The organism is Rhizobium deserti (assembly GCF_004358025.1).
Classification (GTDB): domain Bacteria; phylum Pseudomonadota; class Alphaproteobacteria; order Rhizobiales; family Rhizobiaceae; genus Neorhizobium; species Neorhizobium deserti.
Genome location: NZ_SMTL01000001.1, coordinates 110,824 through 337,814, shown reverse-complemented (window position 1 = coordinate 337,814; position 226,991 = coordinate 110,824). Strand labels below are relative to the sequence as shown.

Genomic DNA, 226,991 nt, shown 5'->3' with positions numbered 1-226,991 from the left:
CGAATGGCTGAACAAGATCGGCATGGACGTCGAAGAAGCGATCAACCTGGAGCCGGGGCAGGACGGTGCTCTCACCGTAACAATCTGGCTTGCCCGCGACCGCCGCCTGTTGATCGCTAATCCCGGAACGGCTGAAGCCGTGGCCATAGCTTAGGAGTTCCAAAATGGAAGCGAAGACAGCAGCGCCACAGCCATTCGCTCTTTCGCTGGAGTTTTTCCCGCCCAAATCGGACGAGATGGAAGCCCAGCTTTGGGAGGCGGTCGAGCAGCTTTCCCCATGGCAGCCTGACTTCGTTTCGGTCACCTACGGCGCGGGCGGCTCCACCCAGGAGCCGACACTTGCCGCCGTTCGGCGCATGATCGGCGATGCCCGTCTCGCGACGGCTGCACACCTCACCTGCGTCGACGCTTCCAAGCAGGAGGTGAAGGCGGTGGTGGAAGAGTATCGCGCAGCCGGCGTACGCCGCATCGTCGCCTTGCGAGGCGATCCGACCACAGGCCTCGGCACCGCCTATCTTCCTCATCCTGAGGGTTTTTCAGACACGGCTGATCTGGTGCGGACGCTCGTTGCCTATGGTGATTTCGATGTATCGGTTTCGGCCTATCCGGAAAAGCATCCGGAGAGCCCCGATATCGCGGCAGATATTAATACGCTGAAGCGCAAGGCCGATGCCGGCGCAACCCGGGCGCTGACACAGCTCTTCTTCGACAACGACATTTTCGAACGTTATCTGGAAAAGGTCCGGGCGGCAGGAATTGCCATCCCCATTGTACCGGGCATCATGCCGATCCAGAACTTGACCCAGATGAAGCGCTTCGCGCGCCGCTGCGGCGCCTCCGTACCCGCATTTCTGGATGACCGCTTCGAGGGGCTGGACGACAAGCCGGAGGAGCGCGCCAAAGTGGCGGCCGATGTCGCGGCCGAACAGATCGAGGACCTGATGCGTCGCGGGCTGGACGAGTTTCACATCTATACGATGAACCGCGCGCCGCTCGTATCGGCCGTGCTCGAGCAGCTCGGCCGCTGCCGGAGGCAGGCCGCAAGCGTTGGGGCCGCGGCCTGACAATTGTTGAAAAGCGCATGTTCCACTGGAACATGCGCTTTTGGCAGCGGGCAAAGTGTCAGGCGATCACAGATGTGGATGTGAATGAGGAAAGGCTACAGTCTCAGATGAAAAGCATCGAGACGACGAAAAGAAACGCTGCACCGACTATCAGGACATTAAGAGGATAAATGCGTCCCATGTCTGCCTCCTTGCGTTAACGGCCGGAGTTTATGTCGGTTTCATGTCAAAATGGAAGCGGAATTTGTGCTGCGCTGCCTTATCGCTTCGCTCCAGTTTGTGGGGCCTCGGCCTAAGCGCCTGACAATCTGTGATTTCATGGCAAGTCAGCCAGAGATAAAGGTTGGGAAGCTCCCGAACCGTAGGCAGTCTTCACGCTCCGTGATTTCGGGCTTGGTCAGGTGGAGCGGCCGGCGGGCTGCCTGCGCAGATGAAGTACCCTTCCGTCAAGAAGAAGCAATCCGACGGCGATCACCAGCATGCCGCCCATGTCGGTCCAATCCAGCCGTTCGCCGAGAAAAGTTGCGCCGAGCAGGATCGCGCTTGGCGGAATGAGCAGGGTGACAAGCGAAGCATTGGTCGCCCCTGCCAGGGCGAGGATCCTGAAAAACAGAAGATAGCCGAGTGCCGTGGAAAGCAGCGCCAGCGCCAAGATAGCTGCAATAGCATAGGCGGACGGCATGGGCAGGTGCCAAGGCTGGTCGGCAAGCAGGCATGTCGGAGCCATGATCAGCGTCGAGGCGGTCAACTGGCCCGTGGCTGTGACGGGGGCGGGAATGCTGCGGAAGCGTTTTCCATAGGTGCCGGCAAAGCCGTAGGAAACGGCTGCAATCAGCGGCAGCAACAGAGCCCAGACAGGCGCCGAGGCGGCATTGACTATGCTTGGGCCGATGAGAAGCGCCGTTCCGACAAAACCTGCCAGGCAACCGAGTATTTTTGCAGATGTCAGCTTTTCGTCCGCTGTCCACCTGTTGGCGATCAGCACGGTCCAGATGGGAGTGGTGGCGTTGAGGATGGACGCCAGTCCCGCTCCGATCTGCGTCTGGCCGAAAAAGATCAACGTGTGCGGCAATGCGTTGTTGAGCAGGCCGAGAACCAGGAATGGCCGCCACTGTGCCAGGAGCGTCGCATAAAGGTCGAAGCGGCCAAAAAGATACACATGCAGGGCAAGCGCGGCCAGGCCGAGGCGCAGGAAGACCAGGGTGAATGGCGGCACTTCCAGCACGGCGACCCGGGCAAAGAAGAATGAGCCGCCCCACAGCAGCCCCAGGAGCATCAGCAGGACCCAGGCTAGAGCGCTGGGTTTCGATGTCGCTGCAGTCGTCATCAGCCTGTCCCTTCAATCCGAAGTGGACGGCATAGCGGGCGGCGAGGTGACTCGCCACCCGTTTCTAGCGGGCGCGTGGCTTTGATCGACGAGTGGAAGATCAGAGGGCGCCAAGAAGCGCTTGCGTCGGCCAGCCGTCGGCCGGAAGGCCAAGCCGCTTCTGTTCTTTCTGGACGGCGACGCGCGTACCCGAGCCCAATATGCCGTCAACTTTGCCGATGTCGTGGCCGAGCGCCTGCAGCTTGGTCTGAAGGGCCTTCATGCGTGCATCATCCAGGCCCGGCTCAGGATTACCCTTCTGATAAGGCGGGGCTCCGGAAAGACGGGTGGCGAAATAGGCGGCCGAGGTCGTGTAGATGAAGGACTGGTTCCATTCTAGATAAATCTTGAAGTTCGGATAGGTCAGAAAGGCCGGACCCTTGCGGCCCTGCGGAAGCACGAGAGCAGCCGGCAGGTTGCCGAAGCCCGTATTGCCGTCGCGCGGCGCGACGCCCAGCGCGAACCACTCGCTGGCCGGGATCTCATTGCCGAGACCGCTCTTTTCGAAGGGAAGGCTTTCCGGCAGGCTGACTTCCTGGATCCAAGGCTGACCGGCCGCAAATCCCATACTCTGGATGAACTTTGCAGCCGTCAAGATCGCGTCAGGTGCGCTAGTCTTGACGTTGATATGAGCGTCGCCATCCCCATCCGCACCATGGGCGATAATGTCTTCAGGCAGCATTTGCACCTGCCCGATTTCGCCGGCCCAGGCGCCCGTATTGGTCGCCGGGTCGAGATCGCCATGCTGAACCATTTCGATCAGCGCGATCAGTTGCGGGCGGAAGAGCTCTGGCCGACGGCAGTCATGCGACAAGGTGACGAGCGCGTTGCGGGTGTTGAAATCGCCTTGGACGGCTCCGAAATCGGTTTCCATTGCCCAGAAGGCGGTGATGATGCCGGGTGCCACGCCAAATTCCTTCTGCGCGCGGTCGAAGACGTCTGCATACTGCTTCAGCTTCTGGCGGCCGATATCGAGGCGAGCCTGGCTGACCGTGCGCTGTGAGAACTCAAGAAAGGTTTGCCTGAAGACGCCCTGGGCGCGGTCGCGGGACAGCACTTTTGGATCGATCTGGGCGCCTTCCAGCGCTTGGTCCGCGGCGCTCTGCGGCGCGCCGGCAGCAACGGCTTCCGCTTTTACCCCTTCGAGGAAAGCCGCCAGATCGCCACCGCAGGCCGGTTTCGGCGCGGCAGACTGAGATGGTACGGAAGAAGGGGCTGGTGCGGGAGATTGAGCCAGTGCTGCCGAGGACAGGGCAGTCGCGAAAATGCAGCCATAGGCAAGGCGTTGAAGACGGGTTCGGTACATCGGCGTTCCTAGCATCATTAAGGGCAGCCTGTCTGATGGGCAATGAAAAGACCGAAACACAGGCAGGAGCCAAGCTAGGCAGCTTGTAACGCAAGGTTTTGAACAATGCCAGTCGGCTATTGCGCCATCTCTGCAAGCGGCTGCTCTGCATAAGCGAGCGTCTCCGCCGGGCCGGCCGCGATCGGCTCACTGGCGACCGTGACGGTCGACGGCTTGCTGACGCTTGCCACGTAGCTGTTCCAGTTCTTGGCGGTACCGGCAAAAACGTTAATATCTGTCTCGCCTTTCAGACCGGGCACCACGCCGGTCGCCGTATACTGCCAGAAGGCCCAGCGGCGCCCTTCATAAATCTTGCTCGGATGAGCCGCAACTGACCTGACCCAGAAGGGATAGTCGTTGAAGGCGCCAACCAGATTGTCCTTATGAAAGTCGACGGATGTATAGATGATCGGCCGCTTGCCGTAATAGGCTTCGATGCGGTCCATGAAGCGCTGCATCGAGGCGCGTACAGTCTGCGGGTCGGGCCGCGTCTTGCAGGTCTTTGATGCGTGGTTCCATTCGACGTCGAGGACCGGCGGCAGCTTCATCGACGCTTTCGGGACATTGGCGATGAACCAGTCGGCCTGGTCGTCCGCGGTCGAGCAGAAATAATAGAAATGGTAGGGCGCATAGGGAATGCCAACGGCTGCTGCATCCCTCCAGTTCTTCTCGAATGTCGGGTCGATGCGGTCCTTGCCTTCGGTCGCCTTCAGGAAAACGAATGACACGCCTGATTTCTTCACGGTCGGCCAGTCGATGGCGGTGCCGTTCCATTTCGACAGGTCGATGCCGTGGACGTCGTGGCGGGCGGGGTGGTTCTTGCCGAAGTCCTGCGGGTCATTGTCCTTGAACTTCGGCCGAGCGACCGAAGACGTCTCGATCAGGTCGTAGCTCGTCGAGGTGCAGCCGGTGGCCAGAACCGCAGTCGCAAGAAGAGCCAGAAAGAGCCGACGCATGAAGGACCCGTGAGATGGCGACAAAAGGAGCCTTTTCCCCGCGCCCACAGCGCAAGAGAGGCATGAACCTCTTTTTCACCATAACTGCGTAAAAAAACAGTTAGAGCAAGCTCAAAATAAAAGCCAGCGGGGCTTCAGCCCTGGCTCATCCGCCGGCGTATGACAATGTGCCAGGCATACCCCCCACCAATTTCGTGGAAGATCATGTCTGCGTCCGCCGAACCAAGCCTGCTGTGGAGAGCGTCGTGGAGCTCGGCACGCGGCGTGACGTGGAACCGCGCAAGCCACGCCTTCAGCAGCCTTGCGAACCACCGCGGTAGACCCGCCTGCTGCCCAAAATCAACGATGTGCAAAGAGCCGCCGGGTGAGAGGGAACTGAGTGCGGCATCCAGAGCCTTCTCCCAGTCGGGGATCATCGACAAAGCATAGGAGATCAGGATGCGATCGAAGCCTTGAAGGCCGAAGTCCTGCGGCCTGAAATTCGTCGCATCGGCGACCTGAAAGACGGGTCTGCCCACCGTTCCGCGGAAATTGGCGCGGGCGCTTTCGAGCATCTCGGCGGATATGTCCAATCCGTAGAGCTGCGCCTGCGGAAAGAGCCGGTGGGCCAACAGCATATTTCGGCCTGTACCGCAGCCGATCTCCAGGAGCGATTGCCCGGGCTCCAGAGCCAGCCCCGCAATGGTCGTATCGCGGCCGAACAGATAATATTTGCGCGTGGCGTCGTATATGTGACGCTGGTAGCGATACATCCGATCCATGCTGGCTGCATGACTGGCGGGCTGCGCCGGCGCCACCTTCATGGCCATCACGCGGTCTTCGTGTAAATGTGAAAGCCGCCGTAGATGGCGGAGCGGTCCTGCAGTGTCAAGGCGCGCGACCGCTCCTCCAGATATGTCCACTGGTCAAGGAGCGCAGGGGAAAGTCTTCCCGTAAGCACGCTCTTTTCAGCGGCGGTGCGGAAGATGACCCGGGCGCCGACGGATGCCGTTCTGGTGATCTCGGTCCAAAGGCCATTAAGCTGCTCGTCCGTCATCCAGTCCTGCGCGTCGAGAAGAACGTAGCGGTCGACGGAGGCGGCAGACTTTTGCGCCAGCAGTTCGGTGAAGCTCGCGTGGTGCACGGTGACGCGTTCGGTATTGGCGCGGATGGACTTGTAGTTCTCGGCTCGCAGATAGGTGGGCAGATTCCCCTCCTGCGGGCTGGGATAACGGCGGGCAAAGGCCTGCCAGGCAAAATAATTCTCCCGCAGCGGGAAGTGGCAAGCCAGTTTCTCGAGCCGCTGGCGCAGCACGGGCGCGATCGACCCATCCGCGGCAAGGCTTGCGAGTTCGTCATATTGCTGCGGAGGGATGCCGAGGCCGAAAAGCGAGCTCTTGCGGGCGGTGATCCAGCGGATCAAGGGCTTATCGAACAAAGGTGCGACATGGCTTTCGAAAAACTGGCGTTGTTCGCGAAGCGATTTGGCCTTGGCCATTTCGGTCAGGTCGATGCCATGCAGGCGAGCGATCAGGTGCCCGGCACCGATAAAGCGACCAAGCAGGCCGGTCTTGTAGATGTTGCGATCGAATGCCTCAATCCGCCGACGACCTGACAGCGAGCGCCTTTCCCAATAGCCGCGGGTGCGCTGGTCGAGGTGCGGCGCGATAAACATGTCGAAGCTTTTGCTGTTGGAGCGTGCGTCGGCCGTCCCGAAATGCCGTACCACATCGGCATGGCTCGGCAGATGGCGGAAGGCCGCGAGTTTCAGCCGGTTCAGCGCGACATGATGCGGGTTGAGGTCGACGACGTCTATCTTCTTTGGCGAGCGCGACAGATAAGCCAGCATGTTGCAGCCGCCGGAGGCGATGGTCACGATCGAGTGGCCCTCAGCGAGTTCCATGGCCGACATGTCAACGTCGGGATCTTCCCAAATTTGCGGATAAACGAGGCCGGAGAAAAGCAGGCCGAAAAGCCGTTCTGAGATTCCCTGCCGCGAAAGAGCTTTATGCTGCAGAAGCGCTTGCCTCAGCTTCTGATTTTTTCCGAAACCGGCTTCCTGTGCAATATCGGCCATCGTCGAATCCCGCCTGTTCTTGCGTTTCGCCGCACTTAAACCCGTCATGCAACAGGGAGATGACGAGAGCGGTTGATGCTTTTGTGAAGCTTTGACGTGTCACAAGAAAAGGCTTTCTTGGCGACGACAAACCTGATTGCATGCCGGCCGCTACAGGAGAGGCGGATGGCACGGATCGTGAAAGTTTTAAAGTTCATCGGTGGGGGCTTGCTGATATTGGTCGCGGCTATCGGTATGTGGCTCTGGCTTTATCCACCCGCCCTGTTGCGGATCGGAAGCGGCTATACGGCGAAAATCGTCTGTTCCAACGTCTTTATCGCTAAGCGCGATGCCGAAGAGGTCCTGACGGTCGATGTCCAGGCTCCTGGCAATCCGCTGCTGCGTCTCATGAGCGTTTCTGTCGATTATCAGCAGCACCGCGTTCGGGCGGCATTGCTGGGCATTTTTGCTGGTAATGAGGCAGTCTACCGGAACGGACTTGGATGCACCGTGGCACCTGTCGCGGGGCATTTGGTGCCAGCGGTCCGGGGGGTCGACAGCTTACCTGTTGCGGACGCGTCTCTCTCGTGGCCGCAGGGGCAACAAGTGGAGTCGGATCAAGCCGTTATGGCCATTCTTTCCGACGAGGCTGCAATTGGGCCAGGAATGCGAGCCGTTGTGGTCGTCAAGGCGGGGCGGATCGTCGCCGAAGCCTACGGCCCCGCTTTTTCGAAGGACACGCCGCTGCTTGGATGGTCGATGACGAAGACGGTCAACGCCGCGATCATCGGCACCCTGATACGCAACAACAAGCTGTCGCTCGCGGACAACGATCTGCTGCCGGAATGGCACGGTGACGGTCGCAGGGATATCCGACTGACCGATCTTTTGGCGATGGAGAGCGGCCTTGCCTTCAACGAGAACTATGGCACGGTCGCGGATGTGACCCGCATGCTTTATCTTGAGCCTGACATGGCATATTTCACCGCGGCCAAGAAGGAAGAGGCTGCGCCGGGTTCCCGGTTCAATTATTCCTCGGGAACGCCCATTCTGCTGGCGCGCATCTGGATGGACCGTCTTGGTGACGCGCAGCACGCGCTTGATTACCCGCACAAAGCCCTGTTCATCCCGCTTGGCATGCGAAGCGCGGTGATGGAAGTGGATGCGGCCGGCACTTTTGTTGCCGGTTCCTACATGTACGCAACGGCGCGCGACTGGGCGCGATTTGGGCTTTTGCTTGCCAGGGATGGCATGTGGAACGGTGAGCGCCTTTTGCCGGAAGGTTTTGTTCGCGCTATGCACGAGCCTAATAGCCATTCTGCAGGCCGCTATTCCAGGATGCAGACATGGCTGCCGCAACGAGGAGAGGCGGGCATGCCTGCCGACACCTTCTTCATGCGGGGGCACGACGGCCAGACGATCGCCATCATGCCGTCGCTTGATCTTGTCGTGGTGCGGCTTGGGCTGACGCCCTCCTCAGGCGGCTACAATCCGACGTCGCTGATTGCTGCGGTAGCGAAGGCAACGGATGCGGATAAGTGATTACTTCTCAAGGACGTCGAGCATATCCTTGCGCTTGGCGTCATAGTAATAGCCGCGCGCATAAAGCTTGATCGCGTTGTCGTTCTTGTTGTCGGCAACGAGCCAGGCGCCGCGCAGATATTTGATGGCATATTTCAGGTTTGTTTCCGCGTCGAGCAAGCCTTCCGGCTTTCCCTCATAGCCCATGGATTTCGCGGTGGCATACTTGATTTGCATCAGCCCCCAATAGCCATTCTTGTGATAGGCTTTCGGATCGTATTTGCTTTCCCGGTGGACGACGCGGTGCACGAGGGATTCTGGCACGCCGTAAAGCCCAGCATAGCGCTTGATGAGCTTGCTGAGCTCGGGAGGAGCGGCCGAGGCTGTTGCCGGCACGGGTTCGCCTGGCGCCGGCGGAAAGTCCATCTTCTTGTCGAGGGCCGAGATCGCAGCGACGGCTTTCGGCTGGGCTGCATAGGCCAGCACGCTGGTATCAGGACGCGGGATCGGCACGACGGCCTGCAGAGCCGTCATATCCGGGGTCGGTTGCTTTTCGTCCAGCGCAATGGCCTGCGCAGCGGCCGGCGAAACCTGACCGGCGGCCACAGCGTGCGCGATCGGGGGAGACACGAGCCGGCCGGACTTCTGGGCCGATGCCGGTACGATCCTCGCCGAAACGGCGGGCTGTGCAATGGCAGCCGGCTGAGGCGGCAAAAGCGGTTGAGCATAGGCCTGTACCGGCGCCTGGACGGTTGCGGCAATGATTTGAGGCTTGAAAGGAACGATCTGCGCCATGACGGGTGATGCCATAGCCGCTGTCTGCACTGTTGCGGTTTCCGCCGCCGGCGGCAGGGCCACTGGAAGCCTCACCGTCTTTGTCAGTTCCACCGTCGGCTGTGCGGCTGTTCCAGCGGCTGCAGTGACCGGACCGGCACCTGCAGTCGCGACCGGTGCCGCGGTCTGGTTGGACGCCATCTTGGGATTGCGTTCAACGCTTGAGCATCCAGCGAGGGCCGAAGACATCGCAAATGCCACAACCGCTCTCCGGCCCATGGTTCGCATTACCGCCATTGCGTCGCTTTCATGAAAAATGGTTACCCCAGCCCGCCCAATGTCACCGAAAGTGCATTTTCATTAACGTATAAGGCAGCGTCAGACAAGACGCCATAGTTCATGCCGCAATCCGGCGGTAACCAGCGGTCACTGCGCGGCGCGCGATGTATACGGTTCTAGACTTGCCCGAGGCTGAACCGGCAGCCACGCGGCCGGGTTTGCGGCCACGCATGAAGCGCGGCGACAGGGCGTGAACCGTCCCGCCGATCAGCGCGCAAACGACAAAGATTTCTCCAGCGAGAACGGCCTGCGGCAGCAACGGCGCGGCAGGATCAACGAACTCAATCAACATCACCGCAAGTGCCAGAATGTAGCGCGGCGCGAACATCGTCCTCGTCAGGAGATGATGGAAAATACGCATGCCCTTGCGTTCGGGAAGATTATCATTGTCGGCGATCAGGCCGCCTGCTCGGCGATCCTGTAGCGACCAGATCACATAGATCATCAGATAAGCCATGCCGACCCAGGCCAGTGCGCCGTAGATGCTCGGCAGGTAAACGACGACCAGGGCAACCGGCAGCATGGCGATCAGCAGGCATGTCAGCAGTCCCAGGGCCAGCGCCGGAACGGTTGCCAATGCGGTACGGCGCCCGCGCTGGAGGGAGAATGTGCCGACCTGCTGAGCGGGCGGGTTGGGAAGGAGGACGAAGGCAATCGCGGTCGCGGCAAAAGCGAGCCAAAGGTTCATCGTCATCCATCTTCCTCCCGAACGTATTCACACGCCCGCTCTATGCCGTTCTACGCAGCCTCGAAAGGCTGACCGATGACGTCCATGACCTCACGGAACCATTTTGCCGTCATATCGAAATGTTTTCCACCCTTGATTCGGGGAAATTCGATCGTTCGAAGCTTGCCGTTCTGATCCTCGTCATGGCCGGTGACGCCGGACACTTTGTTGAGGGCGCTTTCCACGGCGAGGTCGACCATGCTTTGGATAAGCCGCAGATCATCGCCGTTGGCGGCTGCGGATCGTGCAAAATAGCCGGACTTCTGAACCATGGAGCGGTCGGCACCCAGGAGAGCTGCAAACTGCTTCTGGAACCAGTTACCGACATTGATGGTGTCGATCTTGACGTGACCGAAAGCGTCGCGCTTGATCGTTTCACCGGCGGCTTCCCGCTCGGCCACGATCGCATCCAGGCAGGCGCCTTCCGAAACAAAAAGCGTCACCGAGCCCCGCTCATTCATCACCTTCTTCAGGCGCGCCGATTCCTTGTCCAGATCGAAGGCCATTTCCGGCAGGTAAAGGCCGTCGATACCCTTGAGAGCGGCGTTCATCATCATGCCCTCGATGTATTCGTGTGCGTTTGCCTTCTGGATGTAAGCCCGGGCCGTGGCGGCGGTCAGCCAGCCGCAATGGCGTCCCATGACCTCATGGACGACAAGCGTGCGCGGTGCAGCAGTCTGTTCATTGGAAACGTTGTCGAAAAATTGGGCACCGACTTCTGCGGCCGTCCAGGCACCGAGCGATTGGCGGATAGGCACCACATCGTTGTCGACGGTCTTGGGCAGGCCGACTACGGTCAGATCATAGCCATTGGCGCCGAGATAAGCGGCCAGATCGGCGGCAGTGGTATTGGTGTCATCACCACCGATCGTATGCAGAATGGTGATTCCGTCGGCGGCAAGGCGTTCAGCCGCAACCCGCAAAGGATTGTCGCCTTCCTTGACCAGGCCACGTTTAACGCAGTCTGCGGCATTGGTGAGCTTTACGCGGCTATTGCCGATCGGCGAGCCACCAAAGCGATGCAGGAGATGGGCCTTTTCGCGCATCTGCGGCGTGATCGTGATTCGATCTTCCAGAAGCACGCCCTGATAGCCGGATCGATAAGCGATGATCTCCGCCTCGGGAGCGATGTCCGTGTAGCGCTCGATCAATCCGCCAACTGCAGACGACAGGCAGGGCGCCAAGCCCCCCGCAGTCAGCATTGCTACTTTCTGTTTTGGCATGGATCCTCCTTGACGCGCATCTTCGCGTGGAACTCAAACTGGGAAATGGATGCGACACCAGGAGCACGCTGTAAAGTGAATTTCTGAAGAAGAATCCGAGTCTTTTGGGCAGCCAGCGGGAATTTGCGGAGAGGCTCGATCTGAGCATTGACGCGGAAAAGTTCGGCGGCTGACGAGAATTAGGCCGATCCACGCATGTGACAACCTAGTGCGCCTTCCTGGCCGCCCAGTCACGAGGAGTGTCCTGACGGCCCTATCTTCGGGAAACGAGGGGCATTTCCTATTATCGCCTTCTTCTGATTGTTCGGTAAACATGAACAGAGTTTAATCCGCTGCGGGCCGTCGCTGCCTTGCAAAAAGGCGGATAATCTGGTCAGTTGCGGCATGATATTCGATTTTGCATGCCTCCAACTTTCCTCTCTCTGGGAGCGCCTGCTCGGCGCCATCGGCGACACGACCGAAAGCTTGCTCGGACGGGTCGTGGAAGCGATCCGTACTACTTTCGAGGGCGACCCAGAAACAAGGCGCCAAGTATCCTTTTCCGTTGCCATTATCGCCTTGTCAGCCAAGATGGCCAAAGCGGACGGCATCGTCAGTGAGGCGGAAGTCAAGGCATTCCAGCAGATCTTCGATTTCCCGGACGAAGAAGCGCGCAATGTCGCGCGGCTTTATAACTTGGCGCGGCAGGATGTGGCGGGCTTCGAAGCCTATGCTTCCAAGCTGGCGGGTTTATGCAGTTCGGGTGTGAGCCAAAACTGCCCGATGCTGGAAAACGTCGTGGACGGGCTCTTTCACATCGCCAAGGCCGATGGGCTGGTGCACGAGAAGGAATTGTCTTTCCTGGCCCGCATCGCGGAGATCTTCCGCATCGACGAACAGCACTTCCGCCGCATTATGGCGCGTCATGTTCACCTGGACGGTCGCGATCCTTATCTGGTCCTCGGCGTTTCGCCCCAAGATGATTTCGCCAAGATCCGCAAACATTACAGGCTTCTGATCTCCGAGCATCATCCGGACCGGTTGATAGCCCGCGGCGTTCCTGCTGCCCTCCATGCCGCGGCCAATGAGCGGATGGCGGCCCTCAATGCGGCCTATGCGGCAATTGCCAAAGAACGCCGCGCCGCATGATCTTTTTCGACGCCGATTACTCCGGCGCTTCGGTACAGCCGTCCCCCAACCACGGTGAAAGGGTAGGCGGCCGTCGGCCGGATATGATCATTCTGCATTATACGGGCATGCCCAGTGCGGAGCAGGCCCTTTCCTGGCTGTGCAACGAGCAGAGCCAGGTTTCCAGTCATTATTTCGTCCATGAGGATGGCAGGGTTTACCAGCTCGTGCCGGAGGACCGCAGGGCGTGGCATGCGGGCAAGAGCTGCTGGGCAGGCGAAGAGGATATTAATTCCTGTTCGATCGGCATTGAGATCGCCAATGCCGGCCATCCTGGCGGGCTTCCCCCATTTTCTAATGCGCAAATCGCCGCTGTCGTCGAATTGTGTCGTGAATGCGGCGAAAGGTGGAATGTTGCACCAGAAAGAGTGCTCGGGCATTCGGATGTGGCGCCAATCCGCAAGGTTGACCCGGGGGAAAATTTTCCCTGGCATAAGTTGTATATTGACCGGATCGGTCATTGGACCGATCCGACGGAAATCAGCGGTGGTCGCTTTTTCCAGTTGGGGGAAAGCGGTCAGCCGATAGAGGCCCTGCAGTCCATGCTGTCTCTTTATGGCTATCAGATTGATATTACCGGAATATTTTGTGAGAGAACAAAAGGCGTCGTGGAGGCTTTCCAGCGCCACTTCCGTCCTTCGCTCGTGGACGGGATCGCCGATTTCTCGACAATCGACACGCTTCATCGCCTGCTAAAGGCGCTTCCCCGATATAACCAGCGTTAACACTTCGAGAGCCGTTTGGTTCCGAGGAAGCAGCGCTTTTCTTGTGTTGCCACATCATCTCCTCATTAACTGGGTCTAAAGAGGATGGTTAACGCAGCGCCATGTAGGACGGGGTTGCAGAGATAAACGATCAGGTTTCGTAAAGATTTGCGCCGTCAATCCGGCGACGCGAAGTGAGGACGTCTGCGTATCGATGTCCGCGATCCTGTTGGTCCGGAGACAGACTAAATCCATGAAGAATCTGGCAGTTGCTGCCGCGATGAGCCTTGCCATGCTCGTCGCGGGAACCGAACTCGTGCGCGCTGAAGACGGCGGGGAAGTCACCACTTACACCAAGCCCTTGATCACGCCATGGGAGAGCCGCGAAACCGGCTTTGCCGCACCGACGGCAGAAGATCGCCGTCTCGTCCGCAAGCTCCATTACATGTCGCTGATCGCGAAATATGCGGATGAGTATGCTGTTCCTTTGGAGCTTGCGCAGGCGGTGATGCAGATCGAAAGCAATTATCGACCGACGGTGAAGGGCTCCGCAGGCGAAATAGGTCTGATGCAGATCAAACCGGCAACAGCCCGGCTGATGGGTTATGAAGGTCCGGATTATGGGCTTTATGATCCGGAGACCAATATTCGCTTCGGCATGAAATACCTGGCAGGCGCACACGAGCGCGGCGGCGGCAAGATTTGCGGCACGATCCTGAAATACAATGCCGGCCATGCGGCCAAGAAAATGAATCCTGTTTCGCAACGCTATTGCAACCGCGTGCAGGCGGTGCTGGAAACAATACAGCCTCCTGTTGCTGCGCCCGATACGGCGGAAATCTCGGTGGCGTTCGATCCCTATGGTTCGGCCTATATCGTCGCCAGCGCCATGGTATTTTGATTCCGCAGACCGACGGAACTGTCTTAAAGATAGAGCAGTTCGGTTAGCGGATCGGGAATAAGGTATGGCAGGTCGGTTCAAGTATATCGTCGTTGGCAGAGGCATGATGGGCGCAGCGGCTGCCCGCCATCTGTCGCAGTGGACCGACGGGGTCGCGTTGATCGGTCCCGGTGAGCCGGCGGATTACAGGCGCCATGAGGGCGTCTTCGCCAGCCATTACGACGAGGCACGAATCACCAGGACAATCGATCCCGATCCGGTCTGGGCGCGGCTCGCCCATCGTTCTATTGCCCGATACGGCGACATCGCCGCCGAAAGCGGCGTGGACTTCTATCACGAGGCGGGCTGCCTGATTGTCGGGCCGAAGCGGGGCGTCGGTCCTTCCTATGTGGGCGACGTACTCGATGCCGCGGGTCGGCAAGGTGTTTCGACCGAGACGGTAAGCGATCCGGAACTGGCGACGCGTTTCCCTTTCTTCTCCTTTCCTTCGGCCAGTGAAGGCGTTTGGGAGCCGGTCAAGGCCGGCCACATCAACCCGCGGCGCCTGGTGCAGGCGCAAACGCTGCTGGCAGAGCGCCAGGGCGCGACCTTGATATCCGAGACCGTTGCGTCGGTTCGCCAGCACGGTGACCGTGTCACGGTCCAGACTGCCGAAGGCAATACCTATTCCGGTGACCGGGTGTTGATCGCCGCCGGCGGTTTCTCCATCAATGAGGACTTGTTGGGGGCTCGGCTTGATCTGAGGGTTTTCGCACGCACGGTCGCCTTTTTCGAAATAGACGAAGCAAGCCTTGTAAGCATGGGGCAGGTGCCGTCGCTCATCTGGAAATGGAACGAGGAGCACGATGGCATCTATCTCCTGCCGCCGGTGCGGTACCCGGACGGCAAGATCTATATCAAGATCGGCGGTGATCCGGATGATCTGCCGCTGCCGACGGAGCCAGAGATCCGCGCCTGGTTCCGCTCCGGCGGCCGCGAAAGCACCCGAGCTCACCTTGACAACATCATGGCGCAACTGATGCCGGATCTCGATCTGTCCCGCTCCTCCATGGCGCCCTGCGTCACATCCTTTACGCCGACTGGCTATCCCGCCATCGCCATGACAAAGGCTGATCGAATCGGTGTTCTCACTGGAGGATGCGGTGCCGCCGCGAAAAGTTCGGATGAAATCGGCCGGCTCGGGGCCGAACTGATCTTCCATGGGCGTGTCATCGATGAGGCTTATCGCGCCGCAACTGATTTCCGTGCCAATTACCTCTGACCTATGGCTTTCAATTTGGATGTCGGTTATGGACCGCCTGCCAGTTGGCCGGGCAGCCGCGCTTCACCAATGCCGAAAGGCGGTGAGGTGAGGAAAGTCCGGGCTCCACGGAAACACGGTGCCGGATAACGTCCGGCGGGGGCGACCCCAGGGAAAGTGCCACAGAAAGGAAACCGCCCCGCTTTCTGATCCGCTCGTGCGCCGAGCGGCTGAGATAGCGGGGTAAGGGTGAAAGGGTGGGGTAAGAGCCCACCGCGCTTCTGGTAACAGCGGCGGCAAGGTAAACCCCACCGGGAGCAAGACCGAATAGGGATGACGCGAATCCTGGCGAAAGCCGGGATCACAGCCTGTTTCTGGGCCAGTCATCCGGGTGGGTTGCGTGAGGCGATGTGCAAACATCGTCCCAGATGAATGGCTGCCACGTTCCGCTGCTTGCATCGGAGCCATACAGAACCCGGCTTACAGGCCAACTGGCAATTTCTCCCATAGATTGTGTTCCTCGCTATGAGGCAGGTGAGAAGCGTGTGCCTTGCTGCTAAAGTGACAGATGCGCATATATAAGGTTTCACGAAAAGGTATGTTGTCTCGGTAGCTTACCGGGTGACCTCGGTCCGTTTACGACCGCCTGCGGAGGCAGTGCCTCCACCGATGACGGTAACTCTTTGTTAAACTTAACAGCTTATAAATAAGTCCTGTTTGGGATTGGCTAGCGGGGCTTCTCCCATTGACGCCCATTTGGTCCCATGATATCCCAAAATCGCACTGCACAAGGGCGAAGTTTCGCCCGCCAATCCCAGAATTTCGGTCCTGCGGCCGGGCGGTTCACCGTTCAACCGGATGGCGAAGCTGTGTTTGGGGTGGTGCTGTTGGGCGGGAAATTTTCCGTCTTCAACCTTAATGGAGCGGATGTTTGGCGTGATGAGCCGCTTCCTGTCGAATGCGACGAACAAGGTGGATGCGAAGGGGCGGGTTTCCGTCCCGGCGAGCTTCCGTTCGGCGCTTTCGGAGCGAGGGGTCCAGGAGCTTTATTGCCTCCAGGATTTCATCTATCCGGCGATCAGCGTCGGCGGCCCGGATCTGCTCGATCGATACGAGAAGCAGATTTCCTCCGTCGATCCTTTTTCTCCGGAAGCAAACAGGATGTCGCTGCTGGTTCATGGCGGCGGCGTTTTCATGAGGCTCGACGCGGAGGGCCGGCTGATGGTCACGGATTTCATCCGCGACTTCACGGGAATCAGTTCGGAAGTCACCTTCGTGGGACGCTCGGATCATTTTCAGCTTTGGCGGCCGCAGGCGTTTCACGAGGCGCAGGCGGCAGCGAGAGAGGGGCGCTTGGGTTTGCGTCCCGCCTAAGACAGGGGAACGGGATGGTGACGAATCCAGGCGAGGCGACGACCGAGCCCGAAGGCGGACCGGTTCGTCACATCCCGGTTCTCTTGGCGGAGGTGCTTGAGGCGCTTGTGCCCGAGCCGGGCAAGGTTATTCTGGACGGCACTTTCGGAGCCGGTGGTTATACGACCGCCATCCTCGATGCAGGAGCGGATGTCGTGGCGCTCGACCGTGACCCCACCGCCATTGCCTCAGGGCAGGCGCTCGTAGCGCAGTATTCCGGCCGCCTCTCGCTTGTCCGGTCGCAGTTCTCCAAGCTCGCCGATCATGCGCCGGAAGGCGGGCTGGACGGTGTCGTGCTCGACATCGGCGTTTCCTCCATGCAGATCGACGAGGCGGAACGGGGCTTTTCGTTCCAGAAGAACGGGCCGCTCGATATGCGCATGTCGAAGCACGGAGTATCTGCTGCCGATGTCGTTAATCATGCCAAGGTCAGCGATCTCACCCGGATTTTCGGGTTTCTCGGCGAAGAAAAGCAGCCGGGCCGCATCGCCCGCGCCATCGAGAAACGCCGAGCATCCGAAGCCTTCGCCACCACGCGCGAGCTAGCCAACCTGATCGAGACGGTCAATCCGCGCAAGGCCAAGGACAAGATCCATCCCGCTACGCGTGTCTTCCAAGCGTTGCGCATTTTCGTCAATGACGAGCTTGGCGAGCTTGCGCAGGCGCTGTTTGCCGCCGAGCGGGCTTTGAAGCCAGGCGGCCGGCTGGTCGTAGTCACCTTCCATTCCCTTGAAGACCGCATCGTTAAGCAGTTCTTCGCCGATCGATCCGGCAAGGCTTCGGGCTCGCGCCACCTTCCTATGGTCGAGGCCAAGGCTGCGATTTTCCAGCCGATCGGCAGATCGATGATCAGCGCCAGCGAGGCTGAGGCGGAAATCAACCCGCGCGCTCGCTCGGCCAAGCTTCGCGCAGGCATAAGAAGCGATGCTCCGCCAAGATCGGCAGACATGTCGATCTTCGACCTTCCGGATCTCGCCAGCCTTGCCAAGATGGGAGCCTAACCATGCTCAGAAGCTTCGATCTGGTTTTGATCGGTATCATGACGGCAACGGCCGTGGTGACCTATACGATCAAACACAAGGCGGACGAAAAGCTTGCCGAAGTTCGACGTTTGGAGACGGAGATCAAGCTGGAGAAGGATACAATCGATCTGTTGAAGGCCGACTGGGCGCTTCTCACGCAGCCCAACCGACTGCATCGGCTGATCAATGTCTATAATGCGGAACTTGCATTGGCTGCAACGGAACCCACGCAGCTCGCCATGCCCAAGGAACTTCCGATGCCGAAGGCGCAGCTTCCGCAGCCTGAAACGACGATCGAAGACATCATCGCTGGCAAGAATAGTGAGGTCATGGCGGCTCTCAAGGGCGTCGAGGCGGCTAAGGCCAAACAGCCCGTGAAAAAGCCAGTGTCTTCTGCCCGCCGCTCTTCCGTCGATGTTATTCCTACCGGATCGGTGAAACGCTGATGTCCTTCCTGTCGCGCGTCATGGTTTTGAAGAGCCGAGCTCATTTCTCCGCCGGCGGACGAGGTCTCTCGAGCGAGCAGACCGCATCTTTCGAAGGGACCCGCAAGCGCAAGTCGGCGCAGGCGAAGAACCGCGTCGGTCTTTTGATTGCCGGCTTCACCGTCTTCTACTGCGTCATCGGCGGTCGCCTAACCCAATACGGCATAGCGCAGCCCGAAGTCACTTCCAGCATACTGCCGGCCGATCGTCTGCTTGCGTCGCGTCCCGATATCGTTGACCGTAATGGCGAGATCTTGGCGACCGACATCCGCACCGTCTCCTTGTTCGCCGAGCCGCACAAGATCGTCGATCCGGATGAAGTAATCGAGAAGCTGTCGACGGTTCTCAACGACCTGGACGTCAAGTCGACATATTCGAAACTCAAGTCCAATTCCCATTTCCAATGGCTGCGCCGCCAGCTTACCCCGAAGCAGCAGAGCCAGATCCTCGCTCTCGGCATTCCCGGCATCGGCTTTCGTCCTGAAAAGCGCCGCTTTTATCCCGGCGGGGCGACGGCGGCCCACATTGTCGGCTATGTCAATATCGACAACCGGGGCGTCTCCGGCATGGAGCGTTATATCGATAGTCAGGGACTGGCGGATCTGGCCTCTGTCGGCATGACTTCGGATCAGCCGCTCGAGCCTGTCAAACTGTCGATCGATCTGCGGGTGCAGGCAATCGTGCGCGACGTGGTGGCGAGCTCCATCGGCAAATATCACTCCATCGGCGCTGGTGCAGTCGTCATCGACGTCCATACCGGGGAAATTCTCGGCATGGCCTCGGCACCTGATTTCGATCCTAACGATCCGAATGCCAATGGCCCCGAGGGTTGGATGAACCGCATGACGAACAGCACGTTCGAAATGGGATCCACCTTCAAGTCCTTTACGCTGGCCATGGGTCTGGATCATAAGAAGATATCGCTCAACGACATGGTTGATGCGCGGTTCCCGATCCGCATCGGCGGCTTCACGATCAAGGATTTCCACGGCAAGGGCCGGTTCCTCAGCATTCCGGAAGTTTTCCAGTTTTCCTCCAATATCGGCACCGCCAAGGTTGCTGATGCGGTCGGCATTGCTGATCACAAGGCATTCCTCACCAAACTTGGCCTTCTCAGCCGCATGAATACTGAACTTCCAGAAGTCGCTATGCCCAGCCAGCCGCGCGAGTGGAAGAAGATCAATTCGGTCACCATCTCCTTCGGACATGGCGTGTCTACCACGCCGCTTCAAACGGCGGTTGCCGGTGCGGCACTGGTGAATGGGGGTGTGCTGCATCCGCCGACATTCCTGCCGCGCACAGAGGAGCAGGCAGCAGAAATAGCCACGCAGGTGATGAACCCTTCGACAAGCAAGGATATGCGTTATCTGTTCGAATGGAACGGTGCCAAGGGTTCTGGCCGTAACGCGCGTGTCGATGGCTTTGATGTCGGCGGCAAGACCGGCACGGCAGACAAGGTGGTCAACGGCCGCTATGCTCACGACAAGAACTTTAACGCTTTCCTAGCTGCCTTTCCAATGAGCGATCCTCGTTATGTGGTTCTGAGCTTCTCGGATGAGCCGAAGACGGACAAGGGCAATGGCGCAGCGCTCGCAGCGACCTCTGCTGCCCCCATGGTCAAGGAAATCATCAGCCGAGCCGCGCCCATTCTCGGTGTAAAGCCGAAATTCGGCAATGACGGCTCTGCCCTGCTTGTGTCTTATTGAGCGACGAGAAGCGGGCGGGACGATTCGTGAGATCCGCTCGGAAATGGGATGACAAGTGATGAAACTGCGAGATCTGGCCGGACATGATTTTCCGGAGTTGGCCGAACTGATGCAAGGTACGGCCGGTGACCTCGAAGTGACAGGGATTTCCTCAGATAGCCGAAAGATCCGTCCGGGAATGCTGTTTGCCGCTTTGGCAGGCTCGAAGGCCGATGGTTCAAGCTTCGTCGGCGATGCGGCTGCGCGTGGTGCGATTGCTGCGATCGCCGCTCATCCGGCGGATGCAGGTATACCGGTGCTCGTCGTTGCCAATCCGCGCCGGCTGCTGGCGTTGGCTGCCGCCCGCTTCTATGGCGCACAGCCACAGACTATGGTGGCCGTGACGGGGACGGCGGGCAAGACTTCCGTGGCATCTTTTACGCGTCAGATCTGGGCCCATGCTGGTTATGCTGCCGCGCAGATCGGCACGACCGGCGTCATTTCGCCCAGCCGCAATGATTACGGCTCCCTGACGACCCCGGATCCGGTCGACCTGCAAAAACTGCTGGCGGAACTGGCCGGCGAAGGTGTCACCCATGCCGCCATGGAAGCGTCGAGCCACGGTCTCGACCAGAGCCGGCTGGACGGCGTGAAATTATCCGCCGCCGCCTTCACCAATCTGGGCCGCGACCACATGGACTACCATCCGACGGTCGAAGATTACATGGCTGCCAAGATGCGCCTGTTCGACACGCTGATGCCGAAGGGGGCGCCGGCGATCATCTTTTCCGACGACGAGTGGGCCGGCGAGGCCATTGGCGCGGCTTCCGCAGCCGGTCTCGATGTGCGCACGGTAGGACGCAAAGGCGATTACCTCTGCTTGAAGCGGGTCGAGCATTTTCGGCATAAGCAGATGGCGGAAGTGCATGTCGGGCAGGAAATATTCGAGGTCGATATTCCGCTAGCCGGTGATTTCCAGATTGCCAATGCACTAGTTGCCGCGGGGCTTGCCATGTCAACCGGAGTTGCCGCTTCCTTGGCCATGGCGGCACTCGAAAATCTGGTCGGCGCTAGCGGAAGGCTGGAACTGGTCGGCCAGACAAAGGCCGGCGCGCTCGCCTATGTCGACTATGCCCACAAACCCGATGCGCTTGAGAAGGTGCTGGCCTCCGTTCGTCCTTTTACGACGGGTCGCGTGATCGTCGCATTCGGATGCGGCGGCGACCGCGATAAGGGAAAGCGGCCGATCATGGGCGACGTGGCGACTCGGCTGGCGGATGTGGTCATTGTCACAGATGACAATCCGCGCTCCGAGGTGCCGGACGTGATCAGGTCAGAAATTCTCGCCGCCGCGCCTGGGGCCCTGGAGATCGGCGATCGTGCCGAAGCCATTCGCAAAGCGGTCTCGATGCTTCAGGCAGGCGATACACTGATCGTGGCCGGCAAGGGGCATGAAGAGGGTCAGACGGTGGGCTCGACGGTCCTGCCGTTCTCCGATCATGTGGAATTGCGCAAGGCACTTGAGGAGTTGCAGTCGTGAGCTGGTTATGGACTTCCCAGACTATGGCGGCCGTCATGGATGGACGGCCGATTGGCATGCTTCCCGAAGGCGTCAGTGGAATTTCCATAGACAGCCGTTCGGTCAAGCAGGGGGAAGTCTTCTTCGCCATCAAGGGTGATCGCGTCGACGGCCATGATTTTGCGAGCCTCGCGATCGCCAATGGTGCGTCCTTGCTCGTGGTCAGCGAAGGCAAGTTGCCGGCACTCGGCCGGCTCACCGTGCCGATGATTGTTGTCGAGGATGTGCTCGCAGCGCTGGGCAAGCTGGCCGTCGCTGCGCGCGAACGCAGCCAAGCACGAATCATCGCGATTACCGGCTCAGTCGGCAAGACGACGACCAAGGAAATGCTGCGACATGTGCTGGCGCCATCGGGCAGGGTTCATGCGGCGGTAGCCTCCTTCAACAACCATTGGGGCGTGCCCCTGACTCTGGCCCGCATGCCGGCCGAAACGACGTTTGGCGTCTTCGAAATCGGCATGAACCATGCCGGGGAAATTCGGCCGTTGGTGCAGATGGTTCGTCCGCATGTGGCGATCATCACGACGATTGCCGCAGCGCATCTGGGGCATTTCAACAATCTGGAAGAAATTGCAGCCGCCAAAGCGGAGATCTTCGAAGGCCTGGAGCCGGGTGGAACCGCGATCCTCAATCGCGACAACAAGCAGTTCGCGTTCCTTGAAGAGCAGGCGCAGGCAACGGGCGTTTCGCAGATCCTCACCTTCGGGCAGCACGCCAAGGCCGATTTCCGGCTGGCCGATTTCGAAGGCAATGCGGAAACGTCGACCATTTGGGCGGTGCTCAACGGCGACACGACCGAAGTGCATATCGGTGCACCCGGCCGGCATGTGGCTGAAAACGCCATGGCAGTCCTTGGCGCTGCCCTTCTGGTCGGAGCCGATATGGCGCAGGCCGGGGCGGCTCTTGCCGAACTGAGGGCGGTCAAGGGGCGCGGCGAACGGCATCGGCTCGGGATCGGCGAGGGTCATCTGACGCTGATTGACGAAAGCTATAACGCCAATCCGGCCTCGATGCGGGCGGCGATCGCGCTTCTGGCCGCAACCACGCCGGAACTGACAGGGCGCCGGATTGCAGTCCTGGGTGACATGCTGGAAATGGGCGAGTTTTCACAGCAGGTGCACGAGGAACTGGCCGGGCCTCTACTGGCCGCCGGCATAGAGCATGTCTGGCTTGCGGGACAGGAAATGGCAGCGCTTCGGGATGCGCTTCCTGACAGCGTCAATGTGGAATATCGCGAAACGACGGCAGAGCTTCTGGATCATGCTGTCAGCTCCGTCATCCCAGGCGATGTGTTGATGGTAAAGTCGTCACTTGGTCTGGGCTTCGGCAAGATCGTCGCTGCGCTTATTGACAACTATCCGCCATTTGCCGACACGGATCGCCAACTTTGAATCCTATGCGGCTTGAGAAAGGGCTTTCATGCTGATCTGGCTTGTCGAACTGGCGGATGAACTGCAGTTTTTCAACCTGTTCCGGTACATTACCTTCCGGACTGGCGCCGCCCTCTTTACGTCAGCCCTGATCGTCTTCCTGTTTGGGCCGAAGATCATCGATTCGCTGCGCGTGCGCCAGGGCAAGGGCCAGCCGATCCGCGCCGACGGCCCTCAGACCCATTTCAAGAAGGCTGGAACCCCGACCATGGGTGGCCTGATGATCCTCGCTGGGATCGTTGGCGGCTCCCTGCTTTGGGCCGACCTTTCCAATATCTACGTGGTGGCGACGCTGCTGGTGACGCTCGGCTTCGGCGCCATCGGCTTTTATGACGACTACCTGAAGGTGACCAAGCAGACGGACAAGGGCTTTTCCGGCAAGGCTCGTCTCGGCATAGAATTTGTTATAGCCGGCATCGCCGTGTTCTTCATGATGCGGCTGGCCATGGTGTCGGAGCCGTCGGCCAATCAACATCTGGCCACCTCAATTGCCTTTCCATTCGCCAAGGATTTCCTGATCAATATCGGCTATTTCTTCATCCTGTTCGGCGGCTTCGTGATTGTCGGCGCCGGCAATGCCGTCAACCTGACGGACGGTCTCGACGGGCTTGCCATCGTTCCAGTGATGATTGCCGCCGCATCCTTCGGCGTGATCGCCTATCTCGTCGGCAATGCAGTGTTTGCGGGCTATCTGCAGATCAATTTTGTGCCCGGCACCGGCGAACTCGCGGTGATCATGGGCGCAGTGATCGGCGCCGGTCTCGGATTCCTGTGGTTCAACGCCCCGCCGGCAGCAATCTTTATGGGCGACACCGGTTCGCTGGCCTTGGGAGGATTGATCGGCTCGGTTGCCGTCGCCACCAAGCACGAGATCGTCATGGCCATCATTGGTGGTCTGTTCGTGATGGAAACCATGTCGGTCATCATTCAGGTCGGCTTTTTCAAGATGACCGGCCGCCGCGTCTTCCTGATGGCGCCGATCCATCATCATTTCGAAAAGCTCGGCTGGACCGAAAGTCAGGTCGTGATCCGGTTCTGGATCATAGCCGTTGGCCTCGCCATGCTCGGCCTGTCGACGCTCAAGCTCCGGTAGGCGGCGATGATACCGGTCACCACTTTCAAAGAATGCCAGGTCGCTCTCTTCGGCCTCGGCGGATCAGGACTTGCAACTGCCAAAGCGCTTGTTGCCGGTGGTGCGCGGGTGACCGCTTGGGATGATAATCCCGACAGCGTCGCCAAGGCAAAGGCTGCGGGCATTCCAACGGCAGACCTGAAAACCGTCGACTGGTCGGCGCAGGCAGCCTTCATTCTCTCTCCGGGAGTGCCGCTCACGCATCCGAAGCCACATTGGACAGTGGAACTTGCGCGTGCCGCTGGCGTGGAAATCATCGGTGACGTGGAGCTGTTCGTGCGCGAGCGCCGCGTGCATGCGCCCGATTGCCCCTTCATTGCCATCACGGGGACAAACGGCAAATCCACGACCACCGCCTTGATTGCCCACATCTTGAGATCGAGCGGCCGCGACATGCAGCTCGGTGGCAATATCGGTACGGCGGTCTTGACCTTGGAGCCGCCTAAGGCCGAACGCTACTTTGTGGTGGAATGCTCTTCCTACCAGATCGATCTGGCTCCGACGCTCAACCCGACAGCCGGCATCTTGCTTAACCTGACTCCGGATCACCTAGATCGCCACGGGACGATGCAGCATTATGCGGAGATCAAGGAAAGACTGGTGGCTGGAGCCAAGACCGCCATCATCGGCGTGGACGACAGCCACAGCGCCTTGATCGCCGACCGGGTGGAACGCGCCGGCGTCAAGGTTCGCCGCATATCCAACCGGTCCGTTGTTGCAGACGGTCTTTACGCTGACGCTTCCCGGATATTCGAGGCGCAAAGTGGGGCATCGTCCTCACTGGTCGATCTCGACGGCATTCAAACGCTGAAGGGGAGCCATAACGCTCAGAATGCCGCCGCCGCGATTGCTGCTTGCCTTGCCGTCGGAGTTTCGCAGGAGGAGATCCGCGTAGGGCTGCGCTCGTTTCCCGGTCTCAAGCATCGCATGCAGCCGGTCGGGCGCAGGGATCAGGTGGTCTTCGTCAATGACTCCAAGGCCACTAATGCGGATGCCGCTGCACCTGCATTGTCCAGCTATGAGCGGATCTATTGGATCGCCGGTGGTCTTCCCAAAGAAGGCGGCATCGCAAGCCTCGCACCACTCTTCCCGCGTATTGTGAAAGCCTATCTGATCGGAGAGGCGGCGCCGGCATTTGCGGCAACGCTCGGCCAGGCCTCGAAATATGAGATTTCGGGTTCGCTTGAAAAGGCGGTTGCACATGCTGCTGCCGATGCCGCGGGCGATCCTGCGCCGTCTGTGGTCATGCTCTCGCCGGCCTGTGCAAGTTTCGATCAGTTCAAGAATTTCGAAGTCCGTGGAGATGCCTTCGTGGATTTCGTTGCCGCACTGGATGGCGTCACGATGTTGATCGGGACCGGAAAAGGAAACTGAAGATGGTAAGCCGCGCAGACCGTGGGCCGCTCGCAGACTGGTTCTGGACGATCGACCGCTTCTTTCTCGCTGCCTTCGTTCTGCTGATGGGCATCGGATTTATGCTGTCGTTTGCCGCGTCTCCTGCGGTCGCGCAGCGCATCGGCCTGTCGGACTTCCACTTCGTCGAGCGCCACGCGGTCTTCCTGATACCGTCGATCATTGTGATGATCGGTCTATCCTTTCTCAGCCCGCGTCAGGTGCGCCGCACGGCCATCATGCTTTTGGCTATCGCACTCGGGCTAATGGTGCTGGCGCTGTTCTTCGGCGTTGAAGTCAAGGGCGCGCGCCGCTGGATCGGCGTTGGTGCCTTGTCCATCCAGCCGTCCGAATTCATGAAGCCTGCCTTCGTTGTTGTGTGTGCCTGGCTGTTTGCCGAGCATGCCCGGCAACCGGAGATTCCGGGCAATCTGTTCGCCATCATCCTTTTCGGCATTGTTGCAGCGCTGCTTGTTGCACAGCCTGACCTTGGGCAAACCATCCTGACGAGCGTCGTCTGGGGGGGCATGTTCTTCATGGCCGGCATGCCTTGGCTCTGGATCGTGCTTCTCGGCGGCGTCGGCGCCGGAGGGCTGCTAGCCGCCTATTACATGCTGCCGCACGTGACTGCGCGTTTTGATAAGTTCCTGACCGGCGAAGGGGACCGCTTCCAGGTCGAGACGGCCCATGAGGCAATCGTACGGGGGGGCTGGTTCGGCCAGGGGCCGGGCGAGGGAATGGTCAAGCGCATCCTTCCCGACAGCCATACGGACTTCATTTTTTCGGTAGCGGCCGAGGAATTCGGCATCGTCTTCTGCATGGCGCTGGTGCTGCTTTTTGCCTTCATCGTACTGCGCGGCCTCAACCACGCCTTTAAGGAACGTAACGACTTCAACCGTTTCGCCGTCGCAGGACTGGTGCTGCAGATCGGCATGCAGTCGATGATCAATATCGGTGTCAATCTGGAGTTGATGCCGGCGAAAGGCATGACGCTCCCATTGATATCCTATGGCGGATCGTCAATGATCGCCATTTGCGTCACGGCGGGCTTCATCCTGGCGCTGACGCGTCACCGGCCGGAAAAACGGGCACAGGAGCGCAGCCTCTTTCGCGTGACCGCCGGCATCCCGGCGGAGTAGGACATGACCAAAGGCATTATTCTGCTTGCCGCCGGCGGGACAGGCGGTCATTTGTTTCCGGCCGAGGCGCTGGGGCACGAGTTGAAACGGCGTGGCTATTCGGTGCATCTGGTCACTGACAGCCGCGCCGAACGTTTTGCGGGCAAGTTCCCGGCCGATGACATCCATGTCGTACCGTCTGCGACGCTCGGTTCGAAAAACCCGCTCGCGCTCATTCGTACCGGGTGGAAGCTGTGGACGGGACTGCGCGCCGCGCGCCGTCTCATCGCTCGCCTGAGACCGATCGCCGTCGTCGGCTTTGGGGGGTATCCAACAGTGCCGCCGCTCATGGCCTCGACCGCCATGGGCGTGCCTTCCATGATCCACGAACAGAATGCCGTCATGGGCCGCGCCAACAAGGCACTGGCCAAGCGGGTGCAGGCGATCGCTGGCGGCTTTTTGCCGGAGACGGAAGGACCGTTTGCAGCAAAAACCGTGACCACCGGCAATCCCGTGCGGCCGGCCGTCCTGGAAGCTGCGAATGTCGCCTATGCGCCGTCGCGCGGCAGTGATCCTTTCCGGCTCGTCGTGTTCGGCGGCAGCCAGGGCGCGCAATTCTTTTCATCGGCTGTTCCGACGGCACTCAGCTTGCTTGATGCAAGCGAGCGGGAACGTCTCGTGGTCACGCAACAGGCCAGGCCGGAAGACCAGGGGCGGGTGAACTCCTGCTTTGCCAAGCTCAAATCACCGGTGGATGTTTCGCCCTTCTTTGCCGATATGGCCGAGCGGCTTGCCATGGCGCATCTGATCATCTGCCGTTCCGGCGCATCGACGGTGTCGGAGATCGCGGTCATCGGCAGACCGTCCATTCTCGTGCCTTATCCATACGCGCTCGACCACGACCAGGCGGCCAATGCGGCAGCCCTGGTTGCGACGGGCGGAGCTCAGGTCGTGCCGCAATCGGAACTGTCACCCGATCGACTGTCGTCCATGATTTCGGCGGCCATGAAGGAGCCGGAGCGACTGGAGAAAATGGCCATTGCAGCCAAGCAGGCCGGTCACCCAAATGCGGCCATCGCGCTGGCGGACCTGGTCGAAGCCGTGGCTCAACGTCAATCACCAGCAGCGTTTAAGGGAGTAAAGGCATGAAGATGCCGAAGGCCATCGGGCTTGTTCATTTCATCGGCATCGGTGGGATCGGCATGAGCGGCATTGCCGAAGTGCTGCACAATCTCGGTCACAGCGTTCAGGGCTCGGATCAATCCGACAGCGCCAATGTTCAGCGTCTGCGCGACAAGGGCATCCCGGTCTTCGTGGGCCATGGGCCGGACAATCTCGGTGATGCCGAAGTCGTCGTGGTCTCGACGGCCATCAAGAAGACCAATCCGGAACTGATCGCCGCGCGTGAAAAATCGCTGCCGGTCGTACGCCGCGCCGAAATGCTCGCCGAGTTGATGCGTTTCCGAAATGCCATCGCCATCGGCGGCACGCATGGCAAGACGACCACGACTTCGATGGTCGCAGCGCTTCTGGAAGCCGGCAATCTCGATCCGACCGTCATTAATGGCGGTATCATCAATGCCTATGGCACCAATGCCCGCATGGGCGCAGGTGAATGGATGGTGGTCGAGGCCGACGAATCGGACGGCACTTTCCTCAAGCTTCCGGCGGATGTCGCGGTCGTCACCAATATCGATCCGGAGCATCTTGATCACTACGGCAATTTCGACGCGGTACGTGCAGCTTTCCGCCAGTTCGTCGAAAACGTTCCTTTCTATGGCTTCGGCGTGCTTTGCATCGACCATCCGGAAGTGCAGGCGCTGGTCGGTCGCATCGAGGACCGCAAGATCGTCACCTATGGCGCCAATCCTCAGGCCGATGCCCGGTTTTCCAACATCCGAATGGAAGGCACGAAATCGATCTTCGACGTGGAGATCCGTCGGCGCCGGACCGGCCGCGTGTTCACCTTCAAGGACCTGACGTTGCCGATGCCGGGCCGTCACAATATTTCCAATGCGACCGCGGCGATTGCCGTTGCGAACCGGCTTGGCATTGCAGAAGAAGACATCCGCAAAGGCCTCGCGGCCTTTGGTGGGGTCAAGCGTCGCTTCACCTTGACCGGTACCTGGAACGGCGTGTCGATCTTCGATGACTATGGGCACCATCCGGTCGAGATCAGCGCCGTGCTGAGGGCTGCGCGCGAGGCGTGCCAGGGCCGCATCATCGCGGTGCATCAGCCGCATCGCTACAGCCGTCTATCGAGCCTGTTCGAGGACTTCGCAAACTGCTTCAACGATGCCGACAGCCTCATCCTTGCGCCGGTCTACGCCGCCGGCGAGGAGCCAATAGAAGGAATCGACTCGGAAGCACTCGTTTCTCGCATCAAGTCCGGCGGCCACCGCGATGCACGCTATATCGCTTCGCCGTCCGAACTGGCTCCGATCATTTCCGGCATTGCGAAGCCGGGTGATTTCGTGGTTCTTCTAGGAGCTGGGAACATTACCCAGTGGGCAGCTATATTGCCAAAGGAACTTGAGAGCATTTCAGGACAGTGAGAATGAAACAGGTGAACGGGGAAAAGCTGCTGGCGTCACTCGGTGACGGCGTCAAGGAATTGCGCGGACGTTTGACCCCAGATGCGCCGATGGACCGGGTCACCTGGTTTCAGGCGGGTGGTCTCGCCGAACTGATGTTCCAGCCACATGACGTCGACGACCTGGTCACATTCCTGAAGCTCCTGCCACAAGACGTGCCGCTGACGGTCGTCGGTGTCGGCTCCAACCTGCTCGTGCGCGATGGCGGCATTCCCGGTGTGGTGCTGCGCCTTTCCGCCAAGGGTTTCGGCTCCGTTGATCTGGCGGGGGAAAACCTCATCCGTGCAGGCGCCATCTGCCCCGACAAGCACATTGCCGCCATGGCTATGGACAACGGCATAGGCGGCTTCGCCTTCTACTACGGGATTCCGGGATCGATCGGCGGTGCGCTGCGCATGAATGCCGGAGCCAACGGTGGCGAGACCGCTGAGCGGGTTGTGGAAATCCATGCGGTTGACCGCAAGGGCAACAAGCACATCCTCTCCAAGGCCGACATGGGCTACAGCTATCGGCATTCCTCCGTACCGCCGGATCTCATTTTCACGCATGCGGTCTTCGAAGGATATGCGGAGGACAGGGCCAAGATCCGTGCCGACATGGATGCGGTCCGCCAGCACCGTGAGACGGTGCAGCCGGTGAAGGAAAAGACCGGTGGCTCCACCTTCAAAAACCCCGAAGGACATTCGGCCTGGAAGGTGATCGACGAGGCCGGATGCCGTGGGTTGATGAACGGTGGCGCGCAGATGTCTGCGCTGCATTGCAACTTCATGATCAACATTGGTCACGCCTCCGGCTACGATCTTGAATATCTAGGAGAGACAGTCCGCCAGCGTGTCTTCGAGCACTCCGGGATCAAGCTGGAATGGGAAATCAAGCGTCTGGGCATCTTTATGCCCGGCCGCGAGGTCAGACCCTTCCAGGGTGTGACGAGCGATTAGCCATGGAGGACGCCGAGTTTCTTGAAAAGGAAGAACGGCGTCTGGTTCTGGTCGGAAACGAGCGGCGCAAGCTCCTGGCCGGAGCGCTGGACCGTCTTTCGACTGCCTTCGTTGCTGTAGGCGTGCTCGGGCAAATCCTGTCTCTCGGCCCGGCATCCGCCAACATAAGTGCGTTGATGACGATGATGGGTTAGATTTCCGGCGCCATCACACTACATTGGACGGCACGCCGCGTTCTTGGAGGACTAAAGGTATGACCTCGCAGGAATTCTTTTGGTACGTATTTCCGTGGGTCGTTTCCGCAATCGGTGGAGGTTGGCTCGTCTACGATTACTACAAGAACCCGCATCGCCGTTGACGGAAAAATCCGATGATGTCAATGGAAAGCCCGCGAGACCAATGGCTTCGCGGGCTTTCTTGTTATTCCGATTTCATCTGATCCGGATCAGACTTCGTTTTTCCGCGACAGCAGGATGCAGGCAAGGGTGATCAAGGCGGCGACGCCGAGATAATAGCCCACATAGGTCATGCCGTAGTTGGCCTGCAGCCATGTGGCGATATAAGGGGCCAACGAGGCGCCGAAAATCCCGGCCAAGTTGAAGGTGATCGACGAGCCGGTATAGCGGACCGCGGTCGGGAAGGGCGCGGCAAGTGCCGTGCCGATCAGTCCGTAGGTCATGCCCATCAGCATCATGGCTAAGACAACGAACAGGAAGATCGTGCCTTCGCCATTGGTCATCAGTGCCGGCAGGAAAAACGAGAATATACCGATCAGCACCGTCGTCAAAATAAGCATCTCGCGGCGGCCGAAGCGCTCGGCGAGCTTGCCGATCACCGGAATGAAGATACCGAACACGACGGAGCCGAGGAGCTGCACCTCCAGCGCATCCAGGAACGGCATCTGCAGCACCTTGATGTTGTAGGAGAGCAGGTAGGCAGAACCGATGTAAAACAGCACGAAGGTCGCCAGGGCAACGAATGTGCCAAGGGCGAGGCTGCGCTTGTGATGGCGGAAGAGTTCGGCAACCGGTACGGCGACCCGTTCGTGGCTGTCGATCGTCTTTTGGAAAGCCGGCGTCTCGCTGATCGACAGACGAACCCAGAGGCCTACAGCAATCAGGATGATCGAGGCGAGGAACGGGACGCGCCAGCCCCAGCTGAGCAGCGCTTCCTGGCTGATGAAATGCAGCAGGATCCAGAAGACGCCCGACGACAGGAAAAGGCCGAGCGGCGCGCCCAATTGTGGGAACATGCCGTACCAGCTGCGCTTTCCAGGCGGTGCGTTTTCGGTTGCGAGCAGGACGGCACCGCCCCATTCGCCGCCCAATCCAAAACCTTGGCCGAAACGGCACAGCGCCAGAAGGAGCGGTGCGAGAACGCCGATGGAACTGTAAGACGGCAGGAGCCCAATGACGACGGTGGAAATGCCCATTGTCAGCAGAGCAGCGACTAGGGTCGTCTTGCGGCCGACGCGATCGCCAAAATGACCGAAGACGACGGCGCCCAGCGGCCGCGCAAAAAATGCGATCGAGAAGGTCGCAAAGGAAGCCAGAAGTGCGGTGGTCGGATCGTTGTTCGGGAAGAACAGGGTCGGGAAGACCAGGACCGCAGCAGTGGCATAAACATAAAAGTCGAAGAACTCGATCGTCGTGCCGACCACGCTGGCCGTCAGAACGCGTGCAGGGGAATTCAATGCACCGGGCGCTAACGGCTCAGCAGATGGCGACGCGGAGGGGGTCGCGTTACTCATGCTGATTCCAATTCATGATGTTTGACAAGGCTCTCAAGAAGGGCCTGGTTGGCCATATCGCAATTTTCGGGCGACTAAAACTCTAAAACCGCAACAAAACTGATAATTTCTGCGGTTGGCGCTAACAGAATTACGCCGGGATTGAAGGCTGCATTCGCTTGAGCATCGATGGTCTCCACTGCGGACGAACCAGCGCGTTAACTTTTCCTACAAACGAATTGCTGATGTTTCTCAGTAACTTGGGACTTCCGATTAAGGAAAGTAAACGTTTTGTTAACCATTTCGGTGCACTAATGCTCGGGTAATCGACGAGCAGCGGAATCATCGGTTGCAACAAGCTTGGCGCAAGCGCCGGAACGTAACCTGAAGCCCTTTTTGTGGGAGTGGTTGATGAGAAACAAGCATGTGGCTGTTTTGATGGGGGGATTTTCCTCCGAGCGGCCCGTTAGCCTGTCTTCGGGCAATGCTTGCGCCGACGCCCTGGAAGCCGAAGGCTACCAGGTGTCGCGGGTCGATGTCGGTCGTGATGTCGCCGCTGTTCTCTCCCAGTTGAACCCGGATGTCGCTTTCAACGCTCTGCACGGGCCTTTCGGCGAAGATGGCACGATCCAGGGTATTCTCGAATATCTCGAAATTCCCTATACCCATTCGGGCGTTCTCGCGTCCGCTTTGGCGATGGACAAGCATCAGGCCAAGCATGTCGCTCATGCTGCCGGCGTGCCGGTGGCTGAGGCGAGGGCGCTTCATCGCATGGAGATCGGCAGCGAGCATCCAATTGCTCCGCCTTATGTCGTTAAGCCTGTCCGCGAAGGCTCCTCCTTCGGGGTTGTCATTGTTCGTGAGGATCAGTCTCATCCGCCGCAGGTCATCGGTTCCTCCGACTGGCGCTATGGCGACCGGGTGCTGGTGGAGCGCTACATTTATGGCCGTGAGCTGACGTGCGGCGTCATGGGCGATGTCGCGCTGGGTGTGACCGAAGTTCTGCCGACCGGCAATGCCTTCTATGATTATGATGCGAAATACGCAGCTGGCGGCTCCAAGCATGTCATTCCTGCGCAAATTTCACCGAATATTTACCAAAAAGTCCAAACATTCGCGCTGAAGGCGCATCAGGCGATGGGCTGCCGGGGCGTCAGTCGCTCGGACTTCCGTTACGACGATCGGTTTTCTGAAGACGGTGAAATTATCTGGCTGGAGATCAATACTCAGCCAGGGATGACCCCCACATCGCTGGTGCCCGAAATGGCTGCGCATGCCGGTCACGGTTTTGGCGAGCTTGTCCGTTGGATGGTGGAGGATGCTTCGTGTTCGCGTTGATAGGCAAAAAGGCGGGTGACCCGCGCAGCCGTTCGCATGTCGCTTACCTCGGCGCTGAAGATCGCCGGGTTCTGCCGCGGCCGTTGCGGCGGATGGTCAGATTCGGCGTCAGCCTGGCAACCGGCCGCATCCACATCCCCGGACATACGGGAACCTTTGCGACCTTTGGCTTTCTTTCTGCGGTAGGTCTCTATGGCATGTCTCTTGGCGGTCACGCTCAGGACGTTGCGCAGGCGACGACGGCTGCTGTCGGTTTCGCCATTGAGGATGTTCGGGTGTCGGGCAATGGCGAGACGTCCGAGATCGACATCTTGCAACTGCTGGGTCTCGACGGCACAACCTCGCTGGTGGCGCTTGATGTCGACGCCGCTCGCCGTAAGCTGTCCGGTCTCCCCTGGGTTCAGTATGCCGAAGTGCGCAAGGTCTATCCGCGCACCATCGAGGTCATGCTCAAGGAGCGAGAAGCCTTCGGCGTATGGCAGCACGGGTCGGAACTGTCGCTGATCGAGCGCAATGGCAGCATTATCGCGCCGCTGCGTGACAGCAAGTTTGCGTCGCTGCCGCTGTTCGTCGGTCGTGATGCCGAGACCGCGGCGGCTTCCTTCGTTGACCAGATGGCCGCCTGGCCGGACATCCGGTCGCGGATCCGCGCTTATGTGCGGGTCGCCGGACGCCGCTGGGATGTGCATCTCGACAACGGCGTCGTGCTCAAGCTGCCGGAAGCCAACATTGGCAACGCGCTCGCCGTCATGGCGCGGTTGGAAAAGGAGCAGGGCATCCTGGAGCGGGATATCGCCGCCGTCGACCTGCGTCTCGAGGATCGAACGACGGTGGAACTCACCACCGGTGCTTCCGAGCGCCGCAAGGATGCGCTCGAGGCGCGGACCAAGGCATTGAAGAAGGCGGGGGAGCAGTCGTGAGCGTTTTCGGTTCCTCTCATTCTGGGTCACCTCGCATGAAGCCGCTGTCCTCCAAGCGAAGCCACGTCGTATCCGTTCTTGATATCGGCTCGACCAAGGTCGTCTGCATGATCGCCCGGCTGACGCCGCGCCAGGAAAGCCAGGTTCTGCCGGGCCGCACCCACAATGTGGAGATCATCGGCATCGGCCATCAGCGGTCGCGCGGTGTCAAGTCAGGCGTCGTCGCCGATCTGGATGCAGCCGAAAGCGTCGTGCGTCTGGCTGTCGACGCTGCCGAACGCATGGCCGGCCTGACGGTCGACAGTCTGATCGTCAATGTTTCTGCCGGCCGCGTCGCCAGCGACGTCTACACCGGCACGATCGATCTCGGTGGCCAGGAAGTTGAAGCGGCGGATCTTAAGAAAGTTCTTTTTGCCGCCACCCAGCAGTCGCTGCGGCAGGACCGAGCGATTCTTCATTCACTGCCCACCGGCTTTTCGCTGGATGGCGAACGCGGCATTCGCGATCCGCTCGGCATGTTCGGCGATTTGCTCGGTGTCGACATGCATGTGGTGACGGCCGAACGCGTAACGCTGAAGAACCTGGAGCTGTGCATCAACCGCGCGCATCTGTCGGTCGAGGGCATGGTTGCGACGCCCTATGCCAGCGGCCTGGCTGCTCTTGTGGACGACGAGGTCGAACTCGGCTGCGCCGCGATCGACATGGGCGGCGGCACGACGACGATTTCGGTTTTCGCGGAAGGCCGGCTGGTCCACACCGACGCCATCAGCCTCGGCGGCCATCACGTGACGACGGACTTGGCCCGCGGGCTTTCCACCCGCATCGAGGATGCCGAGCGCATGAAGGTCGTGCATGGATCGGCGCTGGCGAACGGCGCCGACGAGCGCGACATGATCTCCGTTCCTCCCATCGGCGAAGACGATCGCGATCAGCCGACACAGGTTCCGCGGTCACTGGTGACGCGCATCGTGCGCGCCCGTATCGAAGAAACGCTCGAGCTCATCCGCGACCGAATTCAGAAGTCCGGCTTCAGCCCGATCGTCGGCAAGCGCGTCGTCCTGACCGGTGGCGCCAGCCAGCTGACCGGGCTTTCCGAAACGGCGCGTCGGGTGCTCGCTCGCAATGTCCGGATTGGTCGGCCCATGGGGATTTCCGGTCTTCCCGCGGCGGCCAAAGGTCCGGCCTTTTCGACGGCTGTCGGCCTGATGATCTATCCGCAGGTGGCAGAACTGGAAACGCACGCTTCGCAGGGCGGGCTGATTGGTTCGCTCGGTAACAGTAATGGCCGGCTGGCCCGTGTGGGGCAGTGGCTGAAAGAGAGTTTTTGATCGGGCGGCCACAAGCGCTTCGGATCGAAGAGTTGAAATGGATTGGCCAGCTCGGCAATGCGGCCATAGAAAGAAGGAACAGGTACAATGACCATCAAGCTGCAAAAGCCTGATATTACCGAGCTGAAGCCTCGGATTACCGTGTTTGGCGTCGGCGGCGGCGGTGGCAACGCTGTCAACAACATGATCACGGCTGGGCTGGAAGGCGTCGATTTCGTTGTCGCCAATACCGATGCCCAGGCGCTGACCATGACCAAGGCCGAGCGTATCATCCAGATGGGCGTGCAGGTCACAGAAGGTCTCGGCGCCGGCTCGCAGCCGGAAGTCGGTCGTGCAGCCGCTGAAGAGTGCCTCGATGAAATCATCGACCATCTGCAGGGCACGCATATGTGCTTCGTCACCGCCGGCATGGGTGGCGGTACGGGCACCGGCGCTGCTCCGGTTGTCGCCCAGGCTGCCCGCTCCAAGGGCATCCTGACGGTTGGCGTCGTTACCAAGCCGTTCCACTTCGAGGGTCAGCGCCGCATGCGCCTTGCCGAAATGGGCATTGCGGAACTGCAGAAGTCGGTCGATACGCTGATCGTCATCCCGAACCAGAACCTCTTCCGCATTGCCAATGACAAGACGACGTTCGCGGACGCCTTCGCCATGGCCGACCAGGTTCTTTATTCGGGTGTTGCCTGCATTACCGACCTGATGGTCAAGGAAGGTCTGATCAACCTCGACTTCGCCGACGTTCGCTCGGTGATGCGCGAGATGGGGCGCGCCATGATGGGCACTGGCGAAGCCTCCGGCGCAGGTCGCGCCATGCAGGCAGCCGAAGCCGCGATCGCCAACCCGCTGCTCGACGAAACTTCCATGAAGGGCGCACAGGGCCTGCTGATCTCCATCACCGGCGGTCGCGACCTGACGCTGTTCGAAGTCGACGAAGCGGCAACCCGCATCCGCGAGGAAGTCGATCCGGAAGCCAACATCATTCTTGGCGCTACCTTCGACGAATCGCTTGAAGGCATTATCCGCGTTTCCGTGGTCGCAACCGGCATCGACCGCGTCGCCGCAGATGTCGATCTGCGCGCCGCCGAAATGCGGGCTGCCCAGAAGCCGATTATCCGTTCTTCCGCGGCCGTTGCTTCGGCTCCGGCCGCAGTTCAGCCTGCCCCAATGATGCAGGCACCCGTCATGCAGGCACCAGTCATGCAGGCACCCCGCGCGGTGGATCCGATCGCCGAAACCATCCGTCAGGCGGAAGCCGAAATGGAACGCGAATTGGCGATTGCCGAGCCGCAGCATTCGGTCGCGGCACCGCAGCCGGTCATGCCGCAGCCGGAAGAAACCTTCCGTCCGCAGAGCCGTCTGTTTGCTGCCTCCGCTCCGGTTGAGCCGCAGGCCGCACGTCCGGCTCCGGCACCGCAGCCTGCTCCTGCACACCACATGCAGCAGGCCCAGCCAGCTCCGGTCATGAGCCAGCCGGCACCACGGATGGCCCAGCCGATCTATCGTGAGGCGGCTGCTCCGTCGGTTTCGCCAGTCATGGAACCGGTCCGCATGCCGAAGGTGGAGGATTTTCCGCCGGTCGTGAAGGCTGAAATGGATCACCGCAGCCAGCCTGTACAGCATGTGCAGGAAGAACGTGGCCCAATGGGACTTCTGAAGCGGATCACCAACTCGCTTGGTCGCCGCGACGAAGACGACATTGCTCAGCCGGAAGCCGCGGCCCCCGCTCCGGCGCAGCGCCGTCCACTTTCGGCCGAAGCCAGCATGTACGCGCCGCGTCGTGGCAACCTCGATGATCACGGGCGTGCCGTACCTCAGACCGCTCATCACGAGGACGATCAGCTGGAAATCCCGGCCTTCCTGCGCCGCCAGTCCAACTGAGTTACAGACCGTCACTAATTGTGAATGTGGCCCGGATCTCCATATCCGGGCCTCGTTCGTTTAGAACGGGAAACGGCGCAGCAATGCTGCAAAGACTGATTTGAAAAATTACCATTGTCTTCAATGGTTTAGGGCGCTCTCTACAGGCTGGGTGAAAACTGGAATGCGCAAGCAGTTTCTTTATCCCAAGAGGCGTAACAATTCGAAACGAACAGTGATTTGGAATGTCTCAGGTCGCTGCGTATGTAGATGATGATGAATGTCGCTAGCCGATTCAAGCAGTGGCGGCGGGACATTCAATAGATTATCGGATCCTCTCTTGTAAGGCGTCCGGCGAAGAAAAGGCATTAGGAATGACTGTCGGATTGCTCGGTTTCCAGACCACAATTGCTGCTCCCGTTACCTTGCGGGGCATAGGCGTTCATTCCGGCGCTCCTGTCGGCATCACCTTCCAGCCGGCGGAAGCGGGAACGGGAATCGTTTTCACCCGGAGCTTTGCAGACGGATCCAGCGTCGAATACAAGGCCATTTCCTCGCAAGTCGGTAATACGGATCTCTGCACGGTTCTCGGCACATCGGCGACCCGTTCGATCGCCACGATCGAGCACGTCATGGCGGCGCTTTACGCGCTCGGCATCGATAATATCATGGTCGAAGTCGATGGCGGCGAAATGCCGATCATGGACGGCAGCTCCTATCCGTTCATCGAGGCAATCGAGCAGGTTGGCATCGTTAATCTGGGTATCAAGCGCCGCTATATCCGTGTGATCAAGCCGGTGCGGATCGACAATGGCGCGTCCTGGTCTGAATTCCGTCCCTATGACGGCACCCGTTTCGAAGTCGAGATCGACTTTTCCTCGCCGCTGATCGGCCGCCAGAGCTGGAAGGGCGATCTGACTGCAGAGACGTTCAAAAGCGAACTTTCGCGCGCCCGTACTTTCGGCTTCATGCGCGATGTCGAGCGTCTGTGGGCCGCCGGATATGCGCTCGGATCCTCGCTCGAGAATTCCGTTGTGATTTCCGACGATGATGCGGTCGTCAATGTGGAAGGGCTTCGCTTCACAGATGAGTTCGTGCGCCACAAGACGCTCGATGCGGTTGGCGATCTGGCTTTGGCTGGTGCACAATTCATCGGATGCTACCGTTCCTATCGCGGCGGCCACAAGATGAACGCCAATGCGCTTAAGGCGCTCCTCAACGATCCGACCGCCTATGAACTGGTCGAGGCGCCGTCTTCCAGGGCGTCGCGCGTCCGGGCAGGCGAGTTCGTGCCCGTCAGCATGACGGAGCGAGCACCTTGGTCCGCATGAGATTTTTAACTCCGGTCCACCTGGCCGCTTCCCCGGAAGCGGCCTTTTCTTTTTCATCCTGTCGTGTCAGCGGCGTGCCGCGCCACAAAAATGCATTAATGCGCCATCATTGCGTTGCTCTGCCTTTGCTTTTATGGCTAGAACGGCCTGCTTGCGCGGGCGAGATTACGCGGGACGATCGGGAACTGTTGAATGACTTATCTATGGTCCAATGTAATGCGTAAGGCGGCAAGGATCGCGCTCGTCTCGTCTATACTGGCAGGCGCCGGTCTGGGCATGACGGCGTGCCAGTCGGACCCGGACATTGATATCACCAAGCTGGGTGTGGAAAGCGAATCCTCGGAGGCGCTCTACAATCAGGGCCTGGCGAATATCAAGGCCGGCAATCTGAACGAAGCAAGCCGCAAGTTCGACGCTATCGACCGCCAGAACCCGTTCACCGAATGGAGCCGCAAGGCCCTCGTGATGAGCACGTTCACCAAATATCGCCAGGGCAAGAACGACGAAGCCATCACCACGGGCAATCGTTACCTGAGCCAGTATCCGCGGTCCGACGATTCGGCCTATGTCCAGTATCTCGTCGGGCTCTGCTATTCCCGGCAGATCGCCGACGTGACGCAGGACCAGCGGCCGGCCAACCGGACGATCGAAGCGATGAGCAAGGTCGTCAAGGACTATCCCGACTCGGAATATGTCGAGGATGCGCAGGCCAAGATCCGGTTCGCCCGCGACCAGCTCGCCGGCAAGGAAATGCAGATCGGCCGCTATTACCTCGAGCGCAAGGAATATCTGGCCGCCATCCAGCGCTTCCGCAATGTTGTTGAACAGTTCTCGACCACCAACCAGGTTGAAGAGGCGCTGGCGCGACTGACCGAAACCTATTACGCCATGGGCATTGTGGAAGAAGCCCAGACGGCTGCGGCCGTCCTCGGCCGGAACTACCCCGACAGCCAATGGTATTCCGACTCTTACAAGCTGCTGCAGCGCGGCGGCGTTGAGCCGCGCGAGAACAAGGGCTCGTGGATTTCCCGCGCCGCGGCAAAGCTTGCCGGGGCCTAAGGACCGGCGTTCGAGGTAACATGCTGATCCAGTTGTCGATCCGCGATATCGTCTTGATCGAGCGGCTGGATCTTAACTTCGAGTCCGGCTTGTCTGTTCTGACCGGCGAGACGGGTGCCGGGAAATCCATCCTGCTCGACAGTCTTTCGCTGGCGCTCGGCGGTCGCGGTGACGGTGGCCTTGTGCGGCACGGCGAGGACAAGGGCCAGGTGACGGCCGTCTTCGATGTGCCCTCAACGCATACTGCCCGCAAACTACTGCGCGAAAACGGCATAGACGACGAAGGCGACTTGATTTTCCGCCGTGTTCAATCGGCAGACGGCCGCACGCGCGCCTCCATCAACGATCAGCCAGTCAGCGTCCAGCTGATGCGCCAGACGGGTCAGACGCTGGTGGAGATCCACGGTCAGCATGATGACCGGGCGCTGATTGACACCGATGCCCATCGCACTCTGCTGGACGCCTTCACCGGTATCAGCGAGGAAGCGCAGCAGCTTGCCGGGATTTACCGCTCATGGCGTGATTCCGAGCGCGCCTTTAAGGTGCATCGCGCCAAGGTCGAGGCGGCGGCGCGCGAGGCCGATTATATCCGCGCCTCTGTCGATGAGTTGGAAGCCCTTTCTCCGCGCGACGGCGAAGAGGATGAACTTGCCGAGCACCGCTCGCGCATGCAGAAGTCGGAGCGCATTGCCGGCGACATTTCCGAAGCCTCGGAATTCCTTAATGGCAACGGGTCTCCGGTGCCGCTGATCGCTTCCATGGTGCGGCGGCTGGAACGCAAGAGCCATGAGGCGCCCGGCCTTCTTGAGGAAACGGTGGAACTGCTCGACCAGGCGCTCAATCATCTTTCGAACGCGCAGATGGAAGTCGAGGCGGCACTCCGCCGTACCGAGTTCGATCCTCGCGAACTGGAGCGGGTCGAGGAGCGCCTCTTCGCGCTTCGCGCTGCTGGCCGCAAATATTCAGTGCCGGTTGCCGATCTGCCGGCGCTGGCGGAAAAAATGGTGGCGGATCTCGCCGATCTCGATGCCGGCGAGGAGAAGCTCGGTGAACTCGAGAAGCTGACCGTTGCGGCCAAAGCGGACTATGATCGCGCGGCCGTTGCTTTGTCGGAGAAGCGCCGTAATGGTGCAGACGCTCTTGCCGATGCTGTCATGGCCGAACTGCCGGCCCTTAAGCTGGAACGCGCGCGTTTCATGGTAGATGTGGCAAGCGATGGGGAACAGGCGACAGCGGATGGTATCGATACGGTCGAGTTCCACGTCCAGACCAATCCCGGCACTCGGCCCGGTCCGATCATGAAGGTGGCCTCCGGCGGTGAACTGTCACGTTTTCTGCTGGCGCTCAAGGTGGCGCTCGCCGATCGCGGCTCCGCCCCGACGCTGGTCTTTGACGAAATCGATACCGGGGTCGGCGGTGCGGTCGCCGATGCGATCGGCCAGCGGCTGAAGCGGCTATCGGCCAAGGTACAGGTCCTGTCGGTGACCCATGCGCCACAGGTGGCGGCACGAGCGGCGACGCATCTGTTGATTTCCAAGGGGCCCGCCGGCGAGGGGTCCGACAAGATCGCCACACGCGTGGCGACGATGGAGCCGGAGCACCGTACTGAAGAGATTGCTCGCATGCTGGCTGGCGCGTCCGTGACCGACGAGGCGAGGGCGGCTGCTAAGCGGCTGCTGGCCGGCAACGGCTGATCTGGTCTCTTTTCATCTGCGGATTTTGCTCTAAAAACATGTCCTCGAATGCCGAGGAGTTTCCGCATGCCTGCCGAACAGATACCCGTCGAATCTTTGACTGAAGAACAGGCCGCAGCGGAATTAGCTTTTCTTTCGAGCGAGATCGCACGCAATGACGAGCTCTACCACGGCCATGATGCTCCGGAAATTTCGGATGCGGATTATGATGCGCTGAAGCGCCGCAACGATGCGATCGAGAAGCGCTTTCCGCAGCTGATCCGCGCTGATTCGCCCTCGGTTAAGGTGGGCGCGGCACCACTTGCGACCTTTGCGCCGATCACCCATTCGCGGCCGATGCTGTCGCTCGACAACACCTTTTCTGACGAGGATGTCCTGGATTTTGTAAACTCGGTGTATCGCTTTCTTGGCCAGCTTCCTGACGACTCGATCGCCTTTACCGCTGAACCGAAGATCGACGGGCTCTCCATGTCGATCCGCTACGAGAACGGCCGTCTGGTCAATGCCGCGACGAGAGGCGATGGCACGACCGGGGAAAACGTCACGGAAAACATCAGGACCATCAAGGACATTCCGGCGCGCCTTCCCGCAGGCGTGCCTGATGTCGTGGAAGTTCGCGGCGAAGTCTATATGACCAAAAGCGACTTCCTGGCCCTCAACGAGAAGATGGCGGCAGAGGGCAAGCAGACCTATGTCAATCCGCGCAATACGGCGGCGGGATCACTGCGCCAGCTCGATGCCAAGGTGACGGCCAGCCGCAACCTGAAATTCTTCGCCTACGCCTGGGGCGAGATGTCGGACATGCCGGCCGACACGCAGATGGGGATGGTCGAACAGTTCAAGACCTGGGGCTTTCCCGTCAATCCGCTGATGAAGCGGCTCTCCTCGGTCGAAGAGATCATCGGCCACTACAACGAGATCGGCCTGGAGCGCCCCGACCTCGACTACGAGATCGACGGCGTCGTCTACAAGGTCGACCGTCTCGACCTGCAAGCGCGGCTCGGCTTCCGTTCCCGTTCGCCGCGATGGGCGACGGCCCATAAATTCCCCGCTGAACAAGCTTTTACCCATGTCGAGAAGATCGACATCCAGGTCGGGCGCACCGGGGCGCTGACGCCGGTCGCACGGCTCACCCCGGTAACGGTCGGCGGCGTCGTCGTCACCAATGCGACGCTACACAACGAGGACTATATCAAGGGCATTGGCAATTCCGGTGAGCGGATCCGCGAGGATGACCACGATATCCGCATCGGCGATACGGTGATCGTCCAGCGAGCCGGCGACGTCATCCCGCAAGTTCTCGACGTGGTGATGGAAAAGCGTCCGGCCGACACGGTGCCTTACGAGTTTCCCAAGAAGTGCCCGGTCTGCGGCAGCCATGCGGTGCGGGAAAGGCATGAGAAGACGGGCAAACTCGATTCCGTCACCCGCTGCACCGGCGGTTTTGTCTGCCGCGCGCAGGCGATCGAACATCTGAAACACTTCGTTTCTCGCAATGCCTTCGATATCGAAGGTCTTGGCGCCAAGCAGATCGACTTCTTCTTCGAGGCCGAGGATCTCGCGCTGCAGATCAGGACGGCACCCGACATCTTTACGCTGAAGAAGCGTCAGGAGACGTCGGCGCTGACCAAGCTTGAAAACATCGAGGGATTTGGCAAGGTCAGCGTCAGGAAGCTGTTCGATGCTATCGACGAACGCCGCAATATTGCGCTGCATCGGCTGATTTACGCGCTCGGTATACGGCATGTGGGCGAGACGACTGCCAAGCTGCTCGCCCGGCACTACGGCACCTATGACGCCTTCGAGAGCGCCATGAAGGAGGCTTCCGGTTTCTCAGGTGATGCCTGGGCCGATCTCAACAATATCGAAGGCATTGGCGAGGTCGTTGCGCGTGCTATGGTCGAATTCTTCAAGGAGCCACGCAATGTCGCGGTGATCGATCGCCTGCTCGCAGAGGTTTCGCCGCAGGAAGCGGAGCAGGTAGCTGCCAGCAACAGCCCCGTCGCCGGCAAGACTGTCGTCTTCACAGGCAGCCTAGAAAAATTCACCCGTGACGAGGCGAAGGAGCGCGCTGAAGGGCTAGGAGCCAAGGTGGCTGGTTCGGTTTCCAAGAAGACCGATTATGTCGTGGCAGGTCCCGGTGCCGGCTCCAAGCTCGACAAGGCGACGGAGCTCGGCGTTCAGGTTATGACGGAGGATGAATGGCTGTCCTTCATTGGCGCCTGAAGGGTCACGCCTTGAGCCGAGCCATGGTATAGGCGTCAACATATTTCCCGTCGCGGAAGGCGAACTGTCTGAGATGGCCTTCCGTGACGAAGCCATTCTTCTCATAAAGGCGGATGGCGCTCGTGTTGTCGACGAAGACAGTCAGCTCGACGCGGCGCAGGCCGAGCCAGTTGTCCGCGACGTCCAGAGCAGCCCGCATCAGCGCCGAGCCGACACCTTTGCCGGTATAGTCATCGTGTACCGCCATTCCGAGCGAGGCGACGTGCCGACGGCGTCCGAGCATGGGGCCCAGGAAAAGACTGCCGATGATCTGGCCGTCGTATTCTGCAAGGATTTCCTTGCCGCCGGGGCCGAGAGTCTCCAGGCGCTGTCTGGTTTCGGCGGACGTCTGGAAAGGAAGGCGCAGCGTCCCGTAGCGGCAGCCCGGCAGATTGACGAGAGCCGTCAAGCCGTCGGCATCTGCGGGTGTGGCCGAGCGAATGATCAAGCCTTGCAGCTTTCCGGCTCGGGGTGGCTTTTCCTTTATCTCATCCTCAGAATTCATTTGGCTCTCCTGGTCTTGTTGCCGAGGCAGAGCGAAACCGAGCCCCGCCATCTTCGGCAGGGTTGGCGGACGGATGACCGGCTAGCGCGCCAAACCCGCCACGCGCCCTGCAGGGCGAGTGGTCATGGATACGGTAAGGTGGGCGCAAAGACGGATCATCCCGCGATGCTCTCAGACAGGCAGCAATCCGTCAAGAGTGGATGACCCCTTGCAGGTTTTGATGCAGGTTTTGCCGAATCACAGCGCCGACTGTAGATACCACCGGATGAGCACGGGACAGAGCATGTGAAAACCATCGCCATCGATTTCGAAACCGCCAATGAGAGCCGTGGCAGCGCCTGTTCGGTCGGGCTCGCCTGGATCGAAGATGGCGAGGTCGTGCGCGTCGAGGAAAGACTGATCCGCCCCAAGGACATGCGCTTTTCCTCCTTCAACATCGCCATTCACGGGATCAGGCCCGAACAGGTGGAGGATGCGGGCGAATTTCCGGAAGTGATGGACGAGTTCACCGATGACTTCCGTGACGCGACGATGATCGCCCATAACGCCGCCTTCGACTTCAGCGTCTGGCGCTCCTGCCTCGATCTTTACCGGCTCGGTTATCCGGAGCTTTCCTATCTCTGCAGCGTCAAGATGGCGCAGAAGGTCTGGCCGCATCTTGGCTCCCACAAGCTCAATGTGCTGGCGGCGCATATGGGGCTTCGGTTTGCTCACCACAATGCGGCCGAAGATGCAGCCGTCTGTGCCCGGGCGGCTATTGCCATCGCCGGTTCGTTGTCCGTGCAGCACGTTCGCGATATTCCGGCGATGATCGGCATGAAGGTCGGCCGACTCTATTCAGGCGGCTATCATCCCTGCACTTGCGGCTGAAGTAGTCGGTTTACTTCAGGTGCTTGTAACCGCGCACGCGCGTCTTATCTCTGATCACGGATCGTTGAACGGAGCCTGAACTCATGAAGCGCCTGACCTGCCTTGCCACCGCCGCTGCCCTGTCTCTTGGTTTACTTGCAGGCCCCGCTTCGTCCGAGGTCGTTGGTGAGGTGGGGGTCGACTGGATCGGCAATGACATCATCGTCGAAGCCCTGGCGGATCCGGAAGTGAAGGGCGTCACCTGCCACGTGACCTATTTCGAGCGCGGGGTGATCGACCGGCTGAAGAACGGCAACTGGTTTGAGGATCCTTCGAACAATTCCATCGCCTGCCGGCAGACCGGCCCGATAGAGGTCGGTAATATTGAACTGTCCAAGGAGGGCGACGAGGTCTTTCGCGAGGGCATGTCGCTGATCTTCAAACAGCTGGTCGTCAACCGCATCTACGACCGCAAGAACGATACCCTGATCTACCTGGTCCACACCCGGCAGGTAAGCGACGGCTCGGCAAAGATGGCGATCTCCTCAATTCCGCTCTACAATCAGAACGTCGTCTGGACGAAGGGCAAGCCGCAGCCTTGAGCGGTTGATGTGCAGGCCGGGCAATGTCGCCAGAGCGCGACATGATTGCGCAAGGCTGGAGGTACCGGGCCTTTGTGGAGGCCCGGCGCGGCCTCAATCAGCGTACATAGATCGTGGTTTCGCGAGTGCGCGCCTTGTCGATCGCCATGACATTCTTCAGTTCGACATCATGGCGAAGCAGAACCTTCCGAAGGCTAGGATCCTTGCGGATCTCTTTCTGGGCCTGCTGCTTGGTCGCGTTGTCGGGGCTGATCTTTTCGCCGAACATGCCCATGTCGGCGTGGCCGTTCATGTAAACGACCTCGACATGGTCGTAAGAGCGGGTGGAGCTGCCGGCGTCACGAGCAATGGCGCCGCCAAAGGCAATGGCGGACATAAGGGCAGCTGCTGCAAAGAGCTTCTTCATGATCATTCTCCTATCTTCTGCAACCAGCCGAAGAGTCGAAGCGGTTCGGTTGGAATTTACGACAGGAAACGCCTGAAATCCTGGGCCCGTTCCGGCCAGGATTAAAAGTGAGACATGATTACAAAGGTTTAATCTTCCACAACACCGGCGTGTTGTGGAAGATTAAGAAGCAATCAACAGGATGGTTCAAGCGGCTTCGCGCGCCAGCTCGTCGGCGATGACCGTGTCGAGATTGAGGAAGCAGACCATGGTCTTTTCCAGTGCCACGATGCCGCGGCAGAAGGCGCGCTGCTCTTCCGGAATGATTTCCGGGGCGGGCTGCAGGTCTTCCGAACGAATGGTCATCATGTCCGAAACCTGCTCGACGAGCAGGCCGACGAGCTTTCCGGCTATATCGGTAACGATGATGGCGGAGCGCTCCGATGGCTCGGTCATCTTCATGCCGAGACGGCAGGCCATGTCGATGACCGGTATCACCGCGCCGCGCAGGTTGATCAGTCCGAGGACGTAAGGGGGCGTATGAGGCATGGGTGTAACGGGCGCCCAGCCGCGGATTTCGCGGATCGCCATGATGTCGATGCAGAATTCCTGATCGCCGAGATGGAAAGAGACGATTTCGAGATAGGCGCCGGACTGCTTGATGGCATTGCTCATGGGACAACTCTTCCAATTTACCTAAGGAACCCGCGTCTATACGGTGGTTTGATTCCTGATATTTTAGGCAGTATGCTTGCAAAGAAGTGAAAATCGGGTGAACGCGATGCAGATTTGGCGCGGTCACAGAGCTTGCTTGTGGAAATACTGCCTGCTTTAGGTTTCGCATCAGGCAAAGCTGGAAAGCTGAGGTGCCGTCATGGAACATAATGCTGAAAGGCTTAGCCTACCCGCCCTGCTTCTTGGCGGAATGGCGCTTTTCGCCGTCGTGGCGGCAGGTTTCTACGGCTGGCTGCAGCATGGCTCCGCCATTCTGCTTGCGGCGGGAGAAACGGCTCTTTCCTGGTGCTTCTGAGCTGAGGCATTTCAGCGCGCGTGGCTTGGCAAACGCAGTGTTGAGTTGCGCAAGCTGTCGGCGCAGCCTATCGGTCGGACTGACGCATCTGCTCCCTCGAATGCCTGAAGAGATCTAAATGAAAAGCTTTCGCATTGTCTTGTGGGGCGCCGTGCTGGTGCTCGCCGGCATCCTTGTTGGGTTGGCGCTCGAGGTCACCCAGTCGAAGCAGCAACTGGCCGAAGCGCCTTTCGGGGTCCCTTTCCAGCTGGTTGCGCAGAACGGCCAACCGATTACGGAAAAAGCTCTTCAGGACAAGCCGACGGCGCTGTTCTTCGGCTTCACCCATTGTCCAGAAGTCTGCCCGACGACCCTGTTCGAGCTGAACGGCTGGATGCATAAGGTGGACCCTGACGGCACAAAGCTCAATGGCTTCTTTGTCAGCGTCGATCCGGAGCGCGATACGCCAGAACTGCTGGGCCAATATGTCGCCAATGTCACCGACCGGGTAAAAGGCATCTCCGGTCCGCCCGAAAAAGTCCTTGAGATGATCAAGGGCTTCAAGGTTTATGCCAAGAAAGTGCCTGTCGACGAAAAAAACCCCGGCGGCGATTACACGATGGATCATACCGCCTCGGTCTTCCTCCTCGACAATGGCGGACGTTTCGCCGGCACCATCGCCTATGGCGAAAATCCCGAGGTTGCGATCAAGAAGCTGGAAAACCTGATCAAGGGTTGACGGCTTTCGAGGTTGAAGCGGCTGGCCATTCTGTGGCAATCCTCTGGCCAATCCGTTCAACAATCGAAAGACCGGCTCCTTGAGCGAAATCCGCCTTTACGTCACGTCCACCGAAAAGGGTGCGGCCCAGATCCTCGATATCCTCAGCGAGGTTTTCGGGGAGGAGGATTTTGCCATCGCCACGACTGAAGTGGACGAGAAGAAGGATATTTGGGAAGCCTCGGTTTATCTCATGAGGGCTGAGGAAGACGAGGTGCGGCAACGAATCGCCGATGGCCTGCAGTATTCTTTTGCCGACCTCGATATCAAAAGCGAAGTCATTCCCGACGTGGATTGGATCGCGAAATCGTTGGAAGGCCTGAAGCCGGTACGGGCAGGGCGGTTCCTCGTGCATGGCTCGCATGATCGCGACAAGGTCAAGATCAACGACATCGCCATCGAGATCGATGCAGGCCAGGCGTTCGGCACCGGTCATCATGGAACCACGGCCGGATGTCTGGAAGTGATCGACCAAGTTGTCCGCGCCCGCGCACCGCGCAATGCGCTGGACCTCGGGACCGGCAGCGGCGTGCTGGCCATCGCCGTCCGCAAGCTGCGCAATATTCCCGTGCTCGCTACCGATATCGATCCCGTCGCAGTCAAAGTGGCGAAGGAAAATGTACGACGCAATGGCATTGCCAGCGGCATCCGGCTCGAAACGGCGCCAGGCTTTCATTCGCCGGCGTTCCGACATGAAGGACCTTTTGATCTGATCATTGCCAATATTCTAGCGCGGCCGCTGATCAAGATGGCGCCGCAGCTTGCCCATCATCTGGCTCCAGGCGGTTCGGTCATCCTTTCGGGCATTCTGGCCGCCCAGCGTTGGAAGGTCATCGCCGCTTATAGCGGCGTCCGGCTGCGGCATGTGCGCACGATCTGGCGTAATGGCTGGGTGACAATCCACCTGATGCACGGCTAAGCACGCTGCAGTGCAGCATTGAGGCCGGCTCATGTCGCGGAACCAGAGCGGCAACAAAAAAGGCGGCTTGCGCCGCCTTCCATCATCCATCCAAGCCGCTTGAGCAATAACCCAAGACGGTGACGTCAATCAGAAGATGTACTGGCTTGCGCCCTTGCGGCGAAGCTCCTCGCGGCTCGTGCCCAAGTTCTTCAACGTGGTGTCGTCGAGGCTAAGCATAGCACCGTTCACGTAACGCGAAACCTGGCGCTCGCGGGCTTCGATCATGCGGTTGAAGGCGTTCCGGAAAAAGGTATTGGCCATGACGTTGTCCTCTTGAAGACAGGCCTTGTTCGGCGCCCATCGATGGTTGCAATATAAGGCTTTTCTTGCATTTCAGGGAGGGGCTCTGCATCAGGGGTGTCATGCGCGCTGTGCATAGGTAGCTCATTCGCCCGGCAGCGTTACCTCGCAACTGCACAATAACACATCAGAGTCGGGATGGACTGGCGTCACCCGTGGCAAATGATCTAGCATGAGCAGCCAAGTTTGAATCACCAGCCGGATATTACAGCCATGTTCCAGTCCTTCGAAACCAAGTCGGCTCCGCAATCCGGTCGTGAGCGCGTGCAGGCATTGCGCGCAAAGCTCGATGCGCTCGGCGTTGACGGCTTCCTGGTGCCACGAGCGGACGAATATCAGGGCGAGTACGTGCCTCTCTCGGCGGAGCGGCTGTCCTGGCTCACGGGTTTCACGGGTTCTGCCGGGATGGGCCTCATTACACAGCGTGAAGCCGTCATCTTCGTGGACGGCCGTTACGTGACGCAGCTGGCGGAACAGGTGGATGGGCAGGTCTTTACCGGCGGCGATCTGGTCAATGAGCCGCCACATGTCTGGCTGCCGCGCCACGGCGCGAAAGGTTTGCGGCTTGGCATTGATCCATGGCTGCATGCGGGTGCCGAGGTTCGCCGTCTGCAGAAGGCGCTGGACGAATTAGGCGGCTCGCTGGTCATGCTGGGCGCCAATCCGCTGGAGGAGATCTGGACCGACCGCCCAGCCGAGCCGGTCGAGGCGATATCGGTCCACAAACACGAGCACGCCGGCCAGCCGGCGGCGGAAAAGATTGCCGAAATAGCCGCAACGGTAAGAAATAAGGGAGCCGCAGTCGTGCTCATCACCGATCCATCCTCTGTGGCATGGATCTTCAACATCCGCGGCAATGACGTTCCGCACACGCCGCATCCGCTGTCGCGTGCCATTGTTTCAGCTGCCGGCAAGGCGGAGATATTCCTCGACCGGAGGAAGCTCGGCGGCGAACAGACTGCGTATCTCCAGGAACTTGCGATGATTAGAGAGCCCTCCACCTTGATGGAGCGGCTGGCGGACCTGGCGAGCGGTGGAGCCAAGGTGATGATCGATCCCGATCTTACTCCCCTAGCGCTTGCCGTCGCTATCGAAAAGGCCGGCGGTATTACCGTGGAGGCCGGCGATCCGGCAAAGTTGCCGCGCGCCTGCAAGAACCCGGCCGAGCTTCAAGGGTCGGCCCAGGCGCATCTCCAGGACGGTGCCGCCGTGGTCGAATTCCTGTGCTGGCTGGATGAGCAGGCGCCGGGTTCGATTACCGAGATCGATGCCGTGAAGGCGTTGGAAGCGGTGCGCGCCCGCGTCGGCCAAAGCATGCAGAACCCGCTAAAGGACATTTCCTTCGATACGATTTCCGGCGCAGGCGAACATGCGGCCATCATGCATTATCGGGTGACCAACGAGTCGAACCGCGCCATTGCGGCGGGCGAGCTGTTCCTGATCGATTCCGGTGCTCAATATATCAACGGCACGACGGATATCACACGCACGGTCGCCGTCGGAGCCGTTCCGGAAGACCGCAAACGCTTCTTTACGCTCGTGCTGAAAGGCATGATTGCGATTTCCACAGCGCGCTTCCCCAAGGGGACCCGCGGCTGCGATCTCGATCCCTTGGCGCGCATTGCGCTGTGGAAAGCGGGAGGCGATTTCGCACATGGCACCGGACATGGCGTGGGTTCCTATCTCTCGGTTCATGAAGGGCCGCAGCGGATCGCCCGTCTGGCGACGCAGGAGCTCTTGCCGGGCATGATCCTGTCCAACGAGCCGGGCTACTACCGCCCGGGCTCCTATGGCATCCGCATCGAGAACCTCGTCCATGTCAAGGCTGCCGAGGACATCGAGGGAGGCGATCAGCCGATGTTGTCGTTTGGGACGCTCACTTGGTGCCCGATCGACCGCCGCCTTGTTCTCAGCGAGCTTCTGACCGCGGAAGAGCTGGCTTGGCTCAATGCCTATCACGGCGAGGTGCGCGAAAAGCTTTTGCCGCTGATCGACAAAGCTCCGGTGCGCGAGTGGCTGGTTCGGGCGACGGAAGCGATCGGCTGATCAAAAGCCCAGGAGGTGGCGGCATATCAATGCCGTCGCCCAGCCGGCTGCCAGCATGAGCAGGCCCGGATAGCGCAGGCTGACGACGAGCGCGACCATCATGGAGATTTTCACGTCCCAGCCGCCGTTAAAAAAGGCAGGCGCCACAAGCGTGGTCAGGACTGCGGCCGGCACGGCGTTGAGCGCCTGCTCCATACGGGGCGGAACCGTTTTCATGTGGGTGATCATCACGTAACCGCCAATGCGTGTTACGAAAGTGGCGACTGCGGCGGCGAGGATCAGCAGAAGCATGTCCATGGAAAGCTGGTCTTGCATCTCAGCTCTCCGGTTCGCTGGCCGGCGTTAGGCCCGCATCTGGTTGCTGGAGTGGCATGACGGCGGCAACGACGATCCCGGCAATGGCGCCGATGCTGACATGCCAAGGCGAGCCGACAAGATGGTAGGCGAGCACTGCGCTGATCGCGCTTGCGGCCACGACGGGATAGAAGCCGACCTTGCGGCGAAAGCCGATGACGAGGCCGAGGAAGTAGATCGGTAGCAGGACATCAATCGCGAGCACCTGTGGGTCGCCCATCATTCGCCCGAAGAAGGCGCCGACGATGCTGAAGAAGACCCATGAGACATAAATGGCCAGGCCGAAGGCCATGTACCATTGGAAGCTGACGCCCTGGCCGCTTTCGCCGCGCTTGACGCTTTCGGCAAATTGCGGGTCGGTGAGCAGGAAGAAGGTCAGGAACTTCTGCACCGGCGTGAAGTGGCCGATAAAGCGCGTGAGCGCAGCCGAGTAGAGCACGTGGCGGAAGTTGACGGCGAGCACCGAAAGCACGACCAGCCAGGGCGCCACATGATGGCCGAAGAGCTCGATACCGACCAGCTGGCTCGCGCCTGCATAAACGGTGGCGCTCATCAATGCGGCTTCGGCAACAGACAGGCCATTATCCGAAGCAACCGCTCCGAACAGAACTGCGAAGGGCGCCGACGAGATGGCGATGATCAGGCCGCCCTTGAGGCCCTGCGAGATTTCGGTGCTGGTCATGCGGCATTTTCCTTTTGTCGTCGGCTTTAGAGCCACACATCAAAAGGCACAATCGAATTGGGCTGATGCAAGGATTGATTTAACTGAACTATCGGCGCCCGCTCGTCTGTGGGCTGATCAGTCGGCCAGAATGGCGCTGCTTGAAACAACGTCTATCCCTTTGGCTTGCATTTCCGCCAGAGCCTGCTTGACGCCTTCCGGGTCGATGCCGCGGCTGGCATCCTTGATCAACCGCACCCTGATGCCCGGCAGCATGTCGACTGCATCAAGCGCCGAAAATTTAACGCAGTAGTCGGTCGCGAGACCACAAATATCGAGCTCGGTAACCTGTTGAGCTGTCAAATAGCCTGCCAGTCCGGTTAACGCCGCCTGATCATTGTCGCGGAAGGCAGAATAGCTGTCGACGGCGGGATTCTCGCCCTTCTGCTGCACATAATCTATCGCGTCCGTGTTCAGGTCGGGATGGAATTCAGCATCCGCCGTTTCCTGCACGCAATGATCCGGCCACATGACTTGTGGTCGTCCGGAGAGCTCGCCCATCTCGAACGGCTTTGAGCCCGGATGCTGCGAGGCAAAGCTGCCGTGGTTGGCTGGATGCCAATCCTGCGATGCGACGATCACGTCATAGCCGCCTTCTTCAATGAGGCGGTTCGCTACGGGTACGATCTCGTCGCCATGGGGAACGGCCAGATTGCCGCCGGGGCAAAAACCGTTCTGGATGTCGACTAGCAGAAGGGCCTTCATCGCTCTCTCCTTTATGTCTCGCTGGAGAGGATGCCCAAGCTGGCCGTCCGGATCAAGCGCATTAACGGCCCTTCGACAAGCGAGGCAGGGGAGGACTGTGGGGGATCGGTCCTCAGCAGGCGTGGAGCAGGTTTCACATCGGCGGACCGGCTGAGCATCGATCTTTATTAGCTTCGGCTCGAATAAGTGATTCGCACCACGCCGCGCGCCGGGCCTGCTGGCTGCGTGGTGGAGTCGCTTTTAGCGTGCGGCTTTAACATTCGGAGCCACAATGCGCTGGCGGCGCACTGATATGTTAGTTAGCCGGCTATCTAATAAGGCGACGCAGCTTAGAATAAGATGCTGCAAATCAGCCTCACCTGACTCAAATGACGTATTAAAATTCCGTGTAGGGTTGAATAGTCGGGGATTTGTCGCTAAACAGCAACAGTCGGCGGGTTGACGTGCCTTAATCGCTACGCAGCAGGAACATCCTGCTGCCGCATTTCGGCTAAAGTTCCGACGGCATGCGCTTTTATGTGCACCACCGAAACGAAATCGGGGCGACGTAAAGACATTGGTTACCATAATCGTTCAATCTCATCAGCAGTCGAATGGCGGCAAAGAGCGGGCTTCATCTGCTTGCGACGTCCGCCTTGGTCTTGCGGGCAAGGCTGCAAAAGCTGGCTTTGCCGGTGTGAGTAACGGTTCGGGTAACGAGTGATGGCGCGTTCTTTGGAAGTTTCAGCCGCTGGCAAAAATACACGCAAGGCGCCGGTTCGTCGGAAGAAGTCGCGCTCGGTGCTCTTCAATGTCACCGTCGGGATCGGCCTGACCGCCGCAACCCTGATGGGTGCCTCCTTGCTGACCGTGGCGACGGCTGTAAAGTCCGCGTCGGACGTGAAGTTCGAAACCTCGCTTGTCACGGCGCCCGGTCTTGTTGCCGCTCCCGTCGTGGCTATGGCTGACCGCCATCTCGATGTGTCAAAATTCTCCCGCCTTCCCGGCAGTGCGTCCGCCAATCCCAAGGCTGGCCGGCTTGTCGGTGCCGAAGTCGCCGCACTGGCTGCGCGCCGTCCGGCGAGCGACAGCCTGCGCGACACGATGCATGTCGCCATGGCCAAGGCTGCCCGCCATTTTGAGCATGAACTGCAGTTTACTTCGCTTGAAAATATCCGCCCGGACGCCGCTGCGATCAAGGCCGTCCTCGGGCCAGCCATGGCGAGCCTCGTCGTAGTCGCTCCGCGCGGCGAAATGCCGGATCTGCTCCAGGATGTGGCGCCGGCCAACAGCGTGGCGGAACTGAAGGATATGAAGCCGGTTGAAATGGCCGCGCTCGAACAAACTGCACTGGAAGATGATACGGCAACGGAAGACGAACCGGCTGTTGCCATCGTCGAAGAGCCTGCCGCCGCCATTCAGGATTATTCCTTGCCGAAGGCTGGGCCGCTTCCGGTCATCCGCCCATCTGCCGGCACGGACGAAAAGCCCGCCAAGCCGAATGCGCTTGCTGCAATCGCCGCTGTGGCACCGCAGAAGCCAGGCAAGCCGATCGATGACGAGAAGCCGACCGTTCTCGCCTTCGCCAAGCCTGACAATCCGATGCGCCAGGAGCCTATGCGCCCCGTGCCTGCGCCGAACTGGCCGGGCCTTGGCACCAAGGTCGCGATCTACGACATCACCAACGGTGTCGTGCATATGCCGAACGGTACAAAGCTCGAGGCCCATTCGGGCATCGGCAAGATGCGCGACAACCCGTCTTTTACCCATGTCACCATGCGCGGTCCGACGCCTCCGGGCACCTATAAACTGTCGATGCGCGAATCGCTGTTTCATGGCGTTGCGGCCATTCGCCTGACGCCGATCGACGGCAAGGCGCCGCAGGGGCGTACTGGCCTTCTTGCGCATAGCTATCTGCTCCGCGTTCGGGGTGATAGCCATGGTTGCGTCGCCTTTGCGGAATATGACCGGTTCCTGAAGGCATTCCAGCGCGGCGAGATCACCCACATGGTGATTGTGCCGAAGTATGACGGCAAGCGTCCCGGCCGCGGCACCAATGGTGGCTTCTTGGCCAAACTGTTCGGGGACAAGGACGCCTGAGGCTCAGGGAGCCCACGCCACTGACATCTCTAAAGGTAAAAAGGCTGGCCCGGTTGCCAGCCTTTTCTCTTATCCGAGCACGTCGCGCGCTACACGGCTGAAGATCCTGGCGCCAATCGGAATCAGTTCATCCGGAAAATCGTAATTCGGATTATGAAGTGCCGGCAGGTTTTCGCCTGCGCCAATAAAGTACATTGCCGATTTTGACACGCTGCCAAACCGACCAAAATCCTCCGAGGCCCGCAGGGCCTCACCTGCCTCATGGGTAATGGCCTCGGCGTCCATGGCGTCGCGCAAAAGGGTGACGGCCTCCGGATGATTTTCGCAATGGCTGAAGACATCGTGATATTCCAGCGCGACCGACAGGCCAGATTCGCCGGCCACCCGCTGCACCATCGCTTCCGCAGCGTCCACTAAAGCCTGCATCTGCGCATCGGTCATGGTGCGCAGCGTCACCCATAGCTCCCCGGAGCCCGGTGCAATGCCGAAGGCCGGCTCGCCGATCACTGCATGCGTCACCGTCGCGAGGACCAGATCATCCGTGCCGATGCTGCCCCGGCTCAAGGCAGTCAGCGACGGCATCAGCATGGCGATCGCAGGCACGGGGCTGATGCCGGTTTCGGGCATGGAGGCATGGGCGGTGCGGCCGGTGAAGGTGATCTTCAAGCCGCGCGAGGCACAGTTGGCGGTTCCCGGCTTCAGCCAGACATGGCCGAGCGGCAGGCCCGGAAAATTGTGCAGCGAAAAGCTGTAGTCTGGGATGATCTCGTTGAACCGCCGGTCTGTAAGCACGGCCGCCGCACCGGCGCCGGTTTCTTCCGCAGGCTGGAAGAGTAGCACGACGCGGCCGCGGCTCGGCCGCTGCCGTCCGAACTGGCGCCCCAGCGCCGCGAGCGTGGCCATATGGCCTTCATGGCCGCACATATGGCTCTTGCCGGGGATCGTGGAACGATAATCCGGCGTGCCAGTCTCTTCGATCGGCAGGGCGTCGAGCTCGGATCGGAAGAGCAGGGTAGGGCCAGGCTTGCCGCTGTCATAGACAACGGCGACGCCGGTGCCGCCCAGTCCCTCGATGATGGCATCAGGCTCGGTCGCGGACATGAACCGCGCGACTTCCTTGGCGGTTTCGACCTCCTCGCCGGACACTTCCGGCATGGAATGCAGATGGCGCCGGAAAGCTGTGAGCTCGATGATGTCGTGATTGGTGAGATGCATCCAAAATCCCCCGCGTCTGAAACCCAAAACTAGCGCCAGGGTCGAAGCTCTGCAAGCAGGCGCGGGGTAGGAGACGATCAGACGGTGGGTCCGGCGAGCTCCAAGCGTTTCCGATGCACGAGGCCCGGAATTCCACCGCTCATCCTTTGGGCTGGTCTTGAACAGCGTCGGTGCGCAGCAGGTGCCACATGGAAATGCGTCGCTCGCTATTGAGAATTTCCGGCAACGCGGCATGCCATTCCTGCCGATAGGGGCGAGCCACCTGCACGGCGACCACCTCATCGTGATCCTGCCAGCTCTCATGCAGCATGAACCGGTTTTCGTTCTGCATGTCACAGTTCAAGGTCGCGCTGATGAACGTCGTTTCACCACGCATCGCATCGAGAACGTTGCTGAGCAGCGACAGAAACCGGTCCCGCTTTTCCGGCCGAACATCAAACTCGATCAGGTAGGTGACGCTCATCATCGCTCCCCTTCATACTTGCATATGAGAAACAGCCGGTGCTTGTGGTCCGCCGGTGGACCGAACGGCAGAGGATATGCCCTATCGCTACCTCTACCTCTACTCAAACCCGCTCCACGAACCCGTCCAGTACCCGTTTCTGGCCTGCCCGGTCGAACTCGATGGTCAGCTTATTGCCCTCGATCGAGGCAATATTGCCATTGCCGAACTTGATGTGGAAGACGCGGTCGCCGACCGAAAATTGTGACGGCGTTTCACTCGTTGATCTGGCCACCAACTCGCCTTCGATGGTTCTGCCGCGCGGGCCGCTTTCGCCATAGCCGATCCGCTCCACCGCATGGCCGGAGCGCGTGCCCCAATTGTCGCGGGTGGCGTCAGTCTTGTTGGCCTGGGCGCGTTTCCAGCCTGGTGTCGAATAGGTATTGGAGAAGGGATCAGCCTTGTCGAATCGAGACTGGCCGTAACCGCCCCTTCCGCCATAGCCGCCGTAATTGCTGTCGGACGCGGCGACGTCCACATGGGCGGCCGGCAATTCGTCCAGGAAGCGCGACGGCATGGTGGATTGCCAGAGCCCATGGATGCGGCGATTAGACACGAACCAGATATGGCATCGATGTTTGGCGCGGGTGAGCCCCACATAGGCGAGGCGACGTTCCTCTTCGAGGCCTGAACGGCCGCCTTCGTCGAGCGCCCTTTGGTGCGGAAACAGGCCTTCCTCCCAGCCGGGAAGAAAGACGGTGTCGAATTCCAGCCCCTTGGCGGAATGCAGCGTCATGATCGACACGGCGTCGAGATTCTCGTTCTTGTCGGCATCCATGACCAACGAAACGTGCTCAAGGAAGCCGCGCATGCTCTCGAATGCTTCCATGGAACGGACCAGTTCCTTGAGGTTGTCCAGCCGCCCGGGACCTTCCGCCGATTTATCGGCCTTCCACATGTCCGTGTAGCCGCTTTCTTCGAGGATCTGCTCGGCAAGCTCCATATGCGACGTGGTTTCAAGCTTTTGCTGCCAGTTCCTGAAACTTTGAATCACGTCGAACAGGGCCTTGCGCGCCTTCGGCTTCAACTCGTCTGTTTCGATGATGTCGGAGGCGGCGGCGAGCATGGGAATGTCGCGGGCACGTGCGTAGTCGTGGAGGTAGCGGACGGTCGTGTCGCCGAGACCGCGCTTGGGCGTATTGACGATCCGTTCGAAGGCCAGGTCGTCGGATGGCTGACAGACGAGCCGGAAATAGGCCATGGCATCGCGGATCTCGAGCCGCTCGTAGAAGCGCGGGCCGCCGATGACGCGGTAATTCAGGCCCAGCGTCACAAAGCGGTCTTCGAACTCGCGCATCTGGAAGGAGGCGCGCACCAGGATCGCCATGTCGTTGAGCGCGTGCTTTCGGCCGTCGGAACCGCCGCGCTGCAGCCGCTCGATTTCCTCGCCGACGGCGCGGGCTTCCTCTTCCGAATCCCAGGCCGCATGTACCTGCACCTTTTCGTCGTCCGGATCGACGCGGTCAGTAAACAGGGTCTTGCCGAGCCGGCCCTCGTTATGGGCAATGAGGTGGCCGGCGGCGCCGAGAATATGTTCGGTGGAGCGGTAATTGCGCTCCAGCTTGATCACCTTGGCGCCGAGGAAATCCTTTTCGAAGCGCAGGATATTGTCTACTTCGGCGCCGCGCCAGCCATAGATGGACTGGTCGTCGTCGCCGACGCAGCAGACGTTCTGGGGGATGTCCTTCGGCCGCTGGGCCAGGAGCCGCAGCCACATATATTGGGCGGTATTGGTGTCCTGGTATTCGTCCACCAGAATATACCGGAACTTGGCGTGATATTCCTTCAGGAGGTCCGGGTTCTTGCGGAAGATGGCGATCGGGTGCAGCAGCAGGTCACCGAAATCGCAGGCGTTCAGTGTTCTGAGCCGCGCCTGGTAGGCGGCATAGAGTTCGCGGCCGCGGCCATTGGCAAAAGCCCGGGCATCGCCTTCGGCAATATCGGGAGGCGTCAGGCCCTTGTTCTTCCAGCCATCAATCATGCCGGCGAACTGCTTTGCCGGCCAGCGCTTGTCGTCCAGTCCTTCGGCCTGGATCAGCTGCTTGATCAGCCGCACCACGTCATCGGTGTCGAGAATTGTGAAGTCGGAGCGCAGGCCCGCCAGTTCCGCATGGCGGCGCAAGAGTTTAACGCCGACCGAGTGGAAGGTCCCCATCCACGGCATGCCTTCCACGGCGCCGCCGACCAGCACGCCGACACGCTCCTTCATCTCGCGGGCCGCCTTGTTGGTGAAGGTGACGGCGAGGATCTGGCTTGGATAAGCGCGGCCGGTGGCCAAAATATGGGCGATGCGGGTGGTCAAAACGCGGGTTTTGCCGGTGCCGGCGCCTGCCAGCACGAGAACCGGACCGTCCAGCGTTTCGACCGCCTCGCGTTGCTCGGGGTTGAGGCCGGACAGGTAATCGACGACGGTGCGGTTCTGGTCGCGGGCCGCCATGGCGCGCGCGGCGATGCCGAGACCGCCGCCGGACGCCGGCGCAGCAGCCGGGGCAGGGGCCTTGCGGGGCGCGGGTTCGTCAGGGCTGCCGTCGTCGTCAAAGAACGGAATGTCGTCGAAGCTGTTCGTCATGCGGCCAATGTAGTGATTCGGACTCGAAAGGCCAGAACATGTTCTGCTTTCATTCCTAATCTGCCGGAGAGCGGCGGCCAAATTGTGGATGGCAGCGACAATCGACAACATGATTTCAGCACGCCGAGGCGCTGACAATGACGTGATATTACAAAACAGTAAGGTGGCTGCTCTCCTATTGATTGCAGCGCATTAAGAAGGGATACTTGCGCCGCCGCCGCAGGCATGTCGGCACCCAAACTTTCTTGGAGAACCCGGTGCGGATCTGGAAGCAGCTCTTGTTGTGTGTCGTGGCTCTATTCGGGGCCCTCTGTCTTTGGGTCTTCATGGTTCCTTCGGCTGGCGTTACGCTGATTGGCATGGGCGTGCCGGCGAAGGCTGTGGAACTGGTCAGCGGTGCTCCTGCAAAGACGGCTGGCGAGGCCGGCACCGGTCCCGCACGTGGCGGTAGCGAAGGGCAGCAGGCTGGCGCCGTAGACGGACGATCGGGGCAGGGCGAGCGACGCAATCAGAACGGCGCATCCGGTTCAGGCCGGGCGACGCTGGTCGCTGTCGAACCGGTGGCTGTAGGCACCGTTAATGATCGCTTGTCGGCGATCGGCAGTGGCGAGGCAATTCAGTCGGTCGTGGTCATGCCGCAGGCCACCGGCACAGTCGCGGAAATCCTCGTCAGCTCGGGGCAAAGAGTTACCAAAGGGCAGGTGCTGGCCCGGCTTGACGATGACGAGCAGGTGATCGAGCGCGACAAAGCGCAGGTTTCCTTGAAAAGCGCGGTGGAGAAATCGGCTTCCTACAAAAACCTGCAGTCAGTTGCGCGCCTAGATGTCCTGGATGCGCAGATCGCCGAGCAGTCCGCCAGGCTTGCCGTGTCTACCGCTAACCTCAACCTGAAGCGCCGCAACATCGTGGCCCCGATCGACGGCATAGCCGGCATTGTCGCGGTCAATGTGGGAGACAATGTCACCACCCAGACCAGTATCGTTACTCTTGACGATCGCTCATCAATTCTGGTCGACTTTTGGGCACCCGAGCGGTTCGCGACGGCCATCACGCCGGGCCTAGCGGTGGAAGCAACTTCGATTGCACGTCCAGGTCAGGTGTTCAAGGGGGCTGTGCAGGCGATCGACAACCGGATCGATGCCGCCAGCCGGACCATGCGCATCCGCGCCAAGGTGGAAAATACCGGCGACGAGTTGCGTGCAGGCATGTCCTTTGCCGTTTCTGTGCGCTTTGCCGGGGAAAGCTATCCGTCTGTTGATCCGCTCGCCGTCCAATGGGATGCGGAAGGATCTTATGTCTGGCAGATCAAGGATAATAAATCAGTGAAGACACGGGTGCGGATCATCCAGCGCAACCCCGATGCGGTACTCGTCGATGCATCCTTGAAGCAGGGCGACAATGTCGCCATCGAAGGCTTGCAGAGAGTTCGTGAAGGAGGGGCCGTGCGCCTGGCTGGATCTCAGAACGCGCCGGAGGTTGCTGCCCAATGAAGAAGGATAATCCTCTCCTCGGCCACACGACCGGCCACGCCCATAGCAAGGCCGGGCAAAGCTTCACGGCGCTGTTCGTACGTCGGCCCATTCTCGCGGCCGTCCTCAATACGCTGTTGGTGGTTGCCGGCATGGCCGCCTTTCTCGGTATTGAGGTTCGCGAACTCCCTGATGTCGATCAGCCGGTGGTTACCGTGCGCACCGTCTACGATGGCGCCTCGCCGCAGACCATGGACCAGGAAGTTACCCAGGTGATCGAAGGTGCGGTCGCGCGCGTCAGCGGGCTGAAGGCGCTTTCCTCCAGCTCGCAATTCGGCGCCAGCCGCGTCACCATGGAATTTACCGACACGGTCGACCTGTCGGAAGCGGCCAATGACGTGCGCGACGCAATCGGACGCATCGTCAGCCAGCTGCCGGACGAGGCGGACGAACCGCAGATCGTCAAGGCGGATGCGGATTCCGATGCCATCATGCGGCTTGCCGTCACCTCGACGACGCTGACCATGGACGACCTGACGCAGCTCGTGAACAATCAGATCGTCGACCGGCTGGCGGCCGTCGAAGGCGTTGCCGATGTTCAGCTTTACGGTGATCAGGAGAAGATTTTCCGTGTCGACGTCAATCAGGCGGCACTAGCCAGCCGCGGCATGACGGTAGCCGATGTTTCCAACGCGCTGGAAAGTGCCGCACTCGATGTGCCGGCAGGTTCGCTGGAAAGCACCCGGCAGGACATCGTGGTGCGCGCGACAGCCAGCCTGACCACGCCGCGCGATTTCGAAAACGTGCTGATCGGCCAAAACGTCCGGCTGCGCGACGTCGCCAGCGTGACGCTGGGGCCAGACAATGGCAATACGACCCTGCGCTCCAACGGCGTCCAGGGCGTCGGGCTCGGCATTATCCGCCAGGCGCAGTCGAACACGCTCAATATCTCGGCCGGCGTCAAGCAGGCCGTGGCGGAAATGCAATCGACGCTGCCGGAAGGCACTCGCGTTGCCGTTACCAGCGATGACGCCGTCTTCATCCAGGGCGCGCTGCACGAAGTGGAACTGGCGCTGATCTTGTCGGCCGCCATTGTCGTCGTGGTCATCTATCTCTTTCTTCGCGACTGGCGCGCCACGATCATCCCGGCCGTCACCATGCCGGTTGCCCTGATCGGAACGCTGGTGGCGGTTTATATGGCCGGCTTTTCCATCAATATCCTGACCTTGCTCGCCATCGTGTTGGCGACTGGACTTGTCGTCGACGATGCCATCGTCGTGCTCGAAAACATCGTGCGGCGCAGGACCGAGGGCATGGGGCCGCGCGCTGCGGCGGTTCTCGGCACGCAGGAAGTCTTCTTCGCGGTCCTGGCGACCACCGCCACGCTTGCGGCCGTCTTCATCCCGCTATCCTTCCTGCCGGGCCAGATCGGCGGCCTATTTCGCGAGTTCGGCTTCGTGCTCGCCTTCTCCGTCGGCCTGTCTTCGGTCACCGCGCTCACGCTCTGTCCCATGCTTGCCTCGCGCATGCTGACCAAGCCGATCGTCGAAAAGCATGGTATCCTCGGCGCGATCGGCGATGGCTTTGCAAGCCTATACGCCACCTGCCTGCGTGCCTGCCTCAATGCGCCGCTGATCGTCATCCTCGTTTCGGTCGGGTTTTCGTTTGCCGCTTACCAGGTCTTCGGCCTGGTCAAGAGCGAGTTGACGCCGCGCGAGGACCGGTCTTCGATCATGCTGCGCCTCAGCGCCCCGCAAGGCGTCAGCCTCGACTACACCCAGGACCAGATGCGGCGCGTGGAAGAGAACCTGCAGCCGCTGCGTGACAAGGGCGAAATCCGCAACATATTCTCGATCTCGGGCTTCGGCAGCAATATCAACAGCGGCTTCATGGTCCTAACGCTTGCCCCCTGGGACGAGCGTTCCCGCACCCAGGACCAGATCGTCGCCGACGTCAACCAGGCGGTCATGCGGGTGCCGGCCTTGCGCGGCTTTGCGCAGCAGGGCAATAGCCTGAAGATCCGCGGCGCCGGCAACGGCTTGCAGATGGCGCTGGTCGGCAACAGCAATGAGGAACTGACGGAAACGGCGCTCAAGGTCCTTACTGCCATGGAGCAGAGCCGCAATTTCGATACGCCGCGCCTGTCGAACGAACCGACCCAGGCGCAGCTTTCCGTTGCCATTGACCGCGAACGCGCTTCCGATCTCGGCATCGACATTACCGGCTTGTCTGCCGCGATGCAGTCCCTGCTCGAAGGTCGCTCCGTGGTAGATGTCTTCGTCAACGGCGAGGCGCTGTCTGTGAAGTTGACCTCGACAACGCGGCCGCTCGATGATCCGACTGATCTTGAAAACATCTTCCTGAAGACCGGTGACGGCAAAATCGTGCCCATGTCGACCATCGCCACCTTGAAGGAAAGCGCCGTCGCGCCGCAGCTTTCGCGCGAGCAGCAGCTTGCCTCCGTTGCCTTCCAGGCGAACCTGCCGGAAGGGGTGGCGCTGGGCGAAGCGGTCGCCGAAGTCGAGGCGATTGCAAAGCCGCTCATGCCACCAGGTGTAAGGCTAATCCCGCTGGCTGAAGCCAAGACGCTCGGTGAAAACTCAAATGCCATGCTGATGACCTTCGGATTTGCCATCGCCATCATCTTTCTGGTACTGGCGGCGCAGTTCGAAGGGGTCCTGTCCTCGATCATCATTATGTCCACTGTGCCACTGGGGCTCGCCTGCGCCGCCATCGCGCTCGTGGTCACCGGTTCCAGCCTCAATGTTTACAGCCAGATTGGGCTGGTGCTTCTGGTCGGGGTCATGGCCAAGAACGGCATCCTGATCGTCGAATTCGCCAACCAGCTTCGCGATCGGGGCGACGACGTCCGCCACGCGATCGAGACCGCCTGCCGGATGCGCCTGCGGCCGGTGATGATGACGATGATCGCAACCGTGGTCGGCGGCGTGCCGCTGGTGCTTGCCCATGGTGCGGGCGCGGAAGCGCGCGTGGCGCTCGGCTGGGTCATCGTCGGCGGGCTCGGCTTTGCCACGCTCGTGACGCTGTTCATCACCCCTGTCGCCTATCTCCTGATTGCCCGCTTCACCAAACCCCATGCCCATGAGGAAGAGCGCTTCCATCAAGAACTGGCCCATGCCTCCGGCACTAATGTCGAGGAAGACATGGAGAGGCCGCTACTGGCCGCGGAATAGGCGGAGACGGACGCTCACTCCTGAAGCAAAGTGATAGGTGAGAAAAATTCATGGACAAAGACCGCCTCGTTGATATCTACGGCGACTATATCGCTTGCCTCAACCGGCAGGAGTGGTCCAGGCTTGGGGAGTTCGTCAGCGACGACGCCGTTCACAACGGTCGGCAGTTAGGCATGTCCGGCTATCGTCAGATGCTGGAAAAGGACTTCGACGATATTCCGGATCTTTATTCGATGTCCGGATGGTGGTTTGCGATCCGCCCTTTATCGCCAGCCGCATATCGTTCGACTGCAGCCCGAGGGGCGAGTTTCTCAGCCTGCCGGTTAGCTCTCAGCTAGTGAAGTTTAGTCAGTTGACGTGAAGCTGTGCTTCGCTCACGGCCTGTTCGAAATGCTGCCGTGCTTCCTCGGGCGAGCGCCTGCCATCCAAGGCGGCGCGGCACACGCTGCGCGCTTTGACAAAATGCATGCCGCGCATATCCGGCCAACGATCGGTCAGAAGCACCAATGCCTCCGACGGGCTGTTGATCACTTCCATCCCGCGCGGGCCGAAGGCGACGCGCACTGGTTCCTGCCAATTTGGTTGTGGCATGTCTTCCTCCCTGAATACCAACCCTACCCAACGCCGAAGCCGCAGAACGGTTCCAGCGCCGCAAGAAAAGCACGCTCTTGGCGATAAGCCAATATGGAAAAAGCCGCCCAGCTTAAGGGGCGGCTTTCTCAACCTATAAGGTCAATGCTTAATCGATGACCTGCACGACAGTGTGGGTACGGGGATCGACGATAACGCGCTGCTGGTTGACAACCGCATAGGCGTAGGATGGCGATTCAGGCACCGGCGTCAGCACGACCTGCTGCGGAATCGGTTGGCCGACGACCACACGTTCCTGCACTACCACTGACTGCTGGACAGGCTGCTGTCGAACATAAGTGACGACCCGTTCCGGCGGTGGATCAATGGCAGTTCCGGCTGCGGCGCCAATGATGCCGCCCACGGCCGCACCAACCGGGCCTCCGACCACGGCTCCGGTGACTGCCCCGCCAACGGCACCGTTCACAGTGCTCTGCTGCGCAATGGCTCCGGTCGCCAGAAGCGCAACAGCGGTAGAGACGAAGATGAACTTTTTCATAGCCACTTCCTTTCGGTTTGAGTGGCCAGACAACGGAGAGGTCTAGTTTTCGTTCCAGCGAACTACAAATAGTTGAGATTGTAGATCTGCCTGCGTGTTCTGAGGCTTTTGGCAATATGGGTCAGCAGCCAAGGTCTGATTTTTAAAGGTGGAATATAGTGCTTGCTATTCTTGTTTCTATCAAAGATCAGATGAAGACCGGGAAACATCGATGAGGAGAGTAGCTTCGATTAAACGAGCATAGCTGCAACGGCATTCTCACCCATCCAGTGGTGGCCATGGGAAATATGGAGCCGGCGCCGTCTACCGGCAATCGACGCGTCATCAAGTTGGAGCGTATTTTCATAGGTCGCCACCTACCAAGTGGATTCAACCAGTCTTGGCGGCTTGCGGCACTCGCGAGACTGCATAGGTTGGAGCTTATTTGATTTACCAGCCACTCCGATGGCCGTCCCTTACCAAATGCCTGGCGTTAGTGCTGCTTCTTTTTGCGAAGCGCCCAGTATCCGACAGCCCCGCATAGCAGAACCAGAATAGCGGCCATGGCTACGAGGGGCAGGTTCATCGTTATCATTATTCGGCTCACGATCCTGAAACGGGAGATGGGTCGCCGGGCGTGAACTCGAAAAACCAGACCGCGGCAAGTACAAGGGCGATGACAAAGATCGTGCCGACGAACTTCAGCATGTTGGAGCTCGCTTTGCGATCCGTCTTATGAACTTCCGGTTCCTTCATCATGATCTGGAAACCGGGGATTTCAGAAGAAGTTCCGCCGCGTCTTGTAATGTGATCTGGCAAACCGCCCAAATGCCATCGGTCCCCAGGATCCTGCTGACATGCATTCCGACACGCTCCGGAACCTTAATGACGAACAACCGTTCATTCATCTCAGGTTCATGTTCGAGATGGAGTTGGAACATGTTTTTAAGTTCGTCGCATGCTGGCACTTCCTTCGAATTCGGTCGAGACCAAGGCACATCGTTTGGCAAACCTGCTATCGAGGCTGAACTGACCTACCTGTCCGGCCTGGACAGCAGCGACATCCAGGTTGAAGAGAGCGGACACTTCATCGTGCTTGAAGGCACGGTTCGTTCAAGCGCCGATCTTGCGCGCGTTACGCGTGTCGCCATGGAGATTGTCGGCAGGGACAAGGTGATCTGCCAACTGGCTGTTGTGCCAAGCACCAAGGCGCCTGGGCTTCTGCTGGCTTGAAATTACGGGCTTGTTTGATTTGGGTAGGTTCACCTTTCAGGTCATCCCTGCTCCGGGCTCGGAAGAGACCTTGGATATTGCTTAGCGCCTGAGACGGAGCTGATCCCATAGGACCTACCAGAAAATATCGGCGCATAGGCATCGCTCCAGGGGCAAGGTAGGGATCGCCGCAGTCCTTGTTCCGATGGAGCTCTGAGCGGCCTTCTGGCAAAGGGGCAAGCCGACCGTCAGCTTGGAATGCATACTCAACCACTCCGACTTCCAATAAGCTATCGCAGCCGGTTCACAAGTATCCGCATGCCTGCGGTCCTCAAGATGACGGGCACGCTGTCTCGCATGTCTTGACCGCCCGCTGTCGCCAACAGCGTCGGAAGCGGGATGGAAACTTTAGCTATGAGATCGTGTTCAGCGGGTGCGAACGACCCTTCACAACAGCCATTTCGGATGAATGGCTCCCCGGGCCGGATTCGAACCGGCGACCTGTCGATTAACAGTCGAATGCTCTACCGCTGAGCTACCAGGGAACAGACCGCTTGGGTCGCGGTGTGTGCGGCGGGTAATACAAACGCTTTGTCGGTTTGCCAAGCGCTTTTTGCAAAAAAAATGAACTTCCTTGTTTTATCCTCTTCTGTTTCCCATTTCGCCTGTCCAAGAAACCCGATCACTGGAGAGATTGAGCATTGGCGAAGCAGGAAAAGCAGAAATCCAAAAGGTTTGGCATTGATCCGGAAAGCGGACGGCTCGCGATTGCCGGCTGGCCGATGCCTATGCCTCGGTCCCGCGCCGGCCGCATCGGTGTCGGCTCGGCCTTGGTGCTTGGCGGGGTGTTTGGCTTTCTACCGATTCTGGGCTTCTGGATGGTGCCACTGGGCTTCGTGGTTCTGTCTCACGATCTCCCATTCGTCCGCCGTCAGCGCCGCCGCATCGGCTTGTGGTGGGCCCGCCGCCGGCGCAAGTCGTAAATCTCAAGTTGGCGCTAGCTGAAGAAGGAGGCGGCGCTTTGTCCGGCGCTGAACGCCAAGTAGGCGAGAGCTGCAAAATAGGCGATCGTGGCGAGGTTGAAGGCATAGCCGGCAGCAACGACCAGTCCATCCCGCTGGATCATTCCAGTGGAGAGCAGCAGGATCGCAATACCCGGCAATGTATTGGAAAAGGGGACGAAGCCGAGCGGGAACATCAACAGGACGCCCGCCAGAGCGATCGCCATCCCGTTCAATCTATTGGCGAATGCGCTTGATGTCAGACCAGTCATTCGCGGCTTGAGCAACCGATCAAGACGCGAAACGATCTGAACGCCACGCTCAAGCGCCGGAACAAGCTTGCCGGTATCCAACTGGCGATCAAGTATCTTTTTCGGCAGCCATGGCATTCGGTTGAGCATGATCGCCAGGCTGATCAGGATGATTGCCGCGCCGAACACGGTGCTGATCCCCGGAATAGACACGGGGATCAGGAAGGGCAGGGAGGCCACGGCGCAAATCAACAGCAGGCCCTGCTCGCCGACGCCATCCATTAGATCCCGCAAACTCACCGTCTGCTTTCCTCTGATGCCGTCGATGAGCTTCTTCAGCGTTTCGCTAAGCGAAGCGGCTGTGTCCTGAAATTGTGCACGTCCTTGCAAAGGTTCGCTCCATACCGCCAAACTGGGGGATGGATAGCAGCAACGGCCGCCTTAGCAAAGCCGCATCGCGACATGCTTCCTCTGCTTTTAGAGCCGCGCAGTCTACTGTCGCCGACGCCCCAAGCTTATTTGATCAGCCAGTGATCACAAGCGCCGCAAGCCAGCACAACCGCAAGAGTGGCGAGCACAGATGCGTCGACAACGCTGATAAACGTCAAATATTGCATGCTGGTCTCCTCCTACCGCATGTGTGTGACCTGGTGCTCCCACACCCGATGACGATGTTAATTTATCAAAGTTCCTGCAACTGCACCAGATAGGACCGTCCGACTCTGGCGCCTTATATCGCGAATCACTAAGCTACCTTCGGGGATTAAAGACGAGGGCATTATGGCTTTGAGACTGATAGAAGGTGGGCGCGTCGATGCGGCTTCCACCGCCGCGGATCATTACCTGCCAGGCAGGTTGAGTAACTGCATTCCGGACAAGTCGGACGTGAGGCGAGAGGCGGAGCGACGGCTGCAGGTGGTAGGCTATCCGAAATGGCACGACCGGCAGGCGGCGACCGGAATTTCCATGCCGCGCGAGATCAAGTATCTCGCCATGCAGATCGGCTATGTTGCAGAGGCGCTTTCGGCTCTGTCGACCATCCCGCTGGATTTTAGGTCGGATATTTATTGGCCAGCGTCCGAAGCGGCCGCCTGGGGACCTGCAATCAGAAGAGGGCCATGAACAAATGCCCGACATAAAGGATGCTTAGGAGCGACGCGACGGTCGCAAACGCCAGAACGGCGTCAGAAACGCTGAGCTTCATAGCGATTATCGCCGTCATGGCGATCCTTCTCATAAGGATAGTGACGGCAACATCGCCGTCGCCCCCGTTTTAAGAAGCAGGCCTTACCAAAAGGCTGATGTGATCGGTTAATTTTTCGTTTTGCAAACTAAGCGAGATCCAGGTCTGGATCTGGTCGTCTCACCTGGCCTAGACGCGATAGTTAGCCCGGTATCCTGGCTTCAATGCTAGCCAGTACAAACGTCTCGCAAACTCTCAAGATTGGCTGACGCTGCAGGAATGCTGCGCAGCACCTAAGCGCCTTGGACTAGCAAGTGCCGTCGCAGTCAGGCCAGCGTGACGTGAGATAGTCAAGTGCTTGCATTGGACTGGTCGCTCGACTTGGTCTGTGCTGAACGATCAGAAAGGAAAAGATATGTCCGAAGACAAGGTGGAGGCAGCCCTCGTGGAGGAGATCAAGCGTCAAGCCAACGAGCGACCGTCCGACCTTAAGCTCGAGCGGCGGGAAAGCCGCATCTTCATCGAAGGAGAGATTGACCTTGCGGCTCTGGCCATGGCTGTGGCCGTCTCGATCGCAGGCGGCCCATAACAAGCGGCGAAACTCTTGTGCCGAAGCTGTATTGGAGGTGTTACTGAAGGAGAGAATGGAGGCCTCGCCCGGAATCGAACCGGGGTGCAAGGATTTGCAGTCCTCTGCGTAACCACTCCGCCACGAGGCCGTCCGTACGCAATAAGAGCGAGTGGTGTCGGGGCGTTTAGAACGAATCGAATAAGCGTGCAAGCGGGTCCGGCTGGTTTGGCGCATTTTTCTGTTCAGCTGGCGAGGACTGCTCAACTTCAAAGGATGTGTTCCGGTCTCCGAAGCAAAATCCCGCGCTTATGGTTAATTTTTGCGTGTCCCCCCGAACCCTGAGGAACAGAAACACGGGCCCGACGCTTTAGCGTTCATACGGAGGGACACCATGATCAGCAAATTCATCATCGCATTGCGCAAGCGCGAAACCGGTCACGACGCCACCGGTACATTTGCAGATGGCGCTTTCCCGCTGACTATTCAGGATCAAGCGGCATTCCAGAGGGGCAGCAATCTGCGCAACTCCTATGGCCGGGACTATAATGCCGGCCGCAATATGGAAAAAGTGCCCGCTGTCTTCGCATAACCTGCCTGTCGATCTAGCCGGACTCTTGGTTTTTTGTGCCCAGGCGTTGCCAAGTCTTGAAAGCCTGCTGCGGGCGCAGTAACACGGCTCTACAAGAACGGCTTACCGGCCAGCGATTTGAGGCGTGAGATGATAGATTTCGAAGCAGCTCGTAGGAAGATGGTCGAGAACCAGATCCGAACCACGGATGTGACTGCACATTCCGTGCTGCAGGCCTTTCTAAGTGTCCCGCGCGAAATGTTTGTGCCGGAGAAAGCAAAGGTTCTGGCTTATACGGATGCCGCTATCGAACTGCCTTCCGGAAGGTTTGTCATGGAAGCGTCGCCGCTGGCAAAGCTCCTGCAACTCGCCGGCATAGGCAAGAGCGACAGCGTTTTGGAGATCGGTGCGGGGACGGGCTATGTTTCAGCGCTGCTGTCGGCCCTGGCAGGATCGGTCGTAGCATTGGAAGCCGACGAGGCACTGCAGGCACAGGCTGCCACCAATCTGTCCGCGCTCGGCTGCGAAAATGTCACTGTTGTGAAGGGGGAACTGGAGGCCGGCTGCGAGGCCCATGCTCCCTATGATCTGATTTTTTTCAACGGTTCCGTAGAGGAGGTGCCGAGCGCGCTCATCGACCAGTTGCGCGATGGCGGCCGGCTCGTGGTCGTCGTTGGCTACGGGAATGCCGCACAGGCACAACTGATCGTTTGTGAACAGGGCCTTGTTTCGCAGAGTTCCCACTTCAACACATCTGTGAAGCCGCTTCCCGGCTTTCGCAAGGCCAAGGAATTCGTGTTCTAGAGCCAGGACAGCGAGAGCAGAAAAAGGAGCCGGGCGGCTCCTTTTTTCTTTGCGGGTGTGACATCCGGGATTCACCTCTTCAACAAATCTGTGTATCGGTTAAACCATTGGAGCGCTTGTCATTGTGTCCCGGCTCCAGCTTCTTACACTGGCCTCGATTCGGGTTGCGCTTGTCGCGGCCGATCAGATGCCGGAAACAGCGGGGATGAAAATGGCTCAGTCCAGTGTAGCGCGTGAACCCTCCATGGAGGAAATCCTAGCCTCAATCCGGCGGATCATTGAAAGCAATGAACCAAACGGCGAGGCTTCGCTTTCGGCATCGCTGCCTCCGGTCTATGACGATGAGGAACTGGATGATGTCGAAGACGGGAGCTTTGTTCCCGACGTCGCGGCCAATGATCCGGGCCTTCCCTTGCGGACGGGGCAGCCCGTGAATTATTCGCTAGATCCTGTCTCGTCCGCCCCAGCCGGTGAGCGGGCGCTTTCGCTCGCAGATGTCGCTGCACGCGTCCGCGCCGCTTCCGCTCGTCAGCAGGAAATCCCGACCCTGCGTCCCACTGCCTTTTCCCCGTCTGCGGCTCCGTCTCCAGGCCAGCCGGAACTCGTGCCGCCACCGGTTGCAGCGCAGACCTTCACTCCGCATGTGGCTCCGACTCCGGCACCATCCATATTGCCGATGCCGGAACTGCGGCCGAGCCTTGCTCCGGTGACCTCCGCTGTCCCAATCCAGCCGCTCCAGCGCGAACATGCCGTGTTCGCTCCCACCGCCGACACGCGCCCTGCTATCGAGCCTGGACCGGAGCGGGTCCTTGCGGAGCCTCAGCCGGCACCCGCCGCGATTGCCGAGCCCGCCAGCCTGCCCGCCAAGATCGAAGAGGCCGCGACGCTTTTGTCAGCCGAGGCAGGCGCCCAGGTGGCGCAGTCATTCAATGAGCTCGCAGCCGTCTTCAACGGCCTGGAGCATCGGGCAGTTGAGGAAATGGCGCAGGAGATGTTGCGTCCCATGCTGCAGGAATGGCTGGATGACAATCTGCCGACGCTGGTCGAACGCCTGGTGCGCGAAGAGATCGAACGCGTCGCACGCGGTCCGCGCCGCTAATCGCTTTCAGTTATGCATCACAAAGCCGCTCCGGTAACCGGGCGGCTTTTTTATTGACTTGGAACACCCCATCCTATTTACACGCCCCATCCTCAGAGACGCAGAAACAGGCCAGGAAATGCTCGAAAAGACCTATGATTCCGCAGCCGTCGAACCGAAGATCGCGCAGGCCTGGGACGAGGCAGACGCATTCCGCGCAGGCGCAAACGCCAAGCCTGGCGCCAAAAGCTTTACCATCGTCATTCCCCCGCCGAACGTCACCGGTTCGCTGCATATGGGGCACGCGCTGAACAATACGCTGCAGGACATCATGATCCGCTTCGAGCGCATGCGCGGCAAGGACGTGCTGTGGCAGCCGGGCATGGACCATGCGGGGATCGCCACGCAGATGGTGGTCGAGCGCCAATTGATGGAGCGTCAGCTTCCCGGCCGCCGCGAGATGGGCCGTGAAGCCTTCATCGACAGAGTCTGGGAGTGGAAGGAAGAATCCGGCGGATTGATTTTCAATCAGCTGAAGCGTCTTGGCGCTTCCTGCGACTGGTCGCGCGAGCGGTTCACCATGGACGAGGGCCTGTCAAAGGCGGTGCTCGAGGTTTTCGTCACACTCTACAAGGAAGGCCTGATCTATCGCGGTAAGCGGTTGGTCAACTGGGATCCAAAGTTCGAGACGGCGATTTCGGATCTCGAGGTCGAGTCCAAGGACGTCGACGGCCACATGTGGCACTTCAAATATCCGCTGGCGGGCGGCGAGACCTATACCTATGTCGAGAAGGATGCCGACGGCAACGTCACCCTTCAGGAGGAGCGTAACTATATCTCGATCGCCACGACCCGGCCCGAGACCATGCTTGGCGACGGTGCCGTCGCCGTTCATCCGTCCGATGAACGCTATCAAGCGATCGTCGGTAAGCTTTGCGAAATTCCGGTCGGACCGAAGGAGCATCGCCGCCTGATCCCGATTATTGCCGACGAATATCCGGACAAGGATTTCGGTTCCGGCGCAGTCAAGATCACCGGGGCGCACGACTTCAACGACTACCAGGTTGCCAAGCGCAACAATATCCCGCTGTATCGCCTGATGGATACAACGGCCTCTATGCGGGAGGACGGCGAAGCCTATGCCGTCTGTGCCGCGAAAGCGCTGGAGATCGTTCGGTCCGGCGAGGTGCCGAGCGAATCGGACGTCGATGAGATCAACCTTGTCCCGGAGGAATATCGCGGCCTTGACCGTCTTGTTGCCCGCAAGAAGATCGTCGAGGCGATCAATGCAGAAGGTCTCAGCGTCACCGTCAAGGACGCGGAAGGCAACGACATTCCGTATGTCGAGAACAAGAAGATCACGCAGCCGTTCGGCGACCGTTCCGGCGTCGTCATCGAGCCGATGCTGACCGACCAGTGGTTCGCCGACGCCAAGACGTTGGCCGAGCCGGCGATCGCCTCGGTCCGCGAAGGCCGCACCAACTTCGTTCCGAAGAACTGGGACAAGACTTATTTCGATTGGATGGAAAACATCGAGCCGTGGTGCATTTCGCGCCAGCTCTGGTGGGGCCACCAGATCCCCGCCTGGTATGGCCCCGATGGCCAGTGCTTCGTCGAAAAGACTGAGGAAGAGGCGCTCGACGCCGCCGTTCAGCATTACCTCGCGCATGAAGGTCCGTGGAAGGCCTGGGTGCAGGAAAAGCTTGAAAACATGCGGCCGGGCGAGATCCTCACTCGTGACGAGGACGTCCTCGACACCTGGTTCTCGTCGGCGCTCTGGCCCTTTTCGACTCTCGGCTGGCCCGACAGCACCGCCGAGCTTGCGAGATATTATCCGACCAGCGTGCTGGTCACTGGATTCGACATCATCTTCTTCTGGGTCGCCCGGATGATGATGATGGGCCTGCACTTCATGAAGGATGAGGACGGCAATCCCGTCGAACCGTTCAAGACCGTCTATGTCCACGCGTTGGTGCGCGACAAGAACGGGCAGAAGATGTCGAAGTCGAAGGGCAACGTCATCGATCCGCTCGACCTGATCGACGAATACGGTGCCGATGCGCTGCGCTTCACGCTGGCGATCATGGCAGCGCAGGGACGCGACGTGAAGCTCGACCCGGCGCGTATCGCCGGCTACCGGAACTTCGGCACCAAGCTGTGGAACGCCACACGCTTTGCGGAAATGAACGGCGTCAAGCTGGACCCGCTATTTGCGCCGTCCACAGCCAAGCTTACGGTCAACCGCTGGATCCTCACGGAACTGTCGGCGACGATCCAAGACGTGACGGAAGCGATCGAGACGCAGCGCTTTAACGAAGCTGCCGCATCTCTTTACCGCTTCGTTTGGAATCAGGTCTGCGATTGGTATCTGGAACTGCTGAAGCCGATCTTTGCCGGTGATGAAGAGGCCGAGAAGGCGGAAGCCCAGGCCTGCGTCGCCTATGTCCTGAATGAAACCTATAAGCTCCTGCATCCCTTCATGCCGTTCATGACGGAAGAATTGTGGGCACATACGGGCATCCGAGGCAAACTTCTGTGCCATGCAGACTGGCCGGCACCCTCGTTCGCTGACGCTGAGGCTGCGGCCGAAATCAACTGGCTTGTGGATCTGGTGACCGGCTTGCGCTCGGCAAGGGCTGAAATGAACGTGCCGCCCTCGGCTGTTGCGCCACTGGTCATGGTTGGAGCGAATGAACTGAGCCAGCAGCGCATGGGCCGTCACGACGCAGCGATTCGAAGGCTCGCCCGGGTGGAGAACATTGAGCGCGCGGATGTGGCGCCGAAGGGTGCCGCCCAGATCATCATCGGCGAGGCGACCGCCTGCCTGCCGCTGGGCAATCTCATCGATCTGACGGCAGAAAAGGCCCGTATCGAGAAGGCTGTCGGCAAGACGGCCGCAGAGATGGATCGGATTGGCAAGAAGCTCGCCAATGAGCGGTTTGTCGCCAATGCCGACCCAGAGATTGTTGCGGCCGAACGCGAGCGGTTTGCCGAACTTGAGGTCCAGATGGCGAGCCTGAAGACGGCTATGCTGCGGGTCTCCGAAGCAGGCTGAATCCTTAGCGTTAAACGGAAAAAGCCGCGGGTCCAGCCGCGGCTTTTCTGTGTTGTCAGGAGGTTCCATTTGTGCACCTGCTCAAGGTGAGAAAGCCGCAATGTGGCCATCTTGCCACAACTTGCCGCTGCGGCAATATAAAATTCCAAAGATTGGCGCACAAGTTACCCCTAGTAGCATATTTTCGCGCTCAGACTGCCTAAACGGCCACTTGCTCACCTGATTACGTAAACTTTGAAGCTTTGTGCACCGCAAGGCTCGCAACAGCCGAAAGTTGTTATTCCGTGTGAAACATCTAGTGTGATTTACACTGCTTACCGGGGAGTGGGAGATAATATGGTAAGAACAAAATTAATCAGCGCTGCACTAGGCTTAACCGGGAGCTCGTTGCTATGTTCAACAGCACTGGCAGGAGGCATCGAGCGCGGCGGCTACAATATCGACCTGCTTTTCGATCCGTCGCGTGCAGCGGTGGAATCAACGGCAACTTTTGTGATGCCGCATCGCAAGTTGAAGAATGTGCAGGACACATCGCCTGGGGATGGTCCGCTTAACGCCTTCGGCTATTCTTCATCTGCAGATGAAACCGAGAACTATTGGTCGCCCCGCATCGGAATCAAGGGTGGCTACGAAAATGCCGACTGCATGTTCGACTACTCCCAGCCCTACGGCGCGCACACCAATCCAGGTGCAGACTGGGCCGGCGCTAATCAAAATATCGAAACCAAGATCAATAGTGACAATTACGCTTTGACTTGCTCCTACAGGTTCGATGCCGGCCCTGGTCAACTCCGTTTGATCGGCGGCGCGAACTACTTGGAGATGGACGGTTTCAAGGAGCGTTTGGTGGTAGCGCCGGAGCTATTCGGACTTCCGCCTTTGGCGCCGCTTGGTCTTACCGGCACCGGGGTTGGGCGGCTTGATCTAGAAGGCGACGGTTGGGGATGGCGTGCTGGTGTAGCATATGAAATCCCAGAATATGCTATGCGGGCAAGTCTCGTGTATTACAGCGAGGTAAAGCTCGACAACGTGACGGGCACTGTTGACCTTACCAATCTGCCGCCAGCGCTTGGTGTAATACCAGGACCTGGCGGAACTCCGCTAGTGCCAGGTGCTGGGACGCTTATACCAGTGTCCGGCTCGACCGCCATGCCGGATGCTCTAGAGCTGAAATTACAGTCTGGCATTGCACCTGAATGGCTTGCGTTTGGCTCGGTAAAATGGACCGACTGGAGCCAATTGGGAAGGATACCCTTCTACAGCAGCTCTGGCCGCGAAGTGACGTCGCTTGACCTGGGATATCGCGACGGATGGACCGTCAGCGCAGGTGTCGGCCACAAATTCAGCGAGCAATGGAGTGCGGCCACCAGTATTACCTGGGATCGTGGCACCTCACAGGAATACGGGTCAAACAGCGATACCTGGACGCTTAGCGCCGGGGTGTCCTATTCGCCTAACAAGAATGTCGAAGTTCGTTTCGGCGGCGTAATCGGCATTTTGACCGGCGGTGACTCCAGCGCTCAGGTGTTAGATGGCGTGACGATCGGTGACGAAGCTACATATGAATACGATGACGACCTCGTCGCGGCGCTATCGACATCGCTTAAGGTCAAGTTCTAAGCCTACAAGAACATCTATAAAAGGCCCGGTTTCTGCCGGGCTTTTTTGTGCCTGATGAACTATTGCTCATTTGCTCCTGCTACGGCTCGTGACGATTTCGCAACACATTTCTAAGACAATCATCGCAAGCTTGGAAGAGAGATGCTTTGTCCATTTCCCGCCACAAACAGGGCGCAGCGATAGATGAAGAAAAGGCGCGGACCGCGGGGGCGGGGCGCGTAATTTGGAGTACCATGGGCGGGTTTTTCAAGAAAAAGTGGGGCTTTCCATGCGCGGGAGAACGGCTACGGATGCCGTTGGTGCCCGGTATGCGCGCCACGGTGGCAAGTCCTAGTCTTGCCGAAATGGGCATCTACAGTTTCATCAGTCGACCGCTGGATGAAGCCTTCGGACAGGTCCGAAGACTTCATCAGATCGGCCAGAGAGCTCGGGCTGCGGTGAACAACCGTATGGCATCGCGGCAGAGTGAAAGAAACTGAACCATGCCGAAGTTTGACATGTTGTCCATGAGAGTATTGCTTCTTGGCGTGTCGCTGGCGTCGGTCCTTGCTGGACCGGTTGCCGCTTTCGATATCAAGTCGGGCGTTACGAAGGAATCGGGGCCTTTCGATCTCTTCAAGTTCGGCTTCAAAGCCTATAAAAACGGCCAGAAGGAAGATGCGGTCGAGGCCTATCGCTACGCGGCTGAAAAGGGCCATACGGGTTCACGCTGGGCGCTCGCCAACATGTATGCCTATGGCGATGGTGTCGCCAAGAACGATCTCGAGGCGTTTAAGATCTATAACGAAATAGCCTCTCAAGGCGTGGAGCCCGGATCCGAAGACACGGGCTTTTTCGTCAACGCCTTGCTGTCGCTTGCCAATTACTATCGGCGTGGCATTCCCGACACCGCCGTCAAGCCTGATCTTGCCCAGGCGCGCCAGCTCTATTTTCAGGTCGCATCGACTTTTGGCGTGGCGGAAGCGCAGTTCCAGCTGGCCAAGATGATCCTGGCGGGCGAGGGCGGTACGGCCAATCTGCAGCAGGCCAAGAAATGGCTGAACCAGGCTCGCAAGAACGGCCATGCCGGAGCGATGGCGGTATTCGGCAATGTTCTTTTCGATGAGGGGCAGACGGTCCGCGGCTTGGCATTCCTGACGGCCGCACTCGACAAGTGCAGCGCCAAGGACTGCATCTGGATGCAGCAGCTTCAGGAGCAGGCATTCTCTGTCGCAGGTGAAGAAGACCGGCGCGGCGCGATTGCTCTGTCGCACGAATTTGCAAGAGGTGTCGAATAAGGCTCCGGCTCAGCCGAAGTCGAATATGCCTGCCACGGGCACGTGATCTGAAGGCTTCTCCCATGCGCGGACATGCTTTTCGATTACCGTGGCCTTGAGCCTGTCGGCGGCTTCCGGCGAAAGCAGAAGGTGGTCGATGCGGATGCCGTTGTTCTTTTGCCAGGCGCCGGCCTGATAATCCCAGAATGAATAAAGCTTCGTGGCGTCGGTGGTGGCGCGAACCGCGTCGACCAGACCGAGGTTTTCGAGCTTTCGGAAGGCCGCGCGCGTCTGCGGCAGGAACAGCGCATCCGTCGTCCACACGGCCGGATCAAAGCAATCATGCGGCTCCGGAATAACGTTGTAGTCTCCGGCCAGGATAAGCGGCTCCTCGAGCAGAAGGCAGTTCTGTGCATGCCGGCGCAGGCGCTCCAGCCAGGCGAGCTTGTAGGGATATTTAACCGGATCGTTCGCAGGATTGCCATTCGGCAGGTAGATCGAAGCGACCCGAACAACGCCGCCGGGGATCGAAAATACGCCTTCGATATAACGGGACTGCTCGTCCACCTGGCCATCAGGACCTTCGCCGCCCGGCAGCCCGCGCAGGATTTCGTCCGGCCTTATCTTCGAGAGGAGAGCGACGCCATTGAAGCCCTTTTGACCATGCGTCTCGACATGATAGCCCAGCGCTTCGATCTCCAGGCGCGGAAACCCTTCGTCGACGGACTTGATCTCCTGGAGGCAGGCGATGTCCGGCGACGAATCGGAAAGCCACTGGCGCAGGCTGTCAATGCGCGCCTTCACGCCGTTGATGTTCCAGGTGGCAATCTTCATGGCAATGTCCTTCGCGCTGTCCGTTTCTCTTTTAGCGAAAGCAGAAGGCTTGGGAAGTGCTTGGACGCTGCTAGATCGAGAAGCTGGTGCCGCAGCCGCAACTGGCGACAGCGTTCGGGTTCTTGATCTGAAACGACTGGCCGAGCAGGTTATCGACGAAATCGATTTCCGAACCGGCCATGTAGACCAGCGAAAGACTGTCGATCAGAACCTTGGCCTCGCCATTGGCGACCACCACGTCGTCCTCCTGCGCCGCCTCGGCAAGATCGAATTTATACGAAAAACCTGAACAGCCGCCGCCTTCAACAGTCACCCGCAAAGCCTGTTTGCCCGCTTCATGAGCGACAATTTCTGCGATCCGCTTTGCCGCGGCATCCGAGAGCGTTACATCTGCATTCATGATCCATCTCCTGCCGGGTTCAAGGCCCGGTGAGTTCCGGGCACGCCCCGGAGATAAGTGTCACCGGCGTTGCGCACGGCGTCACTATAGGTATGAAGGCTTAAACGGCGCGTCAATGGGCGCCATGCGCGGGACGAAGAAACAGGTGAGTGCATGACGATCGATACGGGGGCGCTGGGATTTGGCAGCGGCGAGCGCGCGATATATGCGTCCAACCCTTGGGCGTCGCGGGGCAGGCTTTTTCCCGAGGCCGGCAGTCTGACGAGATCCGAGTTTCAGCGCGACCGCGACCGCATCGTTCATACGACCGCTTTTCGGCGGCTGAAGCACAAGACGCAGGTCTTCATCAGCCCGGATGGCGACCATTATCGAACCCGCCTGACGCATACGATTGAGGTGGCACAAGTTGCCCGCGCGCTTGCGCGCGCCTTGAAGCTTGACGAGGATCTGGCCGAAGGGGTGGCTCTCGTTCACGACTTCGGCCATACGCCGTTCGGCCATACGGGTGAGGATGCGCTGGATGACATGCTGCAGCCCTATGGCGGCTTTGATCACAATGCCCAGTCGCTGCGTATCGTCACCAAGCTCGAGCGGCGTTATGCCGACTTTGACGGCCTGAACCTGACCTGGGAAAGCCTCGAAGGGCTCGTCAAGCACAATGGACCGCTGCTCACCGTAACCGGCGAAGGCGCGCATGGACCGGTGCCCCAGCCGATCCGCGACTATTGCCAGCTGCATGATCTGGAACTGAGCAGTTATGCCAGCCTCGAAGCGCAGGTCGCAGCTATTTCCGACGACATCGCCTATAATACTCACGACATCGACGACGGTTTGCGTTCCGGTCTGCTGACATTCGAAATGCTGGAAGACGTGCCGTTTCTGGCGGGGCTCATGCATGAGGTTAAACAGCGTTATCCGCATCTTGAGCCGAGCCGCTTCGCTCATGAAATCATGCGCAGGCAGATTACTCACATGGTTGAGGACGTCATAGGCATCGCGCAAGTCAACCTCGCAACACTGAATCCGCAAAGCGCCTCCGATATTCGTGCTGCGGACCATGTCATTGCGACCTTTTCTCCGGAAATGGCCGCTACGGACCGCCAGATCAAGAAGCTGCTGTTTTCGCGAATCTATCGCCATCCCGACATTATGCGGATCCGTGCCGGCGCAGCGCAGATCGTATCTGACCTCTTCTCTGCCTATATGAACGACCCATCCTTGATGCGCAGCCATTACTGGGTCAACCACATTTCCGGCCTGGAGGATGGTGCCAAGGCCCGTCACGTTGCAGATTATCTGGCAGGCATGACGGATACCTACGCCATTCGTGCGCATGCCGAGTTGTTTGACCAGACTCCTGAATTGCGCTAGGCACCGGCCCATTACCAACGGCTTTTCAAGGGCCCGCGCAGGCATCTGAGCGGGTGAGTGATATGAACCTCTTTACCGACTTCGAAAACAGAATAAAGAACGCGCTCGAAACCATTGATCTGGTGAAAGAAAAGCGAAGCGAAGTCGATTTTGACCGTTTGACTGTCGAGCCGCCTCGAGATCAAAGCCACGGCGATGTGGCAACCAATGCTGCGATGGTATTGGCAAAGCCGCTCGGTACCAGTCCGCGGGCTTTAGCCGATGTAATTGCGGGTGCTTTGAAAAGCGATCCGGATATCACGGAGGTCTCGGTTGCCGGGCCGGGCTTCATCAATATCCGTCTGTCGAAAGGCTACTGGCAGCGGCTCCTCTCGGCCATGCTCCAGCAGGGAACGGGCTATGGCCGGTCGCAGGTCGGTGCCGGCCGCAAGGCAAACGTTGAATATGTGTCGGCCAATCCGACTGGTCCCATGCATGTGGGTCATTGCCGCGGTGCCGTGGTGGGTGATGCGCTTGCCAACCTGATGGGTTTCGCCGGCTACGAGGTCACCAAGGAATATTACATCAACGATGCGGGAAGCCAGATCGATGTGCTGGCCCGTTCGGTCTTCCTACGCTACCGCGAAGCGCTCGGAGAGGATGTCGGGGCCATTCCTTCCGGCCTTTACCCGGGTGATTACCTCGTTCCGGTGGGGCAAGCGCTGGCGGAGGAATATGGCACGCGGCTGCACAACATGCCGGACGAAGACTGGATGCCGATCGTCAAGGAGAAGGCCATCGACGCGATGATGGCAATGATCCGAGAGGATCTCGAGGCGCTTAATGTGCATCACGACGTCTTCTTCTCGGAGCGGACGCTGCATGTGAATGGCGCGCAGCGAATCCGCACCGCCATCAATGACCTGACTTTCAAGGGCCATGTCTATCGCGGCACGCTGCCTCCTCCGAAGGGACAGCTGCCGGAAGATTGGGAAGATCGCGAGCAGACGCTGTTCCGCTCCACCGAAGTCGGCGATGACATCGACCGTCCGCTGATCAAATCGGATGGCAGTTATACCTATTTTGCTGCCGACGTCGCCTATTTCAAGGACAAGTACGATCGCGGCTATGACGAGATGATCTATGTGCTCGGCGCCGACCACGGAGGCTATGTGAAGCGGCTGGAAGCGCTTGCCCGAGCCGTCTCCGAAGGTAAGGTCAAGCTCACGGTTCTTCTATGCCAGCTGGTCAAGCTTTACCGGAACGGCGAGCCGGTCAAGATGTCGAAGCGCTCGGGCGACTTCATCACACTGCGCGAAGTGGTGGACGAGGTGGGCTCCGATTCCGTCCGCTTCATGATGCTTTACCGCAAGAGCTCCGAGCCTTTGGACTTCGATTTTGCTAAGGTCACCGAGCAGTCGAAGGACAATCCGGTCTTCTATGTGCAATATGCCCATGCCCGGTGCATGTCGGTATTTCGGCAGGCGCGTGAAGCCTTCCCGGACATGGATACTGATTCGCTCGATCTTGCCGGAGCGGCAAGCCTGATCGAAGACCCGGCGGAGCTGCAATTGGTCGGCAAGCTTGCAGAATTCCCCAGAATCATCGAGGCTGCAGCACTGGCGCAGGAGCCGCATAGATTGGCTTTTTATATTTATGATTTGGCCAGTTTCTTCCACGCGCACTGGAATAAAGGCAAGGAACAACCGGAATTACGTTTTATTAACGATAAAAACCGAGAATTGAGCGTTGCCAGACTTGGGCTGGTGCGTGCCGTCGCCTCTGTATTGCAGTCCGGACTAGCTATCACGGGCACGGCCGCGCCAGAAGAAATGCGCTGAATCGCCACCATTTCCCCACATTGCGCTGGCAGACGCGTTGTAACGTAGGTGGGTGGACAAAGTAATGGCAGATCACAATCTTGCGCGTAGCCGGAACGATGCTCCGGGGCTCTTTGCCGACGATGATCCGCTGGCAGAGCTCGCCCGGATTGTCGGATACGATGAGCGGCTTGTTCCGACGCCGGAAAATCCGGTGCCTCAGGTTGCATCGCAAGGTCGCCGGGAGCCCGCCTTCAATCTCGAAGACGAGCTCCTACTCGAATTCGAACAGTATGATGCGCCGCGTCTGGAAGCTGCTAACGACACGGCTGTTCATACTCAGCAGCCTGCCGATTATGCTGAACTGCATGTGGACGTGCTCGAGCCGGTAGAACCGGAAGAATCCGCGTTTGTTCCAGAAGTTACCGGCGATCCGTCTGCAGCGATGCAGCCTCTCGCTGCCCAGCAGGACGTTTCGGAGCCCGTCGCTTACCATGATGAGCATGCTCATCTTCTGGAGCTGCAGAACTCCTTTGAGTCTGAGCCGGAAGCGGCGAGGGTGGAGCCGAGCTTCGACGCGGCCGACTACGGCAGCCTAATCGAGGACCTCCCAGCCCTCGAAAGAGTTGCGCCATCCTATGCGCCGGTGCTGTCTGAGGCGCCGGACCGCGCGGCAATCGAGCAGCAGGCTTATGCCTTTGACCTGGCATCCGAACTGGAGACGTCCATCGGCGCGGCTTCGGTTCCCGTCGTCGAGGCGCCTGCCAAGCCTGAATCGAAGCGGAAGGACGCTTATGTCCCCGGCTTCCGGATGCCGCTCGCCAATTTCAACCCGACCTCCGGCTTTGGTCCGGGTTCGCGTCCCGGCGCCGAGCGCGAAGTGGTGGAAGTCCCCAATGTAACGTCGCATGAAGTTCCGGCCTGGGATCTTGTCCTGCCGAAGCTTGAAGCGGGGCAGCCTGTGCTTGCCGCCGTCCCTGTTGCGAATGCCACTATCGCTGATGTCCCGGCGTCGCCGGGTGCTATCCAGCAGCCCGTTATTGCTGGCGTCGCTGCGAATGTAGTCACTGCAGTTTCGGAGCCTGTTTCTGCACAAGAGCCGGTGGTAGCCGATGCTCAATCGCCGGCTGCAGAGGCAGCGGAAGAGTTCGAGCTGGATCCGTTTGCCGACGAGGAGTTTGAGCTTGCGCTCGATGATCTCGAACTGGATCTGGCCGATGTCGTGGTCGAGGAGAACAGCAGGCGCTCGGCCGCTCAGCTCGTCATGGCTGCCCCTGCCGAGTCTCAGCCGATCTACACTCCGGCAACCGAGCAGGTTGTCGTGGCCGAACCGGTCTTTAATTTCGAAGAGGAGGTTGCGACCTCCGAACCGGAAGCCGACTTGCCGTTCGACCCTGCCTTGATTACGGAAGCTGAAGAGCGTCCCGAAGTTATTGCTGAACTCGACGTTCCGTCGCTTCCTGTGGAAGAGCCCGAGCACGAGCCTGCTTATCGCGCTGAATACGATATCGATATTGATGCCGAATTGGCGACGCTGCTGGCTTCGCCGGCGGCTTCTGCGCCAGCGGCCGCCCCGGAACCGCCAGTTGCTGCCGCAGCGCCAAAGGCATCCGAAGCGCCTGCCGAGCAGCGTTCGATCTATGCTGATCTCGACGAATTCGAGCGGGCCCTGGAAGAGGATTTCCGCCGCAGTCTTGCAACGCCTCTTGCGCTGGCTGAACGTTATCCAGACGGCAATGCCTATGCGCTCAGCGGTGGCGACGGCGAGCGTCGTGGCGCCTCGCGTATCTGGATCCTGCCGCTGGCCTTCGCAGGCGTTCTGGCCGTGGCTGGAGCCGGCGCTTATGCATGGCTCGGCGATGGCGTATCCGGAATGGTTGCGAGCGGCGAGCCGGTCATCATCACCGCCGACAAGGAGCCGATCAAGGTCGCTCCGGCAAATCCAGGCGGCAAGACGGTGCCGAACCAGGACAAGGCGGTTTATGACCGTGTTGCGGGAGCTGCGCCTGAAACACCCAAGCAGCAGACCCTGATTTCAAGCAATGAAGAGCCGGTCGACGTCGTGCAGAAGACCTTGATGCCGGATACGCTTCCCCTCGAAGGCGAGAACGACATCGAACCTACCGATGTCGGCGAAACCGAAGATCCGCGGCTTCTTCCGCAGGAGCAGCCACAACAGGCCTCCGCCCAGGATCCCGTCACTGTCACGCCGCGCAAGGTCAAGACGATGATCGTGCGCCCCGACGGCAAGCTGGTTGAGCAGGAAGTTACGGCTCCGGCACCCGCTGTTGCGGCAATCCAGAGCGAGAAGATGCCGGCGGCACCGGCAAAGTCACCGGAAATGGCCTCCATGCCGCGCGATCCGATCGCGGCTCCGGCAATGCAGCCGGCTGCTGCGCCTGCGCGGACACAGGCCTCTGGCATCGTACCGGTCTCCGCACCGATCACCCCGGCTTCCGAACCCGTCGCTGCCGTGAAAGCCCAAAGCCCAGCCGCGACGCCGGCATTGGCTCAGCCTGTTGCCACCGCGACGCCGGCAGCGAAGGCTCCGGTTCCGGCCATGCGTCCGGCGCAGCAGCCGGTCAATGTCGTTGCAGCGGTAACGGATCAGGGCAATGTACGTGCACCGAGCGCCGCCCCGCCTCCGGTTCCAGCGGCGACCGCAGCCAATCAGGTGGCTTCGCTCGGCGATGGTGGTTACGTCATCCAGATCGCGTCGCTGCCGTCTCAGGCTGAGGCGCAGAAATCCTACCAGAGCCTTTCGACGAAGTTCGGCAACGTCATCGCCGGCCGTGGCGTCGATATCAAGCAGGCGGAGATTGCCGGTAAGGGTACATTCTATCGCGTTCGCATCCCGGCGGGAAGCAAGCCGGAAGCTGTGGCCCTTTGCGAGCGCTACCGCTCTGCCGGCGGAACCTGCCTCGTCGCCAAATAAACCACTGTATTCCACGATGAGAGAAACGGGGCGTTCATCGCCCCGTTTTTTGTTTTGAGGCAATGGACTAGGATCAAGCCATGAGCGAATCAAAAGCAATGATCCTCGGCGCCATGGGCGCCGAACTCACCCCGGATGAAATGGCCCTTTATCGGGATGAGAGACCTTGGGGCTTCATCCTGTTTGCGCGCAACTGTTTGGAGCCAAACCAGATCACCGATCTTGTGGCATCAATGCGCGACAGCGTCGGTAGGCCGAACGCACCTGTCCTGATCGATCAGGAAGGCGGACGCGTTCAGCGCATCCGCCCGCCGATGATCGAGCGCTATCCTTCTGGGGCGGTGCTGGGAGATCTTTATCGTCAGGATAAGGAGATAGGCTTACGAGCGGCTTGGTTGATGTCGCGTCTGCATGCTTTCGATCTGATGAAATTTGGCATCAATGTCGATTGCCTGCCGGTCCTGGATGTGCCGGTCGAAGGCTCGAGCAATGTGATCGGCGATCGGGCTTACGGGTATGATGCGCAAACGGTGGCGGATATGGGCAAGGCGGCGTCCGAGGGACTGAAGGCCGGCGGCATGCTGCCCGTGATGAAGCATATGCCGGGGCATGGCCGGGGCATGGCCGATTCACATCACGAACTGCCGGTGGTGAACGCCAGCTTGACCGAACTCGAGGCGCATGATTTCCTGCCTTTCGTCGCCATGAAGGACGAGCTCATGGCGATGAGCGCTCACATCGTCTTCACGGCTGTCGATCCGGACGAACCCGCGACCACCTCGGCCAAGGTCATCGAGCAAGTAATCCGGAGCCACATCGGCTTCGACGGCCTGCTGCTCTCCGATGACACCTCCATGAATGCCCTCAAGGGCACGATAGGGGAACGGGCAGCGCGAATTGTCCGTGGCGGTTGCGATATCATCTTGCATTGCAACGGCATCATGAATGAAATGAAGGCTGTGGTGCAGGAAGCAATCCCATTATCCGGAAAGGCGCTGCGCCGGACGCAGGCCGTAGAGGCGGCTTTGGGTGCCGGCGACGGCGCGGACGAAGACGTGCTTCGTGCAGAGTTTCACAGACTGCTGGCAACTTCCTGAACGGGGCGGACAAGAACGAGGTTCGGATGGCCGGGACGACTTCGCAGAATGCCATTCCGATGGATAAGCTTTGGCAGGATGCTGCCGAGCGCGCGGCCGATGATCCGGCTCTGATGATCGACGTTGCCGGCTTTGAAGGTCCTCTCGATCTGCTGCTTCATCTCGCCCGCAGCCAAAAGGTCGATCTTTCGCGTATTTCGGTTCTGGCCCTTGCGGAGCAGTATCTGCGCTTCGTCGAGAGTGCCCGGCAGGTCCGCATTGAACTGGCCGCGGACTACCTCGTCATGGCAGCATGGCTGGCCTTCCTCAAATCGAAGCTGCTGATCCCCCAGCCAATAAAGGGCGATGACGGTCCAAGCGGCGAGGAAATGGCGGCAACGCTTGCCTTTCGCTTGAAGCGTCTGGAGGCCATGCGGGATGCAGCTACGCGGCTGGTCAACCGCAACAGGCTCGGCCGCGACATCTTTGCACGCGGGGCGCCGGAACATATCCCGCACCGCGTCGAATCAAAATATGACGCGACACTTTATGATATTCTGTCAGCCTATGCCAATCTGCGCCAGCGCACGGCCATCACGCATGTGACCATCGAGCGGCGCAAAGTCTGGTCGCTGGTGGATGCGCGAGAACTGCTGACCCGCATGCTGGGCGAAATGGGTGACTGGACGGCGCTGCAGTACTATCTGTTGCCATATCTTCCACCGGAGGATCGTGTCACGGCGACAGCCAGTGCTTTTGCGGCCTCTCTGGAATTGGTGCGCGAAGGCAAGCTGGAAATGCGCCAGGACGGCGCCTATCAGCCGATCTATCTGCGCAAAGGGCAAGGCACTTCGCGTGAAGCCGACGGCAGTTCCCGATCCGGAGGACAGGAGTGACGTCCGTCACCGAGGATGATCTTGCGGTTGCCGCCGAAGATGATCCGGCCTCGATTCCGCTGTCCATGACGGAGGTCGAGCGGATTGCCGAAGCACTGGTGTTTGCCTCAGCCGAGCCGGTCTCCGAAGCATTTCTGGCCGAGCGTTTGCCCCGCGGCGTCGATGTTAGCAGCGTCATGGCACGTCTTGTGGACTTGTACGCACTACGCGGTGTCAACCTGATCCGGACAGCTGATCGCTGGGCCTTCCGTACGGCAGCCGATCTGGCCTTCGTTATACATACTGACGAAAACGAGGTCAGGAAGCTTTCCCGCGCAGCTCTGGAAGTGCTTGCCATCATTGCCTATCACCAGCCGGTGACGCGTGCGGAAATCGAAGAAATTCGCGGCGTGCAGACTTCAAGAGGTACGCTGGATGTTCTGATGGAGGCGGGCTGGGTGCGTTTTCGCGGCCGCCGGCGTTCTCCCGGAAGACCCGTCACGCTTGGGACAACGACTGATTTCCTCGATCACTTCGGACTTGAGGAATTGCGCGATCTTCCTGGCCTCGAAGAGCTCAAGGGGGCAGGGCTCCTGTCTGGCCGGATACCGCCCGGCTTCAACATTCCCATGCCGCTCAGCGACGAGGATCTGGCGCAAGACGAGGATCCGATCACGCAACTCGATCTGGAAGAACTCGGCTTGTTGACGCCTGGAGGAGGCGAAGAGGAATAGCAATCATCAGCCTTGATCACGTCTTCGGTTGGGGCTGCCATTCCTTATTATACCTCCAGTGGAACCAGCTCCTACGTCCTTGTTTTTATGTCCGGTCAGTTACGATGGGCGTTTGTCATCAAGCTTTTGTGCAGGACATTTTGGTGTTTGAAAAAGCACCATAAAGAGCTTACATCGAGGATAAGGTTCTAATGGAGTTGGGCTATGGGTTCTTTTAGTGTGTGGCATTGGCTTATCGTCCTCGTGATCGTGCTCGTCCTATTTGGTCGCGGCAAGATCCCTGAACTGATGGGCGACGTCGCCAAGGGCATCAAGAGCTTCAAGAAGGGCATGTCCGACGACGACGCTCCTGAAACCGACGGTACTACTGCCACGACCACGGCAAAGACGGTTGACCACAAGCCGGACGAGGTCAAGGAAAGCAGCCGGTTGTAATTCGGCTGCGGGTTCCAGGAGCCTCATTGAATGTTCGATATCGGTTGGACCGAACTGCTTGTCATCGCCATCGTCTTGATCGTCGTGGTTGGTCCGAAGGACCTGCCGCCGATGCTCAGGGCGTTTGGAAAGATGACGTCTAATCTGCGAAAGATGGCGGGCGAATTCCGTTCGCAGTTCGACGAGGCTCTTCGCGAATCTGAGCTGGACGACGTGCGGCGGACGATTTCGGATGCGCAGCGCCTGAACCCGACCAACGCCCTGCGCGAAGCGATCAACCCGCTTCGCCAGATGGGCCAGGAAATCCGCAACGACCTGCAGAAATCAACCCAAGCGCCGTCCGCTCCCGAGATGACCAAGACCGACATCGAGGCACAGCAGGCTATCGAAGGGGCGGATGACCATCAGGCGCGCCCCGAAACGGCTGATATTTTTCCTTCCACAGCGAGCCCGCTGCCGGCGTCCCCGGTCGTGCCGGTAACGGCGCCGGCCCAGTCGCAGCCCGTCTCCGTTGAGCGCCAGGCATCTGCGCCTGTGGTGGAAAAGCCGAAGGCCGTTCGCAAGGCTCCTGCTAGGGCAAAACCGCCGGCCGAGGCTGCTGCGGCCGGCGAAACCGTTGCCAAGCGCCGGCGCAGCCCCGCCGTAAAATCCATGCCTGACGCGACAAATGGCGAGCTTGCGGCCCCGGCAATGCCGGCCCGCAAACCTGCGCCGAAAAAGACACAGACCCCGAGAGATGACGCATGAGCGGTGAAATCGAAGACAAGCCGCAGCCGCTCATCGAGCATTTGATGGAGCTGCGCACCCGGCTCATCTGGTCGATCGGCGCGTTTTTCCTGGCCTTCGTCATCTGCTTCTTCTTTGCCAAGCAGCTCTTCAATTTCCTGGTCGTTCCTTACAAATGGGCCGTGCTCTGGGCGCATCTGGATCTCGCCAAGTCTGAGCTGATCTATACGGCGCCGCAGGAATTCTTCTTCACCCAGGTCAAGGTGGCGATGTTCGGAGCGCTCGTCGTCGCCTTTCCGGTGATCGCGTCGCAGCTCTACAAGTTCGTCGCTCCCGGCCTTTACAAGAACGAGCGCGCCGCCTTCCTGCCGTTCCTGGTCGCGTCGCCGATCCTCTTCCTGTTGGGTGCAGCACTCGTCTACTTCTTCTTCACGCCCATGGTCATGTGGTTCTTCCTTGCCATGCAGCAGGCGCCAACCGAAGGCGAGGTGGGCATTTCGCTTCTGCCGCGCGTTTCGGAATATCTCAGCCTGATCATGACATTGGTCCTGTCGTTCGGCCTGGTCTTCCAGCTTCCGGTTGTTACCACGCTGCTTGCCCGCGTCGGATTACTCACCAGCGACTGGCTGAGGGAAAAGCGCAAATTCGCCATCGTCCTCGCTTTCGTCGTTGCTGCGGTGCTGACGCCGCCCGATCCCATGTCCCAGATCGGTCTTGCGCTGCCGACCATCCTTCTCTACGAGATTTCCATCTACGCCGCGCGACTCGTCGAGCGCAAACGTGCCGACGACGCTCTCGATGAGCAGGCCTCGTCGGATATTGCGGATGCGGATAAAGCTTAGGCTTTTCCTGTCCTTGCGCGAGTTTGCGGCGTTCCGCTTCAAAGGCTAGGAACGATGCTCGATATCAAGTGGATCCGTGAAAACGAAGCAGCTTTCGACGCGGCGCTGGCAAAGCGTGGCGCCGAACCAATGGCGGCAACGCTATTGGCATTGGACGACACGCGCCGTGCCGTGATCCAGAAGCTTCAGGACATGCAATCGCGCCGCAATTCCGCATCCAAGGAAATTGGCGCCGCAATGGCCCAAAAGAATCCCGAGCTGGCGGAAAAGCTCAAGGCCGAAATGGCGGAACTCAAGGAGACGATGCCGGCGACCGAGCAGCAAGAGCGCGAAGCCGTGGCCGCGCTCGACGATGCGCTGTCGCGCCTTCCCAACATCCCGCTCGACGATGTGCCGGTTGGTAAGGATGAGCACGACAATGTGGTTAAGCGCACGGTGGGCGAAAAGCCACGCTGGAATCACTCTGCCAGGGAGCATTTCGAGATCGGCGAAGCGCTCGGCTATATGGATTTCGAGCGCGCCTCGAAGCTTTCGGGTGCTCGCTTCACTGTCCTGACCGGCCCGCTTGCCAGGCTGGAACGGGCACTCGGCCAGTTCATGATCGACATGCATACGGGTGAGCACGGCTATACGGAAGTCTCGTCACCTTTAATGGTGCGCGACGAGGCCATGTATGGGACGGGGCAACTGCCGAAGTTCGCCGAAGACCTCTTCCGCACAACGGACGGCCGCTGGCTTATTCCCACCGCCGAGGTGACCCTTACCAATCTAGTATCGGCCGAGACGCTGGAGCAGGAAAAGCTGCCGCTGCGCTTCACCGCGCTGACGCCGTCCTTCCGTTCGGAAGCTGGTTCTGCCGGCCGCGATACCCGCGGCATGCTACGCCAGCACCAGTTCTGGAAATGCGAATTGGTCTCTATCACCGATCAGGAAAGCTCCATCGCCGAGCACGAACGCATGACCGAGTGTGCGGAAAACGTCCTGAAGCGGCTGGGTCTGCACTTCCGCACCATGACGTTGTGCACCGGCGACATGGGCTTCGGTGCCCGCAAAACCTACGATATCGAGGTATGGCTTCCAGGTCAGGACGCCTATCGGGAGATTTCCTCCTGCTCGGTCTGCGGCGACTTCCAGGGGCGTCGGATGAATGCCCGCTACCGCGTCAAAGACGAGAAGGCCCTTAAATTCGTCCACACGCTCAACGGGTCCGGCGTCGCAGTCGGGCGCTGCCTGATCGCGGTCATGGAAAACTACCTGAACGAGGATGGATCGATCAGTATTCCGGACGCGCTTCTTCCTTATATGGGCGGGTTGACGAAGCTTGAGCGAGCCGCTTGATGCGGATCCTGCTGACCAATGACGACGGAATCCACGCCGAGGGCCTAGCGGTCCTGGAGCGGATTGCCCGGCAGCTTTCCGATGATGTCTGGATCGTCGCTCCGGAAACCGATCAGAGCGGGCTTGCCCACTCGCTGACATTGTCCGAGCCGCTTCGGCTTCGCCAGCTTGGGGACAAGCGCTTCGCCTTGCGCGGCACACCGACCGACTGCATCATCATGGGCGTCAGCGAGGTTTTGCGCGGCAAGCCAGATCTGGTTCTGTCGGGCGTCAACGACGGTGCCAACATGGCCGACGACGTCACCTATTCGGGAACAGTGGCAGGCGCCATAGAAGGTACGCTTCAGGGCATCCGTTCCTTTGCCCTCAGCCAGGCCGTTCGGCGTGACAACGGCCGCGTCGCGCCTTGGGAAGTGGCCGAAACCTATGCCGCCAATCTGATCCGGAAGCTGAGCGATGTGGAGCTTCCGCCTGGGACCTTCCTCAACCTGAACTTCCCCAATTGTGAACCGCAGGACGTGCAAGGCGTGGAAGTCACCTCTCAGGGCAAGCTGGACTTCGGGCTTGAAATCGATGCACGAGAAGATGGTCGCGGCCGGCCCTATTACTGGCTGCGGTTCTCGGACCGGAAAAGTCAGTTCAAGGAAGGCACGGACATCCAGGCCCTCAAGGAGAACAAGATCTCCGTGACGCCGCTCAAGCTCGACATGACGGATTACTCGGTTCAAGATCGCATCGCGTCTGCCTTAGACTTGGGAGTGTCCGGTTGAAATCAGGCATGGTCGAGAAAGAGGGATTTGCCGCGCTTGTGCTGCGCCTTCGCTCAGAAGGGATTTCCGATCTCGATCTGCTGACGGCGGTCGAGCAGACGCCGCGATCGCAATTCGTGCCAGCTTCCCTGTCGGACGATGCCTATTCCAGCCGAACCGTGCCGATCGACTGCGGCGCCTTCATGGAAGGGGCTGACCTAAGTGTGCGGCTGCTACACCGGCTTCAAGTGAAGCCTGGGCATCGAGTGCTCGAGATCGGCACTGGCAGCGGGTTCACGGCCGCGGTGATGGGTAGGATTGCGGAGCGCGTCCTAACCGTCGAGCGCTACCGAACGCTGGTTGTCGCGGCGCAGGCCCGCATGGAGGCGCTCGGTCTGCGCAATGTCGTCGTCCGGCAGGCCGACGGCAGCAATGGCATGCCGGGTGACGGGACTTTCGACAGGATCTTCGTCACGACCGCCTTCGTTTCGCTGCCGCGCTTTTATGCCGAGCAGTTGACCCATGGCGGCTCCATGGTCGCACCCTTGATGACCGAAGGCGACACCTGCATGATGACGCGCCTGACCAAGACGGGCAGCCGGTTTGAGCGTGAAGATCTCTTCCCCGTGCCCTTCCTGCCGATCATTCCGCAGGTCGCTTCGGCCCTCTAGATGGTTCCTAGCCTGGGAAGCAGCTTTGCAGGTCATGGTTATCAATCTCTCAAAAAACTGATCGTCGCGGCCTCTCCTTAACCCTGCAGTAAGACTAACGCGCTTTAATGACTCCAACGATGGTTGCGTCATTTGTAGGTCGAGTCATGCGGATCAAGAGTTCTCCGAAGTTCGGAACATCAGTAGTTAAGTTCGCTGTTGCGGCCTTGTTGGCCAGTGTGGCGACAGGCTGCAGTTCGGATGCAAGCCGCTTCTCAGGTTTGTTTTCAAAAACGGACAACATGACCACTGCGTCTATCCCGCAGCGTCAGGTGAACGGAGCTTACGGGCAGGCTCCCACGCCTCGGGGAGATCTCAATTCTGCACAGGGTCTGCCCCCGGTTGCGCAGGGCGACTATGGCACGCGCTCTTCGGCGGTCAATCAGCCTTATCCTGGCAATTCCGGCTATAGCTCGCCGGTCCGCGCCGCGGTTGCTCCGGTTTCGGTTCAGCGCTCGGAGCTTTCCTCTCCGACGGCCTCGACGGCTCCGGTTGCCGCATCGCGCAGCATGCCCGTTGTCGAAGACGAGCCGATGAACCGCAAGCAGGCCATGGCGCAGCCCTTCCCGGGACGTTCGCCCGCCAGCCAGTCGTTGACTGTTCCGTCTGCCCAGTCCAAGGCTGACAGCGTCGTGACCGGCACGATTAAGCCGATGTCCGGCTGGTCGACGGTCAACGCGCCCAAGGTCACCATCCGACCCGGTGAGACTGCCGCGACGCTTTCGAAGCGCTATGGCGTGCCTGAAAAGGAAATACTGAAGGCCAATGGTGGCACTTTGTCGCCCGGCCAGTCGGTCATCATCCCGACCTTCGGTCCGGCCCGCAATTCCGCGAAGACCGCAGCCAGCGATATCGACCTGCAGAACAATGCACCTGCGCCGGCTCGCGAGCCCGAACAGAAAATTGCCGTCCTGCCGACGGCCAACCGTGACAAGGCGCTCGGCGAACCGGCCAGGCTCACGCCTCCCGGCGGCAAGCCTCTGGGTGGCAGCTATGTGGTCAAGCCTGGCGACAGCCTCGCAAAGATCGCTAAGGCGACCGGTACCCCGATCGATCAGCTGAAGGCAGCCAACGGCCTAACATCTGAGGGCGTTCGCGTCGGCCAGACCCTCAAGGTTGTATCGGATGCAGCATCAGCTGATCCGGTTAAGACGGCATCCATTCCGGAAAAGCCCGCCGCAGCGCCGAAACCCGTCGCTGCAGCCGCTCCGGTCGCCGCGCTCGCATCTGCCGCTCCGGTAACTGCGTCTGCTCCGGCAGCGGCCAAGCCGGCCGCCGAAACCGCTTCGCTCACCGATGTCGAGAAGAAGTCCGATGTTTCCGCCGCGGCTCCGCAATCGACTGGCATCGGCAAATATCGCTGGCCGGTCAGTGGCGCGGTGATTGCCGGCTACGGCGCGAATGTCGACGGTAATCGCAATGACGGCATCGATATCTCGGTTCCGGAAGGCACGCCGATCAAGGCAGCCGAAAATGGCGTGGTCATCTATGCCGGCAACGGGCTGAAGCAGCTCGGCAATACGGTTCTGGTGCGTCACGACGACGGCAAGGTCACCGTCTACGGCCACGCCGGCAATATCAGCGTTGCCCGCGGCCAGAAGGTTACACGCGGCCAGACGGTCGCCTCGTCCGGCATGAGTGGCGACGCCAAGCGCCCGCAGGTGCACTTCGAGGTCCGCAAGGACGCTACGCCGGTCAACCCGATCACTTTCCTTGAATAATGTAGTGCGTTTCAAGGGGGACGACGAAAAAGCCCGGCATTGCCGGGCTTTTTTGCATCTATGTCCTAGGTAAGCGGATGAAGATATTATTCGCGGTTGAGCGGTTTTCTCAGCCGACCCGCCAGATCCTGGATATACTGCCAAGCAACGCGTCCGGACCGCCCGCCGCGGGTTGTTGCCCATTCCAGAGCTTCATGGTGCAGCCTTTGACGAGCCAGATCGAGCTGAAAATGATCCGCATAGCCGTCGATCATCGTCAGATAATCGTGCTGGTTACATTTATGGAAGCCCAGCCAGAGGCCGAACCGATCCGATAAGGAAACCTTCTCCTCGACCGCTTCGGAAGGATTGATCGCTGTCGACTGCTCGTTTTCCATCATATGGCGCGGCAGAAGGTGACGGCGGTTGGATGTGGCATAGAAGAGGACGTTGTCGGGTCGCCCTTCGATACCGCCGTCGAGCGCCGCCTTCAGAGACTTGTAGGCGGTGTCGTCATGATCAAAGGAAAGGTCGTCACAAAAGACGATGATCCTCTGGCCCGATGACTTAAGTATATCGAGTAGGCCCGGCAGCGAGGCGATATCCTCGCGATGCACTTCAACAAGCTTCAAAGGCGTGCCGCTAGAGGCACGGACATCCGCATGTACGGCCTTGACCAGTGATGATTTCCCCATGCCGCGGGCACCCCATAGAAGCACATTGTTCGCAGCAAATCCTTCGGCGAAGCGCAGCGTGTTCTCGTGCAGTATATCGCGCACATGATCGACGCCGCGGATCAGCGTGAGTGCGACACGATTGGGTCGCGGCACGGGTTGCAGACGCTGGTTGGCCGGCACCCAAACAAAACAATCCGCAGCTTCCCAATCATTGACGGCCGGTGGCGGGCCGGCTAGCCGTTCCAGCGCAGTGGCAAGCCGGCGAATCTCTGTCAGAATCAGGGTGTTGATGTCTTCGCTCATGATCTTCTCCGCTCTGTTCGGGCGCTTGGGCTGAGGTAACATGGCAACCGGTGTACCAAAAGCCGCAGAGCCGTGGATTTGGTACGGCATCTGGCCGCTTTCTGTTGCATTCGCGCCCATCGCAACTATATTCCGGCGGCTTATCACGGGGGCCGCCGTCTCCGGTAATCTTAGGAGTTCTTGATGTTCATTACCGACGCATTCGCCCAGGCAGGCGCCGCCGCCCCGGCAGGATCCGGGACCGATTCCATCCTGCAGATGGTGATGCTTTTCGCCCCCCTGATGGTGGTCTGGTATTTCTTCCTGATCCGCCCACAGCGCGCCCAGGCGAAAAAGCGGCAGGACACCCTGTCGAATATCCGCCGCGGTGACCAAGTTGTGTTGGGTGGCGGTCTCGTTGGCAAGGTGACCAAGGTTATCGACGACAACGAGGTCGAAGTCGAGATTGCCGATGGGGTCAAAGTTCGTGCAATGCGCACCTATATCGCGGAAGTGCGGGTAAAGGGTGAGCCGGTGAAGGCCGAAGCGGCATCCTGATCGTCGCGGCCCGCTTCTGCGGGTCTTCTGTTATTTCGAAACTTACGGCCGAGCCGGCGAAGGGAAGTGACGATCATGGCAAAAGGGATCGAGATCCGCGAAGCCCATTTTCCTGGTCGCGCCCCCCTCGATGCTTATGGCAATGGCGGCTTTCGCTTTGCAGACATGTCCCATCGCGGTTCCCTTCTATGCCTCCCTTCAGGCATTCACGGTTGGGACATCGAGGAGGGGCAGGCGCTTACGGTTGCCACCTTCATGAAAGTCTTGGAGGAAGCCCAGCAGATCGAAGTGCTGCTGGTGGGGACAGGGTTGAACCTGCGCCCCATCCCGGCAGATGTCAGGGCTGCTCTCAAGGCCAGAGGCATAGCTTCCGACCCAATGGGAACGGGTGCCGCGGTGCGGACCTATAATATCATGCTGGCGGAATCGCGTGCCGTAGCAGCTGCTCTTATTGCGGTGTGACCATGGCAGAGGCCAATGCCACGCAGCAGGTTTGCCTCGAAACCCTGCGCGAAACGGATCGCGACCGTTATCTCGCCTGCCTTCTGTCTCCCGAAAACAAGCGCGGTGCGCTCGCCGCTCTCTACGCCTTCAACGCGGAAATTGCGCGGGTGAGGGACGTGGTGCGCGAACCCTTGCCCGGAGAAATCCGGCTGCAATGGTGGCGTGATCTTTTGGAGGGAGGAGCTCAAGGCGACCCCGGTGGCAATCCGGTTGCGGCCGGCCTTCTCGCTGCCATCGATGCGCATCATCTGCCGCACAAGACGCTGCTCGACATGATCGATGCCCGCATATTCGATCTTTATGACGACGTGCTGGAGGATCGCCATGCTTTGGAAGGCTATGCAGGTGAAACCGCGTCGGCCCTCATCCAGCTCGCAAGCCTCATCCTGTCGCCCAATGACGCGCCCCGTTCGGCGGAGGCGGCGGGGCATGCGGGCGTGGCGCAGGCGATAGCCGGGTCTATCCTCTTGCTGCCCATCCACCAACGCCGCGGGCAGCTCTATATCCCTCTCGATATTCTTGCAGCCACGGGGCTCGACCGCATTGCCTTTTTGTCGGGCGAAGACAAGCCTCGCATCGCTGCGGCAGTCGAGGCCTTCGCCGGCCTTGGAATGGAGCATCTGGCAAAGGCGCGCGGCGCCGGTCCCGTGCCGCCTGCCGTTTTTCCAGCCTTCCTGCCGCTCGCCTCGACCGAAGCCGTACTCAAACGCGCCAAGCGCATGGGTGCGGATACGCTAAGCCAAGGGATCAACAATGCCCAGTGGCGACGGCAGCTGCGGATGCTCCAGGCCGTAATGCGCAAGCGCTTCTAGCACTACATTCGCGCAAGCCTCGGCTGCTAGGCCTGCCGTGACCACAGCCCATGCCATTACAGGAGAAGCGGTGTGAGCCCTTACATTACCTGGTGCATTTTCATAGCCTTGATCCTGGCGCTTGCCTATTACTCCACGCGCGTGGCGCGGGCGAGCGATGAGGACGGGCTGCGCGATACTGGTATGGCCATCCTGCAATTCGGCCGCGCCTTTCCCGACGAAGCCATACGAAACCTTCACGTGACGGCCGACGGCAATGTGATCTTCGTTCGCCTGCATGACAACAAGGCCGGCTTCATGCGCAACAACAGCAATCACTTCGCCTGCTATCTCATCCGGCCCGGTCGGGTGCGGATCACGCCGCTGGCCAGCGCAAAGGGCTTCGACGCCGAATTCCTCGACGCTCCGAGCCAAAACGGCAGTTTTGTTTTCGCGAGCGAGAAAGAGGCCGCGGAGGTCTCCCTGTGGCTACTGGACAATTACGTCAGCGTGGCTGATCACACGACTTCGCAAATGGGCTCCATCAGCCGCGACCAAGCCAGTGAGAACAATCCTTGAGGGCACGAGCGGCAAGCAATTGCCGTTTCATGATCGTCTTGTCCTTACCCCGAAAACGCTTCATCCCTTCCGGCCTCACAATCGATCCGGGCTCGAGTTCCGGAAACAGTCCGAAATTGACGTTCATCGGCTGAAACGAGCGTTTTCCCGGTTCATCATTCGATACCAGATGGCCGCCGGTAATGTGGCTGAGAAGCGCGCCGAAGGCGGTGGTGGCAGGAGGCGCAACCGTGGGCTCGCCCCTTCGCTCCGCTGCCGCGAAACGGCCGGCGAGCAGGCCAATCGCAGCACTTTCCACATAGCCTTCGCATCCGGTGATCTGCCCGGCAAACCGGAGGCCTGGGCGGCTCTTCAGGGTCAGCGTCTTGTCAAGAAGAACGGGCGACTGGATATAGGTGTTGCGGTGCAATCCGCCGAGACGGGCGAACTCGGCATTCTGAAGGCCCGGTATCATCCGGAAGATCTCCGCCTGCGCGCCGTATTTCAGTTTCGTCTGAAAGCCGACCATGTTGTAAAGGGTGCCAAGGGCGTTGTCCTGCCGCAACTGCACCACGGCGTAAGCCTTGACGGTGGGAGCGTGGGCATTGGTCAGCCCCATCGGCTTCATCGGGCCGTGCCGCAGGGTTTCCCGTCCGCGCTCCGCCATGACTTCGATCGGCAGGCACCCGTCGAAATAGGGCGTGCCTTCCCACTCCTTAAAGCCGACCGTATCACCCTCAATCAAAGCGTCCACGAAAGCGTTATACTGCTGCTCATCCAGAGGGCAGTTGATATAGTCCTTACCCGTACCGCCCGGGCCGACCTTGTCATAGCGCGACTGGTACCAGCAGATATCCATGTCGATGGAGTCCCGGTGGACGATCGGCGCTATGGCATCGAAAAAGGCAAGATGCTCCTCACCGGTTTCCGCTTGGATGGCTTGCGCCAGGGCGGGAGACGTCAGGGGACCCGTTGCGACGACCGCAAGGTCCCACTCCTTCGGGGGAAGTCCCTGGACTTCCTCGCGAACTACCTCAATCAGCGGATGGCGCTCTATCGATTCGGTAACTGCCTGGGCAAAGCCCTCGCGGTCGACGGCGAGCGCGCCGCCAGCCGGAACCTGATTGCGATCGGCGCAGGCCATGATCAGCGAATTTGCGAGCCGCATCTCCGCATGGATGACGCCAACGGCATTGGCTGTCGCATCATCCGACCGGAAGGAATTGGAACAAACGAGCTCCGCCAGGCTATCGGTCTGGTGCGCGTCGGTGCCACGCACGCCACGCATCTCGTGGAGGATGACAGGGATGCCAGCCTGCGCGATCTGCCAAGCAGCTTCAGAGCCGGCCAGACCGCCGCCGACGATGTGAATGGGGGAAAAGAAGTTATTGTTCATGGGCGGCGTCCATATCACGGGGATGGCAGGACCGGAAACAAAAAGGCACCTCAGAGGGTGCCTTTGATCGTTCCTGCCGCCGCGCAGGATAGTCGTATGTTAATCCGCTGCAGCGGCTTCATGCCGCGCGCATCCGCCTTCGAAGGAGCGAATTAGCGGAAGGAGCGTGCGGCGATGTGACGGATGTCGTAGCGGGTCAAACCGATGTCGCTGAGGGCTTGGTTGGAAAGATTGCCAAGCTCATTCATCGTACGGCGGTAGCTGATCCAGTTCTTCGCGATGCGGATCGGGTTCATGGTCGTTTCCTCGAGATCTTGTCCTGGTGATCTTGTGTCACCAGCGATGGCGCTCCTATACATCCGCACAACAAGCATGTGCAGTGCAAAAAATGTGCGACTGCCATGCAAATGTGCAATGAGTTGGCGATTTTTTCGCCTGAGCCTTTAAAAGGGGCACCTGAACAGCGCTCAAAATCTGCCACGACCACAAACGAAAAACGCCTCCCGAGGGAGGCGTTTTTCGTCGTTGATATCAATGAAATTTTAGAAGCCGACCGCAGTCCGGGCAACGCGACGGATGTCGGCGCGGCCGATACCGAGGTCGCTGAGTTCGCGGTCGGTCATGCGGCCGAGCTCGGTAACGGTTTCGCGGTATTTGCGCCAGCTGCTGAGTTTCTTTGCAATGTTCATAACGGATCCCCTTCAAAGCCTGACCAGTGCCGCTTGGCTCCGGTCTAAATCTACTAATCGTTTTAAATGCTGCAGTGCGCTCTGAAAAGCGTGCTTTCGGTATGCCACCTATGCATTCGGCGCATCGCAAGCTTCTTGAGCAGCCTTGGCAAAGAGCATGTGGCTGAAAATTAAGCATCTAGGGGAGCCGTAATACGACAACGCCCACCGGAGGGAGGAGGTCCGGTGGGCGTCGTTTGATGCGACTGGCGATAGGGAGGAGGAGGACGCCAGTCCATCGGATCGCGCCGGGAGGAGGAGGGCGCTGTCCGAATGTCGTTCGCTAAGCCCGGAGAATGAGCCGGCCTTGACACCGCTGTGCTGCCAAACCCGCAACTGAGCGGGCCGGTTCTAAGCTATGCCGCCGCTTAAATTGTGCGGCGCAACAAAAATGCCTATTATGCGGCTGCTGCATGGCTACGTAGGTGCTGTACTTCATTCTAAACATTAGAATTAAATAAAACGTAAAGTGCCCAGTCCCGGCCGTTGCGGATCCGTGGGAACGCCGCTTTGTAGGGCTTATGGGCGCATGCCAAAAAAGCGTCATTTTCCCTTTGCGCCCGCTGAAACGGGTGATATAGAGACGCGCGCTCCGGAAGGCCCCCATGCGGGGATTTTCGAGCGGTTTGGGCGCGGGTATGGTGAAATTGGTAGACACGCCAGATTTAGGTTCTGGTGCCGCAAGGCGTGGGAGTTCAAGTCTCTCTACCCGCACCAGAGCCGCCGGGGGTGCTTGTTGCACCGGGTTCCTGGCAGGTTGATGCGCTCCAAGCCGCGGCTGGTCACTTTGAAGTTCCGGTGGTGTGCTCATTGAAACGAACGGCTGTCTGGGCACCGCCGCCACGATAGAAGGTATTAAAATGCAAGTTACCGAAACGCTCGCTGAAGGGCTGAAGCGCGAAATCAAAGTCGTCATTCCGAAGCAGGACATGGAGGCGCAGCTTAACGTTCGCCTCGCCGATGCAAAGGACAAGGTCCGCATCAACGGTTTCCGTCCTGGTAAAGTGCCGGTCGCCCATCTGAAGAAGATGTACGGCAAGTCCATCATGGCCGAACTCGTCAACGAGATCGTTCGTGAGCGTCCGACGCAAATCCTTTCCGAGCGCGGTGAAAAATCCGCAACTCAGCCTTCTGTCGGCATGACCGAGGACGAGGCCGAAGCCGAAAAGATCCTGAACGCACAGGCCGACTTCGAATTCACGCTGTCCTACGAAGTCATCCCGCCGATCGAACTGAAGTCGACCGATGGCCTCTCTGTGACCCGCGAAGTCGTTGAAGTGTCGGAAGACGAAGTCAACGAGCAGATCCTCAAGATCGCTGAAAGCGCGCGCAGCTTCGAAACCAAGGCTGGCGAAGCCGCTGACGGCGATCGCGTCACCATGAACTATCTCGGCAAGGTGGATGGCGAAGCCTTTGATGGCGGTGCAGCCGAGGATGCCGAACTTGTTATCGGTTCCGGCCGTTTCATTCCTGGCTTCGAAGACCAGTTGGTCGGCGTCAAGGCCGGCGATGAAAAGACGATTACCGTTACGTTCCCGAGCGAATATCCGGCTGCAAACCTGGCTGGCAAGGACGCGACCTTCGACATCACCGTCAAGGAAGTTGCCGCTCCGGCTTCGGTTGAGATCAATGACGAACTTGCTTCGAAGCTCGGCATCGAATCGGCAGATCGCCTGCGCGAAATCGTTCGGGGTCAGATCGAAAGCCAGTATGGCAATGTGACCCGCCAGAAGGTGAAGAGGCAGATCCTCGATCAGCTCGACGAGATGTACAAGTTCGACACGCCGCAGGGCCTGGTCGACGCCGAGTTCGAGAACATCTGGCGTCAGATCAACACGGACCTGCAGCAGTCGGGCAAGACTTTCGAAGACGAAGAAACCACCGAGGAAGAAGCTCGCGCGGAATACCGCAAGCTTGCCGAGCGTCGCGTTCGTCTGGGCCTGGTTCTTTCCGAGATCGGCGAAAAGGCCGGTGTCGAAGTAACCGAAGAAGAAATGCAGCGTGCGCTTTATGCCCAGTTGCAGCAGTTCCCGGGCCAGCAGAAGGAGATCCTCGATTTCTTCCGCAACACGCCTGGTGCATCGGCCTCGCTGCGCGCCCCGATATTCGAAGAAAAGGTCGTCGACCAGCTGCTTTCCGAGATCAATGTCACGGACAAGACCGTGACCAAGGAAGAGCTGATGGCGGAAGAGGAAGGCAATTCCGACAGCGCTACCAAGCCTGCCAAGAAGTCTGCTTCGAAGAAGAAGGCTGCCAAGGCCGAAACGGCGTCTGCCGAAGGCGCCGAAACGGCGGACGAGGCTGAAGAAGCCGCTGCTCCTAAGAAGAAGGCCGCTTCGAAGAAGAAGGCTGCTGAAGACAGCGCCGAATAAGCTTCGTAAAGACAAGTTAGAAAGCCGGATCGGCAACGATCCGGCTTTTTTGTTGTGATGAACCCACCGAAGTCCTGCGCCCATGATCCGTATCGAAAACATCAGCAAGTCGAACAGCCATCGCATCCTTTATATCGAGGCCTCTGCGGCCTTGAACCGTGGCGAGAAAGTCGGCCTTGTCGGCCCGAACGGTGCCGGCAAGACGACGCTCTTCCGGATGATTACCGGTGCGGACATACCGGACGAAGGGCAGGTCGCCGTCGAGAAGAATGTCTCCATCGGCTATTTCAACCAGGATGTCGGTGAGATGTCCGGGCGCAGTGCAGTGACGGAGGTCATGGATGGCGCAGGCCCGGTGAGCACGATTGCGGCAGAGCTGCGAGAGCTGGAAGCGGCCATGGTCGATCCGGACCGGATGGATGAGATGGACGCGATCATTGAGCGCTACGGCGAAGTCCAAGCCCGTTACGAAGAACTGGATGGCTACGGCCTCGAGGCGCGTGCTCGAGAAGTTCTCGCGGGCCTCAGCTTTAGCCAGGAGATGATGGACGGCGATGTCGGAAAACTTTCCGGCGGCTGGAAGATGCGCGTTGCGCTTGCCCGCATTCTCCTCATGCGTCCCGATGTCATGCTGCTCGACGAGCCCTCGAACCATCTGGATCTCGAAAGTCTGATCTGGCTGGAATCCTTCCTTAAGGGTTATGACGGCGCATTGCTGATGACCTCGCATGACCGGGAGTTCATGAACCGCATCGTTACCAAGATCATCGAGATCGACGCCGGCTCGCTCAACTCTTATTCGGGCGATTACGGCTTCTACGAGGAGCAGCGCGCGCTCAACGAAAGGCACCAGCAGTCCCAGTTCGAGCGCCAGCAGGCGATGCTCGCCAAGGAAATCAAATTCATCGAGCGTTTCAAGGCCCGCGCCAGCCACGCCTCGCAGGTGCAGAGCCGCGTCAAGAAACTCGACAAGATCGAGCGTGTCGAGCCGCCGAAGCGCCGCCAGACCGTGGCCTTCGAATTCCAGCCGCCACCGCGTTCGGGCGAAGACGTCGTCAATCTCAAGGGCGTGCACAAAAGCTACGGCAGCCGGACGATCTATGAAGACCTGGATTTCATGATCCGCCGCAAAGAACGCTGGTGCATCATGGGCATCAACGGCGCCGGCAAATCGACGCTTCTCAAACTGATCGCCGGCTCGACCGAGCCGGACCAGGGCCGCGTCGCACTTGGTGCCAGCGTCAAGATGGGCTATTTCGCGCAGCACGCCATGGATGTGCTGGATGGCGATCTGACCGTGTTCGAATGGCTGGAAGCGGAATTTCCGCGGGCGGGGCAGGGCTCTTTACGAGCGCTGGCCGGCTGTTTTGGTTTCTCCGGCGACGATATCGAGAAGAAATGCCGGGTTCTTTCAGGCGGCGAGAAGGCGCGGCTGGTGATGGCCGCCATGCTGTTCGATCCGCCAAATTTCCTCGTCCTCGACGAGCCGACCAACCATCTGGATCTCGACACCAAGGAAATGCTGATCAAGGCGCTGTCGGAATACGAAGGCACGATGCTGTTCGTCAGCCATGACCGGCATTTTCTCGCCGAGCTGTCGAACCGGGTGCTGGAGCTGACGCCGGAAGGCATTCATCGGTATGACGGCGGCTATCTAGAATATGTGGCGCGCACCGGCTACGAGGCACCTGGACTAGGTGCCTGACGAAGCCGGGGAAGAAAGCGAACGTTATCCGTATTGCAACTGATGGCCACGAGCGAGAACAGCCGGCTCATGGCCGGCTGTCAGAATTCATTCTGAGGACGATGTTTCAGCGGCAGACGCGGATCGACTCGATGTGCGAGCCGCCATCATAGGCATTGGCCACACGGCGGTCTTCAAACCAGCAGCGCGGCGGCGGCGGTGGTTCCTCTATGTAGCGAGGGCCGCTATTGGCAATGGCGCCTCCGATCAGCCCGCCGATCACGCCGGCTGCAAGTCCGCCTGCAATCACCGAGCCGTTGTCATGGTGGTGGTGCCGATCACGCGGCGGACCGCGGCGATCCCAACGCGGCGGTCCATCGCGATACTGGGCGAAAGCTTCGTTCACTGGCGCCATTGCCGCGGTCATGCCGGCGACAACAGCCAAGGCGGTAAGAGTAACTTTTCTCATGGCAGGGTTTCCGTAAGGAGGTGCCGATCATCAAAGAAGGACACCGATTCAAGTTCTGCCACAGAATGCCACCCATAGGCTTAATAGATATTGAACAGTCCCGCGGCGAAAGCGTCTTCCTGCCTGTCGCCACGGCTCCAGCTCAGCCAGCTCTCTGCAGTCCTGCCGCTGCCGCATCGTCTTTCTCTGCGGCTTGCAGGTAGGCGTCGCGCAAAGCCAGCCTGCCGAAATACTGCTCGAATGCGGGCCGCTTTTCGATCGAGCCAAACTGCAGCCCCCAACCGATCTGTGATCCGACATAGACATCGGCGGCCGTGAAATTGTCGCCGGCGATGTAGGAGTTGCTGCGCAACGCGAATTCCAGCGTGTCCATGACATCGGCGAATGTGCCATAACCGATCATCCGCTCCCGTCCTTCCGGCACCTCGAATCCGAGGGCCCGATTGCTGACCGCCGCCTCCAGTGGGCCGGCTGCGAAAAACATCCAGCGATAATAATCGGCGCGCTGGGCAGCTGCAGGCGCCAATCCGGCGGCAGGAAAGGCATCGGCAAGGTAAGCGCATATCGCGGCACATTCCGTGACCGTATTGCGCCCGTGAACTAGGGCCGGCACTTTGGCCATCGGGTTGACGGCCTTATAGGCACTGTCTTTCATCGTGGTACCGAAACCGAGGATTTCAGCGCGATAGGAAATGCCGACCTCTTCCAGCATCCAGCGGGCGATGCGGCCGCGCGACATTGGATTTGTGTAGAGAAAAAGCTCGTCCATCATATTGCCTCCTTGGCGTTCGCTTTATGTTCTAGGGCGGCCGTATGACAAGATCAAGACGCTAGATCTCGCCGCTCTTAAAGCGGCTTCCGGTATTGAATGAAACCGGCATTGACGGCAACTCGGTCATACAATCCTCTGGCTGCCGTGTTGCTTTCATGCGTCAACCAGTAGAGGCGACTGGCATTTCTCCCCCGCGCCAGAAGCGCAACAGCTTCGATCAGGGCCTCGCCCGTGCCCTTGCCGCGCTGACTGCCGTCCACATAAAGATCCTGCAGATAGCAGGTCCAGTCGGGAAGCCAACAGGAGCGGTGGAAGATCGCGTGCACGATGCCGACCAGCCCGTCGTTCTCGTCGAAAGCGCCGAGCGCGTGCATAGGCTCGGCGTCATCGAGAAACCGGTTCCAGGTCAGCTCGTAGATCTCGCCCGGTAGTTCAGTGTCATAGAAGCGCAGATAGGCTTCCCACAGGGGCGTCCAGGCGGCGCGATCGGATTGCTCGAGCGGGCGAATAGTGGTGGGCATGGCGACAGTCCTCCCAAACGAAAACGGCGGAAATTGCTCTCCGCCGTTTCATCCTTAACCGATTTTGCAGCTCAGGCAGCCATCGCCTTTTGAAGATTCTCGTCGATCTTGTCGAGGAAGGCAGTGGTCGACAGCCACGGCTGGTCCGGGCCGATCAGCAGGGCCAGGTCCTTGGTCATGAAGCCAGCTTCGACGGTATCGACGCAGACGGTTTCGAGCGTCGCGGCGAACTTTGCCAGTTCGGCATTGTCGTCCAGCTTGGCGCGGTGTGCGAGGCCACGGGTCCAGGCGAAGATCGAGGCGATCGAGTTCGTCGACGTTTCCTGGCCGTTCTGGTGCTGGCGGTAGTGACGTGTCACCGTACCGTGCGCGGCTTCCGCTTCGACCGTGCGACCGTCCGGCGACAGCAGGACCGAGGTCATCAGGCCGAGCGAACCGAAGCCCTGGGCAACCGTATCCGACTGCACGTCGCCGTCGTAGTTCTTGCACGCCCAGACGTAACCGCCGGACCACTTGAGAGCCGACGCGACCATGTCGTCGATCAGGCGGTGTTCATAGGTGATGCCGATCTCGTCGAACTGCGCCTTGAACTCAGTCTGATAGACTTCCTCAAAAATATCCTTGAAGCGGCCGTCATAGGCCTTGAGGATGGTGTTCTTGGTCGACAGGTAGACCGGCCATTTGCGCATCAGGCCGTACATCATCGAGGCACGGGCGAATTCGCGGATCGATTCATCAAGATTGTACATGGCCATCGCGACACCGGCGCCGGGCGCGTCGAACACGTCCTTCTCGATGACCTGGCCATCTTCACCGACGAACTTGATCGTCAGCTTGCCCTTGCCCGGGAATTTGAAGTCGGTCGCCTTGTACTGGTCGCCGAAGGCATGGCGGCCAACAACGATCGGCTTGGTCCAGCCCGGAACCAGCCTCGGCACGTTCTTGCAGATGATCGGCTCGCGGAAGATGACGCCGCCGAGGATGTTGCGGATCGTGCCGTTAGGGCTCTTCCACATCTGCTTCAGGCCGAATTCTTCGACGCGACCCTCGTCGGGCGTGATGGTTGCGCATTTGATGCCGACGCCGTGCTTCTTGATCGCATGTGCCGCGTCGACCGTAACCTGGTCGTTGGTCGCATCGCGATTCTCGACCGAAAGGTCATAATATTCGATATCCAGATCGAGATAGGGAAGGATCAGCTTGTCCTTGATCAACTGCCAGATGATACGGGTCATCTCGTCGCCGTCGAGATCGACAACCGGGTTTGCTACCTTGATCTTTTGCATGGAATTCCTCTTGGACGTGACGGGGTTTTCGGCCCCGACGGGTGGATGCCAGTGGGTGCGCTATAGCATCGCGCGGGCTGAACGCAAAGGCATTCGAGCCGCCGTAGGTGGCTTTTCAGGCGAGAAATCCCACGCCTTTGAACCGAGTGCTTGAATGCCCTTGCCAAACCACAAAGCGGGATTAATGTCCGGCCAAATCGCTCCAACATCCGGATTATCGCCATGCGGACCTTGCCGCTCGCTCTTGCTTTCTCCCTTCTTTCCAGCTTTGCCCTGGCGGCTGATCCCATGGATCCCGTCAAGGAGGTGATGAAGATTACCCAGGACAACTGGAACACGGTCGATAGCGACTGGAAATACATTTTTGATCCAGATCCGCTCGCACGGCTGTTCAGCAAGAAGTTCCAGACGGCCTATGCGGAAGCAGCCAAACATCCAGCCTATGAGACGGAAAATAATCAGCCGGGCGATCCTTTCGGCTATGATGTCATCACCAGCTCCCAGGATGGCTGCCCGCTGCAGGAGGTCGCGACCAAGACGGCGCCGGGTGCCAACGGCATCACCGACGTCACTGTCACCTTCAAGCAATGGACCTGTGTCGATGACGCCGAAGTCAAGAACAGTGTTTCGGAAGTGCATTTCGACGTGATCGACGAGAGCGGCAAGCCGGTGATCGACGACATCCATCGGGTGGGAGAAGGGGAGCGTGATTCGCTGCTGGAGGAAATGCAGTCCATCGCCAAGGGCGAGTAGCGTCGCGGTGAAGCCGACACCCTTGCCCATCTGTGCTTTGCCCGGTATTGCCGGCGCAAACATCATCGGAAGTACAAATGTCAGGCACCAATAGTGAGCGTGAGTTGATTGCCGAGGGCCCGGCGGTTATCCTGGTGGAGCCACAGCTGGGCGAGAATATCGGCATGGTAGCGCGAGCCATGGCCAATTTTGGCCTCGCCGAGCTGCGCCTCGTCAACCCGCGCGACGGCTGGCCAAGCGAGAAGGCGCGGTCGGCGGCGTCCAAGGCAGATCACGTCATCGACGCAACCAAGGTTTACGAGACCCTGGAGGAGGCGATCAACGATCTCAACTTCGTCTACGCGACCACGGCACGCGAACGTTACGGTTTCAAGCCTGTCCGCTCTCCGGTGACGGCTGCGGAGACATTGCGCAAGAAATTTGTTGAAGGCGCCAAGACGGGCATCCTCTTTGGGCGCGAACGCTGGGGCCTGACCAATGAGGAAGTGGCGCTCGCCGACGAAATCGTCACTTTTCCGGTCAATCCTGCCTTCGCCTCGCTCAATATCGCGCAGGCGGTGCTGCTCATGTCTTATGAGTGGATGAAGTCGGGCATGGCGGATCTGGGGCAGACCCCCTTCGATGCCGTGCAGCAGCGGCCTTCGACGAAGGAGCAGGTCCTTGGCCTATTCGAGCATGTGGAGGAAGCGCTCGACGCGCGTGGCTACTTCCATCCACCCGAGAAAAAGCCAAAAATGGTCGATAACCTTCGGGCGGTCTTGTCGCGGCGCAGTTTTTCCGAGCAGGAGATCAGCGTTTTTCGAGGCATCATCAGATCGTTGGACAAGTTCCCGCGGCGTTGGCCTCCGAAGGCGAAAACCGCCGAAGCAGGGGGCGTCGAGGAGCATGACGGGGACGAATGAGTTGAAGCCTGTGCTGATGTTCGATTCGGGCATCGGCGGGCTGACCGTTTTGCGCGAGGCGCGCGTTCTGATGCCGGAGCGCGGCTTCATCTATGTCGCCGATGATGCCGGCTTTCCTTATGGCGATTGGGAAGAGGCAGCACTTCGAGACCGCATCATCACGTTATTCGCCGACCTGCTTGATCGGTACGATCCGGAAGTCTGCGTCATATCATGCAATACTGCCTTCACCCTCGTCGGCGCAGACCTTCGGGCGGCGTTCCCTGACATGACTTTCGTTGGAACCGTGCCGGCCATCAAGCCGGCCGCCGAGCGCACCCGTTCCGGCCTCGTCTCGGTTCTGGCGACGCCGGGGACAGTAAAACGCGCTTATACGCGCGATCTCATTCAATCCTTTGCCAGCCAATGCCATGTTCAACTGGTCGGCTCCCCGAACCTCGCACGCATGGCGGAAGCCTATATTCGCGGGGAACCGCTCCCCGATGAAGCGGTTCTTGCCGAAATCGCCCCGTGTTTCACCGAGCAGGACGACCGAAAGACGGACATCGTCGTGCTAGCCTGCACCCATTACCCTTTCATGGCCAATGTATTCCGTCGGCTCGCGCCCTGGCCAGTCGACTGGCTGGATCCCGCCGAGGCAATCGCCCGGCAGGCTCGACGCAAGGTGCCGATGGTAGACGGAGCGAGGCATCCGGAGGAATACGACTTCGCTGTCTTCACATCCGGCACCCCTGATTTTGCCACGGCCCGCCTCATGCAAGGGTTTGGTCTACGCGCCAGCTGATATTGTTGCATTTCTGCATCGTCAGCACTCGATGCGCTGCAATTCGCGATTGTGCTCTTGTCGAGCCTTGAAGGCTGTGGCAGCTTACCGCCATCCGCAACTCGAACAGGAGGCGTATGATGATTTCGATATCCTTGCTCATGCGCCTGAATGGCGGATCGAGCCCGATGCATTATGGGCTTCGAACCTGGATGCCGCGTATCGCCGGCTAATTGGCCCTTAGGGCTACGAATCCGCCTTTTCTACCTTCCATTTGATCTGACGTCACCGGCTCCGACCCAGCACTTGCTGGCGTTTTCTCCGTTGCCGCTGCACGTCTCTCGACCTTAAAAGGACCTGGCTGTCGATAGCGCCGGGGCAGTACCATCATGTCTAAAGAGCAAGCATTAGTTGCAGCAGACCTGTCTGAAATCGTCGATGACCTGCACGGCAAGTTTGGAGCCAGGCGGATCATCTGGAATGTGATCGTCGCCGCATGGCGCAGCCGGTGGAGCCACAATAGCACATCTGGCCTGAGCAATCGCATGCGCCGGGATATCGGGCTGCAGGAGGAAGATGACGAGCGTCTGGCGCTCGCCTTTTTCCACTGGTGGAACCTCCGCCCTTAACAAATATAAGAGGAGTCCCGGCGAGTATCGCTGGGACTTCGTCGGCCCGGGTCAGTCTCTTATCGCCGCCGCGAAGAATTGAGTTGAGCACTGCATGTCCTGCCTGAGGCGTAAGGAAGGGATCAGGGATCAGCTCACTCCATGAACGGCAGCAGAAGCGCACCGCGGCCTGATTGCAAAGCCTGTGCATTTCCGATCTTGCCGGGCGAAACGGATCCGGTTCTCTGCTATGGATCGAGAGTCGCGGACTTCAGGTCACCGCGAAGAGACAGCATACGAGGTAAGTGCATTGCAAGTCGGCATCGATATGGGAATTGTGTCCGGCGGCGATCCGGCCAAGCTCGATATCGAGGAGCTTTTGGCTACCCGCCTGTTGGTGCAAGGGAACTCGGGCTCCGGGAAGTCCCATCTCCTGCGCCGACTGCTGGAGCAGTCCGCCCCTTGGGTACAGCAGGTAATCATCGATCCGGAAGGCGACTTCGTGACGCTGTCCGACAAGTTTGGTCATGTGGTGGTCGATGGTGAACGCACGGAAGCCGAGCTGGCCGGCATTGCCAACCGTATTCGCCAGCACCGCGTTTCCTGTGTGCTGACGCTGGAGGGCCTGGACCTCGAAGAGCAGATGCGCGCTGCGGCTGCCTTCCTCAACGGCATGTTCGATGCCGACCGTGAGCATTGGTATCCGGTCCTCGTTGTGGTCGACGAGGCACAGATGTTTGCCCCCTCGGTTGCCGGGGACGTGTCCGAAGACGCGAGAAAAGCGTCGCTCGGGGCCATGACCAATTTAATGTGCCGCGGCCGCAAGCGTGGATTGGCCGGAGTGATCGCCACGCAGCGCCTCGCAAAGCTTGCCAAGAACGTTGCGGCGGAAGCCTCGAACTTCCTGATGGGCCGTACTTTCCTCGACATCGACATGGCGCGTGCCGCCGATCTTCTTGGCATGGACAGGCGCCAGGCGGAGATGTTCCGCGATCTGAAGCGCGGGAATTTCGTTGCTCTCGGTCCAGCCCTGTCGCGTCGGCCACTGCCGATCGTCATCGGTGCGGTCGAGACATCGGCCCGCTCCTCAAGCCCGAAGCTGATGCCTTTGCCGGACGCGCCGCAGGACGTCGAAGACCTGATCTTCACGCCGGATCCGGAAGAGTTTGTTCGGCCGATGGTGCGCAGGGCGCCGCCGGCGCCGCGCCCAACGACGGATATTCTCGCCGAACTTTCGCGCTCCATGCCGGCCGCAGCTGCCGCCCCCCAAGAAACACGGGTTCCGCAGCCGGAACTGTCGCCGGAAGAGCGCGATGAGCGCTTGAATGCTGTTCTGTCGGAAATTCTGGACGATCCGCAGTCGGCATACAGAACCGACTCGGTGCTCTATCAAGACTTTCTGGTGCGTGCCCGCATGCGCCGTCTGCCCGGACCGCCACTGTCTCTCTCGGAATTCAGGCGGCGCACGGCGATCAGCCGCTCCGGAGTGGATGCGGAGACCGCATCAGGTGAGGCCTGGGCTACAGCTCTTTCGCTCTCGGTCAGGGTCTCGGACGATCTCCAGGGCGTATTCCTCCTGATTGCGAAGGCTGCGATCGGCGGCGAGCCTTGCCCATCCGATGCCCGCATTGCCCGGGCCTATGGCACGCATTCGGCTCGGCGCGCGCGCCGTCTGCTGGGCTATTTCGAGGAGCAGGGGCTGATCGTCGTCCGCACGGATTTTAGCGGAAAACGCATCGTTGCTTTTCCCGACCTGCAGGCCGAGACCGCGCCCGGCATTGCCGATGCTCCAGACCTGGGCGAGGCGCGGGCAGCGGCTGAATAAGCCGTCAGTGGATGTGGAAATGCGCTTCCACGGCGGCGGCGATGAAGGCGCAACGGGCCTCGACCGCATCTGACCGCCCGTGCAGGACGTCGTCGCAGATCTTCTCGGCTTTCCAGTACTGGCTTCCGTGATATATGGGCCAGGACCGGGCGAGCACGGTCTTGGCTTCGCGTATCGTCTTGACGGTCTGAACCAGGCCGGTATCGGGATTCTCGATCCTGACAGGGTTATTCCAGGTCTTGTGATTCATGATAATTACCTCCCATCCCTAGAAGATGGAGCAGGCGTGGCGGAGGTCAAAAAAGCCTGCGAATGGGCTTGATGAAAGGTTAAAGCCGCAAAACGGTTGACTTCTTCACGACATCCGCCTAAAGACCGCGCCAACGCCAAGCCGCAAGACTGGGTGTTTCACCGACATGTCCCGTGGTTTCTCCGGACGCTTTCGTGAGAAGCCTGTCAGAGTTCTTAAATCAGAGCTCAAAGGAGGGCGTGTTTCCTTGATCCGGTTTGGCAACAGACCGGTGTAACTTCCTGAAAGGAAATACGATGAGCAAGCGCGAATCGTCCAAGTACAAGATCGATCGCCGTATGGGCGAAAACATTTGGGGCCGCCCGAAGTCGCCGGTTAACCGCCGCGAATATGGCCCGGGCCAGCATGGCCAGCGCCGCAAGGGCAAGCTTTCGGACTTCGGCGTGCAGCTGCGCGCCAAGCAGAAGCTCAAGGGCTATTACGGCGATCTTCGCGAAAAGCAGTTCCGCGCCATCTACGACGAAGCCAACCGCCGCAAGGGCGATACTTCGGAGAACCTGATCGGTCTGCTGGAATCGCGCCTCGACGCGATCGTGTACCGCGCCAAGTTCGTTCCGACGCCTTTTGCTGCCCGTCAGTTCGTGAACCACGGCCACGTGACCGTCAATGGCGTCAAGGTCAACATCGGTTCCTACCGTTGCAAGGCTGGCGACGTCATCGAGGTCCGACAGAAGTCGAAGCAGATGGTGACACTCCTGGAATCCATCTCGCTCGCTGAGCGCGACGTTCCGGATTATATCGAGGTCGATCACAACAAGATGGTTGCGACCTTCGCTCGCGTGCCGACCCTGTCCGACGTGCCTTATGCCGTCATCATGGAACCGCAGCTGGTCGTCGAATTTTATTCGCGCTGATTGCTTGCCCCTCGGGCAGGTTCGTCAAAGGAAAAAGCCGCGTCATCGACGCGGCTTTTTTTATGGCATTCCTTGGCTTCTTCGCGAGCTCAGGACGAGGTGAACAACCAGCGCGCCGAGCCAGACCATCAACGCGACTGCGCCGAACGGCAGGGTGAGCAGGCTGAACCACCCGAGTACGGTCAGGAAATACAGCATCTCGCCGTAGTCGCTGCCGCCGATCTGGCACGGATGAACACTGCCTTCGTCGATCTGACAGCCGGCCAATTCGGCAACCGTCCCGGCACCGAGCACCGAGACAAGCGGGGAGACCGACAGAAGAAGGATAACGGCGAGGGCGACGCCGTAGGTCAAGGCTAGGCTGCGAGATCTTGTCGTCATTTCAACTCTTGCGGTCGGCTGCCTATTTCGCAGCTGCTTTCTTCTCGGATTTGACGCTCTCTTCGACCGTGGTCGACGTGCCGGTATCGGTGAGCTGCACGGTATCGGTTGCGATGTCTTTTGGTCTTTCGCCCATGCGGTTCCAGGCATCCAGGCCGGCAATCTTGTAGGCTTCGGCCAAGGTGGGGTAATTGAAGGTGTTTTCGACGAAATACTCGACGGTCCCCTTGAGGTTCAAGACCGCCTGCCCGATGTGAACGAGCTCGGTAGCGCCTTCGCCGACGATATGGACGCCCAGCAGGCGGCGTGTCTTCAGCGAGAAGATCAGCTTCAGCAGACCGCTTTCCAGGCCCATGATATGCCCGCGCGATGTTTCGCGGAAACGGGCAATCCCGCATTCATACGGAATGCCGCGCTCCTTCATCTCTTCCTCGGTGAGGCCGCAGGTAGAGATCTCCGGAACGGCATAGATGCCGTAGGGGAAGTATTTCTGCGGCTCCATGCCGATTGCGCCGACGGCCACGCGGGCCGCAATGCGCCCCTGTTCCATCGAGGTTGATGCTAGGCTCGGGAAACCGACCACGTCACCGGCTGCAAATATGTGCGGCACGGATGTCTGGAAGGTTTCCGGATTGACCTTGAGGCGGCCGCGGCTGTCAGCTTCCAGTCCTGCGGCAGCAAGATTGAGCGTATCCGTCGCGCCGATGCGGCCCGCCGCAAACAGAACCATGTCGGTGATGATCTTGCGCCCGGTATCCACCGTAACCGAGACCTTGCCGTCGGGCAGGCGCTCGACCTTCTCCGCCTTTTGGCCGAGCAGCAGCTTCATGTTGCGGTCGCGCAGCTGGTAGATGAAGTCTTCGACGATTTCCTTGTCGATGAAGTCCAGCATGGTCGATTTCGGATCGATGACCGTTACCGCTGTGTCGAGGGCGCTGAATATGGTCGCATACTCGATGCCGATGACGCCGGCGCCGATCACCACCATGGAGCGCGGTAACTGTTCAATCTCCAGCAGTTCGTCGCTGTCGAGAACCGTCTTGCCGTCGAAAGGCATGTAATCGGGCCGGAAAGGACGGGTGCCGACAGCAAGCAGGATGCTCTTGCCGACGACGTGGATCGTCTCGTTGTCGTCCCTCATGACCTGCATCGTATCGGGCGACACGAAGCTTGCCTTGCCACGCATGTGCTGGACGCGGTTGCGTGCGAACTGATGTTCGAGCACTTCGACCTCGTGATCAAGGGTGATCAGCAGGCGACGGCGCAGGTCCTCGGCGCTGATCTCCTGCTTCACACGGTAGGCCTTGCCGTAGAAGCCTCGCTCCCGCCAACCGGAGAGATTAAGTGCCGTTTCCCGCATCGTCTTGGAGGGGATGGTTCCGGTGTGAACGGAGACGCCGCCGACCCGGCGGCCCTGCTCGATGACGAGCACCTTCTTGTCCAGCTTGGCCGCTTGAATGGCTGCGCGCCGACCTGCCGGTCCGCTGCCGACGACGATGAGGTCGTACTCGTTCATGAGAATGCTCCGCTTCGAATCGAAAGCCATTAGGGAGGATGGCTGCTTCGCGCTTGTTCTATCAAACTATTCTAAATGTTTGATTGCGGTGGAGGCAATGCGCCTGCCGATGCCTAACTTTTGGGCTTCAAGTTAAAATGCTTAAAAAACATCTTGACGGCGTCGCGTAAATGTCATCCAACTGCACCAATCGTTAATTGGTGCAGCAAATGGTGCAGGACGTGGACATCGGCGCCAATGATAACTCGACCTACGCGCTGGCAAAGCTGCGTGAGCTCGTTGCGACAGGCCAGATTGGTTCCGACGGCCGGCTTCCGACCGAGCGCACCCTCGCGGAAACCCTGGATGTCGGTCGCCGCGCCGTTCGCCGGGCTCTCGAAGTGCTTGAGGCGGAAGGTCTGATCTGGCGTCGCCAGGGATCCGGGACTTTTATCGGCGAGAGGCCCGACCGTTGGCATGAGCATGTTGGCGATCTTGTGGCCGGTACCGACTTCATGGAGCTCATGGAGGTGCGGCTGCGCATCGAGCCCCAGCTGGCGCAACTGGCGGCGATGCGCGCCAAGCCGCGCGACATCGAGAAGATGCGCGATCTGGCGGCGAAGATTGGCGAAAGCACCGATGCCGATTCCAAGGAACTCTGGGACGGGGCCTTGCACCGGCAGATAGCTCAGGCGGCGGGTAACCAGCTTTTCCTTTCGATTTTCGACGTGGTCAATCGCGTACGTCAGGACAATGCCTGGCAGGCAATTCGCGAGCGCGCACGGGCAAGCGACCGCCGCCAGGGTACCATCCACATCCAGCATGCCGAGATCATCGACGCTATCGCCGCACGCGACCCGGTTCGGGCGGGCGAGGCCATGCGGGAACATCTGCTCGGCATTCAGGAGATCCTGATCCGGGCCACGTCCATGGGCCACGAGGATTTGGCAGCCAGTCCCAATGAGGGCGAGGCCCGACTGAAACAAGCAACAGCATGAGAAGCCGGCGCCAAGCCGGCCTTGCCACAGGAACCGAGACAAAGAGAGGAATGACTTCCATGACCCGACTTTCCAGACTGACCACGGCGCTGCTCTCAAGCGCGCTATTTGCCTTTCCGGCGCTTTCTGCTGAACTCCGCATCGGCCTCAACGACGATGCCGACGTTCTTGATCCAGCCCAGTCCCGTACCTTTGTCGGCCGCATCGTCTACACCGCCATGTGTGACAAGTTGGTCGATATTTCGCAGGACATGAAGATCGTGCCGCAACTCGCGACCGAATGGAACTGGTCCGAAGGCGGCAAGGTGCTGACCATGAAGCTGCGCCAGGGCGTCAAGTTCCACGACGAGACGCCGTTCAACGCGGAGGCGGTTGTCTATACAATTCAGCGCAATCTGACTTTGCCGGAATCGCGCCGCAAGAGCGAGCTTTCCTCCGTCGAGAAGGTGGAGGCCGTCGGCGATTACGAGGTGAAGTTCACGCTGAAATCGCCGGACGTGACGCTGCTGGCGCAACTGTCCGACCGCGCTGGCGTCATTGTTTCGCCGAAGGCCGCCAAGGAGCTCGGCGCCAATTTTGGCAGCCATCCGGTTTGCGCCGGTCCCTTCAAGTTCGTCGAGCGCATCCAACAGGATCGCATCGTACTGGAGAAGTTCGCCGACTACTGGGACAAGGACAAGATCCTGGTCGACAAGGTGACCTATCTTCCGATTCCCGACACGACCGTCAAGCTCGCCAACCTTCGCTCCGGTGACCTGGACATTGCTGAACGCATTTCTGCATCCGATGCGGAATCGGTCAAGAACGATCCCAATCTGACCTATGCCGACATTATCGGCCCGGGTTACATGGCCATGTATGTCAATCTTGCCAATGGTCCGCGTGCAGACAATCCGCTCGGCAAGGACAAGCGCCTGCGCCAGGCCTTCTCGCTGGCGATCGATCGTGAAGCCATTAGCCAGATCGTCTTCGAAGGCACTGCGATGGCCGGAAACCAGCCGTTCCCGCCCTCGAGCCCCTGGTTCGACAAGGATGTCCCTGTTCCAGCCCGCGACATCGAAAAAGCCAAGAAGCTGATGAAGGAAGCCGGCTACGAGAGCCTGGACATTGAACTTCAGCATGCCAACAGCACGACCCAGACGCAGATGATGCAGGTCATCCAGTCCATGGTGGCGGAAGCAGGCTTTAACGTCACTCTGAAGTCGACGGAATTTGCCACCCTGCTGTCCGAGCAGACGGCCGGCAACTACCAGCTCAGCCGCTCCGATTGGTCCGGCCGCATCGACCCGGATGGGAATATCCACCAGTTCGTCACCTGCAAGGGCGGCATCAACGACGTCAAGTATTGCAATCCGGAAGTGGACAAGCTGCTTAACGAGGCTCGGACCTCCACGGACGACGCCGTTCGCAAGCAGAAATATGACGATGCGGCGGTCATGCTGAACGAGGACATGCCGATCATCTATCTTGGCCACCAGCCATACGCCTATGCGATCTCGAAGAAGGTCGGCGGATTTACACCGTCGCCAGACGGCATGATCCGCCTTCTCGGCGTATCGAAGAAGTAGGCCAAACGTCCCTCGACCGCACGGGAGTCAGTCCCGTGCGGTTGTCTTGAAATCCAGAGGGCGATGTCATGCCTGTCTACATCGGCAAGCGACTGCTGGTCGCAATCCCGACGCTGCTGATCATATCGATCTTCGTGTTCTCGCTGCAGAAGCTGCTTCCCGGCGATCCGATCCTGGCCATGGCCGGTGAGGAGCGCGATCCGGCGACGCTGGAATTCCTGCGCCAGAAATATCATCTGAACGATCCCATCGTGACGCAGTATTTCTCCTGGCTCGGCGGCATTCTGACCGGCGACTTCGGCATTTCGCTCCGCACCAACCAGCCGGTTCTGGAACTGATCGGCCAGAAGCTGCCCGTGACGATCCAGCTCGCCGTCATGGCCATGTTCTTTGCCATAGTGATCGGCATTCCGATCGGCATCCTTGCGGCGGTCAAGAAAAATACCTGGATCGACTATCTCGCCAATATCGTCGCCCTGACTGGCCTCTCGATTCCGAATTTCTGGCTTGGCATCATGCTCATCCTGCTGGTCTCCGTGCAGCTCGGCTGGCTTCCAGCGTCAGGCTACGAATCCATATTCGTCGATCCGGTACGCTCCCTGCAGACTATGGTTATGCCCGCCTTTGTTCTCGGCAATGCGCTGGCGGCAACGCTGATGCGCCACACTCGTTCTGCGATGGTTGGAGTAATGAGCTCCGATTATATCCGCACGGCACGAGCTAAGGGGCTTTCGCCGCGCCAGATCGTCCTCAGCCACAGCTTCCGCAACGCGCTTCTGCCAGTCGTGACCTTGCTTGCGCTCCTGTTCGGTGAACTCCTGGCCGGTGCCGTCTTGACGGAGCAGATCTTCACCATCCCGGGCTTCGGAAAGATGACCGTGGATGCGGTCTTCAACCGGGACTATGCCGTCGTGCAAGGGATTGTTCTTTGCACCGCCGTCGGCTTCATCCTGATGAACCTGCTCGCCGACATCGCTTATGTGCTCCTCAATCCTCGCCTGAGGGCAACACTATGACCATTGTTGAACACGTCGCTCCCATTCCCGCCAAACGGGCGGAAAACCGTGCCTGGCGCAAGATGAAGCGGAACAGGAGCGCCCTGGCGGGCCTCTGCATCGTGCTCTTCTTCGCGTTTCTGGCAGTTGCCGCGCCGCTTCTGCCCATTCCTGATCCAATCGCCACCAGCTGGTCCGCGATCCGCAAGGCCCCGTCCGCCGCCCATTGGCTCGGAACCGACGATCTTGGGCGCGATATCCTGTCCCGCATGATCTGGGGCGCCCAGGCTTCGCTGATGGCAGGCGTCTTTTCTGTCGCCATAGCGATCGTTATTGGCGTCCCCTTCGGCCTTCTCGCCGGCTATTTCGGCGGCTGGGTCGATATGGTCATTTCGCGCGTTACCGAAGCGCTGCTGGCCATGCCCTTCCTGATCATGGCCATTGCGCTGGCAGCCTTTCTCGGCCCGAGCCTGACCAATGCGATGATTGCCATCGGCCTATCGGCCATGCCGCTTTTCGTCAGGCTCACGCGCGGCCAGGTACTGGCCGTCAAAACGGAGGATTACGTCGAGGGTGCACGCTCCGTCGGCCTCAATCACCTCGAAATTATGGTCCGCTACATCCTGCCGAATGTTCTGGCGCCGATCATCGTCCAGGCGACGCTGACGGTCGCCACCGCCATCATCGCCGAGGCAAGCCTTTCCTTCCTCGGCCTTGGTCAGCAGCCGCCGGCCCCCTCCTGGGGCTCCATGCTCAATGTAGCCAAGAATTTTCTCAGCCAGGCGCCTTGGATGGCGATGTGGCCGGGGATCGCGATCTTCCTCGTCGTCATCGGCTTCAATCTCCTCGGCGACGGGTTGCGTGACGCGCTCGATCCCCGAGAAGTCTAAGTTTATCAAGGAATTTGTGACATGACTGATTTCACCACGCGCCCCGAAATCCTTGGTAATTTCGGCGTCGTCACCTCCACCCATTGGATAGCTTCCGCCGTCGGCATGGCCATTCTGGAGAAGGGCGGCAACGCCTTCGACGCGGCGGTCGCAACAGGATTTGTGTTGCAGATCGTCGAGCCGCATCTTTGTGGACCGGGCGGAGACATGCCGGCCGTCTTCTATTCAAAGAACAAGGACAAGGTCGAAGTCATCTGCGCCCAGGGAGCGGCGCCGGCCGGTGCGACTATCGATCATTACACGGCTGAAGGCCTGAAGCTGATCCCTGGCGACGGCCTCCTCTCCACCGTCATTCCGGGCGCCTTCGACGGCTGGATGCTGATGTTGCGTGACTATGGTACGATGAGCGTGCGCGAGGTCCTGGAGCCGGCTATCTATTATGCCGAGCACGGTCATCCTGTGCTGGCGCGCGTTTCTGCGACGATCAAGGGGCTTGCCGGCTTCTTCGAAAAGGAATGGCCGACCTCCTACGACACCTGGCTGCCGGGTGGTGTTGCTCCGGAGGCGGAGGGAAATTTCAAGAACCTGGTTCTCGCCGAGACCTGGAAGCGGATCATTTCCGAATCGGAGGCAAAGACCGGCCGGGAGAACCAGGTCGAGGCGGCCCGAGACGCCTTTTATCGCGGCTTCGTGGCAGAGGCGATCGATACCTATCTGAAGACGGCCGAAGTCATGGATGCGAGTGGCCTCAAGCACAAGGGCGTGCTGACTGCGGACGACATGGCCAACTGGAGCGCAACAGTCGAAGTGCCGCAGACCTATGACTATCACGATTGGACGGTTGCCAAGACACCCGCCTGGGGGCAGGGGCCGGTTCTGCTGCAATCCCTGGCGCTGCTGAAAGGCTTCGATCTTGCCTCCATGGATCCGGCCGGACCGGATTTCGTGCATACGGTCGTGGAAGCCATGAAGCTCGCCTTTGCCGATCGGGAAGTCTATTACGGCGATCCGGAATTCGGGCAGATCCCGACGGAATACCTCCTTTCCGACGGTTATAATGACGAACGTCGCAAGCTGATCGGGCCGCAAGCCTCCATGGAGCTGCGGCCGGGAATTGTGCCGGGCTATGAGCGCCAGGTGGACGCGACCATGGCCATGCTGGCCGAGATGAGCGGCAAGGGCACGGTTTACGAGCCGACCATGTCGCACCTGACCGAAAAGCGCGGCGACACGGTTCATATCGATGTCATCGACCGCTGGGGCAATATGGTGTCGACGACGCCGTCGGGCGGCTGGCTGCAGTCGTCGCCGATCGTGCCGGGCCTGGGCTTCGCCTTGAACTCGCGTGCCCAGATGTTCTGGCTGAAGGAAGGACTGCCGACGTCGCTGGCGCCGGGGAAGCGCCCGCGCACCACGCTGACCCCGTCGCTTGCCTTGCATCAGGGACGCCCGACGCTGGCGTTCGGGACGCCCGGCGGCGACCAGCAGGATCAATGGCAGCTACCCTTCTTCCTGCGCTATGTACACCACAAGCAAAATCTGCAGGCGGCGATCGACATGCCGCTTTTCCACACCTCGCATTTTCCCGGCTCCTTTTATCCGCGCACCAGTTCGCCTGGCGAAATCATGGTCGAAAGCAATATCGGCGCGGACGTTCTGGAAGACCTGCGTCGCCGGGGCCATAAGGTCACCGTTGCCGATCCCTGGAGCGTCGGCAGGCTGACGGCCGCTCGTCGAGATGCGGACGGGCTGCTGCGTGCGGCGGCAACGCCGCGGCTGATGCAGGCCTATGCCGTGGGGCGATGACGATGGCGCAAAACCAGATTCTTTCGGTCCGGAACCTCACCACGTCCTTCCTCGTCGACGGCGAGTGGAAAAGCGTCGTAAGAAACGTCTCCTTCGATGTCGGTCCGGGAGAGACTGTCGCGATCGTTGGCGAGAGCGGTTCTGGCAAGAGCGTGACATCGCTCTCGGTTATGCGGCTGCTGGCGCCCGACTTCAGCCGCATCGAAGGCAGCGTCATGCTGGCGGGCAGGGATCTGCTTTCCATTTCCGAGAAGGAGATGCGTGGCGTACGAGGCAATGACGTCTCGATGATCTTCCAGGAGCCGATGACCTCGCTGAACCCGATCTTCACCATCGGCCGGCAGATCTCCGAAGTGCTCACCCGCCACAAGGGGATGTCGAACAGGCAAGCGCGTGCCGAAACGGTCAAGCTTCTGGAGAAGGTCCGCATCCCAAATGCGACTGCGCGCTTCGACGACTACCCGCACCAGTTTTCCGGCGGCATGCGCCAGCGCGTCATGATCGCCATGGCGCTGGCATCGAAGCCGAAGCTGCTGATCGCCGACGAGCCGACCACGGCACTCGATGTCACCATCCAGGGACAGATCCTGGACCTCATCAAGGTCTTGCAGGAAGAGGAGGGAATGTCCGTCCTCTTCATCACCCACGACATGGGCGTCGTAGCCGAGATCGCCGACCGCACCATTGTTATGTACCGTGGCGAGCAAGTCGAGAGCGGACCGACGGAAGAGATCTTCCACCGCGGCAAGCATCCGTATACGCGGGCGCTCCTGTCGGCGGTGCCGAAGCTCGGCTCCATGCAAGATCGTCACTGGCCGACACGTTTTCCCGTAGTGGATATCACCAATGGCGAGGCTGCCGAACCTGTGGAGGTGGCCAATACCGTCGACACCCGCAAAACGCCAGTTCTGTCCGTCAAGAACCTCGTCACCCGCTTCGGCGTTCATTCCGGGCTTCTCGCCCGCAAGACGGGCGCCGTGCACGCGGTCGAGAATGTTTCCTTCGAGCTCTTCCAGGGAGAAACGCTGTCATTGGTCGGTGAATCCGGCTGCGGCAAGTCGACGACGGGCAGGTCGATCATGCGGCTCATCGAGCCGACAAGCGGCGAAGTGGCACTGGACGGCTATGACGTTCTGCGGCTGGACCAGTTTGGTCTGCGCAACATGCGCAAGACCATCCAGATGATCTTCCAGGATCCCTTCTCTTCGCTCAACCCGCGCATGACAGTGGGAGCAGCGGTTTCCGAGCCCTTCATCAAGCATAGGCTCGGCACTGCCAAGCAGGCGAGGGAAAAAACGGCCGATCTATTGCGCAAGGTGGGACTGTCGCCCGACATGGCGGGCCGCTACCCTCACGAATTCTCCGGCGGTCAGCGCCAGCGAATTGCCATTGCCCGAGCGCTGTCGCTCGATCCCAAGGTGATCGTCGCCGACGAGAGCGTGTCGGCGCTCGACGTCTCCATCAAGGCGCAGGTCTGCAATCTCCTGCTCGACCTGCAGCAGAGCCTCAACCTGGCCTTTCTGTTTATTTCCCACGACATGGCGGTGGTGGAGCGGGTCAGCCATCGGGTGGCGGTGATGTATCTGGGCGAAATCGTCGAGATCGGCCCGCGCGCAGCAGTTTTTGACAACCCTCAGCATCCTTACACGAAAAAGCTCATGGCGGCGGTACCTGTGCCTGATCCAGCTCGCCGCGGGATCCGGCGGGGCATCTCCAACGACGAACTGAAAAGTCCTGTGCGCCCACTCGGTTATCAGCCGCCGCAGCGTCAATACCGGGAGGTATCGGCCGGCCATCTCGTGCAGGTGGAGTGATGGCTAGATCAACCTGAGCCCCTTCAGGCTGGCATGCCCGTCCTTGCCGATGATGATGTGGTCGTGAACCGCAATGCCGAGCGGCTTTGCCGTGTCGATGATCGTCTTGGTCATGTCGATATCCGCCCGCGATGGGGTGGGGTCGCCGCTCGGATGGTTGTGCACGAGGATGATCGCTGTCGCAGACAGTTCGAGAGCCCGCCGCACCACCTCTCGAGGGTAGACCGGTGTATGATCGACGGTGCCGCGCCCCTGCACCTCGTCTGCGATCAGGGCGTTGCGCTTGTCGAGAAAGAGGATGCGGAACTGTTCCCGCGATTCGTACGCCATGGCCGCGTGGCAATAGTCGATGACGGAGGACCAGGAGGACAGCACCTGTTTGCCGCGCAGTTCGCTCTTCAACATCCGGTGGCCCACTGTTGCCACCAGCTTCAGGTCGAGGGCTACGGCCTCACCGACGCCCTTCACCTCCTGCAGCAATCCGACCGAGGCGCCGAAAACGCCCGCGAGATTGCCGAACCGGTCGATCAACGCCTTGGCGATCGGCTTGGTGTCACGTCGCGGGATCAGCCGAAAAAGCAGCAGCTCGAGGATCTCGTAGTCGGCAAGTGCAGTGTCTCCTTGCTCCCGATAGCGCGCCCTCAGCCGTTCGCGATGTCCATAGTAATGCGCGGAGGCATCATCCTTTTCCATTGCCTTCTTGATCGCCTTCGGCTTCGAAAGCTGCTCGGCAAAAAAGCCGCGTTCGTCCTCCATGAAGGACGGCTGGTCACTTCGGGCGATCGGCGTCGGCGGAGCTGGACGCTTGGCCATGTTACCTCGAAAGCGGCGGCAGGCCCGGTCGGTCGAGCCCCGCGGGCGAAAGGGTGAAGATCTCGCAGCCTGTTGCCGTGACACCGACTGCATGCTCGTATTGTGCGGACAGAGACCGGTCGCGGGTAACGGCGGTCCAGCCATCGGAAAGCACCTTCACATGCGGCTTTCCGAGGTTGATCATTGGCTCGATCGTGAAGATCATTCCTTCCTTCATTTCCGGGCCTTCGTCGGCGCGACCGTAATGCAGGATGTTCGGCGAGTCGTGAAACAGCCGGCCGACGCCATGGCCGCAAAAATCTCGTACCACCGTGCAGCGCTCGGATTCCGCATAAGCCTGTATCGCCTCGCCGATCGCACCTGTCCGGGCGCCTGGACGCACGGCAGCAATACCGCGCAGGAGGCATTCATAGGTGACTTCCAGCAGCCGCTCGGCGGATCTTTTGAGCTGCCCGACCGGGTACATGCGGCTCGAATCGCCATGCCAGCCGTCGAGGATATAGGTGACGTCGATATTGACGATGTCGCCGTCCCGCAATGGCTTGTCGTCCGGCATGCCGTGGCAGACAACGTGATTGATCGAGGTGCAGACCGAGAATTTATAGCCGCGATAGTTCAAGGTGGCGGGCAGGGCGCCATGGTCCATGCCAAACTCGAAAACGAAGCGATCGAGCGCGCTTGTTGTGACGCCCGGCTTGACGATCGCCGCCAGTTCATCGAGGCAGCGTGCGGTAAGCAGGCAGGCTTTGCGCATGCCGGCAAAGTCTTCCGCCGTGTTGTAGAGGCGGATGGACCCCGTATTTTTAGGAGGGGCTGAGACCGCCTCAATATAATTTATCATAATCTCCCTCTCACAACTATTCCGTTCATAAAGCAGCGGAGCCCGGTTCGTCCATCTCTACAAGCCCGCAAGCGGCGATTTCCTCGGCCGAGACACGACAGCGAAGCGCATAGGTTTCGACGCCACGCGCTTTGGCCCGGTCAAAGGCCTGCGCATAAATGGGATCCAGATCGCGGCAGATCGAGAAGCGTTCGCAATCGTGGCGCTGGATCAGATAGATCATCACCGCCCGGTGACCGCCTTCAGCCATATCGCCTAGTTCTTCGAGATGCTTAGCGCCGCGTTTCGTCACCGTGTCCGGAAATTCAGCACGTCCGCTAACGCGACTGAAGTGAACGTTCTTTACTTCTACATAGGCATCCGGAAAGCCCTCGCCCGAGAGCAGGAAATCAATTCGGGAATTGCGTCCGTACCGCTGCTCACGCCGGATCGTCCGGTATCGGCTGAGGTTTGGAAAAAGGCCTGCTCGGATCGCTTCTTCGGCAAGCCGGTTCGGAAGCCCGGTATTGATGCCGATCACTTCACCTTCCACCTCCACCATCTCGAACATATGCCGGTATTTGCGGGTTGGGCTGTCGTGCAGCGACACCCAGATCTTGGAGCCGGGAGCAGTCAGGCCGCGCATGGAGCCGGTGTTCGGGCATGAGCCGGTAATCGTTGATCCGTCCTGCAAGACGGCGTCAAACAGGAAGCGCTTGTATCGCTGGAGGAGTGTGGCGGGAACGAGCGGCGGGTCAAAGCGCATGAAGACAGAGCTCAGACGCGCTGCAGCACATAGCTGCCCGGCGCATCGGCAATCGCGTTGAGCGCCGAGCCGCCGGGTTTTCGGGCAGCGACCCGTTCATCCTGCTTGGCCTCGACCCATTGATGCCAGTGCGGCCACCAGGAGCCCTTGGCTTCCGTCGCCTCGGCTGCCCAGTCATCAAAAGAAGCACCCGGCTTCTTCCCGGTCCAGTACTGGTACTTCTGCTTGTCCGGCGGGTTGACCACGCCGGCGATATGGCCCGAACCTGACATCACGAAATCCACCTGTCCGCCGAACAGCGAGGATCCGAGGAAAACGGATTTGGCCGGCGCGATATGGTCCTCGCGAGTGGCGAGATTATAAACCGGTATCGTGATATCTTTGAGAGATATAACCTTGCCGCCAAGCTCCATTTCACCCTTGCTCAGATTGTTGCTGAGGTAGCAGTTGCGCAGGTAGTAAGCGTGGTTGGCCGCCGCCATGCGCGTCGAGTCAGAGTTCCAGTACAGCAGATCGAAGGGTAGGGGCTGCTGGCCCTTGAGATAATTGCTCACCACATAAGGCCAGATCAGCTCGGAAGCGCGCAGCATGTTGAAGGCGCTCGCCATCCTTGAGCCATGCAGATAGCCGGTCGCGTTCATCTCCTTCTCGATGGCGTCGATCTGCTCCTCGTCGACAAACACCTTCAGGTCGCCAGCATGGGTGAAATCCACCTGGGTTGTCAGGAAGCTCGCCGAAACGATCCGGTCGTCGTTCGTCTGCGCATGATAGGCAAGGACTGCTGCCAGTAGCGTTCCGCCGACGCAATAACCTACAGCGTTGACTTGACGTTCTCCCGTGGCCTTCTGGATCGTGTCGAGCGCATAATCAACTCCCTCGCGCATATACGCTTCCCAGTCTTTTTCCGCATGCCGTGCATCCGGATTGACCCAGGAGATTACAAAGACTGAGTGCCCCTGATCGACGCACCACTTGATGAAGCTCTTTTCCGGATTGAGGTCGAGGATATAGAACTTATTGATCCATGGCGGGACGATCAGCAGCGGACGCTTCAATACGGTTTCGGTCGCAGGCTCGTATTGCAGCACCTCGCATAGGTCGTTCTGGGCGACGACCTTGCCGGGGGTCAGCGCCATATTGCGGCCGATCGCGAATTTGCTGGCATCCGTGTGGCGAAGTCGAAGCTCGCCGCCGCCCGCGGCAATGTCCTCCGCCAGCATTTTCATCCCTGCCACCAGGTTGGCGCCGCTGGTGGCAACCGTCTCGCGGTACACTTCGGGATTGGTCAGTGCAAAATTGGCCGGAGAAAGGGCTGCACTGATCTGCTTGACGTAGAAGGCAGCCTTGTGGCGCGTCTGATCGTCCAGCCCATCGGCTTCCGTGACCAATTTGTCTGCCCATGAACTGGTGACGGAATAGGTCTGCCGCAAAAAGGCGAAGAAAGGGTTCTTGGTCCAGTCTTCGTCTGAGAAACGTTTGTCTCTCGGGAACGTCTCCGGCTCCGGTTCTGGCGGCTGGCCCGAAACCTGATGAAGCGTTCTCGTCCAGATCCCGATATAGCTTGAAAAGAGCAGGGACTGCGCTTCCAAGGTCCGATGGGGATCAGAAACCCAGTATTCCACCACCTTGGACATGGTCGCAACCATGTCTGTGACGGGATTTGCAGCCGACTCGCTGATCTCGCCGCGTTCGCGAGGCTCCAGCCATTCGGATGCAGCCTTGCCGAGATTTTCCACCGCCCGTGCCAGGTTCATCGCAAGCGCCTGCGGATCCCTGACAAGATAGGGATCGACAGATTTGGGATCGAAGCCTGGAATCTCCCGGCCGCTCGTGTCCTTATCCCCGGTCTTCTCCGCCACGCGCCGGCTCCCTGCTGGTTGTCGGTTGTTTTCGTTTGTACATTGTGCCTGAAAGCGAATACAAGTGCCAGCAATTGGCATGTCACGTGGACATTGCCGGTGTTTGTAAATGGGTCACGGAAATGGAAAAACTGAGGCATCGGCTTGTTTGGCTGCCGCTTTTCATCGGCATGGGAGCATTGCCTGCCCTGACCGGCTGCAACAGCAAAAGCTTTGCGCTTGACGATGGCATCCCGAATACGGCGCCTCCGGCTGTCATCAGCCAGTCGCGGACCGCGCCGCCTCCGGGCCCGATCGTACAGCGCAAGACCGGCAACTATCCGACCTTCGATCGTACGCTCACGGCCGCCAACGAGCAGATCGAGGACGCGGACTACCAGAAGAGCGAGCCGCGGCTTGCCGCTCTTGCCCGTGCCCGCCGGACCGGCTCGATTTCCGAGGCCGAATATAATCGGCGCGTGACGGAATATCGCAAGCTAGCGGCCAACCACGGCAAGGACGCGCTCACCGACATCGCCAATTGAGCGGCGAAATTGCCCTTGCCTTTCGTAATATTTGGCCCCAAAGCACAAATCGCTTAAGATGCGCCACGAAGCAGTGCGATCCGGCCTGCTTTGCATCTATTTCGGGGAAAGCCATGGAAGAATTTCATAAAGTTCGGCGTCTGCCGCCCTACGTTTTCGAACAGGTCAACCGTTTGAAGGCAAGCGCGCGAGCGGGCGGCGCGGACATTATCGATCTTGGCATGGGCAATCCGGATCTCCCGACGCCGCAAGGCATTGTTGATAAGCTTTGCGAAGTCGTTCAGGACCCACGTACCCACCGTTATTCATCGTCCAAGGGTATTCCCGGGCTTCGCCGCGCTCAGGCTGCCTATTACGCACGCCGGTTTGGCGTAAAGCTCAACCCTGAGACCCAGGTCGTCGCGACGCTCGGGTCGAAGGAAGGCTTCGCCAATATGGCGCAGGCGATCACTGCACCGGGCGATGTCATCCTTTGCCCTAATCCCACCTATCCCATCCACGCCTTTGGCTTCCTGATGGCGGGCGGCGTTATCCGCTCGATGTCGGTCGAGCCGGATGAAAGCTTCTTTCCGCCGCTTGAGCGGGCGGTGAAGCATTCTATCCCGAAGCCGCTGGCGCTGATCATCAATTACCCGTCCAATCCGACGGCGCATGTCGCCAGCCTGGATTTTTACCGCGACGTCATCGCCTTCGCCAAGAAGCATGACCTGATCGTCCTGTCTGACCTCGCATACTCGGAGATTTATTTCGACGAGAACGCCCCACCGCCATCGGTCTTGCAGGTTCCAGGCGCGATGGACGTGGCGGTTGAATTCACGTCCATGTCGAAGACCTTCTCCATGCCCGGCTGGCGCATGGGCTTTGCGGTCGGCAACGAACGTCTGATTTCGGCACTGACGCGCGTCAAGTCCTACTTGGATTACGGCGCTTTCACTCCTATCCAGGTTGCTGCCACGCACGCGCTGAATGGCGATGGTTCAGACATTGCCGAAGTCCGCAATGTCTACAAGCGCCGCCGCGATGTGATGGTGGATACGTTCGGGAAGGCAGGGTTTGAAGTGCCGCCGCCGCCGGCCACTATGTTTGCTTGGGCGAAGATCCCGGAAAAATTCCGTCATCTCGGCTCGCTGGAATTTTCCAAGCTGCTTGTTGAAAAGGCCGATGTTGCCGTCGCTCCGGGGATCGGCTTCGGAGAACAGGGCGACGATTACGTCCGCCTCGCGCTGGTGGAAAACGAGCACCGCATCCGTCAGGCTGCCCGCAATATTAAAAAGTTTCTATCGACGGCGGATGACACCATGCACAATGTCATCTCGTTGAATACCCGCCGCTGATCAACCCGCCTTTTCGGCGGCCCGGGCGGCCGCCACCTCAACATACCAGGAAGTATAAGCATGGCAGACGCCCTCAAAGTTGGTATTGCGGGTCTTGGCACTGTGGGTGCCTCTCTCGTCCGGATCATCCAGAGCCGAGCGGACGAGCTCGCAACGACCTGCGGCCGTGCGATCGAGATCACTGCCGTCACGGCGCGTGACAAGAGCCGCGACCGCGGTTTGGATCTAAGTGGCATCTCATGGATCGATACGCCGGAAGCGCTCGCTTCCGAAGCAGATATCGATGTCTTTGTTGAGCTGATGGGCGGTGCGGAGGGCGCTGCTGCCAGATCGGTACGCACCGCGCTCGAAAGGGGTCTCCATGTGGTGACAGCCAACAAGGCTCTTTTGGCGGCGTCGGGCGTGGAACTCGCCAAGATTGCTGAAGAGAGGGGTGCGCTGCTCAACTTCGAGGCGGCGGTGGCTGGTGGCATCCCAGTCATCAAGGCTCTGCGGGAATCGCTTACCGGCAATACGGTTTCGCGCGTCTATGGCATCATGAACGGCACCTGCAATTACATCCTGACGCGGATGGAAAAGGAGGGGCTGTCGTTCGCCGACTGCCTAAAGGAGGCGCAGCGCTTGGGCTATGCCGAAGCCGATCCCGCCTTCGACATCGAGGGCAATGATACGGCCCACAAACTGGCGATCCTGACGACGCTCGCCTTCGGCACGCAGATCGCGCCGGACGAGATCTATCTGGAAGGCATTTCCAACATTTCCATCGAGGATATCCATGCGGCGGCCGACCTTGGCTACCGCATCAAGCTTTTGGGCGTCGCCCAAAGAACGGAAACGGGAATTGAGCAGCGCGTTCACCCGACCATGGTGCCGCGCGATTCTGTTATTGCGCAGGTGGATGGCGTCACCAATGCCGTGGCCGTCGAATCCGACATCCTCGGGGAGTTGCTGATGGTCGGTCCGGGTGCCGGCGGAAATGCCACTGCCTCGGCCGTTCTCGGCGACATTGCCGACATCGCTAAAAGCCAGCTGGGCACGCAGCGCGTGCCGGTGCTCGGAACGCCGGCCGTTGCTCTTGCTCCCTATAAGCGGGCGCAAATGCAAAGCCACGAAGGCGGCTACTTCATCCGCCTCACTGTGGCCGACCGCACCGGCGTCTTCGCCAGTATTGCCACCTGCATGGCAGAGAACGGCATTTCGCTGGAATCCATCGTGCAGCGTGGCAAGCCCGATGGCGCAGAGTCATCGAAGACGATCATCCTCGTCACCCATGCCACCATGGAGGATTCCGTTCGCAAGGCTGTTGATGCCATCAAGGCGGAAAGCTATCTGGCAGGCGAGCCGCAGGTCATCCGCATCGAACGCCCGCAGACTTTCTGAAGCTGACGCTTCGCGCCGACAGGCCTGATGGGCCATGGCGGAACGTCACGTCGAAGCCGGTCGAAGGCCATTCCTGTTTCTGCGTCGATGCGCTAGAAATGAGGGATGAACACCAGACTTACGCCTGCAATTCCCTTGACGACGTCACCTGTCGATCCGGTTCCGCGCGCCTTCCTGAACGTCGAACGATCAGCATCCGGACAGCGTTGGGTATCAAGGCTCGACCAGGCGGCGCAGAACCGTGCGCTGGCGATCACGCAGATCCATAGCATTCCCGAACTCGTTGCCCGCGTGCTTGCCGGCCGCGGCGTCGCCTTGGACGATGCGCCTGCCTTCCTCGATCCGACCATCCGCTCGTCCATGCCGGAGCCCTTCACATTGACAGATTGCGAGAAGGCTTCGCAAAGGCTGGCCAACGCGATCGATCGGCGCGAAAGGGTGGCGATCTTCGGCGACTACGACGTCGACGGCGCCTCCGCCTCGGCGCTTCTTTATCGTTTTCTGCACCATTTTGGCATCGATGCGGAAATCTATATTCCGGATCGTATCTTTGAAGGCTATGGGCCAAACCCTAATGCCATACGGCAGTTGATTGGCAAGGGTGCCCAGTTGATCGTCACCGTCGACTGCGGTTCCACTAGCCATGAAGCGCTGGCGGCGGCCCGCGACGAAGGCTGCGATGTCGTGGTCATCGATCATCACCAACTGGGCCATGAACTGCCGCCATGCCTGGCTCTCGTCAACCCGAACCGGGAGGACGACCTTTCGGGGCAGGGGCATCTCTGCGCCGCAGGCGTCGTCTTTATGGTGCTGGTGGCGACGGCCCGGCTCTTGCGCGAACGCGGCGACCCGCGATCACGAACGCTCGATCTGCTAGCCTGGCTCGACATCGTGGCATTGGCGACTGTCTGTGATGTGGTCCCGCTCAAGGGCCTTAATCGCGCCTACGTGGTCAAGGGCTTGTTGGCCGCCCGCCATATGGGCAATGTCGGGCTGGCAGCTCTGTTCAGAAAAGCCGGCCTCGGCGGCCCGGTCACGCCCTATCATCTTGGCTTCTTGGTTGGGCCGAGAATCAATGCCGGCGGACGCATCGGCGATGCGGCACTTGGCAGCCGGCTGTTGACGCTGGAGGATGCGGTGGAAGCCGAGGAAGTCGCAGGACAGCTGGACGATCTCAATCGCGAACGGCAGGCGATGGAGGCCGCTATGCTGGCGGAGGCGGAGGCGGAGGTGCTTGCGGAATACGGCGACGGAGAGGGAGCCTGCGTGCTGGTGACCGCGCGTGACAGCTGGCATCCGGGGATCGTCGGTCTGATTGCTGCCCGCCTGAAGGAGAAGTTCAAGCGTCCGGCCTTCGCCATTGCATTCGATGCTTCCGGCAAGGGCTCCGGCTCGGGCCGCTCGATCAACGGCTTCGACATGGGCCGCATGGTACGTGCCGCCGTAGATGCGGGCCTGCTGGTCAAGGGCGGTGGTCACGCCATGGCAGCAGGCCTGACCGTCGAACGTGGTAATCTTGGGCGCCTACGAGCCTTTTTCGAGGAGCAAGCCGGCCAAGGCGTTCCCTCACTGGTTGCCAATCACGTCATGAAGATCGATGGGGCGCTTGCCGCCTCCGGCGCGACCGTTGCCCTTTTCGACGAGCTCGAGCAGGCAGGCCCCTATGGCTCAGGCCACCCGCAGCCGATCTTTGCAATTCCGTCGCATCGCCTGAAAGATGCTCGGTTGGTCGGCGCGGCGCATGTCAAGGTGACGCTGGAGGCGCTCGATGGGTCACGACTTGAAGGCATAGCTTTCCGGGCGGCAGAAACGCCGCTTGGCAATCTGCTTCTCAATTCTCGCGGCGCGCAGATCCACGCGGCCGGTTGCTTGAGCGCCGACCAGTGGCAGGGCAACCGACGTATTCAGCTGCGCATACTGGATGCTGCGCTTTCGCCGTGAGGTGACGGAAATGGGTGGGAAGTGGCACGCCCTAGGGGAGTCGAACCCCTCTTACCAGAATGAAAATCTGGTGTCCTAACCGATAGACGAAGGGCGCGTACGCTTCGTGGCGCTCTTATAGAGAGGGCGTCGAATTGCTGCAAGTGCAATAAGAAGTTTTTTCGCTCCAATAATGCGGGGAAAAAACTGCGCCAAGCTCGATAATAAGTCGAGAATATTGTAAACGATAACAGGAAGTTGGGGAAGGGAAGTGGCACGCCCTAGGGGAGTCGAACCCCTCTTACCAGAATGAAAATCTGGTGTCCTAACCGATAGACGAAGGGCGCGTACGCTTCGTGGCGCCCTTATAATAACGGTGCATGATCGCCGCAAGCGCAAAAATGCACTTTTTGACAGAAAGACGACAAGAAAATCATCCGTGCAGCGGCTGCTGATGACACCGGATTGAACATATGAAACAACATGTTGAGGAAGAGAAGTGGCACGCCCTAGGGGAGTCGAACCCCTCTTACCAGAATGAAAATCTGGTGTCCTAACCGATAGACGAAGGGCGCGTACGCTTCGTGGCGACCTTATAATAAGGCAATTTCCTTCCCGCAAGCGCGGAATCAAGATTTCTACAAAATAATGACAGCGGCCGTTTGCTGACATTCTCATAGAAACTCTGGCGATATCAGCAGCTTACGTTGGTCCCTTGCGCGCTGGTGCCGCAAGCGGACGGCGGCAGCGGCTGACGTGGCGTGAAGACGCTGCCGGTGGCCGGGCTGATGCTCGCGCCAGACGGACTCGCACCGGCGCCGGAAGGGGCTGGCGCTGGCGTTGCGGAAGAAAAGATACTGACGCTGCCGGCGCGTACGCCGGTCGGCTGGGTCGCCAACCCGGCAATCGAAGGCGGCTGTTGCGGAGCAGGCGGAAAGCCGGCGGGTGCGCCATCGGGACCGGGTTGCTGGCCAGCTGGTGCCCGTGCCTGACTGTCTGACTGCTTCGTGGACACTATCGGATCGACGTAGCGATTGGAAGCTGTCGTGCCGCCTTTGGCCGTCGCCGGAGCTTCGCTACCAGCGGGCTCTGCAGCCTGCGTTGCCTCCGGTTCTGCCTCGGCCGTTGTCTTGGCGGTCATGCAACTAGTCAGCATGAGCATCGACAGGCAGGCGGCGCCCAGGCGGACCGTCAGCATGCGGAAGGAGAAAACCGATACGAGCACGTCATGTCCCTGGCTTAGCGTCGCCGCTCTCGATGCGCGAATCGACTGCCGCAGCATCTCGTGGAAGCGGGGACACGGCAAGAGGAGTTGCGGCGGCAAGGTCACCGCCGCGTCTTGTTTACCAACTGCCGATATTCGGCATGGAAGCCCAGGGCTCTGAAACCGGAAGGTTCTCGCCTTTTTGCAGGAGTTCGATGGAAATCCCATCCGGCGAACGCACAAAGGCCATCCGGCCCTCGCGCGGCGGCCGGTTGATGGTGATGCCGTTGTCCTGCAAATGCTTGCAGAAGTCGTAGATATGATCGACTTCATAGGCGAGGTGGCCGAAGTTGCGGCCACCGGAATAATCTTCCGTGTCCCAGTTATAGGTCAGTTCCACGCAGGGGGCGAGATGCTCCTTGGCATGCGCCAGATCATCGCCAGCAGCCAGGAAAACCAGCGTGAAGCGGCCCTGCTCGTTGTCGATCCTGCGGATCTCCTGGAGGCCGAAAACGGTCGTGTAGAAATGAAGCGAGGCGTCGAGGTCCTTCACTCGAACCATAGTATGAAGAAAGCGCATTTGAGAGGCTCCATGATATCCGGCTGAACTCGGTGCGGATATGGCGCAGGCGCCAGCCTGGAGCAAGCCACCCCCATTAGAAAGCTCGTTATAAGCAAGACGGGGACTTGCGCTGGACGGTTACCGCAATGTTAATCTATCCTCTCAAGAATCAGTTAACCGTCATGTCGTAACGCGTAATCGAGGGGCCGATAAGATATGGCAGACAGGATGTCATCGAAGGGCATTGCCAGTTTCGAGGAACTCCCGGGAGATCCGGTCGAGTTGATCGAAATCACGGGGGTCGTGAAGTGGTTTGACGTCGCCAAAGGCTTCGGCTTCATCGTTCCGGACAATGGAATGCAGGACGTTCTCCTGCACGTGACCTGCCTGCGCCGCGATGGCTACCAGACCATCCTTGAAGGCACTCGCATCGTCGCGATGATCCAGAAGCGGGACCGCGGCTACCAAGCCTTCCGCATTCTTTCCATGGATCAGTCGACAGCGGTGCATCCGTCCGACATGCCGCCGGTCCGCACCCATGTTCAGGTGACCCCGACGAGCGGGCTGGAGCGGGCACTGGTGAAATGGTTCAACCGCACCAAGGGTTTTGGCTTCCTGACTCGCGGCGAGGGGACCGAGGATATTTTCGTCCACATGGAAACGCTGCGCCGCTTCGGATTGACCGAACTGCGGCCCGGCCAAGTGGTACTGGTCCGCTTCGGACCGGGTGACAAGGGGCTAATGGCCGCCGAAATCCATCCCGATAACCCCAGTCCAGGCAATCGAGCCCATTGATGCGCAATTCACTTCCGAACCTTATCAAAGGCGCCCTTGCGGCGCTTTTTCTGTTATTGGCCGGTGCGGCCTCAGGCCAGCAGGTGACGTTTTCGCAGCAGGAGCTTCTGATCAAGAGCTCCGAAAAGACCCACAGGTTCACGGTGGAACTGGCGCTCAATGACAAGCAGCGCGCCCAGGGGCTGATGTTCCGCAAGGAGATGGCCCCTGACCACGGCATGCTGTTCGATTTCGACGAGGTGCGCCCGGTAGCCATGTGGATGGAAAATACCATTCTACCGCTGGATATGCTGTTTATCCAGAAGGACGGCACGATCTCGCACATCCACGCCGATGCCGTTCCTTACTCTCGCGACGTGATCGATTCGCGAGGTCCGGTCGCCTTCGTGCTGGAGCTCAATGCCGGACGCGCAAGGGCGCTCGGCATCAAGATTGGCGACAAGGTCGTCAGCAAGCAGATTGGCAATGCCGGCTGATCCGTTGTGCTTTTTCAGCGTCTTGAATAATTGCATTTTGCAGTTGCGGGGCTGCATTTAACCGTGTATCTCGCAATCACGTGAGTAACGGAGTGTAGCGCAGTCTGGTAGCGCATCTGGTTTGGGACCAGAGGGTCGGGAGTTCGAATCTCTCCACTCCGACCACGCTTTCAGCGGTGGCTCGCTCGCCAGGGTGATGGGGTGCTTCAGGCAATGGCTGCTAAGATCTTTCGTCCAGCAAAATCCGCGATGCAATCCGGCAAGGCAAAAACCCATCTCTGGGTGCTGGAATTCGATCAGGAAGAGTCGCGGCGTATCGATCCAATCCTTGGTTACACATCCTCTCGGGACATGAAGCAGCAGGTTCGCCTGACATTCGAGACGCAGGAACAGGCGGAAGCCTACGCCAAGCGGGAAGGCGTGGAATACCGCGTTGTGCCGCCGAAGGAAGTGGCACGCCAGGTGGTTTCTTACACGGACAATTTCCGCTTCAACCGCATCCAGCCCTGGACGCATTGAGTGAGCCTCGCGATGTGGCTTACATCATCGGGATTGGCCCCTTAGCTCAGCTGGATAGAGCACCTGCCTTCTAAGCAGGTTGTCGCAGGTTCGATTCCTGCAGGGGTCGCCATTCATCTATGCAGCGCCAGATACCTCTGGACTATCTCAAGAATTCCTGGACTCTGCGCCCTATACGTCTGGACTCCTCAGCATCTTCAGCGAACTGCCTCTGGCTTCAGTTGGCTCTGGTGTGGTTTTTGTATTTGCGGGCTCATTCCGCCGCAGGGCAGGCACCGCATAGTAATTATTGGGCTGCCATTGTATAGCCAAGCGCCAGTTTCAGCAGTGTCGACGGGAATGCCTTATTCCGTTTCAATCGATGTCACGTCGGGGATGACGGATCGGCTAACGCCGTGATCGCCTAAAAACAGGATGCAGAGTGGGCGACATACAGATGGCTCGCGTGGATGTACTCCGATAAGTAGCCGGTCTGCACTCATAAATAGGCGCGCTAATTGGTCTTAGTCATTATTGCAATACTATTGGCGTCCGTTCCTGTTTCTGCGCAGGACTGTAAGAAGAAATGCTGCCGCGGCTAGGAACTTCCTTGTTCGGTGGAAACAGCCTGCAGGAGAGCCTGTAAGCTTCTTCCATTTCAGGATTAGCCAGGGGACCTAGAAGCGGCATCGCTGGGCTTGTGAATCATGTGAGCCGCCCCCCTGTGGGGCGGCTTTTTCGTTCTCACCAAACAACACCACCATGACCGCGATGCGCAACAGCGCCGCGGCATGAGCTTCCACGTCTAAATCCAGCATCACCGGAGAACACCATGAACACGACCGTGCAGCTTCTGCGGCGGAGGCACCGCCATAATTTCAACGGCTTCAAGGGCGCTGCCAAGCGCATCGAGGATATCGATCTGCCGCGGCTAGGTGCTCAGATCGGCGTGGGTGAGGACGAGCTTCACGCCTTCACGGAGGCGGAGAATCGAGGGTCAGGCTTCGACATCCAAGGCCGGCCGCGCATCCTCTTCGAGCGCCACAAATTCTATAAGTACTGCCCCGAAGGGAAGCGTGCTGCCGCGGTTAAGGCTGGTCTCGCCAATCCCAAAGCTGGTGGCTACGGCAACGAGAGCGAACAGTACGGCAAGTTGGCCAACGCCATAGCGATGGACGAGAATGCGGCGCTACTGTCCTGCTCCTGGGGCCTAGCGCAGGTCATGGGCTTCAACCACGAGCTTACCGGCCATCCGACTGTCGAGGCGATGATCCTTGCCTTCAAGGATGATGAGGAAGCTCACCTGCAGGCAGCGGTCACCTTTATCAAGGAGTCAGGCCTTGCTGACGAGTTGCGGCGCCATGACTGGAAGGGTTTCGCCAAGGGCTACAATGGCACCGGCTATGCCGTGAATAAGTACGACCAGAAGCTCGCCGCTGCTTACGCCAAGTGGGCGAAGATCAAGGACACGCCATTTGAGGCTGCGGCCGCGCCGGTCGTGCCGGTCGCGCCGCCTCAGTCTGCGCCGACCGATGACAAGCTGATCGAGAAGGTGCAGCAGCTTCTCCGCAACAAAGGTTATCCAGAAGTCGGCAATGTCGACAACAAGCCAGGCAGCCGCACCCGGAACGCCATCCTCGCCTTCGAGGCTGATAATGGGATGCCGCTATCTGGCGCCGTGTCTGATGCCCTGCTCGTGGCGCTGATCAAGGCTCTGATCCGGCAGAATGCACCAGCGCGCGAGAACGCCACTGCCAAAGACCTGAAGGACGCGCCGAGCGTCAGATGGGCGACATGCTGAAGAAGCTCGGCGCTGGCGTGTTGGCTGCCAGCAGCCTTGGCAGCTTGGCTGAAGGTGCAGGCGACCTCAACCAGGTCGTCAGCGGTGTGAACAAGCTGAAGGCTGTTACGGACGTTCTGCTGTCAGTCTCGCCCTGGATCCTCGGTGCTGTCGCTGGCTCAGTGGCGATCTACTTCGGATCGAACTTCATCAAGGAGCAGGTGCAGGCAGTTCGTGATGGGAGGTCTTTTCCGGGGAACACTACCGATAGCCGGCACGTCTAAAGGAAAAGGGCCCGCCACTGCATCTGGCGAGCCCTTCCGTCAATCATCACGCTTAGGGGGCGTTTAGAATGCTCCAAGATTAGGCTTTATGATTAACGCCAAGTAAGTGTAATGCCACCGCCATCAAAGGCTTCGAATATCTTCTTTCGCGCGACGACTAGACATTCGAAGGTTGGGGCATTATCACAGCTGGCGTATGTAGTGTAGTTTTGTTGGAAATTGATCGGCTTAGAGATCGATTTCTTATTCAATCGGGCGTTTAAGCTGAATACGCCAGCCTCAAAATCCAATGTGATTGAATAGGCGGTTTATGCAATTGAAGTGAGTGCTTGCCGTTCTGTTCACATACAATTATGAGCGCATAATTGAGAAAAGTGGTTTATCTTCATGTCGGGACACATAAAACCGGCACCACATCAATTCAGTATTACTGCGCAAACAAGAAATTCTATTTAGGTGACAATGGTCTTAAGTTTATTGAAGTTGAGCTGACAGACCCAAAGACAGGCAATATAGAAAGTAATCCTAACAGTTTTTTGCTGGCGCATTACTTTCTTCGCGATGACCTCGTGACGGTTATGCGTTCGGTCGCGATTGATATCGAGACGTTTGAATCAAAGTGCTTCGAAACCGCGAAATCGGTCCAAGAGATCATTGAAAACACTCCCCACCGCCGATTGTTGATTAGTTCCGAGGCATTTTGTTTCGCGAGGACCGATGCTGAAAGGTCTGCTATTTCCGGTTTTTTTGAAAGATTGGATTGCGAAGTACGTCCGATCATCGTGCTTCGCTCACAAGCTCAGTGGAGAGAAAGCTTCAAAGCGGAATTGGCAAAAACAAAATATTCTATCCGAAATAGCGGTCTACCCGACTGTAACCGAGTCGACTCGGACTGGTATTTTGACCGCAAAGCGGTCGTCTCCTTTTGGTCGAGCTTCGGCTCTCCCATTGTTTTGAACTACGAAGAGGCGATGGTCTCGTATGGCTCAATCATTCCGTCGCTGCTCAAGGCGGTCGGGATAGAGGTGGCACCTGACAGTGAGTCTTATTTTCTCAACCGGCGGCAAACAGGGCGCTGAATCTAGGGCAAGTCCTCTGAACTAGGAACTGGAGGGGATTCCCATTTGGTTGAAATAATGATTCCCTGCCTGCGGTTGATTTGGCGGGAAGATAGGATGGCGCGAGCGCTGGGTGGTGATCTTCGCAGTCAGGTTTTGGCGGCGTTTGAGGGCGGTATGTCTGCACCGCAAAGGCGTGCGCGGATCTGCGTGCCGCTACTGCTCACTGACATCGCACGCGTCGTCGAACCTAATTATCTTTATTAAGTGAATATATCGATTTTTCCCATTTCTCGTACACGGTATCGTAAAGCCAAAGATCGAGACTCAGCCGCCTTTTAAGGGCCCGTTTCACAAGTGGATCTTTAATATCGATAGTCCGTACTGCTGCTGCCTTGTTTATCAGCTGATCAGGCGTCAAAAGAGGTATACCTAGTTCGCGAGACAGCATATTTATAAAGCCTGGAAGATCGTCATTGATGCCAATCGCAGCGAAATATTCGACCGCCTGAAGTGCCTGGTCACGCATGCCCAGATGAAGCGGGCGGTCACTCCCGATCCCTTCAAACCCATCCACAAAATAACGGGCTTGATTATTGTCAAAGTAGCGCAACCCGATCGCATCAAGATCTGTAAGAAACCGGTCGAGCTCTTCGGGATCGGAAAGATTGGTAGATCCGATTGTTTTAATGACGTGCTGGGTTGGCTCTTTGAACATATCGCGTTCTTCAAAAAACTGCGGCAGATTATAGTGATCCAGCCAGAGGATGTGCGATGCAAGTTGCTTAATTGGATCACGTATCAGTGTGAAGCGTCTCGGCGACCAGCCCCTCTGCTGCTCGACCTCAAGCCATCTGCTTAGGATAATGTGACCGGAGCGTAACGACACTGGTGCAGTAGTTGCTAGTCGCCCTGGCTCCTCGCAATGATCTAGAAAGCGGTTTCCTAATGCGGTACGCAAAGTTTCATTGACATAAGAACCTGCTGTCTTTGACACGTGCATAAAAAAGAATGCGTTGGATGGTAGATCCGATCGAAGGTTATCATTGTTGTCAGACATTTGAGCCGTGGCACCCGTGAGCTTTAGCTTGTGACTTATGGTGAAGCGCGTTTGCCAATACTTCGGAATATTTAAGTTAAAGGTCAACAGCGACGGCTTGGCTTTCGGTTTAGGACCTCGAATACATCCTCCGCCATGTCAGTGCACCTTCTGTCCGGCTATCTGCAACAAGGACTTGAGAACTCTTGCCAGGTCCGGTGGCTTGCCCCAATCCGTGTCTTGCGCGCAATGAGGGCAAGGCATGGCTGCAGCCCACACCTGCAGGCATGCATTCCCAACCCAGCTTGTTCGGGTGATCCTCGCAAAGCCACTTCGTGTCCCGGCAAGACCAGCAAGCCACAACCATAGCCACACCTTCTGTGCAGAATTTAATCAGAAGGAGTAATGGTAATCCTTACTCATATTCGCGACAACTTCGCGAACGCATTTTTTCCGCGGTGGAGCGAGTGGTGGGCGGCTAATTTGCTGATGGTCCTTGGCTTCGTTCTAACAAGCAATCCCGACTTGATGGCGAGCAGCAAGTCGAACGCCTACCAGCTGATGCTGATGATTTTCACGCAAGAGACCTGGTCGGCGGTGATGAAGGTCTTCGCCTTCTGCAGGCTTCTGGTCCTGCTGATCAACGGCGCCTGGCGCCGGAGCCCGCACCTACGGGCAACAGGAGCCTTCCTGAGTTGCTTCTTTTGGGTGCAGATCACCCTGTCTGTCGCTCACCGCCGGCTTTCTGTTTATATTCGCGGCCGGCGTTGTCGTCCTCGACTTCGTAAACTTCATCCGCGCCCTGAGAGACGCGCGGATCGTCGACTTTACCCATGCCATTGCGAGGAAGACTGAAGATGGACAAGTCTGAAATTCTGACGAACCTCGGCATCCTCGTTGCAGGGATCTTCGCGGGGTTGATCGCCTACTTCGGGAAGAAGCCACCTGCGCCTCCTCACCACCCGGACACCATTGTTGCTGGTGTCGGCATGGAGCCAGGCAACCGTCTTCAGATGAACCAGCTCATTGCCGAGACGAAGCGCTGCGCCGACAGCCTGGCTGTGCTTGCTGATCGAAAGCAGGCCTCGACGGAGGCGAAGCTCGATCTTGTGCTGCAGGAGCTGGCTGAGGCGGAAGAGGGGGACCTGGAGGCTAAAGCACGAAGGGCGCCACGAAGCCCACAACAGCGAAAGCCACGAACAGGAGGATGAGCGCAAGCAGCGCCCAGTTAGGCAGTAGGTCGCTTGGCCATGCAACAAAGTTCGGTTCTTACAGTTGTTATGGCTGATCCCTGGTGATGGAGATGTCAATGCCAACGACTGGACTATTGAGCTGCATTAAGCATCGTCGTAAATCTGGGGCTGCTCCTATAGTCGATCTACAACATTCTTCCTACGAGGAATGCTATGCAGCCTTGCTGGTCGATGCCGGTTTGCTAACCGATGAAGAGCGGACTAGTTACCTGTTGAGCGCGTTACTTGAGAAGCCTATTGCGCAGCATCCGCGACATTAAGGACCTCGTAGGCAAGCGAGATATCGTTTGCCTCGCTGCCTCTGCTGGGTGCAGCATGTTTCTCGGTCCTGTCGGTATTGCGGTTCCATCGCATCACACGTATCAGGTCGTTAGAACATAGAAATGTTAACTGACAGCTGAGGCGGTGCGGCATGCTCAAAACCATCAGGCGCTTGATCCTGATGCTGTTCTTTGGTCCGACTAAGGCCACAAGTCCTCCACCACTTAACGACGACCAACACTTTCAGCTTCAACAGTTCCAGATGGGGTTGATGTCGGAAGCTGATTGGCATGACCTCCTCGATCACGATCCAGTATTGTCAGCGCACTTCCGCTTCAATCATCCTGTCGTGGCAAGTCGTACCTAACGGCCTACACATCAGTTGCCTGGCTCCGCCGTCAGCTCATCAACAAGCGCCTTCGCGCGGTCGAGACACACGGTGTAGCCCTCCGCAACGGTCGCAACTGGTCGATGAGCGCCGAAGTCCATAACCGCATTGCCGCCAGGCGGCGTGATCACAGCGCAATGGTCGAGTAGACTGTAGATGGCTATCCGGTAGCCTTTAAACTCTTCGACATGGTTCGGCATCACCAGAAGACCCAAAGCCATGCCTGAAGAGCACCCAGCGATACGAGAGCGACGAGAGCCATGAAGATCGCAAGATGAATGCCGGTGGATATCATGCGACTCAATCTGTGCTGGAGATGCGACACGCTATCACGAGCGGTGCCCTCGGCAAGAAGACGTGTTCGGCTGGGCAGCACCGATGTCTTCTGGTGATCAGAGAGCATTTCTTGCAAAAGCATCGAGCAGCGATGTAAGCCTCACGCATCACTAAACTTAAGGATCTTGGCCCGCTTTCACTGAGTCGTCTTCGGGCGCCGCCTTGCAGCGAACGTAAAGCTCTATCTCGATAAGCGCGCCATGAGCACGCGCTGCGGCCTTTACGTCGTTCAGGCTAATAGATCGGTGTGGATCCTCCGCCAGCAGATCATTAACCAGCCAGTTGAACATATCGTCGCCTTTAATCAACATCCTCTCACCGGCCGAGCCTCTCGCCATAGGCCGCGTTTTTTGTCACCCATAGGTAAGTCTCATTTTCTGCTTGTCCCATAGATCCTCGACGACCTTAGCCGCTTCCGCCACTGTCGTCTCCCAGCCGGTGTTGGGCTGGTAAACTTTCCCCTTTTGGGTACTGGATCGCCCATCTCCATTTCCCCGCCTTCAGTGTCTGCTGGTCGAGGTAGATCCGGCCGATGTTCGTCTCGCCATCCCAGCCTATGAAGTCCTCGTGCAGCTTCCCGCCTAAGCCGGTCTCTTTGCCCGATATGCGCTGCCAGCGGTATTTCTTCTGCCAATCCATTCGACATGGGAATCCTTATATCCGGGCAGGGGTCAAGCGGTGAGGCGCGCAGTTAAATTTGCCAAGCAAATCAATCAGTACAAATTCGCCCTCACCTAGGCGCATATTCGTTGTTTTTATTGATTAATCCGCCACATATCGCAACCCTGCAGGGGTCGCCATTTCACCGGCCGCTATACCTTACCTTGCGAGAAAGCCGCCAAATATCACATTTGCAGGATATGCATATTGGCCGCGGTCAACGAAGCCGTAGCGGTATAGGCAGGCCCTCAACGCCGCATTGTAGCGCAGACTGTGATTGTTCAGGTCGCCATGGGGCGGGGTGGCGGATTCCGGTATGCAGGTCCTCAACGCCGAGTGATAGCGGGCTTCAATAACGGGATCTCCTGCGATGCGCAGCCCGCTATAGGTCTGATAGTTGGATGGCGATTCGGCGGCAGAAATGCAGGCGAGGCTAAGAGCCATTCCGACTACGACTTTTGCTTTCATGTCACACTCCATTTCGCTTGATTACGGTCGGCGGAAAACGGGGGCCTGAAGCCTTTGTTCCCGCAAAAGGCGATCTTCATGCCCCTGACCCCGCTGTTACTCGCCGATCACAGCTCCGCTCCAATAGCGGCTTTCGTCGGCGCCAACCAAACCGACCGCATTCCAGCCCCATTGCCGATTCCAAACGGCCGCATTCCCTGGCGATGCTGCTGTTCAGTTGTCTTGCGTCCCACCAGGGAAGGTCAACCGCGTCGAGCGGTCAGGGTTTGCAAAGCGTTTACAATGCATTGAAGTTGTTCTGCCGAGTGGTTCGGCCCGACGTTACGCGTTCGTTCAAATCCTTGGACGGGGATTATAGTGACAAGACTACTAAGGGCCGTTTCGGCCTCCTTCATTGCGATAGCCTGCGCCTCACAAAGCTGCGCTGAAGACAGGCCGCTGATCTGGCAGCCCAGCAAGGTTTCCGACACCAGCTATTCAGTCAAATTGGGCTTGAAACTGCCGATGAAACTTGAACCGGAGGCTGGTTTCGACCTCGGTGTGGATGCGTCCAAGGACGGCGCCGTGGTCGATGCTCCGCTAAAGTTCTGGGGTAGCTTGAAGGCCCAGTCCATCCAGCGGCCGGCCTATGAAATGAACCGCGACATCGGCCTTGATGTCGACGGCGTTGCTGGCAGCGCCGCCATCACCATGAACTACTACGAAAAGCACATTGCGACGTCGGCGATCGATGTGGAGCGTCAAAGCAGTTATTCCGTGCGCTATGACAGCGGGACGCAGCAATGGACGGGGATCGATGTCGCGCAGTCGGTAAAGGTATCACGCTCCGCCACTGGCACGGCCGTGGTTGTCAGAGCGACGGGAACCGATAACTTCAAGAAGGCCGAGGCCGGTCTCGCACTGGAGCAGAAGTTTGGCGACCATATAACTTTGAGCGGCTCTTTGGACAGGGCATCCAGTTCGTCTGATCCGATTAGCAGCATCAATGCCAGCTATGCCGTCAAATGGTGATGGCAGAAGGAGACGGCGCCGAGGCGCCGCCGTCGGCGCTGACGAACTAGTGTAGGATCTGGCTAAGGAAGAGCCTGGTCCGCTCGTGCTGCGGATTGTCGAAGAACTCGGCTGGCGAATTCTGCTCGACGATCTGACCCTGGTCCATGAAGATCACGCGGTTAGCAACCTGGCGGGCAAAGCCCATTTCGTGGGTGACGCACAGCATGGTCATGCCTTCTTCGGCCAGGCTCACCATTGTGTCGAGCACTTCTTTGACCATTTCCGGATCGAGCGCCGATGTCGGCTCGTCAAACAGCATGATCTTCGGCTTCATGCAGAGCGAGCGGGCGATCGCCACACGTTGCTGCTGGCCGCCCGACAACTGACCAGGATATTTATGGGCCTGTTCCGGGATCTTGACGCGCTTGAGGTAGTGCATAGCCACTTCCTCGGCCTCCTTCTTAGGCATCTTACGCACCCAGATCGGCGCCAGCGTACAGTTTTCCAGAATCGTCAGATGCGGAAAAAGATTGAAGTGCTGGAACACCATGCCAACCTCGCGGCGCACCTCATCAATCTTCTTCAGGTCGTTCGTGAGCTCGATATCGTCGACGAAAATGCTGCCGGATTGGTGCTCCTCGAGCCGGTTGATGCAGCGAATCATTGTTGATTTACCCGAGCCTGAAGGGCCAGCAATAACGATACGTTCGCCCTTCATCACTTTGAGGTTGATGTCGCGCAGCACGTGGAAGTCGCCATACCACTTGTTCATGCCGATGATCTCGACGGCGACGTCGGTGGAGGAGACGGTCAGTTTCTTGGGTTGGGCGTCAGCCATGAGTTTCCCTTTTTATCGTTTGTGGCCGGTATCAAGATGCCGTTCCATGAACGCGGAATAGCGCGACATGCTAAAGCAGAAAATCCAGTAGATGAGGCCTGCGAAAACCAGACCGGTCAACGGCGTCATCGGAGTGATCCAGGTTGTATCGGTGAAGTTGAGGCGGATGATGTTCAACAGATCGAACATGCCGATAATGGCAACCAGCGACGTGTCTTTGAACAAGCCGATGAAGGTGTTCACGATGCCCGGGATCACAAGCTTGATCGCCTGCGGCAGGATGATCAGTCGGGTCTTTTGCCAGTAGCTGAGGCCAAGAGAATCGGCGCCTTCGCCTTGTCCCTTGGGGATCGCCTGGAGACCGCCGCGGATGACTTCTGCCATGTAGGCGGAGGCGAAAAGCGACACACCCACCACGGCGCGCAGAAAGTTGTCGATGCTCCAGCCGGTCGGCAGGAACAAGGGCAACATGACGTTGGCCATGAAGAGAACCATGACCAGGGGCACGCCGCGAATGATCTCGATGAAGAGGATGCAGAAGGTTCTCAGCACCGGCATGGGTGAGCGTCTGCCCAGGGCCAGCAAAATGCCGACGGGGAAGGAGACGGCTATGCCGACGAAAGACAGGATCAGCGTCACCATCATGCCGCCCCACAGCGGTGTTTCGACCCGATCGAGGCCAAGCACGTTGCCGTGCAAGAGGAAGAAGGACACGACCGGATAAACGAGGAACAACAAGACGGCGTTGAGCGCCTTGTAGGGCAGTTTCGGCATGAGTAGGGGGACGAGCAGGACGATCAGCATGATGCCGACCAAGATCACACGCCAGCGCTCCTCAAGCGGATAGCGGCCGAACATGAACTGCTGGAAGCGGTCGCCGACGAAGGCCCAGCAGGCGCCTTTCCAGCCATCCGGACGGATGCCGCCCTGGACGACGGTGGCACAGACAGAGCGGTCGGCACCGAACCAGCTGGCCTGCACGAAGAGCCAATTGATGATGCCGGGAAGCGCGAGCGCCAGCAGCGCGAGCGCTAAAATGGTGAGAACCACATCCTTCGGCGTTGCTAGAAGATTGGTGCGAAGCCATCCGCCGATCGTCTTGGTGCTGATCGGTGGCGGTTCCGGCGCGATCATGTCGCGGCGAACATAGGAGAGATCTTTGGTCGACATTCTTATCTCTCCACCAAGGCCATCTTGGCATTGAACCAGTTCATGAACAGCGAGGTAGCGATGCTGATGCTCAAATAGATGGTAAGCATGATCGTGATCATTTCGATCGCCTGGCCGGTCTGATTAAGCGAGGTACTGCCCGTAGAGAAAAGTTCGGGAAAGCCTATGGCAACGCCGAGCGAAGAATTTTTAGTCAGGTTCAGATACTGGCTCGTCAGCGGCGGAATAATGATGCGGAAGGCCTGCGGGACGACCACGAGTCGAGTAATCTTCGACGGCTGAACGCCGAGTGCGGCTGCGGCTTCCGTCTGGCCTTTGCCAACGCCTCTGATGCCGGCCCGGATGATCTCCGCGATAAAGGCCGCGGTATAAAGCGACAGGGCTAGATAGAGGGCGACGAATTCGGGGCGAATGTTGGCGCCGCCGGACAGGTTGAAGCGGCCCTCAACCGGAAAATCGAAGGTCAACGGAGCACCGATGGCGAAAAAGAATAAAAGGGGTACGCCAATGATGATGGCAGCCGAGATCCAACCGTTCGGCAATTGCTGGCCGGTTGCCATCTGGCGTGTCATCGACCATTTGCGGAAGACGACCGCGATGACGATGGCCACTATGATTGCGATGGGCAGCATCCATGCGCCAGCGCCCCAGATCGTCGCGGGAAAGGTCAGGCCACGGTTGCTGAGAAAAGTCGAGAACGGCAGGTTGATCGCATCGCGTGGTTGCGGCAGAACGGCCAGCACCCCAGAATACCAGAAGAAGATGACCAGCAGCGGCGGGATGTTGCGGAAAATCTCGACGTAAACAGTACAGAGCTTGGCGATCAGCCAGTTCTTCGATAGGCGCCCGATGCCGATGATGAAGCCGACGATCGTGGCGGTGAAGATACCGGTGACGGCAACCATCAACGTGTTGAGAAAGCCTACGACGATGGCGCGGCCATAGGTCGAGTCGCTGGTATACGAAATGAGCGACTGGCCAATATCGAAGCCGGACCGGCCTGCCAGAAAGCCGAAGCCGGTCGCCGTGTTGCTGCGTGCAAGATTGCTGCTGACATTGTGGGCAATCCACAGGCCGGCGACCAGGATGATGACCACAGTGAGCACCTGGTAAAATATGCTGCGAACCTTCGGGTCGTAGATGAGTGACGCGGATGCCTGTTTGGTGGCAGGCGCATTTATGGCGTGGTCCGTCATGCTGTGCCAATCCCCTGTGCCCGGTGATAGGTCTCTTATTGTTTTTGGTTTTATCGGTTGGAGACAGTTCGCAGGGTGAGCGCCACCCTGCGAACTTCAGTCTATGCGATCAGCGGATCGGCGGTGCGAACTGCAGGCCGCCCTTGCTCCACAAGGCGTTCAGGCCGCGAGCAATCTTCAAAGGGCTGCCTGTGCCGATGTTGCGCTCGAAGACGTCGCCGTAATTGCCAACGCCCTTGACGATATTATAGGCCCATTCATTGGTGAGGCCGAGGTCTGTACCGATCTTGGTATCCTTCTCCACGCCGAGAAAGCGACGGACGTCAGGGTTGGTCGAATTCTTCATTTCGTCGACATTGGCCTGCGTGATGCCGAACTCTTCAGCCTGAACCAGAGCGTAGCCGGCCCAGGTGACGATGTCGAACCACTTGTCATCGCCTTGGCGGACGGCTGGGCCGAGCGGCTCCTTGGAAATGATTTCCGGCAGGATCACATGCTCGTCGGGATTCGAGAGTGCCAAACGCGTTGCGTAAAGGCCCGACTGGTCGGTCGTGTAGACGTCACAACGGCCGGCTTGATAGGCAGCGTTGACCTCTTCGAGCTTTTCGAAAACAACTGGATTGTATTGCAGATTGTTGGACTTGAAGTAGTCGGCGAGGTTGAGTTCGGTCGTGGTGCCGGACTGGACGCAGACAGCTGCACCGGAGAGCTCCAGCGCGGACTTCACGTTCAGGCTCTTCGGAACCATGAAGCCCTGGCCGTCGTAATAGTTGACGTAGCGGAAGTTGAAGCCCAGTGCAGTGTCGCGGCTGATGGTCCATGTGGTGTTACGCGCAAGAACGTCGACTTCGCCAGACTGGAGCGCGGTAAAGCGGCTCTGGGCAGTCGTCGGCGTAAACTTTACCTTGGTGGCATCGCCGAAAACGGCTGCAGCAATGGCCTTGCAGTAATCGACGTCAAAACCCTTCCATGCGCCGGAAGCGTCCGGCTGAGCAAAGCCGGCCAGGCCGGTGTTGACCCCGCACTGAACGAAGCCCTTCGCCTTGACGTCATCGAGCGTGGCAGCGGATGCGGCCGAGGCAAAGCCCAGCACCGCCGCGCCAATTGCAGCTGACAGATACGTCTTTTTCATTTTCCCAACCTTTTTCTATGGTTATCTGTGTTCGGTGACGCGGGCCGTTCCCCTGTTTTCGAATACGGCCGGCGGCCCGCTGGCCTCCCGGTGCGGGTGCCTATATCTCATTCACAAAAGCGGGCAGGGTCAAGTCTCGCTCGCCCAAATTGCGTTCAAACTGCGGTAAATTCGTTGGCGCCGCACATCAAGTACGCAAATGCTTATCAAGTATGCAGTTCGTGATCATTTTTGCGGCGAGCGTGTGGTCCATGCAGAGGTGTGACCCATAAGCTTAGGTAGGCTTGACCGGAATTGTTGCAGGCGGCAAAACTTCCGCAGTTCTCCAAGCGAAAGTATTTTCCCGAATGAAGAAGAACGACTTCCTGCGAGACGCCGGCAACAATACGCGGCTCGCCCACATAGGCAGTGAGCCGAGTGCCTACCACGGTTTCGTCAATCCGCCCGTTGTGCACGGATCGACCGTACTTTTTCCGGATATGGCGACGATGGAAGGGCGCAGCCAGAAATACACCTATGGCACACGCGCTACGCCGACGACGGATGCACTTTGCGATGCGCTCAATGAACTGGAAGGCGCTGTCGGTACGATCCTGGTGCCGTCGGGACTGGCGGCCATATCGGTTCCGTTTCTTGCCTATCTGTCAGCCGGTGATCATGCCTTGATCGTGGATTCTGTTTACACACCGTGCCGGAACTTCTGCGACACGATGCTGAAACGCCTTGGCGTCGAGGTGGAATATTACGATCCGGCACCCGGTGCCGGGATCGAGACCTTGATCAAGCCGAATACAAAGCTGGTTCACACCGAGGCGCCTGGTTCCAATACATTTGAAATGCAAGACATCAGGGCCATTGCCGAAGTGGCGCACAGACATGGTTGCGTCGTCACCATGGACAATACCTGGGCGACGCCGCTCTACTTCCGACCGCTAGATTTCGGAGTAGACGTGTCCATTCACGCCACGACGAAATATCCGTCAGGCCATTCGGACATCGTTATGGGATCGGTTTCGGCCAATGCGCAATACTGGCCGCAACTCGAGGAGGCTCGCATTCTGATGGGGATTTGCGGTGCGCCGGATGATTCCTACCAGATACTGCGCGGCTTGCGGACCATGGGAATCCGGCTGGAGCATCACCAGAAGAGCGCCTTGTCGATTGCGCAGTGGCTCGAAGGCCGCGGAGAAGTTGCCCGCGTCCTGCATCCGGCCTTGCCGAGCTTTCCTGGCCACGAGATATGGAAGCGGGACTTCAAGGGAGCAAGCGGCGTCTTTTCCTTCGTGCTGAAGACGGACGCCGCCAACGCAAGACGGAAATCGCATGCCTTCCTGGATGCGCTGACTTATTTCGGGCTGGGCTATTCCTGGGGCGGCTATGAAAGCCTGGCGGTCCTGGTCAGCCTCTCGGACCGTACGATATGCAAAGCGCCGTCCGACGGCGTGGTCATCCGCCTGCAGATCGGGCTTGAAGATGTGGTCGATCTTCAGGCAGACCTGGAGCGCGGCTTTGCTGCGGCAGCCGCTGCCTGAACGTCAAATAGGATGATAGCCGTAGAGCCAGTCCAGATCCGCCGCAAGAGATTGCGGCGGCCGCATAGATAGGACCAAGTCCCGGCCAAGCCGGACCGGTCCACGGGCATGATAGGCGAAGCGGTTAAAAGCCCCGCGTGCCCTGACTCTAGCGATCCGCACTTTTCGCTCCGTTTCAAAACTTGAAAGAGCCTCAGCGAGGGGCAGGGGGCCGGCAACCTTTGCGGCCAGAACAAATGCGTCTTCGATCGCCATTGCGGCGCCCTGGGCCGCAAACGGCATCATGGCATGTGCTGCATCGCCAATCAGAACGGTGTTGCCGCCGCTTTGCCAGCGGCCGGAGTCGAGCGAGTAAAGAGGCCAGAAGGTGGGCTGCTCGGCGCCTTCCAATACACTGACGATGCGGCGGTCCCATCGATGGAAGCGCTCGAGGAGCGCGTGTCGCTGCACTTGGCTGGCCTTTGCATCCCATGTTTCACCTGGGCTCACGCCTGAGGCTATGGCAACCACATTGATGCTGCCGACGTCGTTCAGGGGATAGGCGACCAGATGGGTTGAAGGGCCTAGAAAGGCCGTCACCTGCCCTGGCGAAAGCCAGGAGGGTGCTGCAGATTGCGGAAGCGTGAAACGCCACGCTACATTGCCGGAAAAATGCGGCGTCGGTGCGCTTGCAATGCAGGCACGCATGTTGGACCAGACACCGTCGGCTCCGACCACCAAGCCATAGGCAAGGCCGGATGCCGCATAGGCATTGCCGCGGACGGGAGAGCCGAGATGCAGGCGGCAAAGAGGATTTTGCTCGACAGCCGCAACCAGTACTTTCTGCAGCGTCGCGCGGTGCAGGACGCCGTAGGGAGCCCCCCAACGTTCACGCGCAAAATGCCCAGAAGGCACAGAGGCGATCAGTTTAAGAGTTGTCCCGGATGTCAGCGCGATCTGGTCCGGTTCCGTCCAAACCGCTTCAAGCGCCGGCAGGACGCCGAGTGCCGAAAGGATGCGCGAGGCGTTCGGCGAAATCTGAAGCCCTGCTCCCACCTCCAGAAGCGTCGACGCTTCCTCGAAGATATCGCTGGCGATGCCATGCCGGGCAAAGGATAGCGCGGCAGTCAAGCCGGCTATGCCGGCGCCGATAATCGCCACCTTTTCCAATGTCATCAGCAGATGCCGATCAAGCCGCCTTGATGTGGAAAACGCAGCCTGCGGGATCCGTCTGATCGGCCGCCAATGACGGGTTATAGCTGTAGAGGGTCGAGCAATAGGAGCAGACCTTTTCCACATCGTCGCCCATGTCGATGAAGATATGCGGATGATCGAAGGGCACGGAAGCGCCGGTGCACATGAATTCTTTCACGCCGATCTGGATCGCCCGATATCCGCCGTCGTTCTGGAAGTGAGGAATGCTGTGGCCAGCCATGATGATCTCCATGCTTGATAATGCGGCGGCTCAAGCCCCCCGCCCGATTTGCGGCGGACATTATCGCCCTGTGTTCGGATTGTGTAGTGGGAAAGCGTTTGTGCCGACCGATTCCGGCGTGGCGAGGGTTCAATCGCGCTGACTGATCGCCTATGTTCAGCCGCAAAAAAAGGATGCCAGTCATGAATCTCAACGCACCAGCCTTTTCCTCTTTTTCACATGACGGTCTGGATCTTGCGTATTTCGACGAGGGCAATCCGTCGGGTGATCCCGTTCTGCTGATCCATGGCTTCGCTTCCAGCGCCACTGTCAACTGGGTGCATCCTGGATGGCTGAAAACGCTGGGCGATGCGGGCTACCGGGTCATCGCCATGGACAATCGCGGCCACGGCGCCAGCGACAAGCCCCGTGATGCAGAAGCGTACCGGCCGTGGGTCATGGCGGAGGATTCCATTGCCCTTCTCGATCATCTTCGCATCCCCGAAGCTCACCTCTTTGGCTATTCCATGGGCGCACGGATCTCAGTTTTCGCAGCCCTTGCCCATCCTGATCGGGTCCGCTCCCTGGTGCTTGGTGGCCTCGGCATTGGCATGACCGACGGGGTCGGCGATTGGGATCCGATTGCCGACGCGCTTCTGGCGCCTGCTCTTGATGACGTCACCCACCAGCGCGGGCGGATGTTCCGCGCCTTTGCAGATCAAACCAAGAGTGACAGGCAGGCGCTGGCAGCCTGCATCCGCGGTTCGCGCGACCTTGTGGCGAGAGCAGACATGGCACGCATCCTCGCGCCGACCCTGATCGGCGTCGGTACGACCGATGACATCGCAGGCTCGGCCCAGGAACTGGCCGATCTCATGCCGCATGCACGCGCACTCGACATTCCTGGCCGGGATCACATGCTGGCTGTCGGCGACCGCGTCTTCAAGAAGGCGGTGCTGGAATTCTTGGCCGAGTTGTCCACGAGCCAGCAGGTTCTCTGATCCTAATGATCAACGCAATGCGATTTTGAGGCAGTTGGTTTTGGGGAAAACATATTCTATATATGATGGCTTGAACGGCATGCTTGAGCGCAGGCAAGGAGACGGCGATGGCCGCAAGAACTGAATTTCGCCAGCACGAAATGGTCCCCACGGTCGATCCGATATGGGACACGCTCCGGCAGGAGGCGCATGCCGCTGCGGAACACGATCCGCTGCTTGCCGCGTTTCTTTTCTCGACCATCCTAAACCACCGATCGCTTGAAGAAAGCGTGATTCACCGAATTTGCGAGCGTCTCGATCACGCGGATCTCCAGGCGGTGCTTCTGCGTCAGACGTTCCTGGAAATGCTCGCTGACTGGCCGGAATGGGGCACCATTCTGCGCGTTGATATACAGGCTTTCTATGATCGCGACCCTGCATGTCTGCGCTTCCTCGAGCCGGTTCTCTATTTCAAGGGCTTCCACGCTATCCAGACGCACCGACTTGCGCATTGGCTCTGGAACAACGGGCGGCGCGATTTCGCACTTTATCTCCAAAGCCGAGCTTCGAGCGTGTTCCAAACGGATATCAATCCGGCGGCGCGCATCGGCAAGGGGATCTTCCTTGACCACGCCACCGGTCTTGTGGTCGGCGAAACGGCGATGATTGGCGACAATGTGTCCATCCTGCACGGCGTAACACTCGGCGGCACCGGCAAGGAGGGGGCTGATCGGCATCCCAAGATCGGCAATGGTGTGTTGATCGGCGCCGGCGCCAAGATCCTCGGCAATATCGAGATCGGTTCCTGCTCGCGCGTGGCAGCCGGTTCTGTTGTTTTGAAGGCCGTTCCCCCGAAGTCGACAGTAGCCGGTGTTCCGGCGAAAGTGGTTGGCTCTGCCGGCTGCTCCGAACCGGCTCGCCTGATGGACCAGTTGCTGACTGGCCAGGACTGACGATGGATTGCGAGAGGGCAAACGCGTCTGAGCGGAGGGGTCGCGGCTTTACTTTCGCCTTTGTCCCGTGGCAAAAGCGCCGAACCGCGAACCGCTGACGGAGAAGAGTGTGAAACCGGACGAAATCAAGAAGATCGACGCTTATTTCAAGCGCCTTTTGAACCCGCAGATCATCGTCAAGGCGCGTCCCCGCAAGGACGATTCTGCCGAAGTCTATCTCGGCGAAGAGTTTCTCGGGGTGGTTTACGTCGACGACGAGGACGGCGAGCGCTCGTATAACTTCTCGATGGCGATTCTAGAGGTCGATCTCTAAGCAGATATGCAGTCGAAAAAGGCGGGCCTGCGGGCCCGCTTTGATTCCAGGCTACGGTTGGCAACCGTGTCGCCGGCCTTGACTTTCAGGCAGGGAATAGCCTTCTATAAGCATATACGAATACTTGTGCTTGGCGCGGCGTTATTGAGCGACTGTCAGAAGTGCGCGTCATAGCCATTCCGCCGGCCGTTAGAATGTCCCGATTGCAGCTCAAGTTGGTCGGGCGCTGATTCTTTTCGTAGCCGCGCGTGTGCCGTCAGCAACTTCCCGCGTTCGACCCACGCGCGAAAAAGCTGATTTTAAGCAGCGCACAGCGTGTGTTTAGCGGAATAGTGATTGCGTGACGGCGAAGGGGGCTTAAAATCGTTTTCTGATGAACTAAGTTATGTTGACTGAAGTTCGGCAAAGCGGACACGAAGCGAACCGGAGCCGGACGACTGAGGAATGAATGAAGATGATCGCACTGCCGATCTTGATGCAACGCGAAAAGGGCGGCGACGGAGACAACGGCAACCGCGGTACCTCTGTTATCACCCGCACCAAATCAAAGACCAAGAAACCCAATCTCTACCGCGTACTCCTGTTGAATGACGATTATACGCCGATGGAGTTCGTCATCCATATTCTGGAGCGTTTTTTTCAGAAAGACCGGGATGCGGCAACGCGTATCATGCTCCACGTGCACAACCATGGCGTGGGGGAATGCGGAATTTTTACCTACGAAGTAGCGGAAACCAAGGTGTCCCAAGTTATGGACTTCGCCCGGCAACACCAGCATCCGCTGCAATGTGTCATGGAAAAGAAGTGAGGAACCCGACGTGCCAACATTTTCGCCTAGTCTTGAAAAGGCGCTGCACCAGGCACTGACCTTTGCAAACGAGCGGCATCACGAATATGCCACGCTCGAACATCTGCTCTTGGCGTTGATCGACGACGCCGATGCAGCGGCGGTCATGGGCGCTTGTAACGTCAATCTAGAAACTCTGCGCAAAACCGTCATTGATTATGTGGATCACGAGCTGTCTAACCTCGTGACGGGCTACGATGAGGACTCAAAGCCCACATCCGGCTTCCAGCGCGTCATACAGCGCGCCGTGATCCACGTGCAGTCTTCGGGCCGGGAAGAAGTGACCGGTGCGAATGTACTGGTGGCGATCTTTGCGGAACGGGAAAGCCATGCGGCCTTCTTCCTGCAGGAGCAGGAGATGACCCGGTACGACGCCGTCAACTACATATCCCACGGTATCGGCAAGCGGCCGGGCGCCTCGCAGACCCGTGCGCCGCGCGGTATCGAGGAAAGCGACGCCGATGCCAAGCCATCGTCACGAGATCACGAGGAAAGCTCTGCCAAGAAGCCGCAGGATGCCCTGAAGGCCTATTGCGTCAACCTGAACGACAAGGCTCGTGATGGCCGTATTGATCCGCTGATCGGCCGCCATTCGGAAGTCAACCGGACGATTCAGGTCCTGTGCCGCCGCTCCAAGAACAACCCGCTCTATGTGGGTGACCCCGGCGTCGGCAAGACGGCGATTGCAGAGGGGCTTGCTAAGCGCATCATCGAGGGCAAGGTTCCGGAAGCACTTGCTGACGCTACCATCTTCTCGCTCGACATGGGTACGCTGCTGGCCGGCACGCGATATCGCGGCGACTTCGAGGAACGCCTGAAGCAGGTCGTCAAGGAACTGGAAGACTTCCCAGGTGCCGTGCTGTTCATCGATGAAATCCACACGGTTATTGGTGCCGGTGCGACATCGGGCGGCGCCATGGATGCGTCCAACCTGTTGAAGCCGGCTCTGTCCTCGGGTCAGATCCGCTGCATCGGCTCGACCACCTACAAGGAGTACCGCCAGTTCTTCGAGAAGGACCGGGCATTGGTTCGCCGTTTCCAGAAGATCGACGTCAATGAGCCGTCGATCGAGGACGCGATCGAGATCATGAAGGGTCTGAAGCCGTATTTCGAAGACTACCACAAGCTGCGCTACACCAATGAGGCGATTAAGTCGGCGGTGGAACTTTCGGCCCGCTACATTTCCGACCGCAAGCTGCCGGACAAGGCGATCGACGTTATCGACGAAACCGGTGCGGCGCAGATGCTCGTGCCAGCGTCCAAGCGTCGCAAGCTGATCACCGAGAAGGAGATCGAGGCAACGATCGCCACCATGGCGCGGATCCCGGCCAAGACCGTGTCCAAGGATGACGAGATGGTTCTCGCCAACTTGGAAAAGGAACTGCGCTCGGTCGTTTACGGTCAGGACGCGGCGATCGAAGCCTTGTCCACCGCCATCAAGCTGGCGCGTGCCGGCCTGCGCGAGCCGAACAAGCCGATCGGCTCCTACGTCTTTTCCGGCCCGACCGGCGTCGGCAAGACGGAGGTCGCCAAGCAGCTTGCCGCTTCGCTCGGCGTCGAGATGTTGCGCTTCGACATGTCGGAATACATGGAACGCCATACGGTCTCGAGACTGCTCGGCGCACCTCCCGGTTATGTCGGCTTCGACCAGGGCGGCCTCTTGACCGACGGCGTCGACCAGCATCCGCACAGCGTGGTTCTGCTCGACGAAATCGAGAAGGCGCATCCGGATATCTACAATATCCTGCTGCAGGTCATGGACCATGGTTCTCTGACCGACCACAACGGCAAGAAGATCGACTTCCGCAACGTCATCCTGATCATGACGACCAATGCGGGTGCGTCGGAAATGGCCAAGGCGGCGATCGGCTTCGGTTCGTCCAAGCGGACGGGCGAGGACGAAGAAGCGCTTAACCGGCTGTTCACACCGGAGTTTCGTAACCGTCTCGATGCAACGATTGCCTTCGCGCCGCTGCCAACTGGTGTCATTCATCAGGTCGTCCAGAAGTTCGTCATGCAGTTGGAAACCCAGCTGTCTGAACGCAACATCATCTTCGACCTGCACGAGGATGCGATCGCCTGGCTGGCCGACAAGGGTTACGACGAGAAGATGGGCGCCCGCCCGCTGTCTCGCGTCATCCAGGAGCACATCAAGAAGCCGCTTGCCAACGAGATCCTGTTCGGCAAGCTGCGCAAGGGTGGTGTGGTTCGCGTTACCGTCAGCAAGGACGAGGACGGCAAGGACAAGCTGGTCCTCGACTGCATCCCCGAAACCGTGCCGGTAAAGCCGAAGCCGGAGGCTGAGGTGGAGGAGGCTGCAGAGGAAGCTCATGCCAAGGTTACCAAGCCCAAGGCGCCCAGGAAGTCGGCTCCAAAGGACAAGGACAGAGGCCCGGCCGCTGCCATGACCGACGTCGATGTGATCGCAGCAGATGAGGTTCCGGCAGAAGCGCCGAAGCCGTCGCCCCGCAAAGGCAGCACGGTGCCGCGGGTGCCGAAGACGAAGTAAAGAACAGGGTGCTTTGGCACTTGCGTGAAAGAATAAACGCCGGGCTTGTCCCGGCGTTGTCGTTTCTGTAGGTGCCGAAGCTCAGCCTCAACCACCACAGTCACCAGGGAGACCAATGGCCACTGAGATCGACGAGCGGCGTCACCTTTCCTGGTTCCTTCAGGGCATGCGCGGCATTTTCTCGCTGCCGGCTCTCATCCTAATGGCGTCCTATGTGGGTTTCAGTGCCTTTGCCCTCGAATCCGGCCTTAGCCGCGGCGAGGCGGTGGTCATGACGCTGTCTGTCTGGGCTCTGCCCGCCCAAATGATCCTGATCGGGACAATGGTCGGCAAGGCTCATATAGCCGCTTCCTTTCTGGCCGTGACGCTGTCTTCGATCCGGATGATGCCGATGGTCGCCTCCATCATGCCGGAGATGCGGACGCAGAAGACGCCCGTCGGCGTACTCCTGTTCCTGTCTCACTTCATCGCCATTACGTCCTGGGTCTTTGCATCCCGACACCTGCGCGACGTGCCACGTCCGTACAGAGTTGCTTTTTTCGCCGGCTTCGGGATGACGTTGACATTCACCAATGCCGTCATCGTCGCGATCAGTTTCGGCGTCGTATCGCAATTCCCGCCGCTGGTCGCAGGCGCGCTTTTCATGCTGACGCCGGTCTATTTCATCTCCTCGATCTGGGCCAGCGCGCAGCAGCCGGTGGTGAAGCTGGCCTTCGTCATCGGGGTTATCCTGGGTCCGGTTCTAGCTGTTGTCACGCCGGACTTCGACGTTCTCTATGCCGGGATCGGTGGCGGCACCGCCGCCTACCTTATCGACAGGTTCCGTCGCAAACGCGCGCAGAGAAGTCTTAGGACAGCGCAGTGATGGAAGAGTGGTGGACTTATATCGTCATCATCGTGGCCGGCTTTCTGGCCACTGACATCTGGCGATGGCTGGGTGTGCTGGCCGGCAGCCGGCTGAACGAGGATTCCGAAGCGCTCTATTGGGTGAGGGCGGTCGCAACGGCTCTGGTCATGGCCGTCACCGCCAAGCTGATCGTTTTTCCGACCGGTACTTTGTCGCATTCACCTTTATGGCTAAGGCTGGGAGCTGCAGGGATAGGCTTTGGCCTGTTCCTGGCCAGCGGCCGGAAGGTGGGCGTCGGTGTCGCCGTACCGATCATTTTGTTGATCGCTGGCTTGTGGTGGCTCGGCTTCTGAGGAAGCCGATGCCGCTGAGCCGTCAGTTGCCCAGTTCACCGATGATTTTCTCAGCCTGCGTTGCGAGCAGTTCATTGTCTTCCATCTGGCCGGAATGAGGCTTGAGGGCTGCGCCTTCGTATCGCGGGACAATGTGAAAGTGCAGGTGGAAAACCGTCTGCCCGGCCGCCGGTTCGTTGAACTGTGTCACGGTGATGCCGTCAGCCTCGAAAGCCTCCTTGACCGCCTTGGCCAGTCGCTGGACGACCGGCATCAGTTTCGACAGCGTCCTCGGATCTGCATCGAGAATATTGCGGGAAGGCGCCTTCGGGATTACCAGCACATGGCCCGGAGACTGGGGCATGACATCCATGAAGGCAAGCGTATCATCATCTTCGTAGACCCGGTGGCAGGGGATCTCGCCACGCAGTATTTTGCCGAAAATATTGTTGTTGTCGTAGGCCTCGATGGTCATGCACGGATCCTCCACGTGTTGCTGTCAGTCTTCCTGCTGGCGCTCGCCCTTGCGGAACGGCGTGTGCTCGGACAGGTATTCGTTCATGTAATCCACTTCCTGGCGCTCGCGCTCGAGATAGTCTGCAACTGCGCCGCGCAGACCCGGATGCGCGATATAATGCATGGAGTGGGTGGTGACAGGCAGATAGCCGCGGGCCAGCTTGTGCTCGCCCTGGGCGCCTGCTTCGACCCGCTTCAGGCCCTTGGCCAGCGCGAAATCGATAGCTTGGTGATAGCACACTTCGAAATGTAGGAAGGGATGGTCCTCGATGCAGCCCCAGTGCCGGCCGTAAAGCGCGTCACCGCCGATGAAGTTGATCGCTCCGGCGACATATTTTCCCTCTCTCCTGGCCATGACCAGAAGAATGTCGTCCGGCATCCGCTCACCGATCAAGGAATAGAAGGTCCGGGTGAGGTAGGGCCGGCCCCATTTGCGGCTGCCGGTATCCATGTAGAAGGCGAAGAACTGATCCCAGATGTCTTCGGTCAGGTCGCTGCCCGTCAACCAGTCGATGGTAATGCCGTTTTCCAGCGCCGCGCGGCGTTCCTTCTTCAATGCCTTGCGCTTGCGGGAAGCGAGCGTTTCCAGAAAAGCGTTGTGGTCGGCATAGCCGTCATTGATGAAATGGAACTGCTTGTCGGTCCGATGCAGATAGTCCGCGTGTTCGAAGGCCGCCAGCTGATCGTCTGCAATGAAGGTGACATGCGCCGAGGAAAGACCGACCTGCCGTGTCACTTCCTGGAGACCTGCAGCAAGCGTCAGTTCCGTGGAGGCTCTGTCGCGGCCCGCCGAGACGAGAAGGCGCGGGCCCGTCGCCGGCGTGAAAGGCACGGCGCATTGGAGCTTCGGGTAATACTGGCCGCCGGCACGCTCGAAAGCGTCTGCCCAGCCGTGGTCGAAGACATATTCGCCCTGGCTATGGCTCTTGATATAGCCGGGAACGGCGCCGAGGAGGGCGCCCTGACTGTCCTCGAGGAGCAGGTGATGTCCGTGCCATCCGGTCTTGGCCGTTGCGGATCCCGACTCTTCCAAGGCCGAAAGGAAGGCGTGCGACAGGAAAGGATTGTACGGCGTCTCGACCGAAGATTTCGAGGCGCCCAAAAGGCGCGACCAGCTTGTCTCGCTGATCGCGCCGATCGACTTTTCGATGCGGATGGTGAGGTTTGCTGTCATGCCTACTTTACGCGGGATGAGTCGCCTTCGGGTCAAAACCTTCGAAGGTCATCTGGTCTGCGTATTTATAGGTCTGTTCAACGCCAATTCCATCCCTCACGGTCCAGGTAATAATGGGAATGCCGGCCTGTCTCTGCGCAGTGACAAACGTATTGGGCAGATGCGGCCAGTGGTAGGAGATGAAATCGAGCCCGAGCTGCATCGCTTCATCATGGGCGAAGAACTCTTCCGGCCTGTCGCCCATTGCCGTCAAGCCGATCGGGAAGGATGCGTCTGCCCTTCTCAGGTCGCGCAGGATGTGATGGTCGAAGCTCATCAGTGCGACAGTGCCCTCATACCCGTCCAGGACGTCAAGCACGGTTTCAACGAAACCGTCGTCCTCGCCTTCTCCGGGCCTTCCCTTGATCTCGATCACCAGCGGCACGCTGCCTTTGACGAGATCGAGCATCTGCTTCAGCGTCGGCATCTTGTCCTTGGTGCCGCCGATGGCGAGCATGCCGAGTTCCGAGGCTGTGCGCTCGCGCACGTCGCCCTTGATGCCGCAAAGGCGTTCGAGATCATGGTCATGGAAAACGACGGGCACGCTGTCGGCAGAAAGCTGGACATCGCATTCGATGGCAAAACCCGCTTCGGCAGCGCGCGCAAAGGCGGCAAGCGTGTTTTCCCAGATCTGCTGGTTCATGTCATGGTAGCCGCGGTGGGCGACCGGGAGTTCCTTGATCCAGGCGGCATCGATCATGCTTCGATCTCGATAATGGCTTCCACTTCCACCGAGGCGTTGAACGGCAGCGCCGCCATGCCGACTGCCGCGCGTGCATGCTTGCCGGCCTCACCGAGCACGTTGGCAAACAGGTTCGAAGCGCCGTTGGTGACCACATGCTGCTCGACGAAACCGGGAGCCGAGGCGACGAAACTTGTCAGCTTCACCACCCGCTTAATCCTGGCAAGGTCGCCGCCGAGAGCAGCTTTCGCCTGGGCGAGAATGTTGATCGCGCAGAGTTCCGCTGCACGGCTGGCAGCCGCCACGTCCACGTCGCTGCCGACCAGACCCGTCACGGCCACTTTGCCGTTCTCGTTCGGCAGCTGGCCGGAAATGAATAGCAGATTGCCCGTGATCACATAGGGCAGGTAATTGGCGGCTGGCGCAGCGGCGACGGGGAGGGTGATTCCTATTTCCTTCAGGCGGCCATCGATCGCTTCGGTCATTTTCGATTTCCCGTTTGTTGTAAATTCATCAAAAATCTTGCATCAAGGCCATAACCTCAACCCATGGCGTTCTTATAACACCTGGAATGAGTCCAACAGGAGAATGTGAATGTTGCGCATGAGCCTCGGGTTGATCCTTGCCGGTGGCGTCTGCGTCCCCAGCGCATTTGCCGCGGCGCCGAACGCAGACATTGCAGCGAGGCTTCTTGTGCCGCATCGCGCCGTCTACGACCTAAAGCTCAAGGATGCTTCCGAACGTTCTGGCATTGAGGGCATGTTCGGCCGCATGGTCTATGAGTTCACCGGTTCAGCCTGCACCGGATTTACCACCAATTTTCGCCTGGTGACCAAGATCGGCACGGGTGAGGAAACCAGGCTGAGCGATCAGCAGACCAATACGTTCGAGGATCTGTCGGCGCGTCAGTTCCATTTCGAAACAAAGTCTTTTACGGACGAAAAGCTTGATAAGGAACTGAGCGGTGATGCCAGCAAGGGTGAGCAGGGCGTCAAGGTCGAGCTCTCCGCACCCAACGCTAAAGAAATCGAACTGCCCGCCAGCGATTTCCCGACCGACCACATGCTGGAAGTCATCCACAACGCCAAGCAGGGCAAGCGTCTGTTCGAAGCTCGGGTCTTCGATGGCTCGGAAAATGGCGATCAGTCCCTGTTGACCACGACGGTGATCGGCAAGGCACAGCAGCCGGCAAAGGACGACGTAGACGCGGAACAGGCGGGCGAGTTTGCCAAAACCGCGTTCTGGCCGGTGACGATCGCTTATTTCAACGACAGCGCCCCGGGCGATCCGACGCCGGTCTACAATATGTCGTTCAAGCTGTACGAGAACGGCATCACCCGTGATCTTACCATGGATTATGGCGAATTCGTTCTGTCCGGCAGCCTCTCCAAGTTGGAACTTCTGGACAAGCAGGACTGCAAGTAAAGCAGAAACTGGCTCTATGGAACTGGATGAAAACTTAAGTCTTGATACCCATATCTGTGGCTAGGATCACAAGGCGCTATCGACGGTAAGGATCAGGTTCTGTGGCGACGAAGTCTCTCATTTATGCCGGGTTTGTTTTAGCCCTTTTCGCCGGCGAAGCCTCCTTAGGTCTGCTCCCTGTACAGGCTGCTGACTGCCGTGCTGACCCCAGACCCGGTCTCGATTGGGCGGGTTGCGGCAAGAAGAACCTCATGCTGAGCGGAAGCAATTTCTCCCGTGCCAAGTTGGTCGAGGCAGACCTCAGCTATACGGACTTGCGTGAATCCAATTTCACCGATGCTGATTTGACGAAAGCCAAGCTGGCACGAGCTTCATTGGCCGGTGCACATGCGGAAAAGGCTAATTTTCAGAAAGTCGAGGCATACCGCGCTGGATTTCAAAGTATTTTCGCCGAAGGTGCATCCTTTGCCGGCGCAGAATTGCAGCGTGCAAATTTCACCGGTGCCGATCTGAAGGGCGCGAATTTTGAAAAGGCCGAGTTAAGCAGGGTTATCTTCGATAAGGCGGTGCTGACCGGCACGAGCTTCGCGTCTGCCAATCTGGCACGGGCAGATCTGACTAAGGCCAGTTTCAAAGGGCCTTTGGATTTCAGTAGTGCCTTCCTTTCGTTGACGCGGCTGGAGGCTCTTGATCTGTCGGCATCGAAGGGTCTTGAGCAGCATCAGCTCGACATGGCCTGCGGAGATGAGAAGACCATACTCCCGTCCGGCCTGACGAAGCCGCAGTCCTGGCCTTGCGCAGACAAGGACTGAGCAATCATCTGATCTAGACGGCCGGTGGTGAAAGCTGTCCTGGGAGCAATATCGGCGGACGCCAGCAGCCGGACGATACACCTATCCCTTTTTGCCCTGCACGTCTTGCTTTTGGGCGCGATGGCATGTATGGGCACCACCATTCCACACGCAAGGCATGGGATGGTTCGGGAGAAATCCGGATTGTTCCGCCCGGTGGCATTTCTCGACGAGAGATGCTGTTCGCCTTGCGGGGGTTCAACCGGAAAAGGATAACTAGGCATGGCATTGCCCGATTTCTCTATGCGCCAGCTGCTTGAAGCAGGCGTCCACTTCGGTCACCAGACTCACCGCTGGAACCCGAAGATGAAGCCGTATATCTTCGGCGATCGTAATAACATTCACATTATCGACTTGGCCCAGACCGTGCCGATGTTGTCGCGCGCCCTGCAGGTCGTATCGGACACCGTTGCCCGTGGCGGTCGCGTTCTGTTCGTCGGCACCAAGCGTCAGGCTTCGGAGCTGATCGCTGACAGCGCAAAGCGTTCGGCCCAGTACTACGTCAACTCCCGCTGGCTCGGCGGCATGATGACCAACTGGAAGACCATTTCCAACTCGATCCAGCGCCTGCGCAAGCTCGACGAAATCCTGGCTTCGGAAGCTTCCGGCTTCACGAAAAAGGAGCGCCTGAACCTCGAGCGCGAGCGCGAAAAGCTCGACAAGGCGCTGGGCGGTATCCGTGACATGGGCGGCACCCCTGACCTGATGTTCATCATCGACACCAACAAGGAAAAGATCGCCATCGACGAAGCCAAGCGCCTGGGTATCCCGGTCGTTGCTATCATCGACTCCAATTGCGATCCGGACCTGATCGACTACCCGATCCCGGGTAACGACGACGCTTCGCGCGCCATCGCTCTCTACACGGACCTCATCGCTCGCGCGGCAATTGATGGTATCGCTCGCCAGCAGGGCGCTTCGGGCCGTGATGTCGGCGCCTCCGCCGAGGCCCCGATCGAGCCTGCTCTCGAAGGCGAAGCAGAAGCCCAAGCGGAAGCCTGAGGCAGCCGGGGAGTGGCTTGCCACTCCGCTATAAGTTTGACGGAGGCCAGAGATCCAAATCCCTGGCCTCCGTTGTTTAAGGTGATCGTTTCCGCAGGCCCATGTTTGATTGGTGCAGTCGTCGAGGCAATCATCTCGTGATGTGTTTCATCACGTTGTCATACTTCCGGGTACATTCGTCCCAAACTTTGGTCTCGCCGATGTCTTCCCGGCGATACCCAACTTGAACCGACAAGAGGCACGAAAATGGCTGAAATCACCGCTGCATTGGTTAAGGAACTGCGCGAAAAGTCCGGCGCAGGCATGATGGATTGCAAGAAGGCGCTTGCCGAAAACAATGGCGACATCGAAGCGGCGATCGACTGGTTGCGTGCCAAGGGCATTGCCAAGGCCGACAAGAAGTCCGGCCGTACCGCGGCTGAAGGCCTGATCGGCGTTGCCAGCGCCGGCACCAAGGCTGTCGTGGTTGAAATCAATTCGGAAACCGACTTCGTTGCCCGCAACGATGCGTTTCAGTCCATGGTTCGTGGCGTTGCCGACGTAGCGCTCGGGACAGGCGGCTCTGTTGAAGCCGTTGGCGCAGCCACCTATCCGGCTACCGGCAAGTCGGTCACCGACACGATCAAGGATGCCATCGCCACCATCGGCGAAAACATGAACCTGCGTCGTTCGGCTGCTCTCGAAGTCGAAGACGGCGTTGTCGCCACCTATATTCACAACGCTGCGGCCGACCGCCTCGGCAAGCTCGGCGTGCTCGTCGCCTTGAAGTCGACCGGCAACAAGGATGCATTGAACACCATCGGCCGTCAGGTCGCCATGCACATCGCCGCGACCGCGCCTTTGGCCATCCGTGCCGAGGAAGTGGATCCAGCCGTTGCCGAGCGTGAACGCAACGTCTTCATCGAGCAGTCCCGCGAGTCGGGCAAGCCGGAAGCCATCATCGAAAAGATGGTCGAAGGCCGCATGCGCAAGTTCTTTGAGGAAGTCGCACTGCTGTCGCAGGCTTTCGTCATCAATCCCGATTTGACGGTCGGCGCTGCCGTTAAGGCTGCCGAAAAAGAAGTCGGCGCGCCGATCGAGGTAACCGGCATGGCACGCCTGCTGCTCGGCGAAGGCGTCGAGAAGGAAGAAAGCGACTTTGCCGCGGAAGTCGCCGCAGTCGCCAAGGGCTGATACAGCTAACTGTTGAACACCGACAAAACGACGGGGCACCGGGTGACAAACCGGTGCCCTTCGTGTATCGGCAACCCGTTTGACCCCTCCGCAGCTGTTTAGATTCAAGGAGCCTCCATGTCCCCTCAGCCCGTCTATAAGCGCGTCCTCCTGAAGGCTTCCGGCGAGGCTTTGATGGGCAGTCAGGGTTTCGGCATCGATGTCGCTGTTGCCGGGCGGATTGCTTCCGACATCGCCGAAGCACGCGCCATGGGTGTCGAAGTCGGCGTCGTGGTGGGGGGCGGTAACATCTTCAGGGGCGTGGCCGTGGCTTCTAAGGGCGGCGACCGGGTGACTGGCGACCACATGGGCATGCTGGGTACCGTCATTAATGCACTGGCGCTCGCCACGTCGCTCCGCAAGCTAGACATCGATACCGTCGTTCTGTCGGCAATCTCCATGCCTGAGATCTGCGAGAGCTTTTCGCAGCGCCAGGCGCTGCATCACATGGCACAGGGCAGGGTGGTGATCTTTGCCGGCGGAACGGGCAATCCATTCTTCACGACGGACTCGGCCGCGGCGCTGCGCGCAGCCGAAATCGGCGCCGAGGCGATTTTCAAGGGAACGCAAGTGGACGGCATTTATTCCGCCGATCCGAAGAAGTTTCCGGATGCAACCCGGTTCGAGACGCTGACGCATAGCGAAGTTTTGGATAAGGGCTTGGCGGTGATGGACGTGGCGGCTGTTGCGCTCGCCCGCGAAAACAGCATTCCGATCATCGTGTTTTCCATCCACGAGAAGGGCGGCTTTGCCCAAATCTTGACCGGTGGCGGGCGCAAGACCATCGTATCCGACAACTGACATGCAGCTTTGCCGCTAAGAGCAACAAGGGAGTAAGAAGATGAGCGGATCAGTCGATCTCAACGATATCAAGCGACGCATGGAAGGCGCGGTAGCCGCGTTCAAAAGCGACATTGCCTCGCTGCGCACGGGCCGCGCATCGGCCAATATTCTCGATCCGATCACTGTCGAGGCCTATGGTTCGCGCGTGCCGCTGAACCAGGTTGCCAATATCACGGTTCCCGAGCCTCGCATGCTGGGCGTGTCCATCTGGGACAAGTCAATGGTGAGCGCCGTTGAGCGCTCAATCCGTGAATCGCATCTCGGCCTCAATCCGATTGTCGATGGTCAGAACCTGCGCATTCCTTTGCCGGAGCTCAATGAGGAGCGCCGCAAGTCCCTGGTCAAGGTCTCCCATGATTACGCCGAAAAGGCGAAGATCGCTGTTCGCAATGTGCGTCGTGACGGCATGGACGGACTGAAGAAGGCAGAGAAGGATGGCGTCATCGGACAGGACGACAGCCGCGCCCAATCTGAAAAAGTCCAGAAGATGACTGACGATACGATTTCCGAAGTCGACCGCTTGCTTGCTGAGAAAGAAAAGGAAATCATGCAGGTCTAATCGAGGCCGTACCGCCGCATGATCCGGCTGCGACAAGGAACGACGTAGAATATGCTGAACCCCGAACTTGCTATCATTCCTCGGCACGTTGCCATCATCATGGATGGTAACGGGCGCTGGGCTAACAAGCGCGGGCTTCCCCGGACCATCGGCCATAGCAAGGGTGTGGAGGCGGTGCGCGAGACGGTGAAGGCGGCGGCGGAAGCCGGCGTCGAATACCTGACCCTGTTTGCCTTCTCGTCTGAAAACTGGACCCGGCCGGAAACGGAGGTCAACGACCTTCTCGGCCTGTTGCGCAAGTTTATCCGTCGGGATCTCGCTGAGTTGCATCGGGAAAATGTCCGTATCCGCGTAATCGGCGAGCGGGAAAAGCTGCGCGGTGACATCTTGCCGCTTCTCCTTGAGGCGGAAGAAACGACGCGGCACAATACGGCTTTGACGCTCGTGATCGCCTTTAATTACGGGTCGAGGGATGAGATCGTTCGGGCCGTGGCCAAGCTCGCGCGCGATGTGCAGGCCGGTGTCATCAGCCCCGACGCGATCAGCGCCGAGGCGATCAGCCGTCGGCTGGATACCGCCGATATTCCCGATCCCGATTTGATTATCCGCACCAGCGGCGAAGAGCGCCTTTCGAACTTTCTGCTCTGGCAGGCCGCTTATTCCGAATTGTTGTTCATGCCGGAATACTGGCCGGATTTTGACCGCAAACTCTTCTTCGACGCCCTGAAGACCTATGCGTCCCGCGACCGCCGCTTCGGAGGCCTGTCGACCAAGACCGCCGCGGTTGCCAGCTGATGGGGTCCGAGCTCAAGCGGCGCATCGTCTCAGCTGCGGTTCTGGCGGTGGTGGTGCTTTACGCGACCTGGATGGGTGGTTTCGCCTTTCGCCTCGTCGCCGCCTTGATCGCCTTGCTGGTCTATTACGAGTGGTCGACCATAACTCGGCTCGGCGAGCGTGACTTCAAGTCAAATGCCTTTGGCTGGCTGATTGTCGGCCTCATCGCGTTCAATATCGTTTTGGGCGCGGACGAGTTCTTGGTACCTCTGCTCGGCGGTGGCGTCATCACTGCGGTTCTTCTTGCCCTGCTGCGCACGGGAGGCACATGGTGGCTGCCGGGCGGTATGCTTTATGCCGGCCTCAGTGGTATTTCGATGGCGGCGATCCGGGGCGATAACCAGGCAGGGCTGATCGCCACGCTGTTTATTTTCGCCGTCGTTTGGGGAACTGACATCCTTGCCTATTTCTTCGGAAGAGCCATTGGCGGTCCGAAGCTGGCGCCGAGGATCTCGCCTGGCAAGACTTGGTCGGGTGCGATCGGTGGAGCGCTTGCCGGCATTGCCGCAGCCTGTGCGCTGACTGCGGCAGTCTTTGCCCACTTCGCCTTGTGGACAGTCTTGATCGCTCTGCTGCTTTCGGTTGCAAGCCAGGTTGGCGATCTTTTCGAGTCTTTCATTAAGCGCCGGTTTGGCGTCAAGGATTCAAGTCGGCTCATTCCCGGTCATGGCGGGGTGATGGACCGGGTGGACGGCCTTGTATTCGCCTGTTTCGCGGCCTTTCTTCTAACACTTGTGCACGCGGCCCTGACGGGCCATCTTGATGAGACGGTCGCAGCTTATCTCTTTGGCTTGTAGGGATGCCGCTTTGACCAATGCAACGTTGAAGCGGAAACTGTGATGGCAATCCTTGGCTTTCTGACGGGCTACATCATCCCGTTCATTCTCGTCCTTTCCCTGCTCGTCTTTGTCCATGAAATGGGCCACTACCTGGTGGGACGATGGTGTGGAATCCGCTCCACCGCCTTTTCCGTCGGTTTCGGGCCCGAACTCATCGGCTTTACCGACCGGCATGGGACACGCTGGAAGATTTCCGCCATCCCGCTCGGCGGCTATGTCAAATTCTTCGGCGACGAGGATGCCGCCAGCATGCCGGATGCTAACAACCTTGCTCACATGAGCGAGGCGGAGAAGGCACAGACGCTTGCCGGCGCAAAGCTTTGGAAAAGAGCTGCGACCGTGGCTGCCGGCCCGATCGCCAATTTCATTCTGGCCATCGCGATATTCGCGATTCTTTTTGGTGTCTATGGCAAGGTAGTCGCCGATCCCGTCGTTGCCGAGGTCAAGGCCGAGAGTGCAGCGCAGCAGGCTGGTGTTCAGCCGGGCGACCGGCTGGTTGCGCTCGATGGCAGCCGCATCAAGACCTTTGACGATGTCAGGCGCTATGTCAGCGTCCGGCCGGAAACAGCAATTGTCGTCACTGTGGATCGGGGCGGGCAGGAGCTTGATCTGCCCATGGTCCCGAAACGCACTGAGATGACGGATCAGTTCGGCAACAAGATCGAGCTGGGGCTGATCGGCATCGTTACCAACGAGGAGCGAGGCAATTTCCGCGTCGAGACTTTCACCCCTCTCCAGGCCGTTGCCGAAGGCGTTACGGAAACCGGCAATATAGTCACCGGCACATTCCGCTATATCGGCAACCTTGTGACTGGTCGCATGAAGGCTGACCAGCTAGGGGGGCCGGTACGGGTCGCGCAGGCCTCCGGACAGATGGCGAGCCTGGGATTTGCAGCCGTCGTTCAATTGGCCGCTGTCCTGTCTGTCTCGATCGGACTATTGAACCTTATGCCGGTGCCGGTTCTTGACGGCGGCCATCTGGTTTTCTATGCGATCGAGGCTGTCCGCGGCAGACCGCTTGGGGCGGGCGCCCAGGAAATCGCCTTTCGCATCGGGCTTGCCATGGTGCTCAGCCTGATGGTTTTCGCGACTTTCAATGACATCAGCAATTTAATCGGATAGCGGCTGAAACAAGCTAAATAAACTGTTTATTCACTATAATTCGAGTGTTTCGTGGCCATTGGGTCACGCCTCAAAAGGAAGTAAATAGAAATTAACGCGATACCTTGCTTGTAGGGCAAAAGAAGGTAAAACGACACACGTGGCCGGAGTCGGGCTCCACCCGCCGAGGGACAACGGGAAAAGGTAAGAATTGAAAATGAAGGCTGGTTCAAAGTTTTTGAACGCAGTGTCGGCGTTTGCGCTGTCTGCTGGTGTTGTCGCGTCGGGCGCAGGTGTGCTGGTGCTTGCTTCCGCTCCTGTCGCCGAAGCGGCGACAGTCCGTAGCGTCCAGGTGCGTGGCGCTCAGCGTGCAGGCGAGGAAGCCGTCCGCTCAAACCTCACCATTCGGCCGGGGGTCGCGTTTTCGAATGCTGACATCGACGAGTCGGTGAAGCGGCTTTATTCGACCGGATATTTCTCTGACGTCCGCATTACGGTCGCCGGAAGCGCACTGGTCGTGACGGTGAGCGAGAACCAGCTGGTCAATCAGGTGGTCTTCAACGGCAACCGCAAGATCAAGGACGACAAGCTGCAGGGCGTCGTGCAGACGCAGCCGCTCGGCCCTTATAACCAGGCTCTGGTCAATTCTGACATCCAGCGCATCAAGGAAGCCTATTCGGCGATCGGTCGCAGCGATGTGGAAGTGACGACGCAGACGGCGTCGGTTGGCCAGGGTCGCGTCAATATCGCTTTCGTCGTCAACGAAGGCGAGCGCACCAAGATCGCTGACATCACGTTTGTCGGTAACCAAGCCTATGGCGATGGCCGCCTGAAGGCGGTGATTGCCACCAAGGAATCGGGTCCGCTGTCCTTCCTGACCCGCAAGGACGTTTACAGCGAAGACAAGCTTCGCGCCGACGAAGAAGCGCTGCGCCAGTTCTATTACAATCACGGCTATCCGGATTTCCGGGTTATCTCGTCGCAAGCCGTGCTCGATGAATCGACCAACAAGTACAATATCAGCTTCACGGTCGAAGAAGGCACTCAATACAATTTCGGCGAGATCAACGTTGAATCGACCGTTTCCGGGATCAGCGGCGAAGACCTGAAGGGTCTTGTCGAAACCCGCGCCGGCACGACCTATAATGCTCGTGAAATCCAGAAGACAATGGACGCAATCTCTGCGCGGGTTGCCTCGGCGGGCTATCCTTTCGCGCGTGTAACGCCCCGCGGCGACCGTAACTTCGAAAATCACACAGTTGGCGTCTCCTATCTCGTCGATCAGGGCGAGCGCGCTTATGTGGAACGGATCGAAGTTCGCGGCAACACCCGCACGCGTGACTATGTCATCCGCCGCGAATTTGACTTTAGTGAAGGCGACGCCTTCAACCAAGGCATGATCACGCGCGCCAAGCGTCGCCTGGAAGCGCTCGGATACTTCACGTCCGTCAACATCTCCACCAGCCAGGGCAGTGCTCCTGATCGTATTGTGGTGGTTGTGGATGTCGAGGATCAACCAACCGGTTCGTTCGGTATCGGTGCTGGCTATGCGGCCGGTGGCGACGGCTTCCTTGTGGAAGCTTCGATTGAAGAAAAGAACTTCCTGGGGCGCGGTCAATTCATCCGCGTCGCCGTGGGCGGCGGTCTGGACGATGCCCGGAGCTACAATCTTTCGTTCACTGAGCCCTATTTCCTGGGCTATCGTCTGGCGGCCGGTTTCGATCTGTTCAAGAGCCAGACGTCGTCCAATGATGACTATGAGTATAGCGAGCAAGGCATCACGCTTCGCGTGACGGCTCCGATCACTGACGATCTGGCGACGACTTTCCGCTATACGTACAAGCAGATCGACTATGACGATGACGGTGGTCTGGGCAGCGATGGTCTGGCATTCACGCCGGATGACAACGTTTCCGGTCCTTATGCTTACCTGATCGACAAGGGTGATTTTACCCAGTCGTCCGTTTCGCAGACGCTGACCTACAATACCCTCGACAGCCAGACATTGCCGCGCGAAGGCTTCTATATCACCGGCACGCATGAATTTGCTGGTCTGGGTGGAGATTCGGACTTCTACAAGATCTCAGCCCGTGCCCGGTACTTCCATCTCCTGTCGACCGAAGCCGACCTGATCGGCTCGATCGCGGTAGGCGGTGGTCATGTCTTTGCCACCGATGGCAATCTGAACGTGTTCGACCAGTTTACGATCGGCGGCAAGCAGATCCGCGGCTTCGAGAACGACGGTATTGGCCCGCGTACGGTTGACCACGAAGATCCTCTCGGCGGCACGACCTACTTCACCGCCTCGGCTGAAATGTCGATGCCGATGCCTGGTCTGCCTGAAGATATTGGTGTACGCGCTGCCGTGTTTGCGGATGCAGGCACGCTCTATGGCAATGACGTCAACCTTCGCGGTGACTCCGCGCAGGGAACCGGCATGTCCTTGCGGGCTTCCGTCGGCGCCGGCATCATGTGGGCATCTCCGTTCGGCAATATCCGCTTTGATTATGCCGAACCGATCGTCAAGGAAGACTTCGACGAGACCCAGGAATTCCGGTTCAGCATGTCGAACCAGTTCTGATAGTTTCCGGTTGCCACGGCGACCGGAAATCCGACCTGGAGCCCTGGTTTCATGGACCAAAACGAGTTCTTTCCGCTCCATGATGGCATAGGTTTGCGCGAGCTGGCTAGTCATCTTGGGGCCGAACTTCATGATGCTGCGACCGGAGAGCGGATCATTCGTTCGGTCGCGCCGGTGGCCCGGGCCAAGCCGGGGCAGATCTGCTATATGCTTTCCCGCAAGAGCCGTGACGAGCTCCAGAGCTGCCAGGCGTCGGCCATTCTGTGTGATCCCGCGCTTAGTCCCATCGTGCCGTCACATATTGCGGTTGTCTTGACCAAATCGCCGCATGCCGCTTTCGCCCGGGCGGGCGCGCTCCTTCATCCGAGTGCCATGCGCCCTGCGCTCGTCACCTCTCTGCCTCATCCGATTTCGCCTGCAGCTTTCATAGATCCCACAGCTCGGTTGGAGCCGGGTGTCGAAGTCGAGCCGATGGCGGTCATCGGTGCGCGTGCCGAGATTGGTGCCGGAACACGGATCGCCGCGGGCGCGGTGATCGGCGCGGATGTAAAAATCGGCCGCGACTGCACCATAGCTTCCGGCGCCAGCGTCATTGCGGCGCTGATCGGCAATAACGTCATTGTTCACAATGGGGTGCGCATAGGCCAGGACGGGTTTGGCTTCGCCCCAGGGCCACGGGGCATGCTGAAGATCGTCCAGATCGGACGCGTCATCATTCAGGACGATGTGGAGATCGGCGCCAATACCACTGTCGACCGCGGTGCGATGGACGATACGGTAATTGGTGAAGGCACCAAGATCGACAACCAGGTGCAGATCGCCCACAATGTTCGGATCGGCCGCCATTGTGGAATTGCGAGCGGAGCGGGAATAGCCGGATCTACGCGGATCGGCGACGGCGTCTTGATCGGCGGTGCTTCGGGCATCAACGGGCATATCGAGATCGGCGACGGCGTACAGATCGCTGCCATGAGTGGCGTTGTCGGAAACATTCCAGCGGGAGCCCGTTATGGTGGTATTCCGGCGCGGCCGATGAAGGATTTCCTGCGCGACTTGGCCGAAATCATGTCGCGCACCGACGAGCGGGCGAAGCGTAGAGGAGAAAAAAATGACTGATGAGACCAAGCCGGAACTCGGCGCGGCCGACATTCAGGAAATCATGAAGCTTTTGCCGCATCGCTACCCATTTTTGCTGGTCGACAAGATCATCGAGATCGACGGAGACGATACCGCCATCGGCATCAAGAACGTGACAGCGAACGAGCCGCATTTCACCGGCCATTTTCCGGAACGGCCTATCATGCCGGGTGTACTCATCGTCGAAGGCATGGCCCAGACAGCCGGCGCCATCTGCGCCCGAAAACAGGGTGAGGGCGGCAATCTGGTCTACTTCATGACCATAGACAACGCCCGCTTTCGCAAGCCGGTTGTGCCAGGCGACCGGGTAGAGTACCACGTCACCAAACAGAAGCAGCGCGGCAGCATCTGGAAGTTCCATTGCGACGCCAAAGTCGACGGCGTGCTTGTCGCCGAAGCCGATATCGGCGCGATGATTCGTAAGGAAAGCGAATGAGCAGGATTGCCGCCACCGCGCGCATCCATTCAACTGCGGTTGTCGACGAGGGTGCCGTCATCGGCGACAGTGTCGTGATCGGACCATTTTGCCATGTGGGGCCACGTGTGGTTCTCAAAGATAATGTTGAATTGATCTCCCATGCCGTGGTTTCCGGTAAGACGGAGATAGGCAAGGGCTGTCGCATATTCCCGATGGCGGTGATCGGCGGCGTCTCACAGAGCCTTCATGAGGCCGGGGAAGAATCGACTCTGGTGGTTGGCGACAACTGCACCATGCGTGAAGGTGTAACGATGAACACCGGCACGGTTGGCGGCGGCGGCAAGACCGTGATCGGCGACAACTGCCTGTTTCTGGCCAATTGCCACGTCGCGCACGATTGCCAATTGGGCAGCGATATCATCATGTCCAACAACGTGATGCTGGCGGGCCATGTGCATGTGGCGGACAAGGCAATTCTCGGCGGCGGCTGCGCTGTTCACCAATTCACGCGCATCGGCCGCCAAGCCTTCATCGGCGGCCTTTCAGCCGTCAACTACGACGTCATTCCCTATGGAATGCTGAATGGCAATCCGGGGCTTCTTGGCGGCCTGAACGTGGTGGGCATGACCCGTGCTGGCGTCGGGCGTGCGACCATCCGTGTTGTTCGCCGGGCTTACAAGCAGATCTTCGAAGGCGAAGGCAATGTTCGCAGCAATGCCGCTGCCATTCGCGACGACTACTCCGACTGCAGCCAGGTCATAGAAATCCTGGACTTTATTGCGGCTGGAGGCGACCGAGCCCTGTCTTCCCCCTTCCGCAGAAAGGGCTAATCCTCGTGGATCATGCTCCCAGCCTTTCCTCGAAGGGCCGGCTGGCGATCATTGCCGGGAAGGGCTTCCTGCCGCTCTACGTCGCGAAGGCCGCGCAGATGGCAGGCGAACAGCCCTTGATTATCGCGCTGCGCAATGAGGCCGATGGCGTTTTCGACGGCTTCGAGACAGTCACGACGGGTGTCGGTGATCTTGCGACGATAGAGGGGCTGCTTCGAGACAAGGGCGTCAAGCGGGTCATCCTATCCGGCGGCGTTGCCCGCCGACCGGACTGGCGTGACATACACCCGACGCTTCGCACCATCCTTAAAGTGCCCTCCGTTCTTCGAACGCTGTTGTCGGGTGGCGACGATTCCGTTCTGCAGATGGTGATAAAGCTGATCGAGGCAATGGGCTGCCAAGTGCTTGGCGCCCACGAAATCGTTCCCGACCTCTTAGCTAAGGTGGGACAGATCGGGGCGCATGCTCCCTCCGGTGATGATCTCCGCGATATCGAGAAGGCCTGCGAGGCCGCCCGGCGGCTGGGCGAACTGGATATTGGCCAAGGCGCCGTCAGCGTCGGGGGACGTCTTGTTGCGCTCGAAGGGGTGGAGGGCACAGACCGCATGTTGGAGCGCGTCGTCTCCTTGCGCGCCGAGGGCCGTATCTCCACCCGCCGAAAAGGCGTGCTGGTGAAGCTGTGCAAGCCGCAACAGGAAATGCGCGCAGATCTTCCGACTATCGGTCCTTCCACCGTCGAAAATGCTATCAAGGCAGGGCTTGCCGGCATCGCTGTGGAAGCGGGCAGGGCACTCGTTCTGGAGGAAGACAAGATGATTGCTCTTGCCGATGTGGCGGGACTGTTTGTCTGCGGACTTGATTCAGGGCTTCCGGCAGGAGGGCTTCGGTGACCAAGGTCTTGAAGGTCGGGGTCGTGGCAGGCGAAGTGTCCGGCGATCTCCTTGGCGGCGATCTTGTTGCGGCATTGAAGGCGGCGCACGGAGGGCCCGTTAAGCTGGTCGGCGTCGGCGGTGAGGCGCTGGAAGCGGAAGGGCTCGTTTCGCTTTTCGACTTTTCCGAACTGTCGATCATGGGCCTGACTCAGGTTCTGGCCCGCCTTCCGAACCTGCTCAGGCGGATCAACCAGACGGCTGATGCGATCGTCGCTGCCAGGCCTGATGTGCTTGTCATCATCGACAGCCCGGATTTTACACACCGGGTCGCAAGGAAGGTGAGGGCGAAGCTACCGGATCTGCCGATTGTCGATTATGTCTGCCCGAGCGTCTGGGCCTGGAAGGAATACCGCGCCAAGCAGATGCTCCACTATGTCGACCATGTTCTGGCGGTCCTGCCGTTCGAACCGGCTGCGATGAAAAGGCTCGGCGGACCGGAGACGACGTTTGTCGGCCACTGGCTGACCAGCGATGCAAGCCTTCTGAAAACACGTGGCATCCGCGCAAGCCGGCCGCCGAAGTCACGCGAGGAAGAAAAAACCATCATGCTTCTGCCGGGCTCCCGCTCAGCGGAAATTCGAGCGCTGCTGCCCTTGCTCGGCGAGGCCGCTCAGCAATTCGCTGAACGTAACGGCAGGACTCGTTTCCTGTTGCCGACCGTGCCGCGACGCGAGGCACTGGTTCGAGAGTTAACCGCCAGCTTTCCGGTTCAGGTAGAGATCAGCAGTTCCTCGGATGACAAATGGTCCGCATTTGCGCAAGCGGATGCGGCAATGGCTGCATCGGGCACCGTCATTCTGGAACTGTGCCTCGCGTCGGTGCCGGTGGTCTCGGCCTACAAAGCGGACTGGCTGATCACGATGATGTCGAAGCGGATCAAGATATGGTCGGCCGCGCTTCCCAATCTCGTGGCCGATTATCCCGTTGTTCCCGAATACATCAATCAGGCTGTCCGGCCCGGCAGCCTTTGCCGATGGGTCGAGATGCTTTCCACCAATACCCCGCAGCGACAAGCGATGATGGAAGGATTTGACCTCGTCTGGGAGCGGCTTCAAGTGCCGGTTCCGCCCGGGGAGGCCGCCGCCGGCATCGTTCTGGAAGTCATGGATAAAAAAAAGCCCGGTCGTCACTGACCGGGCTTTTTCGATAAAGCGGCTAGCGCTTAGCGCTTCGAAACCGGCACGTAATCACGCTGCGGCTCACCCGTGTAGAGCTGCCGAGGACGACCGATGCGCTGCTGCGGATCTTCGATCATCTCGGCCCACTGAGCGATCCAGCCGACGGTGCGAGCCAGTGCGAAGAGCACGGTGAACATGGTGGTGGGGAAGCCCATCGCCTTCAAAGTGATGCCCGAGTAGAAGTCGATATTCGGGTAAAGCTTCTTCTCAATGAAATATTCATCGGTCAGCGCGATACGCTCCAGCTCCATGGCAACCTGCAGCAGCGGGTCGTCCTTGTGGCCGAGTTCGCCAAGAACTTCATGCGTCGTCTTCTGCATGATCTTGGCACGCGGATCGTAGTTCTTGTAAACGCGGTGTCCGAAGCCCATCAGGCGGAAAGGATCGTTCTTGTCCTTGGCGCGCGCAATATATTCCGGAATGCGATCGACGGTGCCGATTTCCGTCAGCATGTTCAGAGCCGCTTCATTGGCGCCGCCATGTGCCGGGCCCCAGAGGCAGGCGATGCCGGCTGCAATGCAGGCAAATGGATTGGCGCCTGAAGAGCCCGCCAGGCGGACCGTGGACGTCGAAGCGTTCTGCTCATGGTCCGCGTGGAGGATGAAGATGCGGTCCATGGCGCGCGAAAGCACCGGGTTGACCTTGTATTCTTCGCACGGCACCGCAAAACACATGCGCAGGAAGTTTGACGCGTAATCGAGGTCGTTCTGCGGGTAAACGAACGGCTGGCCGATATGGTACTTATAGGCCATTGCCGCAAGCGTCGGCATCTTGGCGATCATCCGCAGGCTCGCCACCATCCGCTGGTGCGGATCGGTGATGTCTGTCGAGTCATGGTAGAATGCGGATAAAGCGCCGACGCAGCCGCACATCACGGCCATAGGATGGGCATCGCGGCGGAAGCCGGTAAAGAAGCGGCTCATCTGCTCATGCACCATCGTGTGCATGGTGACGCGATGGTCGAAATCCTTTTTTTGTGCTGCACTTGGCAGTTCGCCGTAAAGCAGCAGATAGCAGGTCTCCAGGAAGTCACCATGCTCGGCGAGCTGTTCGATCGGGTAGCCGCGGTGAAGCAAGATACCATTATCGCCGTCGATATAGGTGATCTTGGACTCGCAGGACGCTGTCGAGGTAAAGCCGGGGTCGTAGGTGAAGGTGCCGGTGTTCTTGTAAAGGGCGCCGATATCGATCACGTCGGGGCCGATCGACCCGGACTTGACCGGCAGGTCGACCTTCTTGTCACCCAATACCAAATTTGCGCTAATATCCGTCATGCTGATCCTCCAACCTTTTGGCGGCATGGCGCCTGAAAAGCGCCATAAGGGTTAAGCGTCCCACGTTTAGCTATATGATCCGATTGCTCATGCCAAGCTGTCCTGACGGCAATTTGTGCACCGCGGAAGTACCATGGGCGGCAGCCTGAAGGATGCCGTCCAACCTTTTGTTGCAGCACGATAGAAGCCCTGCGAAATCATCAACAAGTGCCGCCACTTGACAGTTCCCCGGCAAGCGTCAAAGTTGTGCTGTCTGCACTTTGACGAGTGGCGATCGGGATCTCGATGCAGGAGGAAATCGCCTTTTTCGGAAGGGGAAAAGACGGCGGCTCGGCGGCTCCGCCGTCAGCGCGGCAGCCCCTGCAACCGGCCTTACCGACGGGGCAAGATCAGGCCGACTTAAAGGGTTTCGCCGCCCCCAACCCGCCTGCGCTTTTCCGACGTCAAAAAAAAACCTGGACGCTACGGCACTGGGTGCCCGCTGTTCGCGAAACTATTCGGACCATGCTGGAGGAAGAGGCCACTCATGGCCATCTTTTCCTTTTCCTGCCTGTCCTGATCGGCGCAGGGGCGGTAAGCTGATTCGCCTTGCCTTACGATCCGCCCCTTTGGCCGCTGGTCCTGGCATTCGTGGTGCTTACCGCTATGGCTATCGCCACGCGTCACCGATCCGGTGCAGCCCATCTTACGCCTCTTGCTCTTGTTCTCTTCCTGGCGGGGATGCTGCTGGCAGAGCTGGAGACTTGGCGGCATGCGACGACGATCCTCGACACTTCTGTGACCACTCAGGTGACCGGCGTGGTTGAGCGACGGCAGCTCGATGCTGAAGGGAGGTGGCGCTACGTGGTTAGGGTTGAAGGAACAGATAATCCGCAGCTTGCGCGGCCGCCGACGCGGGTTTCTCTTCTAGCCAGAGCGAGGCACGAGCCGGCTGATATCGGCGACCGGATCAGCGGGCGCGTGCGGATTTCACCGCCCTCCGGACCAGCCCTTCCAGGCTTGAACGATTTTGCGTTCTCTTCCTATTTCGATGAGCAGGGCGCCGTTGGCTTCTTCTTCGGGACGCCGAGGACGAGCGAACCCTCTGAAGCTGCCGACGAACCGCTGCAGCTGGGAAACTGGCTGTTTAGTTTGCGCAGCCAGATTGCGGCCCGCATCCGTCACATTGTACCGGGTGACGCCGGGGCCTTCGCTGCGGCTATAGTCACCGATGAGCGGCGGGCGATATCGCAGGAGACGACGGATGCTCTTCGACTTTCCGGACTGGCGCATATCGTTGCTATCTCCGGTTTGAACATGGCCCTGGCAGCCGGTATCTTTTTCGTTGGCGTCCGCACGCTCCTGTCGGTGTTCACCGGCTTTGCCCAGATCTATCCGGTCAAGAAGATCGCAGCCTCCGGTGCCCTGCTCATGGTCACCGCCTATTACCTCATTTCAGGCTTCGGGGTCTCGGCCGAGCGCGCCTATATCATGATGACCGTGATTCTGGTGGCCGTCCTTCTGGACCGCCAGGCGCTCAGCCTGCGCAACGTGGCGCTTGCGGCTTTGCTCATTATCGCCATGGCGCCCTCTGAAATCCTTGGACCCAGCTTCCAGATGTCTTTTGCGGCAACGGTCGCCCTGGTTGCCGGCTATTCGCTTTGGAAGCGTCGCGAACGGGAGAAAGACTCAGAGCGGTCGATCTTCCGCCGGCCGGGTTTGGCGCCCATCCTCGCCGGCTGGAATTTTGTTGCAGGTGTTCTGGTGACCTCATTAATCGGAAGTGTCTCCACAGCGATCTTTTCGGTTGAGCATTTCCATCGGTTGGCGACCTACGGATTGGCGGCAAACCTTGCCGCCATGCCGCTCATCTCCTTTGTGGTTATGCCAGCAGGCTTAGTTGGAATGCTGTTGATGCCTTTCGGATTCGACGCACCTTTCCTCACACTGATGGGATATGGACTGGAGGGGGTGATCAGCATCGCCAAATACGTGGCGGCCTGGGGGGGCAATGTGGACATAGGACGCCAGCATGCATGGTTTCTGCCAGTGGCCTCAGCAGGTTTCCTGCTCTTGACGCTATTGAGAAGTCGGCTGCGGCTAGTCGGCATTCCGTTCCTCCTCCTGGCATTTGTCTTCGCTTGGCTGGAGGCTTCTAAGCCTCTTCCGGACATGTTGATATCTGAGGACGGCGCTATGGTCGCGCTCTTGAAGGAGGGCGCCGAGAGTACCACGCAAATGATCACCAACCGCAGCCGCTTGCCGGACTTCATCTATGATCAATGGAGCCGTGCATTGCCGCTGCCCCAACCGGTAAAGCCTCTGCTTATGGCGGCTCCTGAAAAGGCTGGAGTTCAGCGGGATAGACTGCCGGACCTGACGCCGGAGGACGTGCAGGCTGCGAAGCTGGCGATTGCCCAGGTGGGTACGGCTCGCTTCACCTGCCTGCCGCGCGCCTGGTGTGCCGCCAGGTCGGCCGAAGGAGTCGTCGTCGCCGTTGTAGAAGACGGGCGGTACACAGGAGCAGCCTGCGACGCTGCCGGATTGATCATTGCATCCCGCGCGCGCTTCGACCGCTGCCGCTCCGGCGCATTGCTGCTTAATGGCGCTACGTTACGGAAAACCGGCGCGATCGAGATCGTCACCAGCGGCATGACAAAGCCAGGAGAATGGCAGATCCGTACGGCAATGGCCGGTATTGACCGCCCTTGGACGTGGCATCGTCACTACGACTGGCGAAGCCGCAGCTTCAATAGGAGGCTGCCAGAGCCGGTCCGGCAACTGATCAATGATAGCGGCGAATGAGACCGACAAGCTTGCCCTGCACCTTGACCCGGTCCGGCGGAAAGATCCGAGTCTCATAGGCGGGATTGGCCGCTTCAAGTGCGATCGATGCTCCCTTGCGGCGGAAGCGCTTCAGAGTCGCTTCCTCGTCGTCGACCAGCGCCACGACGATGTCGCCGGGGCTGGCTGTGTTGGCGTTGCGGATGATCACCGTGTCGCCATCGAGAATGCCCGCCTCGATCATCGAATCGCCCTTGACCTCGAGAGCATAATGCTCGCCGGCACCCAGCATCTCGGCAGGAACGGCAATATCATGCGTGTTGTTTTGGATGGCCGAAATCGGCACGCCGGCCGCGATACGTCCCATCACCGGCACTGTGGTCGCATTGGACTGATCGTCATTGGCAGCCGACTTGGCTGGCGGCGGCACCACCAGTTGCGGCTTTCCGAGGCTGCCTTCGATCACGCTGGGCGAGAAGCCGCGGCGGGGCTGCAGGCTGGCCACATAGGCTTCCGGCAACTTGATAACCTCCAGCGCTCGCGCCCGGTTTGGGAGTCGGCGGATAAAGCCTCGCTCCTCAAGCGCCGTGATCAGCCGGTGGATGCCGGACTTAGAGGCCAGATCGAGAGCATCCTTCATCTCATCGAAGGAGGGCGGTACACCAGATTCCTTCATGCGCTCGTGAATGAACAGAAGCAATTCCTGCTGTTTGCGTGTTAGCATGACCGGCACATCCTGTGAGAGTCGGAAACAAATCAAGAACAGACACTATATGTTCCATATGTGTTCTGCAAGTGGCTAATTTCTGCGATGCATATTGAATTTAGTTGATGGTCAGGCGCACGCCTTTCATCTGCAGGCACTTGCAGCCAACGTGGATCTGCCCAATGTACTTGCGCAAATGGCTGTGGGGAACATGCGTGAGTATTAGACTGATCGATCATCTCGTGTTGCCTGTAAGTGAGCTTTCCGGCGCGCGCAAACGGCTTTCTGCGCTTGGTTTTACCGTGGCGCCAGACGCTTTCCATCCCTTCGGCACGAGCAATGCCTGCATCTTCTTCGGCGACGGAAGCTATCTTGAACCGCTCGCGATCGCCAATCGTCGCGTTGCCGGCGTTGCGGCCAAGCGCGGCAATGTCTTCACGACGCGGGATATCGCCTTCCGCAGGAGCCGCAACCGGGAAGGGCTTTCAGCCCTGGTTGCTGCTTCGGAAGATGCCGGCGCCGATCATGTTCGCTTCCAGGAAAACGGCGTGTCTGCAGGCGATATGTTGGAGTTTTCCCGGGCAATGGGCCTGCCGGATGGAAGCGAGGCAGAAGCATCGTTCCGGCTCGCATTTGCCTGTGATGAAAGGTCTGCGGATTTCTTTCTCTTCTGCTGTCAAAGGATCAAGGCTTTCGCGGGCGACCGGGGCGAGCTTGAACTGCATTCGAATGCCGTGACGGGCCTCAGTGAAATCATTTTTTCGGCGCCCGCGCCGGCGGATTTTGCCCAGCTTCTGGAGATGGTCTTCGAGGCCAAGGCGGATCGCAGCGAGACAGGTTTTCGGTTGGCTACGGGAAACGCCGGCATTCGCGTTTTGCACGAGGAGGAGCTTGCGGATGAATTTGCTCTGCGGGAGGATCCAAAGCTCACAGGTTTGACCGGGCGCGCCATCATTTTCAAGACGGCTGATCTTGCCGTGACAGAGATCACCCTTGCTGCTAATGACGTGGCCTTCATCCGCCGGGAGGGCCGCGTTCTCGTATCCGCCGCCCCCGGCCAAGGCGTGTTGTTCGGCTTCGAGGAATAGATCATGGACATTTCCCCAAATTCGCAGGTTTCTGTCGGCGAAGGGGAGGGCAAGGTGCTTTTCGCGCAGGACGCGCCTCTGTCTTTGATCGCCGGACCTTGCCAGATGGAAAGTCGCGACCATGCCTTCATGATGGCCGGTGCCCTGAAGGAGCTTTGCGACAGGCTCGGTATAGGTCTTGTTTACAAGTCGTCGTTCGATAAGGCGAACCGCACATCGATCTCGGGCCGGCGCGGTATCGGACTTGATGCCGCTATGGAAATCTTTGCCGACCTCAAGAAGGAGTTCGGCTTTCCGGTGCTGACCGACATCCATACGGAGGAGCAATGCGCATTGGTTGCCCCGACGGTCGATGTTTTGCAGATACCGGCTTTTCTGTCGCGCCAAACGGATCTTCTCGTTGCAGCAGCGAAAACCGGCCGCGCCATCAACGTCAAGAAGGGCCAGTTTCTGGCGCCATGGGATATGAAGAATGTCCAGGCGAAGTTTACCGCCAGCGGCAATCCCAACGTGCTGTTATGCGAGCGTGGCGCATCCTTCGGCTACAATACACTGGTCTCGGACATGCGCTCACTGCCGATCATGGCCTCGCTCGGATCGCCGGTGATTTTCGACGCCACCCATTCGGTGCAGCAGCCGGGGGGACAGGGCGGTTCGAGTGGCGGCCAGCGCGAATTCGTCGAGACGCTGGCGCGGGCCGCTGTCGCCGTCGGCGTTGCTGGGGTGTTCATCGAGACCCATGAAGATCCGGACCATGCTCCGTCGGACGGGCCTAACATGGTGCATCTCAAGGACATGCCGCGTCTTCTCGAAAAACTTGTGGCCCTCGACGCTGTGGCCAAAGCTGCCTGAGCCTCTGGCTCAGCTCGCCATTGCCAATAGCGATTGCTCGCGGCTTGCAAAATCGCCATCCAGTTTAAAGCGCGAAAGCAGGCGCTTCAGTTTCGCAGCCTCCTCGCCGAGCTCGTGGCAGGCTGCGCTGGTCTCTTCCACCATGGCGGCGTTCTGCTGGGTGACGCTGTCCATCCGGTTGATGGCGGTGTTGACCTCCTCAAGTGCGGTGGACTGCTCGCTCGACGAGCGCATGATCGAGCCGATCAGGTCGGTAACTTTGGCCACTTGCTCGTCGATGTCTCCCAATGCTTCTCCGGTGCGGTTAACAAGCGCTACGCCTGCCTTGACCTGATTGGCGGAGGTATCGGTCAGATGCTTGATCTCCTGCGCGAGCTTGGCTGAACGGCCTGCCAGCTCCCGAACTTCCTGTGCAACGACCGCAAAGCCCTTGCCGGCTTCTCCCGCACGAGCTGCCTCGACGCCTGCGTTAAGTGCCAGAAGATTGGTCTGGAAGGCGATCTCGTCGATGACGTTGATGATGTTGCCGATCTGGGCAGACGAGGTTTCGATTCGCTCCATGGCCACTACGGCTTCACCGACGATGCCTGCCGAATGTGCGGCACTTTTCTGAGCGGCGGTCATCATGACATTCGCTTCATGCGCGCGTCCCGAAGCATTCTTCATGGTTACGGTGATTTGGTCGAGAGCGGATGCGGCCTGCTCGAGAGAGGCAGCCTGTTGTTCTGTGCGCTGCGCAAGGTCGTCCGTGCTGCTGGCGATTTCACCGGAGCCCGTCTGGACGCTGCCCGTCAGGCCGGAAATCTCCTTGAGCACCGTCGACAGCGTCTGGACGCTGGAGTTGAATTCCGCACGGAGCTCTTCGTAGGAGGCTTCGAAGCTTTCGTTGATCTGCACGGTCAGGTCACCGTGCGAAAGCCGAGACAGTCCATTGCGGAGATGGGCGATGACCTGCTCGCGGGAAGCATCGCCGTGCGCTTTTTCAGTGCTTGAGGCATGCTCACGCTCGGCCTGCAAACGGCGCTCGGCATCTTCGCGGCGCTGGGCATTGTTGCGCTCTTCCGCCGAATGGCGAAACACGGTAACGGCCTGCGCCATTTCCCCGATCTCATCTCGCCGCTGGCTGAAAGGAACGTCCTGGGAATAATCGCCGGACGCCAGCACCGCCATGTAATCGCGCATCGCTGATAGCGGAACAATGGCGCGACGACGAAAGACAAAGAGGCCGCCAAGCAGGAGAAGGACCGAAAGCGCGGCGGCAGCCAAGGTAATGGCCGAAAGAAGCTCGGTCTGCTCGGCGGCATCCTTTTCGGCACCAGCCAGAAACTCATTGGCCATGGAGACGAGCTCATTGACGGCGAATTCGTGGATGTGGAATTGCTTCGCCAGCTGCTCGGACGCGGCCGTTGCAGTCGCCATATCGCCACCAAGAATGGCAGGAGCGAGCTTGTCGTTCGTGGTCTTCCAGAACTCGTCGCCCTTCACCAAGACATCGCTCAAGAGTTTCCGCTTAAGATCGGAACTTAACGTACTTTCCTGCCAATATTTCCGCCGGTCCTCATAGGCCGGCTTGAGAACGCCCGCGATCCGTTCGAGATTGGCCTTTGCCACGCTCGGCCGCTGCACCGCTTCAAGCGTCAGCATGTATGTTTCGACGAGGTAAAGGGGAGGCGGCAGGATATCTGCCACCAGATCCTTGCCGTATATGATCTGTTTATAGATCTCTCCGTTCACGCGCAGCTTGTTGAGGGCGTAATTTTGCGTGCCGATCGAAAGCGCAAGTCCCAGCGTGACAACCGCGGCGAAGATGGCCAGACTGCGTGCAATGTTCAGCTTCATTTTCCGCCCCATCCCTTGGCCGGGACAGGCTTTGCTGTCCTGTTTAGCCACCAATATCGTCGCAATGCGGATGTCAGGCCGCAGCAGAGGATGGCGTCATGCGCCGCGCCTTGTTCAAGCAGCGTCCCCTCCTTGTTAACCATAAGCGGCAATGGTTAACCGTCAGATAAGCTTGGTGTCTGCTGCCCTTGATCGCTGGCGTCCGGACCGCGTTCAACGCGCTGACATATTGCGCAGCTACGTCATGGATGAGCGCAAGGGGGCATCGGCATTGTAATTTGCCCACCTTCGATTAAGACAGTTCCCGATATTCCACCCAGAGCAGGAAGTACCATGACCGCCATCACCGATATCATCGCCCGTGAAATCCTCGACAGCCGCGGAAATCCGACTGTCGAGGTGGATGTCTATCTCGAAGACGGCTCCATGGGCCGGGCGGCCGTTCCATCGGGCGCCTCTACGGGCGCGCATGAAGCAGTAGAACTTCGCGATGGCGGTTCGCGCTACCATGGCAAGGGAGTCGAAAAGGCCGTTGAAGCTGTGAATACCGAAATCTTCGACGCCATCGGCGGTCTGGATGCGGAAAGCCAGATCCACATTGACCAGACCATGATCGCGCTCGACGGAACGCCAAACAAGTCGCGCCTCGGCGCCAATGCAATTCTTGGCGTTTCCCTGGCTGTGGCCAAGGCCGCTGCCGAGACGTCAGGCCTTCCGCTTTATCGCTATGTCGGCGGGCCGAATGCGCATGTCTTGCCGGTGCCGATGATGAACATCATCAATGGCGGCGCCCATGCGGATAACCCCATCGACTTCCAGGAATTCATGGTTCTGCCGGTCGGCGCCGAAACCTTGCGCGATGCCGTGCGGATCGGCTCGGAAATCTTCCACGTCCTCAAGAAGGAATTGGCAGCCCAGGGGCACAATACCAATGTCGGCGACGAGGGTGGCTTCGCGCCGGGTTTGAAAAGCGCACCTGAAGCGCTCGACTTCATCATGAAGTCGGTCGAAAAAGCCGGCTACAAGCCGGGCGATGATGTTTGCCTGGGTCTTGATTGCGCTTCCACCGAGTTCTTCAAGGACGGCAAATACGTTATGGAAGGCGAGGGCCGGACGCTGGAATCGGAAGCCATGGCCGAATACCTAGCCGAACTCGCCGGAAAATACCCGATCATCTCGATCGAAGACGGCATGGCCGAGGATGACTGGGCCGGCTGGAAAACGCTGACCGACAAGATCGGCAAGACGTGCCAGCTGGTGGGCGACGACCTTTTCGTCACCAATTCCGCCCGCCTTCGCGACGGTATCAGGCAAGGCGTCGCAAATTCGATCCTCGTCAAGGTGAACCAGATCGGTTCGCTGTCGGAAACGCTGGATGCCGTCGAGACTGCTCACAAGGCGGCCTACACCGCAGTAATGTCACATCGCTCCGGGGAAACGGAAGATTCGACCATCGCTGATCTGGCGGTTGCCACCAATTGCGGGCAGATCAAGACCGGCTCGCTGTCACGTTCGGACCGTCTGGCCAAATACAATCAGCTGATCCGCATCGAGGAAATGCTTGGACCGCAGGCGGTTTACGCAGGACGCTCGATCCTCAAGGCCTGAACGCTAAGGCTATAGATTAAGTCTCTGGGAAAGCCCGTGCCGACCGCGCGGGCTTTCTGCGTTGGCGCAGGGTCAACCATTGCTTAAGCAAGTTCTGCCATGTTCAGCACCATTGTATGGATCAAGCGATCCGGTAAGCGTGGCAGGCGTCGATCAGTATGTGGACCAAGCATCACAAGAAACGAAAATTTGGCCGCTTTGTCCTTCCTGCCATTGCGATCGCCTTCGTTTCTTATTTCGGCTACCATTGCGTTCACGGAGACCTCGGTCTCATTGCGACCGAAGAGTTCGAGCGCCAGCGCCTGGCACGGGCGGCCGAACTAGCGAAGCTGACGGAAAAGCGCCAGACCCTGGAGCGGCAGGTTTCTCTGATGAGCGACGGGTCGCTCGAAAAGGACATGTTGGACGAGATTGCCCGTTATCAACTGAATGTCTCGCGGACCAATGAGATCGTCATCTTCAACAACTATTTCTAAATTAACCGATTTCTAGTTAATTTGACATTTCGCTAGTCTTTTCATAAGCTTGTGCGGAATGTGAGCCATGCATTTATGGCATTGCTGGGGGTTGGTTTCTTCCCTATGGTACACGCCGAAACCGGAGTGGATTGTGGCGAGCATCAGTTTGGCACAATACCGCTCTAAAAGTGCAGCCCATAGGGAGGGATCAATGGCGCTACCTAATACCGCGTCTGTATCCGGCCGCAAATCCGCGGCAAAATCTGCTAACGCAATAGGTTCTAAGTTTGGTCCTGGTGATTTTACGGGCAAGAACAGCCTGGAATTCGGCAAGGACGAGGATCTTCACGCTTATCGCGAAATGCTGATGATTCGCCGCTTCGAGGAAAAGGCCGGCCAGCTTTACGGCATGGGCTTTATTGGTGGCTTCTGTCACCTTTACATCGGCCAGGAAGCGGTCGTCGTGGGCATGCAGATGGCCCAGAAGGAAGGCGATCAGGTTATCACCGCCTATCGCGATCACGGCCACATGCTCGCTTGCGGCATGAGTGCGCGTGGGGTCATGGCAGAACTGACGGGGCGTCGGGGTGGCTATTCCAAGGGGAAGGGCGGCTCCATGCACATGTTCTCCAAGGAAAAACATTTCTACGGCGGCCATGGCATCGTCGGTGCGCAAGTCTCGCTTGGGACAGGTCTGGCCTTTGCCAACAAATATCGCGGCAATGACAGTGTTTCCGTCGCCTATTTCGGCGACGGCGCGGCCAACCAGGGTCAGGTCTACGAGAGCTTCAACATGGCTGCCCTCTGGAAACTGCCTATCGTTTATATCGTCGAGAACAACCGCTACGCGATGGGCACGTCTACGGCCCGTGCGACGGCACAATCGAACTATTCGCTGCGCGGCTCGGGCTTCGGCATTCCCGGCATCCAGGTCGACGGCATGGATGTGCGCGCCGTCAAGGCCGCTGGCGACGAGGCTCTGGAACACTGCCGCTCGGGCAATGGTCCGATCATCCTCGAAATGCTGACCTACAGGTATCGCGGCCACTCCATGTCCGATCCGGCAAAATACCGGTCCAAGGACGAAGTGCAGAAGATGCGCTCGGAACACGATCCGATTGAGCAGGTGAAAGTCCGCTTGATGGAAAAGGGCTGGGCCAGCGAGGACGAGCTGAAAGCGATCGACAAGGATATCCGCGATGTCGTTTCGGACAGCGCCGACTTTGCCCAGGCCGATCCAGAGCCGGATGTGTCCGAGCTCTACACCGACATTCTGCTCTGATCGCGGGAGGGAACTTACATGCCGATCGATATCCTGATGCCCGCGCTTTCTCCGACTATGGAGGAAGGGACGCTTTCCAAGTGGCTGAAGAAAGAAGGTGACAAGGTCACCTCCGGCGACGTGATCGCTGAAATTGAAACCGACAAGGCGACCATGGAAGTGGAAGCCGTTGACGAAGGCGTCATCGGCAAGCTGTTGGTCGCGGCCGGCACCGAAAACGTCAAGGTCAATACCAAGATCGCCGTCCTGCTCGCCGATGGCGAGAGCGCCGACGACATGAACAGCGATCAAGGTGCTGCTGAAAAACCTGCCGCGCCGAAGGCCGATGCCGACACTCCGGCGGCGACCAGCAATGATGCGGGCGGCAAAGCGCGCGAATCATCCAATGAGCCGACCGCGCAGGGCGACAGCAAGGTACCCGCTCAGCCGAAGATTGAAACCGCTGCCGATCCGGACATTCCGGCCGGTACGGAAATGGTCATGACGACGGTCCGCGAAGCGCTCCGTGACGCCATGGCCGAAGAAATGCGCCGCGACGAAAACGTCTTCGTCATGGGCGAAGAAGTCGCTGAATACCAAGGCGCCTACAAGATCACGCAAGGGTTGCTGCAGGAATTCGGCGCCCGCCGCGTCGTCGATACGCCAATTACCGAGCATGGCTTTGCCGGCGTCGGCGTCGGTGCCGCCATGTCGGGCCTGAAGCCGATCGTCGAGTTCATGACTTTCAACTTCGCCATGCAGGCGATTGACCAGATCATCAACTCGGCCGCCAAGACGCTCTACATGTCCGGCGGTCAGATGGGCGCGCCGATCGTCTTCCGTGGCCCGAACGGTGCAGCTGCACGCGTTGGCGCGCAGCACAGCCAGGACTATGCTGCATGGTATAGCCAGATCCCCGGCCTCAAGGTCGTCATGCCCTATACGGCAGCCGACGCCAAGGGGCTGCTGAAGGCTGCCATCCGTGACCCGAACCCGGTCGTCTTCCTGGAGAACGAGATCCTTTACGGCCAGCAGTTCGAAGTGCCGAAGCTGGATGATTTCGTCCTGCCGATCGGCAAGGCGCGCATCCACAGGCAAGGCAAGGACGTCACCGTGGTTTCCTTCGGGATCGGCATGACCTATGCGGTCAAGGCGGTTGCCGAACTGGAAAAGGAAGGCATCGACGTCGAGCTGATCGACCTTCGCACCATCCGCCCGATGGATCTTCCGACTGTTATCGAATCGGTCAAGAAGACCGGCCGCCTCGTGACCGTCGAAGAAGGCTATCCGCAGAATTCGGTCGGCACCGAAATTGCCACCCGGGTCATGCAGCAGGCCTTCGACTACCTCGACGCGCCGATCCTGACCATCGCCGGCAAGGACGTGCCCATGCCTTATGCGGCCAACCTCGAAAAGCTTGCCCTGCCGAATGTCGGCGAGGTCGTTCAGGCGGTGAAGACCGTCTGCTACAAATAAGGGGAGGGTGTTCCGATGCCGATCAACATCACCATGCCTGCCCTGTCTCCGACCATGGAAGAGGGCAACCTCGCGAAATGGCTGGTCAAGGAAGGCGACACGGTCAAGTCCGGCGATGTGATCGCCGAGATCGAAACGGACAAGGCGACCATGGAAGTGGAAGCCGTCGATGAGGGCGTTGTTGCCAAGCTCGTTGTTCCCGCCGGCACCGAGGCCGTCAAGGTCAATGCCTTGATCGCCATCCTGGCTGCCGAGGGCGAGGACGTTACGGCTGCGGCTTCGTCGGGCGGAAGCGCTGCTTCTGCCCCCAAGGCAGAGGCAGCTCCGGCTCCTCAGGCAGAGACAAAGGCGGAAGCGGCTCCGGCTGGAACGGCCTCCGATCCGGTTCAGGCTGCGGCGCCCGTCACCGACAAGGCGCCTGCGCCCTCGACGCCGGCGCCGGCTGCCGATGGGAAGCGTGTCTTCTCGTCGCCGCTTGCCCGTCGCTTGGCCAAGGAAGCCGGCCTTGATTTGTCTGCCGTCACCGGCTCCGGCCCGCACGGCCGCGTCGTTAAGGCGGATGTCGAGAAAGCCGCCGCATCGGGTGGAGCCAAATCGCAAGCCGATGCGGCTCCGGCCACCGGCGCAGCCGCTCCGTCTCCGGCCCTCGCCAAGGGTCCGTCGGACGACAGCGTGCTGAAGCTGTTTGCAGAAGGCTCTTACGAGCTGCTGCCGCATGACGGCATGCGCAGGACGATCGCCTCGCGCCTGACAGAATCGACGCAGACCGTGCCGTCTTATACCGTGTCCATGGACTGCGAACTGGATGCCATGCTGAAGCTGCGCGCCGAAATCAATGCCTCGGCTCCAGTAAAGAAAACGGAAAAGGGCGAAGTCCCAACCTTCAAGCTGTCGGTCAACGATTTCATCATCAAGGCGATGGCACTGGCGCTACGCGACGTTCCGATGGCAAACGCCTCCTGGACCTCGACGGCTCGTGTTCTGCACAAGCATGCGGATGTCGGCGTCGCCGTCTCCATCCCGGACGGGCTGATCACGCCGATCGTCCGCAAGGCCGAAACCAAGACGCTATCTGCCATCTCCAACGAGGTGAAGGATCTGGCCAAGCGCGCCCGGGACAAGAAGCTGAAGCCGGAAGAATACCAGGGCGGGACGACCTCCGTGTCGAACCTCGGCATGTTCGGCGTCTCATCGTTCACCTCGATCGTCAACCTGCCGCAGGCATCGATCGTGTCGATCGGCGCCGGCGTCGAGAAGCCGGTTGTTCGCGGTGGCAAGATCGAAGTCGGCACGGTGATGACGGCGACCTTCGCCTTCGACCATCGCGTCATCGACGGTGCACTCGGTGCCGAGCTTGCTTCAGCGTTCAAGCGCTACATCGAAAACCCGATGGCGATGCTGGTCTAGTCAGGCTGCGGCCGTGGCGAAGGCCACGGCCGCTCCCACTTCTGGCTGCGTCCGATCCTGACTTTTGCTGCCGGCTCTCCATATAATGTGGAACGGAAAAAGGGTCTCGAAGGAGAGTATCTCGTGGCGAATGAACCAGAAGATATGATCATGCCGATGCTGCGCGAAATGCGCGGTGAGATGCGTGAGATGCGCAGCGAAATGCACGAGATGAAGCAGCAGTTGGACAAGCTGGAAAGCGGGCAGAAGACGATCCGGCAGGCGCTGACCGCGGATACGATGATGTCGAAATTCGTCACTGGCGATTTCGAAGAACGGATTTTCGAGTTGGAGCGCAAAGTGGAAGCGCTGAGCAAGGGCAATTAGCGGGATCTGAGATGATTGAGCCACGTACGGGCAGGGAATGATCAGCTTATGGGCCAGACGAAAACTGTTCTCTGCTTCGGCGATTCGCTCACCTGGGGCTATGACCCTGAAGGTCCTGGCCGGCTTGCGTTCGAAGACCGCTGGTCGAGCGTCCTGGGCGCTTCCCTTGGTCCGGACATAACTGTCATCACTGAAGGCCTGAACGGCCGCACCACTGGCTACGACGATCATCTCGCCGATTGCGACCGGAATGGCGTTAGAAACCTGCCGACAGTGCTGCATACCCATATGCCCCTCGATCTTGTCATCATCATGCTCGGCACTAATGACATGAAGCCGATGATCGCGGGAACGGCACATGCGGCACGAGCCGGCATTCAACGGCTGGTCGGCCTCGTGCGGCATCACGAATACGCCTTCGACTATGATGCGCCGGATATCCTGATCGTCTCGCCGCCGCCGCTCTGCGAAACAGCGAACCCGGTCACCGGCGCGCTGTTCCAAGGCGGTGTGGAGCAGTCTGCAATGCTCGCCTCGCTGTACCGCGATCTAGCCGATGAGCTTGGCTGCGGTTTCTTCGATGCGGGATCAGTGGCAAGAACGACCCCGATCGATGGCGTGCACCTGACAGCGGAAAATACCCGGGCGATTGGACGCGGCCTTGAGCCGATCGTCCGGATGATGCTCGGGTCGTAAATGGACAGTCCTTGAGGGCAGGCCGCGATCTGCTGGCGGCCCCTCAAGGAATTGAAAAGGAAAAGGCAGGAAGAACAATGGCCAATGCTTACGACCTCATCGTCATCGGCGCCGGACCGGGCGGTTATATCGCTGCCATCCGCGCTGCCCAGCTCGGCATGAAAGTCGCCGTCGTCGAGCGCGAGCACCTGGCCGGCATCTGCTCCAACTGGGGCTGTATCCCGACCAAGGCGCTGCTGCGTACCGCCGACGTCATGCACACCGCGCAGCACGCCAAGGATTACGGCCTGACGCTAGAAGGCACGATCAAGCCGGACGTCAAGGCCATTGTCGCCCGTTCCCGTGGGATCGCCGCACGCATGAACAATGGCGTCGGCTTCCTATTCAAGAAGAACAAGGTCGACATCATCTGGGGCGAAGCAAAGATCACCAAGCCCGGTGAAGTCGTGGTCGGCAAGATCACCAAAGAGATCGTTCAGCCGCAGGGGCCCGTTCCGAAAAACACGCTGGGCGAGGGCACCTATAACGCCAAGCATATCATTGTCGCCACCGGCGCCCGCCCGCGTGCGCTGCCGGGCATCGAGCCGGACGGCAAGCTGATCTGGACCTATTTCGAGGCCATGAAGCCGGAGGAACTGCCGAAATCGCTGCTCGTCATGGGCTCGGGCGCCATCGGCATCGAATTCGCTTCCTTCTACCGCACCATGGGCGTCGATGTCACCGTCGTCGAGATCATGAGCCAGGTCATGCCGGTCGAGGATGCAGAAATCTCCGCTTTCGCCAAGAAGCAGTTCGACCGCCAAGGCATCAAGATCCATCTGGAAACGAAGATCACCAGGGTCGAGAAGGGTGCAAATTCCGTCACCGCGACAATCGAGAAGAAGGACGGAACGACGGAGAGGATCACTGCTGATCGGATGATCTCGGCTGTCGGCGTACAGGCCAATATCGAGGGCATCGGTCTCGAAGAGATCGGGGTCAAGACCGATCGCGGCTTCATCGTCATCGACGGTTACGGCAAAAGCAGCGTGCCGGGCATCTACGCGATCGGCGATGTCGCCGGTCCGCCGCTTCTCGCCCACAAGGCAGAGCATGAGGCCGTCATCTGCGTGGAAAAAATCTCCGGCCTGCCGAACGTTCACCCGATGGACAAGCTGAAGATCCCGGGCTGCACCTATTGCAACCCGCAGGTCGCCTCCGTCGGTCTGACGGAAGCCAGGGCGAAAGAGCAGGGCCGCGACATCCGCGTCGGCCGCTTCTCCTTTGCCGCCAACGGCAAGGCGGTGGCGCTCGGCGAGGACCAGGGCATGGTGAAGACGATCTTCGACAAGAAGACGGGCGAACTTATCGGCGCGCACATGGTCGGCGCCGAAGTTACCGAACTCATCCAGGGCTTCGTGGTCGCGATGAACCTCGAGACGACCGAGGAAGACCTGATGCACACCATCTTCCCGCATCCGACCATTTCGGAAACGATGAAGGAAAGCGTGCTGGACGCCTATGGAAGGGTGCTCAACGCCTGATCATCGAGGCGCTCCGGCGGGATTGTGCCAAGGCGGAGCGCTTACCACATATGAGTTTTGGCGAAGGAATCTGGCATGGGCGTGGGTTGGTTAGCGGCGATCATCATCGGCGGACTGGCAGGCTGGCTGGCTGGCAAGCTGATGGATGTGCGCTTCGGCATTTTCATGAATATCGTCATTGGAATTGTTGGGGCAGTTCTCGCCAATGCGATCCTTTCGCGCGCAGGCATCTATGTCGCCAGCGGATGGCTAGGTTACCTGGTGACGGGTTTCATCGGCTCGTGCATTTTGTTATTTGTTGCCAAGCTCGTCAGGCGTTGACGGTTGCCGCCCAAGGCGGTTGAAAGCAGGTTTTTCATGGTCACCATCCTCGACCGGACGGCTCTTGTTGATGAGAAGCGCGTTCGCCATCCTGAAAAGGCGCATCGGCCCGATACGGAAGTGATGCGCAAGCCCGAATGGATACGCGTGCGCGCGCCCGTTTCCAGAGGCTATCAGGAGACTCGCTCAATCGTGAAGGAGCACAAGCTCGTGACGGTCTGTGAGGAAGCAGGCTGCCCGAATATCGGCGAGTGCTGGGACAAGAAGCACGCCACCTTCATGATCATGGGCGAGATCTGCACCCGTGCTTGCGCCTTCTGCAATGTTGCCACCGGCAAGCCGAATGCGCTTGATCCTTTCGAGCCGGAAAATGTCGCCAAGGCCGTCAAGCAGATGGGCTTGGAACATGTGGTCATCACCTCGGTCGACCGCGACGACCTGGAAGACGGCGGGGCCGAGCATTTCGAAAAGGTCATCTGGGCGATCCGCGACGCCTCGCCAAACACGACGATCGAGATCCTGACCCCGGATTTCCTCAAGAAGCCGGGCGCCCTCGAACGTGTCGTCGCCGCTAAGCCAGATGTCTTCAACCACAATATGGAAACGGTCCCCGGGAATTACCTGACCGTCCGCCCCGGCGCCCGCTACTTCCACTCGGTTCGGCTGCTGCAGCGGGTAAAGGAACTCGATCCGACCATGTTCACCAAGTCCGGCATCATGGTCGGCCTTGGTGAGGAGCGCAACGAAGTGCTGCAACTGATGGACGACCTGCGCACCGCCGATGTCGATTTCCTGACGATCGGCCAGTATCTGCAGCCGACCCGCAAACACCATGCCGTGATGAGCTTCGTGACCCCGGAGGAATTCAAGTCCTATGAGACCGTGGCTTACACGAAAGGGTTCCTGATGGTATCATCAAGCCCATTGACGCGTTCGTCGCATCATGCCGGCGATGACTTTGCTCGCCTTAAAGCCAACCGCGAAAAGAAGCTGCTGATCGCGGCCGAGTAATCCCGATCTTGTGCGGCGGCTATTCGGCCGCCTGCACCTTTTCATTCTTGTCCTGCCCTCGGCGTCTTTCACGTAGCGTAAAGCGGTGTCCGCGCGTTTCGGCCTTGGCCATTTCCACCAGGTAGGCAAGCATGGGAAGCTGGTTCATGTCGGCAAGCTGGCGCGCGGATTCGAGCAGCTTGATCATCTGAGTGAAATCATCCATCGGTATACGTCCAGCATGTCTGCAGAAATATTGCGGTGCACCATCATAGGCGCGATTGCTGTGTCGCGCTATTACAACTGTTTGGGCAAAGATTAAATCTTGTTAATCCGAAGAATTGCTTTCCGTCAAAGTATGGCGTCAAACGCTTGGCTCGGGCTTCCTGCTGTTGAAATTGGCAGCCTAAGCCAGTCCGATCCTTGATCTTATCGCAACGCACTATTAACTCCGTCGCATGCCGAAGTTTGAAAACCACCGTCCCGTCAGACACAGCGCTGAAGATATGTATGCGCTGGTCGCCGACGTCGAGAAATACCCGCAATTCCTGCCACTTTGCGAAGGCTTGGCGATCCGTTCCCGCAAGGAACGGGACGGCAAGGAGCTTCTGGTGGCGGATATGACCGTCGGTTACAAGGCGATCCGGGAGACATTTACCACCCAGGTTTTGCTGAACCCGGCGGAGCGGGTCATCGATGTCAAATACATCGAGGGACCCTTTAAATATCTCGATAACCGCTGGCGTTTCGAGCCGACTGGTACCGGGTGTACCGTGCACTTCTTTATCGATTACGAGTTCAAGAGCATGATTCTCGGGGCCTTGATGGGCTCTATGTTTGACCGCGCTTTCCGCATGTTTGCCGAAGCCTTCGAGGCAAGAGCGGACAAGATTTACGCCTGAGCAGCGATTTCGATCAGCATTTCCAGGGCGGTCTTCAGGGTCGCGAGTCGAATCTCGCTGCGGCCGAGGTCGCCGTATCGCATTTCCCGATGCAGGATAAGGCCAACCCGACCCTGCGCTGCGAGGTGAACGAGCCCCACCGGTTTTTCTACGGACCCACCATCCGGGCCGGCTATTCCCGTCACGGCAACGGCAACCGTGGCGCTGGAGCGGAAAAGCCCACCTTGGGCCATCTGGAGGGCGGTTTCCTTTGAAACCGCACCGTACTTGGCCAGAGTGGCAGGGGAGACGCCGAGCATGTCCATCTTGGCTTGGTTGGTATAGGTCACGAAGCCGCGGTCTACGACAGCCGAAGAGCCGGCAACCTCTGTCAGCGCGCCCGCGATCAGCCCGCCCGTGCAGGATTCGGCAGTGGATATTATCCAGCTGCGCGCCTTGAAGTCGGTGTAGACCTGCCTTGCAAGGTCCTCGATCTCTGCTGGGAAAACGCTCACGCTGCGGTCCCGCTAAAGACGACGGTCGCGGTTGCAATGGCCGCAATGCCTTCGCGGCGCCCGATGAAGCCGATCGTCTCGTTGGTGGTTGCTTTTACCGAGCAACGATCGAGCGATATTCCGAGAATCGCGGCGAGGTTTTCCCGCATCGTTTGACGATGCGGTGAAATCTTCGGTGCTTCTGCTATCAGGGAGATATCTGCATTCATGACCGTGCCGCCCCGTTCCCGCACGATCTTGACCGCATGGTCGAGAAAAATCTTGGATGGCGCTCCACGCCATTGCATGTCGGATGGCGGAAAGTGGTCACCAATATCGCCAGCGCCGCAGGTGGCAAGCAAAGCGTCGGTGAGGGCATGGAGCGCAACATCCGCATCCGAATGCCCGCTGAGCTTCTGGTCGTGCGGAATGAACACGCCGCACAGGGTGACGCCATCGCCTGTTACCAGCTGATGCACGTCGTAGCCGTTGCCGGTGCGCACATCCGGCAGGTTTGTTGCGGCTTCCGTCTGCGAAAGCTTGGCGTCGGCCATGGCAATGTCCCTGCTCACGGTAAGTTTGATGTTGTCAGCAGATCCCTCGATCACATGAACGGGAAGTCCCGCCCATTCTGCAATAGAGGCGTCGTCGGTGAAGTCGTCCCGGCGCAGTGCTGCAGCCTTTTCATGAGCAGTGCGGATAGCTGTAAGCAGAAAACTCTGAGGCGTTTGAGCGGCGTAAAGGCTAGCGCGAGGAACTGTTTCATGCGCCAGGCCATCCGCCCCGGCACGTTTCAGGGTATCTGTCACGGGCAGGGCGGGCAGCAATCCCTCATGCCCTTGCGCAAAACCCTGGGCAATCCGCTCAAGCAGGTCATGATCGAGGAATGGGCGAGCCGCGTCGTGGATCATCACATGCGTGGCTTCGGTCGGAACCAGCATTTTCAAGCCCTCCAGGACCGACTTCTGGCGGGTTTTGCCGCCAAAAGTGGTCATAACCTGTACCCCCGCGTGCAAGTCTTGGCTGGCCGCGGCAAAACGCATTTCGTCTTCCGGATGAATGACCACAACTACAGGCCCGCATTTCGGCCAGGTTAGAAAAGTTTCCAGCGTGCGGGTGATGACCGGGCGCCCGCCGATGAGCCGATATTGTTTAGGTCCTTCCGTAGATGCGCCCGCCCGCTCTCCACGGCCGGCGGCCACGATCACAACTCCAATTGTCATGGATTTGTCGTTCAAGCGCCTTACCCGTTCCGCTGCCCCAAGGATTGACAGGCGCAGAACTATAGACTCAAAAGCCGCATTTCCAGCAGGCCGCTCAAAAATAACGCAAACAGGAATTGCTCTTGGCAAACGCCTGCGACCTGAATAAAAATAGTGCAAAAAGCCCACCTGCCCGAAAGATCATCATTTGCATCTTCAAGATCTTGCTAAGCCTTTCCAGATCGGGCCAGTCATGGTTCGTAACCGCGTGGTCCTTGCGCCCATGTCGGGGGTCACCGATCTGCCGTTCCGAACTATTGCCTGGCGGTATGGCGCCGGGCTGGTGGTCACCGAAATGGTTGCCAGTCGCGAACTCGTCATGAACCGCGGTGAATCTTGGGCCCGATTGAAGGGCACGGGTATTTCACCGCACATGGTTCAGCTGGCCGGACGGGAAGCGCAATGGATGGCGGAGGCTGCCAGAATCGCTGCGGATAACGGTGCCGACATTATCGACATCAACATGGGGTGTCCCGCCAAGAAGGTGATCGGCGGCTATTCCGGCTCGGCGCTGATGCGTGATCCGGATCACGCCCTGTCGCTGATCGAAGCCACCGTCAATTCGGTGAAGGTGCCGGTGACACTCAAGATGCGGCTCGGATGGGACGAGAATTCCATCAATGCGCCACAGATTGCGCGGCGTGCTCAGGATGCCGGTGTCCAGTTGGTGACGATCCATGGTCGTACGCGAATGCAATTCTACGAGGGAAGAGCGGACTGGAATGCGATCCGTTCCGTGCGCGATGCGATCTCCATTCCACTGATTGCCAACGGAGACGTTAACACGCCGCAGGACGCAGCCGACATCCTCGACCGCTCCGGTGCCGATGCTGTCATGCTGGGGCGGGGGGCGCAGGGGCGGCCTTGGCATGTCGGCCATCTTGCCGGCCATGCGGCCCCTCGGCCCGCCGAGATCGCCGGCATCGTCACCGGACACTACGAGGCCATGCTGGAGCTTTACGGGCTGGAACCAGGTGTGAGGCACGCTCGCAAGCATCTGTGCTGGTATCTCGACCGCTTTGCCGCCCATCTGCCAAGCGAAGATAGAGCGGCCATTATGGTTTCTAAGGATCCAGCCGAGGTCTTGCGCCGCATGAGCTGCGCTCTTGCTGCAGATGCGGTGCAGGACGCCCCCAAGGAGGCTGCATGACGAAGTCGCCCGTTCAAGATACCCCGCAGGGTCAGGCCCTGGCCATGGCCGTGCTGAATTCGGTTCAGAATCCGGTGATTCTTGTGGATGCGGCCGGCAAAGTCGCTTTTGCCAACTGGGAAGCGGAAGCCTTCTTCGGGTCGAGCGCGTCGCATCTTGCCAAGAACAAGATTTCGACTTTCATTCCGTTCGGCAGTCCGCTTCTGGCGCTGATCGATCAGGTGCGCGAACGCAAAGCGCCCGTCAATGAGTACCGGGTGGACCTTTCCTCGCCGCGCCTTGGCCAGGAAAAGCTGGTGGACCTCTACGTAGCGCCCGTGGTCAGCGAACCAGGGTCCGTCGTAGTGGTCTTCCAGGAGCGATCCATGGCCGACAAAATCGACCGGCAGCTCACCCATCGTGCCGCCGCCCGTTCAGTGACGGGTCTCGCCTCGATGCTGGCCCATGAGATCAAGAACCCGCTATCCGGCATCCGTGGTGCGGCCCAGCTTCTGGAGACCTCCGTTCCCGACGAAGACCGTGCGCTGACGCGGCTGATCTGCGACGAGACAGACCGGATCGTCTCGCTTGTCGATCGCATGGAAGTCTTTTCGGACGAGCGCCCGGTGGACCGGGCGCCGCTCAATATTCACTCGGTGCTCGACCACGTGAAGGCGATCGCCCGGGCGGGCTTTGCGCGCAACATCAAGCTTGCCGAAATGTACGATCCGTCGCTGCCGCCGGTCTATGCCAACCGCGACCAGCTCGTGCAGGTGTTCCTGAACCTCATCAAGAATGCCGCAGAAGCGGTCGGCGACCAGCCTGACGGCGAGATCATGCTGACGACCGCCTACAGGCCGGGCATTAAGCTTTCGGTCGCCGGTACACGCGACAAAATCTCGCTGCCTCTGGAATTCTGTGTGATCGACAACGGTCCAGGGGTCCCGACCGATCTCCTGCCGCATCTCTTTGACCCTTTCATCACCACCAAGACCAACGGCTCCGGGCTAGGACTGGCGCTGGTGGCGAAGATCATCGGCGGACACGGCGGCATCGTCGAATGTGACAGCCAGACGCGCCGCACGACATTCCGGGTTCTCATGCCCATGCACAAGGAAGAGGCCGGCGATGGCCGTTTCTAAAAGCCTCCATAACTCCACAGGAAGCGTTCAATGACTGCCACGATCCTAGTCGCCGACGACGACGCGGCCATCCGCACCGTGCTCAACCAAGCCCTGACCAGGGCCGGCTACGAGGTGCGCATAACCTCCAATGCGGCCACGCTTTGGCGCTGGATTTCGGCCGGTGAAGGCGATCTGGTGGTGACCGATGTGGTCATGCCCGATGAGAACGCCTTTGATCTCCTGCCACGCATCAAGAAGGCAAGACCCGATCTCCCGGTGTTAGTCATGAGTGCCCAGAACACCTTCATGACCGCTATCAAGGCATCCGAAAAAGGTGCCTATGACTACCTGCCCAAGCCTTTCGACCTAACCGAGCTGATCGCCATTATCGGTCGCGCCCTGTCGGAGCCGAAGCGCAAGCCGGCTAAGCTTGACGATGACATGCAGGACGGCATGCCGCTGGTCGGCCGATCTGCCGCAATGCAGGAAATCTACCGCGTTCTGGCGCGTCTGATGCAGACCGACCTGACGCTGATGATTACCGGCGAATCGGGTACGGGCAAGGAACTCGTGGCCCGGGCGCTGCATGACTACGGCAAGCGCCGCAATGGTCCCTTTGTGGCGATCAACATGGCAGCCATCCCTCGCGACCTGATCGAGTCGGAACTGTTCGGCCATGAGAAGGGTGCCTTCACCGGCGCTCAAAGTCGGTCCACGGGCCGGTTCGAACAGGCGGAAGGCGGGACGCTCTTCCTCGATGAGATTGGCGACATGCCGATGGATGCGCAAACGCGTCTGCTGCGCGTGCTGCAGCAGGGCGAGTACACGACGGTTGGCGGCCGCACACCGATCCGCACCGATGTGCGGATCGTCGCTGCCACCAACAAGGACCTCAAGCATCTGATCAATCAGGGCCTGTTCCGGGAAGACCTTTATTACCGGCTGAACGTTGTGCCTCTGCGTCTGCCGCCGCTACGGGACCGTGCCGAGGATATCCCCGATCTGGTGCGGCATTTCATGCAGATGGCCGAGAAGGAAGGGCTTGATGCCAAGCGCTTCGACAGCGAAGCGCTCGACGCCATGAAATCCTATGCCTGGCCCGGGAATGTGCGCGAGCTGGAAAACCTCGTGCGGCGCCTGATGGCGCTTTATCCACAGGAAGTCATAGCTCGCGAAACCATCGAATCAGAACTGCGCTCGGACGTACCCGACAGCCCGATCGACAAGATGGGCGCGCGAAGCGGCTCGCTGACCATTTCCCAGGCGGTCGAAGAAAACATGCGCAGCTACTTCGCGAGCTTCGGCGACAATCTTCCTCCGCCCGGACTCTACGACCGCGTCCTGACCGAAATGGAATATCCGTTGATTCTTGCGGCTTTGACGGCAACGCGCGGCAACCAGATCAAGGCGGCAGATCTTTTAGGGTTGAACCGGAACACCCTGCGCAAGAAGATCCGGGAGCTTGGCGTTTCGGTATATCGGAGTTCCCGCGGCGCCTAAGCCATCGCGCATCCGCTTGACACACTTTGACGGTCGTTGCATTTTCGCCACAATGCGTCGCTTAAACAACACGCAGATTCCGGAACCTGAGGCAGTCGGGCGGCTTTCTTAGTGCAGCTGGAAACTCTTTGCAAAAGACCGACTGTTTGAGCCAGGCGCCTCGCCTTGCTGAAGGCCGTCGCACAAGTTCGGCCGGAGTGGATCCATGAGTGAGGGCGTAGCAACGCCGATGGCGGAGACTGATCCGGTTGTTCCGGTTCAGGATCGGCGCGTGTCCTTCGCCCTGCCGGGCCTGCTTCTGGCGGGCGGTGCACTGGTCTGCGCCACCCTTACGCTCTTTGTCCTGCTTGGCCTGACACCGATCGCACCCACGACCAATGTGGTCATTGCTTCCGCGGCTCTTAACTCGCTTTTCATCCTCGGGTTGATGTACCTGATCGGCCGCGAGGTCCTGCGGCTGGTCAAGGCGCGAAACCGCGGACGTGCAGCGGCGCGCCTGCATGTTCGCATCGTCGTCCTCTTTTCGATCGTGGCGATCACACCGGCCGTGCTGGTGGCGATCTTCGCCAGCTTGACGCTGAATGTCGGCCTCGATCGCTGGTTCTCCCTGCGTACCCAATCCATCGTGCAGTCGTCCCAGGATGTCGCTCGCGCCTATATGCTTGAAAATGCCAGCTATCTGCAGGGGCAGACCGTATCCATGTCGAACGACCTGGAACGTAACCGGGCCATGTTCTACCTCGACCGTGCGGGCTTTGTGGATCTGCTGACCCGCCAGGCGCGCGGTCGCGGGATGCTTGGCGCCTTCCTGGTTCAAGAGAATGGCCAGGCGATTGCCCAGGCCGATATCAAGACGGAAAAGCCGCTGCCGGCTATTCCTCAGGATGCGCTGAAGACGGCGGCAGCCGGCCAGCCGACCCTGATTCCGCCGGGCGTCACCAATCTCGTCGGCGCGGTGATCAAGATTGACACTATATCCGGCACCTTCCTGTACACGATCCGCGCAGTCGACCCGAAGGTCATGAACGCCATGCGGCTCATGGAGGAGAACACGGCCGAATACAAAGACATGGAAGCCGGCCGCATGTCGCTGCAGGTGGCGTTCGCTGTTCTTTATCTCGGCTTCGCCTTGATCGTGCTTTTGGCAGCCATCTGGGCAGCGATCGCGGTGGCTGACCGGATCGTCCGGCCGATCCGCTTGCTGATCAGTGCTGCTGACAGTGTGGCGACGGGCGATCTCAACGTGGTTGTTCCGGTGCGCGCCGCCGATGGCGATATGGGCAGCCTGTCGCGCACTTTCAACAAGATGATTTCTGAGATCCGAAGCCAGCGCGATGAGATTCTGGAGGCGAAGGACGAGGTCGATGACCGCCGGCGGTTCATTGAGGCTGTCTTGTCGGGCGTGACGGCTGCCGTGATCGGCGTCGAGGAAGATCGCCGCGTCACCATCGTCAATCCGAGTGCCGAAGACTTCCTCGGTGTTCCGGCGGATGCCCTTGTCGGGAAGACGCTGCAGGACGTGGCGCCGGAAATCGATCATGTGCTGACCGAAGCGACGGCACGCTCACGCGGCGACTTCCGCAAGCAGGTCAACCTGATGCGCGGCGGCAAGGAGCGGACACTGTCTGTTCAGGTGACGCGCGAGGAGCAACGTTCTTCGCAGGATTCTTACGTGATTACGCTCGATGACATCACCGATCTGGTGATCGCACAGCGCTCCACCGCATGGGCCGATGTAGCCCGGCGCATCGCTCACGAGATCAAGAACCCGCTCACCCCGATCCAACTCTCGGCCGAGCGTCTCAAGCGCCGCTACGGCAAGCAGATCGATGAAAGCGATCGCGCCGTTTTTGATCAGTGCACGGATACGATTGTACGCCAGGTGGGCGATATCGGCCGGATGGTCGATGAATTTTCATCATTTGCCAGGATGCCGAAACCTTCCAAGGAGGCGACGGATCTGCGCAGCATTCTGCGGGACGCCATCTTCCTTCGGGAAATGGGAGAAGCGCATGTGGATTTTGTGCGTGAGCTCGGCGACGTGCCGCTGGTCGGCTCCTTCGATGCACGCATGCTCGGCCAGGCCTTCGGCAACCTGATCAAGAACGCGGTCGAGGCGATCGAATCGGTGCCAAGCGATCAGGAGCGGGACGGTCGCAAGGTCATGGTGCGCTCCTCCTTCGATGGTGCACGCGACCTCTTTGTCGTCGACGTGATCGACAATGGCAGTGGGCTTCCCACGGAGAACCGCCACCGCATCCTCGAGCCTTACATGACCATGCGGGACAAGGGCACCGGATTGGGACTCGCAATCGTCAAGAAGATTATCGAAGAACACGGCGGGCAGCTCGAATTGCACGATGCGCCCATCGATTTCGATCATGGCAAGGGTGCCATGATCAGGGTGCTGCTACCGCATGTCCAGCGGATAACCTTGCCCGAAACAGGCAGTGACAAGGAATTGGCTTATGGCGTCTGATATTTTGGTTGTGGATGACGAGGCGGATATTCGCGATATCGTGTCCGGCATCCTTTCGGATGAAGGGCACGAGACGCGCACGGCGCATGACAGCGACAGTGCTCTTGCGGCCATTTCTGATCGTGTGCCGCGCCTGGTGTTTTTGGATATCTGGATGCAAGGGTCGAAGCTGGACGGGCTGGCACTGCTCGATGAGGTCAAGAGCCGTCATCCGGATCTTCCGGTCGTGATGATTTCGGGCCACGGCAATGTGGAAACGGCAGTCTCTGCAATTAAGCGTGGCGCCTTCGACTTCATTGAAAAGCCCTTCAAGGCTGACCGGCTGATCCTGATCGCTGAGCGCGCGCTGGAGAATTCTAAGCTGAAGCGCGAGGTCAGTGATCTTAAGCGTCGCACCGGCGACGCCGCGGAACTGATCGGCACGTCGGTTGCGGTCTCGCAACTGCGCCAGACGATCGAAAAGGTTTCTCCGACCAATAGCCGCATCATGATCCTCGGGCCCTCGGGCTCCGGCAAGGAGCTGGTCGCGCGGATGATCCACAAGAAGTCTTCGCGCGCGAATGGTCCTTTTGTGGCACTCAACGCTGCGACGATCACGCCTGACCGAATGGAGATCGCGCTGTTCGGCACCGAGGGTTCACCGGGGCAGGCGCGCAAGATCGGTGCTTTGGAAGAAGCACATCGCGGCATCCTTTATCTTGACGAGATCGGTGAGATGCCGCGTGAAACCCAGAACAAGATCCTGCGCGTCCTGGTCGACCAGCAGTTTGAACGTGTCGGCGGTTCCAAGCGCGTCAAGGTTGATGTGCGCATCATCTCGTCCACGGCCTACAACCTCGAAAGCCTGATTTCGGAAGGTGCATTTCGCGAGGATCTCTATCACCGCTTAGCCGTGGTTCCGGTTAAGGTGCCGGCGCTCGCCGAGCGTCGAGAGGATGTGCCATTTCTCGTCGACATGTTCATGCGGCAGGTTTCCGAGCAGGCCGGCATCCGCCCCCGCAAGATCGGTGACGACGCCATGGCGGTTCTCCAGGCGCATGATTGGCCGGGCAACATTCGCCAGCTGCGCAATAATATCGAGCGGCTGATGATCCTGGCACGCACCGACGGGCCGGATACGGCCATTTCTGCCGACATGCTGCCGACCGATCTTGGCGACATGCTGCCGAAAGTCTCTGCCAAAGGCGATTACCACATCATGACGCTGCCGCTGCGCGAAGCTCGGGAAATGTTCGAGCGCGATTATCTTGTTGCGCAGATCAATCGCTTCGGCGGCAATATTTCCCGCACCGCCGAATTCGTCGGCATGGAGCGCTCGGCACTCCACCGCAAGCTTAAGTCGCTGGGGGTTTGACGGGCGGACGGATTATTTGAAATCCGCTGTCGTCGCCCGCGCCACCTTTCCATACCTTTCGCCATCAACAACTGACAGCCGAAGGAACCCTGCATGTCGAGAATTGCCTATGTGAACGGCCAATATGTGGCCCATTCCGAAGCGGCCGTGCACGTGGAGGATCGGGGCTTCCAGTTCGCCGACGGTGTCTATGAAGTCTGCGAAGTGCGACAAGGCCAGATCATCGACCTCACCAGGCACCTGACGCGCCTGGACCGTTCGTTGAGCGAGCTGAAAATCGCATCCTCGATGAGCCGGACCGCCCTGACTTTGGTTGTTCGTGAAGTGCTTCGCCGCAACCGGGTCAAGAACGGCATCTTCTATATGCAGGTGACGCGCGGCGCGGCCCGCCGGGATCATTTCTTCCCCGCAGCCGATACGCCGCCGACGCTGGTCATCACCGCAAAGAGCACGGACCCATCTCTGATGGCGAAGAAATATGCCAGCGGCATCAGCGTCATCACAGTGCCGGAGAACCGCTGGGACCGCGTCGACATCAAGACGGTGGGACTGCTGCCGAACGTGCTGGCGAAACAGCAGGCGCGCGATGCGGGCGCCCAGGATGCGATCTTCGTTGACCGCAATGGCATCGTCATGGAAGGCGCATCGTCGAATGTCTGGATCGTCGCTGCTGACGGAACACTGGTCACCAGGCCCGCCGAACACGGCATCCTGAGGGGCGTGACCCGCACCACGCTTCTGGATGTGACGGAGATCCTCAACTTCAAGGTTGAGGAGCGCGAGTTCCAGATGGATGAGCTTCTGGCGGCCCGCGAAGTGTTCTTCACATCAGCGACAGGTAGCTGCGTTCCGATCGTTGCCGTGGATGGGAAACCTATCGCCAACGGTCATCCGGGCACCGTTTCCTCCAGCATCCGGAACGCTTTTTTCGACGTTGCGGAAAAGACGCCGATTTGATAACCAGACAAACGGAGGAAGGGAAACACGAGGGGGTTTCCACTCGTCTTTTTAATTATATTGATCATGATCCCGGTTTAAGCCGGCAAAAGAAAGAAGCGGCGCTATGGCGGAACGTTCTCAGAACCTTCAGGATTTATTTCTCAACACGGTTCGTAAGCAAAAGATTTCTCTCACTATCTTCCTGATCAACGGTGTCAAGCTGACGGGCGTGGTTACGTCCTTTGATAACTTCTGCGTGCTGCTGCGCCGTGACGGACACTCTCAACTCGTGTATAAGCACGCGATCTCCACCATCATGCCGGGTCAGCCTTTGCAGATGTTCGAGACGGAAGAACACGCGGCTTAACAGGACAGAAAAAATTTCCAATCGCGATACCTCGAATGAATCATTGGTTCCGGAGGCTGAAAAGCACCGGGACGACATGCGCGCCATCGTCATCGTGCCGGTTCTCAAGCAGACCAGGCCGCAGGCGGGGCAGGGTGACCCAAGCGTTTCCACGTCTCCGCGGCGCTCCAACGAAGCCCGACTCGAGGAGGCGATGGGGCTTGCCAGGGCCATCGACCTCACCGTCGTCCAAGGCCTGATCGTGCCGATCAGCCAGCCTAAACCCGGCACGCTGATGGGCAGCGGCAAGATCGAAGAGATCAAGGCACTGCTCGACGAGCATGATGCGGGTCTCGTCATCGTTGATCATCCGCTGACACCGGTGCAGCAGCGCAATCTCGAAAAGGACTGGAACGCCAAGGTCATCGACCGCACGGGCCTGATCCTTGAAATCTTCGGCCGCCGCGCGTCCACAAAAGAAGGAACGCTGCAGGTCGATCTTGCCCATCTGAACTACCAGAAGGGCCGTCTCGTGCGCAGCTGGACCCACCTTGAACGGCAGCGCGGTGGTGCGGGCTTCATGGGTGGACCGGGCGAAACACAAATCGAGGCCGACCGGCGATTGCTGCAGGATCGTATCGTCAAGCTGGAGCGCGAGCTGGAACAGGTGGTACGCACCCGCCAGCTTCACCGGGCCAAGCGCCGCAAGGTGCCGCATCCGATCGTTGCCCTGGTCGGCTATACCAATGCCGGCAAGTCGACGCTGTTTAATCGGATTACCGGCGCCGGCGTATTGGCCGAAAACATGCTGTTTGCGACGCTTGATCCGACGCTGCGCCGTATGAAGCTGCCGCATGGGCGCACGGTGATCATGTCCGACACCGTCGGCTTCATCTCCGACCTGCCGACGCATCTGGTTGCTGCCTTTCGCGCCACGCTGGAAGAGGTTCTGGAAGCGGACCTCATCCTGCATGTGCGCGATATGGCCGATCCTGACCATGCCGCCCAGGCGGGCGATGTTCTGCGCATCCTCGGCGATCTCGGCATTGACGAGAAAGAGCGGAGCAAGCGCCTCATCGAGATCTGGAACAAGGTCGACCTACTAGATCCGGAAGCGCATCAGTCCATCGCCGAAAGAGCCGCCGGACGAGACGATGTGATGGCAGTCTCCGCCGTGACAGGCGAGGGCCTCGACGCGCTGCTGGACGAGATTGCCAAGCGGCTCTCCGGGGTCATGACGGAAGCCTCCATCACCATTCCGCCTGAAAAGCTGGCCGTGGTGTCCTGGGTCTATAGCAACGCGGTCGTTGATCATCGCCAGGACAATGAAGACGGATCGGTGACGCTTGACGTCCGTATGTCGGAAGCCGAAGAAGCGGAGTTCGAGCGCCGGATCGGCAATGCAGCCAAGCCTGCCAAGGAAGACTGGGAGCGCTAGGCGCATCTTGCCGATTGCGTGCGACCGCTGTCTCAGCAGTCGTTCCTCTGCCTTGCCCCAAACACCGAAAGATCCGACATGCACGATTTCAAGATACGCGCAGGCGGGCTGCTGCTCATGGTCCTCGGGGCAATCGCGGCGTGGTTCTTTCTGCTAGGACCGTTGCGAGAAGCGCATGCTGGTGTTCCCGAAGTACGCTACCAGCTCAAGGCGTTTCTCCTCGTGCCTCTCTGCGTCGTGTTCGGCATTGCCTTCCTGCTTCGCGGCTCCGGCCTGAACTACCGCGACGTAGAACGCCGGCAACTCACCCTCACGGGATGGCTGCTCTTTGCTGTCATCGCTGTCTTGACAGCAGTCGGTTATTGGTGGCTGCAGCAGGAGTTTGCGGAGCTCGGGTACCGGTAGGCGCAGCAGACGGTCAGCGCCGAGTCGAAGCTTTGGGCGTGACGATGGGTTACCAACATCATTTACTTACGTGCGAGGCCCACAAAGCTTCTGTAGAGCACTGCCGCGGGCCAAGGCCGTCCGCATTTACCCCACGAAGGCGCGTTCGATGACGAATTCGCTGGGCTTGTTGTTGGCGCCTTCGGTCAAGCCTGCCTTTTCCAACAGTTCCTTGGTGTCCTTGATCATCGCGGTTGAGCCGCAGATCATGGCGCGATCGACCGTCGCGTCGAGCGGCGGCACGCCAAGATCGGTGAACAGCTTGCCGTTTTCAATGAGGTCAGTGATACGCCCACGGTAAGCGAAGTCTTCGCGGGTAACGGTCGGGTAATGCTTCAGCTTGTTTCCGACGACTTCGTGCAGAAATTCATGGTTGTTGATCTCATGCACTAGGTCCAGGCCATATTTCAGCTCAGCTAGGTCGCGGCAGGTATGGGTGAGAATGACCTCGTCGAATTTCTCATAGGTCTCGGGATCGCGGATCAGGCTTGCAAAGGGCGCAATTCCGGTGCCGGTCGAAAACATGTAAAGGCGCTTGCCCGGCGTCAGGGCATCAAGCACCAGCGTGCCGGTTGGCTTTTTGCGCATCAGCACCGTGTCACCCGGTTTGATGGCCTGAAGATGCGAGGTCAGCGGACCATCCGGCACCTTGATCGAGAAGAATTCGAGTTCCTCGTCCCAGGAGGGGCTGGCGATGGAATAAGCGCGGTATATCGGCTTTTCTCCGACCATCAGGCCGATCATGGCAAATTCGCCGGAGCGGAACCTGTATCCGGCCGGCCGGGTCATGCGGAAGCGGAACAGGCGATCCGTATAATGCTCCACGCTCAGAACCGTTTCGGCATAAACGCCGTCCGGTATCTTGGCAGCCACGAAATCTTCGGTCTTTGCTGGAGCGTTCATCTTGCTATCCGTCTTTTATCATCGTCTCGCCGAAGCGAAATATACCATCCGCGCCGCCATTTGAAGGCAGCCGATGTCTTTGTCGCCGTGCTTCAAGAAAATATGTGCGATAACTCTTCTTATCGTTTAAGCGGTCACCGTCCGCCGCCGCCAGCTGTAGCCGGGCCCTTGTTCCGCAGCCCGAGCCGTCGGCTGATAGTGCACTGCAATGCCCGGTAGACGGCCCTCTTCGAGGCGCTTGAGAGCGGTCGGGTTCTTTACTGCAAAGCTGTCTATGCCACAGCGCAGCATCAAGGGAATCTGGTCGATCAGCACGTCGCCGACCGCACGCAACTCATTCTTGTACGCCAATCGCTCGCGCAGCAGGGACGCGTGGCTGAAGGCACGACCATCGCTGAAAGCCGGGAAATCCACCGCGACAATCTCGATGCGATAAAGATAAGGCTCGAGCTTGCGGACGTCGTCAGCCGGCTTGATCAGGACGCCGAGGCCGACATCGTTGCTTTCCTCGGCCCTTGCGATCATCTCGTCGAGCGGTAGCAGGACCTTCAGTTCTTCTCCAGCTTTCACCTCATCCGTCTCGACGATCCAGGGATCGTTGTCGACGAAGCCGGTTTCCCGCCAGACTTTGCTCATATCGGTCATCTCTCTTACGCTGCCTCCGCCTTGGCATCGCCATAGAGTGCATCCTTGAAAGGCTGCGGCCCGACGCGGCGATAGGCGGCCAGGAAAGTTTCCTCCTTACCTTGGCGAAGTCCGAGATATGTGTTCACAATCGTCTCGATCGCATCCGTCACCTTGTTTGGTTCGAAGCCGCGACCGATGATTTCGCCGATCGAGGTGTGCTCGTCGCCTGAACCGCCCAGCGTGATCTGGTAGAGTTCGGCGCCCTTTTTCTCGACGCCCAGCAGGCCGATATGGCCGACATGATGGTGGCCGCAGGCATTGATGCAGCCGGAAATCTTGATCTTCAGCTCGCCGATCTCCGCTTGCCGCTCCGCCGCGCCAAATCGGGTGGAGATTTCCTGTGCAACCGGAATAGCTCGTGCATTGGCGAGCGCGCAGTAGTCCAAGCCGGGACAGGCGATGATGTCGGTGATCAAACCGGCATTGGCTGTTTCCAGCCCGTGTGCCGTCAGCGCACGGTAAAGCGGCTCCAGGTCGGCCAGTGCCACATGCGGCAAGATGACGTTCTGCTCATGGCTGATGCGGATCTCGTCGAAGGCAAATTCTTCTGCAAGGTCGGCAATAGCGTCCATCTGCACATCCGAGGCGTCACCGGGAATGCCGCCGATCGGTTTGAGCGAAATCGTTACCATTCCATAATCGGGATGCTTGTGCGGCTGGACGTTCTGGTCGACCCAACGGGCAAAGCCCTCATCGGACTTCTTCCAGCCAGCCAGCTGCGCCCAGCCTTCGGCGCGGTCGGGCAGGGCGGGGGGTGTGAAATAGGCGGCGATCGCCTGGATGTCTGCATCGGGCAGCTTGAGCTCCGTACCTTGCAGATGCGAAAACTCTTCCTCAACCTGACGAGCCAGTTCCTCTGCTCCGGTCTCGTGCACAAGGATCTTGATGCGCGCCTTGTACTTGTTGTCCCGGCGGCCGTGCAGGTTATACACGCGCATGATCGCCGTCGTGTAGGACAAGAGATCCTCCTCAGGCAGGAAGTCGCGGATCTTCTTGGCGATCATCGGGGTGCGGCCCTGGCCACCGCCGACATAGACCGCAAAGCCGATTGCGCCCTCGTCGTTCTTCTTGAGGTGCAGGCCGATGTCATGCACTTGGATCGCGGCGCGGTCGCGCTCGGCGCCGGTTACTGCGATCTTGAACTTGCGTGGCAGGAACGAGAATTCGGGATGAACCGAAGACCACTGGCGCAGGATTTCTGCGTAAGGACGAGGATCGGCGACCTCGTCGGCGGCGGCACCGGCAAAATGATCGGCCGTAACATTACGAATGCAGTTCCCCGACGTCTGCAGCGCATGCATTTCGACAGTCGCGAGCTCGGCCAGAATGTCCGGCGTATCCGACAGCTTCGGCCAGTTATACTGAATGTTCTGGCGGGTTGTGAAATGGCCATAGCCGCGGTCGTACTTGCGAGCAATATGCGCCAGCATCCGCATCTGCTTGCCATTCAATGTCCCATAGGGAATGGCAACGCGCAGCATATATGCATGCAGCTGCAGATAGACACCGTTCATCAGCCGCAACGGCTTGAAGGCATTCTCTTCCAGTTCGCCCGACAGACGTCGCTCGACCTGATCGCGGAACTGCTCCACGCGGGACGATACGAAGGCGTGGTCGAATTCATCGTAACGGTACATGACTTCCTCAGACTGCGATAAAGGCCGGGTCGGCGGGATGGTAGCCGGCAGCATATTCCATTGTCGGACCCTGGGCGCGAATGCGCTCGCGCAAACGCAGCGGCCAGAGCTTTCCGTCCACTTCCTGCACGTCGACGACGGCGACGTCAACGACGAGGTTGGCAGCAAAATCCCGTTTGCCGATCGCTTCCAGCGCATCGACCGCCTCCGCATGGCGCGCCACCAATGAAGCCTGAAGGTTTTCGACCCACTGGCCATTGGCGTCGAGCCAAACGGCGATTCCGTCCGAAAGTCGGTTAGCAGTCAGAACCTTGTCTGTCATCGATTAATGTCCTATTTCCTCGCGAACATTCTCCACCGGCCTGAAGGCGGAAAGCGGTTCGGATTTCTCGAAATTCGCACCGGCAACAGCTTCGCCGATGATCACCATGACCGGCCCGGCCAGATCGTCGCGGGTCTGCAATGCCGGCAATTCCTGCAAGACGCCATGGAAAAGCTTGCGGTCATTACGGCTGGCATTCTCTATTACCGCAACCGTCGTACCGCCGCTCATCCCGGCATCTATTAAACGTTCGGCGACCGAGGCTGCGACTGTGCGCCCCATATAGACGGCAATCGTTGCGCCGGAAATCGCAAGGCTCGCCCAGTCGGGCAGCACATCGCCGGTTAGGTCGTGGCCGGTGGTGAAGATCAGCGACGAGGCCACGCCGCGTAGGGTCAACGGAAGATCGAAATCGGCAGCGGCAGCAAAGGCAGAGGTAATGCCCGGAACGACTTCATAGGTCACGCCGGCTTCGCGCAGCGCCGCCATTTCCTCACCGGCCCGGCCATAGACCAGCGGATCGCCGGATTTCAGCCTGACGACTCGCTTGCCTTGGCGGCCAAGCTCAACCAACAGCCGGTTGATCTCGACCTGAGACTTAGAATGGCAGTTCTTGCGCTTTCCGACCGATAGGCGCTCCGCGTCACGGCGCCCCATGTCGACGATCGCTTTCGGCACCAATGCGTCATAAACAATGGCATCGGCTTCCATTAGTACCCTCTGTGCGCGTAGCGTCAGCAGGTCCTCAGCGCCGGGGCCGGCGCCGACCAGCCAGATCTTGCCTTCTGCGCGGCCGGACGTCGCCAACAGCGCATCAGCTGAACGACATGCTGCGGCGATATCATTGGCATCGACGGCGGTCGCGACATCGCCGGAAAAGAAGCAACGCCAAAAAATACGACGCGACACGCCGCGCGGCACGAGACATTCGGCCGCTTGACGATAATCGGCCGCGAGACGGGCGAGGAGCCCAAGCGAAGGCGATAGCATCTGGTCGATGCGGGCGCGGATCATTTGTGCCAAGACCGGGCCCGCACCCTCCGTGCCGATCGCGATTGCCACCGGGGCACGGTTGACCAGTGCAGGAGTGAAGAAATCGCAATGATCCGGCTGGTCTACAGCATTGGCGGGGATCTTCTCAGCCCGCGCAGCGGCGACGATTGCCTGATCCTGTAGGGCGTCGCCGGTTGCGGCGAACACGAGTACCGCACCCTTTACCTGGTCGGGCGAGAAGGTCGAAGAATATTGGCTAATACCCTCCGCTGCGAGATAGTTTGCGTAATCCTTCCCCGGATCATCAGCATAGGCCAGGATTACCGCGTCCGTGTTGCGCAGCAGCCGAACCTTGGCATAAGCCTCGTCACCATTACCGAACACCGCTACGCTTCTCCCGCGCACGCGAAAGAAGGCCGGAAAGACTGAAAGCCGTTCAGTTACATTCGATTTGGGCTGACGCATCATCATTGGGAGCAACTATCGCCGATCAAGGCCGACAAGTGAAGAAACAGATATGCGAATGCTGCTGCAACGCAGTATTTCTATTCCCGGCTGACCTGCTTCAGGAGCAAAAGCCAACTGTTAGCGGCTTTCCCCATCTTTTCCCGTGGCTTGAGCCTTTTCGCTTCCGGTATGAGACATCAGCTTTTAAGATCGGCATGTATCACCACGGATCATCCTCGCCATGACACTTGCAGCCCGGCTTCTCGACGTAATTGAGCACGATATCCTGCCATTGACCGAACGCGGCGTGGCCGATGGAAACAAGGTGTTCGGTGCCGCAATCCTCAGGAAATCCGACCTGTCGCTGGTGATCGCCGAAACCAATAACGAGACGGAAAATCCGCTTTGGCATGGCGAAATTCATACCCTGAAGCGGTTCTACGAAAACACTTCACGAACGTCGACTAAGGATCTGATTTTTCTGTCGACCCACGAGCCGTGCAGCATGTGCATGTCTGCAATTACCTGGGCCGGTTTTGACAATTTCTACTCTTTTTTCAGCCATCAGGATTCACGCGACGCCTTTGCCATTCCGCACGATCTTAAGATCCTCAAAGAGGTTTTTGGTCTGGAGCCCGGCGGCTATAGGCGGTCCAATGCCTTCTGGAACTCATACTTCATTTCCGAACTGGTAGAAGCGGAAGATGAGGCGACGCGTCAGGCGCTCAGTACGCAGACGGCGCGCATCAAGACAGCTTACCAGAAATTGTCTGACGCCTACCAATCCGGGAAATTCGACAACAGCATACCGCTGAATTGAGCGATGGATCAAAGCCATGCAAGCATCCAGGGACATTTCGCGGCTGGTCGAGATCATGGCGGCGTTGCGAACGCCGGTCACCGGCTGCCCATGGGATCTCGAACAGGATTTTTCTTCCATCAAGCCTTACACGATCGAGGAAGCCTATGAGGTGGCGGATGCGATCGAACGCAATGACATGGGTGACCTTTGTGAAGAGCTCGGTGACCTGCTGCTGCAGGTCGTCTTCCACGCCCGCATGGCCGAGGAGGCCGGCGCGTTTTCCTTTGGCGATGTGGTCGAGGCGATCACGAAGAAGATGATCCGCCGGCATCCGCATGTGTTCGGCGGCAGCGGCGCTGATACGCCGGAGGCGGTTAAGCTTCAATGGGACGATATCAAGCAGGAGGAGAAGCGCGAGCGGAATGAGCGTCGAGCCATGCGCGGCATCACGGAAGATTTCAAGGCCGGTTATCTTGGGGCGGTGCACCGCAGCCAGCCCGCACTGATTGAAGCGCTGAAGCTGCAGCAGAGGGCGGCAAGGGTTGGCTTCGACTGGTCGGAGCCGGAACCGATCCTCGACAAGATCGAGGAGGAGGTCCGGGAACTGCGCGAGGCACTGGCCGCCGGGCATCCGGAAAAGGTCGCAGACGAACTCGGCGACCTGATCTTCGCCATGGTCAATATTGGCCGTCATGTGAAGGCCGATCCGGAAGACGCTTTACGCGGCACGAACGCTAAGTTTCGGCGCAGGTTCAAGCACATAGAGACAGAGCTTGAGAGATCAGGCGAAACTCTGGAGGCCGCGACCCTTGACCGGATGGAGGAGCTTTGGCAGGCCGCTAAGGCAATCGAGCGGCAGCTCGGCTGATCTTTCTGCCGGTTATGACGCCTAGACTCGGCGCCGCGCGAAGCAAGGGTCGAGCGCGGAGATGGCTTATGGTTTTTCTGGAACGGTTGCCAGTCCCAGCTTTGCATGCGCGCCGGCATCAAGCTTCTGCCGCACCTGGTCTACGTGACCACGCACATAGAGGGAAAGGGGCTTGCCGCCGGCACTGACAATGGCCAGTGCGACAATCGATACGCCTTCTTCGAAGGTCGTGACATACAGAACCTGAGCAGGATTGATGAAAATGTCCTGATTGTGGGTATTCTTGAAACCGACAAGTGCCATGCGGATATCCTTTTTGCCGGGCGCGAAATACAACCATTCCTAATGTGCCGCAAGTTGCGCCAGAAGGTTTTCCAGATGTGCTTTTAATACCAATACCGCGGAGACGCGCCCGAATTCTGTCAGCGAGCCTCGCAAAAGGATTGACCTGATCCTTGTCAAAGTTCACCATGGTTTGGTAATGCGAGTTTCCAACAATCATCAACAAGGCCGGACGCCTCCCTCATCTACGAATCGTCCGGCCTTTTCCATTCCCCTTGAGCTCTTGCCTTGACGCGACACGGTCACGTTTCCTTCGTGCTCGGAGGAGCCCGCTCGGGCAAGTCCGGCTTTGCCGAAAGATTGGCTCTGGAAAGTGGACTGGATCGCCATTACGTCGCCACCGGTCAACCCTTCGACGATGAAATGCGGCTGCGCATCATGCAGCATCAGGCTGACCGCGGTGCAGGCTGGACCACCCATGAAACAGCTGTTGATTTGGCGCCGCTGCTCGGCCAGATCGATTCTCCCTCTCGGGTTATCGTGGTCGATTGTCTGACCTTGTGGGTCACCAATCTGATGATGGAGGAGATGGACATCGGACAGGCTACCGACGCGATCGTCCACGTCCTCTCCGGTTGCTCGGCAAGGCTTGTTCTTGTTTCCAACGAGGTCGGAATGGGGATCGTCCCGGACAACCGCATGGCGCGCGAATTTCGCGATCATGCGGGGAGACTGCATCAGCGGATCGCTGCGGAGGCGGACGAAGTCATCTTCATGGCGGCTGGACTGCCGCTGAAGATGAAGGGTTGATGGACGGATCTTGTCTCTAAAAACCGAGCAGGAGCCGCAAGGGGTGATTGGGATCGGCAACCAGCTTGGTGGCCAGCGCCAGGCAAGAAATGATCAGCAGCGGCTTGATGATCTTGGCGCCATTCTTCATGGCGAGCCTTGAGCCGATCTGGGCGCCGATGAACTGCCCGACGCCCATCAGCAGGCCGACCTTCCACAGAACGGACCCGGCCGCGGCAAAGACGACGAATGACCCGAAATTGGAGCCAAGATTGATGAGCTTGGTATGGGCTGTTGCCTTCAACATGCCGAAGCCCGCCACAAGCACGAAGCCGAGCATGTAGAAGGATCCGGCGCCCGGGCCGAACACGCCGTCATACAGGCCGACCAGCGGCACGACCGTCAGTCCGAAAACGAGGGGCGTCACCCGCGGGTGGCTGTCCAGGTCGGAAAGATTCGGCTTGATTGCAAAAAACAGCGCAATTGCGACCAGCAGAAACGGAATGGCCGCAGCGAGGAAATCTGCCGGCACGCTTGCGGCGAGGACGGCACCGATAGCGCCGCCTACAACGGCGGTCAGCGCCATGGGCATCTGCTTCCTGAGATCGACATGGCCGCGCCTCGCATAGGCGATCGTAGCGGATGCGGATCCGAACTGGGATTGCAGCTTGTTGGTGGCGATCGATTCGAGCGGCGGGATGCCAGCAATCAATAAAACCGGGATGGTGATAAGCCCGCCGCCGCCGGCGATCGAATCGACGAATCCGGCAAAGATGGCGGCAAGAAAAAGCAGCATGAGGAGTTGCACAGTGAGGTCGGTCAAGATGGATCTCGATGGGATTGGCTCTCGGGGTAAGGCGGCTTGTGGCATTGTAAGCTCCGCTCTGCAACACGCCAGCAGTCACATCGGCTCCGTTGCAAACCCGCTCGCTTCGGCGTTGCGCTATGTCCATTTGGAGCTATGGTGCCCGCAATGGAACAACCACCGAGTCAGGCATTGGAACGGCAAGCATGCAAAAGGTGATATTCGACACGGATCCCGGCGTGGACGACGCCATGGCCCTGCTTTTCCTGCACCGGCACCCGGACATCGACCTGATTGGCGTCACCACCGTTTTCGGCAATGCCTCGATCGAGAAGACAACGCGCAATGCGCAGTTTCTCCATCAGGCCTGGGGCATTGCTGCACCGATCGCAAAAGGTGCGGCAAGAGCCTTCGAACCGTCCCGCGCTGATGATCACCCGGCGGCCGTTGTTCATGGCGAAGATGGGCTTGGCAATATCGGCGTGCCGGCGAATATCGACTCGCCAGTGGATCCGCGTCCTGCCTTTCAGTTCATCATCGAAACGGTGCGGGCCAATCCAGGAGAGGTGACGCTGGTCGCCGTTGGTCGCATGACCAATCTTGCCTTGGCGCTGAAGGCCGATCCGGAGATTGCCGGGCTGGTCAAGGAAGTCGTCGTCATGGGCGGCGCCTTCGACGTCAACGGCAATGTAACGCCGGCTGCGGAAGCCAATATCTACGGCGATCCCGAGGCGGCCGATATGGTGTTCACTGCGTCCTGGAAGGTCACCATATTCGGTCTCGACGTGACAATGAAGACGCTGATGTCCTCAAGCTACCTAGTCGAAATGACGGCCGGTCAGGATCGGGCGCTTCGGCTGCTATCGGACCTTTCGCAGTTCTATATCGATTTCTACCGGCAGCGAGTCGGGCTCGATGGGATGGCTATCCACGACAGCTGCGCCTGCGTTTATCTCGCGGCGCCAGAGCTGTTCGATTACCGAAGCGGGCCTGTGCGCGTCATTTGTGGCGGGCTTGCCGATGGCAAGACCATCCAGTCGCCCGACAGTGGCCGTCGTTACGAGGGCAGTGCATGGGATGGCCAGCCTAGCCAATCGGTAGCCGTAGCCGTGCAGCCGGAGAAGGTACTCGAGGTCTTGCGGGCGACACTGACGGAGGGCCGGCAGGCTTGAAAAGAGCGCCAATCGCTGTTTGCGCAACAGTTGGCCTGCAAAATTTAAAGGCCGACTGACGAGGCCATTGGCATTTGGGTATGATTTCCCTATGTGGAACTTCGAATTTTCCTATTCTCAGAGGATCCGAGCGTGACCGCTACATTTGACAAAGTTGCTGACATTATCGCTGAAACCAGCGAAATCGATCGCGAGACGATCACGCCGGAAAGCCATACGATCGACGATCTTGGTATCGACAGCCTTGATTTCCTCGACATCGTTTTTGCGATCGATAAGGAATTCGGCATCAAGATTCCGCTCGAGCAGTGGACGCAGGACGTCAACGAAGGCAAGGTTTCGACCGAGGAATATTTCGTTCTCAAGAACCTCTGCGCCAAGATCGACGAGCTGAAGGCGGCGAAGGGCTGACCTTCGTCGAACAGCCTGATGCTGCTCGAATACTTCCAGATGATCGACAGGGTTGAGGCGGTTGACTTCAGCCAGAAGATCCTGAAGGCACGTTCCGTCGTGCCTTCCAACAGCCCGGTCTTTGAAGGTCATTTTCCAGGAATGCCTCTTGTTCCAGGCGTCCTGCTGATTGAAACCATGGCGCAAGCCTCGGGGTTCATGGTGCTGGCTGCGAGCAATTTCGCGGCCATGCCTTTCCTGATGTCGGTGGACGGTGCCAAAATGCGGACCTTCGTCGAGCCGGACGCTGTGCTCGACATCGAAGCGTTTCTGGAGCATGAGGGTTCCGGCTACGCCGTGACTCGAGCCAAGATTACATCGGGCGGCAAGAAGGTCTGCGACGCCCAGCTCAAGTTGCGCACCATGCCGTTTAGTGAGGTGCCGCTGGCGCCCATCGTGCGCAAGCGCGCCGAAGAGGTCGGTCTCCTCGCCGCGATGCAGGCTAGCGCTTGAGACGGCCGGTGCTTGATGCGCCCGGCAAAGAGGACAATGATGAAGTCTGACAATGATGTCGTGATTACCGGGATCGGAATCGTAACCTGCCAGGGCGTCGGTAAGGAGCCGCATATCGCGCTGCTGACGGGCTCACAAACCAGTGCCCCGAAAGTCGAAACCGAGCGTTTCAAGCCCTATCCCGTACACCCGATGCCGGAAATCGACTGGTCCACCCAGATCCCCAAGCGCGGCGATCAGCGGCAGATGGAGAATTGGCAGCGTCTCGGTGTCTTCGCAGCCGGGCTGGCGCTCGATGACGCCGGCCTGAAGTCGGATCCCGACGCCTGCGCTTCCATGGACATGATTGTCGCTGCCGGCGGCGGCGAGCGGGACATCAAGGTCGATTCGCTGATCGTTGACGAGGCCTTGAAGCGCAACGACCGCGAACAGCTTCTCAACGAGAAGCTGACGACGGAACTGAGGCCAACGCTTTTTCTGGCCCAGCTTTCAAATCTGATGGCCGGGAATATCTCGATCGTTCACAAGGTCACCGGATCCTCGCGCACGTTTATGGGTGAGGAGGCTGCCGGCATCACGGCCGTGGAAACGGCTTTTCATCGCATCAAGGCCGGCCAGTCTACCCATAGCTTGGTGGGCGGTGCCTTCGTGGCGGAGCGGTCCGACATCCTCCTGTTGGTGGAAGGCATTCGCGCTCACGCCACCGGCGAATGGCTCCCGCTTTGGTCGCGTTCGAGCGACAATGGCGGCGGCATGATCATGGGCTCCGTCGGTGCCTTTCTCGTGCTGGAATCGCGGGTTTATGCGCAACAGCGCGGCGCTCACATCTACGCCTGCATCGAAGGCATCGAAGGCGACCGAGGTGCCCGCGACGAAGGCAAGCTCGAGAGCCGCCTGACGCGCATGGCGAAAATTGCTTCCAGTGTTCCGGCCAGAGACACCGTCGTCTTCTCGGGTGCGAGCGGCGTCATCGATCTTGCTGCCCGCGAAAAATCCGTACTGGAAACGGTTCTGCCTGAGGCGACAATCCGCGGCTTTGGTGGAGTGACCGGCCATGCCATGGAAGCCCAGTTCCCGCTGGGCCTGGCGCTGGCGGCGCTGTCTCTGGATGGCGCAGCCAAGGTTCCGGCCTTTGATCCTCAGAACGAAAAGCCGATGACCGCTCCCGCGAAACATGCGGTGGTGACGACCGTTGGTTACACGCGTGGCGAGGGGCTGGCGGTCCTTTCGACCGAAGCGTGAAGGAGAGATAGTCATGAGCGAAATCCGCTTCAAAGATCATCTAGGCCGTCCCATCGTCGCCGTCACCGGCATGGGCGTCATCACGTCGCTCGGTCAGGGTCTGCAGGACAATTGGGCAGCGCTGACTTCCGGTCGGTCCGGTATCCATAAGATCAGCCGTTTTCCGACGGACAAGCTTTCGACCCGCATCAGCGGGACCGTGGATTTCATCGCTGTTCCGGCCAATAATTCGGTTGAGCGATCCTACGCCTTCGCCCGCGAAACGACGCGCGAGGCGCTGGCTCAGGCGGGGCTGTCGGGCGATTTTGGCGGTCCGCTGTTTCTGGCGGCGCCGCCGGTGGAGCCAGAATGGTCCGACCGCTTCGCACTGGCCGACCGTTCAGGACCGTCGCAGGTCGAGGGCGACGCCTATGACCGGTTCCTGGCGGCTATGCGGGAGAGGCCGGATGCTGCCTTCCTCGAGGCTGTCCAGTTCGGCTCTATCTCCGAAAGGCTGTCCGATACATTCGGCACGCGTGGGCTTCCCGTCACGCTTTCGACCGCCTGCGCTTCCGGCGCGACTGCAATCCAGCTCGGCGTCGAGGCGATTCGTCAGGGGCGGACTGACAAGGCGCTTGTAGCCGCGACCGATGGTTCCGTCAGTGCCGAGGCGCTGATCCGTTTCTCCTTGCTTTCTGCCCTCTCGACGCAGAACGATCCACCGGAAGGCGCATCCAAACCGTTCAGCAAGGACCGCGACGGCTTCGTCATTGCCGAAGGCGCTGCAACACTCGTGCTCGAATCGATCGAGGCTGCAATCGCTCGGGGTGCCAAGGTGCTCGGAGTCATCAAGGGTCTCGGCGAGAAGGCGGATCATTTCCATCGGACCCGCTCTTCTCCCGACGGCGGACCGGCAATCGCGACCATACGCGCCGCACTCGCGGATGCCGGCATGGAAGAGGCAGGTATCGGCTATGTCAACGCACATGGCACTTCGACGCCGGAAAACGACAAGATGGAATATGGCGCCATGCTGGCCGTCTTCGGCGAAGGTTTGAAGAGCATTCCGGTGTCGTCGAACAAGTCGATGATCGGCCACACGCTGACAGCAGCAGGTGCGGTGGAAGCCGTGTTTTCAATCCAAACCATGCTCACCGGCACGCTTCCGCCGACCATCAATTACAGCAATCCAGATCCTGCAATCGCGCTCGACGTGGTGCCGAATGCAAAGCGCGATGCGACAGTCGGCGCTGTGCTTTCCAACTCCTTCGGCTTTGGCGGGCAGAATGCCAGCCTTGTCATGACGCTGGAACCAGCCTAGAGACACCGCCCAAACACCGTTGACGACTGCAACGCCTCCGGGCGAAGGAAGACCTATATGCGCGCGCTGCAACTGATCGAAGACCGCAGGCTCGAAGCCGTGGACATTCCCGAGCCCGATGCACCGGGTCCGGGCGAGGTGACGCTGCGGGTGAAGGCCGTGGCGCTCAATCACATCGACGTTTGGGGATGGCGCGGCATGGCCTTTGCCAAGCGCAAGATGCCGCTGACGATCGGCGCCGAGGCCTCCGGCGTCGTAGAGGCTATCGGCCCCGGTGTCTCCAATGTCCTGCCGGGACAACTGGTGTCGATCTATGGCGCGCGCACTTGTGGCCTTTGCAAGCCCTGTCGCGAGAAACGCGATAATCTTTGCGAGCATGTTTCCGGCGTTCACGGATTTCACCTCGACGGCTTTGCGCAGGAGAAAGCCAACCTTCCGGCCCGACTTCTCGTACCGGCCCCGCCCGGCGTTGACGCTATCGGTGCGGCCCTCGCACCGGTCACATTCGGCACCGTCGAACATATGCTGTTCGACAATGCCAAGCTGCAGCCGGGCGAAACGATCCTCGTCCATGCAGGTGGCTCGGGTATCGGCACGGCGGCCATACAGCTTGCCCATAAATTGGGTTGCACAGTGATCACCACCGTCGGCTCGGACGACAAGATCGAGGGGGCAAAGGCCCTTGGCGCCGATCACGTCATCAACTATCGGACCGATCGCTTCGAGGGCGTGGTGCGCAAGCTGACGAAGAAGAAGGGTGTCGATGTCGTCTTCGAACATGTGGGCAAGGATACTTGGGCTGGCTCGATGCTCTGCATGAAGCGTGGCGGTCGGCTTGTCACCTGCGGCTCCACATCCGGCGTCTCCACCGAGATGAACCTGATGATGCTCTTCCAGCAGCAGCTGAAGCTGTTCGGTTCATTTGGCTGCCGAATGGAAAACATGGCCGATGCCATGCAGAAAATGGCGCAAGGTATCGTCCGTCCCGTGATCGATACGGAAGTGACGTTTGCGGATATCGACAAGGCGCTGTCGCGGATGGAGACCCGCCAGGTCTTCGGCAAGATCGTCCTTCGGATGGATTGAGGCTTCATCGTGAAGATGGTTCTGACCCGGATCGTGCTGACACTGCGCAAGTTCCAGCAATGGCTTGTGGCGCAGCTGACATTCGGGCTTCTCAACGCGCTGAAGATCTTTCCGGCCGACCCGGCTATTCGCTTTGCCGACCAGGCTGCCCGCCTAATTGGGCCGAAGCTCTGGCGCCACAAGTTGATGTTGACGAACCTGCGCAACGCCTTTCCGGAGAAGTCCGAGGCGGAGTGCCAGGATATCGCCGTTGCCAGCTGGGGGCATATGGGCCGATTGGCTGCGGAATATGTCTTTCTTGACCGGCTTTTCGACTTTCAGCCCGAACAGGTGAAGCCGGGCAGGGTGGAGGTGACGGGCATTCCGATCTTCGCCGACCTGCGCGACAATCCGCGGCCGTTCATCGTGTTCACGGCTCATACCGGCAATTTTGAGCTTTTACCCGTCGCAGGCAAGGCATTCGGACTGGAGGTGATGGTACTCTTCAGGCCGCCGAACAATCCTTACATCGCTGAAAAGGTATTCGCCTTCCGCAGTTCGCGTATGGGTCAACTGGTGCCATCACATGCGGGATCTTCGTTTGCCCTGGCACGTCGGCTCGAAGCCGGCGGTGGAGTTGGGGTGCTTGTCGATCAGAAGTTCCGGAAAGGTTTGCCGACGAACTTCTTCGGGCGCCCGGTCAAAACCAATCCACTGCTTGCCAAGCTGGTGCGGCAGTTCAATGCCGATGTTTATCCGGCCCGCTGCATCCGGCTGCCCGGCAATCGGTTTCGGCTCGAGATCGAACCGAAAATTGAGCTTCCTCGCGACGCAAAAGGCAATCTCGATGTGCAGGGGACAGCCCAGGTTCTCAACAACAAGGTCGAGTCCTGGGTGAGGGAATATCCGGAACAGTGGCTGTGGTATCACGATCGCTGGCACATCAAGAAGACCGTCGGCGAATGACGCGCGGCACCTAGTAAATCTTGGAATTGTTGGAGGCAGATTGCTGCGCTAAGTCATCTGGCAGAACTTGGGGAGCCATCTTGAGAAAACAATTAATCTCGTTCGGCTTAAATGGAACTGGATGCGCCGCAGCATAGGACTATCAGGCGCCTGTCGCACGTGGTGGAGGGCATTGTCGTGGAAGCTTTGATTGGCCTATTCTGGTCGAAATACGCCGATCTGCAGCATGCGATCGAAAGCGAAGACGACAACGCGACCGTTGCTCTCGACCGGGACCTCGATCCTCTCCTGCTTGCCATATTCGGCAGCGAGGAATGCGACGCTGCAAGCATCCAGTCTCAATTCCGTTTCGCCCTCGACCTCTTAAAGGAAGAAGCCGACGATCGCGGTTGTGTTCGTCGCAATGCACATCTGCTCCAGACGCTCGTGGAGCGTTATCTTGCTCCGCAACCAGGTTTCTCCATGGCGCGCCAGCCGGAGCCGGATGCGAGCGAAGCATCCATCATCGACGAAGCAACCGCCAGCGGGAGCCTCGACGATACTTTGCTGAACCGCATTTCGGATCGCATCGTGCTGGTGGCACCAGGCTACAGGATCCTCTATTCCAACGAAACCAATGCCCGCAGGCTGGAAATGCCGCGGGAGCAGCTTCTGGGCAGGCACCTGGCGGAATTTGTGGGCCTGCATCGGTTTCGCAACGAATTCGAGCCTAGCCTCAGCCGCTGCTTCGCCGGGGAGAGCATGTCGGTAACCTATGCAGAAGAGGTTGACGGGCAGACGGTTGTCCTACGGTGCCGTATGTCGCCTTTTGTGCGGGCATCGACATTGATTGGTGCCCTGGTCGTCATTCAGGAAACCGCCGATCGCCGTCGGCGCCCTGCCGCCTGACCTGTCTGTTCTAATCACGCTTTATCATTTATTTCCCTCGACAAGCGTCTTGAGCGTCTGCAGATCCTTCAGCACATGGGCGGCATCGGCTTCGAAGCCTTCTGCATCCAGGCCCGCGTGCCAGAACAGCGTGAAGATGAGTTCGGCGCCATTGCCGTTCGGCATGACCCGGAGGGGGTTGAAGACGGACGAGCCGTCTTCCATGGTGACCGTATGGTCGATGATGCCGAACTCGTTATCGGCTGCAAAACGGACCCTGACCTGACCGATCGGGCCGCCATCGACGATCCACTCCTCCCCCTCGCGGCTGATCCCGGTGGCCAGGCCGGACGCCCATTGCGGCAGGTTTTCTGGCGCCCGAGCAAAGGCGTAGACTTCTTTCCAGGGCTTTTCGATCGTGACATGGATCATGCGTGCGGACATGGTTTTCACTTCTGTGTCTCCGATCGTTTGATGACGTAGGTCTCTTCCTGCTGCCAGACATAAGCCAAGCCGTCTACACGGAATTGCGCCCGGTCTTCGCCTTGCCCGGCGCAAGATTGAGTGCCACAACAGCGACCGAAATCTTCAACTGGAGGCACATGCGTGGAACAGGCAGAAATCGGGCTCATCGGTCTTGGCGTCATGGGCGCTAACCTTGCACTCAACATAGCCGAAAAGGGCAACAAGATCGCCGTCTTCAACAGGACGGCCGAAGTGACGAAGAAGTTCTACGCCGAGGCGGGGGATCTGCAGTCGCAGATCATACCCTGCGTAACGCTTGAAGAGTTCGTGGCTGCCATACGTCCTCCACGGCCGATCATCATCATGATCAAGGCCGGCGACCCTGTCGACCAGCAGATGGAATTGCTGAAGCCTTATCTGTCTGGTGGCGACATCATGATCGATGCCGGCAATGCCAATTTCCGCGATACGATGCGCCGGTTCGACAACCTCAATGACAGCGACTTGACCTTCATCGGCATGGGCGTCTCCGGCGGCGAGGAGGGCGCCCGCCACGGACCGTCCATCATGGTCGGCGGCACAGAGGACAGCTGGAAGCGCGTCGAGAAGGTTCTGACCTCGATCTCGGCCAAGTTCAACGACGAGCCCTGCGTGGCGTGGCTGGGAGAAAACGGCGCAGGCCATTTCGTCAAGACGATCCATAACGGCATTGAATATGCCGATATGCAGATGATCGCCGAGATCTACGGCATCCTGCGGGACGGCCTCGGCATGAATGCAAGCGAGATCGGCGATGTCTTCGGCAAATGGAACACCGGCAGGCTGAATTCCTATCTGATCGAGATTTCGGAAAAGGTGCTGAAGGCGACCGACCCGATTTCCGGCCAGCCCATGGTCGATGTCATCGTCGATGCCGCAGGCCAGAAGGGGACCGGCAAGTGGTCGGTAATCGAAGCCCAGAATATGGGCGTGGCTGCAACTGCGATCGAGGCTGCCGTTTCCGGGCGGGTTCTTTCTTCCCAGATCGTGGAGCGGCGGGCCGCTGAAAAGATCTTCGGCCTTCCCCAGACCGTGCCAGCTCCGAAGGACGGAATGGCCTTCCTCGCCGATCTCGAGAGCGCGCTGCTGGCCGCCAAGATCGGCGCCTATGCCCAGGGCTTTGCGGTTATGGCCGCTGCCTCCAAGGAATATGGCTGGAACCTGCCGATGCCGGTGATCGCCAAGATCTGGCGGGCAGGCTGCATCATCCGCTCCGGCTTCCTGGACGAGATCACCTCGGCCTTCACCAAGGACCCGGATGTGGCCAACCTGATCGTAACGCCTGCGTTTGCGCAAATGGTCAAGGAGACGGACGGCGCCTTGCGGCGCGTGGTTTCCTATGCGGCGCTTTCCGGCCTTCCGGTTCCGGCGCTCTCGTCGGCCCTGTCCTATTTCGACGCCTATCGCCGCAGCCGTGGCACGGCGAACCTGATCCAGGCACAGCGCGATTTCTTCGGCGCCCATGGGTTTGACCGTCTCGACGGCGTGGACAAGCATCACGGCCCCTGGGGCAGTGGTCTGGCAACGCTCGCGTAAACAACATGAACAGCAGAAGGCCTGGCTTGATCGTCAGGCCTTCTGCTCAGTCTTTCGGAGCCGTCGCTCGCCAGACAGGCTTTGCAATGCTCTGCAGCGATTGGGGAGCAGCGCCGTTGATCCGCGCCATCAGCGCTTTCGCAAGTTCTCGTCCGGCCAGACGGATATCCTCTTTGACGGTATAGATCTCGGGGCGGATCCAGTTCAGGAATTCGGCCGACTGCTTTGACACGATATCGAGATCGGCGCCCAGTTTCTTGCCCGCCGCTTCCAGCCCGGCAATCAGCGCGACCGTTGCCGACCCGCTGATGGAGACGATCCCATCCGGCGGTTCGGCCGAGCGCATCAGCCTCTCGGCGTGGGTGCGAATGTCATCGAGCGGCGTCTCCGTCGTTATCCTGCCCATTGGCGCTTCGATAGCGCCGAAGTCGGCCAGTCCGCTTTCAAAGCCGATCCGGCTGTGGGTGTAGAAGGAAAATCGGCTATGGGGGGCGAGCAGCGCGATCCGCGAGCGC

At 59.3% G+C, this 226,991-nt stretch carries 224 protein-coding genes, 8 tRNA genes, 1 other RNA gene and 1 pseudogene (2 of these 234 only partly in view); 157 read left to right on the top strand and 77 right to left on the bottom strand.

Annotation, left to right across the window (positions count from 1 at the left end; genetic code table 11):
* Both E2F50_RS01740 and metF read left to right on the top strand, forming a co-directional pair.
* Positions 1–154, top strand: partial view of an ArsR/SmtB family transcription factor gene (locus E2F50_RS01740; RefSeq protein WP_133314337.1) — the 3' end only. It extends 842 nt beyond the left edge of the window; 154 of the gene's 996 nt are visible here — the last part of the coding sequence; its start codon lies off the left edge, out of view; it ends in the stop codon at positions 152–154.
* Between the two features lie 10 nt (positions 155–164).
* Positions 165–1,064 (top strand): methylenetetrahydrofolate reductase [NAD(P)H], encoded by a 900-nt coding sequence (gene metF / locus E2F50_RS01735; RefSeq protein ID WP_133314336.1) that lies wholly within the window; start codon positions 165–167, stop codon positions 1,062–1,064.
* A 397-nt stretch (positions 1,065–1,461) separates the two neighbouring features.
* On the opposite strand, the gene E2F50_RS01730 is transcribed toward metF, so the two are convergent.
* The 5 genes and pseudogenes from E2F50_RS01730 to E2F50_RS01710 form a co-directional block, all read right to left on the bottom strand.
* Positions 1,462–2,391, bottom strand: coding sequence for a DMT family transporter (locus E2F50_RS01730; protein WP_133314335.1), 930 nt, complete (start codon positions 2,389–2,391; stop codon positions 1,462–1,464).
* Positions 2,392–2,491: 100 nt separating this feature from the next.
* Positions 2,492–3,736 (bottom strand): lytic murein transglycosylase, encoded by a 1,245-nt coding sequence (locus E2F50_RS01725; protein WP_133314334.1) that lies wholly within the window; start codon positions 3,734–3,736, stop codon positions 2,492–2,494.
* A gap of 212 nt (positions 3,737–3,948) precedes the next feature.
* Positions 3,949–4,731, bottom strand: a pseudogene (locus E2F50_RS01720) (glycoside hydrolase family 25 protein); the annotation flags it as partial.
* A gap of 134 nt (positions 4,732–4,865) precedes the next feature.
* On the bottom strand, positions 4,866–5,540 hold the full coding sequence (locus E2F50_RS01715; RefSeq protein WP_133314332.1) for a class I SAM-dependent methyltransferase: 675 nt from the start codon (positions 5,538–5,540) through the stop codon (positions 4,866–4,868).
* A complete protein-coding gene (locus E2F50_RS01710) occupies positions 5,540–6,787 on the bottom strand; it encodes a BtaA family protein (RefSeq protein ID WP_133314331.1) in 1,248 nt (415 codons plus the stop codon). The genes E2F50_RS01715 and E2F50_RS01710 overlap by 1 nt, the downstream gene beginning before the upstream one ends.
* A 165-nt stretch (positions 6,788–6,952) precedes the next feature.
* Here E2F50_RS01710 and E2F50_RS01705 point away from each other — a divergent pair, with 165 nt between their 5' ends.
* Positions 6,953–8,308, top strand: coding sequence for a serine hydrolase domain-containing protein (locus E2F50_RS01705; RefSeq protein ID WP_133314330.1), 1,356 nt, complete (start codon positions 6,953–6,955; stop codon positions 8,306–8,308).
* Here the strand turns inward: E2F50_RS01705 and E2F50_RS01700 are convergent, their stop codons facing one another.
* From E2F50_RS01700 to E2F50_RS01690, 3 genes are all read right to left on the bottom strand, one after another.
* Positions 8,309–9,322, bottom strand: coding sequence for a lytic transglycosylase domain-containing protein (locus E2F50_RS01700; protein WP_245515260.1), 1,014 nt, complete (start codon positions 9,320–9,322; stop codon positions 8,309–8,311).
* Between the two features lie 136 nt (positions 9,323–9,458).
* Entirely contained in the window at positions 9,459–10,094 is a 636-nt protein-coding gene (locus E2F50_RS01695) for a LysE family translocator (RefSeq protein ID WP_133314329.1), read from the bottom strand.
* A gap of 44 nt (positions 10,095–10,138) precedes the next feature.
* Positions 10,139–11,350 (bottom strand): pyrophosphate--fructose-6-phosphate 1-phosphotransferase, encoded by a 1,212-nt coding sequence (locus E2F50_RS01690; RefSeq protein ID WP_133314328.1) that lies wholly within the window; start codon positions 11,348–11,350, stop codon positions 10,139–10,141.
* A 384-nt stretch (positions 11,351–11,734) separates the two neighbouring features.
* On the opposite strand from E2F50_RS01690, the gene E2F50_RS01685 reads away from it, so the two are divergent.
* The 18 genes from E2F50_RS01685 to E2F50_RS01600 all read left to right on the top strand — a co-directional run bounded on the left by E2F50_RS01685 (position 11,735) and on the right by E2F50_RS01600 (position 30,344).
* Positions 11,735–12,478 (top strand): J domain-containing protein, encoded by a 744-nt coding sequence (locus E2F50_RS01685; RefSeq protein ID WP_161973948.1) that lies wholly within the window; start codon positions 11,735–11,737, stop codon positions 12,476–12,478.
* Positions 12,475–13,242, top strand: a complete 768-nt coding sequence (locus tag E2F50_RS01680) for an N-acetylmuramoyl-L-alanine amidase (protein WP_133314327.1) — start codon at positions 12,475–12,477, stop codon at positions 13,240–13,242. Before E2F50_RS01685 ends, E2F50_RS01680 begins: the two co-directional genes overlap by 4 nt.
* A 232-nt stretch (positions 13,243–13,474) precedes the next feature.
* Positions 13,475–14,122 carry a lytic transglycosylase domain-containing protein gene (locus E2F50_RS01675; protein ID WP_133314326.1) on the top strand — a complete coding sequence of 216 codons (648 nt, stop codon included), beginning with the start codon at positions 13,475–13,477 and terminating at the stop codon, positions 14,120–14,122.
* Positions 14,123–14,186: 64 nt separating this feature from the next.
* A complete protein-coding gene (locus E2F50_RS01670; RefSeq protein ID WP_133314325.1) occupies positions 14,187–15,383 on the top strand; it encodes an NAD(P)/FAD-dependent oxidoreductase in 1,197 nt (398 codons plus the stop codon).
* Between the two features lie 40 nt (positions 15,384–15,423).
* Positions 15,424–15,861: RNase P RNA component class A (rnpB, locus tag E2F50_RS01665), an RNA gene on the top strand.
* A 428-nt stretch (positions 15,862–16,289) separates the two neighbouring features.
* Positions 16,290–16,736, top strand: a complete 447-nt coding sequence (gene mraZ, locus E2F50_RS01660; protein WP_133314324.1) for a division/cell wall cluster transcriptional repressor MraZ — start codon at positions 16,290–16,292, stop codon at positions 16,734–16,736.
* 14 nt (positions 16,737–16,750) lie between these two features.
* On the top strand, positions 16,751–17,776 hold the full coding sequence (gene rsmH / locus E2F50_RS01655) for a 16S rRNA (cytosine(1402)-N(4))-methyltransferase RsmH (protein ID WP_133314323.1): 1,026 nt from the start codon (positions 16,751–16,753) through the stop codon (positions 17,774–17,776).
* Between the two features lie 2 nt (positions 17,777–17,778).
* On the top strand, positions 17,779–18,243 hold the full coding sequence (ftsL, locus tag E2F50_RS01650; RefSeq protein WP_133314322.1) for a cell division protein FtsL: 465 nt from the start codon (positions 17,779–17,781) through the stop codon (positions 18,241–18,243).
* On the top strand, positions 18,243–19,988 hold the full coding sequence (locus E2F50_RS01645) for a peptidoglycan D,D-transpeptidase FtsI family protein (RefSeq protein WP_133314321.1): 1,746 nt from the start codon (positions 18,243–18,245) through the stop codon (positions 19,986–19,988). The genes ftsL and E2F50_RS01645 overlap by 1 nt, the downstream gene beginning before the upstream one ends.
* Positions 19,989–20,046: 58 nt before the next feature.
* Entirely contained in the window at positions 20,047–21,507 is a 1,461-nt protein-coding gene (locus E2F50_RS01640) for a UDP-N-acetylmuramoyl-L-alanyl-D-glutamate--2,6-diaminopimelate ligase (protein WP_133314320.1), read from the top strand.
* On the top strand, positions 21,504–22,937 hold the full coding sequence (locus E2F50_RS01635) for a UDP-N-acetylmuramoylalanyl-D-glutamyl-2,6-diaminopimelate--D-alanyl-D-alanine ligase (protein ID WP_133314319.1): 1,434 nt from the start codon (positions 21,504–21,506) through the stop codon (positions 22,935–22,937). Before E2F50_RS01640 ends, E2F50_RS01635 begins: the two co-directional genes overlap by 4 nt.
* 28 nt (positions 22,938–22,965) lie before the next feature.
* Complete coding sequence (mraY, locus tag E2F50_RS01630) at positions 22,966–24,069, top strand: phospho-N-acetylmuramoyl-pentapeptide-transferase (RefSeq protein WP_133314318.1); 1,104 nt, start codon at positions 22,966–22,968, stop codon at positions 24,067–24,069.
* A gap of 6 nt (positions 24,070–24,075) precedes the next feature.
* On the top strand, positions 24,076–25,482 hold the full coding sequence (gene murD / locus E2F50_RS01625) for a UDP-N-acetylmuramoyl-L-alanine--D-glutamate ligase (protein ID WP_133314317.1): 1,407 nt from the start codon (positions 24,076–24,078) through the stop codon (positions 25,480–25,482).
* Positions 25,483–25,484: 2 nt separating this feature from the next.
* Positions 25,485–26,639: a putative lipid II flippase FtsW gene (ftsW, locus tag E2F50_RS01620; RefSeq protein ID WP_133314316.1), complete on the top strand. Its 1,155-nt coding sequence runs from the start codon at positions 25,485–25,487 to the stop codon at positions 26,637–26,639.
* 3 nt (positions 26,640–26,642) lie between these two features.
* Complete coding sequence (murG, locus tag E2F50_RS01615; RefSeq protein WP_133314315.1) at positions 26,643–27,767, top strand: undecaprenyldiphospho-muramoylpentapeptide beta-N-acetylglucosaminyltransferase; 1,125 nt, start codon at positions 26,643–26,645, stop codon at positions 27,765–27,767.
* Positions 27,764–29,173 (top strand): UDP-N-acetylmuramate--L-alanine ligase, encoded by a 1,410-nt coding sequence (murC, locus tag E2F50_RS01610; protein WP_133314314.1) that lies wholly within the window; start codon positions 27,764–27,766, stop codon positions 29,171–29,173. Before murG ends, murC begins: the two co-directional genes overlap by 4 nt.
* A 2-nt stretch (positions 29,174–29,175) precedes the next feature.
* Entirely contained in the window at positions 29,176–30,150 is a 975-nt protein-coding gene (murB, locus tag E2F50_RS01605; protein ID WP_133314313.1) for a UDP-N-acetylmuramate dehydrogenase, read from the top strand.
* A 2-nt stretch (positions 30,151–30,152) separates the two neighbouring features.
* Positions 30,153–30,344 carry a hypothetical protein gene (locus E2F50_RS01600; RefSeq protein ID WP_133314312.1) on the top strand — a complete coding sequence of 64 codons (192 nt, stop codon included), beginning with the start codon at positions 30,153–30,155 and terminating at the stop codon, positions 30,342–30,344.
* 251 nt (positions 30,345–30,595) lie between these two features.
* On the opposite strand, the gene E2F50_RS01595 is transcribed toward E2F50_RS01600, so the two are convergent.
* Complete coding sequence (locus tag E2F50_RS01595) at positions 30,596–31,900, bottom strand: MFS transporter (protein ID WP_133314311.1); 1,305 nt, start codon at positions 31,898–31,900, stop codon at positions 30,596–30,598.
* Between the two features lie 390 nt (positions 31,901–32,290).
* Between E2F50_RS01595 and E2F50_RS01590 the strand changes: the two genes are divergently transcribed.
* From E2F50_RS01590 to ligA, 8 genes are all read left to right on the top strand, one after another.
* Positions 32,291–33,217, top strand: coding sequence for a D-alanine--D-alanine ligase (locus E2F50_RS01590; RefSeq protein ID WP_133314310.1), 927 nt, complete (start codon positions 32,291–32,293; stop codon positions 33,215–33,217).
* On the top strand, positions 33,205–34,137 hold the full coding sequence (locus E2F50_RS01585; protein WP_133314309.1) for a cell division protein FtsQ/DivIB: 933 nt from the start codon (positions 33,205–33,207) through the stop codon (positions 34,135–34,137). Before E2F50_RS01590 ends, E2F50_RS01585 begins: the two co-directional genes overlap by 13 nt.
* A complete protein-coding gene (gene ftsA / locus E2F50_RS01580; RefSeq protein WP_133314308.1) occupies positions 34,134–35,465 on the top strand; it encodes a cell division protein FtsA in 1,332 nt (443 codons plus the stop codon). The genes E2F50_RS01585 and ftsA overlap by 4 nt, the downstream gene beginning before the upstream one ends.
* Before the next feature lie 87 nt (positions 35,466–35,552).
* Positions 35,553–37,340, top strand: coding sequence for a cell division protein FtsZ (ftsZ, locus tag E2F50_RS01575; protein WP_133314307.1), 1,788 nt, complete (start codon positions 35,553–35,555; stop codon positions 37,338–37,340).
* Positions 37,341–37,693: 353 nt separating this feature from the next.
* Positions 37,694–38,650 (top strand): UDP-3-O-acyl-N-acetylglucosamine deacetylase, encoded by a 957-nt coding sequence (gene lpxC / locus E2F50_RS01570; RefSeq protein WP_133314306.1) that lies wholly within the window; start codon positions 37,694–37,696, stop codon positions 38,648–38,650.
* A 192-nt stretch (positions 38,651–38,842) separates the two neighbouring features.
* Positions 38,843–39,709, top strand: coding sequence for an outer membrane protein assembly factor BamD (locus E2F50_RS01565; protein WP_133314305.1), 867 nt, complete (start codon positions 38,843–38,845; stop codon positions 39,707–39,709).
* 20 nt (positions 39,710–39,729) lie between these two features.
* Positions 39,730–41,403, top strand: a complete 1,674-nt coding sequence (recN, locus tag E2F50_RS01560; RefSeq protein WP_133314304.1) for a DNA repair protein RecN — start codon at positions 39,730–39,732, stop codon at positions 41,401–41,403.
* Positions 41,404–41,469: 66 nt separating this feature from the next.
* Positions 41,470–43,629, top strand: a complete 2,160-nt coding sequence (gene ligA / locus E2F50_RS01555; RefSeq protein ID WP_133314303.1) for an NAD-dependent DNA ligase LigA — start codon at positions 41,470–41,472, stop codon at positions 43,627–43,629.
* 4 nt (positions 43,630–43,633) lie between these two features.
* Here the strand turns inward: ligA and E2F50_RS01550 are convergent, their stop codons facing one another.
* Positions 43,634–44,173 carry a GNAT family N-acetyltransferase gene (locus E2F50_RS01550; RefSeq protein ID WP_133314302.1) on the bottom strand — a complete coding sequence of 180 codons (540 nt, stop codon included), beginning with the start codon at positions 44,171–44,173 and terminating at the stop codon, positions 43,634–43,636.
* A gap of 285 nt (positions 44,174–44,458) precedes the next feature.
* Here E2F50_RS01550 and E2F50_RS01545 point away from each other — a divergent pair, with 285 nt between their 5' ends.
* Positions 44,459–45,043: a 3'-5' exonuclease gene (locus E2F50_RS01545; RefSeq protein ID WP_133314301.1), complete on the top strand. Its 585-nt coding sequence runs from the start codon at positions 44,459–44,461 to the stop codon at positions 45,041–45,043.
* A gap of 83 nt (positions 45,044–45,126) precedes the next feature.
* Positions 45,127–45,624 carry a CreA family protein gene (locus E2F50_RS01540; RefSeq protein WP_133314300.1) on the top strand — a complete coding sequence of 166 codons (498 nt, stop codon included), beginning with the start codon at positions 45,127–45,129 and terminating at the stop codon, positions 45,622–45,624.
* A 97-nt stretch (positions 45,625–45,721) separates the two neighbouring features.
* Here the strand turns inward: E2F50_RS01540 and E2F50_RS01535 are convergent, their stop codons facing one another.
* On the bottom strand, positions 45,722–46,030 hold the full coding sequence (locus E2F50_RS01535; RefSeq protein WP_133314299.1) for a hypothetical protein: 309 nt from the start codon (positions 46,028–46,030) through the stop codon (positions 45,722–45,724).
* Between the two features lie 186 nt (positions 46,031–46,216).
* Positions 46,217–46,684, bottom strand: a complete 468-nt coding sequence (locus tag E2F50_RS01530) for a chemotaxis protein CheW (RefSeq protein ID WP_113127039.1) — start codon at positions 46,682–46,684, stop codon at positions 46,217–46,219.
* A gap of 199 nt (positions 46,685–46,883) precedes the next feature.
* Here E2F50_RS01530 and E2F50_RS22880 point away from each other — a divergent pair, with 199 nt between their 5' ends.
* The 3 genes from E2F50_RS22880 (at position 46,884) to E2F50_RS01515 (ending at position 48,715) form a co-directional block, all read left to right on the top strand.
* Positions 46,884–47,039: a hypothetical protein gene (locus E2F50_RS22880; protein WP_161973946.1), complete on the top strand. Its 156-nt coding sequence runs from the start codon at positions 46,884–46,886 to the stop codon at positions 47,037–47,039.
* A 118-nt stretch (positions 47,040–47,157) separates the two neighbouring features.
* Positions 47,158–47,757 (top strand): SCO family protein, encoded by a 600-nt coding sequence (locus E2F50_RS01520; RefSeq protein WP_133314298.1) that lies wholly within the window; start codon positions 47,158–47,160, stop codon positions 47,755–47,757.
* A gap of 79 nt (positions 47,758–47,836) precedes the next feature.
* Positions 47,837–48,715: a 50S ribosomal protein L11 methyltransferase gene (locus tag E2F50_RS01515; RefSeq protein WP_133314297.1), complete on the top strand. Its 879-nt coding sequence runs from the start codon at positions 47,837–47,839 to the stop codon at positions 48,713–48,715.
* Between the two features lie 129 nt (positions 48,716–48,844).
* Here E2F50_RS01515 and E2F50_RS23130 read toward each other — a convergent pair whose 3' ends face one another.
* The gene (locus E2F50_RS23130) at positions 48,845–49,018 is read right to left on the bottom strand and encodes a hypothetical protein (RefSeq protein ID WP_202615395.1); all 174 of its coding nucleotides are present in this window, start codon (positions 49,016–49,018) and stop codon (positions 48,845–48,847) included.
* Positions 49,019–49,270: 252 nt separating this feature from the next.
* Here E2F50_RS23130 and E2F50_RS01510 point away from each other — a divergent pair, with 252 nt between their 5' ends.
* A complete protein-coding gene (locus tag E2F50_RS01510) occupies positions 49,271–51,103 on the top strand; it encodes an aminopeptidase P family protein (protein ID WP_133314296.1) in 1,833 nt (610 codons plus the stop codon).
* Here E2F50_RS01510 and E2F50_RS01505 read toward each other — a convergent pair whose 3' ends face one another.
* The 3 genes from E2F50_RS01505 to pncA form a co-directional block, all read right to left on the bottom strand.
* Positions 51,104–51,418 carry an AzlD family protein gene (locus E2F50_RS01505; RefSeq protein WP_133314295.1) on the bottom strand — a complete coding sequence of 105 codons (315 nt, stop codon included), beginning with the start codon at positions 51,416–51,418 and terminating at the stop codon, positions 51,104–51,106. It lies immediately after the preceding gene.
* Position 51,419: 1 nt separating this feature from the next.
* Positions 51,420–52,139: an AzlC family ABC transporter permease gene (locus E2F50_RS01500; protein ID WP_133314294.1), complete on the bottom strand. Its 720-nt coding sequence runs from the start codon at positions 52,137–52,139 to the stop codon at positions 51,420–51,422.
* Between the two features lie 117 nt (positions 52,140–52,256).
* Entirely contained in the window at positions 52,257–52,883 is a 627-nt protein-coding gene (gene pncA / locus E2F50_RS01495) for a bifunctional nicotinamidase/pyrazinamidase (RefSeq protein ID WP_133314293.1), read from the bottom strand.
* Between the two features lie 702 nt (positions 52,884–53,585).
* Here pncA and E2F50_RS01490 point away from each other — a divergent pair.
* Complete coding sequence (locus E2F50_RS01490; RefSeq protein WP_245515258.1) at positions 53,586–54,962, top strand: DUF2778 domain-containing protein; 1,377 nt, start codon at positions 53,586–53,588, stop codon at positions 54,960–54,962.
* A gap of 69 nt (positions 54,963–55,031) precedes the next feature.
* Here E2F50_RS01490 and E2F50_RS01485 read toward each other — a convergent pair whose 3' ends face one another.
* The 3 genes from E2F50_RS01485 to E2F50_RS01475 all read right to left on the bottom strand — a co-directional run bounded on the left by E2F50_RS01485 (position 55,032) and on the right by E2F50_RS01475 (position 59,248).
* Positions 55,032–56,177: an amidohydrolase gene (locus E2F50_RS01485; RefSeq protein ID WP_133314292.1), complete on the bottom strand. Its 1,146-nt coding sequence runs from the start codon at positions 56,175–56,177 to the stop codon at positions 55,032–55,034.
* A gap of 139 nt (positions 56,178–56,316) precedes the next feature.
* Positions 56,317–56,640 (bottom strand): putative quinol monooxygenase, encoded by a 324-nt coding sequence (locus E2F50_RS01480; protein WP_133314291.1) that lies wholly within the window; start codon positions 56,638–56,640, stop codon positions 56,317–56,319.
* 103 nt (positions 56,641–56,743) lie between these two features.
* Complete coding sequence (locus tag E2F50_RS01475; RefSeq protein ID WP_133314290.1) at positions 56,744–59,248, bottom strand: ATP-dependent helicase; 2,505 nt, start codon at positions 59,246–59,248, stop codon at positions 56,744–56,746.
* Positions 59,249–59,505: 257 nt separating this feature from the next.
* Here E2F50_RS01475 and E2F50_RS01470 point away from each other — a divergent pair, with 257 nt between their 5' ends.
* Genes E2F50_RS01470 through E2F50_RS01460 form a run of 3 tightly spaced genes read left to right on the top strand, consistent with a single transcriptional unit; the run spans position 59,506 to position 64,249 of the window.
* Positions 59,506–60,738 carry an efflux RND transporter periplasmic adaptor subunit gene (locus E2F50_RS01470; RefSeq protein ID WP_133314289.1) on the top strand — a complete coding sequence of 411 codons (1,233 nt, stop codon included), beginning with the start codon at positions 59,506–59,508 and terminating at the stop codon, positions 60,736–60,738.
* Complete coding sequence (locus E2F50_RS01465; RefSeq protein WP_133314288.1) at positions 60,735–63,911, top strand: efflux RND transporter permease subunit; 3,177 nt, start codon at positions 60,735–60,737, stop codon at positions 63,909–63,911. The genes E2F50_RS01470 and E2F50_RS01465 overlap by 4 nt, the downstream gene beginning before the upstream one ends.
* A gap of 50 nt (positions 63,912–63,961) precedes the next feature.
* Positions 63,962–64,249: an ester cyclase gene (locus tag E2F50_RS01460; RefSeq protein WP_245515256.1), complete on the top strand. Its 288-nt coding sequence runs from the start codon at positions 63,962–63,964 to the stop codon at positions 64,247–64,249.
* 10 nt (positions 64,250–64,259) lie between these two features.
* On the opposite strand, the gene E2F50_RS01455 is transcribed toward E2F50_RS01460, so the two are convergent.
* The 3 genes from E2F50_RS01455 to E2F50_RS23125 all read right to left on the bottom strand — a co-directional run bounded on the left by E2F50_RS01455 (position 64,260) and on the right by E2F50_RS23125 (position 65,778).
* Positions 64,260–64,502 (bottom strand): DUF982 domain-containing protein, encoded by a 243-nt coding sequence (locus E2F50_RS01455; protein ID WP_133314287.1) that lies wholly within the window; start codon positions 64,500–64,502, stop codon positions 64,260–64,262.
* Positions 64,503–64,650: 148 nt separating this feature from the next.
* Positions 64,651–65,040, bottom strand: coding sequence for a DUF1236 domain-containing protein (locus tag E2F50_RS01450; protein WP_133314286.1), 390 nt, complete (start codon positions 65,038–65,040; stop codon positions 64,651–64,653).
* Positions 65,041–65,622: 582 nt separating this feature from the next.
* Positions 65,623–65,778 carry a hypothetical protein gene (locus tag E2F50_RS23125; RefSeq protein WP_202615394.1) on the bottom strand — a complete coding sequence of 52 codons (156 nt, stop codon included), beginning with the start codon at positions 65,776–65,778 and terminating at the stop codon, positions 65,623–65,625.
* Positions 65,779–65,958: 180 nt separating this feature from the next.
* Here E2F50_RS23125 and E2F50_RS22875 point away from each other — a divergent pair, with 180 nt between their 5' ends.
* Positions 65,959–66,252, top strand: coding sequence for a BON domain-containing protein (locus E2F50_RS22875; protein ID WP_161973944.1), 294 nt, complete (start codon positions 65,959–65,961; stop codon positions 66,250–66,252).
* A gap of 449 nt (positions 66,253–66,701) precedes the next feature.
* Here the strand turns inward: E2F50_RS22875 and E2F50_RS01440 are convergent.
* A tRNA-Asn gene (locus E2F50_RS01440) sits at positions 66,702–66,776 on the bottom strand.
* A 237-nt stretch (positions 66,777–67,013) separates the two neighbouring features.
* Here E2F50_RS01440 and E2F50_RS01435 point away from each other — a divergent pair.
* A complete protein-coding gene (locus E2F50_RS01435) occupies positions 67,014–67,214 on the top strand; it encodes a hypothetical protein (protein WP_202615410.1) in 201 nt (66 codons plus the stop codon).
* Positions 67,215–67,228: 14 nt separating this feature from the next.
* On the opposite strand, the gene E2F50_RS01430 is transcribed toward E2F50_RS01435, so the two are convergent.
* Complete coding sequence (locus E2F50_RS01430) at positions 67,229–67,873, bottom strand: exopolysaccharide biosynthesis protein (RefSeq protein WP_133314283.1); 645 nt, start codon at positions 67,871–67,873, stop codon at positions 67,229–67,231.
* A gap of 390 nt (positions 67,874–68,263) precedes the next feature.
* Between E2F50_RS01430 and E2F50_RS01425 the strand changes: the two genes are divergently transcribed.
* A complete protein-coding gene (locus tag E2F50_RS01425) occupies positions 68,264–68,605 on the top strand; it encodes a hypothetical protein (RefSeq protein WP_133314282.1) in 342 nt (113 codons plus the stop codon).
* Positions 68,606–69,081: 476 nt separating this feature from the next.
* Complete coding sequence (locus E2F50_RS23120; RefSeq protein WP_202615392.1) at positions 69,082–69,255, top strand: hypothetical protein; 174 nt, start codon at positions 69,082–69,084, stop codon at positions 69,253–69,255.
* 56 nt (positions 69,256–69,311) lie between these two features.
* On the opposite strand, the gene E2F50_RS01420 is transcribed toward E2F50_RS23120, so the two are convergent.
* A tRNA-Cys gene (locus tag E2F50_RS01420) sits at positions 69,312–69,385 on the bottom strand.
* A gap of 243 nt (positions 69,386–69,628) precedes the next feature.
* On the opposite strand from E2F50_RS01420, the gene E2F50_RS01415 reads away from it, so the two are divergent.
* The 7 genes from E2F50_RS01415 to exoR all read left to right on the top strand — a co-directional run bounded on the left by E2F50_RS01415 (position 69,629) and on the right by exoR (position 77,639).
* Positions 69,629–69,826, top strand: a complete 198-nt coding sequence (locus E2F50_RS01415) for a hypothetical protein (RefSeq protein WP_133314281.1) — start codon at positions 69,629–69,631, stop codon at positions 69,824–69,826.
* Positions 69,827–69,955: 129 nt separating this feature from the next.
* Entirely contained in the window at positions 69,956–70,609 is a 654-nt protein-coding gene (locus E2F50_RS01410; RefSeq protein ID WP_133314280.1) for a protein-L-isoaspartate O-methyltransferase family protein, read from the top strand.
* A gap of 211 nt (positions 70,610–70,820) precedes the next feature.
* On the top strand, positions 70,821–71,708 hold the full coding sequence (locus E2F50_RS01405) for a DUF2497 domain-containing protein (RefSeq protein WP_133314279.1): 888 nt from the start codon (positions 70,821–70,823) through the stop codon (positions 71,706–71,708).
* A 118-nt stretch (positions 71,709–71,826) separates the two neighbouring features.
* Complete coding sequence (locus E2F50_RS01400; protein WP_133314278.1) at positions 71,827–74,742, top strand: valine--tRNA ligase; 2,916 nt, start codon at positions 71,827–71,829, stop codon at positions 74,740–74,742.
* Between the two features lie 336 nt (positions 74,743–75,078).
* A complete protein-coding gene (locus E2F50_RS01395) occupies positions 75,079–76,362 on the top strand; it encodes an OmpP1/FadL family transporter (RefSeq protein ID WP_133314277.1) in 1,284 nt (427 codons plus the stop codon).
* A 146-nt stretch (positions 76,363–76,508) separates the two neighbouring features.
* Positions 76,509–76,841: a hypothetical protein gene (locus E2F50_RS01390; protein ID WP_133314276.1), complete on the top strand. Its 333-nt coding sequence runs from the start codon at positions 76,509–76,511 to the stop codon at positions 76,839–76,841.
* 18 nt (positions 76,842–76,859) lie between these two features.
* A complete protein-coding gene (gene exoR / locus E2F50_RS01385; protein WP_425375343.1) occupies positions 76,860–77,639 on the top strand; it encodes an exopolysaccharide production regulator ExoR in 780 nt (259 codons plus the stop codon).
* Positions 77,640–77,648: 9 nt separating this feature from the next.
* On the opposite strand, the gene xth is transcribed toward exoR, so the two are convergent.
* Positions 77,649–78,452 (bottom strand): exodeoxyribonuclease III, encoded by an 804-nt coding sequence (gene xth, locus E2F50_RS01380; RefSeq protein ID WP_133314274.1) that lies wholly within the window; start codon positions 78,450–78,452, stop codon positions 77,649–77,651.
* Between the two features lie 70 nt (positions 78,453–78,522).
* Entirely contained in the window at positions 78,523–78,852 is a 330-nt protein-coding gene (gene erpA / locus E2F50_RS01375) for an iron-sulfur cluster insertion protein ErpA (RefSeq protein WP_425375342.1), read from the bottom strand.
* 153 nt (positions 78,853–79,005) lie between these two features.
* Here erpA and E2F50_RS01370 point away from each other — a divergent pair, with 153 nt between their 5' ends.
* From E2F50_RS01370 to E2F50_RS01310, 13 genes are all read left to right on the top strand, one after another.
* Positions 79,006–80,223, top strand: coding sequence for a deoxyguanosinetriphosphate triphosphohydrolase (locus E2F50_RS01370; RefSeq protein ID WP_133314272.1), 1,218 nt, complete (start codon positions 79,006–79,008; stop codon positions 80,221–80,223).
* A 62-nt stretch (positions 80,224–80,285) separates the two neighbouring features.
* Positions 80,286–82,043: an arginine--tRNA ligase gene (argS, locus tag E2F50_RS01365; protein ID WP_133314271.1), complete on the top strand. Its 1,758-nt coding sequence runs from the start codon at positions 80,286–80,288 to the stop codon at positions 82,041–82,043.
* 64 nt (positions 82,044–82,107) lie between these two features.
* A complete protein-coding gene (locus E2F50_RS01360) occupies positions 82,108–84,957 on the top strand; it encodes an SPOR domain-containing protein (RefSeq protein ID WP_133314270.1) in 2,850 nt (949 codons plus the stop codon).
* Positions 84,958–85,037: 80 nt separating this feature from the next.
* Positions 85,038–86,054 (top strand): beta-N-acetylhexosaminidase, encoded by a 1,017-nt coding sequence (gene nagZ, locus E2F50_RS01355; RefSeq protein WP_133314269.1) that lies wholly within the window; start codon positions 85,038–85,040, stop codon positions 86,052–86,054.
* Positions 86,055–86,080: 26 nt separating this feature from the next.
* Positions 86,081–86,929: a segregation and condensation protein A gene (locus E2F50_RS01350; RefSeq protein WP_245515253.1), complete on the top strand. Its 849-nt coding sequence runs from the start codon at positions 86,081–86,083 to the stop codon at positions 86,927–86,929.
* Between the two features lie 65 nt (positions 86,930–86,994).
* Positions 86,995–87,642, top strand: a complete 648-nt coding sequence (gene scpB, locus E2F50_RS01345) for an SMC-Scp complex subunit ScpB (RefSeq protein WP_133315185.1) — start codon at positions 86,995–86,997, stop codon at positions 87,640–87,642.
* A gap of 204 nt (positions 87,643–87,846) precedes the next feature.
* Complete coding sequence (locus E2F50_RS01340) at positions 87,847–88,077, top strand: twin-arginine translocase TatA/TatE family subunit (protein WP_133314268.1); 231 nt, start codon at positions 87,847–87,849, stop codon at positions 88,075–88,077.
* A 30-nt stretch (positions 88,078–88,107) separates the two neighbouring features.
* The gene (gene tatB / locus E2F50_RS01335; RefSeq protein WP_133314267.1) at positions 88,108–88,824 is read left to right on the top strand and encodes a Sec-independent protein translocase protein TatB; all 717 of its coding nucleotides are present in this window, start codon (positions 88,108–88,110) and stop codon (positions 88,822–88,824) included.
* Positions 88,821–89,645, top strand: a complete 825-nt coding sequence (gene tatC, locus E2F50_RS01330) for a twin-arginine translocase subunit TatC (RefSeq protein ID WP_133314266.1) — start codon at positions 88,821–88,823, stop codon at positions 89,643–89,645. Before tatB ends, tatC begins: the two co-directional genes overlap by 4 nt.
* A 54-nt stretch (positions 89,646–89,699) precedes the next feature.
* Positions 89,700–90,983, top strand: a complete 1,284-nt coding sequence (gene serS, locus E2F50_RS01325) for a serine--tRNA ligase (protein WP_133314265.1) — start codon at positions 89,700–89,702, stop codon at positions 90,981–90,983.
* Positions 90,983–91,753, top strand: a complete 771-nt coding sequence (gene surE / locus E2F50_RS01320; protein ID WP_133314264.1) for a 5'/3'-nucleotidase SurE — start codon at positions 90,983–90,985, stop codon at positions 91,751–91,753. The genes serS and surE overlap by 1 nt, the downstream gene beginning before the upstream one ends.
* An 8-nt stretch (positions 91,754–91,761) precedes the next feature.
* Positions 91,762–92,403, top strand: coding sequence for a protein-L-isoaspartate(D-aspartate) O-methyltransferase (locus tag E2F50_RS01315; RefSeq protein WP_425375363.1), 642 nt, complete (start codon positions 91,762–91,764; stop codon positions 92,401–92,403).
* 119 nt (positions 92,404–92,522) lie between these two features.
* Positions 92,523–94,163, top strand: a complete 1,641-nt coding sequence (locus tag E2F50_RS01310) for a peptidoglycan DD-metalloendopeptidase family protein (RefSeq protein ID WP_161973942.1) — start codon at positions 92,523–92,525, stop codon at positions 94,161–94,163.
* Between the two features lie 86 nt (positions 94,164–94,249).
* Here E2F50_RS01310 and E2F50_RS01305 read toward each other — a convergent pair whose 3' ends face one another.
* On the bottom strand, positions 94,250–95,122 hold the full coding sequence (locus tag E2F50_RS01305) for an ATP-binding protein (protein WP_161973940.1): 873 nt from the start codon (positions 95,120–95,122) through the stop codon (positions 94,250–94,252).
* Between the two features lie 183 nt (positions 95,123–95,305).
* Here E2F50_RS01305 and yajC point away from each other — a divergent pair, with 183 nt between their 5' ends.
* The 4 genes from yajC (at position 95,306) to E2F50_RS01285 (ending at position 97,533) form a co-directional block, all read left to right on the top strand.
* The gene (yajC, locus tag E2F50_RS01300; RefSeq protein ID WP_133314261.1) at positions 95,306–95,659 is read left to right on the top strand and encodes a preprotein translocase subunit YajC; all 354 of its coding nucleotides are present in this window, start codon (positions 95,306–95,308) and stop codon (positions 95,657–95,659) included.
* Positions 95,660–95,734: 75 nt separating this feature from the next.
* The gene (locus E2F50_RS01295; protein ID WP_133314260.1) at positions 95,735–96,121 is read left to right on the top strand and encodes an Mth938-like domain-containing protein; all 387 of its coding nucleotides are present in this window, start codon (positions 95,735–95,737) and stop codon (positions 96,119–96,121) included.
* Positions 96,122–96,123: 2 nt separating this feature from the next.
* Positions 96,124–96,975 carry a phytoene/squalene synthase family protein gene (locus tag E2F50_RS01290; RefSeq protein WP_133314259.1) on the top strand — a complete coding sequence of 284 codons (852 nt, stop codon included), beginning with the start codon at positions 96,124–96,126 and terminating at the stop codon, positions 96,973–96,975.
* Positions 96,976–97,047: 72 nt separating this feature from the next.
* Positions 97,048–97,533: a hypothetical protein gene (locus E2F50_RS01285; RefSeq protein ID WP_245515251.1), complete on the top strand. Its 486-nt coding sequence runs from the start codon at positions 97,048–97,050 to the stop codon at positions 97,531–97,533.
* On the opposite strand, the gene trmFO is transcribed toward E2F50_RS01285, so the two are convergent.
* The 3 genes from trmFO to E2F50_RS01270 form a co-directional block, all read right to left on the bottom strand.
* Positions 97,499–98,908 (bottom strand): methylenetetrahydrofolate--tRNA-(uracil(54)-C(5))-methyltransferase (FADH(2)-oxidizing) TrmFO, encoded by a 1,410-nt coding sequence (trmFO, locus tag E2F50_RS01280; RefSeq protein ID WP_133314258.1) that lies wholly within the window; start codon positions 98,906–98,908, stop codon positions 97,499–97,501. The two genes, E2F50_RS01285 and trmFO, sit on opposite strands and share 35 nt — an antisense overlap.
* Before the next feature lie 152 nt (positions 98,909–99,060).
* Positions 99,061–99,204 (bottom strand): DUF1127 domain-containing protein, encoded by a 144-nt coding sequence (locus tag E2F50_RS01275; RefSeq protein ID WP_133314257.1) that lies wholly within the window; start codon positions 99,202–99,204, stop codon positions 99,061–99,063.
* Between the two features lie 246 nt (positions 99,205–99,450).
* Positions 99,451–99,597, bottom strand: coding sequence for a DUF1127 domain-containing protein (locus E2F50_RS01270; RefSeq protein ID WP_133314256.1), 147 nt, complete (start codon positions 99,595–99,597; stop codon positions 99,451–99,453).
* Positions 99,598–100,268: 671 nt separating this feature from the next.
* Between E2F50_RS01270 and E2F50_RS01265 the strand changes: the two genes are divergently transcribed.
* The 3 genes from E2F50_RS01265 to E2F50_RS01255 all read left to right on the top strand — a co-directional run bounded on the left by E2F50_RS01265 (position 100,269) and on the right by E2F50_RS01255 (position 103,713).
* Positions 100,269–100,353: transfer RNA gene (locus E2F50_RS01265), tRNA-Leu, on the top strand.
* A gap of 143 nt (positions 100,354–100,496) precedes the next feature.
* On the top strand, positions 100,497–102,008 hold the full coding sequence (gene tig / locus E2F50_RS01260) for a trigger factor (RefSeq protein ID WP_133314255.1): 1,512 nt from the start codon (positions 100,497–100,499) through the stop codon (positions 102,006–102,008).
* A gap of 82 nt (positions 102,009–102,090) precedes the next feature.
* Positions 102,091–103,713 (top strand): ABC-F family ATP-binding cassette domain-containing protein, encoded by a 1,623-nt coding sequence (locus E2F50_RS01255; RefSeq protein ID WP_133314254.1) that lies wholly within the window; start codon positions 102,091–102,093, stop codon positions 103,711–103,713.
* A gap of 106 nt (positions 103,714–103,819) precedes the next feature.
* Here the strand turns inward: E2F50_RS01255 and E2F50_RS01250 are convergent, their stop codons facing one another.
* The 4 genes from E2F50_RS01250 to E2F50_RS01235 all read right to left on the bottom strand — a co-directional run bounded on the left by E2F50_RS01250 (position 103,820) and on the right by E2F50_RS01235 (position 106,740).
* On the bottom strand, positions 103,820–104,161 hold the full coding sequence (locus E2F50_RS01250; protein ID WP_133314253.1) for a hypothetical protein: 342 nt from the start codon (positions 104,159–104,161) through the stop codon (positions 103,820–103,822).
* Between the two features lie 142 nt (positions 104,162–104,303).
* Positions 104,304–104,930, bottom strand: a complete 627-nt coding sequence (locus tag E2F50_RS01245) for a glutathione S-transferase family protein (protein ID WP_161974018.1) — start codon at positions 104,928–104,930, stop codon at positions 104,304–104,306.
* A gap of 77 nt (positions 104,931–105,007) precedes the next feature.
* Complete coding sequence (locus E2F50_RS01240) at positions 105,008–105,454, bottom strand: GNAT family N-acetyltransferase (RefSeq protein WP_133314251.1); 447 nt, start codon at positions 105,452–105,454, stop codon at positions 105,008–105,010.
* A 71-nt stretch (positions 105,455–105,525) separates the two neighbouring features.
* The gene (locus E2F50_RS01235; protein ID WP_133314250.1) at positions 105,526–106,740 is read right to left on the bottom strand and encodes an NADP-dependent isocitrate dehydrogenase; all 1,215 of its coding nucleotides are present in this window, start codon (positions 106,738–106,740) and stop codon (positions 105,526–105,528) included.
* Positions 106,741–106,962: 222 nt separating this feature from the next.
* On the opposite strand from E2F50_RS01235, the gene E2F50_RS01230 reads away from it, so the two are divergent.
* The 5 genes from E2F50_RS01230 (at position 106,963) to E2F50_RS01210 (ending at position 111,591) form a co-directional block, all read left to right on the top strand.
* Entirely contained in the window at positions 106,963–107,493 is a 531-nt protein-coding gene (locus tag E2F50_RS01230) for a hypothetical protein (RefSeq protein WP_133314249.1), read from the top strand.
* A 77-nt stretch (positions 107,494–107,570) separates the two neighbouring features.
* Positions 107,571–108,395: an RNA methyltransferase gene (locus tag E2F50_RS01225; RefSeq protein WP_133314248.1), complete on the top strand. Its 825-nt coding sequence runs from the start codon at positions 107,571–107,573 to the stop codon at positions 108,393–108,395.
* Positions 108,379–109,179 carry a glutamate racemase gene (gene murI, locus E2F50_RS01220; protein WP_133314247.1) on the top strand — a complete coding sequence of 267 codons (801 nt, stop codon included), beginning with the start codon at positions 108,379–108,381 and terminating at the stop codon, positions 109,177–109,179. The genes E2F50_RS01225 and murI overlap by 17 nt, the downstream gene beginning before the upstream one ends.
* A 368-nt stretch (positions 109,180–109,547) precedes the next feature.
* A complete protein-coding gene (locus E2F50_RS01215) occupies positions 109,548–109,787 on the top strand; it encodes a DUF1127 domain-containing protein (RefSeq protein WP_133314246.1) in 240 nt (79 codons plus the stop codon).
* Positions 109,788–110,076: 289 nt separating this feature from the next.
* Positions 110,077–111,591, top strand: a complete 1,515-nt coding sequence (locus E2F50_RS01210; RefSeq protein WP_133314245.1) for a helicase HerA domain-containing protein — start codon at positions 110,077–110,079, stop codon at positions 111,589–111,591.
* A 4-nt stretch (positions 111,592–111,595) separates the two neighbouring features.
* On the opposite strand, the gene E2F50_RS01205 is transcribed toward E2F50_RS01210, so the two are convergent.
* A complete protein-coding gene (locus E2F50_RS01205) occupies positions 111,596–111,841 on the bottom strand; it encodes a DUF982 domain-containing protein (protein ID WP_133314244.1) in 246 nt (81 codons plus the stop codon).
* Positions 111,842–112,137: 296 nt separating this feature from the next.
* Here E2F50_RS01205 and rpsD point away from each other — a divergent pair, with 296 nt between their 5' ends.
* Positions 112,138–112,755 carry a 30S ribosomal protein S4 gene (gene rpsD / locus E2F50_RS01200; RefSeq protein ID WP_133314243.1) on the top strand — a complete coding sequence of 206 codons (618 nt, stop codon included), beginning with the start codon at positions 112,138–112,140 and terminating at the stop codon, positions 112,753–112,755.
* Positions 112,756–112,815: 60 nt separating this feature from the next.
* On the opposite strand, the gene E2F50_RS01195 is transcribed toward rpsD, so the two are convergent.
* Together E2F50_RS01195 and sthA are read right to left on the bottom strand one after the other, a co-directional pair.
* A complete protein-coding gene (locus E2F50_RS01195) occupies positions 112,816–113,136 on the bottom strand; it encodes a hypothetical protein (protein WP_133314242.1) in 321 nt (106 codons plus the stop codon).
* 22 nt (positions 113,137–113,158) lie between these two features.
* Positions 113,159–114,652 carry a Si-specific NAD(P)(+) transhydrogenase gene (sthA, locus tag E2F50_RS01190; protein WP_245515250.1) on the bottom strand — a complete coding sequence of 498 codons (1,494 nt, stop codon included), beginning with the start codon at positions 114,650–114,652 and terminating at the stop codon, positions 113,159–113,161.
* Between the two features lie 209 nt (positions 114,653–114,861).
* Between sthA and E2F50_RS01185 the strand changes: the two genes are divergently transcribed.
* From E2F50_RS01185 to E2F50_RS01160, 6 genes are all read left to right on the top strand, one after another.
* Positions 114,862–115,629, top strand: coding sequence for a FadR/GntR family transcriptional regulator (locus tag E2F50_RS01185; protein ID WP_133314241.1), 768 nt, complete (start codon positions 114,862–114,864; stop codon positions 115,627–115,629).
* A 59-nt stretch (positions 115,630–115,688) separates the two neighbouring features.
* The gene (locus E2F50_RS01180) at positions 115,689–117,197 is read left to right on the top strand and encodes an ABC transporter substrate-binding protein (RefSeq protein ID WP_133314240.1); all 1,509 of its coding nucleotides are present in this window, start codon (positions 115,689–115,691) and stop codon (positions 117,195–117,197) included.
* A 68-nt stretch (positions 117,198–117,265) separates the two neighbouring features.
* Entirely contained in the window at positions 117,266–118,213 is a 948-nt protein-coding gene (locus E2F50_RS01175; RefSeq protein ID WP_133314239.1) for an ABC transporter permease, read from the top strand.
* Positions 118,210–119,082: an ABC transporter permease gene (locus tag E2F50_RS01170; protein ID WP_161973938.1), complete on the top strand. Its 873-nt coding sequence runs from the start codon at positions 118,210–118,212 to the stop codon at positions 119,080–119,082. Before E2F50_RS01175 ends, E2F50_RS01170 begins: the two co-directional genes overlap by 4 nt.
* A 21-nt stretch (positions 119,083–119,103) precedes the next feature.
* Positions 119,104–120,888 carry a gamma-glutamyltransferase family protein gene (locus tag E2F50_RS01165; RefSeq protein WP_133314238.1) on the top strand — a complete coding sequence of 595 codons (1,785 nt, stop codon included), beginning with the start codon at positions 119,104–119,106 and terminating at the stop codon, positions 120,886–120,888.
* 2 nt (positions 120,889–120,890) lie between these two features.
* Positions 120,891–122,702: an ABC transporter ATP-binding protein gene (locus E2F50_RS01160; protein WP_133314237.1), complete on the top strand. Its 1,812-nt coding sequence runs from the start codon at positions 120,891–120,893 to the stop codon at positions 122,700–122,702.
* Between the two features lie 3 nt (positions 122,703–122,705).
* On the opposite strand, the gene radC is transcribed toward E2F50_RS01160, so the two are convergent.
* Genes radC through E2F50_RS01140 form a run of 4 tightly spaced genes read right to left on the bottom strand, consistent with a single transcriptional unit; the run spans position 122,706 to position 126,960 of the window.
* Positions 122,706–123,515, bottom strand: a complete 810-nt coding sequence (radC, locus tag E2F50_RS01155) for a RadC family protein (protein WP_133314236.1) — start codon at positions 123,513–123,515, stop codon at positions 122,706–122,708.
* Between the two features lies 1 nt (position 123,516).
* Positions 123,517–124,356 carry a type I methionyl aminopeptidase gene (map, locus tag E2F50_RS01150; protein ID WP_161973936.1) on the bottom strand — a complete coding sequence of 280 codons (840 nt, stop codon included), beginning with the start codon at positions 124,354–124,356 and terminating at the stop codon, positions 123,517–123,519.
* 25 nt (positions 124,357–124,381) lie between these two features.
* Entirely contained in the window at positions 124,382–125,101 is a 720-nt protein-coding gene (gene sfsA, locus E2F50_RS01145; RefSeq protein WP_133314234.1) for a DNA/RNA nuclease SfsA, read from the bottom strand.
* 11 nt (positions 125,102–125,112) lie between these two features.
* Positions 125,113–126,960: a PHA/PHB synthase family protein gene (locus E2F50_RS01140; RefSeq protein WP_425375341.1), complete on the bottom strand. Its 1,848-nt coding sequence runs from the start codon at positions 126,958–126,960 to the stop codon at positions 125,113–125,115.
* Between the two features lie 122 nt (positions 126,961–127,082).
* Between E2F50_RS01140 and E2F50_RS01135 the strand changes: the two genes are divergently transcribed.
* The 4 genes from E2F50_RS01135 (at position 127,083) to recJ (ending at position 132,139) form a co-directional block, all read left to right on the top strand.
* Entirely contained in the window at positions 127,083–127,484 is a 402-nt protein-coding gene (locus tag E2F50_RS01135) for a hypothetical protein (protein WP_133314232.1), read from the top strand.
* A gap of 113 nt (positions 127,485–127,597) precedes the next feature.
* Positions 127,598–128,818: an LL-diaminopimelate aminotransferase gene (locus tag E2F50_RS01130; protein ID WP_133314231.1), complete on the top strand. Its 1,221-nt coding sequence runs from the start codon at positions 127,598–127,600 to the stop codon at positions 128,816–128,818.
* Between the two features lie 60 nt (positions 128,819–128,878).
* On the top strand, positions 128,879–130,198 hold the full coding sequence (locus tag E2F50_RS01125; RefSeq protein WP_133314230.1) for a homoserine dehydrogenase: 1,320 nt from the start codon (positions 128,879–128,881) through the stop codon (positions 130,196–130,198).
* Between the two features lie 105 nt (positions 130,199–130,303).
* A complete protein-coding gene (gene recJ, locus E2F50_RS01120; RefSeq protein WP_133314229.1) occupies positions 130,304–132,139 on the top strand; it encodes a single-stranded-DNA-specific exonuclease RecJ in 1,836 nt (611 codons plus the stop codon).
* A gap of 22 nt (positions 132,140–132,161) precedes the next feature.
* Here recJ and E2F50_RS01115 read toward each other — a convergent pair.
* The 5 genes from E2F50_RS01115 to gloA all read right to left on the bottom strand — a co-directional run bounded on the left by E2F50_RS01115 (position 132,162) and on the right by gloA (position 133,902).
* Positions 132,162–132,236, bottom strand: a tRNA-Glu gene (locus tag E2F50_RS01115).
* Positions 132,237–132,390: 154 nt separating this feature from the next.
* Positions 132,391–132,465: transfer RNA gene (locus E2F50_RS01110), tRNA-Glu, on the bottom strand.
* A gap of 153 nt (positions 132,466–132,618) precedes the next feature.
* Positions 132,619–132,693: transfer RNA gene (locus tag E2F50_RS01105), tRNA-Glu, on the bottom strand.
* Positions 132,694–132,812: 119 nt separating this feature from the next.
* Entirely contained in the window at positions 132,813–133,343 is a 531-nt protein-coding gene (locus E2F50_RS01100) for a hypothetical protein (protein ID WP_133314228.1), read from the bottom strand.
* Positions 133,344–133,461: 118 nt separating this feature from the next.
* A complete protein-coding gene (gene gloA / locus E2F50_RS01095) occupies positions 133,462–133,902 on the bottom strand; it encodes a lactoylglutathione lyase (protein ID WP_133314227.1) in 441 nt (146 codons plus the stop codon).
* Positions 133,903–134,100: 198 nt separating this feature from the next.
* Between gloA and E2F50_RS01090 the strand changes: the two genes are divergently transcribed.
* From E2F50_RS01090 to E2F50_RS01055, 8 genes are all read left to right on the top strand, one after another.
* Complete coding sequence (locus tag E2F50_RS01090) at positions 134,101–134,679, top strand: cold-shock protein (RefSeq protein ID WP_133314226.1); 579 nt, start codon at positions 134,101–134,103, stop codon at positions 134,677–134,679.
* Positions 134,679–135,155: a DUF192 domain-containing protein gene (locus E2F50_RS01085; RefSeq protein WP_133314225.1), complete on the top strand. Its 477-nt coding sequence runs from the start codon at positions 134,679–134,681 to the stop codon at positions 135,153–135,155. Before E2F50_RS01090 ends, E2F50_RS01085 begins: the two co-directional genes overlap by 1 nt.
* Positions 135,156–135,243: 88 nt before the next feature.
* A tRNA-Pro gene (locus E2F50_RS01080) sits at positions 135,244–135,320 on the top strand.
* A gap of 48 nt (positions 135,321–135,368) precedes the next feature.
* Positions 135,369–135,674, top strand: coding sequence for an ETC complex I subunit (locus E2F50_RS01075; protein ID WP_133314224.1), 306 nt, complete (start codon positions 135,369–135,371; stop codon positions 135,672–135,674).
* Positions 135,675–135,709: 35 nt separating this feature from the next.
* A tRNA-Arg gene (locus tag E2F50_RS01070) sits at positions 135,710–135,786 on the top strand.
* A gap of 699 nt (positions 135,787–136,485) precedes the next feature.
* The gene (locus E2F50_RS01065) at positions 136,486–137,454 is read left to right on the top strand and encodes an N-acetylmuramidase domain-containing protein (protein WP_133314223.1); all 969 of its coding nucleotides are present in this window, start codon (positions 136,486–136,488) and stop codon (positions 137,452–137,454) included.
* Complete coding sequence (locus E2F50_RS01060; protein WP_161973934.1) at positions 137,448–137,717, top strand: hypothetical protein; 270 nt, start codon at positions 137,448–137,450, stop codon at positions 137,715–137,717. Before E2F50_RS01065 ends, E2F50_RS01060 begins: the two co-directional genes overlap by 7 nt.
* 365 nt (positions 137,718–138,082) lie before the next feature.
* A complete protein-coding gene (locus tag E2F50_RS01055) occupies positions 138,083–138,796 on the top strand; it encodes a hypothetical protein (protein ID WP_133314221.1) in 714 nt (237 codons plus the stop codon).
* A 229-nt stretch (positions 138,797–139,025) separates the two neighbouring features.
* On the opposite strand, the gene E2F50_RS01050 is transcribed toward E2F50_RS01055, so the two are convergent.
* Positions 139,026–139,835 (bottom strand): hypothetical protein, encoded by an 810-nt coding sequence (locus E2F50_RS01050; RefSeq protein ID WP_133314220.1) that lies wholly within the window; start codon positions 139,833–139,835, stop codon positions 139,026–139,028.
* 384 nt (positions 139,836–140,219) lie between these two features.
* On the opposite strand from E2F50_RS01050, the gene E2F50_RS01045 reads away from it, so the two are divergent.
* The 3 genes from E2F50_RS01045 to E2F50_RS01035 all read left to right on the top strand — a co-directional run bounded on the left by E2F50_RS01045 (position 140,220) and on the right by E2F50_RS01035 (position 141,695).
* Positions 140,220–140,669, top strand: coding sequence for a hypothetical protein (locus E2F50_RS01045; RefSeq protein ID WP_133314219.1), 450 nt, complete (start codon positions 140,220–140,222; stop codon positions 140,667–140,669).
* 2 nt (positions 140,670–140,671) lie between these two features.
* Positions 140,672–141,025, top strand: coding sequence for a hypothetical protein (locus E2F50_RS01040; RefSeq protein ID WP_133314218.1), 354 nt, complete (start codon positions 140,672–140,674; stop codon positions 141,023–141,025).
* A 454-nt stretch (positions 141,026–141,479) separates the two neighbouring features.
* Positions 141,480–141,695 (top strand): hypothetical protein, encoded by a 216-nt coding sequence (locus E2F50_RS01035; RefSeq protein ID WP_133314217.1) that lies wholly within the window; start codon positions 141,480–141,482, stop codon positions 141,693–141,695.
* 11 nt (positions 141,696–141,706) lie between these two features.
* Here E2F50_RS01035 and E2F50_RS01030 read toward each other — a convergent pair whose 3' ends face one another.
* From E2F50_RS01030 to E2F50_RS01015, 4 genes are all read right to left on the bottom strand, one after another.
* Positions 141,707–141,937 (bottom strand): hypothetical protein, encoded by a 231-nt coding sequence (locus tag E2F50_RS01030; RefSeq protein ID WP_133314216.1) that lies wholly within the window; start codon positions 141,935–141,937, stop codon positions 141,707–141,709.
* 231 nt (positions 141,938–142,168) lie between these two features.
* Positions 142,169–142,363 (bottom strand): hypothetical protein, encoded by a 195-nt coding sequence (locus E2F50_RS01025; RefSeq protein WP_133314215.1) that lies wholly within the window; start codon positions 142,361–142,363, stop codon positions 142,169–142,171.
* A gap of 94 nt (positions 142,364–142,457) precedes the next feature.
* A complete protein-coding gene (locus E2F50_RS01020; RefSeq protein ID WP_133314214.1) occupies positions 142,458–142,691 on the bottom strand; it encodes a hypothetical protein in 234 nt (77 codons plus the stop codon).
* A 180-nt stretch (positions 142,692–142,871) separates the two neighbouring features.
* Positions 142,872–143,180 (bottom strand): hypothetical protein, encoded by a 309-nt coding sequence (locus E2F50_RS01015; RefSeq protein WP_133314213.1) that lies wholly within the window; start codon positions 143,178–143,180, stop codon positions 142,872–142,874.
* 504 nt (positions 143,181–143,684) lie between these two features.
* On the opposite strand from E2F50_RS01015, the gene E2F50_RS01010 reads away from it, so the two are divergent.
* On the top strand, positions 143,685–144,191 hold the full coding sequence (locus tag E2F50_RS01010; RefSeq protein ID WP_133314212.1) for a hypothetical protein: 507 nt from the start codon (positions 143,685–143,687) through the stop codon (positions 144,189–144,191).
* Between the two features lie 46 nt (positions 144,192–144,237).
* Here E2F50_RS01010 and E2F50_RS01005 read toward each other — a convergent pair whose 3' ends face one another.
* From E2F50_RS01005 to E2F50_RS00990, 4 genes are all read right to left on the bottom strand, one after another.
* Positions 144,238–145,011 carry an amino acid ABC transporter ATP-binding protein gene (locus E2F50_RS01005; RefSeq protein ID WP_133314211.1) on the bottom strand — a complete coding sequence of 258 codons (774 nt, stop codon included), beginning with the start codon at positions 145,009–145,011 and terminating at the stop codon, positions 144,238–144,240.
* 12 nt (positions 145,012–145,023) lie between these two features.
* On the bottom strand, positions 145,024–146,181 hold the full coding sequence (locus tag E2F50_RS01000) for an amino acid ABC transporter permease (protein ID WP_133314210.1): 1,158 nt from the start codon (positions 146,179–146,181) through the stop codon (positions 145,024–145,026).
* A gap of 2 nt (positions 146,182–146,183) precedes the next feature.
* The gene (locus E2F50_RS00995) at positions 146,184–147,377 is read right to left on the bottom strand and encodes an amino acid ABC transporter permease (RefSeq protein WP_133314209.1); all 1,194 of its coding nucleotides are present in this window, start codon (positions 147,375–147,377) and stop codon (positions 146,184–146,186) included.
* A 109-nt stretch (positions 147,378–147,486) separates the two neighbouring features.
* Positions 147,487–148,509, bottom strand: a complete 1,023-nt coding sequence (locus E2F50_RS00990) for an amino acid ABC transporter substrate-binding protein (protein ID WP_133314208.1) — start codon at positions 148,507–148,509, stop codon at positions 147,487–147,489.
* Between the two features lie 347 nt (positions 148,510–148,856).
* Here E2F50_RS00990 and E2F50_RS00985 point away from each other — a divergent pair, with 347 nt between their 5' ends.
* Entirely contained in the window at positions 148,857–150,041 is a 1,185-nt protein-coding gene (locus E2F50_RS00985; protein WP_133314207.1) for a cystathionine beta-lyase, read from the top strand.
* A 3-nt stretch (positions 150,042–150,044) separates the two neighbouring features.
* Here E2F50_RS00985 and E2F50_RS00980 read toward each other — a convergent pair whose 3' ends face one another.
* Together E2F50_RS00980 and E2F50_RS00975 are read right to left on the bottom strand one after the other, a co-directional pair.
* Positions 150,045–151,196, bottom strand: a complete 1,152-nt coding sequence (locus tag E2F50_RS00980) for an FAD-dependent monooxygenase (protein ID WP_133314206.1) — start codon at positions 151,194–151,196, stop codon at positions 150,045–150,047.
* A gap of 13 nt (positions 151,197–151,209) precedes the next feature.
* Complete coding sequence (locus E2F50_RS00975) at positions 151,210–151,455, bottom strand: zinc-finger domain-containing protein (protein ID WP_133314205.1); 246 nt, start codon at positions 151,453–151,455, stop codon at positions 151,210–151,212.
* A gap of 182 nt (positions 151,456–151,637) precedes the next feature.
* On the opposite strand from E2F50_RS00975, the gene E2F50_RS00970 reads away from it, so the two are divergent.
* From E2F50_RS00970 to E2F50_RS00940, 7 genes are all read left to right on the top strand, one after another.
* Positions 151,638–152,435, top strand: a complete 798-nt coding sequence (locus tag E2F50_RS00970) for an alpha/beta fold hydrolase (RefSeq protein ID WP_133314204.1) — start codon at positions 151,638–151,640, stop codon at positions 152,433–152,435.
* 107 nt (positions 152,436–152,542) lie between these two features.
* Entirely contained in the window at positions 152,543–153,367 is an 825-nt protein-coding gene (gene cysE, locus E2F50_RS00965) for a serine O-acetyltransferase (RefSeq protein ID WP_133314203.1), read from the top strand.
* 109 nt (positions 153,368–153,476) lie between these two features.
* Complete coding sequence (locus E2F50_RS00960) at positions 153,477–153,680, top strand: DUF3126 family protein (protein ID WP_128444505.1); 204 nt, start codon at positions 153,477–153,479, stop codon at positions 153,678–153,680.
* Between the two features lie 454 nt (positions 153,681–154,134).
* On the top strand, positions 154,135–154,488 hold the full coding sequence (gene clpS, locus E2F50_RS00955) for an ATP-dependent Clp protease adapter ClpS (RefSeq protein ID WP_133315181.1): 354 nt from the start codon (positions 154,135–154,137) through the stop codon (positions 154,486–154,488).
* Positions 154,489–154,498: 10 nt separating this feature from the next.
* Positions 154,499–157,036: an ATP-dependent Clp protease ATP-binding subunit ClpA gene (gene clpA, locus E2F50_RS00950; protein ID WP_133314202.1), complete on the top strand. Its 2,538-nt coding sequence runs from the start codon at positions 154,499–154,501 to the stop codon at positions 157,034–157,036.
* 115 nt (positions 157,037–157,151) lie between these two features.
* Complete coding sequence (locus E2F50_RS00945) at positions 157,152–157,901, top strand: AzlC family ABC transporter permease (protein WP_133314201.1); 750 nt, start codon at positions 157,152–157,154, stop codon at positions 157,899–157,901.
* The gene (locus E2F50_RS00940; RefSeq protein WP_133314200.1) at positions 157,901–158,236 is read left to right on the top strand and encodes an AzlD domain-containing protein; all 336 of its coding nucleotides are present in this window, start codon (positions 157,901–157,903) and stop codon (positions 158,234–158,236) included. The genes E2F50_RS00945 and E2F50_RS00940 overlap by 1 nt, the downstream gene beginning before the upstream one ends.
* A 22-nt stretch (positions 158,237–158,258) precedes the next feature.
* Here the strand turns inward: E2F50_RS00940 and E2F50_RS00935 are convergent, their stop codons facing one another.
* From E2F50_RS00935 to E2F50_RS00920, 4 genes are read right to left on the bottom strand one after another with little or no spacing between them, the layout of a single operon-like run.
* Positions 158,259–158,690 (bottom strand): HIT family protein, encoded by a 432-nt coding sequence (locus E2F50_RS00935; RefSeq protein WP_133314199.1) that lies wholly within the window; start codon positions 158,688–158,690, stop codon positions 158,259–158,261.
* Positions 158,691–158,714: 24 nt separating this feature from the next.
* Positions 158,715–159,905 carry a GNAT family N-acetyltransferase gene (locus E2F50_RS00930; RefSeq protein WP_133314198.1) on the bottom strand — a complete coding sequence of 397 codons (1,191 nt, stop codon included), beginning with the start codon at positions 159,903–159,905 and terminating at the stop codon, positions 158,715–158,717.
* 7 nt (positions 159,906–159,912) lie between these two features.
* On the bottom strand, positions 159,913–160,644 hold the full coding sequence (locus E2F50_RS00925) for a glycerophosphodiester phosphodiesterase family protein (RefSeq protein ID WP_133314197.1): 732 nt from the start codon (positions 160,642–160,644) through the stop codon (positions 159,913–159,915).
* Positions 160,641–161,111: a RidA family protein gene (locus tag E2F50_RS00920; RefSeq protein WP_133314196.1), complete on the bottom strand. Its 471-nt coding sequence runs from the start codon at positions 161,109–161,111 to the stop codon at positions 160,641–160,643. The genes E2F50_RS00925 and E2F50_RS00920 overlap by 4 nt, the downstream gene beginning before the upstream one ends.
* 109 nt (positions 161,112–161,220) lie before the next feature.
* Here E2F50_RS00920 and E2F50_RS00915 point away from each other — a divergent pair, with 109 nt between their 5' ends.
* From E2F50_RS00915 to lpxB, 15 genes are all read left to right on the top strand, one after another.
* Complete coding sequence (locus E2F50_RS00915; protein ID WP_133314195.1) at positions 161,221–162,051, top strand: cell envelope integrity EipB family protein; 831 nt, start codon at positions 161,221–161,223, stop codon at positions 162,049–162,051.
* Between the two features lie 101 nt (positions 162,052–162,152).
* Positions 162,153–162,863: a pentapeptide repeat-containing protein gene (locus E2F50_RS00910; protein ID WP_425375340.1), complete on the top strand. Its 711-nt coding sequence runs from the start codon at positions 162,153–162,155 to the stop codon at positions 162,861–162,863.
* A gap of 261 nt (positions 162,864–163,124) precedes the next feature.
* Positions 163,125–163,904 carry a 30S ribosomal protein S2 gene (rpsB, locus tag E2F50_RS00905; protein ID WP_133314194.1) on the top strand — a complete coding sequence of 260 codons (780 nt, stop codon included), beginning with the start codon at positions 163,125–163,127 and terminating at the stop codon, positions 163,902–163,904.
* 246 nt (positions 163,905–164,150) lie between these two features.
* On the top strand, positions 164,151–165,077 hold the full coding sequence (gene tsf / locus E2F50_RS00900) for a translation elongation factor Ts (protein WP_133314193.1): 927 nt from the start codon (positions 164,151–164,153) through the stop codon (positions 165,075–165,077).
* A gap of 117 nt (positions 165,078–165,194) precedes the next feature.
* Positions 165,195–165,917 (top strand): UMP kinase, encoded by a 723-nt coding sequence (gene pyrH / locus E2F50_RS00895; RefSeq protein WP_133314192.1) that lies wholly within the window; start codon positions 165,195–165,197, stop codon positions 165,915–165,917.
* A 40-nt stretch (positions 165,918–165,957) separates the two neighbouring features.
* Positions 165,958–166,518, top strand: a complete 561-nt coding sequence (frr, locus tag E2F50_RS00890; RefSeq protein WP_133314191.1) for a ribosome recycling factor — start codon at positions 165,958–165,960, stop codon at positions 166,516–166,518.
* Between the two features lie 51 nt (positions 166,519–166,569).
* On the top strand, positions 166,570–167,313 hold the full coding sequence (locus E2F50_RS00885) for an isoprenyl transferase (protein ID WP_133314190.1): 744 nt from the start codon (positions 166,570–166,572) through the stop codon (positions 167,311–167,313).
* Complete coding sequence (locus tag E2F50_RS00880; protein ID WP_133314189.1) at positions 167,313–168,149, top strand: phosphatidate cytidylyltransferase; 837 nt, start codon at positions 167,313–167,315, stop codon at positions 168,147–168,149. Before E2F50_RS00885 ends, E2F50_RS00880 begins: the two co-directional genes overlap by 1 nt.
* A gap of 42 nt (positions 168,150–168,191) precedes the next feature.
* Entirely contained in the window at positions 168,192–169,313 is a 1,122-nt protein-coding gene (gene rseP, locus E2F50_RS00875) for an RIP metalloprotease RseP (protein WP_133314188.1), read from the top strand.
* A gap of 196 nt (positions 169,314–169,509) precedes the next feature.
* Entirely contained in the window at positions 169,510–171,873 is a 2,364-nt protein-coding gene (gene bamA, locus E2F50_RS00870; RefSeq protein ID WP_133314187.1) for an outer membrane protein assembly factor BamA, read from the top strand.
* A gap of 51 nt (positions 171,874–171,924) precedes the next feature.
* On the top strand, positions 171,925–172,989 hold the full coding sequence (lpxD, locus tag E2F50_RS00865) for a UDP-3-O-(3-hydroxymyristoyl)glucosamine N-acyltransferase (protein WP_133314186.1): 1,065 nt from the start codon (positions 171,925–171,927) through the stop codon (positions 172,987–172,989).
* On the top strand, positions 172,982–173,446 hold the full coding sequence (fabZ, locus tag E2F50_RS00860; RefSeq protein ID WP_133314185.1) for a 3-hydroxyacyl-ACP dehydratase FabZ: 465 nt from the start codon (positions 172,982–172,984) through the stop codon (positions 173,444–173,446). The genes lpxD and fabZ overlap by 8 nt, the downstream gene beginning before the upstream one ends.
* Complete coding sequence (gene lpxA, locus E2F50_RS00855) at positions 173,443–174,258, top strand: acyl-ACP--UDP-N-acetylglucosamine O-acyltransferase (RefSeq protein ID WP_133314184.1); 816 nt, start codon at positions 173,443–173,445, stop codon at positions 174,256–174,258. The genes fabZ and lpxA overlap by 4 nt, the downstream gene beginning before the upstream one ends.
* A gap of 5 nt (positions 174,259–174,263) precedes the next feature.
* Positions 174,264–175,148 (top strand): LpxI family protein, encoded by an 885-nt coding sequence (locus E2F50_RS00850; RefSeq protein ID WP_133314183.1) that lies wholly within the window; start codon positions 174,264–174,266, stop codon positions 175,146–175,148.
* The gene (lpxB, locus tag E2F50_RS00845; protein ID WP_245515248.1) at positions 175,145–176,323 is read left to right on the top strand and encodes a lipid-A-disaccharide synthase; all 1,179 of its coding nucleotides are present in this window, start codon (positions 175,145–175,147) and stop codon (positions 176,321–176,323) included. The genes E2F50_RS00850 and lpxB overlap by 4 nt, the downstream gene beginning before the upstream one ends.
* Positions 176,324–176,352: 29 nt before the next feature.
* Here the strand turns inward: lpxB and gltA are convergent, their stop codons facing one another.
* On the bottom strand, positions 176,353–177,642 hold the full coding sequence (gene gltA, locus E2F50_RS00840; RefSeq protein ID WP_133314182.1) for a citrate synthase: 1,290 nt from the start codon (positions 177,640–177,642) through the stop codon (positions 176,353–176,355).
* Positions 177,643–177,927: 285 nt separating this feature from the next.
* Here gltA and E2F50_RS23315 point away from each other — a divergent pair, with 285 nt between their 5' ends.
* Complete coding sequence (locus E2F50_RS23315; RefSeq protein ID WP_245515247.1) at positions 177,928–178,224, top strand: hypothetical protein; 297 nt, start codon at positions 177,928–177,930, stop codon at positions 178,222–178,224.
* Positions 178,225–178,230: 6 nt separating this feature from the next.
* The gene (locus tag E2F50_RS00835) at positions 178,231–180,426 is read left to right on the top strand and encodes a ComEC/Rec2 family competence protein (RefSeq protein ID WP_281029168.1); all 2,196 of its coding nucleotides are present in this window, start codon (positions 178,231–178,233) and stop codon (positions 180,424–180,426) included.
* Here the strand turns inward: E2F50_RS00835 and lexA are convergent.
* Positions 180,407–181,129, bottom strand: a complete 723-nt coding sequence (lexA, locus tag E2F50_RS00830; RefSeq protein ID WP_133314181.1) for a transcriptional repressor LexA — start codon at positions 181,127–181,129, stop codon at positions 180,407–180,409. The two genes, E2F50_RS00835 and lexA, sit on opposite strands and share 20 nt — an antisense overlap.
* A 197-nt stretch (positions 181,130–181,326) precedes the next feature.
* Here lexA and E2F50_RS00825 point away from each other — a divergent pair, with 197 nt between their 5' ends.
* Both E2F50_RS00825 and kdsA read left to right on the top strand, forming a co-directional pair.
* Entirely contained in the window at positions 181,327–182,199 is an 873-nt protein-coding gene (locus E2F50_RS00825) for a VOC family protein (protein ID WP_133314180.1), read from the top strand.
* Between the two features lie 3 nt (positions 182,200–182,202).
* Positions 182,203–183,051 (top strand): 3-deoxy-8-phosphooctulonate synthase, encoded by an 849-nt coding sequence (gene kdsA / locus E2F50_RS00820; RefSeq protein ID WP_133314179.1) that lies wholly within the window; start codon positions 182,203–182,205, stop codon positions 183,049–183,051.
* Between the two features lie 9 nt (positions 183,052–183,060).
* Here the strand turns inward: kdsA and E2F50_RS00815 are convergent, their stop codons facing one another.
* On the bottom strand, positions 183,061–184,890 hold the full coding sequence (locus E2F50_RS00815; protein ID WP_133314178.1) for a methyl-accepting chemotaxis protein: 1,830 nt from the start codon (positions 184,888–184,890) through the stop codon (positions 183,061–183,063).
* Positions 184,891–185,223: 333 nt separating this feature from the next.
* On the opposite strand from E2F50_RS00815, the gene eno reads away from it, so the two are divergent.
* The 10 genes from eno (at position 185,224) to lipA (ending at position 195,017) form a co-directional block, all read left to right on the top strand.
* Positions 185,224–186,498 carry a phosphopyruvate hydratase gene (gene eno / locus E2F50_RS00810; protein WP_133314177.1) on the top strand — a complete coding sequence of 425 codons (1,275 nt, stop codon included), beginning with the start codon at positions 185,224–185,226 and terminating at the stop codon, positions 186,496–186,498.
* Positions 186,499–186,656: 158 nt separating this feature from the next.
* Positions 186,657–186,974, top strand: coding sequence for an FtsB family cell division protein (locus tag E2F50_RS00805; RefSeq protein WP_133314176.1), 318 nt, complete (start codon positions 186,657–186,659; stop codon positions 186,972–186,974).
* A gap of 193 nt (positions 186,975–187,167) precedes the next feature.
* Positions 187,168–188,238: a pyruvate dehydrogenase (acetyl-transferring) E1 component subunit alpha gene (pdhA, locus tag E2F50_RS00800; RefSeq protein ID WP_133314175.1), complete on the top strand. Its 1,071-nt coding sequence runs from the start codon at positions 187,168–187,170 to the stop codon at positions 188,236–188,238.
* An 18-nt stretch (positions 188,239–188,256) separates the two neighbouring features.
* Positions 188,257–189,693, top strand: coding sequence for a pyruvate dehydrogenase complex E1 component subunit beta (locus E2F50_RS00795; RefSeq protein WP_133314174.1), 1,437 nt, complete (start codon positions 188,257–188,259; stop codon positions 189,691–189,693).
* 15 nt (positions 189,694–189,708) lie between these two features.
* Positions 189,709–191,100: a pyruvate dehydrogenase complex dihydrolipoamide acetyltransferase gene (locus tag E2F50_RS00790; RefSeq protein ID WP_133314173.1), complete on the top strand. Its 1,392-nt coding sequence runs from the start codon at positions 189,709–189,711 to the stop codon at positions 191,098–191,100.
* A 123-nt stretch (positions 191,101–191,223) separates the two neighbouring features.
* Complete coding sequence (locus E2F50_RS00785; protein WP_245515244.1) at positions 191,224–191,466, top strand: hypothetical protein; 243 nt, start codon at positions 191,224–191,226, stop codon at positions 191,464–191,466.
* Positions 191,467–191,514: 48 nt separating this feature from the next.
* Complete coding sequence (locus E2F50_RS00780; protein ID WP_133314172.1) at positions 191,515–192,162, top strand: SGNH/GDSL hydrolase family protein; 648 nt, start codon at positions 191,515–191,517, stop codon at positions 192,160–192,162.
* A 77-nt stretch (positions 192,163–192,239) separates the two neighbouring features.
* Positions 192,240–193,685 carry a dihydrolipoyl dehydrogenase gene (gene lpdA, locus E2F50_RS00775; RefSeq protein WP_133314171.1) on the top strand — a complete coding sequence of 482 codons (1,446 nt, stop codon included), beginning with the start codon at positions 192,240–192,242 and terminating at the stop codon, positions 193,683–193,685.
* 75 nt (positions 193,686–193,760) lie between these two features.
* On the top strand, positions 193,761–194,006 hold the full coding sequence (locus tag E2F50_RS00770) for a GlsB/YeaQ/YmgE family stress response membrane protein (protein WP_133314170.1): 246 nt from the start codon (positions 193,761–193,763) through the stop codon (positions 194,004–194,006).
* A gap of 36 nt (positions 194,007–194,042) precedes the next feature.
* Positions 194,043–195,017 carry a lipoyl synthase gene (gene lipA / locus E2F50_RS00765; protein WP_133314169.1) on the top strand — a complete coding sequence of 325 codons (975 nt, stop codon included), beginning with the start codon at positions 194,043–194,045 and terminating at the stop codon, positions 195,015–195,017.
* A gap of 19 nt (positions 195,018–195,036) precedes the next feature.
* Here the strand turns inward: lipA and E2F50_RS00760 are convergent, their stop codons facing one another.
* The gene (locus tag E2F50_RS00760; protein ID WP_133314168.1) at positions 195,037–195,222 is read right to left on the bottom strand and encodes a hypothetical protein; all 186 of its coding nucleotides are present in this window, start codon (positions 195,220–195,222) and stop codon (positions 195,037–195,039) included.
* Between the two features lie 232 nt (positions 195,223–195,454).
* On the opposite strand from E2F50_RS00760, the gene E2F50_RS00755 reads away from it, so the two are divergent.
* Positions 195,455–195,898 carry a type II toxin-antitoxin system RatA family toxin gene (locus tag E2F50_RS00755; RefSeq protein ID WP_133314167.1) on the top strand — a complete coding sequence of 148 codons (444 nt, stop codon included), beginning with the start codon at positions 195,455–195,457 and terminating at the stop codon, positions 195,896–195,898.
* On the opposite strand, the gene E2F50_RS00750 is transcribed toward E2F50_RS00755, so the two are convergent.
* Together E2F50_RS00750 and E2F50_RS00745 are read right to left on the bottom strand one after the other, a co-directional pair.
* Positions 195,889–196,392 (bottom strand): CinA family protein, encoded by a 504-nt coding sequence (locus E2F50_RS00750; RefSeq protein WP_133314166.1) that lies wholly within the window; start codon positions 196,390–196,392, stop codon positions 195,889–195,891. The two genes, E2F50_RS00755 and E2F50_RS00750, sit on opposite strands and share 10 nt — an antisense overlap.
* Entirely contained in the window at positions 196,389–197,594 is a 1,206-nt protein-coding gene (locus tag E2F50_RS00745) for a bifunctional 2-C-methyl-D-erythritol 4-phosphate cytidylyltransferase/2-C-methyl-D-erythritol 2,4-cyclodiphosphate synthase (protein ID WP_133314165.1), read from the bottom strand. The genes E2F50_RS00750 and E2F50_RS00745 overlap by 4 nt, the downstream gene beginning before the upstream one ends.
* 232 nt (positions 197,595–197,826) lie before the next feature.
* On the opposite strand from E2F50_RS00745, the gene dusB reads away from it, so the two are divergent.
* From dusB to E2F50_RS23115, 9 genes are all read left to right on the top strand, one after another.
* Positions 197,827–198,783: a tRNA dihydrouridine synthase DusB gene (gene dusB / locus E2F50_RS00740; protein WP_133314164.1), complete on the top strand. Its 957-nt coding sequence runs from the start codon at positions 197,827–197,829 to the stop codon at positions 198,781–198,783.
* Positions 198,780–199,904: a two-component system sensor histidine kinase NtrB gene (locus tag E2F50_RS00735; protein WP_133314163.1), complete on the top strand. Its 1,125-nt coding sequence runs from the start codon at positions 198,780–198,782 to the stop codon at positions 199,902–199,904. Before dusB ends, E2F50_RS00735 begins: the two co-directional genes overlap by 4 nt.
* 30 nt (positions 199,905–199,934) lie before the next feature.
* Positions 199,935–201,386, top strand: a complete 1,452-nt coding sequence (gene ntrC, locus E2F50_RS00730) for a nitrogen regulation protein NR(I) (RefSeq protein ID WP_133314162.1) — start codon at positions 199,935–199,937, stop codon at positions 201,384–201,386.
* Between the two features lie 205 nt (positions 201,387–201,591).
* Positions 201,592–203,865: a sensor histidine kinase NtrY-like gene (locus E2F50_RS00725; protein WP_133314161.1), complete on the top strand. Its 2,274-nt coding sequence runs from the start codon at positions 201,592–201,594 to the stop codon at positions 203,863–203,865.
* Entirely contained in the window at positions 203,855–205,219 is a 1,365-nt protein-coding gene (gene ntrX, locus E2F50_RS00720) for a nitrogen assimilation response regulator NtrX (RefSeq protein WP_133314160.1), read from the top strand. Before E2F50_RS00725 ends, ntrX begins: the two co-directional genes overlap by 11 nt.
* A gap of 93 nt (positions 205,220–205,312) precedes the next feature.
* Entirely contained in the window at positions 205,313–206,176 is an 864-nt protein-coding gene (locus tag E2F50_RS00715; RefSeq protein WP_133314159.1) for a D-amino-acid transaminase, read from the top strand.
* A 106-nt stretch (positions 206,177–206,282) separates the two neighbouring features.
* The gene (gene hfq / locus E2F50_RS00710; protein ID WP_133314158.1) at positions 206,283–206,525 is read left to right on the top strand and encodes an RNA chaperone Hfq; all 243 of its coding nucleotides are present in this window, start codon (positions 206,283–206,285) and stop codon (positions 206,523–206,525) included.
* 76 nt (positions 206,526–206,601) lie between these two features.
* Positions 206,602–207,942, top strand: a complete 1,341-nt coding sequence (hflX, locus tag E2F50_RS00705; protein WP_133315177.1) for a GTPase HflX — start codon at positions 206,602–206,604, stop codon at positions 207,940–207,942.
* Between the two features lie 78 nt (positions 207,943–208,020).
* On the top strand, positions 208,021–208,347 hold the full coding sequence (locus E2F50_RS23115; RefSeq protein WP_202615391.1) for a hypothetical protein: 327 nt from the start codon (positions 208,021–208,023) through the stop codon (positions 208,345–208,347).
* Between the two features lie 126 nt (positions 208,348–208,473).
* Here E2F50_RS23115 and E2F50_RS00695 read toward each other — a convergent pair whose 3' ends face one another.
* The 5 genes from E2F50_RS00695 to cysG all read right to left on the bottom strand — a co-directional run bounded on the left by E2F50_RS00695 (position 208,474) and on the right by cysG (position 213,396).
* Complete coding sequence (locus tag E2F50_RS00695) at positions 208,474–209,289, bottom strand: ferredoxin--NADP reductase (protein ID WP_133314157.1); 816 nt, start codon at positions 209,287–209,289, stop codon at positions 208,474–208,476.
* A 126-nt stretch (positions 209,290–209,415) separates the two neighbouring features.
* Positions 209,416–209,925, bottom strand: coding sequence for a DUF934 domain-containing protein (locus E2F50_RS00690; RefSeq protein ID WP_133314156.1), 510 nt, complete (start codon positions 209,923–209,925; stop codon positions 209,416–209,418).
* A gap of 14 nt (positions 209,926–209,939) precedes the next feature.
* Positions 209,940–211,613 (bottom strand): nitrite/sulfite reductase, encoded by a 1,674-nt coding sequence (locus E2F50_RS00685; protein ID WP_133314155.1) that lies wholly within the window; start codon positions 211,611–211,613, stop codon positions 209,940–209,942.
* 7 nt (positions 211,614–211,620) lie between these two features.
* Positions 211,621–211,935 carry a DUF2849 domain-containing protein gene (locus E2F50_RS00680; protein WP_133314154.1) on the bottom strand — a complete coding sequence of 105 codons (315 nt, stop codon included), beginning with the start codon at positions 211,933–211,935 and terminating at the stop codon, positions 211,621–211,623.
* 3 nt (positions 211,936–211,938) lie between these two features.
* Positions 211,939–213,396 carry a siroheme synthase CysG gene (cysG, locus tag E2F50_RS00675; protein ID WP_133315175.1) on the bottom strand — a complete coding sequence of 486 codons (1,458 nt, stop codon included), beginning with the start codon at positions 213,394–213,396 and terminating at the stop codon, positions 211,939–211,941.
* Between the two features lie 220 nt (positions 213,397–213,616).
* Here cysG and E2F50_RS00670 point away from each other — a divergent pair, with 220 nt between their 5' ends.
* Together E2F50_RS00670 and mazG are read left to right on the top strand one after the other, a co-directional pair.
* Complete coding sequence (locus E2F50_RS00670; RefSeq protein WP_425375339.1) at positions 213,617–214,195, top strand: deaminase; 579 nt, start codon at positions 213,617–213,619, stop codon at positions 214,193–214,195.
* Positions 214,196–214,211: 16 nt separating this feature from the next.
* Positions 214,212–215,045 carry a nucleoside triphosphate pyrophosphohydrolase gene (mazG, locus tag E2F50_RS00665; RefSeq protein WP_133314152.1) on the top strand — a complete coding sequence of 278 codons (834 nt, stop codon included), beginning with the start codon at positions 214,212–214,214 and terminating at the stop codon, positions 215,043–215,045.
* Positions 215,046–215,111: 66 nt separating this feature from the next.
* Here the strand turns inward: mazG and E2F50_RS00660 are convergent, their stop codons facing one another.
* Positions 215,112–215,348, bottom strand: a complete 237-nt coding sequence (locus E2F50_RS00660) for a hypothetical protein (RefSeq protein WP_133314151.1) — start codon at positions 215,346–215,348, stop codon at positions 215,112–215,114.
* A 267-nt stretch (positions 215,349–215,615) separates the two neighbouring features.
* Here E2F50_RS00660 and cobU point away from each other — a divergent pair, with 267 nt between their 5' ends.
* Entirely contained in the window at positions 215,616–216,137 is a 522-nt protein-coding gene (gene cobU, locus E2F50_RS00655; RefSeq protein ID WP_133314150.1) for a bifunctional adenosylcobinamide kinase/adenosylcobinamide-phosphate guanylyltransferase, read from the top strand.
* Between the two features lie 16 nt (positions 216,138–216,153).
* On the opposite strand, the gene E2F50_RS00650 is transcribed toward cobU, so the two are convergent.
* Complete coding sequence (locus E2F50_RS00650) at positions 216,154–216,912, bottom strand: TSUP family transporter (RefSeq protein ID WP_245515307.1); 759 nt, start codon at positions 216,910–216,912, stop codon at positions 216,154–216,156.
* Positions 216,913–217,127: 215 nt separating this feature from the next.
* On the opposite strand from E2F50_RS00650, the gene E2F50_RS00645 reads away from it, so the two are divergent.
* From E2F50_RS00645 to E2F50_RS00610, 8 genes are all read left to right on the top strand, one after another.
* Positions 217,128–218,093: a nucleoside hydrolase gene (locus tag E2F50_RS00645; RefSeq protein ID WP_133314148.1), complete on the top strand. Its 966-nt coding sequence runs from the start codon at positions 217,128–217,130 to the stop codon at positions 218,091–218,093.
* Positions 218,094–218,225: 132 nt separating this feature from the next.
* The gene (locus E2F50_RS00640) at positions 218,226–218,504 is read left to right on the top strand and encodes an acyl carrier protein (RefSeq protein ID WP_133314147.1); all 279 of its coding nucleotides are present in this window, start codon (positions 218,226–218,228) and stop codon (positions 218,502–218,504) included.
* A gap of 18 nt (positions 218,505–218,522) precedes the next feature.
* Positions 218,523–218,996 (top strand): 3-hydroxyacyl-ACP dehydratase FabZ family protein, encoded by a 474-nt coding sequence (locus tag E2F50_RS00635; RefSeq protein ID WP_133314146.1) that lies wholly within the window; start codon positions 218,523–218,525, stop codon positions 218,994–218,996.
* A 36-nt stretch (positions 218,997–219,032) separates the two neighbouring features.
* Entirely contained in the window at positions 219,033–220,238 is a 1,206-nt protein-coding gene (locus tag E2F50_RS00630) for a beta-ketoacyl-ACP synthase (RefSeq protein ID WP_161973930.1), read from the top strand.
* Positions 220,239–220,251: 13 nt separating this feature from the next.
* Positions 220,252–221,538 (top strand): beta-ketoacyl-ACP synthase, encoded by a 1,287-nt coding sequence (locus E2F50_RS00625; RefSeq protein ID WP_133314144.1) that lies wholly within the window; start codon positions 220,252–220,254, stop codon positions 221,536–221,538.
* 57 nt (positions 221,539–221,595) lie between these two features.
* Positions 221,596–222,624, top strand: a complete 1,029-nt coding sequence (locus E2F50_RS00620; protein WP_133314143.1) for a zinc-binding dehydrogenase — start codon at positions 221,596–221,598, stop codon at positions 222,622–222,624.
* A 9-nt stretch (positions 222,625–222,633) separates the two neighbouring features.
* The gene (locus E2F50_RS00615; RefSeq protein ID WP_133314142.1) at positions 222,634–223,569 is read left to right on the top strand and encodes a lipid A biosynthesis lauroyl acyltransferase; all 936 of its coding nucleotides are present in this window, start codon (positions 222,634–222,636) and stop codon (positions 223,567–223,569) included.
* Between the two features lie 177 nt (positions 223,570–223,746).
* A complete protein-coding gene (locus tag E2F50_RS00610) occupies positions 223,747–224,457 on the top strand; it encodes a PAS domain-containing protein (protein ID WP_161973928.1) in 711 nt (236 codons plus the stop codon).
* A gap of 24 nt (positions 224,458–224,481) precedes the next feature.
* Here E2F50_RS00610 and E2F50_RS00605 read toward each other — a convergent pair whose 3' ends face one another.
* The gene (locus E2F50_RS00605; protein WP_425375362.1) at positions 224,482–224,880 is read right to left on the bottom strand and encodes an SRPBCC family protein; all 399 of its coding nucleotides are present in this window, start codon (positions 224,878–224,880) and stop codon (positions 224,482–224,484) included.
* Between the two features lie 162 nt (positions 224,881–225,042).
* Here E2F50_RS00605 and gndA point away from each other — a divergent pair, with 162 nt between their 5' ends.
* Positions 225,043–226,476 (top strand): NADP-dependent phosphogluconate dehydrogenase, encoded by a 1,434-nt coding sequence (gndA, locus tag E2F50_RS00600; RefSeq protein WP_133314139.1) that lies wholly within the window; start codon positions 225,043–225,045, stop codon positions 226,474–226,476.
* Positions 226,477–226,522: 46 nt separating this feature from the next.
* Here the strand turns inward: gndA and E2F50_RS00595 are convergent, their stop codons facing one another.
* Positions 226,523–226,991, bottom strand: the end of a protein-coding gene (locus tag E2F50_RS00595; RefSeq protein ID WP_133314138.1) for a LacI family transcriptional regulator. Its footprint extends 575 nt past the window's final position; only the last 469 of its 1,044 coding nucleotides appear in the window; the start codon falls outside the window, past its right edge; it ends in the stop codon at positions 226,523–226,525.

Coding starts and splice junctions, on each gene's coding strand:
- metF (WP_133314336.1), top strand. CDS start 165: ATGGAAGCGAAGACAGCAGCGCCACAGCCATTCGCTCTTTCGCTGGAG.
- E2F50_RS01730 (WP_133314335.1), bottom strand. CDS start 2,391: ATGACGACTGCAGCGACATCGAAACCCAGCGCTCTAGCCTGGGTCCTG.
- E2F50_RS01725 (WP_133314334.1), bottom strand. CDS start 3,736: ATGTACCGAACCCGTCTTCAACGCCTTGCCTATGGCTGCATTTTCGCG.
- E2F50_RS01715 (WP_133314332.1), bottom strand. CDS start 5,540: ATGGCCATGAAGGTGGCGCCGGCGCAGCCCGCCAGTCATGCAGCCAGC.
- E2F50_RS01710 (WP_133314331.1), bottom strand. CDS start 6,787: ATGGCCGATATTGCACAGGAAGCCGGTTTCGGAAAAAATCAGAAGCTG.
- E2F50_RS01705 (WP_133314330.1), top strand. CDS start 6,953: ATGGCACGGATCGTGAAAGTTTTAAAGTTCATCGGTGGGGGCTTGCTG.
- E2F50_RS01695 (WP_133314329.1), bottom strand. CDS start 10,094: ATGACGATGAACCTTTGGCTCGCTTTTGCCGCGACCGCGATTGCCTTC.
- E2F50_RS01690 (WP_133314328.1), bottom strand. CDS start 11,350: ATGCCAAAACAGAAAGTAGCAATGCTGACTGCGGGGGGCTTGGCGCCC.
- E2F50_RS01685 (WP_161973948.1), top strand. CDS start 11,735: ATGATATTCGATTTTGCATGCCTCCAACTTTCCTCTCTCTGGGAGCGC.
- E2F50_RS01680 (WP_133314327.1), top strand. CDS start 12,475: ATGATCTTTTTCGACGCCGATTACTCCGGCGCTTCGGTACAGCCGTCC.
- E2F50_RS01675 (WP_133314326.1), top strand. CDS start 13,475: ATGAAGAATCTGGCAGTTGCTGCCGCGATGAGCCTTGCCATGCTCGTC.
- E2F50_RS01670 (WP_133314325.1), top strand. CDS start 14,187: ATGGCAGGTCGGTTCAAGTATATCGTCGTTGGCAGAGGCATGATGGGC.
- mraZ (WP_133314324.1), top strand. CDS start 16,290: ATGTTTGGCGTGATGAGCCGCTTCCTGTCGAATGCGACGAACAAGGTG.
- rsmH (WP_133314323.1), top strand. CDS start 16,751: ATGGTGACGAATCCAGGCGAGGCGACGACCGAGCCCGAAGGCGGACCG.
- ftsL (WP_133314322.1), top strand. CDS start 17,779: ATGCTCAGAAGCTTCGATCTGGTTTTGATCGGTATCATGACGGCAACG.
- E2F50_RS01645 (WP_133314321.1), top strand. CDS start 18,243: ATGTCCTTCCTGTCGCGCGTCATGGTTTTGAAGAGCCGAGCTCATTTC.
- E2F50_RS01640 (WP_133314320.1), top strand. CDS start 20,047: ATGAAACTGCGAGATCTGGCCGGACATGATTTTCCGGAGTTGGCCGAA.
- mraY (WP_133314318.1), top strand. CDS start 22,966: ATGCTGATCTGGCTTGTCGAACTGGCGGATGAACTGCAGTTTTTCAAC.
- murD (WP_133314317.1), top strand. CDS start 24,076: ATGATACCGGTCACCACTTTCAAAGAATGCCAGGTCGCTCTCTTCGGC.
- ftsW (WP_133314316.1), top strand. CDS start 25,485: ATGGTAAGCCGCGCAGACCGTGGGCCGCTCGCAGACTGGTTCTGGACG.
- murG (WP_133314315.1), top strand. CDS start 26,643: ATGACCAAAGGCATTATTCTGCTTGCCGCCGGCGGGACAGGCGGTCAT.
- murC (WP_133314314.1), top strand. CDS start 27,764: ATGAAGATGCCGAAGGCCATCGGGCTTGTTCATTTCATCGGCATCGGT.
- murB (WP_133314313.1), top strand. CDS start 29,176: ATGAAACAGGTGAACGGGGAAAAGCTGCTGGCGTCACTCGGTGACGGC.
- E2F50_RS01600 (WP_133314312.1), top strand. CDS start 30,153: ATGGAGGACGCCGAGTTTCTTGAAAAGGAAGAACGGCGTCTGGTTCTG.
- E2F50_RS01595 (WP_133314311.1), bottom strand. CDS start 31,900: ATGAGTAACGCGACCCCCTCCGCGTCGCCATCTGCTGAGCCGTTAGCG.
- E2F50_RS01590 (WP_133314310.1), top strand. CDS start 32,291: ATGAGAAACAAGCATGTGGCTGTTTTGATGGGGGGATTTTCCTCCGAG.
- ftsZ (WP_133314307.1), top strand. CDS start 35,553: ATGACCATCAAGCTGCAAAAGCCTGATATTACCGAGCTGAAGCCTCGG.
- lpxC (WP_133314306.1), top strand. CDS start 37,694: ATGACTGTCGGATTGCTCGGTTTCCAGACCACAATTGCTGCTCCCGTT.
- E2F50_RS01565 (WP_133314305.1), top strand. CDS start 38,843: ATGACTTATCTATGGTCCAATGTAATGCGTAAGGCGGCAAGGATCGCG.
- recN (WP_133314304.1), top strand. CDS start 39,730: ATGCTGATCCAGTTGTCGATCCGCGATATCGTCTTGATCGAGCGGCTG.
- ligA (WP_133314303.1), top strand. CDS start 41,470: ATGCCTGCCGAACAGATACCCGTCGAATCTTTGACTGAAGAACAGGCC.
- E2F50_RS01550 (WP_133314302.1), bottom strand. CDS start 44,173: ATGAATTCTGAGGATGAGATAAAGGAAAAGCCACCCCGAGCCGGAAAG.
- E2F50_RS01540 (WP_133314300.1), top strand. CDS start 45,127: ATGAAGCGCCTGACCTGCCTTGCCACCGCCGCTGCCCTGTCTCTTGGT.
- E2F50_RS01535 (WP_133314299.1), bottom strand. CDS start 46,030: ATGAAGAAGCTCTTTGCAGCAGCTGCCCTTATGTCCGCCATTGCCTTT.
- E2F50_RS01530 (WP_113127039.1), bottom strand. CDS start 46,684: ATGAGCAATGCCATCAAGCAGTCCGGCGCCTATCTCGAAATCGTCTCT.
- E2F50_RS22880 (WP_161973946.1), top strand. CDS start 46,884: ATGGAACATAATGCTGAAAGGCTTAGCCTACCCGCCCTGCTTCTTGGC.
- E2F50_RS01520 (WP_133314298.1), top strand. CDS start 47,158: ATGAAAAGCTTTCGCATTGTCTTGTGGGGCGCCGTGCTGGTGCTCGCC.
- E2F50_RS23130 (WP_202615395.1), bottom strand. CDS start 49,018: ATGGCCAATACCTTTTTCCGGAACGCCTTCAACCGCATGATCGAAGCC.
- E2F50_RS01510 (WP_133314296.1), top strand. CDS start 49,271: ATGTTCCAGTCCTTCGAAACCAAGTCGGCTCCGCAATCCGGTCGTGAG.
- E2F50_RS01505 (WP_133314295.1), bottom strand. CDS start 51,418: ATGCAAGACCAGCTTTCCATGGACATGCTTCTGCTGATCCTCGCCGCC.
- E2F50_RS01500 (WP_133314294.1), bottom strand. CDS start 52,139: ATGACCAGCACCGAAATCTCGCAGGGCCTCAAGGGCGGCCTGATCATC.
- pncA (WP_133314293.1), bottom strand. CDS start 52,883: ATGAAGGCCCTTCTGCTAGTCGACATCCAGAACGGTTTTTGCCCCGGC.
- E2F50_RS01490 (WP_245515258.1), top strand. CDS start 53,586: ATGGCGCGTTCTTTGGAAGTTTCAGCCGCTGGCAAAAATACACGCAAG.
- E2F50_RS01485 (WP_133314292.1), bottom strand. CDS start 56,177: ATGCATCTCACCAATCACGACATCATCGAGCTCACAGCTTTCCGGCGC.
- E2F50_RS01480 (WP_133314291.1), bottom strand. CDS start 56,640: ATGAGCGTCACCTACCTGATCGAGTTTGATGTTCGGCCGGAAAAGCGG.
- E2F50_RS01475 (WP_133314290.1), bottom strand. CDS start 59,248: ATGACGAACAGCTTCGACGACATTCCGTTCTTTGACGACGACGGCAGC.
- E2F50_RS01465 (WP_133314288.1), top strand. CDS start 60,735: ATGAAGAAGGATAATCCTCTCCTCGGCCACACGACCGGCCACGCCCAT.
- E2F50_RS01460 (WP_245515256.1), top strand. CDS start 63,962: ATGGACAAAGACCGCCTCGTTGATATCTACGGCGACTATATCGCTTGC.
- E2F50_RS01455 (WP_133314287.1), bottom strand. CDS start 64,502: ATGCCACAACCAAATTGGCAGGAACCAGTGCGCGTCGCCTTCGGCCCG.
- E2F50_RS01450 (WP_133314286.1), bottom strand. CDS start 65,040: ATGAAAAAGTTCATCTTCGTCTCTACCGCTGTTGCGCTTCTGGCGACC.
- E2F50_RS23125 (WP_202615394.1), bottom strand. CDS start 65,778: ATGATGAAGGAACCGGAAGTTCATAAGACGGATCGCAAAGCGAGCTCC.
- E2F50_RS22875 (WP_161973944.1), top strand. CDS start 65,959: ATGTTTTTAAGTTCGTCGCATGCTGGCACTTCCTTCGAATTCGGTCGA.
- E2F50_RS01435 (WP_202615410.1), top strand. CDS start 67,014: ATGCCTATGCCTCGGTCCCGCGCCGGCCGCATCGGTGTCGGCTCGGCC.
- E2F50_RS01425 (WP_133314282.1), top strand. CDS start 68,264: ATGGCTTTGAGACTGATAGAAGGTGGGCGCGTCGATGCGGCTTCCACC.
- E2F50_RS23120 (WP_202615392.1), top strand. CDS start 69,082: ATGTCCGAAGACAAGGTGGAGGCAGCCCTCGTGGAGGAGATCAAGCGT.
- E2F50_RS01415 (WP_133314281.1), top strand. CDS start 69,629: ATGATCAGCAAATTCATCATCGCATTGCGCAAGCGCGAAACCGGTCAC.
- E2F50_RS01410 (WP_133314280.1), top strand. CDS start 69,956: ATGATAGATTTCGAAGCAGCTCGTAGGAAGATGGTCGAGAACCAGATC.
- E2F50_RS01405 (WP_133314279.1), top strand. CDS start 70,821: ATGGCTCAGTCCAGTGTAGCGCGTGAACCCTCCATGGAGGAAATCCTA.
- E2F50_RS01400 (WP_133314278.1), top strand. CDS start 71,827: ATGCTCGAAAAGACCTATGATTCCGCAGCCGTCGAACCGAAGATCGCG.
- E2F50_RS01395 (WP_133314277.1), top strand. CDS start 75,079: ATGGTAAGAACAAAATTAATCAGCGCTGCACTAGGCTTAACCGGGAGC.
- exoR (WP_425375343.1), top strand. CDS start 76,860: ATGTTGTCCATGAGAGTATTGCTTCTTGGCGTGTCGCTGGCGTCGGTC.
- xth (WP_133314274.1), bottom strand. CDS start 78,452: ATGAAGATTGCCACCTGGAACATCAACGGCGTGAAGGCGCGCATTGAC.
- erpA (WP_425375342.1), bottom strand. CDS start 78,852: ATGAATGCAGATGTAACGCTCTCGGATGCCGCGGCAAAGCGGATCGCA.
- E2F50_RS01370 (WP_133314272.1), top strand. CDS start 79,006: ATGACGATCGATACGGGGGCGCTGGGATTTGGCAGCGGCGAGCGCGCG.
- argS (WP_133314271.1), top strand. CDS start 80,286: ATGAACCTCTTTACCGACTTCGAAAACAGAATAAAGAACGCGCTCGAA.
- E2F50_RS01360 (WP_133314270.1), top strand. CDS start 82,108: ATGGCAGATCACAATCTTGCGCGTAGCCGGAACGATGCTCCGGGGCTC.
- nagZ (WP_133314269.1), top strand. CDS start 85,038: ATGAGCGAATCAAAAGCAATGATCCTCGGCGCCATGGGCGCCGAACTC.
- E2F50_RS01350 (WP_245515253.1), top strand. CDS start 86,081: ATGGCCGGGACGACTTCGCAGAATGCCATTCCGATGGATAAGCTTTGG.
- scpB (WP_133315185.1), top strand. CDS start 86,995: ATGACGGAGGTCGAGCGGATTGCCGAAGCACTGGTGTTTGCCTCAGCC.
- E2F50_RS01340 (WP_133314268.1), top strand. CDS start 87,847: ATGGGTTCTTTTAGTGTGTGGCATTGGCTTATCGTCCTCGTGATCGTG.
- tatB (WP_133314267.1), top strand. CDS start 88,108: ATGTTCGATATCGGTTGGACCGAACTGCTTGTCATCGCCATCGTCTTG.
- tatC (WP_133314266.1), top strand. CDS start 88,821: ATGAGCGGTGAAATCGAAGACAAGCCGCAGCCGCTCATCGAGCATTTG.
- serS (WP_133314265.1), top strand. CDS start 89,700: ATGCTCGATATCAAGTGGATCCGTGAAAACGAAGCAGCTTTCGACGCG.
- surE (WP_133314264.1), top strand. CDS start 90,983: ATGCGGATCCTGCTGACCAATGACGACGGAATCCACGCCGAGGGCCTA.
- E2F50_RS01315 (WP_425375363.1), top strand. CDS start 91,762: ATGGTCGAGAAAGAGGGATTTGCCGCGCTTGTGCTGCGCCTTCGCTCA.
- E2F50_RS01310 (WP_161973942.1), top strand. CDS start 92,523: ATGGTTGCGTCATTTGTAGGTCGAGTCATGCGGATCAAGAGTTCTCCG.
- E2F50_RS01305 (WP_161973940.1), bottom strand. CDS start 95,122: ATGAGCGAAGACATCAACACCCTGATTCTGACAGAGATTCGCCGGCTT.
- yajC (WP_133314261.1), top strand. CDS start 95,306: ATGTTCATTACCGACGCATTCGCCCAGGCAGGCGCCGCCGCCCCGGCA.
- E2F50_RS01295 (WP_133314260.1), top strand. CDS start 95,735: ATGGCAAAAGGGATCGAGATCCGCGAAGCCCATTTTCCTGGTCGCGCC.
- E2F50_RS01290 (WP_133314259.1), top strand. CDS start 96,124: ATGGCAGAGGCCAATGCCACGCAGCAGGTTTGCCTCGAAACCCTGCGC.
- trmFO (WP_133314258.1), bottom strand. CDS start 98,908: ATGAACAATAACTTCTTTTCCCCCATTCACATCGTCGGCGGCGGTCTG.
- E2F50_RS01275 (WP_133314257.1), bottom strand. CDS start 99,204: ATGAACCCGATCCGCATCGCGAAGAACTGGATCAGCTACCGCCGTACG.
- E2F50_RS01270 (WP_133314256.1), bottom strand. CDS start 99,597: ATGAACATTGCAAAGAAACTCAGCAGCTGGCGCAAATACCGCGAAACC.
- tig (WP_133314255.1), top strand. CDS start 100,497: ATGCAAGTTACCGAAACGCTCGCTGAAGGGCTGAAGCGCGAAATCAAA.
- E2F50_RS01255 (WP_133314254.1), top strand. CDS start 102,091: ATGATCCGTATCGAAAACATCAGCAAGTCGAACAGCCATCGCATCCTT.
- E2F50_RS01250 (WP_133314253.1), bottom strand. CDS start 104,161: ATGAGAAAAGTTACTCTTACCGCCTTGGCTGTTGTCGCCGGCATGACC.
- E2F50_RS01245 (WP_161974018.1), bottom strand. CDS start 104,930: ATGGACGAGCTTTTTCTCTACACAAATCCAATGTCGCGCGGCCGCATC.
- E2F50_RS01240 (WP_133314251.1), bottom strand. CDS start 105,454: ATGCCCACCACTATTCGCCCGCTCGAGCAATCCGATCGCGCCGCCTGG.
- E2F50_RS01235 (WP_133314250.1), bottom strand. CDS start 106,740: ATGCAAAAGATCAAGGTAGCAAACCCGGTTGTCGATCTCGACGGCGAC.
- E2F50_RS01230 (WP_133314249.1), top strand. CDS start 106,963: ATGCGGACCTTGCCGCTCGCTCTTGCTTTCTCCCTTCTTTCCAGCTTT.
- E2F50_RS01225 (WP_133314248.1), top strand. CDS start 107,571: ATGTCAGGCACCAATAGTGAGCGTGAGTTGATTGCCGAGGGCCCGGCG.
- murI (WP_133314247.1), top strand. CDS start 108,379: ATGACGGGGACGAATGAGTTGAAGCCTGTGCTGATGTTCGATTCGGGC.
- E2F50_RS01215 (WP_133314246.1), top strand. CDS start 109,548: ATGTCTAAAGAGCAAGCATTAGTTGCAGCAGACCTGTCTGAAATCGTC.
- E2F50_RS01205 (WP_133314244.1), bottom strand. CDS start 111,841: ATGAATCACAAGACCTGGAATAACCCTGTCAGGATCGAGAATCCCGAT.
- rpsD (WP_133314243.1), top strand. CDS start 112,138: ATGAGCAAGCGCGAATCGTCCAAGTACAAGATCGATCGCCGTATGGGC.
- E2F50_RS01195 (WP_133314242.1), bottom strand. CDS start 113,136: ATGACGACAAGATCTCGCAGCCTAGCCTTGACCTACGGCGTCGCCCTC.
- sthA (WP_245515250.1), bottom strand. CDS start 114,652: ATGAACGAGTACGACCTCATCGTCGTCGGCAGCGGACCGGCAGGTCGG.
- E2F50_RS01185 (WP_133314241.1), top strand. CDS start 114,862: ATGGTGCAGGACGTGGACATCGGCGCCAATGATAACTCGACCTACGCG.
- E2F50_RS01180 (WP_133314240.1), top strand. CDS start 115,689: ATGACCCGACTTTCCAGACTGACCACGGCGCTGCTCTCAAGCGCGCTA.
- E2F50_RS01175 (WP_133314239.1), top strand. CDS start 117,266: ATGCCTGTCTACATCGGCAAGCGACTGCTGGTCGCAATCCCGACGCTG.
- E2F50_RS01170 (WP_161973938.1), top strand. CDS start 118,210: ATGACCATTGTTGAACACGTCGCTCCCATTCCCGCCAAACGGGCGGAA.
- E2F50_RS01165 (WP_133314238.1), top strand. CDS start 119,104: ATGACTGATTTCACCACGCGCCCCGAAATCCTTGGTAATTTCGGCGTC.
- E2F50_RS01160 (WP_133314237.1), top strand. CDS start 120,891: ATGGCGCAAAACCAGATTCTTTCGGTCCGGAACCTCACCACGTCCTTC.
- radC (WP_133314236.1), bottom strand. CDS start 123,515: ATGGCCAAGCGTCCAGCTCCGCCGACGCCGATCGCCCGAAGTGACCAG.
- map (WP_161973936.1), bottom strand. CDS start 124,356: ATGATAAATTATATTGAGGCGGTCTCAGCCCCTCCTAAAAATACGGGG.
- sfsA (WP_133314234.1), bottom strand. CDS start 125,101: ATGCGCTTTGACCCGCCGCTCGTTCCCGCCACACTCCTCCAGCGATAC.
- E2F50_RS01135 (WP_133314232.1), top strand. CDS start 127,083: ATGGAAAAACTGAGGCATCGGCTTGTTTGGCTGCCGCTTTTCATCGGC.
- E2F50_RS01130 (WP_133314231.1), top strand. CDS start 127,598: ATGGAAGAATTTCATAAAGTTCGGCGTCTGCCGCCCTACGTTTTCGAA.
- E2F50_RS01125 (WP_133314230.1), top strand. CDS start 128,879: ATGGCAGACGCCCTCAAAGTTGGTATTGCGGGTCTTGGCACTGTGGGT.
- recJ (WP_133314229.1), top strand. CDS start 130,304: ATGAACACCAGACTTACGCCTGCAATTCCCTTGACGACGTCACCTGTC.
- gloA (WP_133314227.1), bottom strand. CDS start 133,902: ATGCGCTTTCTTCATACTATGGTTCGAGTGAAGGACCTCGACGCCTCG.
- E2F50_RS01090 (WP_133314226.1), top strand. CDS start 134,101: ATGGCAGACAGGATGTCATCGAAGGGCATTGCCAGTTTCGAGGAACTC.
- E2F50_RS01085 (WP_133314225.1), top strand. CDS start 134,679: ATGCGCAATTCACTTCCGAACCTTATCAAAGGCGCCCTTGCGGCGCTT.
- E2F50_RS01075 (WP_133314224.1), top strand. CDS start 135,369: ATGGCTGCTAAGATCTTTCGTCCAGCAAAATCCGCGATGCAATCCGGC.
- E2F50_RS01065 (WP_133314223.1), top strand. CDS start 136,486: ATGAACACGACCGTGCAGCTTCTGCGGCGGAGGCACCGCCATAATTTC.
- E2F50_RS01060 (WP_161973934.1), top strand. CDS start 137,448: ATGCTGAAGAAGCTCGGCGCTGGCGTGTTGGCTGCCAGCAGCCTTGGC.
- E2F50_RS01050 (WP_133314220.1), bottom strand. CDS start 139,835: ATGTCTGACAACAATGATAACCTTCGATCGGATCTACCATCCAACGCA.
- E2F50_RS01045 (WP_133314219.1), top strand. CDS start 140,220: ATGGTAATCCTTACTCATATTCGCGACAACTTCGCGAACGCATTTTTT.
- E2F50_RS01040 (WP_133314218.1), top strand. CDS start 140,672: ATGGACAAGTCTGAAATTCTGACGAACCTCGGCATCCTCGTTGCAGGG.
- E2F50_RS01035 (WP_133314217.1), top strand. CDS start 141,480: ATGCTCAAAACCATCAGGCGCTTGATCCTGATGCTGTTCTTTGGTCCG.
- E2F50_RS01030 (WP_133314216.1), bottom strand. CDS start 141,937: ATGGCTTTGGGTCTTCTGGTGATGCCGAACCATGTCGAAGAGTTTAAA.
- E2F50_RS01025 (WP_133314215.1), bottom strand. CDS start 142,363: ATGTTGATTAAAGGCGACGATATGTTCAACTGGCTGGTTAATGATCTG.
- E2F50_RS01020 (WP_133314214.1), bottom strand. CDS start 142,691: ATGGATTGGCAGAAGAAATACCGCTGGCAGCGCATATCGGGCAAAGAG.
- E2F50_RS01015 (WP_133314213.1), bottom strand. CDS start 143,180: ATGAAAGCAAAAGTCGTAGTCGGAATGGCTCTTAGCCTCGCCTGCATT.
- E2F50_RS01010 (WP_133314212.1), top strand. CDS start 143,685: ATGAAACTTGAACCGGAGGCTGGTTTCGACCTCGGTGTGGATGCGTCC.
- E2F50_RS01005 (WP_133314211.1), bottom strand. CDS start 145,011: ATGGCTGACGCCCAACCCAAGAAACTGACCGTCTCCTCCACCGACGTC.
- E2F50_RS01000 (WP_133314210.1), bottom strand. CDS start 146,181: ATGTCGACCAAAGATCTCTCCTATGTTCGCCGCGACATGATCGCGCCG.
- E2F50_RS00995 (WP_133314209.1), bottom strand. CDS start 147,377: ATGACGGACCACGCCATAAATGCGCCTGCCACCAAACAGGCATCCGCG.
- E2F50_RS00990 (WP_133314208.1), bottom strand. CDS start 148,509: ATGAAAAAGACGTATCTGTCAGCTGCAATTGGCGCGGCGGTGCTGGGC.
- E2F50_RS00985 (WP_133314207.1), top strand. CDS start 148,857: ATGAAGAAGAACGACTTCCTGCGAGACGCCGGCAACAATACGCGGCTC.
- E2F50_RS00980 (WP_133314206.1), bottom strand. CDS start 151,196: ATGACATTGGAAAAGGTGGCGATTATCGGCGCCGGCATAGCCGGCTTG.
- E2F50_RS00975 (WP_133314205.1), bottom strand. CDS start 151,455: ATGGCTGGCCACAGCATTCCTCACTTCCAGAACGACGGCGGATATCGG.
- E2F50_RS00970 (WP_133314204.1), top strand. CDS start 151,638: ATGAATCTCAACGCACCAGCCTTTTCCTCTTTTTCACATGACGGTCTG.
- cysE (WP_133314203.1), top strand. CDS start 152,543: ATGGCCGCAAGAACTGAATTTCGCCAGCACGAAATGGTCCCCACGGTC.
- clpS (WP_133315181.1), top strand. CDS start 154,135: ATGATCGCACTGCCGATCTTGATGCAACGCGAAAAGGGCGGCGACGGA.
- E2F50_RS00945 (WP_133314201.1), top strand. CDS start 157,152: ATGGCCACTGAGATCGACGAGCGGCGTCACCTTTCCTGGTTCCTTCAG.
- E2F50_RS00940 (WP_133314200.1), top strand. CDS start 157,901: ATGGAAGAGTGGTGGACTTATATCGTCATCATCGTGGCCGGCTTTCTG.
- E2F50_RS00935 (WP_133314199.1), bottom strand. CDS start 158,690: ATGACCATCGAGGCCTACGACAACAACAATATTTTCGGCAAAATACTG.
- E2F50_RS00930 (WP_133314198.1), bottom strand. CDS start 159,905: ATGACAGCAAACCTCACCATCCGCATCGAAAAGTCGATCGGCGCGATC.
- E2F50_RS00925 (WP_133314197.1), bottom strand. CDS start 160,644: ATGATCGATGCCGCCTGGATCAAGGAACTCCCGGTCGCCCACCGCGGC.
- E2F50_RS00920 (WP_133314196.1), bottom strand. CDS start 161,111: ATGACCGAAGCGATCGATGGCCGCCTGAAGGAAATAGGAATCACCCTC.
- E2F50_RS00915 (WP_133314195.1), top strand. CDS start 161,221: ATGTTGCGCATGAGCCTCGGGTTGATCCTTGCCGGTGGCGTCTGCGTC.
- rpsB (WP_133314194.1), top strand. CDS start 163,125: ATGGCATTGCCCGATTTCTCTATGCGCCAGCTGCTTGAAGCAGGCGTC.
- tsf (WP_133314193.1), top strand. CDS start 164,151: ATGGCTGAAATCACCGCTGCATTGGTTAAGGAACTGCGCGAAAAGTCC.
- pyrH (WP_133314192.1), top strand. CDS start 165,195: ATGTCCCCTCAGCCCGTCTATAAGCGCGTCCTCCTGAAGGCTTCCGGC.
- frr (WP_133314191.1), top strand. CDS start 165,958: ATGAGCGGATCAGTCGATCTCAACGATATCAAGCGACGCATGGAAGGC.
- E2F50_RS00885 (WP_133314190.1), top strand. CDS start 166,570: ATGCTGAACCCCGAACTTGCTATCATTCCTCGGCACGTTGCCATCATC.
- E2F50_RS00880 (WP_133314189.1), top strand. CDS start 167,313: ATGGGGTCCGAGCTCAAGCGGCGCATCGTCTCAGCTGCGGTTCTGGCG.
- rseP (WP_133314188.1), top strand. CDS start 168,192: ATGGCAATCCTTGGCTTTCTGACGGGCTACATCATCCCGTTCATTCTC.
- bamA (WP_133314187.1), top strand. CDS start 169,510: ATGAAGGCTGGTTCAAAGTTTTTGAACGCAGTGTCGGCGTTTGCGCTG.
- lpxD (WP_133314186.1), top strand. CDS start 171,925: ATGGACCAAAACGAGTTCTTTCCGCTCCATGATGGCATAGGTTTGCGC.
- fabZ (WP_133314185.1), top strand. CDS start 172,982: ATGACTGATGAGACCAAGCCGGAACTCGGCGCGGCCGACATTCAGGAA.
- lpxA (WP_133314184.1), top strand. CDS start 173,443: ATGAGCAGGATTGCCGCCACCGCGCGCATCCATTCAACTGCGGTTGTC.
- gltA (WP_133314182.1), bottom strand. CDS start 177,642: ATGACGGATATTAGCGCAAATTTGGTATTGGGTGACAAGAAGGTCGAC.
- E2F50_RS23315 (WP_245515247.1), top strand. CDS start 177,928: ATGCAGGAGGAAATCGCCTTTTTCGGAAGGGGAAAAGACGGCGGCTCG.
- lexA (WP_133314181.1), bottom strand. CDS start 181,129: ATGCTAACACGCAAACAGCAGGAATTGCTTCTGTTCATTCACGAGCGC.
- kdsA (WP_133314179.1), top strand. CDS start 182,203: ATGGACATTTCCCCAAATTCGCAGGTTTCTGTCGGCGAAGGGGAGGGC.
- E2F50_RS00815 (WP_133314178.1), bottom strand. CDS start 184,890: ATGAAGCTGAACATTGCACGCAGTCTGGCCATCTTCGCCGCGGTTGTC.
- eno (WP_133314177.1), top strand. CDS start 185,224: ATGACCGCCATCACCGATATCATCGCCCGTGAAATCCTCGACAGCCGC.
- E2F50_RS00805 (WP_133314176.1), top strand. CDS start 186,657: ATGTGGACCAAGCATCACAAGAAACGAAAATTTGGCCGCTTTGTCCTT.
- pdhA (WP_133314175.1), top strand. CDS start 187,168: ATGGCGCTACCTAATACCGCGTCTGTATCCGGCCGCAAATCCGCGGCA.
- E2F50_RS00795 (WP_133314174.1), top strand. CDS start 188,257: ATGCCGATCGATATCCTGATGCCCGCGCTTTCTCCGACTATGGAGGAA.
- E2F50_RS00790 (WP_133314173.1), top strand. CDS start 189,709: ATGCCGATCAACATCACCATGCCTGCCCTGTCTCCGACCATGGAAGAG.
- E2F50_RS00780 (WP_133314172.1), top strand. CDS start 191,515: ATGGGCCAGACGAAAACTGTTCTCTGCTTCGGCGATTCGCTCACCTGG.
- lpdA (WP_133314171.1), top strand. CDS start 192,240: ATGGCCAATGCTTACGACCTCATCGTCATCGGCGCCGGACCGGGCGGT.
- E2F50_RS00770 (WP_133314170.1), top strand. CDS start 193,761: ATGGGCGTGGGTTGGTTAGCGGCGATCATCATCGGCGGACTGGCAGGC.
- lipA (WP_133314169.1), top strand. CDS start 194,043: ATGGTCACCATCCTCGACCGGACGGCTCTTGTTGATGAGAAGCGCGTT.
- E2F50_RS00760 (WP_133314168.1), bottom strand. CDS start 195,222: ATGGATGATTTCACTCAGATGATCAAGCTGCTCGAATCCGCGCGCCAG.
- E2F50_RS00755 (WP_133314167.1), top strand. CDS start 195,455: ATGCCGAAGTTTGAAAACCACCGTCCCGTCAGACACAGCGCTGAAGAT.
- E2F50_RS00745 (WP_133314165.1), bottom strand. CDS start 197,594: ATGACAATTGGAGTTGTGATCGTGGCCGCCGGCCGTGGAGAGCGGGCG.
- dusB (WP_133314164.1), top strand. CDS start 197,827: ATGGTTCGTAACCGCGTGGTCCTTGCGCCCATGTCGGGGGTCACCGAT.
- E2F50_RS00735 (WP_133314163.1), top strand. CDS start 198,780: ATGACGAAGTCGCCCGTTCAAGATACCCCGCAGGGTCAGGCCCTGGCC.
- ntrC (WP_133314162.1), top strand. CDS start 199,935: ATGACTGCCACGATCCTAGTCGCCGACGACGACGCGGCCATCCGCACC.
- E2F50_RS00725 (WP_133314161.1), top strand. CDS start 201,592: ATGAGTGAGGGCGTAGCAACGCCGATGGCGGAGACTGATCCGGTTGTT.
- ntrX (WP_133314160.1), top strand. CDS start 203,855: ATGGCGTCTGATATTTTGGTTGTGGATGACGAGGCGGATATTCGCGAT.
- E2F50_RS00715 (WP_133314159.1), top strand. CDS start 205,313: ATGTCGAGAATTGCCTATGTGAACGGCCAATATGTGGCCCATTCCGAA.
- hfq (WP_133314158.1), top strand. CDS start 206,283: ATGGCGGAACGTTCTCAGAACCTTCAGGATTTATTTCTCAACACGGTT.
- hflX (WP_133315177.1), top strand. CDS start 206,602: ATGCGCGCCATCGTCATCGTGCCGGTTCTCAAGCAGACCAGGCCGCAG.
- E2F50_RS23115 (WP_202615391.1), top strand. CDS start 208,021: ATGCACGATTTCAAGATACGCGCAGGCGGGCTGCTGCTCATGGTCCTC.
- E2F50_RS00695 (WP_133314157.1), bottom strand. CDS start 209,289: ATGAACGCTCCAGCAAAGACCGAAGATTTCGTGGCTGCCAAGATACCG.
- E2F50_RS00690 (WP_133314156.1), bottom strand. CDS start 209,925: ATGAGCAAAGTCTGGCGGGAAACCGGCTTCGTCGACAACGATCCCTGG.
- E2F50_RS00685 (WP_133314155.1), bottom strand. CDS start 211,613: ATGTACCGTTACGATGAATTCGACCACGCCTTCGTATCGTCCCGCGTG.
- E2F50_RS00680 (WP_133314154.1), bottom strand. CDS start 211,935: ATGACAGACAAGGTTCTGACTGCTAACCGACTTTCGGACGGAATCGCC.
- cysG (WP_133315175.1), bottom strand. CDS start 213,396: ATGATGCGTCAGCCCAAATCGAATGTAACTGAACGGCTTTCAGTCTTT.
- E2F50_RS00670 (WP_425375339.1), top strand. CDS start 213,617: ATGACACTTGCAGCCCGGCTTCTCGACGTAATTGAGCACGATATCCTG.
- mazG (WP_133314152.1), top strand. CDS start 214,212: ATGCAAGCATCCAGGGACATTTCGCGGCTGGTCGAGATCATGGCGGCG.
- E2F50_RS00660 (WP_133314151.1), bottom strand. CDS start 215,348: ATGGCACTTGTCGGTTTCAAGAATACCCACAATCAGGACATTTTCATC.
- E2F50_RS00650 (WP_245515307.1), bottom strand. CDS start 216,912: ATGCTGCTTTTTCTTGCCGCCATCTTTGCCGGATTCGTCGATTCGATC.
- E2F50_RS00645 (WP_133314148.1), top strand. CDS start 217,128: ATGCAAAAGGTGATATTCGACACGGATCCCGGCGTGGACGACGCCATG.
- E2F50_RS00635 (WP_133314146.1), top strand. CDS start 218,523: ATGCTGCTCGAATACTTCCAGATGATCGACAGGGTTGAGGCGGTTGAC.
- E2F50_RS00630 (WP_161973930.1), top strand. CDS start 219,033: ATGATGAAGTCTGACAATGATGTCGTGATTACCGGGATCGGAATCGTA.
- E2F50_RS00625 (WP_133314144.1), top strand. CDS start 220,252: ATGAGCGAAATCCGCTTCAAAGATCATCTAGGCCGTCCCATCGTCGCC.
- E2F50_RS00620 (WP_133314143.1), top strand. CDS start 221,596: ATGCGCGCGCTGCAACTGATCGAAGACCGCAGGCTCGAAGCCGTGGAC.
- E2F50_RS00605 (WP_425375362.1), bottom strand. CDS start 224,880: ATGTCCGCACGCATGATCCATGTCACGATCGAAAAGCCCTGGAAAGAA.